We start from the raw sequence: 228,608 nt of genomic DNA on the forward strand, positions 1-228,608 counted from the left end.
ACACATGACGGTGCGCTGCCAGCACCGAGTACTCGATGACATGGCGCACTACTTCGCTGCGTGGCACCTCGCTGGCATCGACCTGCTGCCAATCGGCCAGGGCCTGACGGGCGGCAAATTCATCACCGGCATCGAGCGCATCGCGAATCCGCGTGAAGTGATGGCTGAACTGGCGAAAACCCAGCGTGACATAGAGCACCGCGACATTCCACAGCATGGCTGCAGGCCAGCCTATGAACTCCATCAGCGCCCAGAATATGCCCAGCACGATAACGCTGGGCAGCAGCACGGCCATCGCCCAGGCAAGCCAGCCATGGTGGGGCTTGCCCGCATCAAAGTTGCTGCGCACGGTCACGGTCCAGGCACGATAACCGGCCTGTACCAGATTGGATCGGGCCAGCGGGCGCGCCTGTTCCAGCAGCAGTGCGATCAGGATGGCAAAAAAGCTCATTGCTTCATCATAGCTGCGCTGTTTACCGGCTTGTTACAACTGCTGTCTCAAGCCGCCAAAAAACGGTAAAGATTGCGCAACATGCCCGCTGTCGCGCCCCAGATATAGCGTTGCTGCTCACCATCCTGATAAGGCATGGCAAACCATTCGCGATCCACCCCCTGCCACAACATGGCATGACGTTCATGATGCGCGGGATTGAGCAGATAGGACAGGGGAACCTCAAACAGATCGGCCACCTCTCCCGGATTGGGGAAGTAACTGGCCTGCGGGTGAACCAGCGCCACCACAGGGGTGATGTGAAACGCCGTACCTGTCACGTAAATGGGCAAACGACCCAGGACCTCGACATTCTTGGGAGCCAGTCCCACTTCCTCATGCGCCTCGCGCAATGCCGTAGCCTCGGCCGAAACATCCTGCGGGTCACGTTTACCGCCCGGAAAAGCTACCTGACCCGAGTGCGTGGACAGTCTGGCCGAACGCACGGTCAGCAACACGGTGGGCTGCTCGCGCATGACGATGGGCACGAGCACGGCCGCATCGGAAGGCTGCTTGGCCGTGATGCGCTTTTCCTGCATGGCCTCGGGCAGCCACTGCGGTGGCTGGGCAAAGCGCGTGCGCAAGGCCTGAGGCGTCTGAGCAGCCAGCGGCACAGCCGGCAACTGGCTATCAATGCCCAGAAGGCGAGCCTTGCGCGGATCAACAATGCCCACCACGGGGAGCGAAGAATTATCAGATGCAGGCATGTATGTGTTCGGCCAAACCCCAAAGCAAGAATCACGAACCAAGGCAGACATAAAAAAAGCCGCCACAGCGAACTGTAGCGGCTTTTACGGAATCACTTCCGATGCGTGTATTACTCGGCTGCAGCAGCAGTCTTGTTAACACGCTGGGGCAGCTTTTCCTTGATACGAGCAGACTTGCCGCTACGCTCACGCAGGTAGTACAGCTTGGCACGGCGCACATCACCGCGACGCTTGACTTCGATCTTGGCGATCAGAGGAGAGTAGGTCTGGAACGTACGTTCCACGCCTTCACCGCTGGAGATCTTGCGCACTGTGAAGCCGCTGTTCAGGCCGCGATTACGCTTGGCAATCACCACGCCTTCGTAAGCCTGCACGCGCTTACGGTTACCTTCCACCACGTTCACGCTCACGATGACGGTGTCACCGGGGGCGAATTCGGGGATGGTCTTGTTCAGGCGAGCGATTTCTTCTTGCTCGAGGGTCTGGATCAGATTCATGATTTAGTCCACCTTGATCTTGTCCGCGCCAGAATTGGCAAGCGCCGGGATTGGTGCTATTGCTGCATTAAGCGAGCTGCCGAAGCGGCTCCGCCATTTCCTTGCAGCGGCCGGATAGAGGATCAAAGAACCTGCAATTATAGCTTGGACGCTGTTTTTGCCAAAAAACCCTCATCTTTGGCATTGAGCAGCCCCTGTTCGCGGGCCTGCTCTATCAACTCGGGCCTGTGCTCGGCCGTGATGCTCAAGCGCTGATCGCGACGCCAGCGCTCGATATTGGAGTGATGGCCGGAGAGCAGCGCGGCTGGCACCTCCTGGCCATTCCAGACTTCTGGGCGAGTGTAGTGGGGGCAGTCCAGCAAACCGTCAAGCGCAGGATTGAAGCTGTCCTGCTGAAAGCTGCCTTCATCGTTAAGCACACCGGGCTGCAGACGCGCCAAAGAGTCCAGCAACACCATGGCTGCCAGCTCACCACCCGAAAGTACAAAGTCACCCAGACTCAGTTGATGAGTGACATTTCTATCAATGAAACGCTGGTCAATGCCCTCATAGCGGCCACAGAGCAGCACCGCACCCCGGCTTTCGGCCCAATCGGCCACCACGGCATGCTTGAGGGTCGTACCTATGGGTGAGAACAACACCACAGGAGCAGGCTCTGCCTGTTCCTGTGCATCGACTTCGGCGCGTGCCGAGCGAATCGCTTCGAGGCAGCGCTGCAGCGGCTCGGCCATCATCACCATGCCGGGGCCTCCGCCAAATGGACGATCATCCACACGGCGGTAATTGCCTTCGGCCCAGTCACGCGGATTCCACAGATGCACTGCCACCTGGCCCGAGCTGTAGGCACGGCGCGTCACCCCGCTCTCAAGAAATGGAGCGAACAGCTCAGGAAACAGCGTAATAATGTCGAAACGCATTGATATAAAAGCAATTTCAGCTACAAACTAAATAGCAAAAAAAAGCATTCCAGTTCAATAATCGGGCTGCCAGTCGGCTACGATCTTCTTGCCGGCCAGATCCACCGAATCCACATAGGCATCGACAAAGGGTATCAGACGCTCCTGCTCCTTGCCGTCCTGTTCATAGCCCAGCACCAGAACAGTCTGCGGGCCGGTGGCCATCAAGTCCTTGACCACCCCCAGGGTCACACCTTCGCGGTTGACCACGTTCAGCCCCATCAGATCCACCCAGTAGAACTCACCATCCTCGGTCTTGGGGAAATGCTCTCGCGCCACAAAGACGCGGGCACCGCGCAGAGCCTCGGCGGCGTTGCGGTCGGCGACTTCAAGCGAGGTTGCCACGATGGTGTCGGCATGGAAGCGGGCCTGCTTGACGGGCAGCACCACGGTACCCGTGAAATGCTTGGCACCTTTCTCGGCAGGCTGCAAAAACCAGTCCTTGGCGGCAAACAGGGCCTCTGGGGCGCTGCTGAAGGCATGCACCTTGAACCAGCCCTTGATTCCCCAGGCATCGGCAATGCGACCGACTTCAATGGCATCAGCAGGCAAGCTCGTGGCTTGAAGAACAGGCATGTGGCTCATGGGATCAGCAGAAAATGCAGAATTTCAATAAAAAACGGGTCCCGTCAGGCAAGCCAACGGAACCCGCTTTGGTAAAGGTGCCTAGAGAGCGACCGCCTAAATTAGGCAGCAACCTTCTTTGCAGCTTCCTTGATCAGGCGTTCAGCCGTATCGGAAGTTTGAGCACCAACGCTCTTCCAGTAGTTCACGCGGTCCAGAGCCAGACGCAGGCCTTCTTCGGCGCCACGAGCGCTAGGGTTGTAGAAACCCAGACGTTCGATGAAAGCACCGTCGCGACGCACGCGCTTGTCAGCTGCAACGATGTTGTAGAAAGGACGAGCCTTAGAGCCGCCGCGGGAGAGACGAATAACAACCATGATGTTTCCTTCGGGTGGTTACAGCCAGTGCCATCAAAAATTTGACCAGCTGCGCAGGTTTTCTTACAGCGTTTGAGACACGCGACATGACCACCCGGCCAGCGACACGCCGTAAAACCGGAAATTATATCGAGTTCTGCCGAAGCTGCCTATAGCAGCGGCAAATGGGCATAGTCGGCACAGAGGACTTCCTGCAAATGAAGCGCAATTGCCCTGAGCCCCGTAATTGATGCGAAGGGAATAATGGACGGGTTCTTTCGTTTTCTGCCCGCGCACCAGACCATGAACCAACTTGTTCCCGCCTCGACCCCTACCCCTCGCCCAAAAAACAAGACGATTGCCTCCTGGCTGGCCTTGCTCGGCGGGCCTCTGGGACTGCATCGCTTCTACCTGCACGGCCTTGGAGACTGGCTGGGCTGGCTGCTGCCCATTCCCACTGCACTTGGCATCTACGGCATCGAGCGCGTGCAGCAGTTGGGGCAGGACGATAGGCTGAGCTGGCTGCTGATCCCTTTGCTCGGCTTCACGATAGCAGGCTGCGCCCTGCGCGCCATCCTTTACGGTTTGATGGAGCAAGGAAACTGGAACCGGCTCTTCAACCCATGGATGAATGCCGACGCGCCTGCAGGGCGCACCCAATGGACCACGATTTTTGCCGTAAGCCTGTCCCTGATGCTGGGGGCCACCGTGCTGATGGCCAGCATCGCCTACAGCTTCCAGCACTACTTTGAATATCAGGTCGAAGAGGCACGCAAGATTTCACAGTAGCTGCAGCGCTCTGAACCAGGGGCTCTCACCCACTCCAAAGCGGCTTCGGCCTCGCCGCTTTTGTAAGCAAAAGTCTAATTTTTCACCTACTGGACGCAAAGCGCCGCCTGCCGATTCCACAGAACTCACAATGCCCAACTGACGAACATCTTGCAAAGACTGCATCCAAGCAGTTTTCGCACTACGACGGCTTTGCTGCACCAGTCCGAAGAGGTCTTATGTCTGCAACCAACGAAAAGTCTGCCAGATCCGAAGTGCACGGGCAAAACGCCTTTCCAGCTGCCACCAGCCTGGTGGGTGTGTACGGAGAACAGCTTTTCCGCATTCTTGAGCAAACCAGCAGCGGCTATGTGTTGCTGGATGCTCAGAACCGGGCACAACGCTGGAATGATGGTTATCTGCAGATATTCCCCTGGCTGGCTTCCGCCCTCAAAGTAGGCATGCCTCTGCAAGCCGCTCTGCAAGCCGCCGCAACAGCAGCCCCGGCCAACGCTGCACCGGCCCTGAACCATATCGCCGAAAGTCATCAAACCCTGATTGCGCGCCAGCAAGCCAATGCCCAGTTTCAGCTGCCCAATGGGCGCAAGCTCAATCTGTCGGCTCACGCCCTATCGGCCAATTACACCGTGCTCGCCTGCAAGGAGCTGCTGCCTCATGGCAACGAGGCAGAAAGCCTTTCCTTCTTCGACGTGCTGACCAATCTGCCTAACCGGCGCCTGCTGCTGGACAGGCTGTCCCAAGCCATGATCCAGTCCGAGCGCACGGGCTGGCGCGGCGCCTTGCTGACCATAGACATGGAGCAGGTGGAGGGCCCGGCCGCCAGCACGGGAGACAGCCAGTCCTGCCTGGCTCCGCACATCGCACAGCGCCTGCTCGGCTGCGTACGCTCCTGCGATACCGTAGCCAGACTGGATGCCGCGCACTTCGTCATCATGGTCTCGGATCTGTCCCCGGATATCGAAATGACCACGGTGCTGGTGGAACGTCTTGGAGAGCGTCTGCAGGAAAGCCTGAACGGCAGCTACCAGCTCGGCCACAAAAGCGCGATGCTGGAGGCCAATATCGGCGCCACCCTGTTCGGCCCGCACTCCCGCTCCGCCACCGAGTTGCTGCAGCAGGCAGAGGTCGCCATGTACCGTCTGCGCGATGAAGAGGCTCGCGGCCTGCACTTCTTCAGCCCCGAGCAGCAGGTTCCGGCCAACGACCGCAGCCGCCTGGAGCAGGATCTGCGGGAAGCCCTGCGCCTCGGCCAGTTCGAGCTGCATTACCAGGCCCAGTATTCCGCCAGCGGCGAAGTCAACGGCTTGGAGGCCCTGCTGCGCTGGCGTCATCCCAGGCGAGGTCTGGTACCCCCGAGCATCTTCCTGTCCGTGGCAGAGGAGACCGACATCATCGTTGCGCTTGGCCGCTGGAGCATTCAGGCCGCCTGTGAACAATTGGCCAGATGGAAAGCCGAGCTGCAACTGGACAGGCTGCCCATCTGCGTCAACATCAGCGCCAAGCAGCTTCGGCAAGCGGACCTGGCCGAGCAAGTGCAGAGCATTCTCAGCCAGACAGGGGCCGATCCTGCATTGCTGCTGCTGGAGCTTTCCGCGCAGACCCTGAGTCCTCTGGATGCGGATAGCGCGAGCAGCCTCAAGCGCATCGGCGCCATGGGTGTGCGGCTGTCACTCGACGATTTTGGTGGCAGCTCCAATATGCAAGAAGCGCTGCAGCAGCTCCCCCTAAACCAGCTCAAGCTCTCGCATTCCCTGGTGCAACGCCTGGGCCCCAACAATGCCGCCGAGGCCGCCGTACAGGCGGCCATCGCGCTGGCTGCCCGCCATCAGATGACGATCGTCGGCGCAGGGGTGGAAACCCTGGAGCAGCGTGCCCTGCTGGCGCAGCATGGCTGCGAGCATTTCATGGGCTATCTGCTCAGCCCCCCTGCACCGGTCAGCCAACTCAAATCCCTGATGCAGCGGCAGGCAATGCTCGGTCTGCAGGAAACGGCTGCTTGACCTCCATGCTTCAGCCATGAAAAAAGGCTTCGCAACGCGAAGCCTTTTTTCCATTCAGCCCTTGATCGACAAGCAGTTACAGCTATCAATCAAGGAGTTCACAAACTCAATACAGTTGCAGGCTGACCCAGTAGGCAATGGATGCCACAAAGGCGCTAGCCGGAATCGTCAGAATCCATGCCCAGACGATATTGCCTGCCACGCCCCAGCGCACGGCACTCGCGCGCTGCGTGGAACCCACGCCCACGATGGCACCGGTAATGGTGTGTGTGGTCGAGACCGGAACGCCCAGGAAGGTGGCAAAGAACAAAGTCAGAGCACCACCGGATTCGGCGCAGAAGCCACCGACGGGTTTGAGCTTGGTGATCTTCTGGCCCATGGTCTTGACGATGCGCCAGCCGCCAAACATGGTGCCCAGGCCGATGGCCAGGTAGCAACTGACGATGGTCCACATGGGAGGCTCGGCATCACCGGCATTGGCATAGCCCGTGGCAATCAGCAGCAACCAGATGATACCGATGGTCTTTTGCGCATCGTTGCCGCCGTGACCCAGGCTGTAGGCACCGGCAGAAACCAATTGCAGACGGCGGAACCACTTGTCCACGCGATTGGGGCTGGCACGGCGGAAAATCCAGGCCACCAGAACCATCATCAGCGAGCCCAGCAGAAAGCCCAGCACGGGAGAGACGAAGATGAAGGCCACAGTCTTCCAGATGCCGCTGGCGATCAGCGCACCTGCACCGGCCTTGGCAATCACCGCACCCACGATACCGCCAATCAGGGCATGCGAGGAGCTGCTGGGAATGCCGTAGATCCAGGTGATGACGTTCCAGGTGATGGCACCCACCAGAGCGCCGAACACGACATGGGTGTCAACAATGCCCGGCTGAACAATACCCTTGCCCACGGTTGCCGCCACACTGAGGTGGAAGACGAAAACCGCGACAACGTTGAAGAACGCGGCAAATGCCACGGCCTGAGTAGGCTTGAGAACCCCCGTGGAAACCACGGTGGCAATCGAATTGGCAGCGTCGTGAAAGCCGTTCATGAAATCGAACAGCAAGGCGAGCACCACCAGCAAAATCACAACCCAGAGGGCTGCCTGTACCGGCTCCATGATCGGGCTCCAGCGAGAATCAGGAATTCTCGAGGACGATGCCCTCGATCAGGTTCGCCACGTCTTCGCAGCGGTCCGTGATGGTTTCCAGCAGCTCATAGATGGCCTTGAGCTTGATCACCTCACGCACATCGGGCTCTTCACGGAACAGCTTGCTCATGGCCGCGCGCATCACGCGGTCGGCATCGCCTTCCAGGCGGTCGATCTCGTCGCAGGTCTTGCTCGCGGCGTCCACAATCGTGGGATCCGAGAGACGATCCAGCAGCTTGACAGCATCACGCAGACGCTCGCAGCAACGCACGCACAGATCGGTCAGACGTGTGATTTCGTCTGTCATGTGACGCACGTCATACAGGGCCATGGTCTCGGCCGAGTCCTGAATCAGGTCGGCCACGTCGTCCATGGTGTTGATCAGCGAGTGGATATGCTCGCGATCCAGGGGCGTGATGAAGGTCTTGTGCAGCAGCTTGGTGACATCATGGGTCACACGGTCGGCTGCGCGCTCGGCGTTGTCCACATCAGCGTTGTATTTTTCGCGCAGATGGGGATCGTTGTAATTTGCAACGAGTTGCGAGAAAGCATGAGCTGCTTCAACGATGCGGTCCGCATGTTGATTGAACATCTCGAAAAAATTGCCTTCGCGCGGCAATAGCTTGCCAAACAGCATGAATGCTCCTTACCGGGGAAAAGAAACCAGGCGACTCACTGCAAAAAAAGTGCATGGTTCCCGGCTTAAACGGGGCGGAGTTTACTCTTGAGTCATTGTGCGTTTCAGCGCGTCTTCAAGACACCCCTTCGGGCACCACGAAAAATAAAATACAAGCTCTTCGCCATGCTAGGCGCTGTCATAAAGCCTGTGATTCCTCCAGACAACACCGGAGAGCAGCAATCCACCCACCCAACGCGCCGACTCCTTGAGCATTTCACTGAGCCACGCGAAAACGTTCCAAATACTTCTTTTTGTAATAAGCAAATTCTATTCAATGACAAAAAAGAATTAAAAGGAACTAAAAAGAAATGAATAAAACAATCAAAGAACCATGAAAAACGTCATTTTTTTGTCATTTTCTTGAATTTAAGGGGAATTAGGGTTCACCCTTGGCTGCAGCAGAGCATCACGGCGAGATAGCGCACTGCGATCGAAAGCGCCAGCAGTCTCGTCGAGGCTTACTCTCCCAGGTAAGCCGCACGCACGCGCGGATCGCTCAGCAAGGTCTGGCCCGGCCCCGTCATGGTGATGATGCCGGACTCCATGACATAGCCTCGATCGGCCAGCGCCAGCGCGCGACTGGCGTTCTGCTCCACCAGCACCATAGTCACGCCCAGCGCATAGACATCGCTGACCACCTCGAAGATCTTGTCCACCATGATGGGCGACAAACCCATGGAGGGCTCGTCCAGCAGCAGCACCTTGGGCTGACTCATGAGTGCGCGGGCCATGGCCAGCATCTGCTGCTCGCCCCCGGACATGGTGCCTGCCAGCTGATCCTTGCGCTCCTTCAGGCGCGGAAAGATGCCGAACATGCGCTCGATATCCGCCTGTATGCCAGCCTTGTCCTTGCGCGTGTAGGCCCCCATGAGCAGGTTTTCGGTAATCGTCATGCGTGCGAACACGCCGCGCCCCTCGGGCACCATGACCAGGCCTTCGGCCACCAGATCCCAGGCACCCTTGCCCTTGATGCTTTGGCCCAGATAGAGAATTTCGCCATCGGCAATCGGCAGACCCCGCGTGACAGCCTTCATGGTCGTGGTTTTGCCTGCACCGTTGGAGCCGATCAGCGACACCAGTTCACCCTGATGCACCTGAAAGTCCACGCCCTTGACAGCCTGAATACCGCCATAGCCCACCTTCAGGCCCTTCACCTGCAGCAATACCGGGGCCGTGGATTTGGAGGCCTGCGCCTGTTCCAGCACTTGATCCTGCATCTTCAATGGCCTCCCGTGCCCAGATAGGCTTCAATCACTTTTTCATTCTTCTGCACTTCGGCAGGCGTGCCTTCGGCAATCGGCTTGCCATAGTCCAGCACCGTCACGCGATCGCACAGGCCCATGACCAGCTTCACATCATGCTCGATGAGCAGGATGGTGCGGTGGTCGTTGCGAATGCGGTCGATCAACTCACGCAACTGCAGCTTCTCAGTCGCGTTCATGCCGGCGGCCGGCTCATCCAGCGCAATCAGCTGCGGGTCCGTCGCCAGTGCACGGGCAATCTCCAGCCGGCGCTGGTCGCCATAGGACAAGGTGCGCGCCTTGAAGTCCGCATATTTGCCGATGCCGACATAGTCGAGCAGCTCGCGCGAGCGGGCGCGAATCGCGGCCTCCTCGGCCTTGAAGCCCTTGGTGCGAAACACCGCCCCGAGCAGACCGGAATGCGTGCGCACATGGCGCCCGACCATGACGTTCTCCAGTGCCGTCATCTCGGCAAACAGCCGGATGTTCTGGAAGGTCCGTGCAATGCCGGCCCTGGCCACCTTATGCACCGCCGTCGGCTCATAGGGCTTTCCGGCCAGCTCGAATTTGCCGGTGTCGGGCGTATAGAGGCCGGTGATCACGTTGAAAAACGTGGTCTTGCCTGCGCCATTGGGGCCGATCAGGCCATAGACCTGGCCTCTATCAATCTTCATGCTCACACCGGACAGTGCCTGCAAACCGCCAAAGCGCTTGGAGATGTCCGAGACATGAAGGACCGCTGAAGTCGTGCTCTCTGCCATATCAGTTCACATTCCTTGTCTGTGCAGTCATCAGGACTGACGGTCCAGGCTTTTGGCATGCTCGGGCGTGGGCCAGAGGCCGCGCGGACGCATCAGCATGATGACGATCATGGCCAGGGCAATCAGCAACTGGCGCAGGATGGACGCGTCGAGGCGTCCATCGGTCATCTGCTGCAGCGGCCCGGCCACATAGCGCAGCACCTCGGGCAGGGCCGAGAGCAGCACGGCCCCCAGAATCACGCCGGGAATATGGCCCAGGCCGCCGAGCACGACCATGGCCACAATCATCACGGACTCCATGAGGCTGAAGGACTCGGGCGATACAAAGCCCTGGAAAGCACCGAACATGGAACCTGCCACACCGCCGAACGAAGCGCCCATGCCGAAGGCCAGCAGCTTCATATTGCGCACATTGATGCCCATGGCCTTGGCGGCGATTTCATCCTCGCGAATCGCCATCCAGGCGCGGCCTATGCGCGAATCCTGCAAGCGGTAGCAGATCACGATGGTGGCCAGCACCAGCACCAGAAACAGGTAGTAGTACAGCGTGACGGAAGCGATGTCGTAGCCGAAGATCTCATGACGCTTGGCCAGGTCGAAGCCGAAGATCTTGACCGAGTCGATCTGGCCAATGCCCTTGGGGCCGTTGGTGATGTTGACGGGCTGGTCCAGGTTGTTCAGGAAGATGCGGATGATCTCGCCGAAGCCCAGTGTCACGATGGCCAGGTAATCACCGCGCAGCCGCAGCACCGGCAGGCCCAGCAGCACACCCGTACAGGCGGCCAGCAGCATTCCAAGCGGAATCACCAACCAGATCGAGGTGTGCAGCCCGTTGGGAAACATGGCGACAAAGCCTTCGAAGGTCTCGGCCAGATGCGGCGATGCCATGAGCGCAAACATATAGGCGCCCACGGCATAGAAGGCCACGTAGCCCAGATCCAGCAGGCCTGCGTAGCCGACCACGATATTCAGGCCCAGCGCCAGCATCACGTAGAGCAGAGCCAGATCGGCGATGCGCACCCAGGCGTTGCCGAAATACTGCAGGATCAGCGGCAGCACCAGCAGGCCTATGCCGCCCAGAATCCAGTGGAGTGTCTTGTTGTTCTTCATGGGCACTCCTCAGGCACGGTCCGCCACACGCTCACCGAGCAGGCCCGAAGGGCGCAGCGTCAGGATGATGATGAGCACGATGAAGGCAAAGATGTCGGTGTACTGGCTGCCCAGCACGCCCCCCGTCAGGTCACCGATATAGCCGGACCCGATGGACTCGATCAGCCCCAGCAACAGGCCTCCCACCACGGCGCCAGCCAGATTGCCGATGCCGCCGAAAACGGCGGCCGTGAAGGCCTTGAGACCCGGCAGAAAGCCCATGGTGTGATGGGCCGTGCCATAGTTGGAGGCGTACATGATGCCGGCAATCGCCGCCAGCACGGCACCGATGATGAAGGTGGCGGAAATCACCATGTCGGGCTTGACGCCCATCAGCGCCGCCACACGCGGATTCTCTGCCGTGGCCCGCATGGCGCGCCCCAGCCTGGTGTAGTTGACCAGATACATCAGCGTGGCAAGTGCAATCGCCGTGACCACCAGCACCAGAATCTGCGTGGGCGTGATCACCGCCGTGCCGATTTCATAGGGGGTGGACGACAGCAGCGTGGGATAAGCCTTGTAATTGGGCTTCCAGATGATCATGGCCAGGGTCTGCAGCAGGATGGAGACACCGATGGCCGTGATCAGCGGCGCCAGACGCGGACTGTTGCGCAGCGGCCGGTAGGCCACCTTCTCGATCACGAAGTTCAGCGATGCAGCCACCACGCAGGCGATGATGGCGGCTATCAAAAGCATGAGCCAGCCCGGCAGATAGGGCATGGCCTCCTGCATCAGGCCGATGCAGCTCCAACTGGTCAAAGCCCCCACCATCAGCACCTCGCCATGCGCGAAGTTGATCAGCTGAATGATGCCGTACACCATGGTGTAGCCCAGGGCTATCAAGGCGTACATGCTGCCTAACACCAGACCATTGATGATCTGCTGCAGCAAGATATCCATAAGCGCGCTCCCCTTCCCTCGATCCAAGACGGAGACACTGCGAGCCTCTCATCCCGAACGACGGAGCCAGCGATGCCATGGTTCCCCTTCTGCAGTCCGCCGCTTTGTGGGCCGCTTGTCGCAAAAGAGTGAATCGATTCTAGGGAGCAGTTTTCAGGACTCAGGGCCGGGTTTTCCCGTGCGCAACCCCAAAATGCTGCAGCGCAACAACTTCATCGGCAATGCAAGTCCAATAAATACAGGCACTTAGTCATGTGCTGCTACTCAATCTAGCGAAAAACCCTGAAAACACCGCAAAAAATGCAGCATTCAACTAGTGCCAGTCTTGCAACACCTGGGCAACTCGCTCTTTACAAGCCTGCCGGCTCGTCATCTGCCGCACGAGCGGCGTCGTTGAGCGCCTTGAGCTCCGCCAGCTTCTGGCCGATCTTGATTTCCAGCCCCCGCGCCACGGGCTGGTAGAAGCCGGGGTCTTCCATTCCTTCAGGCAGATAGCGCTCGCCCGCCGCAAAGCCGCCCTCCTCGCTGTGGGCATAGCGGTAATCCCGGCCGTAGTCCAGTTGCTTCATCAGCTTGGTGGGTGCATTGCGCAAATGCAGCGGCACAGGCCTGGTGGTGTCGCCCTTCACAAAGGCCTTGGCCTTGTTGTAGGCCATGTAGCCGGCATTGCTCTTGGGCGCCACAGCCAGGTAGATCACGGCCTGGGCCAGGGCCAGTTCGCCCTCGGGGCTACCCAGGCGTTCATAGGTCGCAGCGGCATCGTTGCACATCTGCATGGCACGCGGGTCGGCAAGTCCTATGTCTTCCCATGCCATGCGCACGATGCGGCGCGCCAGATAGCGCGGGTCGGCACCGCCATCCAGCATGCGGCAAAACCAGTAAAGCGCCGCATCGGGGTCCGAGCCGCGCACGGATTTGTGCAGGGCGCTGATGGTGTCGTAGAACTGCTCGCCGCCCTTGTCATAGCGGCGCATGCGCTCGCCCAGCACCTTGAGCAGCCAGGCATCGGTGATGCTCTGCACCCCGGCCTGCTCGGCCGTGATGGACAAGGTCTCCAGCGTGTTCAGCAAGCGCCGTGCATCGCCGTCGGCATAGGCAATCAGGCGCTCCAGCGCTTCGTCCTCGATCGCCGGAATCGCCTGGATGGCCTGGGCCTTGGCCACAATCTGCTTCAAGTCGTCCGGAGTCAGGCTTTGCAGCACATAGACCGCCGCCCGCGAAAGCAGGGCCGAGTTGACCTCGAACGAGGGGTTTTCCGTGGTCGCTCCGATGAAGGTGAACAGCCCGCTTTCCACATGGGGCAAGAAAGCGTCCTGCTGGCTTTTGTTGAAGCGGTGCACCTCATCCACAAACACGATGGTGCGCTGCTGCAGCAGTCCGCTCTGGGCGGCCTGCGCCTGCTCCACGGCCTCGCGGATGTCCTTGACGCCGCCCAGCACGGCGCTGATGGAGATGAACTGCGCATCAAAGGCATCGGCCATCAGGCGCGCAATCGTGGTCTTGCCCACCCCCGGCGGGCCCCAGAGTATGCAGCTGTGCGGGCGACCCGACTCGAAGGCCAGGCGCAACGGCATGCCCTCTCCCAACACATGTTGCTGGCCGATGACTTCGGCCAGAGTGTGCGGCCGCAGGCGCTCGGCCAGGGGCTGATGAGGAATGGCTGAAGATGAGGAGTTGTTGTGCGTAACCATGACCCCTCAAGTATCCGACTCTCCGGCCAGTTGTGCATCCAAATGGGTTGGGGCTGCTTGCACACCGAAGGCAGTCAATGCTTATCCACCTTAACCCCTGCATCCTTATCAGAATTTTTCATAAGAGAAAATAGCGTTTCAACGGATTCAATCTCTCCATTAACGAGGCCACCCCTCGCCCCATGGAGGCACTGCCCCCATCCGGCCTGCCAAAAACCAGGCCAGCCAGGCCTGGCAGCGCGCTTAGATTCATTGCGGGCCGCCTCATCTGCGCCGCGCAATGCCTGTGTCTGATAGGGCTACCGCCATCAGCCAGAAATCAATCGAAAGCATCCGCAACTTTCCTTGGCTCCACACTGCTACAGGGCGTGCCAGCGCTGCACGTCTGAGTCTACGCGTATGAAAAAACTCAAGACCTGGGACATTTTTGCCCTCGGTTTCATGACCTTTGCCCTGTTCCTCGGGGCCGGCAACATCATCTTTCCACCCATGGTGGGCCTGGCAGCCGGTGAAAACCTGCTCGGCGCCTCGACAGGCTTTCTGCTGACGGGTGTCGGTCTGCCCCTTCTCGGCGTAGTCGCTCTCGCACGTGTGGGTGGCGGCCTGGACACCTTGACCAGCCCCATAGGCCGCATTGCCGGCCTGGTGCTGGCCGTGGCCATCTATCTGACCATCGGCCCTCTGTTTGCGACGCCGCGCACGGCCACCGTATCCTTCGAGATGGGTCTGGCTCCCTTTGTCGGCAACACACCCGCCATGCTGCTGGCCTTCACCATCGCTTACTTTGTGGCGGTGGCGCTGCTGTCGCTGTTCCCCGGCAAGCTCATGGACAACGTGGGCAAGATCATCACCCCCGTGCTGATTCTGGCGCTGACCGTTCTCGGCGGCTCCGCCGTGCTGGCCCCTGTGGATGGCTACAGTCTCAGCACCGAGGCCTATGCCACGCAGGCAGCCGCCTTTTCCGAAGGCTTTCTACAGGGCTACCAGACCATGGACGCCCTGGCCTCGCTGATCTTCGGCATCGTCATCGTCAACGCGATCAAGGCTGCCGGCGTGAGCGACAGCAAGCTGCACACGCGCTACTGCATCTACGCCGGCATCATTGCCGCGACCTGCCTGGGCCTGGTCTATGTCTCGCTGATGTATCTGGGCGCCACCAACAGCCAACTGGCCGCCAACGCCACCACCGGTGTGCAGATTCTCACAGCCTTTGTACAGCAGACCTTCGGCCCCGCAGGCCTGTGGCTGCTCGCCATCGTCATCATGCTGGCCTGCCTGACCACCGGCGTGGGCCTGATCACGGCCTGCAGCAGCTTCTTCAGTGAGCTGACCGGCATCTCCTACCGCACCATGGTCATCGGCCTGTCGGTCTTCAGTGCAGCCGTAGCCAACCAGGGCCTGGCCCAGCTGATCGCCGTGGCCGTGCCCGTGCTTGTGGGGCTGTATCCCGTGGCCATCGCCCTGATCGCCCTGAGCCTGCTGCATCGCTGGAATCAGCCACCGCGTGTCTACATCCCCGTGATGGGCAGCGCCCTGGTCTTCGGCCTGTTTGACGCCGCCAAGGCTGCCAATCTTGATGCACTGGTGCCCGCCTGGCTGGACAAGCTGCCCGGCGCCGCCCTGGGCATGGGCTGGGTCGCCCCTGTGCTAGGTGTGCTGGTGATTGCAGGCCTACTGGACTTCGCCATCGGCAACAAGCAAAGTGCCGCAAACGCCACGCGCGCCTGATCACAACAGCCCCCACCAAAGCGCAGCTGGCTGCGTTCCACTCACAAGGGCTCAAACCCGATTCCTGCATATAAAAGGCCTGCGGACACAATCCGCAGGCCTTTTTGCTGATGCGCGCCGCGATCTTTACTGCTTGAGCACATCGGCCCCCTTGGGCACCGTGAAGTGGAAGGTCGATGCCGGCAGCGAAGCCTGGGTTTGCAGGCCCTTGAACTGCATCAGCGAGCGCTGGCCAAAGCTGTCCTCGATATCCAGCGCAGCCAGCTTGCCTTCGGGTGTGAAGCCTATGCGCACGCTCTTGAGCTGACCGCCTTTCTGCCTGGGGCTGGCCAGCACCCATTCCAGGCCATCGGCGTCAGGCTGGTTGCCCAGCTCGAAATCGGCCTTCAAGGCCTTGAGGTCGGTGGCCGATGTCAGGATGGCCGCTGGCGTGCTGCCCAGCACCTGGGCCTGGGCACGCTCCGTCACCTGATTCAGGTCGGCGTCGTACAGCCACAGCGTCTTGCCGTCGGCTACTATGAGCTGCTCAAAAGGCTTGGTGTAGTTGAAACGGAACTTGCCGGGGCGCTGGAATTCGAAGCTGCCGCTGGACACCTTGGTACGCGCCTCCTGCCCGGACTTGGGTGGCGAGGTCACGGACTGGGTGAAGTCGGCCTTGCCCGCCTGGGCATTCTTCATGAAGGACTCAAGGCTTTTCAGACCATCAGCCATTGCTGCACTTGCACTGCCAGCTATCAAAATTGCAGTCAAAAGACGTTTCATGACTCTCTCTCTTGTGCGTGGCTCACTCGCTGCGGGCCGGAACTAGAACATCGCGCTGCCCACTGGATGTGAGCGAGCTGACCAGGCCGGCCTTTTCCATCTGCTCGAGCAGATTGGCCGATCGGTTGTAGCCGATACGCAGTTTGCGCTGAACGTAGGAAATGCTGGCCTTGCGGTCTTTCAGCACGATTTCTACTGCCTGATCGTAGAGCTCGTCCTTTTCGCCGCCGCCTTCGCCATCGTCATCACCCCCCTCACCATCGACAGAGCCGCCTTCCAGAATGCCTTCGATGTAGTCGGGTTCGCCCTGCTCCTTGAGATAGCTGACCACGCGGTGCACCTCGTCGTCGGAGACAAAAGCGCCATGTACGCGAATAGGCAGACCTGTACCGCTGGCCATGTACAGCATGTCGCCCATGCCCAGCAGGGTCTCGGCCCCCATCTGATCCAGCACGGTGCGGCTGTCGATCTTGCTGGAGACCTGGAAGGCAATACGCGTCGGAATATTGGCCTTGATCAGGCCGGTGATCACGTCCACGCTGGGGCGCTGGGTCGCGAGGATCAGATGAATGCCGGCCGCACGCGCCTTTTGCGCAAGGCGGGCGATGAGCTCTTCGATCTTCTTGCCCACCACCATCATCAGATCGGCCAGCTCGTCGATCACGATGACGATGTGCGGCAGGCGCTGCAGCGGCTCGGGTTCCTCGGGCGTCAGGCTGAAGGGGTTGGGAATCGACTCCTCGCGCGCCTTGGCCTCGTCGATCTTGCTGTTGTAGCCGGCCAGATTGCGCACCCCGAGCTTGCTCATGAGCTTGTAGCGGCGCTCCATCTCGGCCACGCACCAGTTCAGTCCGTTGGCCGCCTGCTTCATGTCGGTGACCACAGGGCACAGCAGATGGGGAATGCCTTCATAGACCGACATTTCCAGCATCTTGGGATCGATCATGAGCAAACGCACATCGCGCGCCTCTGCCTTGTAGAGCAGAGACAGAATCATGGCGTTGATACCCACGGACTTGCCCGAGCCGGTCGTTCCGGCCACCAGCACATGGGGCATCTTGGCCAGGTCGGCCACCACGGGGTTGCCCACGATGTCCTTGCCCAGCCCCATGGTCAGCAGGCTCTTGGCGTCGTGGTAGACCTGGGAGCCCAGCACTTCGGACAAACGGATCGACTGGCGCTTGGCATTGGGCAGCTCCAGCGCCATGAAGTTCTTGCCGGGAATGGTCTCTATCACGCGAATCGAGACCAGGGACAGCGAACGTGCCAGGTCCTTGGCCAGATTGACGATCTGCGAGCCCTTGACGCCCGTGGCAGGCTCGATCTCGTAGCGAGTGATCACAGGGCCGGGCATGGCCGCAACCACCCGCACCTCCACGCCAAAGTCCTTGAGGCGCTTTTCAATCAACCGGCTGGTCATCTCCAGCGTCTCGGCAGACACCAGTTCCTGGCGCTGCTGGGCCTGGTCCAGCAGATCCACCTGCGGCAGCTTGCTGTCCGGATGATCGGTGAACAGCGGCTTCTGGCGTTCCTTCACCACCCGGGCGCTGGGTTGACTGGCCTCCTGCAGCACGGGCTCAATGATCTGCACAGGCTGATGCACCGGTGCAGCAATCGCACCTTCTGTGCGGTCAAACACCACTTCCTCGCGTTCGCGGGCCGCTCTCTTGCCGACAGAGACATCCTTGGCAATTTCGCGACGCTCGCGGCCAAACTGCACCATGCCGTCCAGGCGCGCGCCCAGGCCTTCGGCCAGCTTGCCCCAGGAAAAGCCGAATACCATGGCAGCGCCCAGCACGAACAGGCAGATGCCGATCAGGCCCGAACCCGCAAAACCCAGCCATTTGAGGGCATTGAAGCCCATCATGTAGCCAAACACGCCACCGGCAGGGCCGGGCAGCAAGTTCTCGAAACGGTACAGACGCGTCCATTCCAGCGCGCAGCTGGCAATCATCAGAATGGCCAGACCGCCCCAGAACAGAAAGCGACGGCGCCACAGCGGCATCAGAGCCAGAGGGCTGCCGTCCTTGTTCACCCCGCCACGCATCCAGCGCACCAGCGATGTCACCCAGGTCTGCACGGCGGCCAGTACCAGCCACCAGATGGACATGCCGAAGCCGAAGTAGCAGGCATCGGCCAGCCAGGCGCCCACACGGCCCATCCAGTTATGCACAAACGGCCTTTGCCCGGCGCCTGAGGTGGACCAGGCTGCGTCTTGCGGCGAGTAGGTGAACATGGCCATGAGCCAGAACACCAGTGCCAGCAGGCCGATCAACAGCAAAACCTCCTGGCTGAAGCGAATCACTCCATAGCGCGGAGTCGCAGCGCGGGATTTTGATTTGCTGGAAGAAGACGCGTTCGAAGCGTTCAATGTATATGTCATACGCAGGCGCAAGCTTACCTTAGGCCCTTATCCAAGCGGTGCATTCGGCCAAGACGATCGCTCAGCGTAATGCAAGCACATGCAACAAAACTGCCATACGGTAGCCGGATTCGCTTCGTCACTATCATTTTTAACAATTCCGGTGATTAAAAACAGCTGCACGCGCAGACCTTGATCCGGAGCGATACTCCCACATCTTCCCAATGTTTTCATGACCGCGCGCCGGCTGTCGGCCTGCTTTTTTCAGAGTTCCGCTCCATGTCCTCTACCAAACACGCACAAGTTCTCATCCTCGGCTCCGGCCCTGCCGGCTATACCGCTGCCGTATACGCGGCCCGTGCCAACCTCAAGCCCCTGCTGATTACCGGCATGGCCCAGGGTGGCCAGTTGATGACCACCACCGAAGTGGACAACTGGCCTGCCGACGTCATGGGCGTGCAGGGCCCCGAGCTGATGCAGCGTTTTCAGGAACATGCCGAGCGCTTCAAGACCGAAATCGTTTTCGACCACATCAACCAGGTTGACCTCTCCAAGCGCCCCTTCACCCTGACCGGCGACAGCGGCGTCTATACCTGCGACTCGCTGATCATCGCCACCGGCGCATCGGCCAAGTACCTGGGCCTGCCCTCCGAGGAAGCCTTCATGGGTCGCGGCGTGTCCGCTTGCGCCACCTGCGACGGCTTTTTCTATCGCGAGCAGCCCGTTTGCGTGATCGGCGGCGGCAACACAGCCGTAGAAGAAGCCCTCTACCTTTCCAACATCGCCAGCAAGGTCACCCTCGTGCACCGCCGCGACAAGTTCAAGGCCGAGCCCATCCTCGTGGACAAGCTGATGGAAAAGGTCGAGGAAGGCAAGATCGAGCTCAAGACCCATTTCACACTGGATGAAGTGCTGGGTGACCAGAGTGGCGTGACCGGCATCCGCATCAAGAGCACGCAGGACGGCCACACCGAAGAGGTCAAGCTGCAAGGCGCTTTCATCGCCATCGGCCACCACCCCAACACCGACATCTTCCAGGGTCAGCTGGAGCTGGAAAACGGCTACATCATCACCCAGGGAGGTCTCAAGGGCTTTGCCACCCAGACCAGCGTACCCGGCGTATTCGCCGCCGGCGACTGCCAGGATCATGTCTACCGCCAGGCCATCACCAGCGCCGGCACCGGCTGCATGGCGGCCCTGGACGCCCAGCGCTTCCTGGAACAGGAATCCTGATGACGCCAAGGCGCTTCGGCGTTTGAGCGGTTGTTAGCGCATATTCGGCGCAAAAGCCCTTGGGTTTGGCCAGTTTTGGCCGGCACCAGGGGCTTTTTTGCGAAAACGCTATAATCGCAGACTTTGCTGAATTCCAGGTTCGCGCTTTACCGTGCTTCGGGACTTCCGCAATCGGGCTACCGCCACCCATTACAAACTGGCGAGGTGAGGTTGTCGGCACCTCCTGCTCCTGCAGGATTCCAGAGCCGGCGGCCGATTCAACTATCGGAGTGTCCCAATGGCACGCGTATGTGAAGTTACGGGCAAGAAGCCCATGGTGGGCAACAATGTTTCCCACGCCAACAACAAGACCAAGCGTCGTTTCCTCCCCAACCTGCAATACCGCCGCTTCTGGGTGGAGAGCGAAAACCGTTGGGTGCGCCTGCGCGTTTCCAGCGCTGCTCTGCGCCTGATCGACAAAAACGGTATCGACTCCGTGCTCGCAGACATGCGCGCTCGTGGCCAAGCTTAATTTCCTGAAGGAGAAACACCATGGCTGCTAAAGGCGGACGCGAAAAGATCAAGCTGGCTTCCACTGCTGGTACCGGTCACTTCTACACAACGACCAAGAACAAGAAGACGATGCCTGAAAAGATGTCGATCATCAAGTTCGACCCCAAGGCTCGCAAGCACGTCGAGTACAAGGAAACCAAGCTGAAGTAATTCGGCCTGTTTCTTGAAAAACCGCCTCACGCAAGTGCAGGCGGTTTTTTCATGCCTTTGCGACTCCTGTCGCGGTGCGAGAGCTGACGCAGCGACCCTCCCTATACTTGGCACTTTGCAACGAACAGGGATGGATCAGATGAATCACAGGACGCTGAGCACATTGCTTTTCTCGCTTGCCGTGTCGCCAGCCGTCTTCGGCCAGACCTTCATCTGCCCCACGGGACCCGGCCCCGGCCAGCGCCAGGTCGGCATGACAGGCGGCTCACCGGGTCTGGCCTCGGTACCCGTCTGCGAGCAGTTCAGTTCCACGCCCGCCGCCGCCCAGCGCACCGAACCGTCGCCCGCCGATGCCCTGGGCGGTCTGGCGCGCAGCCAGCTGGAGCTGCTGCGCGAGGGGCAGGAGCTGATCAAGGAAGGACAGAGAATTGCACAAGACCCGCAGTATCAGAAGCTGCGCAAGGGCTACTGGATGTTTTCGCATGACGAGAAAAACCCGCGCTCCGGTCTTGAATGTGCGGCGATCTTTGGCAGCATGTCCGGTGCCGTTCAGCTTTCCGGCCCTACGGCCAAGCACAACGGTGCCCTGCTGACCTTTCTGGGCTTGGACATTCCCCAGCCCGCCAGTCCGCGCAAGATCAGAACCACTCTGACCCAGAACCAGGACCGACCCCAGGAGGTCGGCGCCATCAACTACACCATGTCCAATGGCAAATGGGGAGCCATCGTCTACGCGCTGGGCGGCCCCGAAGCACTGGTCAAGGAGCTTGGGGAAGAGGAAGAAGCCCGCTTCAAGGTCTCTGTGGAAGGCAAGGAGGTCATCAGCACCTTCTACAAGGAAGGCGGCAAGGCCCGTGAATTCCTGAGCAAGTGCATGGCCGGTCAGCCGACGAAGTGAAGGACCCCGGCCAGCGCTAGCTGCGCGGACTCTGCCCCAGTTGCCGGCAGGCCATCGCGCCCAGATCCTGCATCGCCCTCTCCATGAGTTCGTCGACCGGATGGGTGCAGGCCAGGCGCATGCAGTACTCATACCTGCCGGAGTTGGAAAACATGCTGCCCGGCGCAATACGTATGCCGCGCGCCAGGGCTGCCGTGAACAGGTCCGAGGTTGACATCTGCGCGGGGAACTCCAGCCACAGGCACAGGCCGCCGCCTGGCAGGCTCATGCGCGTGCCCAGCGGGAAATGACGTGCCACCAGTCTGGCCATGGCCTCGCGCTGCCGCTTGAGCTGCTGCCTGAGCTTTTCCAGGCTGCGCTGATGGATGGGTGAGCCCAGCACCTCGGCCACGACCAGCTGCCCCAGCGTCTGGGTATTGCGGCTTTGCGCAAATTTCAGCATCTGGATGCGGCCATGCCATTGGCCGCCATTCATCCAGCCCTGGCGCAGGCCCGGCGCCAGACTTTTGTTGAAGGCCTGGCAATAGATCACATGCCCGGAGACACTGTCCCAGGCCTTGAGCGGCTTCACCGCCAGCCCTTCGACAAACAGACCGTAGGAGTCGTCCTCGATCAGCGCCGCCCCATGGGCTGCGCACAGGGCCACGAGTCTGGCCTTATTCTCATCCGGCATGCGCGCGCCCAGCGGCATCTGCAGATCCGGCACCACCACCACGGCCTTCAGGCGCGGCTGGGTCTGAAAAGCCAGCTCCAGCGCCTCGATGGACATGCCGGTGCGCGGGCTGCAGGGAATCTCCAGCGTTTTCAGCTGCAAGGACTCCACCACCTGCAGCAGGCCGTAATAGGTTGGCGATTCGACGGCCACCATGTCCCCGGGTGATGCCACGGCAGCCAGCGCCAGACTCACCGCTTCGGAATTGCCGGTGGTTGCCAGCACATCGGCAGGCGCCACACGGATACCGGAGACCAGCGCCCGTCTGGCCATGGCCTGCTGAAACAGCGGATGATTGCCCTGATTGGCCAGCAGAGAGCGCCCCTGCGAGAGCAGGGTCGGATGCTCGCGCAGCAGCCGGGTGACGGTCTTGTTCAGATAGTGATGATCGAACAAGGAGGCAGGCGGCGTGCAGCCACCGATGTCCATATAGACCTCGGCCTGACGGCCGCGCTCGAGCAGCAGAGAAATATGCTCGTTGATGCCCACGAAATGCGCATGCGCGCCGGGAGACAGCGGCTGGCTCAGGTCCGGTTCGCTGGTCAGAGGAATATCGCCCGTCCTCGTCGCGCACACAAAGTAGCCCACGCGGGGCCTGGCCTCCAGACAGCCCTGCGCTTCCAGAAAACGCAGCACCTGCAAGGCCGTCGAGAGGCTGATGTCATGCCGCGCCATCAACTCGCGCACCGACGGCATGCGCTCCCCGGGTTTCAGGCTCCCCAACTCTATGGCTGCACTGTAGTGCGCGGCCAGCCGTTGATACAGCGGCAGCAGCACATCGCTTGCCGCATGATCGACAGGCTGTGATTCGGAGAGGGAGGAAGTCAGCATGATGACAAAACGCAGGACCGGGCAGGCATCATGCCAGCAAGCCCTGTTCTGCAACAGATACAGATTGTCAGCAAACATACCGGAACAGATGCACAGCAATCCACGCTGCTACGCCTGCACGGAACGCTTGCTGTGCCTGTTCTGCCAAGCCGTGCTTCCTTACGCTTGAGGCCTGAATCACAGACCCCTAGCCACCATGTCACAGCCGGACCCCACCCCGAAAACACATAGTCTCAACAACGGCCAGGCCGCGTCGCTGCTGTTTGAACCAGGCAGCGAACTGTTCTGCCAGCAAGGGCCGCTGCGTCTGGCCATTGGGCCGCTGAGCTTTACCGACAATCACTTCGGTCAGGTCATGGTGCTGCAAACCGGGCAAAGCTGGCGTTGCCCCAGTCGCACCTGGGTGCAACTGAGCACGCCGGCAGGTGCGGCCTGGATTCAATATCCGGCGGCACGGATACAGCAAAGCCGCCCCCACCCGAACAGGGCAGCGCAGCGGCTTGAAGAGGGAAAAGGCCTGAGCTTCGCGCTTGCCAGAATCTGGCTGCAGCTTGGCAAGCTCGGCCTCAGACGTGGGCAGCGCGCAGCTTGACGGAGAAATCCTTGAGTGCCGCAATGCCGCTGGCCTCGGCGCGCTGGCACCAGGCCTGCAGCTGACCGGTCAGTTGCTCGCGACTCAGGCTGGTGTTGAGCCACAGCTGACGCAGCTCTTCGCGCATGACCAGCATCTGGTCAATCACCGGGTGCGCAGCGCGCGCCTGCGCCAGTTGGCTCTGGGCACGCTCGGGCACCTTGTCGGCATCGCGGTGCAGCCAGCGCTGCACGCCCTTGAGCAGGGAAACATCCGACTTCTGCGCCTGTTTCTGCTTGAGCAGATCCAGCTCATGCTGAACCGCCGTGCGAACGCCGCGCGCATAACGGGCCATGACCTCGTAGCGATTGGCAATGATGGCTTCCAGCGTCAGTTCATCGGCCACGGGCTTGACGGCACCCATGCGCAGGCGCGGCGGGGTCTTCTTGACCTTGGCCCAGCCCAGCTTCTGCATGAGGCTGATATAGACCCAGCCGATATCGAACTCGTAGGGCTTGACGGAGAACTTGGCCGAAGTGGGAAAGGTATGGTGGTTGTTGTGCAGCTCTTCGCCGCCGATGATGAGGCCCCAGGGCACCAGATTGGTGGAGGCATCCGTCGCCTCGTAGTTGCGATAGCCCCAGAAATGCCCCACGCCGTTGACCACGCCCGCAGCCCAGAATGGAATCCAGATCATCTGCACGGCCCAGATCGACAGGCCGATCACGCCGAACAGCGCCACATTCAGGATGAGCATCAGCGAGGGGCCCATCACCGAATGGCGGTAGATGTTGCGCTCCATCCAGTCGTCGGGCGTGCCGTGACCGTATTTTCTGAGCGTTTCCTCGTTCTTGGCCTCGGCGCGGTACAGCTCGGCACCTTCGCGCATCACCTTGCCCAGGCCGCGCGTCTGCGGGCTGTGCGGGTCATCTGCGGTCTCGCACTTGGCATGGTGCTTGCGGTGGATGGCCACCCATTCCTTGGTCACCATGCCCGTGCCCAGCCAGAGCCAGAAGCGGAAGAAATGCGAGGGAATAGGCCCCAGATCCAGCGCCCTATGCGCCTGGCTGCGGTGCAGATAGATGGTGACACCCGCAATCGTGAAGTGGGTGGTGATCAGGGTGTAGAGCAGCAACTGCCACCACGACAGATCCCACAGGCCATTGGCCATCCAATCCACGACGGCATTCCAGATCGAGGCTATATCCAGCGACATAAATAACAAAGCCTTTGGCAAAAAACCGTGCCCACCCGATAAGCACGGTCGTGCCATTTTAGGTGAACCGCCGACCGGGCTGCTGCCGATTCCCCGACAGCAGATACCGTATTTGCACCGAAGTTACGCCTTTTTCACCCAAACAGCGGCGAAAAACCCGTCTGTCTCGTGCTGATGTGGCCACAGACGCAAATAACGTCGACCCTCGTCACCGCCGCTGCAAAGCTTGTCGCCGTCGGCAATCTTGAGTTGCTCGAGCACCTCGCCCGCGTCCAGCGGAACGAACTCGGGGTGAGCGGCGCTGAAGGCTTCGGCAATGGCTTCGTTTTCCTCTGGCAGGATGGAGCAGGTGGCATAGATCAGACGGCCACCGGCCTTGACCAGGCGCGCGCTGCTTTCCAGGATGGCGGCCTGTTTCTGCGTCAGCTCCTGCACGGCCTTGACGCTCTGGCGCCACTTGAGGTCGGGATTGCGACGCAGCGTACCCAGGCCCGAGCAGGGAGCATCGACCAGCACACGGTCGATCTTGCCGGCCAGGCGCTTGACGCGCTCGTCGCGCTCGTGGGCAATTGCGGCTGGGTGGACATTGGAAAGACCCGAACGCGCCAGACGGGGCTTGAGCGCATCGAGGCGATGACCCGAGACGTCGAAGGCATACAGGCGGCCGGTGTTGCGCATGGCCGCGCCAATGGCCAGGGTCTTGCCGCCGGCGCCAGCGCAAAAGTCCACCACCATTTCGCCACGCTTGGCATCCAGCATCAGTGCCAGCAGCTGCGAGCCTTCGTCTTGCACTTCGATGGCGCCGCGGTTGAAGGCATCAATCTTGGCCAGCGCGGGCTTGCCGTCCACACGCAGACCGATGGGCGAGAACGGCGTGGGCTCGGCCTTGATGCCGGCTTTTTCCAGCTCCTTGCGCAGATCGGAGCGCTTGTCGTTGAGCGTGTTGACACGCAGATCCAGAGGAGCGGCCTGCTCCATGCTGGCGGCCAGTGCCCAGAATCCATCGCCCAGCTGGGCCTTGAGCGGCTCGACCAGCCATTCGGGCAGATTGTGGCGGTGCGCCTCCATCAGCTCTTCGGGCTTGACGCCGTCGCAGGCAGCCAGCCACTTGAGTTCCTGGGGCGTCAGCGCGGCCTTGATAAAGGTCTCGCTGTCCTGGCCGTCCTTGTTCTTGACCTTGCCTTCCTTCTTGGCCTGCTCGCGCAGCACGGCGGCAAAGCCCAGGATGGCCAGCCGGCGCTCGCGTGCGCCGCTGCCCGAATGCGCCAGCGCTTCGAACAGCAGCTTCTTGCGCAGCACGGTGTAGACGGTTTCGGCCAGGGTGGCGCGCTCGCGCGGGCCCAGATAGCGGTTTTCGCGGAAAAAGCGGGACACCACGGCATCGGCCGGGTGTTCAAATGTCAGGGCGCGCTTGACGAGTTCAGAGCAAGCGTCGAGAAGGGCTTTGGGATGCATGGGCGCAATTGTCCCACTCTCGCCCTGGCCCTGGCTGGCACCAGAAATCTATGACGCCGGCCTGCTCCAAACAATTCGTAGTAAAAACAGGCTTCAGCCCTTTTCCTTCAAGCGTTGACAGCTCATCTTTTTAAAGCATCATGTCCGACCACGATCTGCCTGCACTCATCACCACCGAGCCCGGTCTCTACGAACACTACAAAGGCATGCGCTACGAAGTCATAGGCACGGTGCGCCACAGCGAAACGCTGGAGCCCATGACGCTTTACCGCGCGCTCTATGGCGAGCATGGCCTGTGGGTGCGCCCGGCTGCCATGTTCAACGAGATGGTGGTAATCGACGGCGTGGAACGGCCACGCTTTCGCCGCCTGCCCGCGAAGGAGCAGAAATCAGCATAAAGATAGGCTCTATCGCTTACCTATAAAGAGATAGAAGCTATCAAATCTGATCAAGCCTTGATCAGATTGAGCACGGCTTGCGGATAGATGATGTGCTCCTGCACCAGCACGCGTGCAGCCAGCAGCTCGGCCGTGTCACCCTCCAGCACGGGCACCACGGCCTGTTCCAGGATGGGGCCCACGTCGAGCTCGGCCGTCACGCGGTGCACGGTGCAGCCCGCAAACTTGCAGCCCGCATCGATCGCTCGCTGATGGGTGTGCAGACCGGTGAAGGCCGGCAACAGCGAGGGATGGATGTTGATCAGCCGGCCCTCATAGTGCGCAACAAAGCCTGGCGTGAGAATGCGCATGAAACCGGCCAGCACCACCAGATCGGGCGCATGGCGATCGATGACCTGCGTCAGCTCGGCATCAAAGGCCTCGCGGCTGTCGAACTGCTTGTGATCCAGAACCTCGGTGGCGATGCCGTTGTCCCGCGCGAACACCAGGCCCTTGGCCTCGGCCTTGTTGCTCACCACGGCGCTCACGCGGGCGTTGTACTGCTTTGCCCAGTTCTGCTGCTGGGATGCACGCACAATGGCAGCCATGTTCGAGCCGCCGCCCGAGATGAGGATCACGATGTTTTTCATGGGCGGCGATTGTCGCATTGACGGACAAACCCTATCGGGTTTGCACCAGTTCCTGTGCGCAGCCCTAAGACTTTCGAGGAGATCCCATGCCGTTTGACCCACGCAACACCCCTTTGAGCGCCATCGAAGCCCGCGTTCTGGCCACGCTGATGGAAAAGGCCCGCACCGTGCCCGACAGCTATCCGCTCACGCTCAACAGCCTGGTCACGGGCTGCAACCAGAAGTCCAGCCGAGATCCGGTGATGGAGGTCAGCGAGGGCGAAGCCCAGGAGGCACTGGACAGCCTGCGCCTCAAGACCCTGTCGGTCCAGATCAGCAGCGTGCGCTCCACACGCTGGGAGCACAACTTCCCGCGCGGCATTGGCGTGCCCGACCAGTCGGCCGTGCTGCTGGCCCTGCTGATGCTGCGCGGCCCTCAGACCGCTGGCGAGCTGCGCATCAACTCCGAGCGCTGGCACCGCTTTGCCGATATCTCCTCGGTCGAAGCCTTTCTCGACGAACTGCGCGAACGCAGCGAGGAAAAAGGCGGCCCGCTGGTCGTGCAGTTGCCGCGCGCCCCTGGCGCCCGCGAACAGCGCTGGGCCCACCTGCTTTGCGGCCCGGTGGATGTCAACGCCCTGGCTGCAAGTACCGGCAGCGCCAGCACAGGCGGCAATGCATCGGCCCTGCAGCAGCGTGTGGATGCGCTCGAAACCGAAGTCGCCCAACTGCGCGCCACCGTGCAGATGCTGTGCGAATCGCTGGGCGTGGAACCGCCTGCTGCCTCGGCTGAATAAATCCAGACAGAAACTGATAGCTGCCGGCCTTTATCCAGTAAGCGCTGGCAGCATGTTTCATTACAAACGACAGGCCGGCGCTAAGAACTGGCTCACGCCACGCAAAGACAGGCAGGCGCAGCCGCTCAGAGGGATGCTCATCCCTGGGGTTTCCCGCCATTTGTCGCAACCCGGACAGCCAGAAAAAGAACGTGCGTGCTACAAATCTCCAGCATTTGCAGGAGACAACGCATGGACTTGGCATTCACCCCTGAAGAACAGGCTTTTCGCGAAGAGATCCGCAGCTGGGTGCGGGCAAATCTGCCCGAGGATATTGCGCACAAGGTGCGCAACGATCTGCACCTGACGCGCGAGGACATGCAGCGCTGGGCCAAGATTCTGGGCAAAAAAGGCTGGCTCGGCTACGGCTGGCCCAAGGAATTCGGCGGCCCCGGCTGGAGCGCCGTACAAAAGCATTTGTTCGAGGAAGAATGCGCACTCGCCGGCACGCCGCGCATCGTGCCCTTCGGCCCCGTGATGGTGGCGCCGGTCATCATGGCCTATGGCACACCGGAGCAGCATCGGCGCTTTCTGCCCGGCATCGCCAGCGGCGAAGTCTGGTGGAGCCAGGGCTATTCCGAACCGGGTTCGGGCTCGGACCTGGCCAGCGTCAAGACCCGCGCCGAACGCGTGGGCGACAAATACATCGTCAACGGCCAGAAGACCTGGACCACGCTGGGCCAATACGGCGAGTGGATCTTCTGCCTGGTGCGCACCAGCAACGAGGGCAAGCCCCAGACCGGCATCAGCTTCCTGCTGGTCGACATGAAGTCGCCGGGCGTGACCGTGCGCCCCATCAAGCTGCTGGACGGCTCTCACGAGGTCAACGAGGTCTTTTTCGACAATGTGGAAGTGCCTGCCGACCAGCTGATCGGCGAGGAAAACAAGGGCTGGACCTATGCCAAGCACCTGCTCAGCCACGAGCGCACGAATATCGCCGATGTGAACCGTGCCAAGCGCGAGCTGGAGCGCCTCAAGCGCATCGCCAAGACCGAAGGCGTCTGGGAAGACCAGCGCTTTCGTGATCAGATCGCCCTGCTGGAGATCGATGTGATCGCGCTGGAAATGCTGGTGCTGCGCGTGCTCTCGGCCATGAAGTCGGGCAAGAACCCGCTGGACATTGCCGGCCTGCTCAAGATCAAGGGCAGCGAGATTCAGCAGCGCTACTCCGAGCTGATGATGCTGGCCGCAGGCCCCTACTCCCTGCCCTATATCCAGGAAGCCATGGAAGCCGGCTACCAGGGCGACTTTCCCGGCAACGTGCTGGGCAATGCGCCGCTGGCCGCGACCTACTTCAATATGCGCAAGACCACCATCTATGGCGGCTCCAACGAGGTGCAGCGAAACATCGTTGCTCAGACGGTTCTTGGCTAGCCAAGAACCGTCTTCGCTTTGCGAAACAGGACTACTCCCCCGTGCCCCCTCCGGGAGGGGGTTCTAGATTGAGCTTCGCTGGGCTGGTTTGGCGCTTCGCGCCAATTGCGGCCTGGTGGCAGGAGACAAATATGGATTTCGATTTTTCCGACGACCAGCAGCAACTGCGCGATGCCGTGGCCCGCTGGGTGGACAAGGGCTATACCTTCGAGCGACGCCAGGGCATTGCCAAACAAGGCGGCTTCTCGCGCGAGGTCTGGAACGAGCTGGCCGAGCTGGGCCTGACGGCCCTCACCGTGCCCGAGCAATATGGCGGCCTGGGCCAGGGCGCGGTCGATGTGATGGTGGTCATGGAGGAACTGGGCCGCGGTCTGGTGATGGAGCCTCTGACCCAGGCTTTCGTGGCCTCCGCCTTGCTCGGTCAGTTCGGCGACGAAGCCGTCAAACAAGCCTGGCTGCCCCGTATCGCCAGCGGTGAAAAGCTGGTTGTGCTCGCATCGCAGGAGCGCAAGGCGCGCTACCAGATTGATGTTTGCGCCGCAAAAGCCTCTAAATCCGGCGATGGCTATACGGTAGATGCTACGAAAAACATTGTTCCTGCAGGCGACCAGGCCGACGCCTTCATCGTGCCGGCACAGCTCGACGGCAAGATCGCGCTCTTCCTCGTCGAGAACGGCAGCGAAGGCGTCGCCACCAAGCCCTATGCCACGCAGGATGAGGGTCGCGCGGCCGATCTGGTCTGCCGGTCAGCAGCGGCCACCCTGATCACCACCAATGGCGTGGCTGCCCTCACCCTGGCACAGGATGTGGCCAATGCCGCTCTTTGCGCCGAAGGCGTCGGCGTGATGGAGCAGACGCTCAAGCTCACCACCGAGTACATGAACCAGCGCAAGCAGTTCGGCGTGGTGATCTCCAGCTTCCAGGCCCTGCGCCACCGCGTGGCCGATATGAAGATGCAGCTGGAGCTGGCTCGCTCCATGAGCTACTACGGCACGCTCAAGCTGGTCGCGCCTGCCGAGGAGCGCCATGTCGCCATCGCCCGCGCCAAGGTGCAACTGGGCCAGTCCATGCGTTATGTGGGCCAGCAGGCCGTGCAATTGCATGGCGGCATCGGCGTGACGGACGAATATGTGGGCAGCCACTATTTCAAGCGCCTGACCCAGATGGAGATGACGGGCGGCGACACCTTGCACCACCTGGGCACGGTATCGGCCCATATGCAGGACAGCGCCGGCGTCTTTGCCTGAAAGCCTGCATCAATATTCATCAAAATCACGGCAACTGCATTCAACCCAAAACTAAAAGTCAACAGCACGCTTCGGCGTGCTGTTTTGCTTCCTGCATGCACTATGGGCCCTATCGCTCTTCCTATGATTCTTGCGCCATTCACAAGAATCAAAGGAGACATGCATGAGCAAGCAAGACAGCGAAAAGTATCTGCTGGAGTCCATCCGCCTGGCCATGGGCAATGTCAAGGGCCGCGAATCCGCGACCTGGCCTTTCGGTGCCGTGCTGGTGCGTGACGGCAAGGTCCTGGCGCGCGCCGTCAACCAGGTCGATGATCTGTGCGATCCCACGGCCCACGCCGAGATGCAGGCGCTGCGCATTGCCGCCAAGGCCCTGGGCAGCACGGATCTGTCCGGCTCGGTCATGTATGCCAGCGGCTATCCCTGCTCCATGTGCCACACCGCCATGCTGCTGGCCGGCGTGAAACAGGTGTACTTCGCCTACTCCAACGAAGACGGCGAGCCCTACGATCTGTCGGCCGCGCGCGGCTATGAGGAACTGGCTCGCCCCGAAGGCCGGCGCGAACTGCCCGTCATCAGCCACCGAGTGCGCGATGCCGGCGAGGACCTGTACCAGGCCTGGCAAAAGGCCGTGGACGAAGATCGCGCCACGGTCTAGCCAACACTGGCTCCAGCCGCTATCAAGAACAAAGCCCTGAATGACGAGTTCAGGGCTTTTGCATTCTGGAGGACCTCAGGTCAGCAGATAGTCCACCGGTTTGAGCGGCGCCGGAACCTGGGGGTCGCCCAGCGACTGGCTGAGGCTGATCTCGATGCTGCGGCAGATGCTGTCCAGTGCCAGGTCGTTGCTTTCCATGCCGAATGGCTCTTCCAGCTCGTCACCCAGCACATCGAGACCGTAGAAGGTATAGGCCACGATGGCTACGACAAACGGCGTCATGAAGCCCGTGATGTCCACCAGACCGAAAGGCAGCAAAAAGCAGTACAGATGGGCCGTGCGGTGCAGCAGCAAGGTGTAGGAAAACGGAATCGGCGTATTGCGGATGCGCTCGCAGGAGGCTGCAGCCGTCGTGAAGCCGTTGAGGGTGCGGTCCAGCTCCACGGCCAGGCAGGGGTCTATGCGCTGCTCGCGCACGCACTGGCCCAGATCCTTGCCCATGGCCAGCATCAGCGCATCGGTGCGCTGATTCAGCGGCAGTAGTTGCAGGCGCCGCCACTCGGCATGGGTCAGCCACTGCTGGGCCGCCACATCGTCCTTGAGGCCGCGCAGCTGGGCCCGCAGCACATGAGAAAAAGCCACGGCCCGGTGCACCATGCGCACCCGCACATCGCTGGCCCGCTGGCGCGGGTCTATGGGGTGATCGAGCTCGATCAGGCTCAGGCACTGGCGGGCCAGCGTGCGTGCATAGATCACGATCTCGCCCCAGAGCTTGCGTCCTTCCCAGTAGCGCGCATACGCGGTGTTGTTGCGAAAGCCCAGAAAAATCGCCAGCGGCAGGCCGATCAGGGTGAACGGGATCGGCGTGATGGGAATCTTGGTGTGGAACAGCGTGCCATGCGCCACGGTGACGATGATGGCCAGCACGATGTTGACGGCAAGCACGCCTTTGATGCGTTGCAGCACCGAGCCCCGGACAATCCACAGCAGCTTGAAGCCCGACGGGCGATCTCTGACGATCATGAAAACGAGAAATGAGGTCTAAACCCGAATTCAATCACAAGCATGCGGGGATTTCAGCCAGTGCCGAGAACTCCCACTGCGTCAGTAGGCAGCCTGGGCCGCGCCAGCACGCTCCAGGCGGCATCTGCTGCACATGGGCAGCAAACTCCGACATATGGTGCCAACCCGCCAGCCAGCATAAGAAAAGCCCCGCATTGCGGGGCTTGGGCGGCGATAGGGGCTCAGGCTGCCTGCAGGCTGCTGGCACTACTCACGCGTTGCGACAGGCGCAGGCGACTGATGAAGCCGATCTGGCGCAGGGCTTCGGCAAACTCCTGCTCGGTGCCGCGCTTGATGCGCGAGGCCAGTTCGGGGTGACCGCAGAGAAAGTCCAAGGTCTGCTCGCGCGGGCTGCCATGCATGGCGGCATAGGCGTGACCTATGAATACGTGGGAAGCAACGACTTCAAGCGCCTGACGCAGATGGAGATGACCGGCGGCGACACCCTGCACCACTTGGACATGCTGTCGTCCAACCTGCAGGAAACCGCCGGCGTATTTGCCTGATACGGCAGCAAGCCTGCAAAAGCCCCGCTTATGAGCTGAATACCTAAAGCTGGACAGTCAATTCGCGGGCATCTGACCTGATTTCGGTATGGCACCGTGCTCAGGCCTTCTCACCTCATCTCGAAGCGGTCATGGCCGCCCTGGCAGATGCAGTGCACACGCTCGTCGCGCCAACCATCCGGCGCCAACAGGCGGCCTTGCCCGGACCAGGCCGCCTGGCTTCCCGCTGCACCGCCAAGCCCCCTGCCCTGCGGCAACCGCAATCTCTCCTCCCTTCCCGCAGTAGATAGGAGAGCCGCGCCACGCCTGTCCTGGGCTCTTGCATTGAAAGCGTTGCCGGCAACCGCTGCACCCACCCGCTCCCGATGCGGCGAGAGCCCGATGGCAGCATTCACCCTCTGGACAAAATAAATCACATGATTTAATTTTATCCATGACGGGCAGGCAATGCGGCCGGCCCGGTGTCCCGACCAGAACTCTTCCAGGAGACGACATGCAATCCACACGGATCACGCGCCGGGCCATGCTGCAGATGGCTGCGGCAGGGGCCGCCGGCATTTCGCTGCCGTCGATGGCGCAACTGGGCGGCGGCAGGAAGCCGCTGCGCATCATCGTCGGCACGGCGGCGGGCGGGGCAGCGGATGCGATCGTGCGGGCCATGGCGCCGGGCATCGAGGCCGAGCTGAAGGTGCCGGTGCTCGTTGACAACCGGCCCGGTGGCCAGTCGGTGATTTCGCTGGAGGCGCTGGCGGGGCAGCCGGCCGACGGCAACACGCTGCTGTATATCTACAGCGGCTACGTCGCCACCCAGGTGACGCAGCGCCTGTTCGACCTGGAAAAGAGCACGATCCCGCTGACCCGGGTCGGCACCTCGCGCATCGTGCTGCTGGTGCGCGGAGACTCGCCCTTCCAGTCCCTGCGCGAGATGCTCGACTTTGCGCGCATCAGGCCGGGCAAGCTGAACTACGTGACCCTGGGCGATGCCGGGCTGGAGCACCTGAAGATGGCGCAGATCACCAAGGCTGCGGGAGTGATGGCCACACCCGTTCCCTACAAGACCGGCCCCGATGCGGTCAAGGACCTGATCGGCGGCGCGGTCGACTGCTATATGGCACCAGCGCTCTTCGCCAAGATGTATGCCCCGTCGAAACGGGTGAAGGTGCTGGCGGTGTTCGATGCCCAGCGCTGGTCCGACTTTCCCGAGGTGCCGACCCTGCAGGAGGCCGGCATCCCGGTGGACCCCTTGCGCTACTGGGGCGGTTATGTAGCCCGCGTGGGCACACCGCCCGACTCCGTGCAGCGCCTGTCCAAGATGCTGGGGCGCGTGGCGCAACTGCCCGAGGTGCGGGAGCGCTTCGAAGGCACGGGGCAGTCCGTGGACGTGGAGGACGACCCCGAGAAGTTCCGCCGCCAGATCCAGGGCGACAAAGCCTGGATCACCGACGCCTACCGTCTGATCCGTACCTGATTTGAAAAAGGAGTCACCCCATGAAAGCTGCAGTGCTGGAGAAATTCAACGAGCCCTTCGTCATCCGCGACATCGAGCTGGCGGCGCCGGGGCCCGACGAGGTCCTGGTGCGCACCGCCGCCGTGGGCATCTGCCACAGCGACATCCACATGCAGGAAGGCATACGCCCCAACCTGCCGCTGCCGGCGGTGCTGGGCCATGAGGTGTCGGGCGTGGTCGAGCAGGTCGGCTCCGGCGTGCGCGATCTGCAGCCGGGCGACCACGTGGTGGGCACGCTGGCCGCGTTCTGCGGCCATTGCCCGCATTGCATCGCTGGCCGGCTGGTGCTGTGCCAAGACACCAACGTCAAGCAGCCACCGGGGCAGGCCAGGCGCCTGCGCGCGGCGGATGCGCCGGTCAGCCAGGTCTACAACCTCTCGGGTTTTGCCGAGCAGATGCTGGTGCACCGCAGCACCCTGGTGCGCATCTCCAAGGAGATGCCGCTGGACCGCGCCGCCTTGCTGGGCTGCGCGCTGACGACCGGCGCCGGCGCGGTGTTCCGTACGGCGCAGGTGCGTGCCGGCGCCAGCGTGGCCGTCATAGGCTGCGGCGGCATCGGGCTGGCCGCGATCAATGGCGCACAGATTGCCGGCGCGGCCCGGATCATCGCCATCGACCGGCTGCCGCACAAGCTGGAGCAGGCGCGGCAGTTCGGCGCCACCGACACCATCGACACCATCGACGCCTCCAGCGGCGATGTGGTGGAGCAGGTGCGGCAGCTGACCGGCGGCGGCGTGGACTATGCGTTCGAGTGCATAGGCCTGCCGGCCACCGTCGAGCAGTGCTGGGCCATGCTGAAGCCGGCCGGGGTGGCCACCATCCTGGGGATCTTCGGCCCCGGCGCCAAGGTCAGCGTCGCCGGCATGGACCTGCTGCAGGAAAAGCAGCTGCGCGGCTCCATGCTGGGCTCGGTGCGGCCCCCCGAGGATATTCCGGCGTTGGTCGAGCTGTACCTGCAGGGGCGGCTCAAGATCGACGAGCTGATCTCGCGCCGGATTCCGCTGGAGCAGATCAACGAGGGCTTCGAGGCGCTGCGCCGCGGCGAGACGACCCGCACTGTCATCGTCTTCGACCGGTAATCCTCCGACCCCACCCTTCCTGCCAGGAGCGTCCATGTCTTCTTCCCCCCAGCTTCGCGGAGACCGCGCCGATCCAGCCGCGGAATGCCTCGATGTACTCTTCATCGGTGCCGGTATCTCCGGCATCGGCGGCGCCTACCACTTGCGCCACCAGTCGCCCCACCGCAGCTTCGCCATCCTCGACGAGCAAGAGGGCTTCGGTGGCACCTGGTGGACGCACCGCTACCCCGGCATCCGCTCCGACAGCGAGCTCTACACCTTCGGCTACCGCTTCAAGCCCTGGGTCGGCGCACCGATCGCCACCGGGGCGGAAATCCTCAAGTACCTGGGCGACATCGTCCACGAGAACGGCCTGGATCGGCACATCCGCTACCGGCACCGAGTGCTGAGCGCGTCCTGGTCGACGGAGGAAGGGCGCTGGACCGTGAGGGGCGTGTGCACGGACACCCAGGAGCCCTTCGCCATCCAGGCCTGCTTCCTGTGGATGGGCCAGGGCTACTACCACCATGACAAGGGCTACGTCCCCGAGTGGCCCGGCATGGAGGACTACCAGGGAACCCTGATCCATCCGCAGCAGTGGCCCGAGGACCTGGACCTCGGCGGCAAGCGCGTGGTGCTGATCGGCTCCGGCGCGACGGCGGCCACCGTCATCCCGGCGATCGCCGGACGCTGCGCGCATGTGACGATGCTGCAGCGCTCGCCCACCTACTTCAAGACCGGACGCAACGCCAATGACGTGGCCGACATGCTGCGCGAGCTGTCCATTCCCGAGGAGTGGGTGCACGAGATCGTGCGCCGCAAGCTGCTCAAGGAACAGCAGGACGTGGTGGACGCGGCGTTTTCCCAGCCGGAGGAACTGCGCGAGCGCCTGCTGGCGGGCGTGCTGGAGCACCTGGGCTCGCAGGAGATGGTGGACCGGCACTTCACGCCGCGCTACCTGCCCTGGCGCCAGCGGATTGCCTTCGTGCCGGACGGCGACCTGTTCAAGGCCATGCGCTCGGGCGACGCCTCCGTCGTCACGGACGAGATCGAGCGCTTCGAGGCCGACGGCATCCGCGTGAAGTCGGGCGAGCTGCTGCCGGCCGATATCGTGGTGGCGGCCACCGGCCTGGAGCTGGCGGTGATGGGCGGTATCGCGTTTTCCGTCGATGGGCGTCCTGTCGACTTTGCTCAGACGGTGATGTACCGCGGGGCCATGTTCACCGGCGTGCCCAACCTGCTCTGGGTCTTCGGCTACTTCCGGGCCAGCTGGACGCTGCGCGTAGACCTGCTGGGCGACTTCTTCTGCCGCCTGCTGGCGCACATGGAGCAGCAGCAGGCCACCCAGGTTACGCCGCAGCTGCGTCCCGAGGATGCCGGCATGCAGCGGCTGCCCTGGGTCGAGCCCTCCAGCTTCAACCCGGGCTACCTGATGCGCGTCATGGACCGCATGCCGCAGCAGGGCAGCCAATCGCCCTGGCAGCACACGCAGGACTATTGGCGCGACAGCGAGGAGCTGCCCGCAGCCCGGCTGGACGATGGGGCGCTGGTCTATGGTGGCGGCCCGCAGGCCGCGGCGCGGTCCGTTCCCAGCCACGAGGTCGCAGCCCAGGACCTAGCCTAGCGAGCGAACACCATGATGGCCCGAAAGTCGAAACCCGTGGCGCTGGATCCCTGGCTGGCAGAGCTGGTGCGGCTGGCGCAAGCCCAGCCTGCGCCGCACACCTTGCCGCCGGCCGCCGCACGCGAGCTGGCCGCGCAGCGCTATGGCGCCGCCGCCACGGCGGCGTGCGTGCGCCTGGTGCTGGACGTGGCGATACCCGGCCCAGCGGGGGATCTGCCCGCCCGGATCTACCTGCCCGAAAGTTCCGGGCCCTGTCCCGTGACGCTGTACTTCCATGGCGGCGGCTTCGTGCTGATGGGATTGCAGACGCACGACGGCATCTGCCGCCGGCTGTGCGAAACCAGTGGCAGCTGTATCGTGTCGGTCGACTACCGCCTGGCGCCGGAAAATCCGTTTCCCGCGGCCATCGACGATGCCATGGCGGCGCTGCGCTGGGCGCTGCGGGAGGCTCGCGCCTTCGGTGCCGACCCAGGCAGGCTGGCGGTGGCCGGCGACAGCGCCGGGGGCAATCTCGCCGCCGTCACGGCACTGCGCTCGCGCGACCAGGCAGGCCCGGCGCTGCGAGCGCAGCTGCTGTTCTATCCGGTCGTCGATTGCGCCGGCTGCGGTGTGGCCTGGCAGTCGTGGTCGGACCATGCCAAGGGCGTCGGCCTGACGGCCGAAACCATGCTCTGGTTCCGCGACCAGTACCTGCCGCGGCAGGATCAATGGTCGCATCCCTACGCCTCGCCGCTGCGGGCCCCCGGGCTGCATGGCCTGCCGCCGGCGCATGTCGTGACGGCCGGGTACGACATTCTGCGCGACGAAGGCGAGGCCTACGCGGCCGCGCTGGCCGCCGCCGGCGTGACGACCACGCTGACCCGCTACCCCAGCCTCAACCATGCATTTCTGCACTGGACAGAGCATGTTCCGCCGGCCATGGAAGCATTGCGCCAGGCCGGCGCCTGGTTGCGCTTTGCCTTGGCCGCGCCCATGGCGCCGGCTGCAAAGGGCTGAATCCAGCGCTGCTGCGGCGGATACACTTCCAGCGTTGATTCAAGCGCGAGGATGTGGAGTGCAAAGGGATGCTGCAGCGACCGAACCGGAAAAGCCGGCAAAGGCCATGAAAACCCGTGAGCGCCTGCTGCTAACGGCGGAGCGGCTGATCGCCGAGGAAGGCGTGGGTCAGGTATCCATGCGCCGCATCAACGCGGAAGCCGGGGCCCGCAACCTCTCGGCGATCCACTACCATTTCGGTTCGCTGGAGGGAGTGATCAGCGCAATCTTCGACTACCGAACCCCTGCAGTGGAGCGGCAACGCAGCAGCCTGCTTGATGCATTGCTGCAGGGTGCAAGCCCGCCGAGTCTGGAAGACGTTCTGCACATTGCCGTGTGGCCGCTGGCTGAGACCATGCTGAGCGGCGCCGAGAACAACCACTATGTGCGATTTCTCTCCGCGATCAATCGCATGCCGCAGCTCGATACCTGGGAAGTGGTGCCCCACCGCAATCTTCGCAGCATCAAGCGCTGCTATCTGCTGCTGCGGCGCATGCCGCTGGGCGTTCCGGCAGATGTCCTGCACCTGCGCATCATGATGGGTTTGCGCGAAATGCTTCATGTCCTGGCGGATGTGGATCACATCGTGAGCGAGCGCCACCCCGATCTGCGCGATCCCCTGGTGCTGTTTCACACGAACGATTTGATCACTAGGCTGGCGAGCTCGCTGCGGGCTCCGGTCAGCGAAGCCTCCCGGGATGCGCTGGGGCTTCTGCGAACCGGCTCCGCACCGAAAAAGGCCTCGGTCTACGGAGTCGACTCCATCCTGCTGCCACCAGCACGCTGAGCGACTCGGGGCCAGGGCCGGCGACAGGGCAAGCGGGCTAGCTCTGTCGCGCGGCTTTTCCTGCACGGATGAACGGGATTCAGGCCGGCTGCGGGCTACGGGCACTCACACGCTGCGACAGGCGTAGGCGGCTGATGAAGCCGATCTGGCGCAGGGCTTCGGCAAACTCCTGCTCGGTGCCGCGCTCGGTACGCGAGGCCAGCTCGGCAAACAGGCCGGCGCGCGTGTAGTGGCGCACGCAGGCGATGAAGGGAAAGCCATGGCGCGTGCGATAGGCCTGGTTCAGCTCGGCCAGGCGCTCGCCCTGCTCCTGCGCCAAATCTCCCAGCCCCGCGCTTTGCTGCTCCTGCTGGGAGTCAACGGTCAGCGTGCCGGAGCGCACGGCGCTGGCCGACAGCTCGGGGTGGCCACAGAGAAAGCGCAGGGTCTGCTCACGCGGGCTGCCATGCACGGCGGCCAGCATGGCCTGGTGCAGTGCGTCCAGGCTGGCAAAGGGGCGCTGCTGCGCTGCAGCCTCGGCCACCCAGGGGGCGTATTCAAAAACCTCGCCGAGCGCGGCAGCAAAGTCTGCGTGCGTCATGACGTTGAGCTCGTCGAGCGTGGGGATGGAGGAGGTAGTGGTGCTAGTCATGAGGCCAGTGTAGGAAGCGCGTTTCCCGCCTCACAGTGCTGGCTTGTTATAGCCCGTATAGCAGCCGGCTACGTCGATGCCGTCAGCACCTGCGAGGCCTGATTGAGCAGAGCGCGCAGCCAGATATGGGAGGCATCCCGGTGCCGGGACGAATGCCAGAGCTGGTAGAAGCGCATGACGCGGTTGCCCATGGGCAGAGGCACCATGGCCAGCGGCAACCGTTTGGCGTGATAGGCCGCGAAATGACGGCTGGTGGTCAGCAGCAGGTCGGTGCCCACCAGCAGATCCGGCGCCATCGAGAAATGCGAGCATTGCACGCGGCCGTCACGGCTCACGCGCATGGTGCCCAGACTGCTCTCCACCACGCCGCGCTGATCGGGCGAATAAGGCGTGAACACCACATGCGCGGCCTGCAGATAGTGCTCGGCCGTGAGCCGGCCCGGCCCGGCCAGAGGATGCTTTTCATCGAGCAGGCAGACCACCTCGTCCTCGAGCAGCGTGGACATGTGCAAATGCTCGGGCGGGCTCGGCCAGTTGCCGATGACGATATCCACCTCGCCGCTTTGCAAGGCCTGCTCGTAGTCGAAGTTCTGGCCCAGCGGCAGCAGGACCAGCCTCGCGCCCGGTGCCTGCGCTCGCATGAGCTGGACCACACGCGCCATGAAGGGCGGTGCCAGATAGTCGGGCATGGCGATGGTGAAACGCAGTTGCGTGGTCTCGGCCACAAATTCCTTGCCGACGCTCAGCAGCCCGTCGATCAGGCCCAGCGCCGCACGCGCCTGCTCCACGGCCTGAAGCGCGCGCGCCGTCGGCACCATGCGGTTCTTGTCCCGCACCAGCAAAGGGTCGTTGAAGATGGCCCGCAATCGCCGCAGCGCCGCGCTGATGGCCGGTTGTGACTGATTGAGGCGTATTGCCGCGCGCGACACGCTTTTTTCGCTGATCAGGGTGCACAGCACGCGCAGCAAATAGGTATCGAACGGTTCTTCGCTGCGAGACACGTGTTTTCCCTAGAGATATGCATTTTGCTATGCGGCTCATAGCAGGCGCTTAGTTTCGCATATCGCCACAAGTCGCGACCATGCAAGTGTCCGCAAACCCAACAACAAATTTCCGAGACAAGGACTTGCCATGAGTGCTCATCATGTGCCGATCAGCGGCACCGCTGCTTCCGTCGATCAGGTCGACGCCACCTATTCCAAGATTTCCTGGCGCCTGCTGCCCTTTCTGGGCGTGCTGTGGGTGCTGGCCTGGCTGGACCGCGTCAACATCGGCTTCGCCAAGCTGCAGATGCTCGACGACCTGAAGTTCAGCGAAGCCGTCTACGGCCTGGGTGCCGGCATCTTCTTCATCGGTTACTTCCTGTTCGAAGTGCCGTCCAACATGTTGCTGCAGAAGATAGGCGCCAAGAAGACGGTGATGCGCATCACCATAGGCTGGGGCCTGATCTGCATCTTGCAGGCCTGGGTGACAACACCGACCCAGTTCTACATCCTGCGCTTTCTGATGGGCGTGTTCGAGGCCGGCTTCTACCCCGGCATCATCCTCTACCTGACCTACTGGTATCCGTCCAAGCGCCGCGCCAAGGCCTTCGGCACCTTCATGTCGGCCTCGGCCATCGCCGGCGTCATCGGCGGCCCGCTGGCTGGCGGCATCATGACCTGGGCTGCAGGCGCGCACGGCATGCACGGCTGGCAGTGGCTGTTCATCATCGAAGGCATCCCCTCGGTGCTGGCCGGCATCTTTGCCTACTTCTACATGACCGACCGCCCCGAAGAAGCCAAATGGCTCACCGACACGGACCGCGCCGTCGTGCGCCAGCAGCTCGAAATCGACCAGAAGGCCCAGGGCGAGCGCCACAGCGACTGGCGCACCCTGTTCGGCAACCCCATGGTGTGGCTGCTGATCGCCGTGTTCTTCTGCCTGCTGTGCGCCAACTCCACGCTGACCTTCTGGATTCCCACCGTGATTCGCGAAGCGGGCTTCACCTCGCCCATGCAGGTGGGCTGGATCGCCGGTGCAGCCTATCTGCTCGGCGCGGCCGGCATGATCATCAACGGTCGCCATTCCGATCACCGTGGCGAGGTACGCTGGCACTTCGCGGGCTCGGCCCTGCTGGGCGCCGTGGGCATGCTGGCCCTGGCCTTCACCATGGGCATGGACAGCATCCCCGTGATCGTGGCGCTGACGGCCATGGTCCTGGCACTGGTGGGCACCATGAGCGCGATCCCCGTGTTCTGGCAGATGCCCAATATGCTGCTCAGCGGCGGCGCTGCTGCAGTGGGCGTGGCGCTGATCAACTCGGTGGCCAATCTGGCCGGCTTCGGTGCCCCTTATCTGATGGGCGTGATCAAGGCCTCCACCGGCAAGGTCGCTCCGGGCCTGTACCTGGTGGCCATCGTGGAAGCGCTGGCAGCCGTTCTCGCCATCGCCTTCGTCGCCCGCATCCAGCGCCGCAAGAACGTCTGAAGGAGTCATCCCGCATGCATCCCACACCCACACCGCCCCCGTCGCGCCGACGGTTCGCACTCTCGGGCCTCGTGCTCGGCGCCTCGGCCCTGACAGGCACACACGGCGCGCTGGCCGCCGACACCCCCCCGGCAGTGCCGGCCCAGACCACCGGCCCCATCGTGCTGCATGGTGTCAGCCCGCGCCTGACCATGCATGCCGTGGACACCTTCCATGGCTCTGCAGCCACGGGCTTGCGCATCGAATTTTCGCGCTTCGACGGCGAAACCTATGTGCCGATACGCAGCTTTGTCGTGAACGCCAACGGCCGGGCCGACGAACCGCTGCTGATCGACGACAGCTACCGCAGCGGCCGCTACGAAATGCTGCTGCACGTGGACGAGTACTTTGCTGCCAAGGGCGCCAAGCTGCCGCGCCCGGCCTTTCTGTCCAAGGTGCCGGTGCGCTTCCAGATCGTGAACACGGCAGAGCGCATCCATCTGCCCATCCAGTTCGGCCCCTGGAGCTATACCTATTCGCGCGGCAGCTGAGCCGGCATATCCGCGCTCTATCGCAACCCATCGAAAGACCACTATGGCAGGCATCAGCACCCATGTACTCAACCTCACCACCGGTCGCCCCATAGACGGCATGCGGGTGGAACTCTACGACGTGGCGCAGACCCCGGCGCAGCGCCTGAACAGCACCCGTACCAATGCCGACGGTCGCACCGACGCCCCCATGCTGCCCGCCGCCGCGGCCCGCACCGGGGACTTCGAGCTGCGCTTTTACACAGGCGAGCATTTCAAGGAGCCCACGGCGCTGTCGGAAGAAGTGCTGGTGCGCTTTTCCATCTTCGACGCGGCCCAGCACTACCACGTGCCCATGCTGTGCTCGCCGTGGTTCTTCAACACCTACCGCGGCAGCTGATTTTTTACCAAGGAGAACGACTCGATGAACAACGAAAACGACAGCGGCAAATACCTGCTTGAATCCATACGCCTGGCCATGGGCAATGTCAAAGGCCGCCAGCAGCCCACCTGGCCCTTCGGCGCCGTGCTGGTCAGGGACGGCCAGGTACTTGCCCGCGCCGTCAACCAGGTCGATGAGCTCTGCGACCCCTCGGCCCACGCCGAGATGCAGGCCCTGCGCATAGGAGCCAAGGCCCAGGGCAGCACCGATCTGTCGGGGGCCGTCATGTATGCCAGCGGCTACCCTTGCTCCATGTGCTACACGGCCATGTTGCTGGCCGGCGTGAAGCAGGTGTATTTCGCCTACTCCAACGAAGACGGCGAGCCCTACGATCTGTCGGCCGCGCGCGGCTATGTGGAACTGGCCAAGCCCGAGGAGCAGCGCGAGATGGCCCTGATCGGCCAGCGCGTGCGCGACGAGGGCGAAGACCTCTACGAAGCCTGGCAAAAAGCCGTCTCCACCACAGTCTGAACGCGTTTCTGTCCTCTTGCTCCTGCCCCGCGGCGCCAGCCCGGGGCTTTTTTTACGCCCTAGCTGCGCCAGCGCGATCCACGCGGCACATGGGCCACGAGAAACTCCATCTGGTCGGCCAGAATGCGGCGGTTTCTCAGGATGAAGTCCTCCCACAGCGTGGGCGTGTAGGGGGTGTAGAGCAAGGGCATGCGGGCCTGCTCCGGCGTTCTGGCCCCCTTGCGGTGGTTGCAGGCGCGGCAGGCCGTGACCAGATTCATCCAGCTGTGCTGCCCGCCGGTGCTCACGGGGACAATGTGCTCGCGCGTGAGATCGCTCTCATGGAAGCGCCGCCCGCAATAGGCGCAGACGCAGCGGTCACGAGCAAAGAGCTTGCCATTGGTCAGACCCGGCAGCAGCTCATGCGGGTTGATGTTCGGCATGCCCTTGGTGCCGATGATGGAGTTGATGTGAATGACTGACTGCTTGCCGGTCACCGCATTGTGGCCACCGCGAAAGCAGGCGATTTCGACACCGGCTTCCCAGCGCACATCTTCTGCTGCGTAATGCAGCGCCGCCTGCTCCAGCGTTACCCAGGACTGCGGCAGCCCCTGGGCTGTCAGCTTCAAGACTTTCACAACCAGCCTCCATACAGTCAAACTTGGACCACGGAAAACGGACAAGCGTCTTGGCGCTTTTGAGCACAATCGTGCAGCCTCCACAGCTGCCTGATTTGAAGCAATATACTCTGAAACTATGTCAAATTGACGGCTTGTGTCGCATGCATCGGCGCCAGTTGCTATAAATAACAAAGCAGTCCATGAAGATTTTCCGCGGCATCAATCATCCCGGCGTGGCCCCGGCCTGCGCTGTGACCATTGGCAATTTTGATGGTGTACACCGGGGACATCAAGCCATGCTCGGCCTGCTCAAGGCCGAGGCCGCCCAGCGCGGCATCCCCAGCTGCGCCATGACCTTCGAGCCGCACCCGCGCGACTACTTTGCCCAGAAGCTGGGCAAGCCGGAGTTGGCGCCTGCCCGCGTGGGCACGCTGCGCGACAAGCTCAGCCAGCTCGAGGTCTGCGGCGTCGATCAGGTCGTGATCCTGCCCTTCAACCAGGCCCTGGCCAGCCAGAGTCCCGAGGACTTTATTCAGGACGTGCTGATCTCGGGCCTGGGCGCCAAGTACGTGCTGGTGGGCGACGACTTCCGCTTTGGCTCCAAGCGCGCGGGCGACTACGCCATGCTGGACAACGCCGGCCAGGCCCTGGGCTTTGATGTGGCCCGCATGAACAGCTATGAAGTCCATGGGCTGCGCGTCTCCAGCACGGCCGTGCGCGAGGCCCTGGCCGCCGGCGACATGCAGCAGGCCGCCAAGCTGCTGGGCCACCCCTACCGCATCTCGGGCCATGTGGTGCATGGCCGCAAGCTGGGCCGCAAACTGGCCGAATCAATGAGCGGAGCCGAGGACGGCTTTCGCACGCTGAATCTGCGTTTCGACCACTGGAAACCTGCCGCCAGCGGCATTTTTGCCGTGCTGGTGCATGGTCTGACGGACAAGCCGCTGCAGGGCGTGGCCAACCTGGGCGTGCGCCCTTCGCTGGACCCCAACGACATCAACGGCGGACGGGTGCTGCTGGAGACCCACTGTTTCGATTGGCCCGCCCAACTGGGTGGAGAAGGTGCCTACGGTAAAATCATCCGTGTGGAACTTCTGCACAAACTGCACGACGAGCTGAAGTATGACAGTCTCGATGCCCTGACGGTCGGCATCGCCAAGGACTGCGATGACGCGCGCGCGTTTTTCGCCTCGGCCCACATACCGTCTCACACCTCGTCGCACACAGAGACCCGTCGCCAGACCACGCGCGACCGAATTTGAAGCTCGCTGCTCGCACGTCCCAGGCGCAGCAGCGCACTGGCGCTCACCTCACCATTCACGCCCAGGCAGAACTGCCCGGGCATTGCATTGCTTTCAAGGTTTCCCATGTCTGATTCGAAGTCCAACAAGCCCGAAGCGTCCGCTTACCGCGCCACGCTGAACATGCCCGACACCCCTTTCCCCATGCGCGGCGATCTGCCCAAGCGCGAACCCGCCTGGGCCAAGGAATGGGATGACCAAGGCATCTACAAGAAGCTGCGTGACGCCCGCAGCGGCGCGCCCAAGTTCATCCTGCACGACGGCCCTCCATACGCCAACGGCAAGCTGCACATCGGCCATGCGGTGAACAAGATCCTCAAGGACATGATCGTCAAGAGCCGCCAGCTCGAAGGCTTCGACGCGCTCTACGCACCGGGCTGGGACTGCCACGGCCTGCCCATCGAGAACGCCATCGAGAAACTGCATGGCCGCAACCTGCCACGCGACGAGATGCAGGCCAAGAGCCGCGCCTTTGCCGCCGAACAGATTGAGCAGCAGATGGTGGACTTCAAGCGCCTGGGCGTGCTCGGCGACTGGGATCACCCCTACAAGACCATGAACTACGCCAACGAAGCCGCCGAGCTGCGCGCCTTGAAGAAGGTGATGGAGCGTGGTTTTGTCTACCGCGGCCTCAAGCCCGTTTACTGGTGCTTTGACTGCGCCTCCTCGCTGGCCGAGTTCGAGATCGAATACGCCGACAAGCAAAGCCAGACCCTGGACGTGATGTTCCCCGCTGCCGAGCCAGCCAAACTGGCCGCAGCATTCGGCCTGGACAAGCTCGACAAGGAAGCCTTCATCGTCATCTGGACGACGACAGCCTGGACCATCCCCGCCAACCAGGCACTGAACGTCAACCCCGATCTGGAATACAGCCTGGTGGACACCGAGCGCGGTCTGCTGATCGTGGCCTCCGCCCTGGTCGAGAAATGCCTGGCCCGCTGGAAGCTGGAGGGCCGCGTGCTCGCCACCGCCAAGGGTGAGAAGCTCGACCACATGCCCTTCAAGCACCCTCTGGCCCATGTGGACAAGGGCTTTGACCGCATCTCGCCCGTGTACCTGGCCGAATACGCCACCGCCGACGACGGTACCGGTATCGTGCATTCGGCCCCGGCCTATGGCGTGGACGACTTCAACAGCTGCATGTCCAACGGCATGGACTACAAGCAGATCCTGAACCCCGTGCAGGGCAACGGCGTGTACGCGGCCGACCTGCCCATGTTCGGCGGCCAGCATATCTGGAAGGCCGTGCCCGTCATCCTCGACGCCCTGAAGGTCGCGGGCCGCCTGATGGACACCACCACCATCAGCCACAGCTATCCGCACTGCTGGCGCCACAAGACGCCCGTCATCTACCGCGCTGCCGCCCAGTGGTTCATCCGCATGGACGAAGGCGAAGGCGTGTTCACCGATCCCGCGCAAAAGCCCGAGAAGACCCTGCGCCAGATCGCGCTGGACGCCATCGAGCAAACCAACTTCTACCCACAAAACGGCCAGGACCGCCTGCGCGCGATGATCGCCGGCCGTCCCGACTGGTGCATCTCGCGCCAGCGCAGCTGGGGCGTGCCCATCCCCTTCTTCCTGCATGTGGACACGGGCGCTCTGCACCCCCGCACCATGGAGATCATCGACCAGGCGGCCGCCATGATCGAGCAAGGCGGCATCGAGGCCTGGAGCCGCGTCAGCACCGAAGATATCCTGGGTGCCGAAGAGGCCAAGAGCTACACCAAGAGCACCGATATTCTGGAAGTCTGGTTCGACTCCGGCTCCACCTTCTGGCATGTGCTGCGCGGCACCCACCCAGAGCACCACCACGACAAAGGCCCCGAGGCCGATCTGTACCTGGAAGGCCACGACCAGCACCGCGGCTGGTTCCACAGCTCGCTGTTGCTGGCGTCGGCCATCTTCGGCCGCGCGCCCTATCGCGGCCTGCTGACCCATGGCTTCACCGTGGACGGCCAGGGCAAGAAGATGTCCAAGTCGCTGGGCAACACCGTGGCCCCGCAGGACGTGTCAAGCAAGATGGGTGCGGAAATCATCCGTCTGTGGGTGGCCTCGACCGACTACTCGGGCGACCTGGGCATCGACGACAAGATCCTGGCCCGCGTGGTGGACGCCTATCGCCGCATCCGCAACACGCTGCGCTTCCTGCTGGCCAACACCAGCGACTTCGACGCGAGCAAGGACGCCGTGGCCTACGGCGAGATGCTGGAGATCGACCAGTTCGCGCTGGCCCGCTCGGCCCAGCTGCAGCAGGAAATCCTGGCCCACTACAAGGTCTACGAATTCCACCCCGTCGTCGCCAAGCTGCAGCTGTTCTGCTCCGAAGACCTGGGCGGCTTCTACCTGGACGTGCTCAAGGATCGCCTCTACACCAGTGCCCCCAAGAGCCTGGCACGCCGCTCGGCCCAGACCGCGCTCTACCAGATCACCCAGGCGCTGCTGCGCTGGATGTCGCCCTTCCTGTCCTTCACGGCCGAGGAAGCCTGGAAGATCGTGGGTCACAGCGAATCCATCTTCCTGGAGAAGTTCACCGAGCTGCCTGCCGGCGACGAAGGCCTGCTGGCCAAGTGGACGCGCCTGTGCGAGATCCGCAACCAGGTCAACAAGGACATCGAAGTGGTGCGCACCACCGGCGCCGTGGGCTCCTCCCTGCAGGCCGAAGTCACGCTCACGGCCGAGCCCGAAGACCTGGCCCTGCTGCAAAGCCTCAAGGACGATCTGAAGTTCGTCTTCATCACCTCGGCAGCGACTGCCGTGGCCGGCGATGCGCTGACCACTACCGTGAAGGCCAGCGAGCATGCCAAGTGCGAGCGCTGCTGGCACTACCGCGAAGACGTGGGCGTGAACCCCGAGCACCCCTCGATCTGCGGCCGCTGCGACAGCAATCTGCACGGCACGGGCGAAGTCCGCACCAAGGCTTGAGTCTTCAAAAAGTGAGCTGCCAACGTATGCTGGCAGCCATTTTCAGCATTTATTCTTGCTGAAATCCTTTTGAGTCAAGCGCTAACCGCTATCAAAAAACCTTAGCAAAGAGCTGCCATGAGCAACACCCAGACCTCCTCCGCAGGCCTTGGCCGTATCTGGCCCTGGCTGCTGTGGGCGCTTGTCATCATCGGCGTGGATCAGGTCACCAAGCAGATGATTCTGAGCCACTACCAGTATGGGGACTGGACTCCCATCACCGGCTTCTTCAACATCGTGCGCGCGCACAACACGGGCGCCGCCTTCTCCTTCCTTGCGGGCGGCAGCGGCTGGCAGCGCTGGCTGTTCGTGGCCATCGGCGTGATTGCCACCGTGCTCATCGTCTGGCAGCTGCGCAAGCACCCTGGCGAGAAGATGTTCTGCCTGTCGCTGTCCAGCATTCTGGGCGGGGCCATCGGCAATGTGGTGGACCGCCTGCAGCACGGCTATGTGGTGGACTTCCTGGACTTCTACTGGGGCAGCAGCCACTTTCCGGCCTTCAACGTGGCCGACATGGGCATCACGCTGGGCGCCATACTGCTGATCCTGGATGAGGTTTTGCGCGCAAAACGCGCCAAGAACCAGAGCGTGTAAGCGCCAGTCGCTTTCCATCGGCAAGGCCCGCTGCCTCTCTAGCAGACAGCGGGCCTTGCTTATTCCGCCCCGCTCCGGCAGGATTCGGCCGACTCGTAGACGGGCTCGGCAGCACCTTCAGGCATATCGCGCTGAATATGGCTGCCCGCAGACAAGATGATGCCGCCCCGGACCGCGGACTGAACCAGCGTGGAGATGGACAGCAATACCGCCAGCACCCATTGCTAGATGCGCAGCGGCCGCCTGGGCTTGCCGCGCCGCAAATGCCATACCTGCCATGGCTGCCAGCAACATCAAAAGAAAGCTCACCGCAGCAGCACCGGGCATGGCAGGAATCATGAACCCGCCTTTTTAATAGCATCGAACGCAATACCGATATACGGAAAACTCGGTCGCCTCTGAAATCTCATCCGTAGAAACGATGTTTCGAATAATTCGTTTTTGTTCTATTGTGTTCCTTATTCCGCACTTATTTGTGCGTGAAGAGTGAGCCATCGGGGCAGACCGGCCTCACTCAGGGGTATATTAGATCGCTCCTTCGCGGGCAGAACATGAAGCATTTATTGAATCTTTTAGCAGCCATTGCCCTCTTGATCTGGGGCTCTCAGATGGTTCGCACCGGCGTTCTGCAGGTCTTCGGCGCAAACCTGCGCAACATTCTCGCCCGCAGCATGAGCAACCGTTTCTCGGCAGCACTATCTGGCATGGGCGTCACGGCCCTGGTGCAATCAAGTACGGCCACCTCGCTGATGACCTCGTCCTTTGTAGGCCAGGGTCTGATCACCCTGCCCTCGGCCCTGGCCGTGATGCGCGGTGCCGATGTCGGCACGGCTCTGATGGCCGTGCTGTTCTCCACCGATCTTTCTTGGCTGTCGCCGCTGTTCATCTTTGTCGGCGTGGTGCTCTATATCTCGCGCAAGGACTCCAAGCCCGGTCGTATCGGCCGCGTGCTCATCGGCCTGGGCCTGATGCTGCTGGCCCTGCGCCTGGTGGTGGAAGCCACCGAGCCCCTGCTGCAGGCCCCTGCCGTGCGCACCCTGCTGGCCTCGGTCAGCAGCGATCTGTTCATGGAATTGCTGCTTGGTGCGGTACTGGCCGTGCTGGCCTACTCCAGCCTGGCCGTGGTGCTGCTGATTGCGGCCATGGCCAGCTCCGGCGCCATTCCGCTGGATGTGGCTCTGGGCCTGACCCTGGGCGCCAATCTGGGCAGCGGCCTGGTCGCGGCGCTCACCACCGCCAAATCGGCGGTGGAGGAGCGCCAGGTCACCATAGGCAATCTGCTGTTCAAGATCATGGGCGTGGCCATCGTCGCGCCCTTTATCGGGCTGTGGTCGCAGTACGCCCAGCCCTATCTGGCCAACGCCGGCCAGAACGTGGTGATGTTCCATCTGGCGTTCAATATCTTCAACAGCCTGTGCTTCATCGGCCTGACCCAGCTCGTGGCCCGCTGGGTGACTGCCATGCTGCCCAAGCCCGAGGAAGAAAGTGCGGCCAAGCTGCTGCGCCCACGCCACCTGGACCCCTCGGCCCTGTCCACCCCTTCGCTGGCCATCACCTGTGCCGTGCGCGAGTCACTGCATCAGGCCGACGTGGTGGAGTCCATGCTGATCGGCCTGCAAAAAGTGGCTGAAACCGACGATGCCAAGCTCTCCGAGGAAGTGCGCCACCTGGAAGGCACGGTGGACGATCTGTACTCGGCCATCAAGTACTACATGACCAAGATCTCGCGCGCCGAACTCGACGAGCGCGAAGGTCAGCGCTGGACGGAAATCATCAGCTTCACCATCAATATGGAGCAGATCGGCGACATCATCGAGCGCGTGCTGCTGGATCTGGAAGACAAGAAGATCAAGAAGGGCCGCCAGTTCTCGGCCGCCGGAAAACAGGAAATTCACGAGCTGACCCAGCATCTGCTGGACAATCTGCGCCTGGCCATGAGCGTCTTCCTCAACGGCAATGTGCGCGAGGCGCAAAAGCTGCTCGAGGAAAAAGCGCGCTTTCGCGATCTGGAACTGGCCTACTCGGCCACCCATCTGGAGCGCCTGTCGCAGCACACGGTTTCGAGCATAGAGACCAGCTCCCTGCATATCGACATGATCAGCGACCTCAAGCGCATCAACTCGCTGCTGTGCTCGGTGGCCTACCCGATTCTCGAGCAGGCCGGAGCCCTGGCGCCCAGCCGGCTCAAGTCCACCGCACTGGAGAACCAGCGCTAGCTGCTCTGCCGCCCTACCATCCCATGTAGGCGGCAAGCACCAGGGAGGCCTCGGGGGTGAAACGCCCCTGCAGCATCCAGCCCTGGACCTCGGTCAGCTCCAGCCGCTCGAAACGCTGTACCTCGCCATCCTGATTCACAGGCTGCAGCGCATCGGGCACCAGGGCCGAGAACCAGTCTATGCGCTCGACCATATAGCCCTGTCCCTCTGCTTCGTCGCTGGGTCTTGCGAACATCACATTTCCGCCGTGCCGAAGCTCGCCGAGTTCTGCCACATGCAGACCGGCCTCCTCCCAGGTTTCACGCGCCAGTGCCTCGACCAGACCATCTGTCGCCGAGACCATGCCGCCCATCAAGGTATCCCACATGCCGGGGTTGTTGGCCTTGTCCTCCGAGCGCTGCTGCACCCAGATCAAGCCATCCGCGCAAACGCCCACCAGATGCACGGCTCTGGTGGCAATGCCCAGCGGCCGCACGGCACCACGCTCGACGGTGGCCAGTTGCCGGCCCTCGGCATTGCAGACCGCCAGTTGTTCGTTGCGCCAGGCACCGGCAAGACCGGCGCTGCGCATGGCCTGTGCCAGCCGGTTCAGATTGTCCGTCGCCCCGCCCTGGCCTTCCAGCCGCCATTGCCCGGCCAGCAGCCTCAGCGCTATTCCGTGGGCCACCAGCAGATCAGACCCCAGCTTGCGCGCAAAGTCTTCCTCGATACTGCCGATCTGCTGATCATCAATGCACAGCGGCTGGCGCGGGCGCAGAGGCTGCCTGCTGGCCATGGCCTGCTGTGCCTGCAGCCATTGCTGCTGGAGCGACGTGGTTTGCTGCTTCATGAAAAATCTCCCAAGCCTGCATTGTGCTCAGCTTCGCAAAACGGGAAGGCTTGCATCACTATTGATGCTCGCCAGTTTGGCGGCAACAGCCGCTGGCGCAGGACGCGGCAGGTCCAGAGGCCAGCTGCCGCGCGTTACAGTGACAACCCATGAATTCCCCCCTGAAACCCGCCACGGTGGCCATGCTCAGCCTGGCTCCGGCACTTTGGGCCGGCAATGCCATCGTGGGCCGCCTCGCTCACGATCTGATCTCGCCCTTTGCACTCAACTTCCTGCGCTGGTGCATCGCCTTTGTGCTGCTGTTGCCACTGGCATGGCGGGTGCTGCGCAAGGACAGTCCGATCTGGCCGCTGTGGCGGCAGTACATGCTGCTGGGACTGCTTGGCATAGGCTGCTACAACGCCTTGCTGTACTTGGCGCTCAAGACCTCGACCCCGCTGAACGTGACGCTGGTGAGCTCGAGCATGCCGGTCTGGATGCTGGCCATAGGCCGGCTGTGCTGGGGCATTCGCATCAGCCGCCGGCAGATGGGCGGGGCTTTGCTGTCGGTGCTGGGCGTGGCGGTGGTGATGTCGCGCGGCGACTGGCAGACGCTGCTTGCTCTGCGCTTTGTGCCCGGCGACCTGTTCATGGTGCTGGCGACGATTGCCTGGGCCTTCTACACCTGGCTGCTGTCGCGCAGCACCGGCCCCCAGGAAGTGAAATCGCACTGGGCCAGCTTTCTGCTCGCACAGATCGTTTTCGGCCTGCTCTGGTCCGGCCTTTTCACGAGCGGCGAAGCCTTGCTGGGCGAGTTCCGCCTGGTGCCGGGATGGCCGCTGCTGGGCAGCCTGCTGTTCATCGCCGTGGGCCCGGCCATTCTGGCCTACCGCTTCTGGGGCATGGGCGTGCAGCGCTCCACGCCCGCCATTGCGGGCTTCTTCGGCAATCTGATTCCGCTGTTCACGGCCCTGCTGTCGATTCCCGTGCTCGGCGAAACCCCGCACCTCTACCACGCGCTTGCGTTTGCGCTGATCGTGACCGGCATCGTCGTGTCATCCCGCAAATAAGCGGCTTCCCACCCAGACAAAAGCCCCGCATTGCGGGGCTTTGTCGTTTCAGCACTCGATCACGGATCAGTAAGTGCCGGGATACAGACCGCCGTCGGGCAGGATGTTCTGGCCCGTCATATAGCCGGCCTGGCGGCTGCACAGGAAGGCACAGATGGCGCCGAACTCTTCGGCCGTGCCAAAGCGCTTGGCAGGGATCTGGGCAGCCTGCGCCTGGCGCACGGCATCCAGGTCCTGGCCGCTCTTGTTGGCCGCGGCTTGATGGGTTGCCACCAGACGGTCGGTGTCGAACTTGCCGGGCAGTATGCTGTTAATGGTGACGCCCTTGGCGGCGATGCCCGAACGCGCCAGGCCGGCCACAAAGCCCGTCAGACCGCTGCGTGCACCGTTGGACAGGCCCAGGATGTCGATGGGCGCCTTGACCGCGCTCGAGGTGATGTTGACGATGCGGCCGAAGCCACGCGCAGCCATGCCATCCACCGTAGCCTTGATCAGCTCGATGGGGGTCAGCATATTGGCGTCCACCGCCTTGATCCAGGCCTCACGATCCCAGGTGCGGAAGTCGCCGGGAGGCGGGCCACCGGCGTTGGTCACGACGATGTCGTAGTCCTTGCCCGGGCCGCCGGCGGCTTCGAACACTGCGGTGCGGCCTTCTGGCGTGGTGATGTCTGCGGCGACACCGATGACCTTGATCTGAGGAGCAATGGCTTGCAGCTTCTGCACGGCCAGCTGCAATGCCTGGTCGTTTCTGGCGTTGATGACCAGATTCACTCCCTCTTCGGCCAGAGCCTTGGCACAGCCAAAACCCAAACCCTTGCTGGCGCCGCAGACCAGAGCCCAGCGCCCGGCGATACCAAAGTCCATGTCAGTGTCCTTTCACACAGTTTCCAAGCCGGACAAACTGCCCGACGCTATCAAAATCAATAACCGCTAGAGCTTTATCAGAAAGCGCTGGCATCCAATTTCATGCTCAATGACTGCGACCATGAAACAGCTTGTGGTGCAGCCTGCGCAGCGACCACCAGACGCCCAGTGCCACAACCGGAATGGCCACGGCCGCCGTCGACTCGGGCGACCAGGGCCAGCCCAGCTTCTGCCCGCCCTTGGCCAGATAGCTGATCAGGCCGGTGATGTAGTAGGTGATGGCCGCGACCGACAGGCCTTCCACCGTGGACTGCAGCTTGAGCTGGGTGCCCTGGCGGTCGTTCATCGTGCCCAGCAGCTGCTGGCTGCTTTGCTGCTGCTCGATCTCGACGCGCGTGCGCAACAGACTGCTGACACGGGAGACTCGCTCGGACAGCGCATTCTGACGGCGTGTCGCCCATTCGCAGGTGGCGCGCGCAGGTGTAAGTCGCCGGTCCATGAATTCACGGATGGTCTGGATGCCATCCACCCGCGTCTCCTGAATTTCCTGAATACGCCTGTCTACCAGCTCGAAATAGGCGGAACTGGCCGAAAAGCGCGAATGCGTGGCCGCATATTCGCTCTCCACCTGGCCGGCCAAGCGGGTCAGTCGGTCCAGCAGCGCCGGTTCGGTGTCGCGGTCGGCAGCGCGAATGGCATTGGCCAGCTCGGCCAGTTCACGCTCGGCTGTGGCCAGCACGGCTGCAGCCTTGCGTGCGGCCGGCAAACCCAGCAACGCCGCCATGCGATAGGTCTCGATCTCCAGCACGCGCTGCACCAGACGGCCCAGGCGGCGCGGGGACAGATCGGCACCGGCGAGCAGCAGCATGCGCGAGAAGCCGTCAGGGTGAATCGCAAAGTCGGTAAAGATGGCCCCCGCACCGCCGGAGACGCGCGAGCCGACCAAAGTATCGGCTTGCAGCATGTGGCGCATCAGATATTGCGGGTCCACATCCTGCTCGTTCAGCGCCCACAGGTGCAGGCTGCTCAGGCACTGCCCTGGCAGGGTTGCCAGCCAGTCGCGCGGAACGGCGTCGATGGCTGTCTCGGGCTCGCGCACATCGGCCACGCCGGCTTGCGCCATGGGCGTGGTGAAGGTCCAGGCCACGAACTCGGTGTGCTGCTCCCAACGCAGGCGAAACGCACCCAGGTCGATCAGCACATGGGTGGTTGCCGCATCGGGCAGAGGGCGATGGTGGTTGCGCAGCAGGGCCGCCACATGCTCGCGGCTGGCTTCACGCTGTGCCGCATCGGTGAGCATCACGATATGCGTGATGGCCAGAGGGGCCTGCATGATTTCCGCAGGACGGGCATGAATTTCGTTGTGCAGCAAGACCCGCTGAGGGTGCTGCGCGGGCAATAAAGACAAGGCCATGCAATCTTTCGAATAACTGCAGCTATTTTGCCGCCCTAATCCATAGTCCCAGAAACAAAGGTCCTCATATAAAAAAAGCGGCCCCGGAAGGGCCGCTTTAACGATGATCAGCGATCAGGTTGACGATCAGTCTTCCACGAAAGCTTCTTCACGCTTGTTCTTCACTGCGGGCATCAGCACGATCACCAGCAGCACCACGGCAGCAGCCAGCAGGCAGGCGGAGATGGGGCGGGTCACGAACACGGACCAGTCACCACGCGACAGCAGCAGGGCACGGCGCAGGTTTTCTTCCATCATCGGGCCCAGGATGAAGCCCAGCAGCAGAGGAGCAGGTTCGGTACCCAGCTTGTGGAACACATAGCCGATGAAGCCGAAGATACCGACCATCCACACGTCCCAGACGTTGTTGTTGGTACCGTACACGCCGATCGCGCAGAACAGCACGATGGACGGGAACAGCCAGCGATAAGGCACGGTCAGCAGCTTGATCCAGACGCCGATCAGCGGCAGGTTCAAGATGATCAGCATCAGGTTGCCAATCCACATGGAGGCGATCAGACCCCAGAACAGTTCGGGGTTGCTGGTCATCACCTGAGGACCGGGCTGGATGTTGTGGATAGTCATGGCACCCACCATCAGCGCCATCACGGCGTTGGGAGGAATACCCAGGGTCAGCAGAGGAATGAACGATGTCTGAGAGCCGGCGTTGTTGGCGGATTCAGGAGCGCACACACCACGGATATTGCCTTGACCGAAAGGAACTTCGCCGGGCTTCAGCTTGGTCTTCTTTTCGATGGTGTAGGCAGCGAAGGCCGACAGCATGGCACCGCCACCGGGCAGGATACCCAGGGCCGAACCCAGAGCCGTACCGCGCAGCATGGCTGGCAGCATGCGCTTGAAGTCTTCGCTTGTGGGCAGCAGACCCGTCACCTTGGCAGCGAACACTTCGCGCTCGTCGTCGGGCTTGGACAGGTTGGCAATGATTTCGCCGTAGCCGAACACACCCATGGCGATCACGACGAAGTCGATGCCGTCGGTCAGTTCAGGAATGTCGAAGCTGTAACGAGCCACACCGGAGTTCACGTCGGTTCCGACCATGCCCAGCAGCAGACCCAGCACGATCATGGCGATCGCCTTGAGCAGCGAACCGGAAGCCAGCACCACGGCACCGATCAGACCCAGGGTCATCAGCGAGAAGTATTCAGCGGGGCCGAACTTGAAAGCCACTTCGGTCAGGGGTGGAGCGAAGGCAGCCAGGATGACGGTGCCCACGCAGCCGGCGAAGAAGGAGCCGATACCAGCCGCTGCTAGCGCAGGGCCTGCTCGACCTTTTCGCGCCATCTGGTAGCCGTCGATCACGGTCACCACCGACGAGGATTCACCTGGCAGGTTCACCAAAATGGCAGTGGTGGAGCCACCGTACTGGGCGCCGTAGTAGATACCGGCCAGCATGATCAGCGCCGCCACGGGGGGCAGAGCGTAAGTGGCGGGCAGCAGCATGGCGATGGTCGCCACGGGGCCAATGCCGGGCAGCACGCCGATCAGCGTACCGAGCAAACAGCCCACAAAGCAGTAGATCAGGTTCTGGAACGTGAAAGCCACGCCAAAACCCGTCGACAAGTTCTGAATCAGATCCATGGACGATGCTCCTGATTAGCCTGCAATGAAGCTAGGCCACACTGGGAACTGCAGATTCAGCGCCCACACGAAAGCGAAATAGCTACCCACTGCCAGCACGGTGGCCAGGATTGCTGTTTCCTTGAAGTTGAAACTATGACCGCCCAGGCTGGCGATGAAGACCAGCGCATAGATAGCGATGATCAGACCGAACTGAGGGATACCCACAGCAGGCACGCCCACCAACAAGATGCCGAAGGCAAAGTTGGCTGCCAGGATGAAGAACACCTGCCTCCAGGCCCACTTACCGATCTTGTCACCACCTTCGGGGCCCTTGGTCAGGCCGCCGACGCAGATGGCTGCACCCAGGATGGCCATGAGCACACCCAGGATCAGAGGGAAGTAACCTGGACCCATACGGGCGCCGGTGCCAATGGTGTAGTTGGAAGCGCCGATCGCAAATGCGAGACCGACGGCCAAGAACATCAGACCGGAGAAAAAGTCTTTTTGGCTCTTGATTTTCACAAAACGTCTCCTTACGGAAATCACGACTTGGCGATTCTCGTTTCATAGAAATGCCAAATTGATGTGGATTCCACCTACAGAGGGCATACCCTAATGCCGACGCTTTGTACACATTTACCGCATTCAACCCAGGCCAATACCGACCTTCTCTTACTGCACCAAACCAGAAGCAAGCACCAACACACAGCCTTTCAGATTTCGCTCATCAGCGGCGTGCAGGCCAGCACCTCGGGCAAGGTGGTCACGCCCTCGGCAACGCGCAAAGCCCCGGCCAGGCGCAGAGGACGCATGCCGTCCTGCACGGCCTGACGGCGCAGAACGTCCATCGACGGGGCATCGTGAATCTGCTTCTTGAGGGCCTCGGTCACCATCAGCAACTCGTACAGACCCATGCGGCCGCGGTAGCCTGTCATGCGGCAGTCCTCACAGCCCACGGGCTTGTAGGGCTGGTAGCTGCCGGTCAGTTTCCAGGGCTTGACCGATTCGGCCAGATCCTCGGGCTTTGCGTCTTCATCGCGCACCTTGCAGCTGGAGCACAGCGTACGCACCAGACGCTGGGCCAGCACGCCCAGCAAGGTGGCGTTGATCAGATAGGAGGGCACGCCCAGCTCCATCAGGCGGCTGACGGCGCTGGGCGCATCGTTGGTGTGCAGCGTGGAGAAGACCAGGTGGCCGGTCAGTGCGGCCTGCACCGCCATCTCGGCAGTGGCCAGATCGCGAATCTCGCCCACCATGATGATGTCCGGGTCCTGACGCATCAGCGCACGCAGGCCCTCGGTGAAACCGAAGTCGAGCTGGGGCTGAACCTGGGTCTGATTGAAGCTGGGCTCGATCATTTCGATGGGGTCTTCCACCGTGCTGACATTGACCTCCTCGGTCGCCACACGCTTGAGCGTGGAGTACAGCGTGGTGGTCTTACCCGATCCCGTGGGGCCGGTGACCAGAATGATGCCGTGCGGGCGCTTGACCAGATCTTCCCAGCGCTGCGCGTCATGGGCACTGAAGCCCAGCGCATCCAGGTTCTTGACCGTGTTCTCCGGGTCGAAGATACGCATCACCATCTTCTCGCCAAAGGCCGTGGGCAAGGTGGACAAGCGCATTTCCACTTCCTCGCCGCGCGGGTTGCGCGTCTTGATGCGGCCATCCAGCGGGCGGCGCTTTTCCACCACATCCATGCGCCCCAGCAGCTTGACGCGCGCCACCATGGCATTCAGCACGCCCATGGGCATTTGGTAGACCGGATGCAGCACGCCATCGATGCGAAAGCGGATCACGCCCTGCTCGCGCCTGGGCTCCAGATGAATGTCGCTGGCCCGCTGGTCGAAGGCATACTGCCACAGCCAGTCCACCACGCGCACCACGCCCTGGTCGTTGGCATCGAGCTGCTTGTTGCTTTTGCCCAGCTCCACCAGCTGTTCAAAACTGGCGCCGCCGGTCGCGCCACCGGCTTTCTCCGCCGCACGCACGGACTTGGCCAGGGCGAAGAACTCTGCCGTATAGCGCTTGATATCCTGCGGATTGGCCACCACGCAGCGCACGCTGCGGCGTGCCTGCCGCTCCACCTCGCTCACCCAGTCGCTGATGAAGGGCTCGGCCGTGGCAATCACCACCTCCTTGGCGGTCACCTGCACGGGCAGTACCTTGTGACGCTCGGCGTAGCTGGCGCTCATGACCTCACCCACGCGGCCCACATCCACACGCAGCGGATCGATGCGCAGATAGGCCAGACCGCTGCGCTGTGCCAGATACTGGGTCAGGGTCTCCAGATCCAGCGGCTGACGCGTCTGGGCGCTGACAACACCGACATTGGCGAGCCGCACCAGCGGCAGCTGCGCGCTCTCCGCGGCCGAGCAGCGCGCAACCGTGCGCTCGGCCTCCTGCGCCGTGATCACAGCGTCTTCATGCAACCATTGCACCAGCTTGCGCCAGTCCAGCGGTCCCTGGTATTGAGCAGGCTTGATGGACTGGGACAGAAGGGATTCAGTCAATGACATGGGCGGCAGTGGCAACAAAACTGCCTTGACTGTACCGCCATCGGCCCACGCTCCTGACTAGGACGATATAAAGCAGGCGGACGATGGCATTCATCTCTGATGCAGCTCAGGCGTATTCGTCCAGCAGTCCGCCCAGGCCGCCCTGGCCACCCTGGCCCAGATTGCCGCTACTTCTGCTCTGCATCTGCTCATCCTGCTTTTGCTGGACTGCCTCCGTCCCGCGCTGGGCAGCCTGCTGGGCTTGCTGTGTCTGCTGGTTCTGCAAGGCCTCTATCTGGGCCTGCAACATCTGGATCTTGGTCTGCAGCAGTTGTGCCTGCTGCTCCTTGGTTTTGGCATCAGCGTCGCTGTTGGCAACTTCCTTGAGTTCGTTGGTGGCATCCTTGATCTGCCTTTGCAGCTGCTGGATACGCAATGCCGCGCCGGCCCCCGAAGAGGCTGAGCCGGCATAACTGGATGAGATGGCACTGATCGTCATAGCCACATCATCGGCACAAAACCTCCACCCTCAAGGCCTGCACCATCAATTTACTCAGGCTTTGCAATTACACGGTAGCGCCCCGGCCGATGCGGCTGACTTTGGCTTTGCCCGTCTTGCTGCCTGCTTCTGCATCGCGTGCCGGCACAAACACCTTGGCCCAGCGGGTGGTGTTCAAGTCCCAACGGGCCTGCACCTGATCGCAGGCCAGATCCAGCTCCGCGCCCTGCAGCACACGCGGCGTGCGCTGTGCCAGCACCACGGTATTGCCTTCGCGTGTGGGGCGGAAGGCCCAGAGAGCGTCCTCGCCAAAAGCCTGGGCCATCTGATCCAGGCTTTTGTCAAAGCTTGAGGAGCGGCCAAAGAGGTTGACGGTCATGATGCCGTCCTCGGTCAGCAGATTGCGGCAATCGGCATAGAACTCGGCGCTGTCGAGCACGGGAGCCGCCGCTTCGTGATCGTACAGATCGACGGCCAGCGCATCGACAGTGCCCTGCCATTCGGGCTTTTTGATTTCCTGGGCTGCATCGGCCAGCACCACCTGCAGCGTGCTGCTGTCGGGCGGCAGCTTGAACCAGCTGCGGCACACGGCCAGGACCTGAGGGTTCAGCTCGACCGCCGTGGTCTTCATGCGCAGTTTCTTGTGACAGAACTTGGTGATGGCGGCCGCTCCCAGACCCAGTTGCATGGCGTGCATCCGGGGCACTTCAGCAGGCTCGGCAAACAGCAGCCAGCCCATCATGCGCTGCACATACTCCAGATCGATATCAAAAGGATCGCGAATACGCATGGAGCCCTGCACCCAGGGCGTGCCCAGATGCAGATAGCGGATATCGCCGTCGTCGGAGACGCTGACTTCGGGCAGCTCCTGCACGCTGGCCAGATTCTTGTCTTGCGCGGATTTAGCACCGCCACGGGTTTTACGGATCACGTTTCACACCAATCTTCAAAGCAGGCCATGGGCCGCCAGCGCATGGCGCCAGGCCTGCAGTTTTCTATCGAACGACCAGCCGGCATTGGCCGGGCTGGTGGATGGCAGCTTGAGGGCGATCAGCCCCAGTGCCTCGGTCTGACGGGCATGCTTGTAGCTCTCGCCGCCGTTGTGCAACGCCAGTTGCAGATCAGGGCAGCGCTGACGCAGTCCGGCAAAGTCGTTGACCTGTGCCGCGCGAATGGCGCTGTCCAGACTGCCTTCGCGCTCGCAGCTCGCATACACATCCCACAGACCCAGCCCGCGTGCCAGCAGCCATTCGCAGCGGCCCGCATAATCACTACGTGGCGGCTGCAGATGCTGGGGCCACAAGGCCTGCAGCAGCGGCCAGAACTGGTTTTGCGGATGGGCGTAGTACTGGGCCTGCTGCAGCGACTTCATGCCCGGAAAGCTGCCCAGCACCAGGGCCCGCGTGCGGCCATCGGCCACCGCAGCCAGCCCCTGCCAGCGCGGGCCTGTCTCTGTCACGGTGGCAGAAGAATCCTCGGTCATGCCCTATTGTCGCCGAGCCATCATCATCCTGGATCTTGGGCTGACATTCAAAAAGATGAGCATGAGCCTCTTTGCCTGCAAAGGATAGCTACTGCCCCATCTACGGCAGTGCCGGCAGCCCTTTGAGCGCCTTACGTGCATTGGCCGTGCAGGCCTGCGCCAGCTGCTCAATGCCCATGCCGCGCAGCCGCGCGATCTCCGCCGCAATGCGCGGCAGCTCGGCGGAGCTGTTGCGCCCTTGGGGCTGACCGGCCGCACGCTGTTCGGCCGTGGTATAGAGCCAGTGCGGCGGAATATCGGGAGCGTCGGTTTCCAGAACCAGCGCCTCCAGCGGCAGGCTGGCCGCCAGCTCACGCAGCTTGAGCGCGCGCTCATAGGTGATGGCACCGCCAAAGCCCAGCTTGAAGCCCATATCGATGAAGGCCTGCGCCTGCTGGGCGCTGCCGTTGAACGCATGGGCAATGCCACCCACAACCCTGTGCTGACGCAAGGTCTTGAGCAGACGATCGCTGCTCTTGCGCACATGCAGGATCACGGGCAACTCGAACTCGCGTGCCAGCCGGATCTGCTGTTCGTAGAACCAGATCTGGCACTGTTCGTCCAGTCCGGGGACAAAAAAGTCGAGACCGATTTCACCCACCGCCACCAGTTGCGGGTCGCCGCGCTGCTGATTCAGCAACTCGCGCAGCGCCGCGATATCGGACTCCTGCGCGCCGGGCGTGTAGAGCGGATGAATGCCCAGCGCATAGCTGTCGCCATGGCGATGGGCAAGTGCAATCACATCCTGCCAGTGGCTGCGCTGTACGGCAGGAATGACCAGATGCGTGACGCCTGCGGCCTGCGCAGCGGCGCGCACGGCATCTCTGTCAGGTGCGAACTCGGGCGCATCCAGGTGGCAATGGGTATCTATCCAGGTTGGCATCCACACATCATGCATCGGCTGGGCTGCTTGCGCAGCCCAGCCTCGGCCGATGACACGTCAAGTGACTACAGACAGTTTCCTGTCTTGTCCTACGATTCACATATTGAAACAAATAAAACATTAAGCAACTTCACCCCCTACCCTGCGCGACCGGCCAAAGGAGCATGTTATGACGGGACTTCTGCAAAGCACGCTCTGGCAACGCCTGAGCCAAAGTCATCAGCGCGCCGACATGCAGGGCAAGCTGGCCGCGCTGGATCAGGTGCAGTCCGTGATCGAATTCGATCTGCAAGGTCATGTGCTGACGGCCAATGACAACTTTCTGCGCACCATGGGCTATAGCCCTGAACAGATCATCGGCCAGCATCACCGCATGTTCGTCGATGAGGAAACCCGCGGCTCTGTCGAGTACGCCCAGTTCTGGCAGCGCCTGGCAGCGGGTCTGCACGACAGCGGACGCTACCGCCGCATCAACAGCCAGGGCGAGGATGTGTGGCTGCAGGCCAGCTACAACCCGATCTTCGACAGCCAGGGCCAGCCGCGCAAAGTCATCAAGTACGCCACCGACATCACCGAGCAGCAACAGCACGAAGACGATGCCCGCGGCCAGCTCCAGGCCATTGCCAAGGTGCAAGCCATCATCGAGTTCGATCTGAACGGCAACATCCTCACGGCCAACGATCTGTTCCTGCAGACCATGGGCTACTCCCTCGCCGAAGTCGTGGGCAGGCACCACAGCATGTTCGTCCAGCCGCACGAGCGCCAGTCCCCGGCCTATCAGCATTTCTGGCACAAGCTGGCACTGGGCCATCATGATGCCGGCCAGTACCTGCGCATAGGCAAGGCCGGCCGCCAGGTCTGGATCGAAGCCAGCTACAACCCCATACTCGACGCCGAAGGGCGCCCCTTCAAGGTCGTCAAGTTCGCCACCAACATCACACGCCGCGTGACCGCAGCCCAAACCCTGCGTGCCACGGTGGAAGGTCTGACCGAAAGCGCCAACCATGCGCGCCAGGCCAACGAGCTGGCCCAGGACGCCTGCAGCGTGGCTGAGGCCGGCGGCCGCACCGTGCAGGATGTGGTGACCACCATGGAATCCATCAGCGCCAGCTCGCGCAAGATCAGCGACATCATCGGCATGATGGACTCCATCGCCTTCCAGACCAATCTGCTGGCGCTCAACGCCGCCGTGGAAGCGGCCCGCGCCGGCGACCAGGGGCGCGGCTTTGCCGTGGTGGCCAATGAGGTGCGCCAGCTGGCCCAGCACAGCGCCGAAGCCGCCAAGGAGATCAAGCAGCTGATCCAGACCTCCGTCACCCAGGTCACCCAGGGGGTGAACCAGGTGCGTGAGGCCGGCACCACCATGGCCGAGATCGTGAACTCCTCGCGCCAGGTCACGCAGATCATGGGCGAGGTGGTGCAGACCTCGCTGGCCCAGTCCGCCAGGCTGCGCGAGGTCACCGACGATCTGACGGCGCAGGATGTTTCAGCCAATCCAGGCTCGGTCAAGCCGCGCCCTGCCGTGCCGCAGCAGGCTTCGGCCCGTGAGCAGGCCACGATCGCCATCCGGAACGCGGCGGTCAGCGCTTATTGAAAAAGGAAAAGCGCCCCAGGCACTTCATGAAAAAGGCCCGGCGCTGCAAAGACAGCGACCGGGCCTTTGCCCGTCGGCAGGCAGGAGATCAGGCCAGCTGTCCCTGCCCCAGCCTGACCATGCGATCGCAACGCGCGGCCAGTCCTTCGTCATGAGTGACCATCACAAACGCCGTGCCATGGCTGCGCGCCAGCTCCAGCATCAGCGCAAACACCGTATCGGCCGTGCCGCGATCCAGATTGCCCGTGGGCTCGTCGGCCAGCACGCAGGCCGGACGCGTGACCAGGGCACGTGCAATGGCCACGCGCTGACGCTCGCCGCCCGACAGCTCGGCCGGGCGATGCGCCATGCGCTGGCCCAGGCCCACGGCGCGCAGCATCTCGGCCGCGCGATCCATGCAGTCCTCCTTGGCATCGCGGCGAATGCGCAGCGGCATGGCCACATTCTCCTGGGCCGAGAACTCGGCCAGCAGGTGGTGGAACTGGTAGATAAAGCCCAGATGCTGGTTGCGCAGCGCACCCTGCTTTTGCGGGCTGAGCTGGTGCAAGGGCTGGCCCATGAGGCTGACGCTGCCGGTGGAGGGTGCATCCAGCCCGCCCAGCAAGTGCAGCAAGGTGGATTTGCCCGAACCCGAGGCTCCGACAATCGCCAGTGTCTCGCCCGCCTGAACCTGCAGATCCACTCCCTGCAGCACGGTCACATCCAGCTTGCCTTCGGCAAAGCGCTTGGTCAGGCCGCGTGCCTCCAGCACGCTCTGGCCCATCACAACATCATTCATAACGCAGTGCCTCCGCAGGGTTCACGCGGCTGGCACGCCAGCTGGGGTAAATCGTGGCCACAAAAGAAAGAATCAGGGAGATCACGGCAATCGGCACGATGTCCGTGGACTGCGGCTCGCTGGGCATCTTGCTGATCAGGTAGATGTCCTTGGGCAGGAAATTGGCATGCAGCGCCTGCTCTATGGCCGGCACGATGACGTCGATATTGAAGGCAATCGCCAGCCCCAGCGCCAGACCGGCCAAGGTACCGATGACGCCGACCATGGCTCCCTGCACCATGAAGATGCCCATGATGGACGAGGGCGAGGCCCCCAGGGTACGCAGGATGGCAATATCGGCACGCTTGTCCTGCACGCTCATCACCAGGGTGGACACCAGATTGAAAGCCGCCACGGCCACGATCAGGGTCAGGATGATGAACATCATGCGTTTTTCGAGCTGCACGGCGGCAAACCAGGTCTTGTTCTGCTGCGTCCAGTCACGGATGAACAAACGGTCCGTCAAGGTGTCAGCGAGTTCATGCGCCACGCGCGGGGCCTCGTGCAAATCCTTGAGCTTGAGGCGAATGCCGGTCGGCCCTTCCAGACGGAAGATGCGCTGCGCATCCTCGTAATGCATCATCACCAGTGCCGAGTCATATTCGTAGTGACCGGAATCGAAGGTGCCGGCCACCGTCATCTGCTTCATACGCGGCAGCACGCCGGCCGGAGTGACCTGTCCGCTGGGAGCGATCAACGTGATCACATCGCCTTCGCTCACACCGAGATTGCGCGCCAGCTCGATGCCAAGCACCACCTTGAACTCGCCAGGCACCAGACGCTTGAGCACCTCGCCGCTGGTGGCCGCCAGATCGGTCACCTCGCCCTCACGCGCCGGATCGATACCGCGCACCAAGGCGCCTTTCATATCCTCGCCGCGCGCCAGCAAGGCCTGAGCCGCCACAAAAGGCGCAGCCCCCACCACATCGGGGTTGGCTCTGGCCTCGCGCATGGTGCGCTCCACATCAGGCAGAGGCGCGCCCTGCGGGGCGTAGATTTCCACATGGGAGACGACGCTGAGCATGCGATCCCGCACTTCCTTCTGGAAGCCGTTCATCACGCTCAGCACAATGATCAGCGCCGCCACGCCCAGCGCAATGCCAAGCATGGAGACACCCGAGATAAAGGAGATGAAGCCATTGCGGCGTGTGGCGCGCCCTGCACGGGTATAGCGCCAGCCCACGGCCAGTTCGTAGGGAAATTGCATGTTGCCAGCATTGTGGCATTGCCGGCAATGCCCTGCCGGCGGCGCCAGCCTTATGCAATTTGACTGCCCCCCGACCCTCTATCGAGGCGGCCTGCTGCGCCCTATGCGCGGCAGATCCGCGTATTGCTCGTGCTGCTCCAGCGTCACCGCATGGGCCTGAAGCTTGGCCAGCAGACCGTCAAACAAGGCCAGCTCTTCATCGCTGAGGACGGACACGATGTCGGCATGAATCTTGACCATCTCGGGCAGGATCAGGCCGTACATGCGCCGCCCCTCATCGGTCAGATAAATGGCCACGCGCCGACGGTCTCCATCCAGAGGCTTGCGCAGCACCCAGCCTTTTTCCTCCAGGCCGCTGAGCGCCCGCGAAGTGCGCGCCCTGTCCAGCTGCACCTTCTGCGCCAACTTGGAGGACAGCAAACCCTCCTCGGTCGCCAGCGTCGCCATCACGCCCCATTCCCGGCGCGTCAGGCCGAAGCGGGCCTCGCACATGCGCATGGCCATGCCGCCCGCCACGCCAAAGAAGCGGCTGATGCGAAACAGCAGCATCTGCTGAATGGAGGTGGGTTGTCGGGTATTCACGGGGATGAGTTGATTAGATCAATTGTGGATGTCACTTCTACAGTGTGCATTCCCAATACAGAGACAAGGGAAGTGCCGGGGATTTTCGCAAATGCCAGCACTTTCCTCAGACCAGAGAGTGATTCCATGGCCCGCCTGACTGCACCCCGCCGCCTTCTTCAAACCAGCCTGGCTCTGCTGCTGGGCTGCTCCGCCTTCGCCTCCCAGGCCCAGTCTGCCGATGGCGCAGCCGTCGCCGCCTGGCCTCACAAGCCAGTTCGGCTGATAGCAGCCTTCGCTCCCGGTGGGGCTGTGGACATACTGGCGCGCGGCGTCGGAGAAGTGCTTCAACGTGAGACCAAGCAGCCATTCGTTGTTGAAAACCGCACCGGCGCTGGCGGCAATATAGGAGCCGATTACGTCGCCAAGGCTGCCGCCGACGGATACACCATGCTGATCGGCCTGGACACGAGCTTCACGGTCAACCCGCTGATCTACAAAAGCATGCCGTTCAAAAATGGCGACCTGCGTCCTGTCATGGTGTTCGCCTCGCAAGGCATGCTGATGGCCGTCAGTCCCAAGACAAATATCAAGACACTGGAGCAGTTCATCGCCCGCGGCAAGGACAAGGGCCTGACCCTGGGGTCCGCCGGCTATGGAACCCCCGGCCATCTGGCCTCCAGCATCCTGACTTACGCCACCGGAGCCAAGGTCAACCATGTGCCCTACAAAGGCAATGCACCTGCCACGCTGGCCATGCTCTCTGGCGAGGTGGACGGCGGCGTCATCAGCTCCACCGCCATGCTGCCCCATGTGACCACTGGAAAGATCACGGCGCTGGCCGTGACCACGGCCCAGCGCAACCCCTTGCTGCCGGAAGTTCCATCCGTGGGCGAGCTCGGACATAAAGAGCTGCAGCAGGAAGTGCTTTTCGCTGCCTGGGTACCCAGCAGCACACCTGAGCCGCTGGTGCAGAAAATCCAGGCCCAGTTCGAGAAGGCCATGAAGGACGGCACTTTGCGTGAACGCATGCGTGTCAACGACATGGTCTACGAAGGGCTGACAGGCGATGCGGCCGTCAAGCGCATTCAGGCCCTGGCCGACCGCTATCGCGTCCTGGCCCAGGCCACCGGCATGAAGATGGAATGAGCGCTTGCGCCAGCCATCAACCCCATGACAACGACCCGCATTTCATGACTCGCCCCAACATCATCTTTATCGTCGCTGACGATCTCGGCTATGCCGACCTGGGCTGCTACGGCGGCCGCGATGCCGAGTTCGGCCCGGTATCCCCGGTGCTCGACCGCCTGGCGGCCAACGGCCTCAGGCTCACCCAGGGCTATGCCAATTCACCCGTGTGCTCGCCCACGCGTTTTGCCCTGGCCACGGCCCGCTATCAATACCGCTTGCGCGGCGCGGCCGAGGAGCCCATCAACAGCAAGACGCGCGGCACGCCGCTGGGCGCCAAGCTGGGCCTGCCGCCCGAAATCCCCACCGTTGCCTCGCTGCTCAAGGGCGCGGGCTATCGCACGGCACTGATAGGCAAATGGCATCTGGGCTACCCTCCCCACTTCGGTCCGCTGCGCTCTGGCTACGAGGAATACTTCGGCCCCATGTCGGGCGGCGTGGATTACTTCACCCATCTGAGCAGCTCGGGCCAGCACGATCTGTGGGTAGGCGAAGAGGAGCATCACGACGAAGGCTATCTGACCGACCTGCTGTCCCAGCGCAGCGTGGACTTCGTCAACCGCATGAGCGAGGGCAACGCCCCCTTCTTCCTGAGCCTGCACTACACGGCGCCGCACTGGCCCTGGGAAACCCGTGATGACCGTGAGGCTGCCGAGCAGTTGGGCGCCGGCATCACGCATCTGGCGGGCGGCAATATTCACCAGTACCGCCGCATGATTCATCACATGGATGAAGGCATAGGCTGGATCGTCGAAGCCCTGCGCAAGAACGGCCAACTGGACAACACGCTGATCGTCTTCACCAGCGATAACGGCGGCGAGCGCTTCTCGGACAGCTGGCCTCTCGTGGGTGGCAAGATGGATCTGACCGAAGGCGGCATCCGCGTGCCCTGGATCGCCCACTGGCCTGCCGTGATCGAGGCCCATCGCAGCAGCGCCCAACAATGCATGAGCATGGATTGGGCCGCCACGGTGCTGGATGCAGCCGGTGTGAGCGCCGATCCGGACTACCCGCTGGACGGCGTCTCCATCCTGCCCGTGCTGCGCACCGACGGTGCGGAGTTTGCCCGGCCGCTGTACTGGCGCATGCTCTACCGCAACCAGCGCGCGCTGCGCGAAGGCGAATGGAAATACCTGCGCGTGGAAGACAACGAATACCTGTTCAATCTGGCGCAGGACGAACGCGAGCGTGCCAATCTGGCCGGCCAGCACCCAGAGCGCCTGCAGGCCATGCGACAGCGCTGGGACGACTGGAATGCCGGCATGCCCGCCATTGCCGATGATGCGAGTTACAGCCTGGTCTACACCCTGAAAAATATGCCTGCGAGGTGACAAAGCACCCCGCACCATGCCCGGGCTGCGGCCATGCCCGACAATAGCGCCCATGTCTTTGACCGCGCCTTTGCTGCCTGCCGCCCAAGCCCTGGGCACAGGCGCCTCTGAAATCATTGTTGCCTATGCCAGCGGCCCTGCCGACATTCCCCTGGCATGGGACGGTTTGCAACTCCCTCACCTGCAGGCCTTGCTGGCAACGCTGGCTCCGACCACGCTGGTGCAGGGCGACGAGATGGACTTCTCCCCCCCGCATGAACGCGCCCTGGCCCGCAGCATGCAGCTGCCCGATACACCCGGGCTGATTCCCTGGGCTGCGCTGGCGGCCGGAGACAGCAGCCAGGCCTGTGCCTTCATCACTCCCTGCCACTGGCATATCACGCCGGACCAGGTCCACCAGACCGACCCGGCCAGCGCGCCACTGGACGAAGACGAATCCCGCCAGTTGCTGGCGCTGATCGCACCCTGGTTCAGCGACGACGGCATCACGCTGGAATACCTGCGTGCCGACCTCTGGCTGGCACGCGGAGCGGCCTTCAAGGACCTGGCTACCGCCTCGATGGACCGGGCACTGGGCCGCGACGTGCGCCCCTGGATGCCCGAGCCTATCCAGGGCGCCATCATCCAGCGTCTGCAGACCGAGTTGCAGATGCTGCTCTACACCCATGTCTTCAACGACCAGCGTGCCGCACGCGGTCTACCGCCCATCAACTCCTTCTGGGTACATGGCACGGGAAGCCTGAACAGCCTGCCCGCAGCGGGCCCTGCAGCAGTCTGTGTCGATGATCTGCGCCACACCGCGCTGCAGGGCAATGTGCAAGGCTGGCAAAAAGCCTGGCAGGCGCTGGACAGCGGCCTGATCGCCGAGCTGCAGCAGCGGGCTGCCCGGGGCGAGCCCGTCAAGCTCACGCTCTGCGGCGAGCGCAATGCCGTGCAATGGCAAAGCCAGCCGCGCAGCCTGCGGGACAAGATCAAGAGTGTTTTTGGCACGAAAAGATTGCCTGACCTGCGAGAGATGCTATGAAAATAATCCCCAGGTCCATTCCCGACGGCAGTGTCTCTGCACTGCTGCAGGCCAAGATTCATCCCTTGCTGGCCCAGCTCTATGCAGCGCGAGGCGTCTGCTCGGCCGACGAATTGGACGATGCCCCGGCGCGCCTGCTGCCGCCCTCGGGCCTGCGCGGCATAGATACTGCCGTGCAGCTCCTGGCCGATGCCATCACCGCGCAAAAGCGCCTGTGCATCGTCGCCGACTATGACTGCGATGGCGCCACGGCCTGCGCCGTGGGCCTGCGCGGCCTGCGCATGCTGGGCGCGGCCCATGCCGACTACCTGGTGCCCGACCGCGTGGTCGACGGCTATGGCCTGACGGCCCCCATCTCGCGCCGAGTCAAGGAGACCGGTGCCGACATGCTGATCACCGTGGACAACGGCATTGCCAGCGTCGAAGGCGTGGCCGTGGCCAAGGAGCTGGGCATGTCGGTCGTGGTGACCGACCACCATCTGCCCGGCGACCACCTGCCGCTGGCCGATGCCATCGTCAACCCCAACCAGCCCGGCTGCGAGTTCGCGAGCAAATCCATGGCCGGCGTGGGAGTCATGTTCTATGTGCTGCTGGCCCTGCGCACCGAGCTGCGCAATCGCGGCCGCTTTGACCGCCACAACCAGCCCCGTCTCGAGCAATTGCTGCCTCTGGTAGCACTGGGCACGGTGGCCGACGTGGTCAAGCTCGATGCCAACAACCGCCGCCTGGTGGCACTGGGTCTCAAGCAGATTCGCAAAGGCGTCATGCAGCCCGGCATACGCGCGCTGTTCGAGGCATCGGGCCGCCGCTTCGACATGGCCACCACCATCGACTTCGGCTTTGCCCTGGGCCCGCGCATCAATGCCGCCGGTCGTCTGGCAGACATGACCATAGGCATCGAGTGCCTGACCACGGAAGATGTCAGCCGCGCCGACAACCTGGCACGCATGCTGGACAGCATCAACCGCGAGCGCCGCGAGATCGAAGTCAGCATGCGCGAGCATGCCCTGCTCATGGCCGAAGGCCTTTGCGAGGACGGCATGACGCCGCCGCCTGCCATCAGCGTGTTCGACCCCGACTTTCACGAAGGCGTGGTCGGTGTGGTGGCCTCGCGCATCAAGGACAAGCTGCACCGGCCCACGTTTGTGTTTGCAGCCAGCGGCGCCCCGGGCAAGGAACACGAGCTCAAGGGCTCGGGCCGCTCCATTCCAGGCTTTCACCTGCGCGATGCGCTGGATCTGGTCAGCAAGCGCCACCCCGGTCTGATACTGCGTTTTGGCGGCCACGCCATGGCGGCAGGCTGCACCATCGCAGAAGCGCACTTTGACGAGTTCGAAAAGGCTTTTGCCCAGGTCGCCAGGGAATGGCTGGATGCCGCCACGCTGACGCGCAGGCTGGAGACCGATGGCCCGCTGTCGCCCCAATGGCTGGACACCGGCCTGATCGAACAAATGCAGCTGGCCGTCTGGGGCCAGGGCTTTGCCGCGCCGACTTTCAGCGAAGAGCTGGAAATCACCTCGCAGCGCCTGGTCGGTGAAAAGCACCTGAAGCTGGAGCTGCTGCACCATGGCTCCAAGATCGACGGCATCTGGTTCAACCACACCGACCCGCTGCCCTCGCGCACCACCCTGGCCTATCGCCTGGACATCAACGAATGGCGCGGCGAACGCAAGGTGCAGTTTCTCGTGGAAGCCGCACAGGACTTCGAGGGCGGTGCCGGCAACATGGGCTTCTGATCCTCGCCCCAGCCTGGACCGCCGCCACCGCGAACGTGGCGGCTGCCCATTTCACGCTGTGCCCGACACTTAGAACTGCTCCCAGCTATCGTCCTCCGCAGTGCTTGCAAGGGACTGCTCCTTGGACCTGGACGCTACCGGCCTGGGAACTGCAACGGCAGGCTGAGCGGTCGGGTTGAGCGCCTTGATCGTCGCTAGCGGCTTGGGGAGCACTGCGGACACGGTCGTGAAAGCCTCGGCATTGCGTCCCAGCTTGAAGACTGAGACCACCTCCGCCAGGCGACGCGCCTGCTCCTGCATGGACAGCGCCGCCGCGCTGGATTCCTCCACCAGAGCCGCGTTCTGCTGCGTCATCTGGTCCAGATTGCTCACCGCCTGGTTGACCTGGTTGATGCCGTCGCGCTGCTCGGTGGACGAGGCCGTGATCTCGCCGATCAGATCGCTGACGCGGCGCACGCTGGCCACGATCTCGCTCATGCTCTGGCCCGCCAGCTCCACCTGCTGCGAGCCCGACTGCACATTGTCCACGCTGGTGGTGATGAGCTGCTTGATCTCCTTGGCCGCCTCGGCGCTGCGCTGCGCCAGGCTGCGCACCTCGCCCGCCACCACGGCAAAACCACGGCCCTGCTCGCCGGCGCGTGCCGCCTCGACGGCTGCATTCAGGGCCAGGATATTGGTCTGGAAGGCAATGGAGTCGATCACGCCGATGATGTCGGCAATCTTGCGGCTGCTGTCGGTGATCTGGCCCATGCTTTGCACCACCTGCTGCACCACGCGACCGCCTTGCTCGGCCGCCTGAGCGGCTGTCGATGCCAGCTGATTGGCCTGACGCGCAGTGTCGGCAGACTGGGTGACAGTAGCCGTCAGCTCTTCCATGCTGGCCGCGGTTTCTTCGAGATTGGCCGCCGTCTGCTCGGTGCGGGCCGACAGGTCCTGGTTGCCCGTGGCAATCTGGCCCGAAGCCGAAGAGACGGATTCCACGCCCGAGCGCACCTGGCCGACGACGGAGCGCAGGCGCTCGGCCATGGCGTTCAGGGACTGGTGCAGATGCCCCAGTTCGTCTTCGCTGCCATGCCCGCTTCTGAAACTCAGATCGCCCTCGGCGATCGCATCTGCCAGCTCCACGGCCTTGACAAGAGGCCGGGTGATGGAGCGCATGATGAGCAGGCCAGTCACCAATCCCAAAAACATGATGACGCCGCAAGCGACGGCTATCACCACATAGGCTTTGGAGCGGCTGGACTCACCCAGCTCCAGCGCCTGAACCCGGTAGCGGTCCTGCAGTTGCACATAGGCATCCAGGGCCGCGTAGTACTTTTGCGCCATGGGATTGAGCCGCTCTTCGATCAGCTTTTGCGAACGCTCGAAATCCTTGGATTGACGAGCCTGATCCACCTCCTTGTTCACCGCAAACAAGGCATCTCTATGCGTGTTCACATCGGCCATCAGGCCCTTGGCCTCTTGGGTATGAACCTGTGCCAGCACCTTGTCGCGCAACTCGTTGATGCTGGCGATCAGGCCGGCCATGGCCTTGTACTGGTGCTCGACCAGATTCTCTTCCGTGGACATGGCAGCTGCCGTGAAGCGATCCATGCTCATCTGGGTCAGGATGCGCCACTCCTTGGCCTGCGCAGCAGCCGTCTGCGCCTCCACCACCGCCGTAAGAACGCCCTCGTTGACACGTTTGGAATAAGCCAGGCTGCCTGCCACCAGCAACAACATCCCCGCCAAAAGACCGATCACCAATGCCCACAGCTTCCGGGCCACGGTGAATTGAAACAACTTCATGAACCAACCAATCCAGACAAAAGAACCCACACACACAGGCACGTCCGCATCGTGAACTACGGGCTGGCTTGTGCATGACTCTGGCGGTCAATTCCTGGCCCCTGACGTCCTCCCTCCACCTCTTCGGGATGCTCTCCCGAGAGCTGCATCAATATATTAATAATTGTTACAACTGCTTTGCGCATTGCGCACAACTGATGTTCTCAGTACTTTCCCGCTTTTCGGCAAGGCTGGAGTTGACAATCCAGAATGAAAAAGCCCGCAGCCTCCTGTCAGAAGCGGCGGGCCTGCAAGCGGGTGTCAGCCTGCGGTTTAGAAAGTTTCCCAGTCCCCATCGTCGGAGTCCGCGGCTGGCTTGGCCTTGCTGGCACTCAGTGCCGTAGGTGCCGGGCCAGCAGGCGCTTTCTTGATCGCGGGTCTGGCTGCAGCAGCAGTCTGCTTCACCGGCGCCATGGCCGGCATGGCGCGGCTGGCCGAGCGCAGGGGTGCTGCAACCTTGGCATAGCCGGTTTCATGGCCCAGCTTGAAGACTGAGACCACTTCGGCCAGGCGACGCGCCTGCTCCTGCATGGACAGCGCCGCCGCACTGGATTCCTCCACCAGCGCCGCGTTCTGCTGCGTCATCTGGTCCAGATTGCTCACCGCCTGGTTGACCTGGTTGATGCCGTCGCGCTGCTCGGTGGACGAGGCCGTGATCTCGCCGATCAGGTCGCTGACACGGCGCACACTGGCCACGATCTCACTCATGCTCTGGCCCGCCAGCTCCACCTGCTGCGAGCCCGATTGCACATTGTCCACGCTGGTGGTGATGAGCTGCTTGATCTCCTTGGCCGCCTCGGCGCTGCGCTGCGCCAGGCTGCGCACCTCGCCCGCCACCACGGCAAAGCCACGGCCCTGCTCACCGGCGCGTGCCGCCTCGACGGCCGCATTCAGGGCCAGGATATTGGTCTGGAAGGCAATGGAGTCGATCACGCCGATGATGTCGGCAATCTTGCGGCTGCTATCGGTGATCTGGCCCATGCTCTGCACCACTTGCTGCACCACGCGACCTCCTTGCTCGGCCGCCTGGGCGGCTGTCGATGCCAGCTGATTGGCCTGACGCGCAGTGTCGGCAGACTGGGTGACGGTGGCCGTCAGCTCTTCCATGCTGGCCGCGGTTTCCTCGAGATTGGCCGCCGTCTGCTCGGTGCGGGCCGACAGGTCCTGGTTGCCCGTGGCAATCTGGCCCGAAGCCGAAGAGACGGATTCCACGCCCGAGCGCACCTGGCCAACGACGGAGCGCAGGCGCTCGGCCATGGCGTTCAGGGACTTGAGCAGACGGCCCAGTTCGTCATGACGGTCATTGCGTACCGTTGCCGTCAAGTCGCCGGCAGCGATGGAGTCAGCCAGAGTTACCGCCTCATTCAACGGAGCGATGATCGAGCGCAGGATCAGAGCCGCCATCGCCAGCCCCAGCAAAACGATCAGGCCGCAGACCAGACCGATAGCCACATAGGCCCGAGACTGGCTTGCTTCGCCATCGGCAACCGCACGTTGGCTGCGTTGCTCCTGCAACTGCACAAACTTGCGCTGCGCATCCACGTAGACCTTGGCGTTGGGACGCAGCTGTTTTTCAACCAGATCGAAGGCCGCCGCAAAATCATTGTCCTTGCGCGCGGCCTGCACGGCTGCATTGCTCTCCAGCGTCGCGCGCCTGCGCTCGGCGACCTCGTCCAGCACCTTGCGCGATTCATCGTCAGTGACCAGTTCGTTGAGCTTTTTCTGCAGCTCGGTGATATGCGCAATCCCGTCACTCATCAGCTTGCGCTGCTGCTCCACCAGGTTTTCCTCGGAGGAAATGGCCGCGACGATGGAGCGATCCACACTTTGCTCGGTCAGATGACGCCACTCACTGGCAATGTTGGCTGCCATTCGGGTACGCGTGGCCTCCTTGGAGATGCTCACGTACACGCGGTCCAGATAGATCAGGCTGCCTGCAGACACCAGCAGCAAGCCCGCCAGCAAGCCAATCACCAAAGCCCACAGCTTTTGTGACACAGAGAACTGATTCAATTTCATTTTTTATCCATCTCAATAGATCAAGCAACACCGTGGCAGCCTTAACGAATTCAGAAACTCACAAGCGCTGTAGCCAATCCTTAATCGGCATACTTGCAGGAGATTTGAGCTTTGTTACAAGCTTCGACCGCAATAGCGCTCGTGCTATAACACAAATCATGATTGCGTACAGCCGCCTACAATCAAGCCGTGCCCAAAACCTATCTGAACGCCGATCTGCACTGCCACTCCGTCGTCTCCGACGGCACTTTGACGCCCGAGCAACTGGCTCTGCGTGCCGCCGAGCGAGGGGTGGAGCTCTGGGCGCTGACCGATCACGACGAGGTCGGCGGCCAGCACCGGGCAGCAGCCGCAGCCAGGTCAGCAGGGCTGGACTACCTGACAGGCACTGAAATTTCCGTCAGCTTCTCGGGCAGCGGCGTACATATCGTGGGCCTGGGCTTTGACGCCGATAACGCAGCTCTGACCCAAGGCCTGTACGACACTCGCAACGGTCGCGGCCCACGCGCCCGCAAAATGGCCAGGCAGCTGGAACTGGCCGGCATTCCCGGCGCCTATGAAGGAGCACTGCGCCATGCAGGCAACCCCGAGCTGATCTCGCGCACCCACTTCGCGCGCTTTCTCGTGGAGAGCGGAGTCTGCAGCGACACCTATGAGGTCTTCAAACGCTATCTGACCGAAGGCAAGCCCGGTTATGTCGCCCATGTCTGGGCGAATCTGGAGGACGCCGTGCGCTGGATCGTGGATGCCGGCGGCGTGGCCGTGATTGCCCACCCGGCACGTTACGACTTGAGCCATAACGAGGAATATGCGCTGTTTTCCAAGTTCAAGGAACTCGGCGGCCAGGGCGTGGAGGTCGTGACCGGCAGCCACCGTCCGCACGAATATGCGATCTATGCCGATCTGGCCCTGGAATTCGGCCTGGCCGCATCGCGCGGCAGCGACTTTCACAGCCCCGATGAATCGCAGATAGACCTGGGGCAACTGCCCTATCTGCCCAGCCAGCTCACTCCCGTCTGGGAGCTGCTGCAGGACCGCATACAGCGTGCATAAATCACAGAGAGAGATTGCATGACCACCGTTTTTGAAGTCTATCCAGAGAACCCGCAGCCTCGCATCATCAAGCAGGCTGCGGACATGCTGCGCAAGGGTGCCATTCTTGCCGTACCCACTGACTCCAGCTATGCCCTGGTCTGCCACCTGGACGACAAGAACGCCGTGGACCGCATGCGCCGCATCCGGCAGATCAACGACAAGCACCACCTCACGCTGCTGTGCCGCGACCTGTCCGAGTTGGCCAACTATGCCCGCGTGGACAACCGCCAGTACCGCTTGCTCAAGCTGGCAACGCCAGGCCCCTACACCTTTATTCTTGAAGCCAGCAAGGAAGTGCCCAAGCGCCTGAGCCACCCTTCGCGCAAGACCATCGGCCTGCGCGTGCCGGATCGCAAAGGTCTGCAACTGCTGCTGGAAGAACTGGGCGAGCCCTTGCTGGCCACCACCTTGATCGCGCCCGGCGAGACCGAGCCGCTCAATGATGCCGAGTCGATTCTGGAGCGCTTCCCCCATGAGCTGGACGCCGTGGTCGACTCAGGCGCCTGTCCGCAGCAACCCACCACGGTGCTGGACCTCACGCCCATGGCCTTGAACAATCCCCCCGTCGTGGTGCGCCAGGGCATGGGCGGCCTGAAAGACATAGGCCTTCAGCCCGAATAGGCGCGGCCTCATGCAGGAAAAGCAGCTGCCGCAAGACTTTGTTCAGCGCCACTGGCCCTGGCTCATCGTCTCTTTGTGCGCGTACTCGGTGATGGTGGCGGTGCTGTTCTGGCAGGCGTCTCAGGCATGGCTGATCTATGCCCTGGCCACCCTCTGGACGGCATGGACGATTCGGGCTTATGCCGGAGGCAAGTCATTCCATGTCTCGCCAGGGCTGTCGGCACAGGCCGATGACTCCATACTGCGCCGCAGAGTCCTGCTGGGAATGGCTATCTGCCTCCATTTCGGCTTTACCGTCGTAGCCATTTACGGCTATCTGCACGAAATTCACTGAATCAAAGTTCTTCATAGGCCAGCTCGCGGGCACGAGCCGGACGCGCCTGCGCGGCCACAGCTCCGCGCGGAGCCGGCATGGCAGAAGGAGCCAGAGCAGGTGACTCATCGTCATCGAGTTTGAAGGCCCCCACCGCCTGCTGCAGATCCTGCGTGCGCGCATTGAGCGCAGCAGCGGCTTGCGTGGCCTGCATGACCAGGGCGGCGTTTTCCTGATTGGTGCTGTCCATGTGAGCCACGGCCGTATTCACATGGGCGATGCCCTCGCTTTGCTGCTGCAGCGCACCGGAGATTTCGCTCAGCAGACCTGTGACCTGACCTACGGACTGCATGATTTCCTTCATGGTGCTGCCGGCCTGGCCCACCAGGCCAGAGCCGCTTTCCACCTGAGTCACGCTGGCCGTGATCAGCTCCTTGATCTGTTTGGCCGCTTCGGCACTGCGCTGCGCCAGCGAGCGCACCTCGCTGGCCACCACGGCAAAGCCACGCCCCTGCTCTCCGGCGCGAGCCGCTTCCACGGCCGCATTGAGTGCCAGGATATTGGTCTGGAAGGCGATACCTTCAATGACCTGAATGATGTCCACAATCTTGCGAGAGCTGCCGCTGATGGCATCCATGGTGTGAACGACCTGGTCCACCACATCACCGCCACGTCCGGCCGTGGCCGATGCAGTGACTGCCAGAGAGCTGGCCGAATGAGCGCGCTCTGCGTTCTGACGCACGGTGACGGTGAGCTGTTCCATGCTGGCTGCGGTTTCTGTCAGCGCGCTGACCTGCTGCTCGGTGCGGCTGGAGAGGTTGATATTGCCCGCATCGATTTCATAGGCCGAAACAGCCAGCGAATCAGTGGACTGCTTGATACGGCCCACCAGCTCGGTCAGCGTGTCTTCCATGGTGCTCAGCGCAGTCAGAAGACGACCGAACTCGCCTTCGGCATTCGAAGAGAACTCCTTGCTCAAATCACCTGCCGCCACGGTCTCGGCAATCAGAATGGCTTCCTGCAAGGGCGCCACGATGCGGCGGCGCAGGCTGATCCAGGACCAAGTGCAGGAAATGCAGACCCAGGCGCCCAGTGCCAGCAGCCACCAGCGCGAACGCTCGACTTCCGCCATCAAGTTCTGCGACTGCTGCGCCGTGAGCGATCCCGCCTTCAACACCTCCAGCACATCAGACATCGCTGACCAGGCAATTCCCATCAAAGCCAGGACAAAAACACTGATGCTGACAAATGCAATCACCAGTCGCTTGCTTACCGTCATATTGATCCCCTTGCCCTGTCCTGCCGAACGCCGTGTTATGTAGTGATTTCGTCAACCCGCACAAAACCTGTTCCGCTGTGCAGGCAGCAACCACGGATTTGCGCGAGTTGCATTTTGCAACATCTGGTTTACCACACAACTATGTGCAACCCGTATTTCTGCAACGGCAAACGGCTTGTCCCGGTACAAGACAGCAGCTTGGCGCGGCGTCTGAGACAATCAGTGCGTGGAACTCACCGAACTCATACAAACCGTACTGATTTACGCACTGCCCGTGCTGTTCGCCATCACCATTCATGAGGCGGCGCACGGCTATGCTGCGCGTCACTTTGGCGACAACACCGCAGCCATGATGGGTCGCATCACGCTCAACCCCATCAAGCATATCGACCCCATCGGCACCATCTTGATGCCGCTGCTGCTGTATTTCGCTACCTCGGGCGCGTTTCTTTTCGGCTATGCCAAGCCCGTGCCCGTGCGCTTTGACCATCTGCGCCACCCCAAGCGCGACATGATCTGGGTAGCGCTGGCCGGCCCTGCCTCCAATTTCGTGCAGGCCGTGTTCTGGGGCCTGCTGCTGATCGTCTTGGTAGGCACAGGTCTGCACGAGCGCTTTTTCCTAGAGATGTGCCGCGCCGGCATTCTGGTCAACCTGGTGATGTGGGCTTTCAATCTCTTTCCGCTGCCGCCTCTGGACGGCGGCCGCATTCTGGTCGGTCTGCTGCCCTGGAAACAGGCGCAACTGGTGGCGCGTGTCGAGCCCTATGGCTTTTTCATCGTCATGGCACTGGTGATTGCCGGCGTGGTCGGCAGTTACTGGCTGCGCCCGTTGATGAGCCTGGGCTACTCGGCCATCGATCTGATCCTCTACCCCTTCATGGCCTTGCTGCGCTGAGCCCAGCGCCTGGTCTGCTACTGATATCTGTTGTTGATCCCTATGAGCACCACCCGTTTTCTGACCGGCATCACCCCCAGCGGTACCCCACACCTGGGCAACTACGCAGGCATGATGCGCCCCGCCATCGAAGCCAGTCGCGACAAGAATGTGGAGAACTTCTACTTTCTGGCCGACTACCACGCGCTCATCAAGTGCCAGGACCCCGAGCGCGTTCAGCGCTCGACCATCGAAATCGCCGCCAGTTGGCTGGCCGCTGGTCTCGACCCCGAGCATGTGACCTTCTACCGCCAGTCGGACATCCCCGAGATTCCGGAGCTGACCTGGTTCCTGACCTGCGTGACCGGCAAGGGCCTGCTCAACCGCGCCCACGCCTACAAGGCAGCGGTGGACAAGAACAATGCATCCGGCAGCGAACCTGACGACGGCGTGACCGCCGGTCTTTTCATGTATCCCGTGCTCATGGGTGCCGACATTCTGATCTTCAACGCCAACAAGGTTCCCGTGGGCCGCGATCAGGTGCAACACCTGGAGATGGCACGCGACATGGCGTCGAGCTTCAACCACATCTACGGCGGCGAGTACTTCACGCTGCCTGAGGCCGTGGTGGAGGAGTCCGTCGCCACCCTGCCCGGCCTTGACGGCCGCAAGATGAGCAAGAGCTACAACAATACGATTCCGCTGTTTGCGCCACGTGAACAACTCAGGAAGCTCATCAACAGCATCACCACCGACTCGCGCGCCCCCGGCGAGGCCAAGGAAGTCGAAGGCTCGGCCCTGTTCCAGATCTATCAAGGCTTTGCCAGCGAAGAGGAAAGTGCCGCCCTGCGCCAGCAATATGCCGAAGGCATTGCCTGGGGCGATGCCAAGCAGATCCTGTTCGAGCGCATCGACCGTGAAATCGCCCCCATGCGCGAGCGTTATGAATACCTGATTGCCCACCCGGCAGAGCTGGAAGAGATTCTTCAGGCCGGTGCCATCAAGGCACGCAAGCTGGCGACTCCTTTGCTGCAGCAACTGCGCGGCGCCGTGGGCATCCGCAACCTGGCGCAAGCCAGCAAGGCCAAGACCAAGGCTGCCAAGACTGCACTGCCCCAGTTCAAGCAGTATCGCGAATCCGATGGCCAGTTCTACTTCAAGCTGGTGGCCGCCGACGGTCAGCTGCTGCTGCAAAGCCTGGGCTTTACCGCCCCCAAGGAAGCGGGGCAGAACATCGCCCGGTTGCAGCGCGAAGGCGCGATGGCTCTGGCCGCCATCAAGCCGTGCCTGCAGACACTGGATGGTGTCAGCGATGACCTAGTGATCCAGGCTCTGGAACAACTGCGTGAGGCGGCCGAGCAATAGCTCCTCGCTGCCCGATGGACGCTGCCTCCGCATTCAAAGGACAGCGTGGATGTAATCCTTCGCACTAAAGGAACTACCGATGCGTATTGCTGCTCTGGATGACGATCCGCTACAACTGGAACTGTTGCAACAAGTCGCGACGGAAGCCGGGCATAGCTGTCACTCTTACCTCAAGGGGGCCGCCCTGCAGCAAGCCCTGCGCCGCGAAAGCTTCGATTTGCTGCTGATTGACTGGGAGCTGCCCGATAGCAGCGGGCCGGATATCGTGCGCTGGGTGCGCGAGCAGATCAGCAAGGAAGTGCCGGTCATCTTCGTGACCCACCGCAGCGAAGAGGCCGACATTGTTGAAGGCCTGGCCAGCGGCGCCGATGACTTCATGATCAAGCCCATCCGCGCGGGCGAGCTGCGTGCTCGCATCGCTGCCCTGCTGCGCCGTGCCTATCCGCTGACGGCACAAAGCGTGCTGGACTTCGGCCCCTACCGCTTTCTCACCACCACCAATGGCATAGAGATGGACGGCCAGCCCGTGGAGGTTACGCACCGTGAATACACTCTGGCATTGACGCTGTTCCAGAACCAAGGCCGTTTGCTCTCGCGCGATCATCTGCGCGAAGTCGTCTGGGGCCACAACGCCGAGGTGCAGTCGCGCTCGCTGGACACCCATGTCTCGCGCCTGCGCAATCTGCTGAACCTGCGCGCTGGTCAGCCCTATGCCATTTCAGCCGTTTATGGCTATGGTTACCGCCTGGATGCCCCCGAAGCTGCGCAGCCCGCAGCCCCAGCTGCCTGAGTTCGGCAGCCCCCATAACCTAGCTTTAAAAATGCCTGATTTACGTCAAAACCTCTTTTCCGCCCACTCCCCGATGCCCATTCTGGGTGCTGGCATGCTGTGGGTGGCGTTTGGAGGAATGACGGCAACAGGTCTGGCCCATGCCCAGATCACTCCCCCCGGCAACGATGCCATTGCCCACCGCGTGGTGACTGGAGATACGCTGGAGATGCTGGCAGAACGCTATCTGGGCGACCACAAGCGCTGGACAGCGCTGCAAAGTCACAACAAGGTGGAAAACCCCCTGCGCCTGCGCCCCGGTTCGGTGCTGGAAATTCCCACACGCCTGTTGCGCGCCGCGATGGCTTCGGTGGTGTTTGTGCAAGGCGATGTGCAAAGCACACGCTCTGCGAGCCATCTCGCAGACTCCGTCAACGCGCCGCCTCAGCCCGTGCAAAAAGGCCAGCTGCTGCAGGAAGGCGATTCGCTCCAGGTTCCGGCCAACGCCTTTGTCTCCGTGCGCCTCGCAGATGGCTCACTGGTGCGCGTGCAGTCCGAATCCGATGTCGAGCTGCGCCAGATGCGCCGCAAAGGCCGAGCCGGCAGTCTGCAGTCCGTCATCGATCTGCGCGAGGGCGCAATTGAAGCAAAAGTGTCCAGGCAAGCCAATGGCGAGCGCCGCTTCGAGGTGCGCACCCCGGCGGCCTCGACCAGCGTGCGCGGCACCCAGTTTCTGGTGATGAGTGATGACGAGGGCCGCACGGCTGCTGCCGTCGACGAAGGCTCGGTCGCCGTGCAGACGGGCCAGCCCTCAGCCTTGCTCAGGCCAGGTCAAGGTCTGTCCGTCTCCGCAAACGGCCAGATCGGCAAGCCCACAGCCATGCTGGGGGCTCCCGATATTGCGGCCTGGCCCGCTCTTGTCGAAGACGCCAACTGGGTCAGCCTGCCCCTGCCAGCCATGGCTGGTGCCGTGCGCTACCAAGTGCTGCTCGCTCAGGACAAGGAGCTGACCCAGATCGTGCGCGGCGGCATGTTCACAAGGTCGCCTGCACGCCTGACGGGTGTCGAAGACGGCAGCTACATTGCGGCCATTCGCGCCATTGACGCCAACGGCATTCCTGGCAAACGCAGCGTGCAAGTGTTGCGCGTCAAAGCCCATCCGGTGCCGCCGCTCTATGAGTCTCCAGCACCTGAAGCCACCATCGGACAGGGCCAGCACGGCCTGCAATGCACCCAGGTGGCGGAAGCCTCGGCCTACCGCATCCAGGTAGCCACAGCCGACGGCAGCTTTGCCCAGCCGCTCATCGACGCCAACGACCTCAAGGACTGTGCCCTGCCTGCCAGTACGCTGGCCAAGCTGCCTGTCGGCGAATATATGTGGCGCGTAGGCAGCATCCGTAAGCTCGGCAACGGCCAGCCGGATGCGGGTCCTTTCGCCGCCTCGCAAAAGATGAAACTGGCCCTGGCACCCAAATCGCCCGAGCTGGAGATCGGCGGCGCGCCCGGCGAAGGCAGCAGCCATATTCACTGGGCAGGTGAAGAGGGTCAACGCTACCGTATCGTGGTGGCCAGCGACGCCGGTTTCACTGCGCCCCTGATCGACACCTGGATAACCCAGCCTCAGTGGAGCACGCAGGATCTGCCTCCTGGCACCTACTATCTGCAGATGCAGGTCGAGGATGCCAACGGCCTGCGCAGCAATCTCTCTGTCGCGCGCCAATTCCAGACCGGCAACTGGGTGACCTCATCCGAGGGGCAGGCGCTGACTTCCGGCGACGGTTCACGCTTGATGCGCCAGTAAAAACCATAGCTGCCAGCGCTTGAATTCCATGAAGCTTCATAGGATTCATATCTTGATCGCTTATATGACAAGCGCTGGAAGCTATTGTTTTATGAGCTTCTCACCGAGTCACCCACATGGTTGAAGCGCCCAACCTGCGTAAAAACCGCTTGCAGGACCTGCGCCTGAGCTGGCTGTTGCTTAGCGCTTTCCTGCTCGGCATGACCTGGTGGTTCAGCGGCCCTGGGCAGCTGGCACGTTTCAACGGCATTATTCAGGACACCTCGGCCTGGCTTCATCAGCGTCCAGCCTCGCCCGAAGTTGTCATCGTGGCCATCGACGATGACAGTATCGACAGCATAGGCCGCTGGCCCTGGCGCCGCGCGCTGCACGCCGCCGTGCTGGAGCGCATCACTCAAGGGCAGCCCCGCGCCATCGGCATGGATGTGGTCTTCAGCGAGGAAGACTGGGACTACCCCGGCGACGATCTGCTGCTGCAACGAGCACTGCAAAAAAGCGGCAACGTAGTGCTGCCCGTCACGCGCGCCGCGCAAAGCGCTGCCACCACCCCTTTACAGAGCCTTGCCAGCGAGGCTGCTGCTCTGGGGCACACCCAGATGCCTGTGGATGCCGACGGTGTGGTGCGACGCTTTTATGCGCAGGAAGGCAAGGCCGGCCAGCTCTGGTGGCATATGGCGCTGAGCCTTCACTGCGTGGGCCAGACCACCCAGCCCTGCCAACCATCTGCCCCACCTCCAGCAGACTCGGTTGCAACCAACTCCTGGCAAAAGCTGCAGCCCCAGTTCATCGCTTTTGCCCGGGCTTCGCGGGACCGCCAGAACAGCCTGGGCTCGCCGTTCACCACCTACTCCTATATCGACATCCTGCGCGGTAATATCCCAGCGGTCGCTTTTCGCGGCAAATACGTGCTGATTGGAGCCACTGCCGCAGGTCTTGGCGAAAAATTCACAGCCCCCATCGGCTTTGATGCGCGCCTGATCTCGAATGTGGAGATGCTGGGCCATGTGCTCAACGGCATCCTTGAGGGCACACATCTGGAGCCAGCCACTGCCACGCTCAACCGCAGCCTCAATCTGCTGCCCGTACTGCTGGGCCTGCTGGCTCTGGCCTGGCTCGGCCCTTCTGGCGGGCTGATTTCCAGCATCCTGCTGGCCTTGCTCAGTCTGTCGATAGCCGGTTTGGCGCCACGTTGGGGTCATGTGCAGACAGCCCCCGCTGCGGCACTGCTGAGCCTGTCGCTTGCCTACCCGCTCTGGAGCTGGCTGCGCCTGCGCGCCGCCACACGCTTTCTGGCGCTGGAGCTGCGCGATCTGCAGGGCCAGGGCCTGCCCGCGCCCTCGCTCAAGAGCGATGCCCTCGATCAGCGGATCGACGCTGTGGAGCAAGCCTCGCGCCAGCTGCGCGCATTGCATCACTTCGTCAGCGAAAGCCTGCGCCAACTGCCCTCGGCCACTTTTGTCTGCGACCGCGAAGGGCTGCTGCTGCTTGCCAACACGGCCGCGCACCGCTATATCGAAAGCCTGGAGCACAAACTCCAGCAAGGTGACGATCTGGTCGCCCTGCTCCACGGCCTGAACAGCGCCAGCAGCGACGGTGGCCGCACTGCCTGCAGCACGCCACTGCTCACGCACAGTGCATTGCAGCAAGCCACTCTGTCACGCCAGAGTGAAGGGCGCGACACCCAGGGCCGCCATCTGATGCTGCTGAGCCAGAGCTTCGAGGCACCGCCCACCTCAGGCTGGCTCATCACCCTGGTCGATATCAGCGACCTGCGCAGTGCACAGGCCCAGCGCGACCAGGCCATGCAGTTCATCTCCCACGATATCCGAGCCCCGATAGGCTCCATCATCACCTTGCTGGAGATGCAGCGCACAGGCAAGCGCATCGAGTCGCAAGATGCACTGTTTGACCGCATTGAGGGCTATGCCCAGTCGTCTCTTCAGCTGGCAGACGATTTTGTGCATCTGGCCAGAGCCCAGCAGCAGCAATACCGCAGCGAAGTCGTGGATCTTGGTCTGCTGGCGGATCAGGCCGTCTCGGATTGCTGGACCCTTGCCCAGCAGCAGAACATGCGACTGGTGTTCGAGCTGCCGGATGCCGAAGCCTGCGTGCATGGCGACCCCGGCCTGCTGCACCGCGCCGTCATCAACCTGCTGAGCAATGCCATCAAATACGGCAAGCCACCGACTGGGGATGGCGGCGCCCAAGTGGAAGTCGCCGTTGTCGAGCAAGACAGCCAATGGGGCATCGCCGTGCGCGATCATGGCTCCGGCATGGACGAGGCATCGCTGGCCAGACTCAGCCAGCCGTTCGAGCGCCTGCAGCAACACCAGCGCATGGATGGCGTGGGCCTGGGCCTGGCCTTCACGCGCACCGTGGCACAGCGTCATGGCGGCAGCCTGCAGATAAGCAGCCAGCTGGGCCAAGGCAGCAGCTTCACCTTGCTGATACCCAAAGCCTGAGCCCAGAAACGAAAAAACCTCAGAACTTTTCAGTTCTGAGGCTTGACGTTTTGTGGTGCGGCTGGCAGGAATCGAACCCACGACCCCTTGGTTCGTAGCCAAGTACTCTATCCAGCTGAGCTACAGCCGCAACAGGGTTGTATTCTAGCAGTGCAAAAACGGCTCTCGGACCAAATCGACAACTTTTTCGCGTTCATGCAAAGAAAAAGCCTGCCATCAGTGAAGACGGCAGGCTTTCATGCAGCTTGGTAGGGCGTGGCGGACTTGAACCGACGACCAAAGGATTATGAGTCTACAAGTTACTTTTTAATTCTAAAAAAAATCATTAAAAAACAAATACTTATCTATTTTAGAAATTGCACATAAGTTGCACACAATGCTTCTATGTGCAATGAATTGCACACGATCTTCTGCCCCACAAACCACCCAAAAACCTAGCTATACATTTTGTAAATTTTGTGTAAAGCAGCGCTTATGCAGCGCACCTCGGCGCTATACCTCTGGCAGTCATCTGGCTGCGTTTTATAGAGAGTAAACATGAGCCGACGACCACCTTTCGAACCCATTGTGTACGCCCAAGAACTGGAGAAATCGGGCAACTACGCAACCTACGAACAACTCTTGTACCGCTGGACGGGTACCCACTGGTCCATGGTCGATGATGAGTCCGGGGTAAAACAAGCAATGCGATGGATTGCTGACGGAAACCATGGCATCGTCAACCCCAGCAACGCAAAAAGCACACATCAAACCGCACTGTTGTGGCTACCATCCCTCAAGGAAACCCACTCTCGCGCAATCATTCCCGTAAAGAACGGCTATCTCCACCTTGATGGAACACCAAGCCTTCTGCCGCACGACAAAAAATTAGGCATTCGACATGTTCTTGACTGCAACTTTGATCCAGCAGCCGCAACCCCTACAGAGTTTTTTAAGCTTCTAGAAAGAATTCTTCCCGATGCCGAAGTCAGGGATCGCGTCCAAGAGTACTGCGGCTACACGCTCCTGCCTGACGCCCGTTTTCAATGCGCCCAACTCTGGGTCGGATCCGGCGCCAACGGGAAAGGGACACTGGCAAACATTTTGCAAGCGCTACACACCAATAAAGCTGCAGCATCTCCTAACAAGCTCGACGGATTCCATGCTGCCACGGTGTTAGGTGCTTCGTTGCTGTACTGCGATGAAGCACCGCCAAATGACTGGTGTGAGCAAACCCTTAAGTCGATGGTCGCCGGTGAATCAGTGGCAATTGACCGTAAATATCTCCCCCCCATCACAGCCCGAGTAACGGGAAAATGGCTGATTCTTGCAAACCATATCCCTGCAATTAAGGATCAGTCCAATGGCTTTTGGCGTCGATTTGGTGTGGTACCTTTTCCAGTCTCCATCCCTGCGGCCGAACGTGATCCACTGCTGGCTGAGCGCATCATCAAGCATGAGCTAAGTGCTGTGCTCAATTGGGCCGTGGAAGGTCTTCAACGCCTATTGCTGCGTGGACGCTTCGACCCCAATATGCCGCGAGCTATGCAAAATGCTATTCAATCAGCGAAAGTGGAGACGAATTCTGTCCACAGCTGGATCAGTGATGCTGCGATCGAACTCATGACGGATCTGAGCACTGCAAAAGCAGAGGTCTATGCCGTGTACTCGGCTTGGTGCAAGCAAAACGGCATGCTTGCGGTGTCAGCTCCAAAGTTTTGGAAACGCTTGCAAGAGTCTCTAGGTGAGATTATCGAGAGCCGATCTTTTACAAGCGAAGGGGCTCGGATACGCACCTGCAATGTGCGGCTGACCAGTTAATGACCAGCATCTAAAAACGAAAAGACCGTCTTTTGGACGGCTTTTTCGCGTGGACCGGATGTGACCGGCATTTTCAGAAACTTTATTCTTCATACATGTCTTTTTTGTTAACTCCATAAAAGTCACAAAAAAGTGAAATCAAAAAATTTCTCCATAAACCCGGTCACCTGGTCATAGCCGAAAAGTCTCAGCAAGCAAAGCCATCTTTGTGACCAATCATTGAGCGAATTCGCACCCAAGCCCGATGCAGCGCATCGTGCGACATAGATCATCACCAAGCCCCAAACAAGGGGCGAGCTTTCCGGTTCGAGAATTGACCGGCACACTCGCCCCCTGGGTGCAGCAGCAGCTACTAGGTGCCATCCAAACAGAAGTTAGCGCATGTCCCTATGCTGATCCCCACCTCTTGCCCTCAAAGCTTCATACAGTTGCGCAGGACCCAAGAGAATGGACTTGAGCCCTGCACGCACGCGCTCACTGTCCAGTGCCTGCTTGCTCATAGTGCTGTAAGCATCGAAGGCATCAATGATCGCGTCGGTCAGCGCGCTGTCCAAGTCTGGCGAGTTATCGAATTGCCCCTTGCTGTTGTTGCTTGCCTGCTGCACGAGGATCTCCGACTCCAGCAACTTGCCTTTGACGTGGTTCACATAGACCAGCCTGTCTTCGTCGCTCAATTCGCCGTCAAACAGATCATTGACCTTAGCCACCAGCTCCGACAGCAGCACCTTTTGCTTATCCTGCACCGCTCCGCCACCTACTTCGGTCATCGGCTCCAGCTTGTGCTGGCCGTCTGCCTGGTGCAGCGCCAGGCTGCGCTGGCCTTGGTCTTTGAGGCGATGGTGCGTCAGCATCACCTTGGACAGGTCCACACCTTCACGCTCACGCCCGAAGTCCAATAAGGGCAACAGACGCTTGAAGAACAGGGCACGCTTTTCAATTGCTGTGTTGCCGTAGTCGAAGACCTGACCCAAGAAGGCATAGACGCGCACAAAGGTACCCAGGTCACGCTTGAACAGCACCAGGGCATCCAGCTCGTCCTTGGCTGCCTGGGTTATCGGGCCATCAACGATGTCACCGCTCTGCGCTTCTTGCAGGGCTAACTGTGCGCCTTTGTAGCGCTTGAGCAGACGGTCCGCCACGGGCTCAATGGCAGCCACCAGCATGGCTTGCGTGGCCTTGGGATTCATCTCCGCCTGTACCACGCGCTCCACCTCGAAGTCGTCGTAGTGGCCCGCTGCATCGAGCTTGGCACGCAGGTCATAAACTAAGTGTGGGTCTGTCACGCCGGACAGTTCAGCAGTTTCGTAATACGTCTTGAACGCAGCCAGGACGTCGTCGGGTTCGTTCACAAAATCCAGGATATAGGTCGTGTTCTTGAGGCCATAGGGGCCGCTGTAAGCGCGATTCAAGCGGCTCAGCGTCTGCACGGCCTGGATGCCGCCCAGGCGCTTGTCCACGTACATGCCGCACAGCAGGGGCTGATCAAAGCCAGTCTGGAATTTGTTGGCCACCAGCAGGATTTGGTACTCATCCGTGGCGAAGGCTTCGCGCATGTCTCGGCCTTTGAGCAACGGGTTGAGTTGCGTGCTGTTTTCCGTCACGGGGTCTGGCAGGCTTTCCGGGTCATTGACCTCGCCAGAGAACGCCACCAGCGCACCCAGCTTGTAGCCTTGCTCTTTGATGTAAGTCTGGATTGCCAATTGCCAGCGCACGGCCTCCTGGCGACTGCCGACCACGACCATAGCTTTCGCATGGCCATCCAGCAGCGGTTGTACGTTCTCGCGGAAGTGCTCAACGACCACGGCCACCTTTTGGCTGATGTTGTACGGGTGCAAGCGCACCCAGCGCATCAGGCCTTTCATGGCCTCGCTACGCTCGACTGCTTTCTCGTCCCACTCCTTGCCTTCGTTCGCCAGTTTGAAGGCCAGCTTGTAGGGCGTGTAGTTCTCCAGCACATCGAGGATGAAGCCCTCCTCAATGGCTTGGCGCATGGAGTACACGTGGAACGGCGCTGGCAGATTGCCCGGACCGGCGGGCAATTCAGGCTGCGGGCGACGGCCGAACAATTCCAGCGTCTTGCCCTTGGGCGTGGCAGTGAAAGCCACATACGTGATACCAGCATCATTGGCCCGCGCGGCCATCTGTGCGGCCAGTAGATCTTCGGTACCGATCTCGCCGCCGTCGGCCAGTTCCTTGAGTTCCTCGGCGCTGAGCAACTGTTTGAGCTTGCTCGCAGCTTCGCCCGTCTGGCTGCTGTGCGCCTCGTCGGCAATCACGGCAAAGCGTTTGCCTTGGGTCGCAGCCAGCTCCTGGACCGCCTTCAGGGCGAACGGGAAAGTCTGGATCGTGCAGACCACAATCTTTTTGCCTCCACCCAGCGCCTCGGCCAGTTCGCCGCTTTTGCTGCCACCCTCACCCTTGATGGTGGCCACCACGCCCTTGGTACGCTCAAAGTCGAAGATAGCCTCTTGCAATTGAGCATCAAGCACATTGCGGTCGCTGACCACCAGCACACTGTCAAACAGCTTGTGGTTGTCGGCGTCGTGCAGATCCGCCAAAAAGTGCGCCGTCCAGGCAATCGAGTTCGTCTTGCCTGAGCCAGCGCTGTGCTGGATCAGGTACTTGTGCCCTGCCCCCTCTTGCAGCACTGCGGCCACCAGTTTGCGCGTAGCATCCAACTGGTGGTAGCGCGGGAAGATAAAGCCCGAGACGTTCTTTTTGCTGTCACGCTGGGTGACCAAGTAGCGGCCCAAAATCTCCAGCCAGCTATCGCGCTGCCAGACCTGCTCCCACAAATACGCTGTGCGGTGACCGTTGGGGTTGGCAGGGTTGCCAGCGCCGCCGTGATCGCCCAGGTTGAATGGCAAAAACCGCGTGCTCGGACCTTGCAAGCGGGTAGTCATCATCACCGTCCGGTTGCTCACCGCAAAGTGCACCAGAGCGCCACGCGGGAAATCGAGCAATGGCTCGGCAAACGGTTTGCCTTTGGGCTTCGGAATACGGTCAAAGCGGTACTGATCGACCGCTGCATTGATGTCTTGCGTGAAATCGGTTTTGAGCTCCGCCGTAGCCACCGGAATGCCGTTCAAGAACAGCACCAAATCGATGATGTCGTCGTGGTTGGTACGGCACTGGCGTACCACGCGCAGGCGGTTGGCAGCGTAGCGGGCCTGCAAGTCCGGGTTCATCGCCAGCGCAGGCTTGAACTGAGCCAGTTTGAGCGGGGTTTTAAGGCCCAGCATGTCCATGCCCACGCGCAGCACTTCCAGCGTGCCGCGCTCGTCCAGCGTTTTGCGCAGGCGGTCCAGCAGCATGGACTCGGCAGCAGCTCCGTGGTTCTTGGTCAGCGCCTCCCAAGCCTGCGGCTGCGTGGCCTGCACCCAGGCCAAAACATCGGCAGGGTGCAGCGCACGCGGCGTGTCGTAGCCGCTGGCATCCCCCGCAGTACCGGGCGCTGCATACAGCCAACCATGGGCTGCCAAGTGTTCACAGATGTCTAACTCAAACTGGATTTCGTTGTGCAACGCCACGCCCACTCCCTCGGTATGTTCAGTCTTGGTCTTCTGTCTCGGACAGCGGCTGGCCAGCCATCCGCCGGGCCACCACGGCTTCTATCTCATCCAGCACATGGGCTTGCACACGTTCGGCAAAGCGCTTGCGCCGGTTGTTGGAGAGTTTGCCGCCGTTTTGGTAGATCGTAACAATCAGTGTTGCCAGGTCGGTGCTGCGCAGGTCATGGCGGTCATTGATATAGCGGGCCACATCGTCAAACAGCCCCAGAAACTCCACCTCCTGGCGCAGGTGAATCTCCAGCGATGCCCGTGCCATCGCCAGCGTGAAAGCCACTCCCTCGGTGACATCCATATAGCGGAACCACACATCTTCACCCGGCTGCCAGGTGTAGCTGTACTGATCGTCACCGGCCCAGAGGACCTGACACAGTTCCCGTGCAGGACGACTGAACGCCGTCAGCGCCTGCCAGTACTGTTCTTCGTGCTTTTTCATGGCCACCGACACCGGCAGCAAAAATCCCGCAGGCAAGCCACCCGACTGACCCAGACAGTGGTGAATCAGAAAGCGCGACAGGCGACCATTGCCATCCATAAACGGATGCAGAAAAACAAAGGCGAACGAGACCAGCCCTGCATGAACGAGCGGATCAAGCCCCTGCGGGCGCCGGTTGGACAGCACCATCAACTGCTCCATCAGCTCCACGCACAGCTCGGGCGGTGGCGGCACATAAGTCACCCCCGCGGCACCCACTGCATTGCCTTGTAAGCGGTTTTGCTCGGCGCGGAACTGGGTGGCCTGATCAAACGGGTTGCTGACAGTGGCGTTCTGCAGCTCCACCAGATAGTCCTCGCTCAAAGGCCGCGGATCGTGCGCCCGCTTGAGCAAGGCGGCAAAGCGGCTCGCTTTATCCTGGGTCGGCGTTTCCCCCTCGATGGCAAACGAGCCCTCCGTCTCGCTCAGATAAGCCCATGACAGAGCCCGCTCCAGCATCTGTGGGCCAATGGATGCGGCGAACGCCTTGGCATCGGCGAGCACATCGTGCTGCAAGCCTTGCAGCACCTCATCGGTCTTGCGCACCACCGGGCAAAAAGCCAGCTCCCCCAGTCCATTGAAATCCACCCGCCAGCGCGCATTGCGCCGTGAAGCGCCCGTCAAATACGCGGCGGGGTCAAACATGGGTACATAGGCAGCCGCCACGGGCTGTGTGTCCGCCGCTGGCAAACTGCGCTGGTGGGCGGCCTCCCACAGCAGGCACAGCTTGCGCACATAGGTACCGTTGGGAGTGCGCAGAAACTCGGCCTCCATCTCCTCCTGGCTGACCTGGCGCAGGGCCGCCGTCAGGTAGTCCAGCCGCACCCCTTCGTGCTTGATGGCAAACAAGGCGTGATCCAGCCAGCGGGTGCCAGGTGCCAGTTTGGCGGGCACCAGCAAAGCCCCCTCGGGCAGCCGTTGCAAGCTTTGCACAGCCCCTAGCCGCGCTTTGTGGACACCTAGAAAGTCCGGGGCTTGGAGCGCTTCCTGAATCCAGGCGTAGCCAATTGCAGTGCTCATATCAGTGGGGGGTTAAGGGCGAGAAAAAACTTCAGACACCGGGCATTTTCCTCAAAAAAGAGGATGTGCTTGATTTTTTCTTCAGTCCCCGGTGGTGCTTGCGGTGAAACAAGCACCCACAACGAGAAAAATCTTGTGCACGCCCAGATTTTTCTCAGTTTGGCGCCATCCGGCGAACTTTCTTTCAGCAGCCGTGCAGAGGCCGCCGCCCGCCAACACCCACACAGGCTGTTTCCACAGCGACCATCCTGCGCCTTGCATATTGCTTTTCAGGCTGGAGTGAGCCAGGCGATAGTGAGCAAATATGCATCAAATCAGCCTCAAACGCTTTCTGCACCTACGCTAGCAGCTATGAAATTCGATGTTTCACCCGCTTGCGCCCAGCCTCGCACATCAATCTGGCCGGTGACGGCAGCGGAGATCAGGGCGGTGCGGCGTTCTTGCAGGAGGGCGATAGCGGTGCGGGCTTCGGTCATTAATGAATCAAAGCTCTCGGCTTGCGCTAATAAGTGGTTTGCGATCTTTATCTGCTCATCCGGCGGGGGAAATGCGAGCACAAGAGACCGAATCTCCTCGACATTGATTCTTTTAAAGGTCGATCCAACCATGCAGAGGGAGAGTTGGAGCATGACTACTGATGAACGTATAGCAAGCTGGAGGAAGTCTGGCGAAGTCGCTTCCGTGATCCTGCGCAGCAGCACCACGTCTTGCCCCATGGCAAATGGCTGGTGATCCTGATGGACTTGGGCAACTTCGCCGACTGTTGCATTTCTTGAAAAGATCAAGTCACCGGGGCGTGGATCGCGACCACCTTCAATAAGCAACTGATAAAAGTGCTCAGTCGTTCGCTTCGCCTCTCCAAGCTCAACCCAACGACTTTGGACTTCGCGAATACTTGCCAATGGAATGCCGTCCTCGACGAACTCTGCTGTCACGTGTTTGCAGTCTGTCGCCGTCCAGTGCCTTTTGAGTGCCGTGACCTCCCAATGCACCGGCACCTCCCTCAGCCACTCCACGCCCGAGTCCTTCATGGGCGCGTTCGGGTTCAGCCCCTTGGTTACGGCGTGGGAGATGACGGCCTGGCGCTTTTCCTGCAACAGGGCGATCAGCTTTTCCTGCTCGGCCACCAACGCGTCAATCTTGGCGGTTTCGTGGTCGAGAAACCTAACAATGGCGGTTTGTTCGGGTGGCAGCGGAAAAGGGACTGGAACGGCTGCAACCTTCTCCGCCGTAAAGTGTGCGATCGTGGACTTATTGCAGAGCACATCAACGTACCCTTTGTCCTTGATTGTAGACATCCAGTAGTAGAGAAACCGGGTAGAGCCGCCATGAGTTGCCCGCACACGATTCACCGAATTTTGGAACGAGCAGTTGGCAATCTCGTCTGCCCATAAGCATGACCTGCCTACGTCACCACCCTCACTTACCAGAAGATCCCCAAGCTGAAGTGCCAGTTGCACCCGGTCACGCGGTGATAGCCACATCTGCTTGATGTCTGAAGCATCAATTCCCGTCCATTGAATGTTTGCTGCGCGCAAGTACGGCAACAGCTCGTCTTCGGGACCACTTGAATCTGATTGCAACATCTTTCCAAGCGTGACCGAGAAACCCCGCTTCAATGGTGCAACGATCCAATGCGCCGGCACCTCCCCCAGCCACTCCACCCCACTGTCCTTGTACGCCGGGTATCTTGGAAAACTCATGCCGACAGCCCCTTGATCATGTCCAGAATCCGGTCTGTGGTCTGTTTCAGCTCGGAATCAATCTCGGCCAGCGGGCGCGGTGGCTTGAACACGTAGAAGTGCCGGTTGAACGGGATTTCGTAGCCCACCTTGGTTTTATCCGGGTCAATCCAGGCATCGGGGGCGTGCGGCAGCACCTCGCGCTGGAAGTAGGCCATGATGTCTTCGGTATAGGGCACGTTTTCGGTGTCGCGCAAGCTGCTATCAGGTTGTGGCTTACCCTTCTGCTTGCCTTTGAGGCCCAGCACGATAACGCCCGCCTCGTCGCGCAGCGGGCGCTCGACAGTGATGCTGTGGTAACCAAAATCTTCGTTGTCAAAGATGCGGCTCAGGGGTTTTCCGTCTGCGTCTTTGGCTTCCACAAATTCCCCAAACAGACGGGTGATGTGCTCAATGTGCGCGTCGCTCAGTTCCTTGCGCTTGGACCCCAGGCTTTTGCGCATCTTCTGCCACATACCGCTGGCGTCGATGAGTTGCACCTTGCCCTTGCGAGCTTCGGGCTTACGGTTGCTGATGATCCAGACGTAGGTAGCAATCCCGGTGTTGTAGAACATGTCCGTGGGCAAGCCCACGATGGCTTCGAGCAGGTCGTTTTCCAGCACATAGCGGCGGATTTCCGATTCACCCGAACCCGCTCCGCCGGTGAACAGCGGCGAGCCATTCAGCACGATTCCAAAGCGACTGCCACCTTCTTGCGCGGGCCGCATCTTGCTGATGAGGTGCAGCAGGAACAGCATGGAACCATCAGATACACGCAGCAGACCGGGTCCGAAGCGGCCGTTGTAGCCCTGTTGCTCGTGCTCCTTGCGGACTTCCTTCTCGACCTTTTTCCACTCCACGCCAAACGGGGGATTGGAAAGCATGTAGTCGAAGTGCTTGGCCGTATGACCATCATCACTGAGCGTGTTGCCGAAGGCGATGCTGGCCACGTCCTGGCCTTTGATGAGCATGTCAGCTTTGCAGATGGCATAGGACTCGGGGTTGAGCTCCTGGCCAAACACCGTCAGACGCGCGTGGGGGTTGTGCTCGGTCAGATATTCACCTGCGACGCTGAGCATGCCGCCCGTGCCCGCTGTGGGGTCGTAAATGGTGCGCACCACGCCAGGCTTGCTGAGGATGGCGTCGTCCTCGATGAAGATCAGGTTGACCATCAGCCGGATAACCTCGCGCGGGGTGAAGTGCTCCCCGGCGGTTTCGTTGCTGATTTCAGAGAACTTGCGGATCAGCTCCTCAAACACCAGGCCCATTTGCATATTGCTGACACGGTTCGGGTGCAGGTCGATCTGGGCAAATTTTTCGGTGACTTGGTAGAGCAGGCCGGCCTTGGCCAGACGCTCCACCTGCACGTGGAATTCAAAGCGCTCGAACACATCACGCACGGCGGGCGAAAACGCCTGCACGTAGCTGTAAAGGTTCTGCGCAATGTGGTCCGTATCACCCAGCAGGGTTTTGAGGTCCAGCGCCGAGGTGTTGTAGAAGCTTTGCCCGGACTTGCGCAGCAGGAAAGGCTCAGGGTTGACACCCTGCTTTTGCTTGACGGCCAGCTCGGCCAGTACTGCGGACTTGGTATCCGTCAGCACGCAATCCAGACGGCGCAACACGGTGAACGGCAGGATGACTTTGCCGTAGTCGGACTGCTTGTAGTCGCCGCGCAGCAAATCAGCGACGGACCAGATGAAAGCGGAGAGGGATTGTTGATTCATAAATCTCGAAGCAAAAAAGGCCTGCATATATCGTTGTTCTAAGACGCAGGCGTTGCGCGTAGTGTGCAACAGATCATTGCCCTCCACGGCAGTCGTTGCTCCTTCGTCAGGCTAAAGCAGCCATCAAAAAAAGCGTTCTCCCCCGCAAGGTAGAACGCCTCCTAACTGTTGTGGTTGGGCAGCTTTGGGCCACCTACCGGCTTAATGGTTGCGCAGTCGCTGCTCCGCACCGTTTACACGTTCAGCAGCCACTGCCGCCGCAATCTCGGCAGCAACCTGTGCTTTTCGGGCCAGTGCCAGTTCTTCACGGCATTCACACAGTTCTTGCAACAAACGCGGCATAGCTTCTTCAAAGCGCAGCGTGGCTTTGGCCAGATCCACCTGCAACACGCTGATGCAGCTGCGTTCATTTTCAAGCATGCTTTTCAAACCTGCGTTATCGGCTTGCACTTGACTCAGTTGAATCTGCGCTCTAGTCGCATCTTCCTGAGCACCGTTCATGCTCACCTGCAGGGATGCCAAATCCGCTTGCAATTGTTCATTCTCTTGAATCAATGCCTGCTCGCTTTCACGCGCATTGGAGAGCTCTGCCATGCAAGCATCACGCACCGCTTTTTCTGCATTGCGTTGCAAGGCCTCAAGTTCGCGAAGCAGACCTGACGGTAGCGCTGCTGCATTTACGCTTACCGCAGGCGATTCATTGCGCCAGACGTTCATAAACTTGGCAACCGTTGTCATGCTGCCCCCCACAACGTTCAACACTTGTCGATTGCTTGGCCGAATTCCGCTCTCTGATTGAAGCCGATTTGCTGCGGCACTGACAACTTCTTGGTTCAATTGAGCTACTGCCATAAGGTCTCCCGTATCACTGGTTTATTGATATCGATATCACCATTGATATCTGAACGATATCGGTACGGTATCGATACCGATGTCATCTGCTGATGTATAGGCAGGAAACACAAGCATGAAACGAGATTGCTATTGATTGGGTAGCAAAAATAACGAGAACAGCCAGCCATGCAACGACATATTTTTTTCTTCATCAGTTCCGAAAAAATCATGAGCATGCAGCCTCTATGGAGCTATACAACCATGAGGACTGCATCGATGAAGGGCATACATTCAAATTTGCAGGACTCGTGTATCCATGTTTTTCCTCTGACCTCACTTGCCCGGGCTTATCGCCCGGGCTTTTTTTGCGCCTGTTCCGCAACGAAAATTTAACGCAACTGCACCCAACGGGGGAGCCGCTTTTCTGGCCGCGACGACGATCGCCGGAGCGAAGCGAAGTGGTCGTCGCGGAGCAGAAAGCGGGGGCGTGAGCCACTGGTCCAGCAGGCTGCTGGTGGGGGAGCCGACAGGGCCTGACAGACAAATCCCGTAGCGAAGCGAAGTGGTCTGGCAGGAGCCTGTTGGGGGCAAAGCCCGCGCTCCCGAACGGCGAAGTCGGGCGGGCAAGGGCAGGTCGAAAAGCATCCCTCGAAGGGGGCCCCGACGAACGTGAAGCGGTCGTTGGGGGAGGGATGCTGGTGGCGACGGTCGTTTACGACTGGCGACATGAGAGCTGCGCTTGCCCGCCCGCGCAGCGGTCGCCAGGGCACCTGGTGATGGCCTCTGGCCAGCGGGAGCGCCCCCGAGCCCGCCGCAGGACGGGTGCTGGAGAAAACGGACCACGCAGTGGGTAGTTTTCGTGAAGGCAAGTGCGATCAGGAGCGCAGCGACCAGCACGCGCAGCCACCTGCTGTTGGCACCGTAGGTGCGCAGGTGGGCGTAGTTGTCCGACCTAGCAAGGTCGGAAAAATGCCTTACGCAGCAAGGCATTTTCAAAGATTCAATGCATAGGAGGTACAGCCTCTCCGACTGACACCTGAACCTTCCACCAGTAGTCAAACATGTTCCTCAAATTCGCTTTCAAGGAACATGTTGAGGAACATGCAGCAATGGTCATTTTTTGACGCACCAATACTGCTCGCTTGCCAAGGAGCTATACAAATGCATGACACCTCCAGAAAAACACAACGAGATGCTGGCACTGAATTGGATATCCGATTTTGGATGGATCCGAGTGCCAGAACTTGGTCTGCTTCTTTTCGGAGGCAGCAATACGCGAAAGCAAGCCGAACGCTTAGTTCGTCTGCTTAAAAAACGTGACCTAATTCTAGAAAGGGTACTACCTGGACGTGCAGGTCGAGCAGTTGTACTCGCCGCCAAAGGCGTGCGTTTCTTGAATGATGAAGGTATCTTCGCTCAATCAGGAAAAGACATCGGATGCATCAAAAATGGTGTTTGGCTTCCGCCCAAAACATGGCGACATGACTTGCTAGCGCAGTCTGTCTTATGCACGCTATACAAACTTGGGTATGAAATAATTCCGGAGCATCAGATTCGTCGCCAGGCAGGTCGTACTCGAAAAATTCCTGATGGACTGGCAAAGAAGCCCGGAGGTCAATGGTGCTGGCTCGAAGTTGAAAGCACTCGAAAAAGTGGCCCGCACATGCACCGGTTAGCAGCCGCATTGCTTGCTGTCACCACGGGTACGGTCGATATCTGCGGAATCCATCCACAAGGCTGCTTCGTGGCTTACTACTCAGACAGCAAGGATGAACGTAGCAACAAGCTGAATCACAAGCAGCGCATTTCAAATGCAATTGCTGCTACGGCAGGATCTGATACTAAATTAACTTTTGTAGAGTGCGCACGTAATTCAAGCGCTGGCCTTACCAGCATAGAGTTCATCGAGACCAAAATTGAATCCCAGAAAACCACCAAAGTACTGGCATGCCTTAACGCGAATGGCTGGATTTTGGATGGGCAAACAGGCTTGCAATCTGCTAATTATGGAAGCTTCATTGCTTATGTTTGGCAAGACACAGACACCCCAGGCACTTGGTCTTTTGATGCGCGATCCAATGAATTCTCTGGCTTTGCTGGCTATGCTCAAAACCTGCATGAGGCTAAGCGCTGTGCTGCCGCACTCATTGCCGCTGCATAAGACATTCACTGTAAGCAAATGCATATACCCAGACTGAAGGGTAATAGTCCTCACATGAATCGAAGAATTCCATCAGCCTGCAGGTTAGAACACCTGATAGTCTTCATCGCTGAGACCAAGAAGTTCTTTCATTTTTTCCCGCTGAGCTTCTGAAAGCCCAGCGCGATCAAACATTCCGGCAAAATTTTCTGCTTCAACCTTTTCAGCCAGTTGATTCCAAACAGCCCTCAACGCCGGCGCAGTAGACAACCCTTGATCATAAATTTCCAAAGCTGCTGCGCTTTTGTGACCCGTTTGCTTTTTTATGGACCCATAAGGAATACTTTCTTCAATCGCTCTCGATATAAACTCGCGACGACCAGCGTGTGCATGGTAATCAGCATCAATATCATCACTCTTTCGAAGGATCTCCACACCGTAGCTATAGTTGTATGGAACCCAGGCTCCTTGCTTCGACCTCGTCGAAAAAACATACGGGCAATCATCTTCGAGATCCTCCAGTTGAAGGTTAAGAAGAACTCTGGCGTCTTTCGTTAAATGGATGCAGCGGGTCTCTTTATTCTTTGTCTTGCGAAACGTTAATTGATGTCGACGCAAGTCAACATCTTTCACAAGCAACGTAGAAAGCTCCCCGGGGCGACAGCCCAAATGTCTAATCAACAGCGCAAATCTAGCTGCTTTAGCAATTCGCTGGTCACTATTTCTTGCATATGCTTGAAAAGCACTTTGCTCCAGCGTCGGAACTCGGCGTGTTCGTGGCCGCGTAGCAGGGCGTGAAATACCTGAAACAAAATTCTCTCGTACTAATCGACGATTCTTGGCAAAAGCAATGAGTGCGGAAAGTGCTGCTATCTCCAGCCGAACAGTCGAGTTACTTAATTTCTTTTTAGTTTTTTTCGAGATGCATCTCAGACGCTCATCGATGTAATCGTAAATTAGGTCTGTACGGTCCCCAAGCTCGCTTACAGCATAGTTTCCGAGCTTTTGCAGAACCGGCTTGATTCGAACCCTCTCGGTCTCTTGCGTGGTGCTTTCCTTCGCGGCAAACATGCCAGAGACAGAATACTCGTCCCACAAAACCTTTAGTAGCTTTCCAGCCCCCTGTACTGCAGGGTTGCTCAAGGCTCTCTTTTCTGCTTCTTCAGCCTCAAGTTCAGTATCAAAAACTTGGTCAATTCGAGAATTTTTCCGACGGATCTGCACTCGAAACTTGCCGCTGGGTAACTTGCTGATGCTCACGTCCACTCCTGCCAAGCCTGTTCATGTGCAAAGTATTGCACATGGACTGAGTGGAAGCACAAGAAAAAAGGCTCCACAATTTCTCGTAAAGCCTTGTTTCCATTCAGAATTTAATGGTAGGGCGTGGCGGACTTGAACCGACGACCAAAGGATTATGAGTCCTCTGCTCTAACCAACTGAGCTAACGCCCCAACACTGACAACAGCCGTGGCTGCCACCAGAAAAACTTCGCCATTGTAGGGCCTAACGCTTGTGACTCAGAGCATTGCTCACCAGTTTGGATGTGATATCGACAATCTGGATCATCTTGTCGTAGTGCATGCGCGTGGGGCCGATCACCCCCAAGGTGCCGACCACCTTGCCGTCGAGCTCATAGGGAGCACTTACTACAGACAAATCTTCAAACGGCACGGTCTGGCTCTCGCCGCCGATGTAAATGCGTACGCCATCAGCCTGATTGGAAAAGTCCAGCAACCTAAGGATTTGCGTTTTCTGCTCGAACAGGTCGAAAGCGCGGCGCAGATTGCCCATATCGCTGGAAAAATCGCTCACGGACAGCAGATTGCGCTCGCCGGCGATCACCACATCCTCGCGATCATGGTTGCTCATGACCTCAGTGCCTACATTCACCGCTGCCTGCATGAGGCTGGCAACCTGGCCCCGCAATTGCTCCACCTCGGTTTGCAGCCGCGTGCGCACCTCCTCCATTGTCAAACCGGCGTAATGGTGATTGAGGAAATTCGAGGCTTCTATCAGTTGCGAGGACTCGTAATCCACATCCGTGAAGATCACGCGGTTTTGCACATCGCCTTCGGGCGAGACGATGATGACCAGAAAGCGCCGCTCCGACAGGCGCACGAACTCGATATGCTTGAAGACGGAGCTGCGACGCGGCACCATGACCACACCCACGAACTGGGAGAGGTTGGACAGCAGATTGGCCGCATTGGCAATCACCTTCTGCGGCTGTTCAGGCATCAGGCCGGGCGTTACAAGATCGCAGCGGTCCACAGTCAGCATGGTGTCGACAAACAGGCGGTATCCCCTGGCTGTCGGCACGCGGCCTGCCGATGTGTGAGGGCTGATGATCAGACCCATCTCTTCCAGGTCGGCCATCACGTTGCGTATGGTGGCAGGCGACAATTCAAGCCCGGATGCACGTGAAAGAGTGCGCGAGCCGACTGGTTGACCGTCAGCGATGTAACGCTCGATCAGCGCTTTGAGCAATAACTTGGCACGTTCGTCGAGCATGATTTCATTTTAATGATGTAATTTCCCAGATGACATCCACGTTCCACCATATTGCCCTGATCGGCAAGTACCACACACCCGCAGCAGGCGTTCCGTCCGATGCAGCCAGCGAAGCGCTGCAACGGATTGCCGGTTACGTGCGCAGCCTGGGTTGTGAGGTGATTCTGGATACCCAGTCCGCCATCTATGCGGGCCTGCCCGATTACCCGAGCATGGACGTTGACGGTCTGGGCAGGCATTGCGACCTCGGCCTGGTGGTGGGCGGCGACGGCACCATGCTGGGCGTGTGCCGCCATCTGGCGCGCTATGGCACGCCGCTGGTCGGCATCAACCAGGGCCGCCTGGGGTTTGTCACCGATATCGCCCTGGATGAATTCGAAGCCTCCATCACGCCCATACTGCAGGGCGAGTACGAGGAAGACGAACGCACCCTGATGAATGCTCGCGTAATGCGCGACGGCCAGTGCGTGTTTGAAGCCCAGGCCATGAATGATGTGGTGGTCAACCGTGGCTCGACCTCGGGCATGGTGGAGCTGCGCATCGAGGTCGGCGGCAGCTTTGTCTCCAACCAGCGTGCGGACGGCTTGATCGTGGCCACCCCCACGGGCTCCACCGCCTATGCGCTCTCGGCCGGCGGCCCCATGCTGCACCCTTCGATTCCGGCCTGGGTGATGGTGCCCATCGCGCCGCACAACCTCTCCAACCGCCCCATCGTGCTCTCCGACGCTCAGGAAGTGACTATCGAGGTGGTGGGCGGCCGAGGCGACGCCAGCGCGAACTTTGACATGCAGTCACTGAAATCGCTGCAGCATGGTGACCGCATCCTGGTGACGCGCGCCGATCACAGCGTGCACTTTCTGCACCCCAAGGGCTGGAATTACTTCGACACCCTGCGCAAAAAACTGGGCTGGAACGAGGGAGGCGTCTGACCATGGCCTTGAAGCGCATCGTCCTGCGGGACTTTGTGATTGTCCAGTCACTCGATCTGGACTGGCAGACCGGCTTCACGGTGCTTACCGGCGAAACCGGAGCCGGCAAATCCATCATGCTCGACGCTCTGCAACTGGTGCTGGGCGCACGAGCCGATGCACAGGTAGTGCGCGAAGGCTGCCCTCAGGCCGATATTTGCGCAGAGTTCGATTGCCCGCCCCATCTTCATGAATGGCTGGAAGAGTCGGGTTTTGCGCAGGAGCAGGATTTGCTGCTGCGCCGCGTCATCGACAGTCTGGGCCGCAGCCGCGCCTGGATCAACGGCTCTCCCGCCACAGCCACGCAGCTGCGCCATCTGGGCGATCAGCTGATCGACATTCACGGCCAGCATGCCTGGCAAAGCCTGACCCGCCCGGATGCAGCACGCGCCATGCTGGATACCTACGGTGGCATTGAAACGGCCCAGCTCAAATCGCTTTGGCTGGACTGGCGCCAGAACCATCAGGCACTGGAGCAGGCGCTATCGGCCCAGGACAATCTGCAACGCGAACGGGAACGCCTGCAATGGCAGATTTCCGAGCTGGACAAGCTGTCGCCGCGCGCCGAAGAGTGGGATGAGCTCAATGCCCAGCACACACGTCTGTCACACGCGCAGACCTTGATGGACTCGGCCCAGTCCTGCCTGCAACTGCTGGAGGATGACGATTCGGGAGCAGCCACCCCATTGGGCAGGGCCCACCACCTGCTGCAGGACCAGGAGCATCTTGAGCCTGAGTTTCAGAGCATTGCCGACGTACTGGGCTCCTGTGTGGCCCAGTTGCACGATGCCCGTCACTCGCTGCAAGCCTATCTGCGCCGCGCCGATCTGGATCCCGAGTTGCTGGCCGATCTCGATGAACGCCTGTCGCTGTGGATGCAACTGGCGCGCCGCTACAAGCGCACACCCGAGGACTTGCCCGCCCTGCTCGAAGGCTGGAAACAGGAGCTGCACCAGCTGGATGCTGCCGTCGACGTGGAGGGGCTGCGCGCCAAAGAGCAAGCCGCCCATCTCAGGTATCAGGCCGAGGCGCGCAAAATCTCGCAGCAGCGCACCCTGGCTGCACCACGCCTGTCACGCGCCATCACCCAGTCCATGCAAAGCCTGGGCATGAAGGGCGGCCGTTTCGAAGTGCAGCTCGAGCATGCCGATGCCGCCAGCCCTGCGGGCACGGACAGCATCACTTTTCTGGTTGCAGGCCATACCGGCGCCACGCCCAAACCCGTTGCCAAGGTGGCATCGGGCGGCGAGTTGTCGCGCATCTCGCTGGCCATCGCCGTGACCACCAGCGAACTGGGCCAGGCCGGGACCCTGATCTTTGACGAGGTGGACTCCGGCGTGGGCGGAGCCGTGGCCGAAACCGTGGGCCGCCTCATGCACTCGCTCGGCGGGTCGCGCCAGGTGCTGGCCGTCACTCACCTGCCCCAGGTCGCTGCCTACGCAGACCAGCACTACCGGGTGACCAAGCGCCCCAAGTCCAACACCACCATCAGCAGCGTGGATCCGCTGACTGGCGAGGAGCGCGAGATGGAAATGGCCCGCATGCTGGGCGGCGAGCACCTGTCCGAAGCAACCATGGCCCATGCCAGAGAAATGCTGGCCATGGCAAGATTGCCTGCAAAGCAGGCCGCAAACAGCGCCCAGCGTCCATCGGCCACCCAGGCCCGAAGTGCCAAGGCCAGCACTACAGCACGCAAAAGCGGCAAAGTCAGAGGAGTTTGAAATCATGTCCATGGAGATTGTTCTGATCAGCGGCATGTCCGGATCGGGCAAATCCGTTGCGCTGCATGCGCTGGAGGATGCTGGCTACTACTGCGTCGACAACCTGCCCCCGGAACTGCTGCAGTCCTTTGTGGAGCTCAAGCTCAACCATCAGGACGAGAAAGTGGCCATTGCCATGGATGCACGCAGCGCCAAGGGCCTGCCTCAGCTGCCTGAGCAGCTGCATCGCCTCAAAAAGCAGGGGCTGATGCCACGCATGATTTTTCTCGATGCCGACAGCAGCACCCTGATCAGGCGCTTTTCGGAAACCCGCAGGCGCCACCCTCTGTCCCCCGGCTCCCTGACGAACGAGCGCCAGGCACTGGAGCTCGATATCGAAAAGGAACGCGAGCTGCTGGGCCTGCTGCGCGACCGCTCCATCGTCATCGACACCGGCGACCTCAAGTCGGCGCAGCTGCAAAGCTATATCAAGCAGATCATCGAAGCACCCACAGGGCAGATGACGCTGATGTTCCAGTCCTTTGGGTTCAAGCACAGCATGCCTACAGACTCTGACTATGTGTTTGATGTGCGCATGCTGCCCAATCCCTTCTACGACAAGGAACTGCGTGCCTTGACGGGCCTGGACAAGCCGGTTGCCGACTATCTGGGCGCCCTGCCCGAGGTGCAGCAGATGCAGCTGGATATACAGCAGTTCCTCGAACGCTGGCTGCCGCTGCTGGCCAGAGACCACCGCAGCTATGTCACCGTGGGCATAGGTTGCACGGGCGGGCAGCACCGCTCGGTCTTTCTCGTCGAAGCTCTCGCCAGGCACTTCGAGAAGCAGTGGCCCACCGTCCGCCGCCACCGCTCACTGGATTTTCGCGACAAATTCATCCAGGTCTCTCAGCAGTTTCTGGCCCCGGACGCCATCCACCCGATCAGTTGACCCGCATGCTCAGTCCTCAGACGTCAGCCATGCAGGTGCTGCTGCTCGAAGACGACCCAGCCATTGCAAGAACGATTTGCTACGCTCTGGAGCGCGAGGGCATTGCCGTCACCCACAGTCTGCTGATCGCCGATGCGCGTCAGCAATGGAGCAGGACAGCGTTTGATGTGCTGCTCATGGACGTAGGCCTGCCCGATGGCAACGGCCTGGACTGGTGCCGCGAGCTGCGCTCTGCCGGCTCCATTGTTCCGGTGCTGGTGCTCAGTGCCAGAGGCGAGGAGATGGACAAGGTTCTGGGCCTGGAGCTGGGCGCAGACGACTATCTAACCAAGCCATTCAGCCCGCGCGAACTGCTGGCGCGCACCCGCGCCCTGCTGCGCCGCTCCAGGCAATTTCAGCCTACAGCACCCGCCCAGCTTGCGAGAGCACTTCAAATAGATGAGCAAGGGCAGCGTGCCCTGATCCACAGCAAGGCGCTGGATCTGACCAGGCGCGAATATCAGCTGCTGCAGAGTCTGGTCAATGCGGCAGGCCGCATCCTGAGCCGCGACGCCTTGCTGGAGCAAATCTGGGGGCTGGACAGCGAGAGCACGGACCGCACGGTGGATACCCATATCAAGACCCTGCGCGCCAAACTGCGCGAGCGTTTGCCCGATCAGGAGCTCATCGTCACCCACCGCGGTCTGGGCTATAGCCTGAACCAGCCCGGATAGCTGGTATGCGTCTGGGCCTGCGTCTCTTCTTCGCCTTCTTCCTGATCAACGGTCTGGCCGCCTTTTTCGTACTGCGCGTCTTCATGGTGGAGATCAAGCCCAGCGTGCGCAAGGTGACCGAGGACACGCTGGTGGAGACCGCCTATGCGCTTGCCACGCTGGCCAGTGCCGACATGGAAAAAGGCCGGCTGCAAGCCGGTGCGGACAGCACGTTTGCCGCTCAGCTGCAGGGCTACACGCAAAAGCCGATACAGGCCTGGATCTGGGACACGCGCAAGACCACGCTGGATCTGCGCATCACCGTCACCGACGCCCGGGGCATGGTGCTGTTCGACTCCCAGGGCAGGGACCAGGGAGCCGACTACTCGCGCTGGCGCGATGTCTATCTGACGCTGCGCGGTGAATATGGCGCACGCACCACGCGAGCCGTCAAGGAGGACGAATCCAGCAGCGTCATGTATGTCTCCGCGCCCATCATGGTGGACGGCCAGATTGCCGGGGTGCTGACCACCTCCAAGCCTTCCAGCTCGGTACAGAAAATCGTCGACGGCGCGGAGCAGAAGATTCTGCGCGGCGGCCTGCTGTTTGTGCTGCTGTCCGCCGCCGTGGGCTGTGCGGTGACCTGGTGGTTTGTGCTTCACGTGCGCCGGCTGCGCAACTATGCACAACAGGTGCAGGCCCCCACGCTCAACGAGTCTGCCCACCCCGCACAGGCCTCGGCTCCTGCGGCCATACCCGACATGCCCGGCGAGCTGGGCGAGCTGGCCCAGGCCATGGACAATATGCGCAAGCGCCTGGAAGGGCGCGACTATATCGAGGGCTATGTACGCGCCCTGACCCATGAACTCAAAAGCCCGGTAGCCGCCATACGCGGCGCGGGCGAGTTGCTGCAGGAAGAGCTGCCACCCCAGGACCGGGCCATGTTTGCCGGACAGGTGGTGGACCAGAGCCTGCGCCTGCAAAACCTGATCGACCAGCTGCTCCAGCTCAGCCGCCTCGAGCAGCGCCAGCAACTGGACACCAGCCATGGCTGCAGCCTGATGGAATGTGCCCGGCAGGCCATAGACTCCCTGCAAAGCCATGCCGAGCAACGCGGCATGGCCATGCGCCTGAGCGGTGTGGACAGCAGCGGCCCCTGGGAGGCCGGCCTGGTCACTCTGGCCATCAGCAATCTGCTGCAGAACGCCCTGGATTTCTCTGCAGAGAACAGCGTGATCGAGCTTGAGCTGGCCCCGCACCGCATCACCGTCAGCGATCAGGGCCCGGGCGTGGCCGAGCCCTTGCTGGCCCGTCTGGGCGAGCGCTTCTTCACAACCCCCAGACCCAATGGAGAGCGCAGCGGCACCGGGCTGGGCCTGTCCATCGTCACCCGCATCATGCATCTTCATGGCGGCAGCATGCAGGTTCGAAATCGCCACCCCGGCCTTGCCGTGACACTGGATTTCGCTCCCCAAAGCTGAGCAGCCAAGGCTTTCGGGCAGGACTTCACGCCCGCTTCACAGACTTCATTCCGTTCACACAGTCGCTGCCGACACTGCGCCCTGAAACCCCTCATTCAGGAGCACGCATGAAAAACCGACTGCTGTTCAAGACAGTCTCACTGCTGATCGTTCTGGCCTTGCTCATGGCCGGCCTGTCCATGATTCAGGATGTGGTGAAAGACCGCATACGCAACCGCGACTACGCCGTGCAAAGCGTGGTCTCCAGCCTGGCCGGCACGCAGACGCTGATCGGCCCGGCCCTGGTGCAGAACTGCACCGAAACCACCAGCACGACCAATGGCAAGAAAATCGAGTACAGCACCCGCGAATTCCAGCGCATGCTGCTGCCCGACACGCTCAACCACGATGCCAACGCCAAAATGGAAGAGCGCTCACGCGGCCTGCACCACATCAACACCTATGTGCTGCACGACCAGATATCGGCCGGTTTTGCCAATGCCGCGCAGTATGCGGAGCTGCCCAAACCCAGCGAGCCCAACGCCGTGGTGCGCTGCAAGAAAGTCTTTGCGGCATTCGCGCTCAGCGACCCCCGCGGCATCCGCAGCGCGACGCTACAGGCCAACGGCCAGGACCTGGCGGTCGAATCAGGCACTCCGCTGGAGCGCTACGGCAAGGGCATCCAGGCGGAAATTGACGCCAGCCTGCTGAAAAAAGGCCAAGCCCTGAATCTGGACCTCAAGCTGCAGTTGCTGGGCACGGAGCAGCTCGCCTTCAGCCCCATCGCCACGGAAAGCAAGGTCACGCTGACGGCCGACTGGCCTCATCCCTCGTTTGGCGGCAGCTTTCTACCCAGCCGACGCGAAGTGACGGACAGCGGCTTTACCGCCAGCTGGGAGCTGTCCTCGCTGGCCACCTCTGCCAGCACGGCCTTCACCCGCCAGCAACGTCTTTGCAGCCCTGGCTACTGGGGCAGCTCGGAAACCTATGCCGCCTCCGCAGCCCGCGGCCATGACGACAGCGGCCCCTGCCTCGAAACCATGGACACGGAGTTCGTCAACCCCGTCAATGTCTATTCGCTGAGCGAGCGCGCCACCAAATACGGCATTCTTTTTGTGATCCTGACCTTTGTCGCGGTCGGCCTGTTCGAAGTCATGAAAAAGCTGCGCGTTCACCCCGTGCAGTACCTGCTGGTCGGCTCGGCCTTGTGCAGCTTCTTCCTGTTGCTGATCAGCCTGTCCGAGCACCTGGGCTTTGCCACGGCCTATGCGATTGCGGCCAGCTCCTGCGTGGCTCTGCTGGCCTTTTATGCCAGCCACATTCTGGGCAGCATCAGACGCGGCCTGCCGTTCGCGATTGCCATCTCGGCCCTGTACGGCCTGCTGTATGTGCTGCTGCAGCTGGAGCAGACCGCTCTGGTCGTCGGCTCCATCGCCCTGTTCGGCGTGCTGGCCCTGGTCATGATCTGTACCCGTCATGTGGACTGGTACGCCTTTGGACGCAGCGAGAGCGAAGCGCCAGGCAAGTCTTCGAAACAAGAGGAGGCCGCATGAACCAGTCACGACACACTCCGCAGGCTCAGGCCTTGTTGAACACCTCGTCGCGCCATCTGTTTGGCGAGCCTTGCCAGCTCAGCGTGCAGCAGTACCAGCAACTCTGGCTGAGCGCACAAAGCCAAGGCGACCGCAAGGCGCAGCAAGTCCTGCGCCAGCAGGTGGTGGCCGCCGGCCGGCAATTGCAGACACAGCGCGGCAACCCTCAGGCCAGGGCCCTGTGGCTGGCCTTGATGGGGCTGCGCTGCTCCATGCTGATGCCCAGATTGCGCTTCTGAAATCTTCAGCCATCAAGAAAGGTGACGCCGGCCGTCACCTTTTTTCATTCATGCGGCAGGCATTCAGGCCAGCTCGGCATCGAGCAGCTTGCGGATCGGGGCCGGCAGACCCAGCTCCGCCCAGGCCGCGGCATCCGCCCAGCAGGACTCATCGGCCTCCGAGACCAGGGCGGCGTGCGCCTGATCGACGGGCACCAGAACCGGATGCAGGTGCAGATCCTTGTGGGTCAGCACATGCAGAAAGCCGGGAAGATCCTGCCAGCTCCGGGTCCCGTCCTGAGGCCATGCGGCCTGCGCATGGCTTTGCAGTGCCGCATAGTCTTCAAAGACCGGCGGGCTGTAAAGCCCGGCCCAGATACCGGCTTGCGGACGCTTTTGCAGCCATACGCGGCGCTGCACGTCCACCGCCAGCAGCAGCCACCAGGACTCGGCGCTGCGCTTGATCTTGCGCGTGCGCACAGGGTAGTTCTCCGGGTTGCCGGCGCGGGCCGCCCGGCATTCGGAGTGCAGAGGGCACACCAGGCAGGTGGGCTTGCGCGATGTGCAGACGCTGGCGCCCAGATCCATCATGCCCTGGGTGTAGCGCGGCATGGCTTCGTGCAGATTCTCGGTGGGGCACAGTTGCTGGGCGTGTTCCCACAGCTGCTTTTCATTTCTGGACTGAGCCAGATCCGCATCGAACGCCAGCACCCTTGTGAGAACACGTCGCACATTGGCATCCAGGATCGGCACCCGCTCGGAAAAGCAGAACGATGAAATGGCGCCGGCCGTGGAACGACCAATGCCTGGCAAGGTCGCCAATTCTTCGGCCGTTTGCGGAAAAGCCCCGCCCCATTGCTCCATCACGGTCTGCGCGCATTTATGCAGATTGCGCGCGCGGCTGTAGTAGCCCAGGCCGCTCCACAGCGCCAGCACGGCATCCTGCGGTGCAGCCGCCAGGCTGGCCACATCCGGAAAAGCGTCCAGGAAACGCTGGTAGTAGCCCAGCACGGTGCTGACCTGGGTCTGCTGCAGCATGATTTCAGACAGCCAGACGCGGTAAGGGTCACGGGTTTGCTGCCAGGGCAGATGATTGCGGCCATGGCTGGCCTGCCACTGCACTACGGCTGCGGCAATCGAAGGGAGAGTCAAGATTTCAAGCTACCAGGTTGATGTCCAACGGCATGGACGCGGCCTGCGGCCGCTCGGCCGCAATCGGATCCAGCAATTGTGCCGATGCGCTGATCAGCTGCGTCTGCAGCATGCCCAGGCGGGCTTGTGCATTTTCCATGTCTGCAATGCGCTCCTCCAGCTCAGTGGCTGCACCGCTGATCCGGTCCACGGCCTCCAGGCGGCGCGTGTAACTGCGTTTACGTTCGCGCAATTGTGCATCGACTGGTGCAGTCAGTGATTTGCTCCACATATCCACGTCGTTCGATGCCGCTTCAAACACCGTGCGCAGACGCAGCGCCAGAGCTTTGATCAGGCGCTGCGAAAAGTCGGCACTGCCGAGCCTGATGACACTGCCAAGCCCCAGATACTGGGTGTAACTGCCTTCGATGCTGCGCAAGTCATCCTTGAGCTCGGACAGCACCAGCTGCGGCGGTGTCTGCAGGGAGAAGCCAAACTCCGCATTGAGCTCCTTGAACGAGGAACTCATCATTGCCTGGATCTCATCGGCCTGGTCCTGCGCCTTTGCAGCCACGGCATGCAGACGCTCGAAAGTCTGCTCATAGACCTTGCGCAGGCCAAGTTTGAGCCCACGCTGATCCAGCGCTTCTTTCAGCTCGGCCAGTTCGGCCTTCAAAGTGCTCGAGCTCAGAAGCAGGAAAAGTTCCTTGAGCATGCGCATATGGATGTTGCGCATGGCCTGGATGCGGCTGGCACTCTGGTCGAATTCCTTGTGCTCGGCCTCGATACGGGCACGCATGCCGGCAATCACCGTCGCATTCTTGCCGCGCAGGCCGCAGAGCTCGGCCAGTTGGTCGTCGAGATCGCCGCGGCGCATATTGATGACGCGCTCCACCTGCGACTGCAGTTGTTGCACATTGGTACGCACAGCGGCCTGCAGCACTTTCTGGCGCTGCCCCATGATGCCATTGGCCAGAAGGTCTTCAAAAGCGGGCAGGCCGCTGGCCTGAAGCAGGCTGTCGTTACGCCCCACCTTGGCGACCAGCCCCTTCTGGGCGGAGATGGGCAGCACGCGCTCCAGCGCCACCCCCAGCAACTGGGCCGAGTCCTGCTGCTGACGGCGCAACTGGGCCTGCACCTGCGCGCCAGAGCTCAGACTGTCCCACAGCGTATCCACCTTGTTGAGTACCACCAGACGCGATGCTGCCAGAGCGTCATCGCCCCCCGCCTTGCCGGCTCCTGCCGGCAGCACATGGTCACGCCAGATGGCAAGGTCGGACTTGGTCACGCCGGTATCGGCGCCCAGCACAAAGACCACGGCATGTGCCTGGGGTATCAGATTGACGGTCAGCTCCGGCTCGGCCCCCACGGCATTCAGACCAGGCGTATCGAGAATCACCAGTCCCTGCTTGAGCAGAGGATGGGGCATATTGATCAAGGCATGGCGCCACATCGGCACTTCGACCCAGCCGTCGGCATCGACCATGGGGTTGTCGGCAGCCTCGTCGTCATGCCAAAAGCCCCAGGCCCTGGCCTGATCGATGGAGACCTTGCGCACCTCCGCCACCTTGGCCAGCGTGTCGGATATCTGCTGCGCATCGGCGATATCCAGCGGCTGCTGCACCCAGGCGTCGGGACGCATGCGCCACTGGCCGAGGCTCTCCGGCGACTCTCTGGTATCGATGGGCAGCAGACGCAGACAAGGCGGCAGCTCCGGCTCCCAGCCCAGCTCCGCCGGACACATGGTGGTGCGGCCTGCACTGGCCGGCATCAACCGGCGGCCGTAATGGGCAAAGAAGACAGCGTTGATCAGCTCGGATTTGCCGCGCGAGAACTCGGCCACGAAGGCAACCATGACCTTGTCGGTGCGCATCTGCTCTTCCAGTCTCTGCAAGCGCTCCTGCACCGAGGCGTCCAACAGATCCTGGGCCATCAACCATTCACGCAGCTCCTGCAGTTGGGTGGCAAAACCCCGTCGCCATGCGCCATACTGACCAAACTGCTCGTTGAATGAAGCTGACACATCTACCCCTCTTGTTTGTCTGAGTCGCCGGGTCAGCCAGGGCTGACCGCCTGATCAATATATAGCATTGCCCCTTGACAGCATCTACGGCTCTTCCAGAGGCTGGCCTGATATCTCCAGCCGCCAAGTATCTGCGCGCAACGGCGCAGAACAGCGCCAATGCCTGGGCACTGGCGACGCCTCTGAGGCATATCAAGCATCAAAATGAAATTGTGACGTCAAAACATGCCTGAACGCATACTCAAGCTGCGGTATTAGCTATCAAATTCAGAGAGTTTTCGCGGCCTTCTGGCAGCGGGCGCAGTAATAGGTGCTGCGCTGCCCCTGGCGCATGAGCTGGATGGCGGCGCCGCAATGCGAGCAAGGCAGGCCATCGCGACCATAGACCTGGGCCTCCAACTGAAAGTGCCCTTCCATGCCGTTGGCCGCGGAAAAATCGCGCAAGGTCGTGCCGCCTTTCTCCACCGCCAAGGCCAGCACGGAGCGAATGGCCTCATACAAAACCTTGACCTTGCGCCTGCCCACATCGCGCGCCGGTGTTGCCGGGTGAATCCGCGAGAGAAACAACACCTCGGAAGCATAGATATTGCCGACACCGACGACCACGCTGCCGCTGAGCAGCAGCTGCTTGATGGGCGAGCGACTGGCAGCCAGCCCGGCTTGAAAGGCGTCCAGCGTGAATCCGTCGCTCAGCGGCTCCATACCCAGATGGTCAAGCAGCTTGCGCGCCAGGACATCGCCTTCATCCGGAACATAGATCACGGCTCCGAAGCGGCGCGGATCATGCAGACGCAGCAAGCCGCGCGATGTCTGCAGGTCGAAGTGATCATGCGCTCCGCCAGTACCCAGCGGCTCCTCGTCGCGGCCCGCAAAGCGCAGACTGCCAGACATGCCCAGGTGCATGAGCAGCAGACCCTCGCTCAGGTCCAGCAGCAGATACTTGCCGCGTCTGCGCACGCCCAGCACGACTCTGCCGACCAGTGCCTGCGGCAACAGCCCCAGAGGCCAGCGCAGGGGCTTTCCCAAGGTGGCTTTCTCAATCCGCGCACCCGCAATGCGGTCAGCAAAAGAGCGGCGCGTAACCTCGACTTCGGGCAACTCAGGCATGCAATCTCATCTTCGCCAAGTGTTCAACAAGCTTGGATTATTATGAGCCGATGGTTCATCCTCTACGTTTTCAGGGACTCGCCGTGGCCGCCGTTCTGGCCATGGGATCGGCAATCGCATCCGCCCAGACCGCTGACCCGCCATCCCAGCAGGACAAGATCGAGCAAAGCACTGATCTCGAACAGGCCGCGGAGCGTGAGAATGAGCAAGCAGCCCTCTCTGCCGAGCTGTTCTACGAAATCCTGGTGGGAGAGATGGCCGCTCAGGAAGGCGCCCTGACGGACGCCCAGGCCCTGATGATGGAGGCCGCGCGCAGCAGCAACAACGAAAAGCTCTATCGCCGCGCCACCGAGCTTGCCATTCAGTCCCGCTCGGGCGACCGCGCACTGCGCAATGCCCGCGCCTGGCTGGAGGCCTACCCCGAATCACGCGATGCCAACCGCGCAGTGCTGCGCATTCTGGTGGTGATGAACCGCATTGCAGACTCGGCCAGCTATCTGCGTCGAGAGGTCGAGCTGACCCCTCAAGCCAATCGCAGCACCACTTTTCTGGCCATCACCCAGCTCTACAACAATGCCTCGGACAAGCCTCTGGCCGCCGATGTGGTCGAGCAAGCGCTGGAAATCGATTTAAAGGACCCGAAGAACGGCCCCATGGCCTGGGCCGCCATAGGCCATATGCGCCTGATCGCCGGTCAAAAGCCTGCCGCCCTGCAGGCGCTGCAGAACGGCGCCAAGCTGGGTCCTGAATCGGGTGCCGTCGCCTTGCTGGCCATGGAACTGCTGGAATCGGGTTCCGCCGAAGTGGAGCCGCTGGTCAAGCGCTATCTTGAAAAGAATCATTCGCCACAACTGCGCCTGACCTATGCCCGCGTGCTGCTGGGACAAAAACGCAACGCCGATGCCAAGACCCAGTTGCAGCTCATAACGCGCGAGGCGCCCGAATTTCCGGAAGCCTGGGTCATGCTCGCCAATTTGCAATTGCAGGATGGCGAGCTGGATGCTGCCGACGTTTCCCTGACACAGTTCAGCGCTCTGCTGCCCAAGCTGCCTGAGGGTGTGGGTCGCGCTGCTGGCGAATCCCAGCTCTATCTGCTCAGGGCCGATCTGGCCGAGAAGCGTCAGCGCTACGACGAAGCCGACATCTATCTGCAGCGCATTCCCGATGCCGCCAACCTGCTCAGCGTGCAGGCTCGGCGCGCCGATCTGCTGGCTCGCCAGGGCAAGGTGAAGGAAGCTCGCGCCCTGATCCAGGCCATTCCTGCAAACGGTCCCAACCAGAAGCGCCTCAAGCAGATTGCCGAGGTGCAGCTACTGCGCGACGCAGGCCTGAACAAGGAAGCCTATGCGCTGCAAGCTCAGCTGCTGAGCCAGGCACCCGATGATGTGGAGCTGGCCTACGACACCGCCTTGCTCGCGGAAAGAGCCGGAAACTTCAGCGAGATGGAGCGCCTGCTGCGCGACATCATCAAGCGCAAACCCGATTTCAAGCATGCGTACAACGCACTGGGGTACTCCTACGCTGATCGCGGCATCAAGCTGGAAGAAGCGCAGACCTTGATCCAGACCGCTCTGGACATGCAGCCCGGCGATCCATTCATCACCGACAGTCTGGCCTGGGTGCATTTCCGCCGCGGCAATCTGGACGAAGCCGAAAAACTGCTGGAGCAGGCCTATGCCACGCGTCAGGACGCGGAAATTGCCGCCCACCTGGGGGAAGTTCTCTGGGCCCAAGGCAAGCAAGACCGCGCCCAACTCATCTGGCGCCAGGGTATGAAGGCAGACAGCAGCAATGACACTCTGCTGGAAACCCTCAAACGCCACAAAGTGACGCCATGAAGCGCAGGCCGACTTTCTTGAAAATTCTGCCAGCCCTCGGGCTGGCTCTGGGAGTGGCCATGCTCGGCGGCTGCGCCCAACCGGCACGGCAGCTGCAACCCGATGTGACGGCCAGTCACCACTGGTCCGGCCGCATGGCGCTGCAGGTCCAGGATGCCCGGCAGCAATCCTTCAGCGCCGGTTTTGAGCTGCAAGGCCAGCCCGAGAGCGGAACACTGCTGGTCTTCAACCCGCTGGGATCCATCATGGCCCGCCTGCAATGGACGCGTGCCGGAGCCACCTTGCAGCAGGGCGATCAGATCACCCAGTCAGACTCCCTGCCTGAGCTCATCACCCGCATGACAGGCAGCGAGATTCCCGTCACCGCGCTGTTCGACTGGCTGCAAGGCAAGAACACGGCTGTGACCGGCTGGCAGACAGATCTTTCGCGCATCAACGATGGCCGCCTGCGTGCCGACCGTATAAGCCCCCCACCCGAGGCTTCCTTGCGCATCGTTCTCGATCAGGACGCTCGCTGACTGGCCGGCAACCCGGTGCTATCGTTGCACCGTTTTTCTCTTACTGACACATACACGCCATGCACTCGCTCTATGACGTGCCGGCCCCGGCCAAGCTCAACCTTTTTTTGCATATTACCGGCCGCAGGCCTGACGGCTATCACCTGCTGGAATCCGTCTTCATGCTCATCGACTGGCATGATGTGCTGCATCTCGAGCGCACGGTCAGCAGCCAGATCAGCCGTGAAGACCTCAACGGCGTTGCCCTGCCTGCCGATGATCTGATCACACGCGCGGCCCGTGCCCTGCAGCAAGCCACAGGCTGCACGCAAGGCGTGCGCATAGGGATTGAAAAGCACCTGCCCGCCCAAGCCGGCATGGGGGGCGGCTCATCCGATGCGGCCAGCACGCTGATGGCATTGAACCGCCTCTGGAATCTGAAGCTCTCACGCCAGGAACTGCAAGACATAGGCTTGAAGCTCGGCGCCGATGTCCCCTTTTTCCTCTGCGGTCACTCGGCCTGGGTCAGCGGCATCGGCGAAATCATCACCCCGCTGACAGGCCGCAATGCCTTGCCGGAGCAGCAGTTCCTGGTGGTCAAGCCCGAACAGGGCCTGGAAACGGGCAAGATTTTTTCCAGCGAGCTCCTGAAACGCGACACAAAGCCTGCTATAGTTGCGGACTTCGCTGCGAATCACTTCGGCTTTGGCCGAAACGACCTGCAGCCGGTCGCTGAAGGCTTGCAGCCCGAGGTGATGAAAGTCAGAAGCTGGCTCGAATCACTGAAATTGCATGCTACAATGACGGGCTCTGGAAGTGCGGTATTTGCACCGATAACGCAAAGCATTGATTTGAGCTGTGCATCTAGCACATGGCAGATCAAGATTTGCAGAAATCTGGAAAAACACCCACTTAATAGCTGGATTCCAGAGAACAAGTTATAAGGCTTTTTGTTTTCGACAAAAGGCCTGTGTAGGGGAGTCGCCAAGTTGGTTAAGGCACCGGATTTTGATTCCGGCATGCGAAGGTTCGAATCCTTCTTCCCCTGCCAAACATCTTCTTGCGTCATAGCAACCCACAGCACTGGGACGCACAATGCATTCACATCACTCTGATTTCATGGTCTTCACAGGCAATGCCAATGCTGGCATGGCCGAAGAGATTGTTAAGCACCTCGGCACCTCTCTTGGTGCTGCTGACGTTGGCCGCTTCTCCGATGGAGAAGTCGCGGTCGAGATCAAGCAGAACGTTCGCGCCCGCGACGTTTTCGTGGTTCAGTCCACCTGCGCTCCGACCAACGACAACCTGATGGAGTTGCTGGTCATGGTCGATGCCCTCAAGCGTGCATCGGCCGAGCGCATCTGCGCCGTGATCCCCTATTTTGGTTACGCCCGTCAGGACCGCCGCCCCCGCTCCAGCCGCGTGCCCATCACCGCCAAGGTGGTGGCCAACATGCTGCAGGCCGTAGGTGTCGAACGCGTGCTGACCATGGACCTGCACGCCGACCAGATTCAGGGTTTCTTCGACATCCCCGTGGACAACATCTACGCCACCCCCGTGCTGCTGGGTGACCTGCGTCAGAAGAACTACGAAGACCTGATCGTCGTCTCCCCCGACGTTGGCGGTGTGGTGCGTGCTCGCGCCCTGGCCAAGGAACTGGGTTGCGATCTGGCCATCATCGACAAGCGTCGCCCCAAGGCTAACGTGTCCGAAGTCATGCACGTGATCGGCGATATCGACGGCCGCAACTGCGTGATCATGGACGACATGATCGACACAGCCGGCACGCTGGTGAAGGCAGCCGAAGTGCTCAAGCAGCGCGGCGCCAAGAACGTGTACGCCTACTGCTCGCACCCCATCTTCTCGGGCCCGGCCCTGGAGCGCATCGGCAACGGCAGCGCTCTGGACGAAGTGGTTGTGACCAACACCATTCCTCTGAGCCCCGCAGCACAGCAGTGCGGCAAGATTCGCCAACTGTCCGTAGCCGGCCTGTTTGCCGAGACAATTCACCGCATTTCCACAGGTGATTCGGTGAGCAGTCTGTTTACCGCTTAAAATCTCTGGTTTTTCGGCCTTGAGCCCAAGCAAACCTCCTTCGGGAGGTTTGAGCGTTTCGAGGCCACCGCAAGAATCCACGGCCTTGCTGCAAGGTGCAGATTCTTTTATCAATCGGGCGAGACTGGTCGCGGTCCGCCCATCTAGGAGTTAGTTATGCAATTCGTCGCTACTGAGCGCGCCAAGCAAGGTACGGGTGCGAGCCGCCGTCTGCGTCTGTCGGGCAAGACCCCCGGTATCGTCTACGGTGCTGGTGAAGCCCAACTGATCGAAATCGATCACAACGCCCTGTGGCACGCTGTGCACAAGGAAGCTTTCCACTCCAGCATCCTGGACATGGAAATCAACGGTCAAGTGACCAAGGTCGTGCTGCGCGACGTGCAGTTCCACCCCTACAAGAAGCTGGTGCAACACATCGACTTCCAGCGCGTGGACGGCAACACCAAGCTGCACATGAACGTGCCCCTGCACTTCGAAGGCGCCGCTGAATCCCCCGCCGTGAAGGTCGAGAACTGCACCGTGACTCCTCTGATGCACGAACTGCAAGTGATCTGCGAACCCGCAAACCTGCCCGAGTTCATCAAGGTGGACCTGAGCGCCCTGACTTCCAAGTCCGTGCTGGGCCTGCAAGCTCTGAAGCTGCCCAACGGCGTGAAGGCTGTGGTGCGTGGCGCCAACAAGAACCCTTCGCTGATCTCCATCAAGCTGCCCGAAGTGGCTCCTGCCGAAGGCGCCGCACCTGCTCCCGCAGCTGCTCCCGCCAAGAAGGGCAAGAAGTAATTCTTGCGACTTCGGTACGGCGGCTGCCGCTGTACTCCAAGAAAAGGCCCACCTCGGTGGGCTTTTTCTTTGGTCCATGCACAACAGCCCTCGCCCGCCCAGCTTTGCTGGCAAGAAGATAATCGAGCAATGATCAAACTGTTTGTCGGCCTCGGCAATCCTGGCCCTGAATATGAAGACACCCGGCACAATGCCGGCTTCTGGTGGATCGATGCGCTGGCGCGCGAACTCAAGGTCAACCTGGTTCCAGAACGCAGCTACTGGGGATTGATGGCACGCACCAGCATCCACGGCCAGAGCATCTGGCTGCTGGAGCCGCAGACCTTCATGAATCTCTCGGGCAAGTCGGTCGGCACACTGGCCCGCTTCTTCAAGATTCAGCCCGAGGAAATCCTGGTCGTGCATGACGAGCTGGACTTCGAGCCCGGCGTGGTCAAGCTCAAGCTCGGCGGCAGCCATGGCGGCCACAACGGCTTGCGCGATATCCATGCCCAGCTGGGTTCGCCCAATTACTGGCGTCTGCGCGTGGGCATAGGCCACCCCGGCCACAAGGGCGAAGTCGCCAGCTGGGTGCTCAAAAAACCGGCCCCCGACCAACTCAAGCTGATCGAAGACGCCATCGCACATTCGCTCAAGGCCTGGCCCGATATGGTGGCCGGCCAGATGGACAAGGCGACTCTCGCGATCCACACCACCAAGGCACCACGCCCCAAGCCACCCCGCAAGCCTGCGCCCGAGGCCGCCCAGCCCGCAGCTGGCGAGGCCTGAACCCGAGGCAGAATGAAAAATAGCTCCTGAATCAGGAGCTATTTGCGCTTGATATACAAAGAATTCAGACTCAAAGAGCCTTAACTTTCTTTCTTGGCCTGCGTAAGCAGCTCATATTTCTTGAACAGCACCTCACGGCTTTCGATGTACTCGGGGTTCACCGGTATGCAGGCCACGGGGCAGATCTGCACGCACTGGGGCTCGTCAAAATGACCCACGCACTCGGTGCACTTGTGCGGATCGATTTCGTAGAACTCCTCACCCATATAGATGGCATCGTTGGGGCACTCGGGCTCGCACACATCACAGTTGATGCATTCATCGGTAATCATCAATGCCATGTGCCAGCTCCTGTGAAGTTCTCGGTATCGACCCACATTATCCCAAGCTCCCCAAGACATGGCAGCGCCCGGGACAAAGCCACCCCCTCCCGGACGCGGCACAATTGCCGCTATGCTGCGCAGCACGCAAACACCGCGTCTGAGCCCACTTCACGATGAAACAACGCCCCACGCCATGAGCATCTTCTTGCTCAAACGCCTGCTTACGCTGGTCGCCACATTGATCGGTGCCTCCATCGTGGTTTTCGCCGTGCTGGAAGTCCTGCCCGGCGATGCCGCCCAGATGCTCATGGGCCCCGATGCCGAGCCCGAGGCCGTGACGGCCATGGTTCAGCAACTGGGCCTGGACCAGCCCGCGCTGACGCGCTACTGGCAGTGGATAACCGGCTTGCTGCACGGCGACATGGGCGACAGCTACGTCTATGGCTCGCCCGTGGCCGAACTGGTCTGGGAACGCCTTGCGGTCACCGTGCCGCTGGCCATCATGGCCATGTGCATCACCGCCGTGCTGGCCATTGCTGCGGGAGTGTTTGCAGCCGCCAACCATAAACGCTGGGGCGATGTAGGCCTCATGGGCCTGGCCCAGATCGGCATTGCCATCCCCAACTTCTGGTTTGCGATTCTTCTGATCCTGCTGTTCTCGGTGAAGCTGCAATGGTTCTCGGCCGGCGGCTTTCCGGGCTGGAGCGAGGAGGCCGGCGGCGGCTTCTGGCCTGCGCTGCAGGCACTGCTGCTGCCGGCCGTTGCGCTGGCCGTGGTGCAGGCAGCCATCCTGGCGCGCATCACCCGCTCTGCGGTGCTGGAGGTGCTGCGCGAGGACTTTGTGCGCACGGCCCGCGCCAAGGGGCTGTCACGCGGCGAGGCGCTCTGGCGTCATGTGCTGCGCAACGCCATGATTCCCGTCGTCACCGTCATGGGACTGCAGTTCGCCAATCTTCTGGCAGGCACCATCGTGGTGGAGAACGTGTTCTATCTGCCGGGCCTGGGCCGGCTGATCTTTCAATCCATTTCCAACCGAGATGTGATCGTGGTGCGCAACTGCGTGCTGCTGCTGGCCGCCATGGTGGTGGTGGTGAATTTTGTCGTCGACGTGCTTTATGCCGCCATCGACCCCCGCATCAAGGCCGGCGATATATGAGCAGGCAGACCGATACCCGCGCCAGTGTGAGCGACTACCCGACACGCGCCTTCACGCGCACACAGCCCCAAGGCTTTGGCCGGCGCGCCTTGCAGCACCGCAGCTTTGTGCTCGGCGCCCTGCTCACGACCTTGCTGATTGCCGCCGCGCTGCTGTCTTTTGCCTGGACCCCCGGCTCGGCCTATGAAGTGGATATGGACGCAGCCCTGCAGGCCAGCAGCAGCCGGCACTGGCTGGGCACCGATGCCTTCGGGCGCGATATTGCCTCGCAGATTCTGGTCGGCGCACGTGCATCGATTGCCGTGGGCCTGATCGCCGTGGGCATAGGTCTGACGCTGGGTGTGGTGCTGGGCCTGGTCGCCGCTGCACGCCGTGGCTGGGTGGAGGAAATCATCATGCGGCTGGCGGACTTCACCTTTGCCTTTCCAGCCCTGCTCTCGGCCATCATGCTCACAGCCGTGTTTGGAGCCGGCATGGTCAATGCCATCATTGCCATCGGCATCTTCAACATCCCCACCTTTGCGCGCATCACCCGCGCCTCGGCCAATGCCATCTGGGCGCGCGACTACGTGCTGGCCGCGCGCGCCTGCGGCAAAAGCCGCAGTGCCATCACTTTGCAGCATGTGCTGCCCAATATTGCGGCCGTACTCGTCGTGCAGGCTACCATTCAGTTTGCACTGGCCATTCTGGCCGAGGCCGCCCTATCCTATCTGGGCCTGGGCACGCAGCCGCCCCAGCCATCCTGGGGACGCATGCTCAGCGAAGCCCAGACCCTGATGTTCCAGGCGCCGCTGCTGGCCGTCTGGCCCGGCTTGGCAATCGCCTTGTCGGTGCTGGGTCTGAACCTGCTGGGCGACGGTCTGCGCGACCTGCTGGACCCCCGACTGACACGCGAGCGTTGAATCACCATGGCTTTGCTTGAAGTCTCCAACCTCACCATCAATCTGCAGACCCATCGCGGCCGGGCTCAGGCCGTGCGCGATGTGAGCTTTACGTTGGAGCGCGGTGCCACGCTAGGCCTGATCGGCGAATCGGGCTGCGGTAAATCGCTGACGGCATTGGCGCTGATGGGCCTGCTACCCGAACACGCACAGGTGGACGGCAGCATCCAGCTGGACGGCCAGGAACTACTGGGCCTGAGCGAGCGCCAGCTCTGCGCCCTGCGCGGCAACCGCATGGCCATGGTGTTTCAGGAACCCATGAGCGCCCTCAACCCCGTGCACAGCATCGGCCGCCAGGTGGCAGAGCCGCTGCGGCTTCATCTGGGAATGAGCCGCGCCCAGGCCCGCGCCCGCGCCACCGAGCTGCTGGAGAGAGTGGGCATTGCACAGGCTGCGCAGCGGCTCGATGAATATCCTCACCAGTTCTCCGGCGGCCAGCGCCAGCGCATCATGATTGCCATGGCTCTGGCCTGCGGTCCCGATCTGCTGGTGGCCGACGAGCCCACCACAGCCCTGGATGTGACGGTTCAGCAGCGCATTCTGGATCTGCTTCAAGAGCTGGTGGCCGAGCATTCCATGGCGCTGGTGCTCATCAGCCATGATCTGGGCGTGATTGCCCAGAATGCGGAGCAGTTGCTGGTCATGTATGGCGGCACCGTGGTCGAATCCGGCATGACGGAAGCGGTGTTCGCCAGGCGCGCCCACCCTTATACGCGCGGCCTGTTTGCTGCACGCCCACAACTCCACGCCACAGAAGGTACAGCCCATCTGCCCACCATTGTCGGAGCCGTGCCAGAGCTCGTGGACCTGCCCGCAGGCTGCCCGTTTGCGGGCCGCTGCGCCCATACTCAGGACGAGTGCTATGTGGAGCGCCCCCAGCCTCGCACGCTGCACCAGCCCAGCATGGCGGCACCTGCCTCTCTCGCTTCCTGGCGCCAGCCCCATGTGGCACGCTGCCTGTATGAACAGGTGCTGACGGCAGGAGCAAGGACATGAACGAGCCAGCCGAAACCTCTGAAGCTGGAACCAGCAGCGCAATCTTGCTGAGGGTTAGCGGCCTGAAACGCGCATATTCACGTCCCCGCACATCACTGTGGCACAAGCCCGAGCCGCTGCAGGCGCTGCGCGGCGTGAGCTTCGAGCTGCAGGGCGGACAAAGCCTGGGCGTGGTCGGCGAATCGGGCTCCGGCAAGTCCACGCTGGCACGTCTGGTCATGGCTCTGGACCGCCCCAGCGAAGGCAGGGTGGAACTGCTGGGCCGCAATCTGCACCGGCTGTCCGAACAGGAACTGCGCGCCGCGCGGCGCGACTTCCAGATGGTGTTTCAGGACCCCTATGGGTCGCTGGACCCGCGCATGACAGTGGAGGCCATCGTCAGCGAGCCTTTGGGAACGACTCATGAGAAGCTCAGTCGCCCTGCCAGGCGCCAGCAGGTGCTGAGCGTGCTCGACCAGGTCGGTCTGCGCGCGCAGGACGCCGACAAATATCCGCACGAGTTCTCCGGCGGCCAACGCCAGCGCATCGCCATTGCCCGCGCTCTGATAACCCGCCCCCGCCTGATCGTGGCCGACGAGCCGGTCAGTGCGCTCGATGTCTCGGTACAGGCCCAGGTGCTCAATCTCATGCAGGACCTGCAGCGCGAGCTGGGCCTGTCCTATCTGTTCATCAGCCATGACCTGGCCGTGGTCCAGCATGTCTGCGATCAGGTCATCGTGCTCCATCAGGGTGAAGTGGTGGAGCGCGGCACACCGCGCAAGCTGTTCTCCGCCCCCGAGCACCCCTATACCCAGGCCTTGGTCAAGGCCGCACCGCGAGTCATCTGAACCGGGCCGGCAAACAGTTGTGCACACTCGCAGCAGCGATATGCCTGCGACCACTGCAAAGACTGCTCCGACTGGTGTAAAAACGCATATGAAACAAGTCCGCTCCCCGCGATGACTTGCAGCGCTTTTGATGGCCCCATGCGGCCAGCCCCCCCATCGGAGACTTTGTTGATGCTCAATCGCCGCTCCTTGCTGGCCAGCTCGGCTGCCAGCTTGCCCTTGTTCGCTGCCTGGCCTGCCATGGCCCAGGCCAAGAAAGACAGTGTCACGCTGGCCATGACGCTGGAGCCGCCAGGACTGGACCCCACGGCCGGGGCGGCCTCCTCGATTGCCGAAGTCGTGCTCTACAACGTGTTTGAGACACTGACCAAGATCAACTCCGACGGCAGCGTCTCGCCTCTGCTGGCCGAAAGCTGGGAAGTCTCGTCCGATCTCAAGACCTATACCTTTCGCCTGCGCAAGGATGTGAAGTTCCAGAACGGAGAGCCCTTCAACGCTGCCGCCGTCAAGTTCTCGTTCGACCGCGCGGCCGCGGACAAAAGCACCAACAAGGACAAGCGCACCTTTGCCAATCTGAGCACCAAGGTCGCCGACGAGCATACGGTGGTGCTGACCAACCAGGAGATCGATCCCGACTTTCTGTTCATGATGGGTCAGGCAACCTCCATCGTTGTCGAACCCAAGAGCGCCACCACCAACGCCAGCAAGCCCGTGGGCACCGGCCCCTACAAGCTGGCGGCCTGGGCCAAGGGTGCATCGGTCACGCTGACCGCCTGGCCCGGCTATCGCTCGGCACAGAGCATTCGCATCAAGCGCGCCGTGTTCCGCTTCATCCCCGATCCCGCAGCACAGGTTGCAGCCCTGCTGGCCGGCGATGTCGATGCCTTCCCGCGCGTCTCGCCGCGCAGCGTGCCCCAGTTCAAAGCCAACGCCCGCTTTCAGGTGGTGGTGAGCAACTCGCGCGCCAAGACCATTCTGGCCATCAACAATGCGCGAAAGCCGCTCAGCGATATCCGCGTGCGCCGTGCCATTGCCGCCGCCATCGATCGCAAGGCCGTGATTGCCGGTGCCGCCGATGGCTATGGCGTGCCCATCGGCAGCTACTATGTGCCCACGGCCTTTGGCTATGTGGACACCACAGGTGTCAACCCCTTTGACCTGGAAAAAGCCAAGGCTTTGATGGCTGAAGCTGGCGTCAAGACCCCGCTGACCCTGACCATGACGCTGCCGCCCGCGCCCTATGCGCGCCAAGGCGGCGAGCTGATTGCAGCCCAGCTGGCCAAGATCGGCATCCAGCTCAAGCTGCAGAATGTGGAATGGGCACAGTGGCTGTCGGGCACCTACACCAACAAGAACTACGACCTGACCATCATTTCGCATGTGGAGCCGTTTGATCTGGGCAACTTTGCCAAGCCCGATTACTACTGGGGCTACCAGTCCCAGGAATTCAACGAGCTTTTCGACAAGATCAAGCACACACCGCGCCCCGCCGACCGCGCGCGCCTGCTTGGCGACGCCCAGCGCCTGCTGGCGCATGATTCGGTGCACGGCTTTCTCTACACCCCGCAGTGGGTGACCGTGGCGAACAAGAAGCTGCGCGGGCTGTGGAAGGACATGCCGGTGTTTGTCAATGACTTGTCTGCGCTATCCTGGGGATAAGAACGACAAGCTCTCCCTGAGGCGCTACGCGCCTTCCCCCTAGCCGGGCGCCTCTCTCTCTACGTGCTTCGCTCACTATGGGAGGGGGGACGGAGAGGGACTGAGGGGGACGAAAACCTCGCTGCGGGGCGGCGCGGCCGGCACAGGCCCTTGCTCGCTGCCCCTTTGCTGGGGCGCGCCAGTTTTAAGAGTGTTTGCCTCTAGCGTTGCACCATCACAAGACGAAGTGCGAGCGCACCGAAAACGGTCGCAGCAATGCGGTTCAGCCAGCGCTGGGCGCGCACGGAGCGCTGCAGGATCTGGCCAAAGAGCCCCGAGAAACAGGCGATAGAGCCAAAGACCAGCCAAGCTGCTGCCATGAAGACGCTGCCCAGCACCATGATCTGCACTGGCACGCTGCCGCGAGCGGGGTCGGCGAACTGGGGCAAAAAGGCCAGAAAGAAGATCAGCACCTTGGGGTTGGTCAGGTTCATGACCACGCCTCTGCCCACCCAGCCCATGGCGGAGCGCAGAGTCAGCACATCGCGCTGCTCCTGCGCCCTGGCACTTTCTTCGACGCTGACCGGCGCATGCCATGCACCCCAGGCCAGATAGGCCAGATAGGCAGCGCCGCAGAGCTTGAGCACCGTGAACAGCATGGGCGATGTGGCCACCACGGCCGCCAGTCCCAGTGCCACGGCGGCCGTATGTCCGACAATGCCCAGACACAGGCCCAGCACCACGCACAGCCCTACGCGCCAGCCGCGCTGTGCCGATTGCACCAGCACAAACAGGTTGTCGGGGCCGGGGCTCAGGCCCAGCAGCAAGGCCACGCCAAAGAATGTGATCAGGACTTCCCAGGTCGGCATTTTCAGATCTCTTCAAAAACAATAGCTATTTGCGATTCATCGGCAAGGGCTACAGGCCTTTTCGACAAACGACTCACTTCAACCCAGCCCCAGTGCCGTCACGCCCAGGGCAATCATCACGGCCCCGGCAATGCGCAGGGCCCGGTCGCCCTCGCCCAGCAACCTGCCGCCGATCAGCGCTGCGAACAACATGGACACCTCGCGCGCAGGCGCGACATGGGAGATGGGCGCGCTTTGCACGGCATAGAGCACCAGCACATAGGCAATGGGGCTGAAGAAAGCCACCACTGCCGCGTAACGCCACTGCAGACGCCACAGGCGCTTGGTCTCGGGCCAGTCCCTGGCGGCCAGCGGCGCCAGAATCACCAGGCGGATCAGGTTGCCCATATAGTCCACCAGAATCGGCGACATCAGCAGCATCTTGACGGCATAGCTGTCCACCACGGTGTAGCTGGCAATGAACAAGCCCGTCAGCAGGCCATAGTAGAGGCCCGCGAGCACACGCTGACGCGCCTCCAGGTCCTGTCCGTCGCGAATGGCCACGATCATGCGCGGACCGCCCGCGATCAGGAACACACCCAGCACAACGCCCGCAATGCCGGCAGCCCCCAGCGTTGAAATCTGTTCCCCCAAAAACATCACCGCCACCAGCGATGAGATCAGTGGCCCGCTGCCGCGCGCCAGCGGATAGACCACGGTGAGATCGGCCACGCGGTAGCCGCGCAGCAGCACCACGAAATAAGCCACATGCAGCACGGCGCTGGCGGTGACGAAGGCCCACTCCATCCAGCCCCAGCCCGGCACCACATCCTTGCCCAGCCACCAGCCCAGCGGCAACCAGATGACGGCATTGCAGATGGCGGTGTAGAGCGAAAAACGGGCATCTCCACCCGCCTTCTTGGCCACGATATTCCAGCCCGAATGGATCAGGCCGGCCAGAATGATGAGAGTGAACGCTTGCAGGGACATGAGAGCCGGAAATGCAAAAGGCCGCGCGATGCGCAGCCTTTTGAAAGGAAAAATTCAGTGCTTCATCTGGCCGAACATGGCCAGTGCGTGATGAAACTGGCGCAGCACATGTGAGAGACGCCAAGCAAGGGCCGCCCCGCAGCGAAGGCGTCGCCCCCCCTCGGGGGAAGGCGCGAAGCGCCACAGGGGGATCATTTATTTTCTAGCTGCTATGAGCGACAGGAATTCGCGGCGCAGTTCGGAGTTGGTGAGGAAAGCGCCGCGCATGACGGAGTTCAGCATCTTGGAATCCATCTCGCGCACGCCGCGCCAGGACATGCAGAAATGCGAGGCCTCCATGACCACGGCCAGCCCGTCGGGTCGGGTCTTGTCCATGATCAGGTCGGCCAGCTGAATGATGGCCTCTTCCTGGATCTGCGGGCGACCCATGATCCAGTCCACCAGACGCGCGTACTTGGACAGACCGATCACATTGGTGTTCTTGTTGGGCAGCACGCCGATCCAGATCTTGCCGATCACGGGACACAGGTGGTGACTGCAGGCGCTGCGCACGGTGATCGGGCCGACGATCATCAGCTCGTTCAGATGCTCGGCATTGGGGAATTCAGTGATGGCCGGCTGATGCACATAACGGCCGCGGAACACCTCATTCACATACATCTTGGCCACACGGCGGGCCGTGGCGCGCGTGTTGTGGTCATGCACGGTGTCGATGACCATGGAGTCGAGCACGCCCTGCATCTTCTCCTGCACCTCGTCCAGCAGCTTCTCCAGCTCGCCGGGCTCAATGAATTCGGCAATGTTGTCGTTGGCGTGGAAACGTTTCTTAGCTGCCTGCAGCCGCTCGCGGATCTTGACCGAAACGGGTGTTCCTTCGGCTGAGTTGTCTTTTTTCATGTCGGCGAGATCTCTGAACATTCAAGAATGGTACCAGTGAATCAACTTCCCGAAGCTACAAAGGATTTGCCGTCCAGATGCATGTTTACAAGGCGTTGGAAGCTATGGTTTCAGGAGCAATCTCAAAATAAGCATGCACCCGACCGGAGACAGCGAGCAAGCGCCGCCGCGCGGCGAGGCTGTCGCGCCCGCCCGAGCAGCAGGCGCGGGGCCGGGATCAGGGCCTCTACAGCTTGAACTCTGCGATCAGCGGCAGATGATCCGACATGCGCCACCAGATGCGCCCCTTGGGCACCTGCAGCCCCAGCGGGGTCAGGCCGCGCACATAGATATGGTCGAGCTGCGCAATCGGCAGCCGCGAAGGGTAGGTCAGAATGCCCTGCGTTTCCTCGTACTCGAACAGGCCGAAACCCGCCAGCATGCGCTTGATCTGGTTGCCCCAGTCATTGAAGTCGCCCGCCACCACCAGCGGCGCATTGGGCGGCACCTCACGTTCGATGAAACGCTGCAGCAACGCAATCTGGCGAATGCGGCTGCCCGGAATCAGACCCAGGTGCACGACGATGGAGTGCACGCGCTTACCGTGGATGTCCAGCTCCACATGCAGCAGGCCGCGCTGCTCGAAGCGGTGGTCAGAGATGTCCTCATGCTGGTAGCCGATCACGGGCCAGCGACTGAGCAGCGCATTGCCGTGCTCGCCGTCCCGGGTGTAGGCATTGGTCAGATAGACGGACTCGTAGCCTTCGGGAGCCAGATACTCGGCCTGCGGCACATTGGGCCAGCGGTCGAAATACTGCTCCTCCTTGCGGTTCATCTTGCGAACCTCCTGAAGGCAGACGATGTCCGCATCGAGCTGTTCCACCGCGAGTCCCAGATTGTGAATCTCCAGCCTCCTGGCAGGGCCCAGGCCCTGCACACCCTTGTGAATGTTGTAGGTGGCCACGCGCAGGATCTGCGGCTCTGGCGGCGTAAACAACTGAACTTCAGACATAGGCACTGTTGGTTTCAAGGCTGCGGCCTGCAGCGGCGCTCGACCAGCGCCGGCTCGAAGCGCGGCAACAGCAAAATAGCTTCTGCGTTGGAAGAAGAAAAGCAGCGCTGGGCTGCCTCACGCCAATCATGCCAATCATGTGCGGTGTGCTCCCTGGGATTCAAGTGCACGGTCATGTGATGCGGCACACGGAGGCCGAAGACACGCTCCTGGTTATGGCTGACGCCCGGCGCGTAACGATGCAGCCATTGCGGATAGATGGCGTAGACGTTCTCGAGTTCCCAGTCGGTCAGGCAACAGTCCGGCGCCAACGCATCGATGCCGGTTTCCTCGAGCACCTCGCGCACGGCGGTTTCGTGCCAGTCCTCGTCCAGGCTGTCCTTGCTGCCCGTGACGGATTGCCAGAAAGGCTCTCCCTCGGGCGCGGCAATGCTTCGACGCAGCAACAACACCTGCCCGTCTTCGCGGTAGATCACGACCAGCACGGACTGCGGAATCTTGTAGGGCCTGACTTCCATCGCAGCATATTAGCGCGGCCAGCATGACAGCAGGCTGAGTCGCCCTGCTGCTTGATAGCCATCAATATTCATAGCTTCAACCGCTCTCCATTCATTGAATTCAGACTGAAAACTATCTGAATTTCAAGATTGACAGGCGCAAGCAGCTCCCGATTTCAAAGCAATAAAAAAGCGCCAGCCGCTTTCGCGAACTGGCGCCCGGGTGTGAACAGCGACCGGCGCTGTTCACGGGGAGCTTGGGAATCAAGCCTCGGTGGTGACCACCATGGGGTTGCGCAGCTTGATGTGCAGCTCGCGCAACTGCTTCTCGTCCACGGGCGAGGGAGCCTGGGTCAGCAGATCCTGGGCACGCTGTGTCTTGGGGAAGGCAATCACGTCGCGGATGGAGTCGGAGCCGGTCATCAGCGTGATCAGACGATCCAGGCCGAAGGCCAGACCGCCGTGGGGGGGCGCACCGTACTGCAGCGCGTCCAGCAGATAGCCGAACTTGGCACGTTGCTGCTCGGGCGTGATGTTCAGGGCTTCAAACACCTTGGCCTGCACGTCGGCACGGTGGATACGCACCGAGCCACCGCCCAGTTCCCAGCCGTTCAGAACCATGTCGTAGGCCTTGGCAATGCACTTGCCGGGATCGGTGTCCATCAGGTCTTCGTGACCATCCTTGGGCGAGGTGAAGGGGTGGTGCACGGCCACCCAGCGGCCGGATTCCTCGTCATGCTCGAACATGGGGAAGTCCACCACCCACAGAGGCGCCCACTTGTCTTCGAACAGGCCGCTCTTCTTGCCGAATTCGCTGTGGCCGACCTTCAGGCGCAGGGCGCCGATGGAGTCGTTGACGATCTTTTCCTTGTCGGCGCCGAAGAAGATGAGGTCGCCATCCTGGGCGCCGGTGCGCTTGAGGATTTCGGTCAGGGCAGCATCATGCAGGTTCTTGACGATGGGCGACTGCAGGCCTTCGCGGCCCTTGGCCACTTCGTTGACCTTGATCCAGGCCAGGCCCTTGGCACCGTAGATCTTGACGAACTCGGTGTAGCCGTCGATCTCGCCGCGCGAGATGGCAGCGCCGCCGGGCACGCGCAGGGCTACGACACGACCGCCCTTGGTAGTGGCGGGGGTGGAGAAGACCTTGAAGTCCACGTCGCCCATGATGTCGGTCAGCTCGGTGAACTCCAGCTTGACGCGCAGGTCGGGCTTGTCCGAACCGAAGCGGAAGGCCGCGTCCTGGTAAGTCATGATGGGGAACTCGCCCAGATCCACGTTCAGCTGGGTCTGGAACACTTCCTTGATCATGCGCTGGAAGATGGCGCGGATTTCCTCTTCGTTCAGGAAAGAGGTTTCGCAGTCGATCTGCGTGAATTCGGGCTGGCGATCAGCGCGCAGGTCTTCGTCGCGGAAGCACTTGGTGATCTGGTAGTAGCGGTCGAAGCCCGAGACCATCAGCATCTGCTTGTACAGTTGGGGCGACTGGGGCAGCGCGAAGAATTCGCCGTCATGCACACGCGAGGGCACGAGATAGTCGCGGGCGCCTTCGGGCGTGGACTTGCCCAGCATGGGAGTCTCGATGTCGATGAAGCCTTCCTTGTCGAGGAAGTTGCGCACCTGGATGGCGGTCTTGTAACGCAGCATCATATTGCGTTGCATCACGGGACGGCGCAGATCCATCACGCGATTCGTGAGGCGCACGGTTTCCGACAGATTGTCATCGTCCAGCTGGAAAGGAGGCGTGACGGAAGCGTTGAGCACGTTCAGCTCATGGCACAGCACTTCGATTTGACCGCTCTTGAGCTTGTCGTTGGTGGTGCCGGCGGGACGCGCACGCACAACACCCTTGACCTGCACGCAGAACTCGTTGCGCACGTCTTCGGCCACCTTGAACATCTCGGCGCGGTCGGGGTCGCAAACCACCTGCACATAGCCTTCACGGTCGCGCAGGTCGATGAAGATCACGCCACCATGGTCACGGCGGCGGTTCACCCAGCCGCACAGGGTCACGGTTTCGCCCATTTGGGCTTCGGTCACCAGACCGCAGTATTGAGAACGCATTGCCATGAAAATTCTTCCTGCACCTTAGGGGTGCGACAAGGTTGTTTGTTTGGATTCTTCGATCAGGGCGAGGTCTGGCGGAGCCACCACTCCCATCGAAACAATGTATTTGAGCGCCGCATCCACACTCATTTCCAGCTCGATGCATTCGCTCTTGCGCACCAGCACGAAGTAACCCCCGGTGGGGTTGGGCGTGGTGGGCACGAAGACGCTCACATATTCATCGCGCAGCAAAGCCGCCACTTCACCGCTGGGCTGGCCTGTGACGAAAGCCACGGTCCATACGCCCTCGCGCGGCCACTGCACCAGCACCGCCGTGCGAAAAGCGTTGCCGCTGTCGGAAAACACGGTGTCCGAGACCTGCTTGACGCTGGAATAGATGGAGCGCACCACGGGAATGCGACGCACCAGCGCATCACCCCAGCCCACCAGCTTGCGGCCGATGAAATTGCTGGCAATGCCGCCCACGAGCAGCAGAATCAGCAAGGTCAGAATAACGCCAAAGCCCGGAATATGCATGCCCAGCAATCTGTCGGGCTGCCAGGCTTCGGGAAGAATGGCCAGCGTCTGATCCAGCGTTCCGATGATCCAGTTGAGCACGCCCAGCGTGATCACCAGGGGAACGATGACCAGCAAACCGGCAATCAGCCACTTGCGCAATGCAGACATAGTGTGGGTAAGCCTCAGGAATTGGCGGGCGCAGGGGCAGGGGCTGCAGCAGCTGCGGGAGCAGGGGCTGCGGCACTGTCACTGGATGAAGAGGTGCTTGCAGCCGGCTTGCTGCCGCTGTTCTTGAAGTCCGTGGCATACCAGCCAGAACCCTTGAGCTGAAAGCCCGGAGCGGTGAGCTGCTTGGAAAAGGCCTCGGCCCCGCAAGCTGGGCACACGGTCAGCGGCGCGTCCGAGATTTTCTGCAGCACATCCTTGGCGTGACCGCAGGAGCCACACTTGTATGCATAGATAGGCATAGCGCTAAAAACGGGGGAAGTGCAAAAACCCTCAATTATAGGCGCCGCCCCTGGTTTTGCTGCGCTGCGCAAGCAAGCCCCGGTGCAGCCGGTTTGCACTCTCAAGCCTTGATCTCGACAAAGGACTCTATTTCACGGTGATGGTTGCTGATCCACTGCGGCAGCAGCGAGCCTGCCAGCATGCCGGCAACCGCAGCCAAAAGACCAGCCAGCTGCTGTGGAAAAGCCTGGTTGAGCGCGGGCGTGACCATGAAGACCAGCCACACACCGATGCCCAGCGCCACGGCGCTGATGGCGCCCTGGGTGGTGGCCCTCTTCCAGTACAGGCCGAACACCAGCGGCACGAAGGCCCCCACCAGCGGCACCTGATAGGCACTGGCGACCAGCTCATAGATGGGTGTGCCTTCCATGATGATCGAATAGGCCAGCACGCAGGCCGCGAACACCAGCACGCTGATGCGCATGGTCCTGAGGTTTTCCTTGTCCGTGGTGTAGGGTCGGAACTGGCGCCAGATGTTCTCGGTGAAGGTCACGCTGGGAGCCAGCAAGGTGGCCGACGCGCAGGACTTGATGGCCGAGAGCAGCGCGCCGAAGAACAGCACCTGCATGGCAAACGGCATCTTGTCCATCACCAGGGTAGGCAGCACCTTCTGCGGATCATCGGCCAGCAGGGCCGTTGCTTCGGCGGGCATGATGATGAGCGCACTGGCCACCAGGAACATGGGTACGAAGGCAAAGATCACATAGCAGGCACCGCCGATGATGGTGCCACGCACGGCCGATTTTTCGGTGTCAGCCGACATCACGCGCTGGAAGATGTCCTGCTGCGGAATCGAGCCCAGCATCATGGTCACGGCAGCGCCTATGAAGAAAACGATTTCATGCAGCGAGGGCTCTGGCAGAAACTTGAAGAGATCGCGGCTGGTGGCCAGATCGACCACCTTGCCCGCACCGCCCGCCATGTCACCGGCAAAAAAGGCCAGTATCAGCAGGCCTGCGACCAGAATGATCATCTGCACGAAATCCGTCACGGCCACTGACCACATGCCGCCGAACAGGGTGTAGACCAGCACCGAGAGCACGCCTATCGTCATGCCCATGGGAATACTGACGACACCGCCCGAGAGCAGGTTGAACACCAGGCCCAGCGCCGTGACCTGGGCCGAGACCCAGCCCAGATAGCTGAGCATGATGATCAGCGAGCAGACCACCTCGATAGTCCGGCCATAGCGCGAGCGGTAGTAGTCGCTGATGGTCAGCAGATTCATGCGGTAGAGCTTGGCCGCGAAAAAGCACCCGACCAGAATCAGGCACATGCCCGCGCCAAACGGGTCTTCCACCAGCGCATGCAGACCGCCTTCGATGAACTTGGCTGGCACGCCCAGCACCAGCTCGGACCCGAACCAGGTCGCAAAGGTGGTGGTGATGATCATGTAGAGCGGCAGATGACGGCCGGCAATGGCGAAGTCCGCCGTGTTCTTCACGCGTCTGGCGGCCCACAGGCCGATGCCGATGGTCACAAGCAGGTAGACGATCACCAATGAGAGCAGCACGCTGGCACTCCTCGAACTCTAGAGAAAGGGAAAGCTCAGAAACGGATGCGCAGCAGAACCTGCAGCACCACCAGACCGATGACGAAACCGATGCCGCCGCAGAGGATGGCCTGCAGCAGACGGTTGGTCGTTTTCTGCTGCTGCAGCAGCTCCTTGAGCAGGGTCTCGCTGTCATTGCCGGCTCCGTGCCTGGACAGATACTGGTGCAGCACGCGCGGAATGTCGGGCAGAATCTTGGCGTAGCGCGGCGCCTGTGCCTGCAGCTCATGCCATAGGCGCTGCGGCCCCATCTGGTCCAGCATCCATTTCTCGAGAAACGGCTTGGCCGTGCTCCACAGATCGAGGTTGGGGTCGAGCTGACGCCCCAGGCCTTCAATATTGAGCAGCGTCTTTTGCAGCAGCACCAGTTGGGGCTGGATCTCGACCTGGAAACGGCGCGAGGTCTGGAACAGGCGCATCAGCACCATGCCCAGCGAGATTTCGGCCAGCGGCCGGTCGAAATAAGGTTCGCAGACGGCGCGGATGGCTGCTTCCAGCTCCTCGACGCGTGTCGTGGCAGGCACCCAGCCGCTTTCCACATGCAAGGCGGCAACGCGCTTGTAGTCGCGGCGGAAGAAGGCCAGGAAGTTCTGCGCCAGATATTCCTTGTCGAACTCGGTCAGCGTGCCGACGATGCCGAAGTCCAGCGAGATATAGCGTCCGAAGGTATCGGGCTCCAGGCTGACCATGATGTTGCCCGGGTGCATATCGGCATGAAAGAAGCCGTCGCGGAACACCTGGGTAAAGAAGATGGTCACGCCATCGCGCGCCAGCTTGGGGATGTCCACGCCGGCTTCGCGCAGGCGCTCGACCTGGCTGATGGGCACGCCCTTCATGCGCTCCATCACCATCACATCGGTGTGGCAGTAATCCCAGTGGATCTCAGGGATCAGCACCAGATCCAGCCCTTCCATATTGCGGCGCAGTTGCGCGGCATTGGAGGCTTCGCGGATCAGGTCCAGCTCGTCATGCAGATAGTTGTCGAACTCGGCAACCACTTCCTTGGGCTTGAGGCGCTTGCCATCATGGGAGAGCTTTTCCAGCCAGCTCGCCATCATGTGCATCAGTGCCAGATCCTTGTCGATCACGGACTTCATGCCCGGGCGCAGCACCTTGACGGCGACATCGTGCTCGACGCCAGCCTTGTCGCGAACCCTGGCAAAGTGCACCTGGGCGATGGACGCGCTGGCCACGGGCTCACGCTCGAAGCTGATGAAGATCTGCTCCAGCGGCTTGCGAAAGGAACGCTCAATGGTGTCCACCGCGATCTGGGAATCGAACGGCGGCACGCGGTCCTGCAGCTTGGCCAGTTCCTCGGCCACATCGGGCGGCATCAGGTCGCTGCGCGTAGACAGCACCTGACCGAACTTCACGAAGATGGGTCCCAGCTCTTCCAGCGCTTCGCGCAGGCGCACGCCACGTGGCTTGTCCAGCTTGCGGCCAAAGGTCAGCACGCCGCGCAGGCTGCGCAGGCGCGGATGGGGAATCCCGGAGAGCACCAGCTCATCGAGTCCATAACGAAACACCACCCAGAGGATGGCCCAGCCCCGCAGAAAGCGGCTCATGGCTGTGTGTAATCGGCCCCGGGCATGGCTGCCACGGGTGCCGTGCCGGCAGGATTGGCGACATCGGCAGCAGAGGCAGACTTGCTGCCCATGCGTGCGCCGACGAACTGACGCAGCCCCTGTGCGGCCGTGCGTGCCACCTTGCCAATGGTGTGGGCCGGCACATCGCCAATCAGGCGAGCCAGATCTTCCTCCACATCCCACTTGACGTTATCCACCAGCCAATTGATCTCGGCGGCAAACTGCACATCGCCTTCGATGCGAATGCTGGGCTTGTCGCCACGCAAGGCCGTCTGAGCCAGCGACAGAGGAGAGGTCTCGGTGACTTCCAGCATCAGATCGGGTGCGGCCTCCGCAGGAGCCACGTCGAACAGGCCAGCAGGGGTGACCAGCAAGGCGACCGAATACTGGCGCCATTGCACGCGCGCAATACGCCCCTTCTGGCGCACGAGGCGGTCCATGGCCTCTTTTTCCTGCATCAGCACGTGATTGAGGAAAAGCACCAGACGCTGGTGCATTTCACTCACCAGCCATTCGGGAGCTTGGGGACCGGCCATCACGCGTTCGACGAGACCGCCCAGAAAAGAAAAAGGGGACTGTGTTGCCATAGTCCCCGATTATTCATGAAATTGATTCCCCCCTGTGGCGCTTTGCGCCTTCCCCCCAAGGGGGACGGCACCATCGCTGCGGGGCGGCCCTTGCTCGGTGCCCCTTGCATGGGCCGCGAGCAATCTCCTCCTGCGGCGCTTATTGCAGCGCCTGCACGCCTGCCACCAGCCAGCCGCTGGTGCCACTCTTGGGCTTGGTCATGTTCCAGACTTCACGGAAGGGGCTGGGGCCTGCCGATGCCTCTTCGCGGATCATGCCGGAGAACTCGACGCTGGCCATATAGCCATTGCCCAGATCTTCGATGCCCAGCAGTTGCGCATCGATCATCAACACGTCGGTGTGGTTGGGTTCACCGGCACGCTGGCTCTCGCGCTCGGACAGCTGGCTGCGGATTTCCGCGAGCATCTCGTCGGTCATCATGGAGCGCAGAGTGGTGATGTCGGACCTGTCCCAGGCCGACTGCAGCGTCACGAAGTTGCGCTTGGCTGCCGTGAGAAAGCCTTCGGCATCGAAGTCTGCAGGCACGCCCCAGTTCTGCGAACCCGACAGGGCAGAGCCGATCATGGAGCCGCCAGCTGCAGCTGCGGCTTCGGGAATATGGTTCTGTTCCCAAGGACGAGCCGACGCGTCATTGCCCACTTTTTCGGGGTTGTACTGGCGTGCCTGAGGTGCATTCACATCACCGCCCAGATTGCCTGCGCCCTGAAAGGCGAATGGACTGCTGGTGCTCTGCACGGCAGGCGCTGCCTTGCGACGGCGCATGATCATGCCGACCACCACCATGATCACCATGGCCAGCAGACCGAACATCAGCATATTGGCAAAGGCTTCGCCCATGCCCAGCGAGTTGGCCAGCCAGGCCAGGCCCAGGCCTGCGGCCAGGCCGCCCAGCATGGCGCCCCATGGTTTCTTGGGTGCAGCGGCCGGAGCCGCTGCAGGCGGAGCAGCACGGTTTTGCTGCGCCGCACTCTGCTGCGGAGCCTGCTGGGTATTCTGAGCGGGAGCACGAGACGCTTCGCGTTGAGTGACGTTGCCCGACTGCTTGCCGAACGATGAGCCACCGCCCATGCGTTTTGCATCGGCCTGACCATGTGCCACCACCAGCATTGCCACCAAGGCGATTGACCAAAGTTTCTTCATCTCATCTCCCTTCTTATAGAAAGTCGCTACAAATCTGCGCACAGGGCGCACTTAACACTTGATTCCCACATGCAAGGCACAGACGCCTCCTGTCATGTTGTGATAGTCCACATGGCCAAAGCCGCATTGCTGCATCAGGGCCTTGAGCTCCTTCTGGCCTGGGTGCATGCGGATGGACTCCGCCAGATAGCGATAGCTTTCGGCATCGCCGGCAATCATCTTGCCCATGGTCGGCAAAATCTTGAACGAGTACCAGTCATAGACTTTCTCCAGCGGTTTGGCCACCTTGGAAAACTCCAGCACCAGCAGCTTGCCGCCGGGACGCAGCACACGGTTCATTTCCTTGAGCGCTGCATCCTTGTGCGTCATATTGCGCAGACCGAAGGCCACGCTGACCAGATCGAAATAGTTGTCGGGGAAGGGCAGCTTCTCAGCATCGCAGACCAGCGTGGGCAGGATCACGCCCTTGTCGGTCAAACGGTCACGCCCCACGCGCAGCATGGCTTCATTGATGTCGGTGTGCACCACCTGACCGCTGGCGCCCACCTTCTTGGAAAAAGCCAGGGACAGATCTCCTGTGCCGCCTGCGATATCCAGCGCCTTGTCGCCTTCCTTGAGGTTGGCCACCATCAGCGTGTAAGCCTTCCAGGCACGGTGCAGACCGCCCGACATCACGTCGTTCATGACGTCGTACTTGGAAGCCACGGAGTCGAACACACCGCGTACGCGCGATGCCTTCTCGCTTTCATCAACAGTCTGGAATCCGAAGTGTGTGGAGCTCATAACAAAGAATGCTAAGCAGGCAGTGCTTGCGCGTACAGCGACAACCCCGTATGGCTACAGGCTTTGAAGCACTATGGTTTTTTGAAAGAATTCGCCTTGAGCGCTTATTTCACATGCGCTGCCAGCTATTGGAAATATAGCACCAGCCTCAATAACCCTGTACCGTACGCATGGGCTATGTGGCGTGTACGGGACGTTGCTGCCGGCTTTTGAGCCGACATGCAAGCCCCTGGGAGTCAAAGCTCAATGCACGCTGCAGCCATGACCGCCGGCGCCCTTCTCGGGCATGGGCGTGTCGCGCTCCATCCCGGCCTCTTCAAGGCGCTGCAGATATTGCTGCCACAGAGCATCCTGCTGGCTGCCCAGCTGGTAGAGGTATTCCCAGGTGTACAGACCGCTTTCGTGCCCATCGCTGAAGAAGGGCTTGATGGCGTAGTTGCCGACCGGCTCTATGGTGTTGATGCCCACATCGCGCTTGCCGGTCTGCAGCACTTCCTGGCCCGGGCCATGGCCTTGCACCTCGGCCGAGGGCGAGTACACGCGCAGCAACTCGAACGGGATGCGGAAAGTCTTGCCGTCCGAATAAGAAACCTCCAGCACGCGCGATGCGCCATGCACGGTCAATGACTGGGGGGTGGGAGTATTGGCTTGCAGTCCTGCCATGGTTCTCTCCTAATCAATGCATAAAAGGGCAGCCTCAAGCTGCCCTTTGAATCTCCCGACGGAGATGAAAAACATCACGCGGCCCAGAGGGCCAACGCCTTTTGCAGCACTTCATCCACCTGCGGCAGCTGGCGGGCGATCTCAGCTTCGCGCTCTTCATTGCGCTCGCGCTGGGCCGCTGCCCAGACCGAAGCGGGAAAGTGGCTGTCCCAGTCATAGCGCGCAATCACATGCCAGTGCAGATGCGCCACCATATTACCGAGAGCCGCCAGGTTGATCTTGGTTGGAGCCAGTTGCTCGCGCAGCACGCGCTCCACCAGGGCCACGGCATCCATGCAGACAATGCGATCCGCCGCGCTCAGATCCGAGAACTCGGCCGCATGCTCATTCCAGACCACGCGATAGAAGGCCGGAAAGCCAGCTTCCGCTGCGCGGATCACGCGCAGCTTCTCACCGTTCCAGATCAATGCGCCGCCATCGGTTGCACACAGAGGACAATTTTCAACCAGCATCTGAAATCTCCATTGCAATGCTTCTCGATGTGACCCCAGCATAGGCCGGAGACACCGAGGCAGGACCGCCCCGGCCTCCCTTGGGAAAGGCGCGGAGCGACTCAGGGTGCATCACACCAGCACACGCTCGATACCGCCCTGGTTGGCGCGATTGACATACTCGGCCATCCAGTTCTCGCCCAGAATGTCACGCGCCATCTCGACCACGATGTAGTCGGCTTCGAGCAGACCGTTGTTCAGATCGTTGCCATAGCGGCTCAGGCCTTGCAGGCAGCTGGGGCAGCTGGTCAGGATCTTGACGTTGTCCTGGGCGCCGAGCTGACCGTTGTCGCGCAGCGCGGCCTCGCCCTTGCGGATCTCCTCGGTCTTGCGGAAACGGATCTGCGTGGAGATATCGGGACGCGTCACCCCCAGCGTGCCGGATTCGCCGCAGCAGCGCTCGCTCTTGAGCACGTTGTCGCCCATCAAGGCCTTGACGGTCTTCATCGGGTCCTGCTGCTTCATGGGCGTATGGCAGGGGTCGTGGTACAGGTAAGCACCCTTGTTCTGCAGCGTGATGCCCTTTTCGAGCAGATATTCGTGGATGTCGATGATGCGGCAGCCGGGGAAGATCTTGTCGAACTGGTAGCCCTGCAACTGGTCATAGCAGGTACCGCAGCTCACCACCACGGTCTTGATGTCCAGATAGTTGAGCGTGGTCGCCACACGGTGGAAGAGCACACGGTTGTCCGTGATCATCTTCTCGGCCTTGTCGAACTGGCCCGAACCGCGCTGGGGATAGCCGCAGCACAGATAACCGGGCGGCAGCACGGTCTGCACGCCGGCATGCCAGAGCATGGCCTGCGTGGCCAGACCCACCTGACTGAACAGGCGCTCCGAGCCGCAGCCGGGGAAGTAGAACACTGCCTCGGTGTCCGACTTGGTGGCCTGCGGGTCGCGGATGATAGGCACGTAGTCCTTGTCTTCGATATCCAGCAAGGCGCGCGCCGTCTTGGTCGGCAGACCACCGGGCAGCTTCTTGTTGATGAAGTGAATCACCTGCTCCTTGATGGGAGCCGTGCCCACAGATGCGGGCGGATGTGCGGTCTGCTTCTTGGCGACAGCCCCCAGCACGTCGGCCGCCAGGCGCTGGGCCTTGAAGCCCACACCCACCATGGCCGTGCGCATGAACTTGATGGTGTCGGGGTTGGTGGCATTGAGCATGGCCATGGCCAGCTTGTTGCCGGGACGGAAGCTCTTCTTGTCCATCTTGCGCAGCAGATTGCGCATATTCATGGTCACGTCGCCGAAGTCGATCTTGACCGGGCAGGGGTTGAAGCACTTGTGGCAGACCGTGCAGTGGTCAGCCACGTCTTCGAATTCCTGCCAGTGCTTGATGGAGACGCCACGGCGTGTCTGCTCTTCGTAGAGGAAGGCCTCCACCAGCAGCGAGGTAGCCAGGATCTTGTTGCGCGGCGAGTACAGCAGATTGGCGCGCGGCACATGGGTGGCGCACACGGGCTTGCACTTGCCGCAGCGCAGACAGTCCTTGACGGAGTTGGCGATGGCGCCGATGTCCGACTGCTGCATGATGATGGATTCATAACCCATCAGGCCGAAACTGGGCGTGTAGGCATTGGTCAGATCGGCAAACATCAGCGACTCGCGCGGCGAGCGACCGTCGTGACTCTGGTGCGCCAGGGCATCCCACTCTTCGTTGCGGATCAGCTTGCCCTTGTTGAAGCGGCCTTCGGGGTCCACACGCTTCTTGTAATCGGCAAACGGAGCCAGCTCGGCATCCGAGAGGAATTCCAGCTTGGTGATGCCGATGCCGTGCTCGCCCGAGATCACGCCGTCCAGACTGCGCGCCAGCTCCATGATGCGGGCCACGGCTTCGTGCGCGGTCTGCAGCATTTCATAGTCGTCGGAGTTGACGGGGATGTTGGTGTGCACATTGCCGTCGCCGGCGTGCATGTGCAGGGCCACCCAGACACGGCCCTTGAGCACCGTCTGGTGAATCTCGTTGACGGACTCGCGCAGCGGCTGGAAGGCAGCGCCCGCGAAAATCTTGGACAGCGGCTCCTTGAGCTGGGTCTTCCAGCTCGCACGCAGGCGGTGATCCTGCAGCTCGGGGAACAGCGTGGCCACGCCGTCCAGCCAGCCCTGCCAGAGCTCGCGCACCTCGGCCACCAGCGCCAGGGCCTGCTGCACGCGGTCCTCCAGCAGTTCGGCACTGGGGATGTCGCCGGCATCGTCGCTCTTGCCCAGGGGCAGATCGGAGTGCTTGAAAAAGCCGCTCAGCTCGTCGCAGAGCTTGAGCTTGTTGCGCAGCGACAGCTCGATATTGATGCGCTCGATGCCATCGGTGTACTCGGCCATGCGCGGCAGCGGAATCACCACGTCTTCGTTGATCTTGAAGGCGTTGGTGTGACGCGAGATCGCTGCCGTGCGCTTGCGGTCCAGCCAGAACTTCTTGCGCGCCTCGGCGCTGACGGCGGTAAAGCCCTCGCCGTTGCGCGAATTGGCGATGCGCACCACCTCGGCAGCCACGCGGGCCACTTCGTCGGCATCGTCACCGGCGATATCGCCCAGCAGCACCATCTTGGGCAGACGGCCGTTGCCCTTCTTGCTCTTGGTCGCGTAGCCCACGGCCTTGAGGTAGCGGTCGTCCAGGTGTTCAAGGCCGGCCAGCAGCACGCCCGAGCGCTTTTGCTCGGCGAACATATAGTCCTTGATCTCGACGATGGAGGGTACGGCATCCTTGGCATTGCCGAAGAATTCCATGCAAACGGTACGCGTATGCGCCGGCATGCGGTGCACCACCCAGCGCGCGCTGGTGATCAGGCCGTCCGTGCCTTCCTTCTGGATGCCGGGCAGGCCCGAGAGGAATTTGTCGGTCACGTCCTTGCCCAGGCCTTCCTTGCGGAAGGTGTGGCCGGGGATGTCCAGGCGCTCGGTGCGCACATGGGTCTTGCCGTCCGCCTCGAAGTACTTCAGCTCGAAACAGGCCATCTCGGCATCATGGATCTTGCCGAGGTTGTGATCCAGGCGTGTGACCTCCAGCCATTGCGCATCGGGCGTGACCATGCGCCAGGACACCAGATTGTCCAGGGCAGTACCCCAGAGCACGGCCTTTTTGCCGCCCGCGTTCATGGCGATATTGCCGCCTATGCAGGAGGCCTCGATGGAGGTCGGATCCACGGCGAACACAAAGCCGCCGCGCTCGGCCGCATCGGCCACACGCTGGGTCACCACACCGGCTTCGGAGTAGATGGTGGGCACTTCGTGATCCACGCCGGGAATCATGCGCATCTCGACTTCGGTCAGCGCTTCCAGCTTCTCGGTGTTGATGACCACCGAGCGCCAGGTCAAAGGAATGGCGCCGCCCGTGTATCCGGTACCGCCTCCTCGCGGAATGATGGTCAGACCGAGTTCGATGCAGCCCTTGACCAGGCCGGCCATCTCGGCTTCGGTATCGGGCGTCAGCACGACAAACGGGTATTCGACGCGCCAGTCGGTCGCATCGGTCACATGGGCCACGCGCGACAGACCGTCGAACTTGATGTTGTCCTTGGCGGTATAGCGACGCAGCGTCTTCTGCGCGCGGCGGCGCAGCTGCTCGGCCTCGACAAAAGTGGCGTTGAATTCATGCACGGCGCGGTGGGCCGCTTCCACCAGCTGACCCACCAGCTGATCGCGCAGCGCATCCTCGTTGGGCTCGCGGCGCTTGTCGATCTCGGCCAGGCGGTGCTCCAGCGCCTCGACCAGCGACTTGCGGCGGTCGGGGTTGTGGATCAGGTCGTCCTGAAGATAGGGATTGCGCTGCACAACCCAGATATCCCCCAGCACTTCGTAGAGCATGCGGGCAGATCGGCCGGTACGGCGTTCCTGACGCAGCTGATTGAGCACATCCCACATGGATGAGCCCAACAGACGAATCACAATCTCACGGTCAGAGAACGATGTGTAGTTATAGGGAATCTCGCGCAGTCGTGCGGGTTCGGCAGCCTGGGCCTGGAGGGCGGCAGCCAACGCAATCGGTACATTCATGGGGGTAGACCGTGTCGGGCGCCCTCTGTGTGGCGCCCCTAAGCCAGTGGGATGACGATTTTAAGCGACGGAGGCTCAGCCATGCTTTGCTATGGGTTCTGAGTGGCCAGCCCTGCTATCGCCAAAGCAGCAAGCCCCACCGACATTTCCCCGGCGATTCGCTGAATGACAGTGCACAAAGGCGCTGCGAACCCGTTCACCGCTGCACGCAGCCAAAGGGTAGATGAATCTTTCATAGGCTATTTAGACAAAAATCATACATTTCCGAATCAAAAACAACTCAATACGAAAGACTACCAACAACAAACGAAATGCCGTTGACCTAGAATGGCGCAGCTTCGCGCACCATCAAATGTCACCGGATCGTCATACAAAGGCTTGTGACTGCGGGTTCTGCCCATGGTGCGGCGCGTTGCCCATGCAAACAATGACATCCATATGTCATACGGATGACTTAGTGTGCATCACCGCATATTTCGTCAACGATCGTTAGAGGAGCCTTCATGCAATTCAAGCAACTGGCCATGGCCGCCGCCGTCGCCGCTACTACTTTCTCGGCACAAGCCGTCACCGAAATCCAATGGTGGCACTCGATGACTGCCGTGAATAACGAGTGGGTCAATGACCTGGCCAAGCAGTTCAACGAAAGCCAGAAGGATTACAAGGTCGTGCCCACGTTCAAGGGCGTGTACGACGAATCCATGACGGCCGCGATTGCAGCCTTCCGCTCGGGCAACGCCCCTCACATCCTGCAGGTGTTTGAAGTGGGTACCGCCACCATGATGGCTTCCAAGGGTGCGACCGTGCCCGTGGGCAAGGTGATGCATGACGCCGGCGTCGCTTTCGATCCCAAGGCCTATATCCCCGCCGTGGCCGGTTACTACACGGCCCCCAACGGCCAGATGCTGAGCTTCCCCTTCAACAGCTCGACAACCATCTTCTACTACAACAAGGACGCCTTCAAGAAGGCCGGCCTGAACCCCGACGTCGCCCCCAAGACCTGGCCCGAAGTCTTTGCTGCCGCCAAGAAGCTCAAGGAAAGCGGCCACAGCTGCCCCATGACCCTGGCATGGCAAGGCTGGACCCAGCTGGAGTCCTTCTCCACCTGGCACAACGTGGAATTCGCCACCGAGCACAACGGTCTGAGCGCCAACGGCTACAAGGCGCGCATGAAGATCAACTCGCCTCTGCACGTCAAGCACATCGACAACCTGGCCGCAGCAGCCAAGGCTGGCGAGTTTGTCTACAAGGGTCGTGCCTCCACTTCCCAGGCTTCGTTCACCGCCGGTGAGTGCGCCATGATCCAGACTTCGTCCGGCTTCTACGGCGACGTGGCCAAGAACGCCAAGTTCAACTACGCCCTGGCTCCCCTGCCCTACTACCCCGATGTCAAGGGCGCTCCCCAGAACACCGTGATCGGCGGCGCTTCGCTGTGGGTCATGGCAGGCAAGAAGGCCGAAGAGTACAAGGGCGTGGCCAAGTTCTTCGAGTTCCTGTCGCAGACCAAGGTGCAGGCCGCTTCGCACCAGCGCACCGGCTACCTGCCCGTGACCATGGCGGCCTATGACCTGACCGAAAAGTCCGGCTTCTACGCCAAGCACCCCGGCACCGACACCGCCGTGACGCAGATGATCCGCAAGGTGACCGACAACTCGCGCGGCATCCGTCTGGGCAACTACGTGCAGATCCGTACCATCGAGGACGAAGAACTCGAACAGGTGTGGGCAGGCAAGAAGACCGGCAAGCAGGCGCTGGACTCCATCGTGAGCCGCGGCAACGAACTGCTGGCTCGCTTCGAGCGCTCCTACAAACAGTAAACCCTCCAGGCACCCGCAAGGGTGCCGCCAAGGCCTGCGGGGCCTTCAAACAAGGCTCTGCACCCCCAAATACCCCGTTGACTGCACCCAGGCTCCGGCGGTTTTTTTATTTGTAACTCCTCATGGAAAAACGCGTTCTTTTCCGATCCAAGTGGCTTCCCTGGGTGCTGATCGCCCCCCAGCTACTGATCATCGGCATCTTCTTCTTCTGGCCCGCCGGTCAGGCTGTGCTCCAGTCATTCCAGATGGAAGACGCGTTCGGCATGAGTACCGAATGGGTTGGCCTGGACAACTTCCGCCAGTTGTTCGCCGACCCCACCTATCTGAATTCCTTCAAGCGCACAGCACTGTTCTCCGTGCTGGTGGCCGGCGTCGGCATTGCCGTTTCGCTGGCTCTGGCCATCTTTGCGGATCGCATCATCCGCTTTGCCATGGTCTACAAGACCTTGCTGATCATCCCCTACGCAGTGGCTCCCGTGATCGCAGGCGTGCTGTGGGTCTTCATGTTCTCGCCCTCCATCGGTGTGGTGACCCATTACATGGGCAAGCTGGGCTATGAATGGAACCATCTGATGAACGAAAACCAGGCCATGGCCCTGATCGTCATCACCTCGGTGTGGAAACAGATTTCCTACAACTTCCTGTTCTTCCTCGCCGGGCTGCAGTCCATTCCCAAGGCACTGATCGAAGCCGCGTCCATCGACGGTGCCGGCCCATGGCGCCGCTTCTGGAACATCCAGCTGCCGCTGCTCTCGCCCACCACCTTCTTCCTGCTGGTGATCAACGTCGTCTACGCCTTCTTCGACACCTTCGGCATCATTGATGCAGCCACGCAGGGCGGCCCCGGCCAGTCGACATCGATTCTGGTCTACAAGGTCTACCAGGACGGCTTCAAGGCGCTGGACCTGGGCGGCTCCGCAGCCCAGTCCGTGATCCTGATGCTGATTGTTGTCGTGCTGACTGTGATCCAGTTCCGCTATGTTGAAAAGAAAGTGCAGTACTGATCATGGTCGATCGTAATCCCTGGCTTGCCTTCATCTCCCACGCCGTGCTGCTGCTGGGCGTGGCCATCGTGGCCTTTCCGCTGTATCTGGCGCTGGTCGCATCCACCCATACTGCGGACGCCATCGTGCAGTCCCCCATGCCGCTGCTGCCCGGCTCGCATATGTGGGAAAACTACCGCGAAGCCCTGCTCGGTTCGGGCAAGCTCGGCTCCAACACCAATGTCGTGCAGATGATGTGGGTGAGCTTTGTCGTGGCCATGGTCATCACCGTGGGCAAGATCGCTATCTCGCTGCTGTCGGCCTTTGCCATCGTCTACTTCCGCTTCCCGTTCAAGATGGTCTGCTTCTGGGCGATTTTCCTGACGCTGATGCTGCCCGTGGAAGTGCGTATCCTGCCCACCTACAAGGTCGTGGCCGAGCTGGGCATGCTCAACAGCTACGCCGGCCTGACCCTTCCCCTGATTGCCTCGGCAACCGCCACCTTCCTGTTCCGTCAGTTCTTCCTGACCGTGCCGGACGAGCTGGTGGAGGCCGCGCGCATCGACGGCGCCGGCGCCATGCGCTTTTTCAAGGACATCCTGGTGCCCTTGTCCAAGACCTCGATTGCCGCGCTGTTCGTGATCCAGTTCATCTACGGCTGGAACCAGTACCTGTGGCCGCTGCTGATGACCACCTCGGAAGACATGTACCCCGTGGTGATCGGCATCAAGCGCATGCTGGCCGGCGGTGAAGCCGCCGTGGACTGGAACATTGTGATGGCGACCGCCATTCTGGCCATGCTGCCCCCGACAGCCGTGGTGATGCTGATGCAAAAGTGGTTTGTCAAAGGCCTGGTGGATACCGAGAAATAAAGCTCGCCCCCACTGCCTCCACCACCTTCTTTTGACCCATTGAACGAATACCTGGAATACCTCTCATGGCATCCATCTCCCTGAAGAACATCGTCAAGCGCTACGGCTCCGGCAAGTCCGCCGTACCCGTCATCCACGGCATCAACGTCGAAATCAACGACGGCGAATTCATCGTGCTGGTCGGCCCCTCGGGCTGCGGCAAGTCCACCCTGCTGCGCATGATTGCCGGCCTCGAAGAAATCACCGACGGTGACCTGCTGATCGGCAGCAACAAGGTCAACGACCTGGAGCCCGCCAAGCGCAATATCGCCATGGTGTTCCAGAACTACGCGCTCTACCCCCATATGAGCAACTACGAGAACATGGCCTACGGCCTGAAGCTCGCCAAGGTGCCCGAGGACGAGATCAAGCGCCGCGTGGACAAGGCTGCCAAGATTCTGGAGCTGAGCCATCTGCTGGACCGCAAGCCGCGCCAGCTCTCCGGCGGCCAGCGCCAGCGCGTGGCCATGGGCCGCGCCATCGTGCGCCAGCCCCAGGTCTTTCTGTTCGACGAACCCCTGTCCAATCTGGACGCCAAGCTGCGCGGCCAGACCCGCCTGGAAATCCAGAAGCTGCACGCCGAGCTGGGCATCACCAGCCTGTTCGTGACCCATGACCAAGTCGAGGCCATGACCCTGGCCCAGCGCATGGTGGTGATGAACGGCGGCAATGTGGAGCAGTTCGGCACGCCCGAAGAGGTCTATCACACGCCCGCCTCCACCTTTGTGGCTGGTTTCATCGGCTCTCCTCCCATGAACCTGCTCAAGCACTCGCCCAACGGCAAGCCCGGCATGATCCTGGGCATCCGTCCCGAGCATATCGACCTGGTGGAAGCCGGCGGCGTGGAGTTCAAGGTCCAGACCGTGGAACTGCTGGGCGCCGAACGCCTGCTCTACGGCAAGGTGGGCGACGAAGACGTCACCGTGCGCGTGGAAGAAGGCAAGCCCTATCCCAAGCCCGGTGAAACGGCCCGCATCTCGGCACGCGAAGACCGCCTGCACTGGTTCAACGCCGAAACCGGCAAACGCGTATAAATCGAAACACCCCCTGAGCGGCTTCGCCGCTTCCCCCTCTCTGGCGCGAGTGCCGGAGGGGGACGACACCCTCGGTGCGGGGCGGCCCTTCCTCGGTGTCTCCTGTTTGAATGCTGCCTGCTCCAGGCGCAGCGCCAAACTCGCAGAAAAGTGTTGAGCCGCAAACCTTTGTTGGATTGATCATGACTACTGCTTTGAAACCCTGGCCCTATCCCCGCTGGGTGGCCCACCGCGGCGCCGGCAAGCTGGCACCTGAGAACACCATGAGCGCCTTCCGTCTGGGCGCGCAACATGGCTACCGCTTTTTTGAATGCGATGCCAAGCTCAGCCAGGACGGCGTGCTGTTTCTGATGCATGACGCCACGCTGGAGCGCACCACCAACGGCCACGGCATTGGCGGCGCACTGAGCATGGGAGAGATCGCCCAGCTCGACGCCGGCAGCTGGCACTCGCGCGCCTATGCGGGCGAAGCCCTGCCCACGCTGGAGGCCCTGGCACGCTGGTGCCTGGCCAACCATCTGCACCTGAATGTGGAAATCAAGCCGACCCCGGGCCAGGAACTGGAAACCGGCCGCGCCTGCGGCGAGCTGATGCAGCGCATCTGGCCGCAAACCGAGGTACAGCCGCTGTTCACCTCGTTCAAGTCCGAATCGCTCAAGGGCGCCCGCGAGACCGCAGCCCATATTCCGCGCGGCCTGCTGGTGGACAAGCTGGCCGACGCCAGCGGCGACGCCGACCTGAAGCTGGCCCTGGAGCTGGACTGCAGCGCCATGGTGCTCAACCATGCGCTGTGGACACCCGAGCTGGTGGCCAAGGTGCATGGCGCAGGCCTCTACTGCAGCAGCTACACCGTCAACGACCAATGGGCCGCACAACGCCTGATCGACCTGGGCACGGACGGCATCATCACCGACCGCGTGGATATGTTCAGCCCCGCGCAGACAGGCGATCAGCTGTAAATCAGTAGCTGCTTACGCAGATCCACCTTGAATTTCAGCATCAATCAATGCTGGATTCCTTTCAAATCAATCGCAAACAGCTTCGATACCCATAGCAAAACAAAAGCCCGGCCACCCAAAGTGACCGGGCTTTTTTGCGTTCACCACCTCCAATACTGGCACTGACAAATCAGGGCGGCCGCGCAAGGGCCTCAGGGGGTGTCAATCCAGTTTCGTGCCGGAGGCCTTGACGGCTGCCGCCCAGCGCGGCGTCTCGCCGGCCAGGAACTTGCCGAAGGCTTCAGAGCCGAGGAAGGCCGGGTCGGCGCCCTGCTCCACCATGCGGCTCTTCACGTCGGGCATGTTCATCACCTGCTGGAAGGCATTGCTGAGCTTGGCCGTCACCTCCTTGGGCAGACCGGCAGGCGCGAGGAAGCCATAGAAGCCCACCACCTCGAAGCCCTTGAGGCCGGACTCGATGGCGGTCGGCACCTCGGGCAGCGCGGGGTTGCGCTCCTTGCTGGTCACGGCCAGAGCGCGCACCTTGCCCTGCTTGTGATAGGCCGCAGCCTGAGGAATGCTCTCGGCCATGAACTGCACCTGGCCGCCGATCAGATCGGTGAACGCAGGCGCACTGCCCTTGTAGGGAATGTGCACCAGGTCCACGCCTGCGGCGCTCTTGAACATCTCGGGCACCAGATGGCTGATGCCGCCGTTGCCGGCCGAGCCGAAGTTGATCTTGCCGGGGTTGGCCTTGGCATAGCTCGTGAACTCGGTCAGCGTCTTGGCCGGCACCTTGTTATTGACCAGCAGCGCCAGCGGCTGCATGGCGGTGCGGGCAATCGGCGTGAAATCCTTGAGCGTGTTGTAGGGCAGTTTGCTGTAGAGCGCAGGGTTGATGACCATCACGCCGGTATTGGCCAGCATCAGCGTGTAGCCGTCGGCGGGCGAGCGCATCACGTCCTGCGCCCCCACCGAGCCGCCCGCTCCGGGCTTGTAATCCACCACCAGCGGCTGACCGAGCACGCCCTGCAGCTTGTCGGTCAGCAGACGGGCATGCTGGTCCAGCGGGCCGCCGGCGGGGAAGCCCAGCACGATGCGAATCGGCTTGGTGGGAAAGGCGTCCTGAGCCTGTGCGCCCGCGGACAAAAGCAGGCCTGCGCCAGCCATCAGGCCGGCCAGCATGTTCATTGAAGTCTTGTTCATTGTTGTCTCCTTGGTTTTAGAAATCACCGGCCGCACAAAGCGCTGTCCGGGCAGGCTGATCTGGCAGCCAGCCTGCGCTGGATCGCTGCATTCGAGCCATGATTTGAACCATGGCGAGAGCCGGCCGGCATAAAAAAGCGCTTCTCGAGGGAAGCGCTTGTGTGCCAGAGTGCCAGGCGGCAATCAGCGCTTGGGCTGCCAGGCCAAGGCCTTGTTCTGCTGCTCGGCCACCTGGGCAATGGTGAGCTTGTTGGCCGCTTCGTCACGGCGCTTGGCGGCATCGCCGCCCAGCTCCATGGCCGCCAGGTTGTACCAGAAGTAGGCCCTGGCATTGTCACGCGCCACACCCTGGCCCTGTGCATAGACCATGCCCAGGTTGTACTGGGCCGCGGCATCGCCCTGTTCGGCCGCACGCTGATACCACTGCACGGCCTTGCCGTAGTCGCGCGCAGCGCCCTGGCCTTCGGCGTACATCACGCCCAGGCGGTTCTGCGCACCGGAATGGCCTTGCTCGGCTGCCGCCGCATACCACTTCATCGCCTGAGCGGGGCTGGCGGCACTGCCCTGGCCATCGGCATACAGACGCGCCAGGTTGAACTGGGCCGAGGCATCGCCCTTGTCGGCCGCGCGGCGGAACCACTGCATGGCCGTCGCATAGTTCTGCGCAACGCCACGGCCTTCGGCGTACAAGGTGCCCACGTTGTTGATGGCAGCTGCATGGCCTTGCTCGGCCGCCTTCTGATACCACTGCAGAGCCGTGCCGTAGTTCTGGGGCGTGCCCAGGCCTTCGGCATAGATGGTGCCCAGGTTGTACTGGGCATCGGCATGATTCTGGTCGGCCGCGCGCTGGAACCATTGCGCCGCATAGGCAGGGCTTTGCTCCACACCCAGACCGTAGAGATACAGACGACCCAGATGGTTCTGGCCGTCGGCATTCCACTGCTCGGCGCTCTTCTGGAACCAGGAAGCCGCCAGCTTGTAGTCGCGCGGGACACCCACGCCATCCATATACATGCGGCCCAGGCTGTTCTGGGCCCTGGCATCGCCCTGCTCGGCAGCGCGCTGCAGCCACTGAGCGGCCTGCACGGGGTCCAGCTTCACGCCCACGCCGTCGGACAGCATGGAGCCCAGCTGGTTCTGCGCTTCCGCATGGCCTTGATCGGCCGCTTTCTTGAACCAATCGGCAGCCGTCATGTAGTTCACGGCCACGCCATTGCCCTTGAGGTAGCGCTGGCCCAGCTCGAACTGGGCCGTCACATGGCCTTGAGCGGCAGATTTTTCCAGCCACTGGGCTGCGGTGCTGAAGCTCTGGGGCACGCCCAGACCTTCCTGATAGAGGTGGGACAGGTTGTACTGGGCCACGGCATTGCTCTGCTGCGCCGCGCGGCCATACCACTGGGCGGCCTCGCGATAGTTCTGCGGCAGGCCCTGGCCGTTGGCATACAGCGCCCCCAGGCTGTTCTGGGCACCCGCATGTCCCTGGGCCGCGGCCTTGCGGAACCATTGCGCGGCCGTGGCGGCATTCTGGGGCACGCCCTGTCCATGCACATACATCTCGCCCAGCTGGTTCTGCGCCTTGGCATCGCCGCGCTCGGCCGCCTGCAGCGGACCGGCCGTGGAGGCTACGCGCGAGCCTGCAATCGGCAGCGGGCCGTATTGCAGACGGCTGAATTCAAACTGGGGGCCCGATGTGGCGGCTCTGGAATCGCGCAAAAAATTCATGCGACCTTCCGCACCGGTTTGCGCGGATGCGCTCTGGGCAAAGGCCGCCAGACTCGACATGACCAGCGCTGCGATGGGAGTGAACTTCATTCCGGTACGATTCCTAGACGCGTGTTGTTACATCAGACATACGATGACACCAGCCTGCGAGCGTAACTGATTCTGATAGCAGCTTCGATAAGGAATCCCTCAATCGCGGCATCCTCGCCACAGTTTTTTGACATTTGGCCGTGACATTAAAAAAGCCCGGCAATGCCGGGCCTGTCAGGACGCAAAGGTTTCAGCCCCTGGCCATCTGCTGGCGCACATAGTCCGCCAGCACCTGCATGAGCTCGGCAAAATGCGCGCGCAGCGGCTCGAAGCCGGCATTCGGTTCGCGCGTGTCCTCGTCCATATAGACGGGGCGACGGATCTCGATCTGCATCGAATGGCGATTGAGCTGCGGCTGGCCTATGCGCCCGATCAACTCCACGCCCTTGTAGGGCTCGTTGTAGGCCACGCTGTAGCCGAAGCCCTTGAGCGTATCGCCCACCAGATGGATGAACTCGGGCGCGCAGGTCGTGCCGTCGCGGTCGCCCAGCACGAAGTCGGCCAGCGGCGGCGCATCGCTGCGTCCCAGTCGCTGGTACACATCGTTGGGCATGGAGTGCAGATTCAGGTGCCACACGGCTCCGAAACGAGCCACGCTGTCGTCGATGGCCTGCGCCAGCGCCGCGTGATAGGGGCGCCAGTAGCGCTCGATACGGTGCTGGACCTCGGCCACGGTGCGCTTGCGCTCATACAGGGGCGTGGCCACGCCGGCCTTGCTGATGCGCTGCCAGATCAGGCCCAGCCCCTGCTGGGTCTTGATGCTGGGCGACAGCGGCACCGGCCATTCGCCCTCGATCTGCGCGGGGTCCAGGTCGGACTCGTTGCGATTGGGGTCGACATAGGTACGAGGAAAAGTCGCTTCCAGCAATGTGGCGCCGAACTCGGGCCAGCGGTCCCAGAGCGCTGCCACATGCGTGTCCTCGCCACGGCGCAGCAGGCTCATGGGCACGACGGCACCGAAATCCTCGGGATAGGCCGTGCCGCTGTGCGGCGAGTCGCAGACTATGGGCAGAACCTCGCCCCGGGCCGGGTGCACCAGCACAGGCTCGGCCGGTCTGGCTTGGAGAAAATCAGGCACAGACATTGAAGCCTTCATCAGTCCAGCTTGATATTGGCGCGCTTGGCCACGGCCGTGTAGCGCTCGATCGCAGTCTTGATCTGCTTGGCAAACTGCTCGGGCGTGTTGCCCATGGACTCGCCGGAGATGGACTTCTGCTTTTCCAGATAGTCGGGCGAAGCCATGACCTTGTGTGCCGCAGCATTGAGCTTGTCGATGATGGGCTTGGGTGTGCCCGCAGGCGCCACCAGGCCGAACCAGCCGCCGTCACCCATCTGGGGGTAGCCCAGCTCGGTATAGGTGGGCACATCGGGCAGCACATCGCTGCGCTTGAGGGCCAGCACGGCCAGGGGACGCAGCTGGCCGGCCTTGATATGCGGCAGGGTCGAAGGCAGGTTGTCCGTCATGGCATTGACCTGTCCGCCCAGTGCATCGGTAATCGCCTGGCCCGCTCCCTTGTAAGGAATGTGCAGCAGCTGGATACCGGCCAGGTTCATGAAGTTCTCGATATTGGCATGTCCCAGCGAACCCGTGCCCGGTGAGGCAAAGGTGTACTTGTCGGGGTTGGCCTTGGCCAGCGCGATGAATTCCTTCATGGTCTTGGCAGGCACGCTGGCGTTCACCACGAACACGCTGGGCACGCTCATCACATTGGTGATGGGAGCAAAGTCCTTGATCGCGTCATAGGGCAGCTTGCGGAAGATGGCAGGGTTGGAGCCATGGGTGGACACCGTGGCCATGCCGATGGTGTAGCCGTCGGGAGCGGCCTTGGCAATTTCCGAAGCGCCGATGGAGCCGCCGGCTCCGCCACGGTTGTCCACCACCACGGCCTTGCCCAGTATCTGGCCCATCTTGTCGGCCAGCAGGCGCGCCACCATGTCGGTGGAGCCACCGGCTCCAAAGGGCACGATCAGGCGGATAGGGCGATTGGGGTAGTCCGCTGCTGCATTCGCAGCGAACGCGGGGGACAGCGCGGCGGCTGCGGCGCAGGCGGCAATGGATGACAGAACGGTACGACGAATAGCCATGCGGCTTCTCCTTGACTGGTTATGAGTCGGTCGAAGGGCGCAGGATTTGGCACTCCAACCTTTTTTTCATTCTGTGCCGCAGGCCGCACCACGAAAAGCGACAAGACGGCACGCAAGTATTACCAGCCGTCATAATTCAAGCCGTCATGCGCATGCACTCTCCGTCCCTGTCCGAACTTCACGCCTTTGCCGCAGCCGCCCGCCTGGGCAGTTACTCGCTCGCCGCGCAGGAGTTGTACGTGACGCAAGGCGGCATCAGCCGGGCCATTGCCAGGCTTGAGGAGCATCTGGGCTTTGCCCTGTTCGAGCGCCTGGGCAGACGCAACGCGCTGACCGCGGCAGGACAGGACTATCTGCAGGCGATAGAGCCTGCCGTGATGGCGATAGAGGCCGCGTCGGCCGCCGCCCGCAGGCGCCGCCACGGGCCGCAGCTGCGCCTGTCGGTCATTCCCACGCTGTTCAGCCACTGGCTGATTCCGCGCCTGCCCGACTTCAACCGCCGTCATCCGCAAATCATGCTTTCCTTCGCGCCCTATCGGCGCGACGATTCGCTCAATGCGCCGGAGATCGATGCCTGGATTCGCGTCGGCAGCCAGCAATGGCCGGCGGGCGTGGAGGCCGAGTATGTAATCGGCCGCGACCTCATCCCCATCTGCCACCCGCGCGAGCTGCAGGGACCGAACCCCATCCGCAGCGAGCAGGATTTGCTGAGCCGCCCGCTGCTATTCCACACCAACTACCCGGGCAACTGGGCCAGCTGGATGCAGGCCCGGGGCCTGAGCCAGCCCTGCCCCGCCCCGGTCGCGGACTTTGAGACCGTGGCCTTGCTGGTGCAGGCCGTGGCCGCGGGCATGGGTGTGGCCATGGTACAGCGCTGCCTGGTGGAAGAAGATCTGGCCTCGGGCCGCGTGGCTCTGGCGCTGGATGCGCCGGTGCATATCGAACGCGGCTACTTTCTGTGCCAGCAAGGCAACCGCCCCCCCACGGAGACCTTGAAGCAGTTTCGCAGCTGGATACTGGAGCAGGCCGGGCCCAGGGCCGTCAGCGACTGAGGCCTGGCCAGACACTGGCGCGAATACAACAGGCACTCTTGAGTCAGATCAAGATTTCACGCAAAACAGCTTTCCGGCCGGTACGCCAATCAGCGCCAGGCTCGGGAAAGCACCCACTGGCAGCAGGCACTTGTGCAGACCAGTGCGGCATAAGCGAGCATCTTGCCGTCGCGTGAAAACAGCCAGAGACTGAGCAGTAAAACCGCTACACCCAATATGAAATTAATAGCTACCTGCGCAATAAAGGATTGGGCTCCAGCCTTGTTTTGCTTTAAAAAGCGAGCACAGATTGCCAGGCCCAGAGCGAGAAAAAACGCAGGGGCGAGGAAGTTGAGTAAATGATTAACGCTCGCAACAAAATCCATGGCAACAATCGATTCCAAGGCTTTGAGCCCGGGGGGTGCCCAATTCGGTACTAAATTTTATAATCCCCTGTTATGGCAGTCTGGGCTTTAGGTATCAATCACCACACGGCTCCGCTCGATATGCGGGGCCGTTTTGCGTTCGCGCTCGATCAGATCGCGCCGACGCTGCAAGGCCTGCGCGCATCCCTGTCCCACGCTGGCCGGGCTCACAGCGCCGTGGAAACCGCCATCCTCTCCACCTGCAACCGCACCGAGATCTACTGCGCTGCCGACGCCCCCGCCATGGATCACACCATGCACTGGCTGGCCAACAGCGGCGGCGTGGCGCCTGAATTGCTGCGCCAGCACTCGTATCTGCTGCAGGATGGCTCGGTCGCCCGCCACGCCTTCCGCGTGGCCTCGGGACTGGACTCCATGGTGCTGGGCGAGGCGCAGATCCTCGGCCAGATGAAGAACGCCGTGCGCGCGGCCGAGACTGCGGGTGCCCTGGGCACCACGCTCAACCAGTTGTTCCAGCGCAGCTTTGCCGTGGCCAAGGAAGTGCGCAGCTCCACCGAGATCGGCGCGCACAGCATCTCCATGGCTGCCGCTGCCGTGCGCCTGGCCGGCCAGCTGTTCGAAGACCTCAGCAAGATTCGCGTGCTCTTCGTGGGCGCGGGCGAGATGATCGAGCTGGTCTCCACCCACTTCGCCGCCCGCAACCCCAGGCAGATCACCATCGCCAACCGCACCATGGAGCGCGGCGAGAAGCTCGCCGCCCAGTTCGGCGCCGGCACCATGCGTCTGGCCGACCTGCCCGAGCATCTGCACGAGTACGACGCCATCATCAGCTGCACGGCATCCACCCTGCCCATCATCGGCCTGGGTGCCGTGGAGTCCGCTCTCAAGAAGCGCAAGCGCCGCCCCATCTTCATGGTCGATCTGGCCGTGCCCCGCGATATCGAATCCGAGGTCAAAGACCTCAACGACGTCTATCTCTATACCGTGGACGATCTGGCAACCGTCGTGCGCACCGGTCAGGCCCAGCGCCAGGCCGCAGTGCAACAGGCCGAAGTCATCATCGACACCGGCGTGCAGAGCTTTATGCAGTGGATGGACCAGCGCAATCCCGTGGGTGGCGCGGTCTCGCTGATCCAGCAGGTCAATGCCCAGGCCGACGAATGGCGTGCGCTGGAAATTGCCCGCGCCAAAAAGCTGCTGGCCAAGGGCGAAGACATCGATACCGTGCTGGAAGCGCTCTCGCGCGGCCTGACACAGAAAATGCTGCACGGCACCATGGCCGAGCTGCACAAGGGCGATGCCGAAGAGCGCGCCCAGACGGCGGACACCGTCTCCCGCCTGTTCCTGCGCGCCAGCCGCAACCCCAGCAAGCTTTAGCGACGCTCGCCCGCTTGGTCGCTGCCGTCCTCGCGCAGCGCAAGGCCCGACCGTGGCCTGCCCTCCCTCTTCCCTGACTCCACAAAGGTGAGCCCCTTCACCTTTCCCAAGCCCTCGGTACCCCCTATGCAAGACTTTTTGCGCAACCAGCTCGAACGCTATGCCCAACGCCTGCAGGAGCTGGATTTTCTGCTCTCGCGCGAAGACATCATGGGCGACATGAAGCAGTACCGCACCATCTCGCGCGAACATGCCGATGTGACGGCCATTGCCAGTCGCTACACCCGCTACCTGCAGACCGAAGCCGACATCGCCGCCGCGCGTGAAATGCTGGACGACCCCGACATGGCCGAAATGGCTCAGGAAGAGATCGGCAGCGGCGAGGCCGAGCTGATCAAGCTCGAGGACGAACTGCAGCGCCTGCTGCTGCCCAAGGACCCCGACGATGCGCGCCCCGCCTTTGTCGAAATCCGCGCCGGCACGGGCGGCGACGAATCGGCCCTGTTTGCCGGCGACCTGACCCGCATGTACACCCGCTACGCCGCCAATGTGGGCTGGAAGGTGGAAGTGATGAGCGCCAGCGAAAACGAAATCGGCGGCTACAAGGAAGTGGTGCTGCGCATCGAGGGCGACAATGTGTACGGCGCGCTGCGCTTTGAGTCGGGTGGCCACCGCGTGCAGCGTGTGCCCGCCACCGAAACCCAGGGCCGCATCCACACTAGCGCCTGCACCGTGGCCGTGATGCCCGAGCCCGACGAGGCCGAGGCCATCACGCTCAATCCCGCCGATCTGCGCATCGACACCTTTCGCGCCAGCGGTGCCGGCGGCCAGCACATCAACAAGACCGACTCCGCCGTGCGCGTGGTCCACCTGCCTACGGGCATCGTGGCCGAATGCCAGGACGGCCGCAGCCAGCACAGCAACAAGGCCAAGGCCCTGCAGGTGCTGCAGGCCCGCATCCAGGAAAAGGAACGCAGCGAGCGGGCCGCCAAGGAAGCCGCCATGCGCAAGGGCCTGATCGGCTCGGGCGACCGCAGCGACCGCATCCGCACCTACAACTTTCCCCAGGGCCGCCTCACCGACCACCGCATCAACCTCACGCTGTACAAGCTGCTGGCCGTGATGGAAGGCGATCTGGGCGACGTGATCCAGGCCCTGCAACATGCACGCGAGGCCGAGTTGCTGGCGGAGCTGGCAGCTTCCTGAGCAGCCAGGCTTCAGCCGGCTCGAGCCGGGTCCGTTAGAACGCTTCGCCAGAAATGGGAACAATTTCAAGATGACACAGCGCTTTTTGCCGGTTCTGGTTTCTGCTCTGCTATCGGGCCTGTTGTTCACATCGACCGCCGCCCAGGCTCAGGCCTTGCGCAAGCCATCGGCCTATGACTCGGGTGCGGGGCGCCCGGTCGACGCCAGCGGCAACCGCAACGCTCCTGCCAGCCTGCCGGCCCTGACCAGCCGCGCCGATTTCGATCGCGTGGCCCGCATCTTCGATCCGGTCAGCGCCATGCCCCATGTGCTGTTTGTGATCGACCGCCAAAGCAAGAGCACGCCGCTGCATTTCATCAACACGCCGCGTTACGCGTTTCACGAAGATTTTCTGCGCGCCAAAAGCCTGCTACAGGGCGGCAAGCCAGAGCTCAACCGCAATTACCGCGAGTCGGGCCGTCGCTTCATTCTCGGCACGCTGAGCTGGCAGCCCGTGCTCAAGGACTACAGCTACGAGTTCTGGGAAGGCGACCAGCTCACGCCCGAGCTGCTGCAGACCACGGCGGCCGCGCTGAAAACCGGCTTCTTCGCCCCTGTGCGCTTCAAGGCCAACTCCACGCAGCAGGAAGCCGTGGCCCAGCAGGCCGGTGTTGCAGCGGTCACCCAGGCCCAGTTGCTGGGAGCCCAGACCTATCTGCCGCTGAACCAGGGCCAGACCGTGGGCCAGCTACGCATCCTGAACCGGGCCGAAGCCGTGAATGACCTCCAGCCCAGGGACATCGTGCTGTTGCGTGAAGTACCCATCAGCCTGCCGCCCGTGGCCGGCGTGGTGACGGAGCGCCCTTCCACGGTGCTATCCCATGTCAATCTGCTGGCGCGTGGCTGGGGCATACCCAATGCCTATGTGCAAAAAGCGGCCGAGCAATACGCGGACTTCAACGGCCGCTGGGTGCATATCGACGTACAGCCCGCCGGCTTTGCGCTGCGCGCCGCCACGGCTGCCGAACAACAGAGCGCCGAAAAGCAGGCCCAGCAACCGCCGGCCAAGGGCCGCAAGGTCTTGCTGCAGCCCGATCTGCGTCGCAGCGAACTGGTGCCTCTGGCCGCTCTGCGCAGCGCGGACCGCCGCCGCTGCGGTGCCAAGGCCGCCAATCTGGGCGAGATCCAGTCCGCCCGCCTCGCGGACGTCAGCGTGCCCGATGGCTTTTGCATTCCGTTTGCCGCCTATGCCGACTTCATGCGCTCCAACGGCCTGGCCGAGCGCATTGCCCGCATGCGCCAGCAGCCCGGCTTCGCGACGGATGCCGGTATCCGAAGGCAGGCCCTGTCCGCGCTGCAGGCCGAAATCGAGCAATGGCCCGTCAGCCCGGCCGTGGCCGATGCCTGGACCCAGCGCTGGTCCGGCCAGCTAGGCAGCCAGGGAGTGTTCGTGCGCAGTTCGTCCAGCTCCGAGGACCTGCCCAACTTCAGCGGAGCAGGCCTCTACACCACCGTGCCCAATGTGCGCAGCGAGACGGACCTGGTCGCCGCCGTGCGCAAGGTCTGGGCCTCGATCTACAACTTCGAGGCCTGGGAAGCCAGACAGGCAGCGGGCATCGACGATGCGCAGCTGATGATGTCGGTGTTTGTGCAAAAAGCCGTGGACTCCTCCGCCTCTGGCGTGATGATCACCCGCGACCCCTTCGATGCCTCACACCGCCACATGAGCTATATCGCCGCCAAGCGCGGCATAGGCATCCGCGTGGTCGAAGGCAAGCGGGTCGCGGAGCAAATCCTCTACTCCAGCCGCAGCAAGGCCGTGCAGGTGCTCAACCGTTCCCAGGACGATGTGGCGCTGCAGCTGGACACAAGGGGCGGCGTGCGCGAAGTGGCCGTGACTGCCGGCCGCGCCGTGCTCAGCGACGCACTGGTGCAGCGACTGGCCCGCACAGGAGCCGGCATCAAGCAACACTTTGGCGGCAAGGACCAGGACATCGAGTGGGCCGTGCAGGGCGATCAGCTCATCATCCTGCAGGCGCGCCCCTTCATCTCGGCGCCCGGACGTTAAGAATCCGCCATGCTGAATTTCGAGTCACCTGTCGTCATCGAGCTGCTGCAAGCCCGGGGCTGGACCCCGCAGCGAGAGGTCGCCATACCCGCGCTTATCCGGAGCGCTCTGGACCAACAGCCCGCTCTGGCCTGCCACCCCGCCGTGGCTGCGCTGCAGAACCTGGCGGGCTTGCACATAGGCCAGGTGGGCAAGGGACGGGAATGCGCCAGCAGCGATATAGAGTTTGGCTGGCTCGAAGCGTATTTCACCGGGGAAGATGCTGACGACACCCTGCTCTCCTGGGAACAGCGCCTGAACACCCGGCTGATAGCAGTTGCCGACGTTCACCACTCCCACGGCCAGCTGCTGATGGCAGGCGATGGACGCTGCTTTTCCTGGTCTTTTGTAGGCATGAGCTTCGAGGGCGAGAATCTTCAGCAGGCGCTGGAGCATCTGTTGCTGGGAATACGTTCGCGCCCCATGCTGGAGCCCGGCCAGTCGTCAACCCAGTTGTACGGCACGCTCTACAAGGCGGGTGCCCCCGAGATATACCGCTACTGAATTTCTGAAGACGATCGCCACCGGCCAAGCCATGACCGAATTCTCGCCCCCCACTTTCTCCGTCGCCCAAGCCCTGCAGCAAGCCGCCAAGCAAGGCCTGGCGCGTGTCGATGCACAGATGCTGCTGCTGCACTTGATGCAGCAGCCAGCGCATGCCCGCGCCTGGCTCATCACCCATGACGGCGATGGGCTGAGCGCCGAGCAGCAGGCCCGCTGGGCCCAGCTCTGCGCCCAGCGCCAGCAGGGCGCGCCCGTGGCCTATCTGACCGGCAGCAAGGAGTTCTACGGCCTGGATCTGGCCGTGGACAGCAGAGTGCTGGACCCGCGCCCCGATACCGAAACCCTGGTGGACTGGGCGCTGGAGCTGCTGCCCGAAGGCGCCGCCCACCGCGTCGTGGATCTGGGCACCGGCAGCGGCGCCATTGCCCTGGCCCTGCAAAGCCAGCGCCCCTCAGCCCGGGTCATCGCCGTGGACGCCAGCGCCGATGCCCTGGCCGTGGCAAGCAGCAATGCCGCCCGGCTCCAACTGCCCGTGCAGTTCGCCCATGGCAGCTGGCTGCAGCCTCTGGACGGGCAGGAACCTGTCGATCTGATCGTCAGCAATCCGCCCTATATCCGCGCCGACGACCCGCACCTGGCGGCGCTGACCCACGAGCCGCTGTCGGCCCTGGCCAGCGGCGCCGATGGGCTGGAGGACATACGCAGCATCATCGACCAGGCTCCGGCCCGCCTGAAAGACGGCGGCTGGCTGCTCTTCGAGCATGGCTGGGATCAGGCCGAAGACGTGGCGCAGCTCATGCAGGCGGCCGGCTTCGAGCAGGTCCAGCACCGCCACGACCTGGCCGGCATTGCACGCTGCACGGGCGGCTGCCGGACCGGCAAGGCTTGATTTCCAGACCTTCGCCCCCAGATAAACACGTAGCAAGATTTCCTCACAGCATCGCATTCCTTGCGGTCGGTGAAATAATTGCAGACATCGCGGCTGGTACCGCCATTTCCAAAATCCGGAGCCCACTATGAGCAACACTCAACAACGCATCGACGACCTGGTCAAGAACAACGACATCCTGCTGTTCATGAAGGGCAACGCCAGCTTCCCCCAGTGCGGCTTCTCCGGCCGTGCCATCCAGATCCTCAAGGCCTGCGGCGTGGACGCCAAGTCCATCGCCACCGTGAACGTGCTGGAAGACCAGGAAATCCGCCAGGGCATCAAGGACTACAGCCAGTGGCCCACGATCCCCCAGCTCTACATCAAGGGCGAATTCATCGGTGGCTCGGACATCATGATGGAGATGTACGAATCAGGCGAGCTGCAGCAAGTGCTGGCCGCCAAGTAAGCCCAACCCCGTCTGCAAGCCACCGGCACCCCGGTGGCTTTTTTCATGCCGCCCCCCAAACCTGTTCCCCCTCACCACTGCTGCATCCATATCGATGGCAGTGCCCTGCCCAACCCCGGCCCCATGAGCCTGGGCGTGTTGCTGCAGCTGCCCGATGGCAGCCGCCATACGCTGTCGCAGGATCTGCACCGCAGCGGCTGCAACAACGAAGCCGAGCTGCGCGCGCTGATGGCCGCCCTGAAGCTGGCACGCGATCTCGGCGCGCGCAGCCTGACCGTGCACACCGACTCCCAGGTGCTGCTGGAGCAGCTCGGCCCGCCCACGGCCAAGCCGGCGCGGCCCATCGCCCGGCTCAACCATCTGTTCGAGGCCGCCCGCGCACAGATGCAGGACTTTGACGAGCTGGTGCTGCAATGGGTGCCCAGACACCGCAATACCGAGGCCGATGCGCTGGCACGCCTGGCCCGTTCGGCAGCCGCGCTTCAGCCCTGAAGCCAGTACAGCTGCCTGCCGCAGGCTTTATGTGGTCGAATAGAGACTCCTTGATAACCGGCCGCAGGCACTGCCAGGTGCCGCAGCAGCCCTGCCTATGAGTGTGTCCCAAAGCCTTGCGGTGATTGTTCTGCTGATTCTGCTCAGCGCCTTTTTCTCTGTGGCGGAGATTTCTCTGGCCGCCTCGCGCCGCCTGCGCCTGCGCCAGATGGCCGACGACGGCAACGAGGGAGCCGAGCATGCGCTGCGCGTACAGGAGCAGCCGGGCGAATATTTCACCGTGGTGCAAGTGGGACAGAATGCCGTCGCCATCCTTGGCGGCATCGTCGGCGAGGGTGCGTTCAGCCCCGCACTGACCGAGTTCTTCTCGATCTGGTTCTCGCCCAGCCTCTCGGCGACGCTCGGCTTCCTGCTCTCGTTTTTCATAGTCACCTCGGCCTTCATCCTGCTGGCCGACCTGCTGCCGCGCCGCATCAGCATGAACGAGCCCGAGCGCTATGTGGTGCGCGTGCTCGCCCCCATGCGCTGGTTTGTGGTGATCTTCAAGCCCATCATCTGGTTCTACAACCTGGCGACCGACACCTTGTTTCGCCTGCTGGGCCTGCCCGCGACGCGCGACGAGCGCATCACCAGCGACGACATCCTGGCCATGACCGAAGCAGGCACCAAGGCCGGCGTGCTGGCCGCCCGCGAGCAACAGGTGATTGCCAATGTCTTCGAGCTGGACTCGCGCACCGTGGCCTCTGCCATGACCCAGCGCGACAGCGTGGCCTTCTTCTACCGCGACGACAGCGACGCCATCATCCGCGCCCGCATTGCCGAGGAGCCCTTTTCCACCTACCCGGTCTGCGACGGCGATATCGACCATGTGGTCGGCTATGTGGACGCCAAAGATCTGTTCCAACGCGCGCTCAACAACCAGCCGCTGTCGCTCAGCGACGACAGCCTGATCCGCAAGGTGCTCATCGTGCCCGACCGCCTGACGCTGGCCGAGGTGCTGGAGCAGTTCCGCATGGTGCACGAGGACTTTGCCGTCATCGTCAACGAATACAGCCTGGTCGTGGGCGTGGTGACGCTCAACGACGTGATGAGCACGGTGATGGGCGATCTGGTCGGCCCGGCCGACGAGGAGCAGATCATCCGTCGGGACGAGCACTCCTGGCTGATCGACGGCATCACGCCCATCGAGGACGTGATGCGTGTGCTGCATCTGGACGATATGCCGCATGACGACGAGTACGAGACACTGGCCGGCTTTCTCATGGTCATGCTGCGCCGGGTGCCGCGCCGCACCGATACCGTCACCTGGGGCGGCTTCAAGTTCGAGGTGCTGGACGTGGACAGCTACCGCATCGACCAGGTCATGGTGACCCATCTGCCCGAACCCGCGGCCGAATCTGCCGCACCTTCTGCAGCCGCAGCGGCCAAGGTGCAGGGCAGCGCTGCCCAGTCCCAGGCTGGCAAAAGCACCCACTCCTGAATCAGGAGCTTCTTGCACTCATCTCCAAAGGACTTCAGGTTCTTTTCTTGCTGAAATCAATGAAAAGAGAGCGCCAGGCGCTCTCTTTTTTTCTGTATATCGCCACGGCATCAGACCGGCTGCGGCTCTTCCACCAGCCAGCGCCGCTGGGCGCCGAACACGGCATTCGGATACTGGGGCTGGCCCCGGCTTCCGTTGTAGCGGCCCAGTGCCATATAGGCATCGCCTTTTTCGCGGTCCATGTAGTGGCGCAGGATCACGCAGCCGAAGCGCAGATTGGTCTGCATGTGGAACAGCTTGCCGATATCGCCGTCACCGATCAGCCGCATCCAGAACGGCATGATCTGCATATAGCCACGCGCGCCCACGCTGGAGATGGCGTATTTGCGATAACCGCTCTCCACCTGTATCAGGCCCATGACCATGGACACATCGAGACCCGCGCGCTTGGACTCGTACCAGACGGTCTGCAGGAATTCGCGCCGTGCCTGAGGATCGGGCTTGCGCTTGGCCAGCTTGTCGCTGCTGGCCACCAGCCAGCGCAGATAGCTCATGCGCGCCGCTGTGGAGGCGAACTCCAGCTCGGGCGGCGCGCCCGAGCCCGCCACGGCCGCGCTGAGCGCCGTGCGCACGGAGTCGGCCAGCGGCTCTTCGAGCTGCCCGCCGGCCCAGGCCGCCTGCGGCCACAGCCAGCCGGCCGCCGGGGCGGCCAGCGCAGCGGCAGTCCTCAGGCAGTGGCGTCGGCTCAGCAGGGTTTCGGGCATGGAAACAGCCGCTTACAGGCCCAGGCGGCTCTTGAGGTGAGCCAGCACCTCATTCGTCGCCAGCTTTGTGGCTTCTGTGTCACGGCGCTGCTGGTACTCGACCACGCCTTCCTTCAGGCCACGGTCGCCCAGCACCACGCGGTGGGGCACGCCGATCAGCTCCCAGTCGGCCAGCATGGCACCGGGGCGCTCGTCGCGGTCGTCGAGGATCACGTCCACGCCCAGTGCCAGCAGCTCGCCGTAGAGCTTCTCGGCCTCGGTCTTCACGGCCTCGCTGCGACCCATGCCGATGGGGCAGATCACCACGGTGAACGGTGCAATCGCATCGGGCCAGATCATGCCGCGCTCATCGTGGTTCTGCTCCACGGCAGCGGCGGGCAGGCGGGTCACGCCAATGCCGTAGCAGCCCATCTCGAAGTGCTGGGGCTTGCCGTTGTCGCCGAGGAAAGTGGCTTCCATGGCCTTGGAGTATTTGGTGCCCAGATAGAACACATGGCCGATCTCGATGCCGCGCTCGATCGCCAGCTCGCCCGCGCCGTCGGGCGAGCGGTCGCCAGCGACCACATTGCGCAGATCCGCCACCACGGCGGGCTCGGGCAGGTCGCGGCCGAAGTTCACGCCGGTGATGTGGAAGTCTTCCTCGTTGGCACCGCAGACCCAGTCGGCCATCACGGCCACATCGCGGTCCACCACGATGTTCACGGGCTTCTTGAGACCGATGGGGCCCAGATAGCCGGGCTTGGCACCGAAGTGCTCCTCAATCTCGCCCACGGTCGCGAAACGGAAGCCCGCCAGGCCCTCGACCTTGCCGACCTTGATCTCGTTCATCTCGTGATCGCCGCGCAGCAGCAGCAGCCACACTTGCGACTTGACGATCAGCCCCTTGTCGTCGAGCTCGTCCGTGGCCAGCACCAGCGACTTCACGGTCTGCGCCAGAGGCAGACCCAACTGCTCGGCCACGGCTTCGCAGGTGCTGTTGCCGGGCGTGGCGACCTTTTGCATGGCCTGGACGGCAGCAGGACGGGCCTGGGTGGGCGCCAGGCTCTCGGCCTTCTCGATATTGGCCGCGTAGTCGCTGTTCGGGCAGTACACGATGGCGTCCTCACCCGTGGAAGCGATGACCTGAAACTCTTCGCTCAGATCGCCTCCGATGGCGCCCGAATCGGCACGCACGGCGCGGTACTGCAGACCGAAGCGGTCGAAGATGCGCTTATAGGCTTCGCGCATGGTCTGGTAGCTGATCTGGGCCGCATCGCGATCCTTGTCGAAGGAATAGGCGTCCTTCATGATGAACTCGCGACCGCGCATCAGGCCGAAGCGGGGACGGCGCTCGTCGCGGAACTTGGTCTGGATCTGGTAGAGGTTCTTGGGCAGCTGCTTGTAGCTCTTGAACTCCTGGCGCGCGATATCGGTGACCACCTCTTCGGACGTGGGCTGGATCACGAAATCACGACCATGACGATCCTGGATGCGCAGCAGCTCGGGGCCCATCTTCTCGAAACGGCCGGTTTCCTGCCACAGCTCGGCAGGCTGGACCACGGGCATGGTGGTTTCGATGGCGCCGGCACGGTTCATTTCCTCGCGCACGATGGCCTCGACCTTGCGGATCACGCGCAGGCCCATGGGCATGTAGTTGTAAATGCCAGCACCCAGCTTTTTGATCATGCCAGCCCGCATCATGAGCTTGTGGCTGACCACTTCGGCGTCGGCCGGAGCTTCTTTCAGGGTGGAGATGAGAAATTGGGAGGCTTTCATGGAACTGGCAATTCAGTGGAAATAGGCATGGCCCGCTTGTCGATCACAAGGGGCCATGCATAATGAACACAATTCAAAAATTTGGGGTTTGATTATGCTTGACCGGGACGGATTTCGCCCGAACGTCGGCATCATCCTGCTCAACCAAAGAAACCAGGTGTTCTGGGGAAAACGCATTCGCACCCACAGCTGGCAGTTTCCGCAAGGTGGCATTGATCGGGGTGAGACACCCGAGCAAGCCATGTTCCGCGAGCTGCACGAGGAAGTGGGGCTGAAGCCCAACCACGTTCGCGTGGTTGCCCGCACCAGGGACTGGTTGCGCTACGAGGTGCCAGACAGGTACATCCGCCGCGACGCGCGCGGGCATTACAAAGGCCAGAAGCAGATATGGTTTTTGCTTCAACTGGTCGGCCATGACTGGGACTTGAACCTGCGTGCCACCGACCACCCTGAGTTCGATGCCTGGCGCTGGAATGACTACTGGGTTCCTCTGGATGTGGTGGTCGAATTCAAACGCGGCGTCTATGAAATGGCGCTGACCGAGTTGGCGCGCTTTCTGCCGCGCGGCGAGCAGCAGCGCAACCGCTATCTGCGCAGCGGCATGCGGCCACGCGATCAGGAGGCAGGCCAGACCACAGGCGGCACCGCCCATCCTGGGCAGCACCATCAGGTCATGTACCCTGCCCGCACAGGGAGCTTTCGCATCAACCCCGGCATAGAGCTGCCGCCCGGTGCCAGTTTTGACCCGGACCCGCAGACCGGCATAGACAATCCGCCCGATCACAAGCCTCTGCAATGAACAAAGCCGTAATGCCTCACAGCATTACGGCTTTTTTGTCGGCGGCCTGGGCTCAGTGTCCTGCCACCACCATATTGTCGCGGTGCATCATTTCGGGACCAGCCGAGTAGCCCAGCAGCGACTCAATCTCCGAGGAGCTCTTGCGACACAGCAGCCGCGCCTCGGCGCTGGCATAGCTGGCCAGACCACGAGCGATCTCGACACCGTTCTCATCACGCACGGCAATCACTTCGCCGCGCGAGAAATCGCCCTCCACGGTGATCATGCCTATGGGCAGCAGGCTCTTGCCTTCGTCACGCAGCTTGGAGACGGCACCCGCATCCACGGTAACCGAACCACGCAGCTGCAGATGGTCGGCAATCCACTGCTTGCGCGCCTGCATCTTGTGCGTGTTGGCAACCAGCAGCGTGCCAATGGACTCGCCACGCGTCAGACGCAGCAGCACATCTTTCTCACGTCCCCAGGCGATCACGGTGGAAGCACCGGAGCCCGCCGCACGCTTGGCCGCCAGAATCTTGGTGATCATGCCGCCCGTACCGATGGACAGGCCTGCTCCGCCGGCCATGGCTTCGAGCTCGGGGTTGCCGGCTTCGGCCACGTCGATGAACCTGGCATCGGGGTTCTTGCGCGGATCGGCGCTGTAGAGACCGCGCTGGTCGGTCAGGATGACCAGTGCATCGGCCTCGACCAAGTTGGCCACCAGCGCGCCCAGGGTGTCGTTGTCGCCGAAGCGGATCTCGTCGATCACCACCGTGTCGTTCTCGTTGATGACAGGCACCACGCCCAGTTGCAGCAGCGTGAGCAGCGTGGTCCGGGCGTTCAGATAGCGCTCGCGATCGGCCAGATCCGCATGGGTCAGCAGCACCTGGGCGCTGGGCACGCCTTCGCCGCGCAGCTTGGTCTCGTACATCTGGGCCAGGCCCATCTGGCCGACGGCAGCAGCGGCCTGCAGCTCATGCACCTCGGTAGGACGCGTGGCCCAGCCCAGGCGCTTCATGCCTTCGGCAATGGCGCCGCTGGAGACCATGATGACTTCGCGCTTGACGCCGTCTTCACCATTCACCAATGCCGCCAGCTGGCGGCTCCACTCTTCAATGGCGGCCTCATCCAGGCCACGACCTTCATTCGTGACCAGGCTGGAGCCGACTTTGACGACGATGCGACGGGCATCACGCAGCACATTGGAAGACATGAGAATTTACAGTGTTTTAAGCCTCTGACGCTTATGGATAAAGCGCAATAAGCTATTAAATTCAAAGCAAAACAGCGCACCAAGTGCGCTGCTGGGTTATACCCTCTAGCTTATTCCGGATCGTAAGAGGCAAAACGCGGATCGGTCATATCCAGACCAGAATCCTCACCTCCCGCAAAGCGAGGATCAATCTCCTTGGGTGCCTGCTCGGCGAGTTGCTGGTTGTGCACATGCTCGTAGATCTTGCGAATCAGCGGTTCGCAGCCTTCGCGGGTCAGCGCCGAGATCTCATAGACCGGGCCCTTCCACTTGAAGCGCTTGACGAAGTCCTTGACCTTGGCAGCACGTTCTTCCTCGGGAACCATGTCCAGCTTGTTGAGCACCAGCCAGCGCGGCTTTTCGTAGAGCTCGGCGTCGTACTTCTTGAGCTCGGCCACGATGGCTCTGGCCTGCTCGACCGGGTCCACGCCCTCGTCGAACGGTGCAATGTCCACGATATGCAGCAACAGACGCGTGCGCTGCAGATGGCGCAGGAACTGGTGGCCCAGGCCCGCACCTTCGGAAGCGCCTTCGATCAGACCGGGGATGTCGGCCACCACAAAGCTCTGCTCGGCAGCCACGCGCACCACGCCCAGATTGGGATGCAAGGTGGTGAAGGGATAGTCGGCAATCTTGGGACGGGCGTTGGAGACGGCCGTGATGAAAGTGGACTTGCCCGCATTGGGCATGCCCAGCAGGCCCACATCGGCCAGCACCTTGAGCTCCAGCTTGAGGTTGCGGCGCTCGCCGGGATAGCCGGGAGTCTTCTGGCGCGGCGCTCGGTTGATGGCGCTCTTGAAGCGCAGATTGCCGAAACCGCCGTCACCGCCCTTGGCGATGGTGATGACCTGGCCGGGCTCCAGCAGCTCGAACAGCACTTCACCGGTATCCGCATCGCTGATGATGGTGCCCACAGGCATGTTCAGCGTGATGTCGTCACCGGCTGCACCGAACATGTCGGAGCCCATGCCGTGCTGGCCGCGCTTGGCCTCGTGGCGGCGCGAATAACGGTAATCCACCAGCGTGTTCAGGTTCACATCGGCCACGGCATACACATGACCGCCACGGCCGCCGTCGCCACCGTCGGGGCCGCCAAATTCCTTGTATTTCTCGTGCCGGAAAGACACGCAGCCATTGCCGCCGTCACCGGCTGCAATGTCGATAAAAGCTTCGTCAACAAACTTCATGAGGCATCCAGTCTACAAAATCAGTGTGCACCAGAAGCTCTGGGCCACACTTGAGTGCTCTATTACCATGCCCCATCTGCCAGAAATCTGCTGCCTGGAGCCTTTTCAAACAACAAAGCCCCGACAAGTCGGGGCTTTGTTGGAGTCACAGACGACTTATGCAGCCGTGATGTTGACTGTTTGCTTGGACAGAGCGCCCTTCACACCGAACGACACGTGGCCGTCAACCAGTGCAAACAGGGTGTGATCCTTGCCCACGCCAACGTTCTCACCGGGGTGGAACTTGGTGCCGCGCTGACGCACGATGATGGAACCAGCTGTCACCAGCTCGCCACCAAAGGCCTTCACGCCCAGCATTTTTGGCTTGGAATCACGTCCGTTACGCGTAGAGCCGCCGCCTTTTTTCTGTGCCATGACTTAGCTCCTAAAATTAAGCAGCGATTGCCACGATTTGCAGTTCGGTGAACTGCTGACGATGGCCTTGGCGCTTTTGATAGTGCTTACGACGGCGCATCTTGAAGATGTGCACCTTGTCGTGCTTGCCGTGAGCAACCACAGTTGCCTTTACAGATGCACCGGACACCAGGGGGGCACCAACCTTGATTTCAGCGCCGTTGCCGACGGCCAAAACTTGGTCGATCACGATTTCCTGGCCTACGTCCGCAGCAATCTGTTCTACCTTGATCTTTTCGCCAGCTGCAACGCGATACTGCTTGCCGCCGGTTTTTATGACTGCGTACATTGAAAACCTCTAAAGTCTGAGAGTTCCATGAAATGATTTCCACGGAGCCGGCAATTCTAGCACGCATGCATTTTTTCTGCTGGCATACCCCTAGGAAGCGATTCAGGATCTCCGATGGCCGCGCGGAATGAGATGCCAGGCGCAGGTGCGCGGCAAGGCTTACTCCTTGCAAGCGACCGCAATGCCACAGAGTGCCCGCAAAGCCTCTGTTCACTTGAACGGGCTCTGAGGACACCACGCAAAACCCTGTTGCATCTTCCTATAATCGTGAGTCCACTTGGCGGTTCATCACCTTGACTACAGAAATTTCCACATCCAATCCGCTTGCCTTGATCGCAGATGACATGCGCGAAGTGGATATCGTCATTGCTCAGCGACTGACAACCAGCGTCCCCCTGATCGCACAGATCTCCCAATACATCATTGCCGCGGGCGGCAAGCGCCTGCGCCCGGCCCTGCTGCTGCTGATCGCCGGCGCCCTGGGACATCAGGGCAAGAACAAATACATTCTGGCCGCCGTGGTGGAGCTGATTCACACCGCGACCTTGCTGCACGACGATGTGGTGGACGAATCCACGCTGCGTCGTGGCAGGGCCACGGCCAACGAGACCTTTGGCAACCCTGCCAGTGTTCTGGTCGGAGACTTTCTGCACACCCGCTCCTTCCAGATGATGGTGGAAGTGGGCAGCATGCGCGTGCTGCAAATCCTGTCCGACGCCACCAACGTGATCGCAGAAGGCGAAGTCCAGCAGCTCATCAACACCCATGATGCTTCGCTGAATGAAGCCGGCTATCTGCACGTCATCCGCTCCAAGACCGCCCAGCTCTTTGAGGCCAGCGCACAGCTGGCAGCCGTGCTGGCCGGTGCCACGCCTGAAGTGGAGCAGGCCTGTGCCGCCTATGGCCAGGCACTTGGAACGGCATTCCAGATCATTGACGATGTGCTGGACTACACCGGCAACACTCAGGAAATGGGCAAGAACCTGGGCGATGACCTGCGCGAAGGCAAATGCACCCTGCCACTGATCGCCGCCATGCAGCGCGGCAGCGCCGAGCAGGCCGCCATCGTGCGCAACGCCATCGAACAAGGCTCTACGGATCAACTGGATGCCGTGGTGGAAATCGTGCGCAGCACCGGTGCCCTGGACGTCGCCCGAGCCGCCGCGCACGCGGAAGCCCAGCGCGCCATTGATGCGCTGGCCTCGCTGCCAAGCAATGCATACACCGCAAGTTTGCTACAATTGGCATCTCAGCTTTTGGAGCGCCGCACCTGAATCGCCAGGTGCACCACGGCGCTCGACAAACAAAGCCTGCGGGGTGTAGCTTAGCCTGGTAGAGCGCTACGTTCGGGACGTAGAGGCCGGAGGTTCGAATCCTCTCACCCCGACCAATCTCATTTTTGTCGCAGTTTCTTGCGCCATGTTCAATGACGCGGCATTGACGCATGCATGCGCGCCTGGCGACCTGCCGTTTGCCACAACAAGAATGGTAGGATAGATCCTCTACTCCCCTCCCAGACTTGGATACATGGCTGCTGCCGACACTCTGCAAAAGAACACTCCTGCGCCCATTGCCATCCCAGGTTTAGGCAGGGCCCTGATTTCTGCAGGAAAGGTTTCGCAGCAAGCCGCCGAGAACGCAGCCAAGAAAGCCGCCACAGGCAAGACCCCGTTCATCACCGAGCTCAGCCAGTCTGGTGAAATCAGCGCACTGGAAATTGCCGAAACCATTTCCATGATGTTCAGCACTCCGCTGCTGGACCTCAACGCCATCGACGTCCAGCAACTTCCGCGCGAGCTGCTGGACCCGAAAATCAGCAACGCCTATCGCGTGCTGGCACTCAGCAAGCGCGGCAATCGGCTCACCATCGCCACGGCAGACCCTACTCAGCAGGAAGCTGCCGAACAGATCAAATTCACAACTCAGTTGCTGGTGGACTGGGTGGTTGTCGAGGCCGACAAGCTGCAAAAGCTCGTCGAGCAGACCGGCAAGAGCGTCAGCGAATCCCTGGACACCTATTCCAGTTCTGGAGACTTCGACTTTGACGACGTCAAGATCGAGGATGCCCCCGAGGAAAAAGACAATGCCGTCGGCGCCGAGGTCGAGGATGCGCCGGTCGTCAAGTTTCTGCACAAGATGCTGCTGGACGCCTTCAATATGCGCGCGTCCGACTTGCACTTCGAGCCCTACGAACACAATTACCGCGTGCGCTTTCGTATCGACGGCGAGCTGCGCGAGATTGCCTCTCCTCCTATCGCGATCAAGGACAAGCTGGCTTCGCGCATCAAGGTGATCTCGCGCCTGGACATCTCGGAGAAACGCGTTCCGCAAGACGGCCGCATGAAGCTCAAGGTCGGCCCCGATCGCGTCATCGACTTTCGTGTCAGCACCTTGCCCACGCTGTTTGGCGAAAAGATCGTGATCCGTATTCTGGACCCGAGCTCGGCCAAGATGGGCATCGATGCCCTGGGCTACGAGCCCGAGGAGAAAGAGCGCCTGCTCAAGGCCATCAACCGCCCCTACGGCATGATTCTGGTCACCGGCCCCACGGGCTCGGGCAAGACCGTGTCGCTCTATACCTGCCTGAACCTGCTCAACCAGCCGGGCGTGAACATTGCCACTGCCGAAGACCCTTCCGAAATCAACATGCCCGGCGTCAACCAGGTGAATGTGAACGAGAAGGCCGGCCTGACCTTTGCTGCTGCGCTCAAGTCCTTTCTGCGCCAGGATCCGGACATCATCATGGTCGGTGAAATCCGCGACCTGGAAACCGCCGACATCTCGATCAAGGCTGCCCAGACCGGGCACCTGGTGCTGTCCACGCTGCACACCAATGACGCTCCGACCACGCTGACGCGCATGCGCAATATGGGCATCGCCCCTTTCAATATTGCCTCCAGCGTGATTCTGATCACCGCCCAGCGTCTGGCGCGACGCCTGTGTGCGCAGTGCAAGGAGCCCGCCGACATACCGCACGACGCCCTGATCGATGCCGGCTACGACGAAGCCGAACTCGACGGCAGCTGGGTCAGCTACAAGCCTGTCGGCTGCCCTGCCTGCAACAACGGCTACAAGGGACGTGTCGGTATTTATCAGGTGATGCCCATCAGCGAAGAGATTCAGCGCATCATCCTGCGTGACGGCAGCGCCCTGGAGATTGCCGCACAGGCCAAGGCCGAAGGAGTACGCTCTCTGCGCGGCTCGGGCCTGCATAAAGTCAAGCTGGGTCTGACCTCACTCGAAGAAGTGCTGGCGGTCACCAACGAATAAAACCAGTATCAGTGAGGGAACGCCATGGCAAGCGCAGCGTCCAAGGGAATCAAGGAATTTCTCTTCGAGTGGGAAGGCAAGGACCGCAACGGCAAGATCGTTCGCGGCGAGACTCGTGCCGGCGGAGAAAACCAGATCCAGGCCATGCTGCGCCGCCAGGGCGTGACTCCGTCCAAGATCAAGAAGCGCAGGACCCGCGGCGGCAAGAAGATCAAGCCCAAGGACATTGCGCTGTTCACGCGCCAGCTGGCCACCATGATGAAGGCCGGCGTGCCGCTGCTGCAGTCTTTCGACATCGTGGGCCGGGGCAACACCAACCCCAACGTCACCAAGCTGCTCAACGACATCCGCTCCGATGTGGAAACCGGCACTTCGCTGAGCGCCGCCTTTCGCAAGTTTCCGCTCTATTTCAACAGCCTCTACTGCAATCTGGTGGAGGCCGGCGAGGCCGCAGGTATTCTGGAATCGTTGCTGGACCGTCTTGCCACCTATATGGAAAAGACGGAAGCCATCAAGTCCAAGATCAAGTCGGCGCTGATGTACCCCACATCGGTCATGATCGTGGCCTTCGTCGTGGTGACCGTGATCATGATCTTCGTGATCCCGGCCTTCAAGGAGGTCTTCACCTCCTTTGGAGCCGACCTGCCCGCGCCCACGCTGCTGGTGATGGGCATCAGCGATTACTTTGTCCAGTACTGGTGGCTGATCTTCGGCGTGCTGGGCGGCGGCATCTATTTCTTCATGCAGGCCTGGAAGCGCAACGAGCGCGTACAGCAGTTCATGGACCGCACCATACTCAAGCTGCCCATCTTCGGCGTGCTGATCGAGAAGTCCTGCGTGGCCCGCTGGACACGTACGCTGTCCACCATGTTTGCCGCCGGCGTGCCGCTGGTCGAGGCGCTGGACTCCGTGGGAGGCGCCTCGGGCAACTACCTCTACAAAAACGCCACCGACAGGATTCAGTCGGAAGTCTCCACGGGCACCAGCCTGACCGTGGCCATGGCCAATGCCAATATCTTCCCTTCCATGGTGCTGCAGATGTGTGCCATCGGCGAGGAATCGGGCGCCATCGACCATATGCTGGGCAAGGCAGCCGATTTCTATGAAAGCGAAGTCGACGAAATGGTGGCGGGCCTCTCCAGCCTGATGGAGCCCATCATCATCGTCTTCCTGGGCACCTTGATCGGCGGCATCGTGGTGTCCATGTATCTGCCTATCTTCAAGCTGGGTCAAGTGGTCTGATGATTTCCGAACTGGTGTTGAATGCCGCTGCCGGCGGCGTGCTGGGCTTGCTGATCGGCAGCTTTCTGAATGTGGTGATCCACCGCCTGCCTCTGATGATGGAGCAGGAATGGCATGCCGAAGGTGCGCAATGGGCCGAGGAACAAAAGGACAAGGGCGCCAGAATCGAGCTGCCGCCGGCCAAGCCCGCTATCACGCTGAGCCAGCCTCGTTCGCGCTGCCCGCATTGCGGCCATCAGATCGCCTGGTACGAGAACATTCCCGTGCTCAGCTATCTGTTTCTGCGCGGACGCTGCGCCGAGTGCAAAACGCCCATCAGCCTGCGCTACCCTGTGGTTGAACTGGTCTGCGCCGCGCTGTTTGCCTTCTGCCTGGGCCGCGACGGCCTGACCGCCACCGGCTTTGCCTGGTGCGGCTTCAGCGCGGCGCTGCTGGCGCTTGCACTGATAGACTGGGACACCACGTTCTTGCCGGACTCCATCACTCTGCCCCTGCTCTGGGCCGGCCTGATCGCCTCCGCGCTGCAGTGGACCAGCGTGCCTCTGCAACAATCGCTGTGGGGCGCCGTCGCAGGCTATATGTCGCTATGGCTGATCTTCTGGGCCTTCAAGCTGGCAACGGGCAAGGAAGGCATGGGCTACGGCGACTTCAAGCTGTTTGCCGCACTCGGTGCCTGGTTTGGCTGGCAGGCACTGGTGCCCATCATTCTCATGGCATCGGTCGTGGGCGCCGTCATCGGCATTGCGCTCAAGATCAACAGCAAGCTGCGCGAAGGCGGCTATGTGCCATTCGGCCCTTTTCTTGCCGGCGGCGGTTTCGTCAGCCTGATCTGGGGCCCGCAGGCGGTGCTCAGCTTTGCAGGCCTGTAAGCCATGAAAGTCGCACCTGAGCGCTCACCATTCAGACTGGGGCTGACGGGCGGCATCGGCAGCGGCAAAAGCACGGTTGCAGCCAGGCTGCAGGCATGCGGCGCAACGCTGATCGATGCCGACCATATCTCGCGCAGCCTGACGGCAAGCGGCGGCATGGCCCTGCCCCTCATCGCTCAGGCTTTTAGTGCCGATCTGATCGACGCACAGGGCGCCCTCAACCGCGCCCGCATGCGCGAGCTGGTCTTCGCCGATCCGTCCGCGCGCCAGCGCCTGGAAGCCATTCTCCACCCCCTGATCGCCGAGCAGACCCGGCAGCAGCATGAAGCAGCCGTGGCTGCGGGCAGCAAACTCATCGTGCACGACATTCCGCTGCTGGTCGAGTCCGGCCACTGGCGAACACGCCTGGATGGCGTGCTGGTCGTGGACTGCCGCGAAAGCACTCAGACAGAGCGCGTCATGGCACGCAGCGCTCTCACACGCGAGGCCGTGCAGGCCATCATCGACGCCCAGGCCACGCGTGCCCAGCGTCTGGCCACGGCCGACTGGGTCATCTATAACGATGACGGGGTCACAATCGAAACTCTCCACGCATATACCGATCAAATCGCTGCATGGTTCGGGCTATGATGCAGACCATGGCTTGGCCTGTGCGTGTGATCGCCGCATGTGCACGTTGACCGCTGATTCCTGTGCACCCCGAGGAGCCCAGCAAACGTGATCCTGTACGAATATCCATTTAACGAGCGTCTGAGAACTTATCTGCGTCTTGAGCAGCTGTATCGCCGTCTGCGCGAGCTGCTGACCCGCGCGCATTCGGTCGATCATCATTTCGCCCTGATCACCATCTTCGAGATCATGGATGTGGCTTCGCGCAGCGATCTGCGGGCCGACGTCATCAAGGACCTGGAGCGCCAGAAGCATCTGCTGGACGTGTTGCGCGACAACCCCGATATTTCCCAGCACATGCTGCACCAGGTGGCGCGCCAGGTGGAGAGCTGCTTTGCCACCATCAATGCACAGACCGGCAAGACCGGCCAGGCGCTGACCGAAAACGAATGGCTGATGTCCATACGCAGCCGTGTGGGCATACCCGGCGGCACCTGCAGCTTTGACCTGCCGGCCTATCACGCCTGGCAGAACCTCGATCCGCGCTACCGCCAGCGCGACCTCGAAGACTGGGCCGGCGAGCTGACCCCGCTGGGTCAGGCGCTTGAGCTGATCCTGCAGCTGCTGCGCGAAACCGGCATTCCCCAGCGCGTGGTGGCCGAGCAAGGCGTGTTCCAGCAGGCCATGCCGGCCGGCCGCAGCTTCCAGCTGCTGCGCCTGCGCATAGAGCCGCATCTGAATCTGGTGCCGGAAATCAGCGGCAACCGCCTGTTGGTGTCGGTGCGCCTGCTCAAGCTGGCCCATGGCAGCAAGCCCCAGCCCAGCAATGACGACGCCACTTTCGAGCTCACGCTCTGCGCATAAGTCCCCGGCAGTCTTCTCGTCCCGATTGAGCCGCACATTGCGGCTCAATGGCTTTCAGGGTCGGCCACCCGTGTTTTCCAGCTGTGATACATCTACGCCATGAGCACTGACAAGCAATCCCCCACCATGGTGAAATGCCCGACCTGCGGCGGCCCCAGCGTTTTTTTGCCCAGCAACAAATTCCGCCCCTTCTGCAGCGAGCGTTGCCGCAATATCGACCTGGGCGCCTGGGGCAATGAAGAGTTCCGCGTCCCGGCTCAGACACCTCCCGAAGATGCGCCGTTTGGTGATCCACGCACGGAAAACTAAGCAAGGCAGCAAAAAACAAGAGCGCCTTGCGCATGGAATGTCTTGATTTCAGCTTGATTGACCAAGAAAATCGAGATTCAACCAGAGCAAGGCGCTCTTTATTTCAGAGCATACCGCTTCAGACCAGAGGCTGCTGCGCCTCGTAATGGCTTTGATCAAAGACCAGGCCGCGCTCCTCGCTCAGCCATTGCAGCACGGGATAGGCACCGGGCAGGACGGGGTGCACATCGAGCGGCAACTGCTGCCAGGCCATTTGCTGGCCCTCGCGCATCTCGAACTCGCCCGTCCATTCCGTCACCTTGCACCAATGCAGACGCACCAGCGCATGCGGGTAGTCATGCTCGGTCACCTTCCAGGCATGGGCCTGGCCAATGGTCACGCCCAGCTCTTCGATCAGCTCGCGGCGCAAAGCCTGCTCCACGCTCTCGCCTGCCTCCAGCTTGCCGCCAGGAAACTCCCAGTAGCCTGCATACGGCTTGCCTGCAGGGCGGCTTGAAATCAGCAGCGCCCCATCGGATTCGCGCAACAGCACGCCCACGGCCACTTCCGTGTGCTTGCGCTGCGCCTGTGTTTCAGCAGTCACTTCCACAAAACTCTTTCTTCATTCCAGGTCTGCTTCTTCAGCCAGACCGTCCACATCTTCAATGCGCTTCTTGACCGTCACGGGGCGCTCGTTGCGGCCCGCGTAGTCGCGCGCGAACTGGTGGGCCACACGACCGCTGCGCGAGCCGCGCTCCAGCGCCCAGACCAGGGCTTCGGGCCTGGCCGCCTCGATGGTGGCCTGGTCCATGCCCAGCGCAGACAGCCACTGCGCCACCACGCGCAGATACTCGTCCTGGCTGAAGGGGTAGAAGCTCACCCAGAGGCCGAAGCGCTCGGACAGCGATATTTTTTCCTCCACCACCTCGCCGGGATGGATCTCGCCGTTCTCGCTTTTTTGCTGTGCCAGGTTGTCCGTCATGTACTCGGGCAACAGATGGCGGCGATTGCTGGTGGCATAGACCAGCACATTCGGCGTGGCTGCGGAAACCGAGCCATCCAGCATGGATTTCATGGCCTTATAGCCTGGCTCGCCCTCTTCAAAGCTCAGATCGTCGCAATAGATGATGAATTTCTCGCTGCGGCCGGCGACCACGTCGACGATGTCGGGCAGATCGGTCAGATCGGCCTTGTCCACCTCAATCAGACGCAGGCCCTGGGGCGCAAAGCTGTGCAGGCAGGCACGGATCAGCGAGGACTTGCCCGTGCCGCGCGCCCCCGTCAGCAACACGTTGTTGGCCGTGCGATCGCTGACGAACTGCTCGGTATTGCGCGCAATCTTTTCCTTTTGCACGTCGATGTTCTGCAGATCGGACAACTGCATGGCGCCCACATGGCGCACCGGCTCCAGCACGCCGCAGCCGTTGGCGCGCTTGCGGTAGCGCCAGGCAATCGCCGCATCCCAGTCGGCGGGTGCCTGCAGGGGCTGGGGCAGCACGGACTCGATGCGCTGCATCAATTGCTCAGCACGCTCGACCAGGCGCTCCAAAGGGTTCATCACATCTTGCACGATCGAATCTCCATCTGTTTTTATAGCTTTCAGCGCTTGCCTAATCTTGATTTCAGAATGAAAAGCAATCAAAACTCAATATAGACAAGCGCAAGAAGCTCCTGAAATTGAAGCACACGCAGTCGCCTGCGAGGCATGAGGCTGGCGCGGCTCAAGCCAGAGATACCGAGCATGAGCCGCCTCGCAGCGAAGGTATCGTCCCCCTCCCGATGCAACGCATCGAGAGAGGGGGAAGGCGCGTTGCCCAGGCGGAACCGCCTAGGCAACGCGCCTCAGGGGGTGCTCAATTACGACCGGTAATCAGCGTTGATCGTCACATATTCGTGACTCAGATCGCAGGTCCATACCGTTTGCGCGGCATCGCCACGACCCAGCACCACGCGCACCACGATCTCCTGCTGCTTCATCACGCGCTGACCGTCTTCTTCCTTGTAGGAAGGATTGCGGCCGCCGTCGACCACCACATGCACATCGTCCAGGTACAGATCGATCTTGGTCTGGTCCAGGTCGGCAATGCCGGCATAGCCCACAGCGGCCAGGATGCGACCCAGATTGGGGTCGGAAGCAAAAAAGGCCGTCTTGACCAGGGGCGAGTGGGCAATGGAGTAAGCAACCAGACGGCACTCTTCCTCATTCTTGCCACCCTCGACCTTGACGCTGATGAACTTGGTGGCGCCCTCGCCATCGCGAACAATGGCCTGCGCGAGCTTTTGTGCCACTTCCAGCAATGCGGCCTTGAGCTGCTCGCCTTCGGCGCTGGAGAGCTCCTTGATCTGGGCGTTGCCTGCCTTGTGGGTGGCGATCAGCACGAACGAGTCATTGGTGGAGGTGTCGCCATCAATGGTCACGCGGTTGAAGGAGCCGTCGGCCAGCTCCTTGACCAGGGGCTGCAGCAGCTCGGGTGCGATCGCCGCATCGGTAGCCAGAAAGCCCAGCATGGTCGCCATATTGGGACGGATCATGCCAGCGCCCTTGCTGATGCCTGTGATGGCAACCGTCTTGCCGCCAATGCTGACGCTGCGGCTGAAAGCCTTGGGCAAGGTGTCGGTGGTCATGATGCCTTCGGCAGCCGTGGCCCAGTTATCCGCCTTGGCAGCAGCAATGGCCTTGGGCATGCCCGCCACGATGCGGTCAACGGGCAGCTCTTCCATGATCACGCCAGTGGAAAAAGGCAGGATCTGGCCTGCGTTCAGATCCAGCTCCTTGGCCAGAGCCGCGCAGGTGGCGCGGGCATTGGCCAGACCGGCGGCGCCGGTGCCTGCATTGGCATTGCCGGTGTTGACGACCATGGCGCGGATGCCGGTGCCGACCGCCAGATGCTCGCGGCAGATCTGCACGGGAGCGGCGCAGAAACGGTTCTGGGTGAACACGCCGGCCACCGAGGCGCCTTCGTCGAGCAGGAACACCGTCAGGTCCTTGCGATTGGCCTTGCGCACGCTGGCTTCGGTAACGCCAATGCGAACGCCATTGATCGCCAGCAGATCAGCGGCGACGGGAGCGGAAAGATTCACGGACATTTCTGTATGTTCCTGAGAAAAGCCTCCCCCTGAGCCGCTGCGCGGCTTCCCCCTGAGGGGGACGACATCTTCGCCGCGAGGCGGCTCTTGCTCGATGTCTCCGGCCAAGAGCGCGCCCCGTGCAGCAGCCTAGGGGTCGAAAGTTAAAACGTTCCCCATTATCGGAACAATCAAGCCGGCCTCAGGCTTTACTGGCATTGCCCGAGTAAAAAGCCAACGCACAAATGCAAACACGGGCCAATGCCCGTGTTGTAAATGCAGCTTGAGAAGCCATCCTCACGGCTGGGCCGTGAGTTCCCCTTGGAGCAAGGCGCGAAGCGCCTCAGGGGGTCAGGACAGCTTGCCGTGGCAAAGCTTGAACTTCTTGCCGCTACCGCAAGGGCAAGGGTCGTTGCGGCCCACATGCACGCCTTCGGGCATGGCCAGAGGCTCGGCCAGCATCACGTCGTCCTCGATGCTCATGCCTTCGGTTTCCGACGGGGAGGCATAGCTCATGTGCTCCAGGCTCTGCGCACCGCGCTCGTTCATGGCGACGGCGGCTTCGTCCATCTCTTCGCGCGAGCGGACCTGGACCGTCATCAGCACGCGGGTGACTTCGGTCTTGACCTGATCGATCAGCTGGCGGAACAGCTCGAAAGCCTCGCGCTTGTATTCCTGCTTGGGCTGCTTCTGGGCATAGCCGCGCAGGTGAATGCCCTGGCGCAGATAGTCCAGCGCGGCCAGGTGGTCGCGCCAGTTGGTGTCGAAGCTCTGCAGCAGCACGGCACGCTGGAATTGCGTGAAGTTCTCCTGGCCGATCATGGCCACCTTGGCGTCGAACAGATCGTGGGCCGCCTTGACGACCTTCTCCAGAATGTCTTCGTCGGTGATGGATTCGGAACCCGCCACGTCCTGCTGCAAGGAAAGATCGATCTGCCATTCGCTGGCCAGCGCCTTCTCCAGGCCGGGCACATCCCACTGCTCTTCCATGGACTCGGCCGGCACGTACTGACGCACCAGATCGGTGATCACGTCCTCGCGCATCGCGGCCAGCATGCCATTCAGGTCTGTGGAATCCAGAATGTCGTTGCGCTGCTGGTAGATCACCTTGCGCTGGTCGTTGGCCACGTCGTCATATTCGAGCAGTTGCTTGCGCATGTCGAAGTTGCGTGCTTCGACCTTGCGCTGCGCCGACTCGATGGAGCGGGTCACGATGCCGGCCTCGATGGCTTCGCCTTCGGGCATCTTCAGGCGGTCCATGATGGCCTTGACTCGGTCGCCCGCGAAGATGCGCATCAACTGGTCGTCCAGACTCAGATAGAAGCGCGAAGAGCCGGGGTCGCCCTGGCGGCCCGAGCGGCCACGCAGCTGGTTGTCGATACGGCGCGATTCATGACGCTCGGTGGCGATGATGCGCAGACCGCCCAGTGCCACGATCTTGTCGTGAGCCACTTGCCAGTCGGCACGCAGCTGCTCGATCTGCTGCTGGCGCTCGGTCTCGCTGAGCGCCTCGTTGCTCTCGATGGCCTTGAGCTGCTTGTCGATATTGCCGCCCAGCACGATGTCGGTACCACGGCCGGCCATATTGGTGGCGATGGTGATCATGCCTTCGCTGCCCGCCTGGGCAATGATGTCGGCCTCGCGCTCATGCTGCTTGGCGTTGAGCACCTGATGGGGCAGCTTTTCGCGCGTCAGCAACTGGTCGATGATTTCGGAGTTTTCGATCGAGGTCGTGCCGACCAGCACGGGCTGGCCGCGCTCGTAGCACTCGCGGATGTCCTTGATCGCCGCGTCGTACTTTTCCTTGGTGGTCTTGTAGACGCGATCGAGCTGGTCCTGGCGCTTGCTGGGCTTGTTGGGCGGCACCACCACGGTTTCCAGGCCATAGATTTCCTGAAATTCGTAGGCCTCGGTGTCGGCCGTACCGGTCATGCCCGACAGCTTCTTGTACAGACGGAAGTAGTTCTGGAAGGTGATCGAGGCCATGGTCTGGTTCTCGGCCTGGATGGCCACACCCTCCTTGGCTTCCACGGCCTGGTGCAGGCCATCGCTCCAGCGACGGCCGGCCATCAGACGGCCGGTGAACTCGTCCACGATCACGATTTCGTCGTTCTGCACCACATAGTGCTGGTCGCGGAAATACAGCTGATTGGCACGCAGCGCGGCGTACAGATGATGCACCAGAGAGATGTTGGAGGGGTCGTACAGGGACGAGCCTTCGGCGATCAGGCCGGCATGGGCCAGCAGGCGCTCGGCCGCTTCATAGCCTTGATCGGTCAGGTAGACCTGATGGGATTTCTCATCGACCGTGAAATCGCCGGGCTTGGTCACGCCTTCACCCGTACGGGGATCGGCTTCGCCCTCCTGACGCACCAGATTCGGCACGATCTGGTTCATGGCCACGTACATGGCCGTGTGATCTTCGGCCGGACCGGAGATGATCAGCGGAGTACGCGCCTCGTCGATCAGGATGGAGTCCACCTCGTCGACGATGGCGTAGTTCAGCACGCGCTGCACGCGGTCGCCGGGCTCGTACACCATGTTGTCACGCAGGTAGTCGAAGCCGTATTCGTTGTTCGTGCCGTAGGTGATGTCGGAGTTGTATGCCTGCTGCTTTTGTTCGCGCGACAGATTGGGCAGGTTGATGCCCACCGACAGGCCGAGGAAGTTGTAGAGGCGAGCCATGGTCGTGGCATCGCGATTGGCCAGGTAATCATTGACGGTCACGACATGCACGCCCTCGCCCGACAGGGCATTGAGGTACACGGGCAGCGTCGCGGTCAGCGTCTTGCCTTCTCCGGTGCGCATTTCGGCAATCTTGCCGTAATGCAGCGCCATGGCGCCCAGCATCTGCACGTCGAAGTGACGCATCTTCATGACGCGCTTGGAGCCTTCACGCACTACGGCAAAGGCTTCGGGCAACAACTCGTCCAGCGCCTCGCCCTTGGCAACGCGGTCCTTGAACTCCTGCGTCTTGGCGCGCAATGCCTCATCGCTGAGCTTTTCGTACTCAGGCTCCATCGCATTGATGCGAGCGACTGTTTTACGGTATTGCTTGAGCAACCGGTCATTGCGGCTGCCGAACAGTTTGGTGAGGAAATTGGTGGCCATGCGTGCGAAGGCACATTGCTTTTTTGCCTGTTGCGCAAAGCAATGTGTCCAGAATCCCTTGATTGTTGGTCTTCAGATGGGGCCGTCCCTGCGGCAGTCAAGAGCCACACCCGAAATGGGTGAAAAAACCTCCTGACGCACCCCAAACAGGGACAGGACCAAAAAATGATTCTAACCGCGCAAGCCTGCCTTGGCTTTTCGCCACTCCAGAGCACGTATGGGATTGCACCGCGCGCGCAAATAGCCGGCACTGCGGCATTCATTCCCGGCTGAGCTAAGCTCGGGCTTGCCCTTGCCCAACTGTTTGCCGCTCGCATGACCATTGTTCGCCGCCATCACGCCGTAACTGCCATCAATGCCATGGAGTCTTCTCCCACATTGGCGCGCCTGGCAGCACTGACTCAGGACTCCAGCAACCGGCTCAAAGCCGTTTTACCCCTGGTTCCGCCCATGCTGCGCGCCAGCTTGCAAGCCGGCCCCATTGATGAAGACGGCTGGTGCCTGATTGTGAAAAACAACGCTGCTGCGGCCAAAGTGCGCCAATTGCTGCCGGCCATGGCGGCTCATCTGCGCACCAAAGGCTGGGCTGTCAACAGCATCCGCATCAAGGTTCAGGCCTGACAAGACCTTTTTAGAGGCAGAAAAACAAAAAAGGCCTCCGAAGAGACCTATTTGTTTGGTGCCGGTTGTCGGATTCGAACTGACGACCTACCGCTTACAAGGCGGGTGCTCTACCAACTGAGCTAAACCGGCGAAGACTGAATTCTAACGTAGAAATTCAGCCCCAAAAGAAGAATCCTGAAATTTCCCGATCTGCCGGCAAAAACACTGGCCGGACTACTTCACACGCTTGAGCGCCGGACGACCACCTGCGGGTGGCGGCGTACGAGGAGCATCATCTTCGCCGAAAGCTTCTGCTTCCGCCTTGACGGGAACCAGTTGCACCACACGCTCGGCCGAGGACTCCTCATCCGACTCCATGTCGGGCTCGGCATCCTCCATCGATGGCGCATCATCGTCCTCGGGGACTTCGTCCTCCTCGGGCGGGAAGGCCATGCCCTGTCCGGTCTCGCGGGCATAGATGGCCATGACGTTCGCCACAGGCACCATGATTTCCCGTGGCTGGCCACCAAAGCGTGCTTTGAATTCAACATACTCATTGCCGATCAGCAGGCCGCTGGTCGCGTCATAGCTGATGTTGAGCACGATCTGGCCATCACGCACAAACTCCATGGGCACCTGGGTGCTGCGATCCACGCGCACGGCAATATGCGGCGTCAAACCATTGTCGGTACACCATTCAAACAATGCCCGCAGCAGATACGGACGGGTTGAAGTCGTTTCAGGGGCTGTCATCTCATTTCCTGACGAATCAAATCCAGAAGATTGCAAAGACAAAAAAGCGGGCAGATGAAGGAAAGCCCTTCAACATGCCCGCTCTGCGCTCATGTGCAATTACTTGCGCATGACCTTTTCAGAGGGAGTCAGTGCTTCAATGTAAGCGGGGCGCGAGAAAATGCGCTCGGCATACTTGAGCAGAGGGGCAGCATTCTTGGACAGCTCGATGCCGTAATAGTCCAGGCGCCACAGCAGGGGAGCAATGGCCACATCCAGCATGGAGAAGTTCTCGCCCATGATGTACTTGTTCTTCAGGAAGATGGGCGCCATCTGGGTCAGGCGGTCACGGATATGGGCACGAGCCTTCTCCAGAGCCTTTTCATTGCCCTTGACGTTGCGCTCTTCCAGAGCGCTCACGTGCACGAACAGTTCCTTTTCGAAGTTCAGCAGGAACAGGCGCACACGGGCACGGTCCACAGGGTCGCCAGGCATCAGCTGGGGATGGGGAAAGCGCTCATCGATGTACTCGTTGATGATGTTGGACTCGTACAGAATCAGGTCGCGCTCGACCAGGATTGGCACTTGACCATAGGGGTTCATCACGGCGATTTCTTCGGGCTTGCTGAACAAGTCCACATCGCGGATCTCGAAATCCATGCCTTTTTCAAACAGCACAAAGCGGCAGCGGTGTGAGAAGGGGCAAGTCGTTCCCGAATAAAGCACCATCATGGTGGAGACTCCTAAAAATCAAAAAGAGTGGGTTGCCCACGGCACCCCACTCTGCACTAACACGGTTTGGCTGCAGACAACTTCTGCACGGCGGCAAAGCCTATTTCACGTCTTTCCAGAACGCGGCATTCAGGCGCCAAGCGATAAAGATGAAGAAGGCCAGGAAAATCAACACGCCCACCCCGATACGGGTTCGGGTGTTCTGAGCCGGCTCCCCCATCCATTGCAGGTAATTCACCAGATCGCCAACTGCCTGATCGTACTGCACTGCGCTCATCTTGCCAGGAGACACCTGCTCCCAACCCTTGAAGACCTGGGTCTTAGTTCCATGGTCGTCATGCTCTTCGAAGATGGCGCGACGCTCACCCTGCAGCTCCCACAGCGCATGCGGCATGCCTACGCTGGGAAAGGCAAGATTATTCCAGCCCGTGGCCTTGGTGTCATCCCTGTAGAAAGTACGCAAGAAGGTATACAGGTAATCAGCGCCCGAGCCGCCCGAGCCGGCACGCGAGCGCGCGATCACGGTCAGGTCGGGAGGGTTGGCACCGAACCACTCCTTGGCTTCCTTGGGATTGATGGCTGCCTTCATGGTCTCACCCACCTTGTCGGTGGTGAACAACAGATTGTCCTTGATGTCCTGATCGGTCAGACCGATGTCCTTCAAGCGATTGAAACGCATGAAGGCAGCGGAGTGGCAGCTCAGGCAGTAGTTGACAAAGATCTTGGCACCATTTTGCAGGGATGCCGTGTCGCTGGTGTTGACTGGCGCCTTGTCCCAGTGGATGCCGCCTTCAGAAGCTTGCGCTGCACCGGCAATACCCAGGGCTGCAACCAGGGTCAGAATCAGTTTCTTCATTCTTGTTCTCTCCTGCTTCAGTGAGGCTTGAAGGTGACACGCTCGGGCACGGGCTTGGTTTCACCCAAGCGGCTCCACCAGGGCATGAGCAGGAAGAAGCCGAAGTAGAACAGCGTGCCGACCTGCGACACCTTCTCGCCCACCGGCGACGGAGGCTGCACCCCCAGATAGGCCAGGACGACGAAGTTCACCACAAACACTGCATACACATATTTGTGCCAGCTGGGACGATAGCGGATCGACTTGACCGGGCTGCAATCGAGCCAGGGCAGGGCAAACAGGATGATGACCGCACCACCCATGACGACCACGCCCCAGAACTTGGCATCGATGGACAGCATCATGGCGATGGCACCCAGGGCCACGATGGCGACGGCACCCTTGGCAAAACCGGGCAGACGCGACTTGAGAATGCCGTAGCCGGCACCCAGCACCACGCAGGCGATCAGCACATACATCATCTCGCTGGTGATGGCACGCAACATCGAATAGAAGGGCGTGAAATACCAGACAGGGGCAATGTGATTGGGCGTCTTGAGCGGGTCGGCAGGAATGAAGTTGTTGTACTCCAGGAAGTAGCCGCCGAACTCGGGCGCAAAGAACACCACGGCCGAGAACAGGAACAGGAACACCGTCACGCCAAAGATGTCATGCACCGTGTAATAAGGGTGGAAGGGCACGCCATCCAGAGGGCGGCCCTTTTCATCCTTGGGCGCGTTCGGGCCCTTGATCTCGATACCGTCGGGATTGTTGGAGCCCACGTCGTGCAGCGCCAGCAAATGCGCAACCACCAGACCCAGCAGCACCAGAGGCACGGCGATCACGTGGAAGCTGAAGAAGCGGTTCAGAGTCGCATCGCCCACCACATAGTCGCCACGGATCAGCAGAGCCAGATCGGGACCGACAAAGGGGATGGCGGAGAACAGGTTCACGATCACCTGGGCGCCCCAGTACGACATCTGGCCCCAGGGCAGCAGATAGCCCATGAAGGCTTCGGCCATCAGTACCAGGAAGATGGCGCAGCCGAAGATCCAGACCAGCTCACGCGGTTTGCGGTAAGAACCGTACAGAAGACCGCGGAACATATGCAGATAGACCACCACAAAGAACGCCGAGGCGCCCGTGGAGTGCATGTAGCGGATCAGCCAGCCCCAGGGCACATCACGCATGATGTATTCCACCGAAGCAAACGCCTTTTCGGCATCGGGCTTGTAGTGCATCACCAGGAAGATGCCGGTGACAATCTGGATCACCAGCACCAGCAGCGCCAGCGAGCCGAAGATGTACCAGAAGTTGAAGTTCTTGGGAGCGTAGTACTCCGACATATGGACGCGGTACGCATCGAATGCCGTCGGAAACCGGTTCTCCAGCCAGTTCATGGCCTTCGCTCCGGTTGTGGAGTTCGGGTCGATTTGCTTGAATTCGTGAGCCATTGTTCTTGTCTCCCTCAGGCTGCCTTGGTGTCTTCACCAATCAGCAGCTTGGTGTCGGACAGATACATATGTGGCGGCACTTGCAGGTTGTCCGGCGCTGGCTTGTTCTTGAACACCCGGCCGGCCATGTCAAAGGTGGAGCCATGGCATGGGCACAGGAAACCGCCCTTCCAGTCTGCAGGCAGCGAAGGCTGAGGCCCGGCGACGAACTTGTCGGTGGGAGAGCAGCCCAGATGCGTGCAGATGCCCACGACCACCAGGATTTCAGGCTTGATGGAGCGCGCTTCATTGCGTGCATAGGGAGGAGTGAACTCTTCGGGATGACGCGCCGAGGTCGGGTCTGCCAGTTCGCCATCGAGGCCGGGCAAGTCCTTGAGCTGCTCGGGTGTGCGCTTGATGATCCACACCGGCTTGCCACGCCACTCGACGGTGAGCTTCTCACCATCCTTGAGATTGGAGATATCCACCTCTACCGCAGCGCCTGCTGCTTTGGCTTTTTCAGAAGGCTGGAAGGAGCTCACGAAAGGGACGGCCGTTGCCACACCGCCCACGGCACCAGCACATGCTGACGTGATGATCCACGTGCGCTTGCTGGAGTCGACTGGAGAGTCACTCATGGATTTCCTCGAAGTACATCGCTTGATTTGGGGTCAACTGCAAATTCTAGCGGTGGGGTTATGGTTATTCCAGCCCCAGTCCGACGTTGACAACCGCCAAAGTCACGCAATACTGCGCTATCTCAAACTCTTAGTGACTGGAACTGCTTATGGGCATGATGCAAGAATTCCGCGAGTTCGCAATCAAGGGAAACGTCATGGATCTTGCCGTGGGCGTGATCATCGGCGGCGCGTTCGGGAAAATCGTTGATTCCGTGGTCAACGACCTCATCATGCCTCTGGTGGGCCTGTTCTTTGGCAAGCTGGATTTTTCCAACCTGTTCGTCGTTCTGGGCACCATGCCCGAAGGAGTTCCACGCACTCTGGATGCACTGAAAAAAGCCGGCATTCCCGTATTTGCCTATGGCAACTTCATCACGGTTGCGGTGAACTTCGTGATTCTGGCCTTCATCATTTTCATGATGGTCAAACAGATAAACCGCCTCAAACGCGAGGCTCCGCCTGCACCGGAGCAAGCGCCCGCTACGCCTGAAGACATTCAGCTGCTGCGCGAGATCCGCGACAGCCTCAATCGCAAGGCCTGAGAGCGTTCAGCCCAGTGAAGAAAAGCCTGCTGACCTCCAGCAGGCTTTTTTCATGGCATCGAGCATTCGGCGCGACCCAGCACAATGCATGAATCCATCCGGCAAACGCTTGGATGCCTGAAGCATTGACGACTGGTGAACCTGCAGTTGAAGTCCCATCAACTCGCCAGGCTACGGGCCATATGCACGGCTTCAAGCAGGCTGGCCTCATCGGCCACGCCCTGACCGGCAATATCAAAGGCCGTGCCATGATCGGGACTGGTGCGTACCAACGGCAAACCCAGGGTCACATTGACGCCTTTTTCCACACCCAAATATTTGACTGGGATCAACCCTTGGTCGTGGTACATCGCCAACACCACATCGAATTCACCCGGGTGGGCTGGCGTATTTCGCGCCCGCATGAAGACCGTGTCCGGCGCAAACGGTCCCTGCACATTCATGCCTTCGGCCTGCGCTGCCGCGATCGCCGGGGCAATGATTTCGATTTCTTCACGTCCGAAGATGCCGCCCTCGCCCGCATGCGGATTGAGCCCTGCCACGGCAATGCGAGGCCTACGCCCCAGGTTCCTGCCCAGCGCCTGATGCGTGATGCGCAAGGTCTGCAGAATCTGCGACCCGGTCACGGCCTCGATGGCCTCGCGCAGCGAGACATGGATGCTGACCAGCACGGTGCGCAACTCGTCATTGGCCAGCATCATACGCACCGGCATCTGCTCCAGCGAAACGCCCGCATGGGCGGCCGCCTCGGCCTGCAGCAGCTCCGTATGCCCGGGGAACGTCACGCCGGCCAGATGCAGTGCCTCTTTATGCAAGGGCGCCGTAACCATGGCGGCAATCTCGCCACGCAAAGCCGCCTGCGCGGCCCAGACCACGCATTGCGCCGCGGCCTGCCCAGCAGCCGCGCAAATCCGACCATAGGGCTGAGGCCCCGCCAGCCCCGGCAGGTTCAGCAGTGCAACAGCACCCTCCGGAACAGACCAGGCTTCGCCCGGCTCATCGATCACCACCACGGGCTGGGCGATGGCCTGATCGCCGTCGGCGGCCCGAGCTGCCAGCGCCGTGGCTCGGCGCAGAGTCTGCAACTCGCCCACCACAAAACAGCCACGCATGGCCTGCGGCGCAGCCCGGAAGGCCTTGGCGATGATTTCAGGCCCTATGCCTGCGCAGTCGCCTTGGGTGATGGCGATGGTTTGGGTTGAAGCAATGACGGACATAGGCATCAGAGTTGCCGCAAGCCCCCTGTTCCAAAGTGCTTGCAGTCATCAAAGTGAAAGGCGGAGGCGGATCAGGCCGGGTTGTCGATATCGATGAAGCGGTGCTCCAGCCCGCACTCCTGGGCTACATGGGCCGCCACGGCCGGCGCGCCGTAGCGCTCGGTCGCATGATGGCCGGCAGCGATGAAGCTCACGCCCATCTCGCGTGCCAGATGCATCTGGGGCTCGGAGATCTCGCCGGTGATATAGGCATCGGCGCCGGCGGCAATCGCGGACTCGAAAAAGCCCTGCGCCCCTCCGGTGCACCAGGCCAGCCTGCGGATCGGCTTGTGCTCTTGCGCACCGGCCAGCGTCACCTTGCGCCCCAGCACGCTTTGCACATGCCCTGCCAGGGCGGCGGCATCGGCAAAGTCCACATCGGCCAGCCAGCCCAGGTTCTGCTCGCCAAAGGCCGCCTGGCCCCGCACGCCGAGCCTGGCACCCAGTTGCGCGTTATTACCCAGTTCGGCATGGGCATCCAGCGGCAGGTGATAGGCAAACAGATTGATGTCATGCGCCAGCAGCAGACGGATGCGCTCCTTGAGCCAGCCCGTGATGCGACCATCCATGCCGCGCCAGAACAGACCGTGGTGCACGAAGACGGCATCGGCCCCGGCCTCAATCGCCGCCTCGATCAAGGCGCGACTGGCCGTCACACCGCTGACGATGCGACGAATCTCGCCCTTGCCTTCGACCTGCAGGCCGTTGGGTCCGTAGTCCTTGAAGCGTTCGGGCTGCAGCAAGGCGTCGAACGCCTGCAGCATGTCTTGGCGAGTGGTCATCATGGGCATGATTGTCGCACCCGCCGCACTTCAAGATAAGGAGCTGCTAACGCATGCAATCAAAGCATTTCAGTACGAAATACACCTAAATACCTTTGTTGCCATGAGGTAGCAGCTATGGTTTTCAGAGAAACAAGTCCCGGTAGCGATCACGCAGCAGGTTTTTCTGCACCTTGCCCATGGTGTTGCGCGGCAGCTCCGAGACGACAACGCAGCGCTTGGGAATCTTGAAGTTGGCAAGCCGGGACTTGAGCGCGGCGACAATGGCGGCGCCGTCGAGTGGATGGCCGCTCCTGGCAACGACCACCGCCACCCCCACCTCGCCGAAATCCGGGTGCGGCACACCGACCAGGGCGCTCTCGGCCACGCCGGGCATATCGTTGATAAAGCCTTCGATCTCCGCCGGGTAGACGTTGTAACCGCCGCTGATGATCAAATCCTTGCTGCGACCCACGATGCTGACATAGCCGCGCTCGTCGATCCTGCCGACGTCTCCGGTCCTGAACCAGCCGTCGGCCGTGAACTCCTGCGCCGTTTTCTCCGGCATGCGCCAATAGCCTTTGAAGATATTGGGTCCCCGGACCTCGATGGCACCGACCTCGCCCGTGGGCAGCGGCTGGCCGCTGTCGCGCGCCACGCGCACCCCCACACCGGGCAGCGCAAAGCCCACGGTGCCACCACGGCGCTCGTCCTGCCCGCCGTGGCGTGCGTCGGGACCGTAGGGATTGGAGGTGAGCATGATGGTTTCACTCATGCCATAGCGCTCAAGAATGGTGTGGCCGGTGCGCTGGCGCCACTCGCCAAAGGTCTCGATGAGCAGCGGCGCCGAGCCCGAGATGAACAGCCGCATCCGGCCGGCCGCCTCCCTCGTCAGCGTCGGCTCGGCCAGCATGCGCACATACAGCGTGGGCACGCCCATGAACACGGTGGCGCGCGGCATGGCGGCGATCGCGGCTTTGGCGTCGAATTTCGACATCCAGATGATCTTGCTGCCATTGATCAGCGCACCATGGATGGCGACGAACAGCCCGTGCGCATGGAAGATAGGCAGGGCGTGGATCAGCACGTCACCGCCCTGCTCGCGCGTGCGCCAGCCCCAGTACTGCTTGAGCATGAGCGCGTTCGAGAGAAGATTGCCATGCGAGAGCATCGCCCCTTTGCTGCGCCCCGTGGTGCCACTGGTGTAGAGGATGGCGGCCAGATCATCGGCCTGGCGCGGCACGGGTGCATGCACCTCGTCGAAGCGCAGCGCCTGCTCCAGCAGGCTGCCGTCCTGCGCTTCGCCCAGCGTGAAAACATGCTGCGTGCCGCAGTCCGCCGCCACCTTTGCCACCCAGTCCATATTGGCGGGCGTGCAGACTACGACGGCGGGCTCGGCATTGCCGATGAAATATTCGATCTCGGCACTCTGGTAGGCAGTATTGAGCGGCAGGAACACATGACCGGCACGCAAGGTGGCCAGATACAGCATCAGTGCCTCGACCGACTTTTCCACCTGCACCGCGATACGGCTGGCGGCGGGCAGATCGAGCGAGGCCAACAGATTCGCCATGCGTGCGCTCATGCGATCCAGCTCGCGCCAAGTATAGAAAAGCGGTGCATCGGCCGGGGCCTGAGGCGATACCGCCTCGATGGCGACCTCGTCCAGATCGGCCGGGAAAGCCGCGCGCAGGGCGGTGAACATATTCATGTCAGACATATGGAAAACTCTCTTTGCTGGAAACCGCTTCATTGCCCTGCCATGGCGCGCTCGGCAACGGCTTTTTGCTTCTTGCCGTCGGCCTGGGCCCAGGCCTCGAACTCCTGGGGCGATGCCGAGGGATAGGCCACGACGCCCTGCTTTTCGAGCTTGGCCTTGACTTCCGGGTCGCTCAAGGCCTGGCGGCTGGCCTCGAACAGCTTTTGCGTGATCTCCCTGGGCAGCTTGGCCGGCCCGTAGAGACCGAACCAGAGCGTGAAGTCCGCCCCATCGATGCCGGACTCCTGCATGGCCGGCAGATCGGGGAACAGCTGCGAGCGCTGGGCCGTCGTCACGGCCATGATGCGCAGCTTGCCGCCGGCGGCCATGGGCATCACCGAGGGGGGCGTTCCGAAAGTCATGTCCACATCGCCCGCACCCACGGCCTGAATCGACGGCGCCCCGCCCTTGAACGGCACATGCAGCATGTCGATGCCAGCCGCATGCGCAAACGAGGCCCCCGCCAGATGCGTGACCACGCCCGTGCCGGATGAGGAATAGCTCAGCTTGCCGGGGTTCTTGCGCGCCCGCTCTATCAGGCCGGCCACGGTTTTCTCGGGAAAGTCCTTTTTCACCGCCAGCAGCATCGGCGAATCGCTCCAGCGCATGATGGGCGTGAAACTCCTGGCACCGTCGTAGCGCGCACTCTTATAGAGAATCTGGTCGGTGCCGTAGAGATTGGCGGAGCCCAACAGCAAGGTATAGCCGTCCGCAGGCGCCCGCGCCACCAGATCCGACGCAATCGTCGTGCCGGCGCCGGGGCGGTTGTCCACCAGCACTGCCTGGTTCAGCACCCGCCCCAGCTTCTCGCTGACGATGCGCGCCACAGCGTCGGCGCCGCCGCCGGGCGGAAAGCCCACCATCAGGGTGATGGGGCGCGACGGGTAGGCGTCCGCCAGTGCCAGGGCGCTGGCGCTCAGCAGGCAGACCGATATCAATGCTTTCTTGAACATGCTTGTCTCCTTGATGGAAGTTAGGGTTGTTTTTCGGCGCAACAGCGGCGCTAGCAGCCTTTGAAAACCGGTACGCGCTTCTCGCGCCAGGCCAGGCCGCCTTCGCGCAGATCCGCGGATTCGACCGAGCGCTGCACGTCGCGCGCAATCGCCTCGCGGTCTTGGCGGCCGCAGGCAATCAGATTCAGGTGTTTCTTCATGCCGGACAAAGCCAGGGGCGCCATTGCGCCGATCGTCTCGGCCAGAGCCGCCACGGTCTCGTCGAGCTGCGGCGCCGCCGCCAGATGCGTCAGAAAGCCGCAGGCCTTCATCTGCTCGGCATCCAGGCGCTCGCCGGTCAGGAACAGGCGCTTGGCGGTATCGAGTCCCAGGCGACTGACATAGCGCTCCATTCCTGAGGCGTAGAAATGCAGGCCCAGCCGCGCCGCAGGCATGAACATGTCTGCCGCCATCGAACCCACGCGAAAGTCGCAAGCCAGCGCCAGATCGGTCCCGCCGCCATAGACGCCGCCCTGGATGGCGGCGATGGTCACCGCACGGCACTGCTCCACCACGTCCACCATTTCGCCGAAGCTGCTGCCTTCGCTCTGGCTGTTTTCGATTTGTGATATATCGTAGCCACTGCAGAAATACTTGCCTTCGCTACGCAGCACCAGCACCCGCACCTCCGATCTGCGATTGACGCTCTCGATGGATTCCATGAGCACCGGCAAGTCATCGGGCGCCAGGCGGTTTGCCACCGTGGGGCGCTGGAGAGTAATGGTTGCGATATGGTCTTGGTAGTGCAGTCTTGGACTCATGCGTATCAGACATATAAATAGATATATCTAATATTGAACAATGAACCCCAAACCTTCACCAAGGGAAGAAACCCTAGACGCGCCCAGCATGCAGGACCGCATCCGCCTGGCTCTGGAGCAGGATCTGCGCAACGGCGCATTGCGGCCAGGTGCCGCCATCGACGAACAGGCGCTGTGCGAGCGCTTCCAGGCCTCGCGCACGCCGGTCCGCGAGGCCTTGCTGCTGCTGTCCGCCAAGGGGATGGTGAGCATTCTTCCGCGCGTGGGCATCTACGTGCGCCACCTCGATCCCCGCGAGCTGATTGCGATGATGGAAGGGCTTGCCGAGCTGGAAGGCGTGCTGGCGCGCCTGGCGGCCCGGCGCATCAACGCTGAGCAAAGAGCGCAGTTGCAGGCCGCTCTCGCGCAGACCGCTGCCCATGCCCAGAAAGCCGATTCGATAGCCTATGAGCAAGCGAATGCCAGATTGCACGATCTGATATATCAATCCAGCGGAAACACCTTTATCGTCGAGCAGACCCGCGAGGCCAGGCTCAGGGTCGCACCGTACCGCAGCAAGATGTTCGAAAAGCCGGAGCGGCTACTGCACTCCCAGGCCGAGCATGAAGCCGTGGTGGCCGCCATTCTGGCGGGCAACAGCGAAGTTGCTGCCGAGGCCATGCGCAACCATATATCGGCGGGCGGCAGCGCCTTTGCCGACATGGTGCTGAGCACCGTGTCCGCGCAGCTCATGCAGCCGCGCCGCCGCAAACGCGCGAGCAGTGAAAAAAAAGGCAGCCACTGCTGACTGCCTTTTCTCATCCGCCTGTGCAGGCTCACGCTTTGCGCGGCTGCCAACCCTTGCAGGCCAGAGGCCAGAAGCCCATGGCCATGCCCAGCACGCCCATGGCCGCCACATAGTGGGCGGGAGCCATCACATCCACCTGCTGCCACACGGACACCAGCATGGGAGTCAGACCGCCGAACACGGCATAGGCCATGTTGTAGGAGAAGGACAGACCGGTGAAGCGCACCTCGGGCGGGAAGGCCCGCACACCCACCACGGGCAGCAGCGAGATGGAGCCCACGAAGAAGCCCACGGTCGCATAGTTGCAGATCAGCGATGCCTCGTTGCCAGGCAGGTTCAGGTAGAACAGATAGGCCGTGGCCGTCATGCCGCCCCAGCCGATGAGCATGGTCAGCTTGGTGCCGATCTTGTCGGACAGCCAGCCCCAGAACACGCAGCCTATAGTCAGCGTCACGGTCGCCACGGCATTGGCCTTCAGGGCCATGGCAGGCTCGATGTGGAACACCTTTTGCAGATAGGCCGGCGTGAACAGAATCACCACCACGATCGCCGTGGACAGCACCCAGGTCATCAGCGCCACGACGACGCAGGCTTCCCGGTGGTCGCGCAAGATGGTCTTGATCGGCAGTTCGCGGTCAGCGGCCTTGCGGGCCTGCAGTTCCTGGAAGATGGGGGTCTCGTGCAGGAACTTGCGCAGATACACCGACACCAGACCGAAGACACCGCCCAGGATGAAGGGGATGCGCCAGGCCCAGTCGTGGATCTCGCCCTGGCTGTAGGTGCTGTTGAGCCAGACCCCGATGATGGAGCCCAGGAAAATGCCGCCGGTAATGCCGGAGGTCAGTGCGCCGATCGCAAAGCCGTAACGCTTCTGGGGAGCATGCTCGGCCACGAACACCCAGGCACCGGGCATTTCACCGCCGATGGCAGCCCCTTGCATCACACGCATCAGCAGCAGCAGGATGGGAGCGGCCAAGCCTATGGTTTCATAGGTCGGCAGCAGGCCGATGACCAGCGTGGGCACGGCCATCAGGAACACCGACAGCGTGAACATCTTCTTGCGGCCCAGGATGTCGCCGAAGTGGGCAATCAAGATGCCGCCGATGGGGCGCGCCAGATAACCGGCCGCGAAAATGCCCAGCGTCTGCAGCTGGCGCATCCACTCGGGCAGCGAAGCCGGAAAGAACAGGCTGCCGATCACATTGGCAAAAAAGACGAACACCACGAAGTCGTAAAACTCCAGCGTTCCGCCCAGGGCCGATAAGCCCAGGGTCTTGTAGTCCTCCCGGTTCAGGAGACGATTCGTCGCTGCAGCCGGCGCGTCAGCCGATGCAGCGTGGTCAAGCGTAGTCATGGTGTTTCCTAGATCGAACAGCAGGACAGCGCGGATAAGGCCGCTGATCACGGGTCAACGTGCAGTGGCAGACCGATTGCGGCGGGCTTCAGATGCAAAGCCACACCAGACTGAATATGAGCACCTTGTGGGCAGTCACTTCAGTAACGGCGGCGTAAGCGCAGTCGAAAAAACATTCTAGGGTTTTCACTCATATATCCTGGACACATAAAACTTTAGGTGCTTGCAGTCCTATAGCCATGGGCCCTGCATTCTGCAAAGCTTTGCGTTATGCATTTGCTTGCAAGCAAATGTTCGCTTCGACGCCTGGCGCAGCCATGCTTCACAATGTGGGCTTGTTCCCCTCACTACCTATACGCATTACATGAAACGCACCTGGTTGCTGTTTTCGCAGGTCGTCACCGTGCTGGTGGCTATCTATTTTGTAGTGGCTACCCTACAGCCCACTTGGCTTCAGCGCGGAAATATCCGTAGCAGTGCCGGTGTTTCGCTGCTGCAGGCGCCATCCACTCCAGCGGGTGAAGTCGCTCCCGGCAGCTTTGCGCCTGCCGCGCGCAAGGCCTCGCCCGCCGTGGTCAGCATCAACACCAGCAAAGCGGTTCGCCACCCGCGCGCCAACGACCCCTGGTTCCAGTTCTTCTTTGGCGATCAGGGTCCGCAGGAGCAATCTGGTTTGGGTAGCGGCGTCATCATCAGTCAAGATGGCTACATCCTCACCAACAACCATGTGGTGGAAGGCGCCGACGATATCGAGGTCACGCTGACCGATAGCCGTCAGGCCAAGGCCAAGATCATAGGAACAGACCCCGAGACCGATCTGGCCATTCTCAAGATCGAGCTCGACAAGCTGCCCGTCATCGTGCTGGGCAATTCCGATCAGGTCGCTGTGGGCGACCGCGTGCTGGCCATCGGCAATCCCTTCGGCGTGGGCCAGACAGTGACCAGCGGCATCATCAGCGCTCTGGGCCGCAGCCAGCTGGGCATCAACACCTTCGAGAACTTCATCCAGACCGACGCTGCCATCAACCCCGGCAACTCCGGCGGTGCGCTGGTGGATGCCAACGGCAATCTGCTGGGTATCAACACGGCCATCTACTCGCGCTCAGGCGGCAGCATGGGCATCGGTTTCGCGATTCCCGTCTCCACAGCCAAGATGGTGCTGGACGGCATCGTCAAGGACGGCAAGGTCACGCGCGGCTGGATCGGCGTGGAGCCCAACGAGCTCTCGCCCGAGTTGGCCGAAACCTTTGGCGTCAAGGCCGATGCCGGCGTCATCATCACCGGCGTGCTGCAGGCCGGCCCCGCCGCCCAGGCCGGCATGCGTCCCGGCGACGTAATCGTCAAGGTGGGCGAGACCGCGACCCGCAATGTCTCCGAACTGCTGACGGCCGTGGCCTCGCTCAAGCCCGGCGAAGCCGCCAAGTTCGATGTGCGCCGCGGCGACAGCGAAGTGGTGCTGGACATCACTCCGGGAGCCCGCCCAGCAGCCAGCACCCTGCAGCAACAGGGTCGCCCACGCCGCTGATTGCAGCGCCAACAAACCGAAAAGCCAGCGCTAGCCGCTGGCTTTTTTCATGCTCCGGCCAGGCCAGCCACAACCTCTTCAACACGATTCATCAAGAGATATGACTCAAGCACTGATGGAAAAAATTGCAGACAGTCATCAAAACAAAAGCCCTTGAATCGCTTCAAGGGCTTTGCAGGAGGTCGGGAACGAAGATCAGTGGCCGTCAGTGGATTTTTCCACCTCCGTGCCCGTGCCTTCCTCGGCATCGGGCGCACGCGATACCCGGCTGAACCAGCCGGCCCCCAGAATGCCGATCTCGTAGAGCAGGCACATGGGCAAGGCCAGGGCCAGCTGGGAAATCACATCGGGCGGCGTGATGACGGCCGCAATCACAAAGGCCAGCACCACGAAATAGCCGCGGAAGGCCTTGAGCTTTTCAATCTCCACCAGGCCAAAGCGCACCAGCAGCATCACCACAATGGGCACCTGGAAAGCCGCCGCAAAAGCGATGTAAAGCGACAGAATCGCTTCCACATACGAGGCGATGTCGGGTGTTGCCGCCACGCTGGCCGGCGTGAAATGCTGGATGAACTTGAACATATTGCCCAGCACAAAGAATTGTACGAAGGCAATGCCGGCATAGGCCAGCAAGCTGCCGAACAGGATCAGCGGCAGGGCGAACTTCTTCTCGTGGCTGTACAGGCCCGGTGCCACAAAGGCCCAGATCTGGTACATGATCCAGGGCAGCGCCAGCAGCACGGCCACCATCATCAGCACCTTGAGCGGCACAAAGAAGGGCGAGAAAACGCCCACCGCAATCAGCTTGGCGCCGGGCGGCATGTGCTCTTTGATGGGCAGGGCGATGAAGTCAATCAGGCCATCGGGGCCCGGCCAGAACATCAGCAGCCCGACGCCGATCAAAACGCCATACAGGCTGTAGAGCAGGCGGTCACGCAGCTCCATCAGGTGCTGGACAAACGGCTGCTCCGTGCCGGCGAGTTCGTCTTCTTTAGAGGGTTCGGACATGGTGCAAAACCGCGTCGGAGCCCGATCGGCTCCACACGCTTGAGAAACAACAACGCCCGCGGATCACGGGCAAAGAGCGACATGCGGGCAGCAGAGCCGACCCCCTTGGGCCGGCCATGGCCGACCTTGCGGCCGGCAGGCTGCTGAGCTGCATGTTCAATGGAACTTCTTGGGGCGAAAGCGCGCCACGCGTGCCGCACCCGACTGGACCTTGCTGCGTACCCCGGCACGGGCCTTGTACCACTGGGGCACGGCACCGCGCTTGACGCGCCAGTTCTTGCGCGGATGGCGATAGCTGGGCACCACGCTGCTGTGCGTATCCAGACCGGTGTAGCCACCTTCTGCGTCATAGGACCCGAAGGACGAAGCCGAAGTCATGTTCGAGTCGTCGCGCAGGTCCTTGGTCGCATCGCTCCAGTCCTTTTCAAGATCGGAGGCCTGATTGCGCATGCTGGACTCCACGTCCCGCGCGGCAGTCTCGACCGTGTCCTTCATCTTGCGCAGCTCATCGAGCTCCATGGAGCGGTTGACCTCGGCCTTGACGTCGGACACATAGCGCTGTGCCCTGCCAAGCAAGGTGCCCACCATGCGGGCCACGCGCGGCAGTTTCTCGGGACCGATGACCACCAGGGCCACGGCACCGATCAGCGCCATTTTGGACAGGCCAATATCAAACATCTAAATGTCAGTCCTGCCGCGATCAGCTCTTTTGCTTGGCTTCCACGTCGATGGTGGCCTTTTCGGCAGCCTGCTGGTTGGCCACTTGGCCGGTCGCAGCGTTGGCGTCGGCGTCAGTCGCGCCGTCCTTCATGCCGTCCTTGAAGCCCTTGACGGCGCCGCCCAGGTCGGAGCCGATGTTCTTGAGCTTCTTGGTGCCGAACACCAGAACCACGATGAGCAGCACGATCGCCCAGTGCCAGATAGAAAACGAGCCCATGAGAATCTCCTAGAAATTGCAAACCATTTTAGACGGGGCTTGTGACAGATACGAATCAATCACCCAAAAAGCCTGCAGCGCACAGCTCTATCGCCGCGTGCAGGCTCGCTGCGCCGCCGGATCAGCCCTTGAGCCAGGGGCGCGGGCCGCCCATGACGTGCAGGTGCAGATGGTGCACTTCCTGCCCGCCTTCGCTGCCGGTATTGACCACGATGCGGAAACCGCCATCGGGATAAGGGTTGCAGCCCTGCTCCATCGCCAGCTTGGGAGCCAGCGCCATCATGCGACCCAGCAGGGGCACATCCTCGGCGCCGACCTGGGCCATGGAGGGGATGTGCTTCTTGGGAATCACCAGGAAGTGCACGGGCGCACCCGGGTGAATGTCATGGAAGGCGAACAGTTCCTCGTCTTCATAGACCTTGCGCGAAGGAATCTCCCCTTTGGCGATGCGGCAGAAAATGCAATGGGGGTCGTAATCGTGGTCGTGCATGGTCTCTTGTATCTCGACAGTTCAGTATTCCAGGCGCCCTGCCTTGCCCATGGCCCATGAAGCAGACAATGGCGTCATCCCCTGAAGGGGAAGGCGCAAAGCGCCTCAGGGGACTATCCTATATTCTCGTTGAATCGCAGCGTCTGTTTGACGCCAAGGTGCTCGCGATTGAGCTGCAGCCATTGCTGGCCGCGCACCCGGCCCAGCTCAAACAGCTTGTGCACCATGCCCATGTCTGCGCGCACCTTGCTCGAGGCGCCAAAAGGCTTGAGCACGGAGCCCCCGTCGATGCGGTGCATCAGCACATGCTTGTAGCGCTCGGGGTCCAGGCGCTTTTGCTCCAGCAGCTTGACCACGAACTCGATGGCCCGGAGCTCGGCCAGCAAGCTGGCGTTGAAGGTGATTTCGTTCATGCGATCCATGATCTCGCGGGCCGTGTCGGGAGAGACATCGGACTCCTTGGGATTGATCTGCACCAGCAGGATATCTCTGCTCCTGGTCTCGTAGATCAGCGGATACAGGGCCGGATTGCCCGAGAACCCGCCGTCCCAGTAGCACTCCCCGTCAATCTCCACCGCCTTGAACAGCTGCGGCAGGCAGGCCGATGCCATGATGGCGTCTGCCGTCACCTGCTCGCCTTTGAAGATCTTGCCGGCACCCGTGCGCACATTGGTGGCGCAGATGAAGAGCTTGGGCACCACGCTGGGGTGCTCGGGATGCGCAAGCGTCTCGAAGTCCACCACCCGGGTGAGCAGCTGTCGCAGCGGGTTGATATTGAGCGGATTGGTCTGATAGGGCGACAGAAACTGGTTGAGCACGCCCATGAACTGCTTGCTGCCCGGCAACGGTGCGGCCCAGAACATCTTGCCCACGCTGCCCATGGTGCCCACGCCCTCCCACAGCTCGCGCAGAGACTGGCGCGCCAGCTGCCGTCCCAGGTAACGGGCATCGTCCACTTTCTTTTCCTGCGCGGCCGCCTGCGCGAAACCATGGGCCAGCGCCACGGCATTCATGGCACCGGCGCTGGTGCCACTGATGCCTTCGAAGATCAGTCCGTCATCGTCCAGCAATGCATCCAGCACGCCCCAGGTCAGCGCACCATGCGATCCCCCGCCCTGCAGGGCAAGGTTGAGGGTGTGGGAAGTCTCTGTAGCCATGGCACGATCCTGTGAGGGTTGATGAACCAAGCAAGGGGCTTGGGACTCACGCAAACAAAGAATGCACAGCGGGCATATCCATGGACAAAACACCATGCCCGATCCGAATCTGCGCAAGTCGTGGAGCTTATCCAGCACAGCGAGCATTGCACAGGCCCTGCACTCGTGTCAGCCTGCCACCCCGAATCTGTTGCAGCGCAGCACAACCGCTTGCAAAAACAAAAAAGCCCCGGCCGTAAAGCGGGGGCTTAGGTGTCTGGCAAGTGCGGTTCAGGGCTGGATCGCGCGATTCTTGTTCATGGCGATCATGCCGCTGACGATGCGGTAGAGGAACCAGATGGAGATCAACACCCAGGCGGGGTTGAAGATCAAGAGGCCCAGCAGGAAGAACGGGAAAGTCACCGCATAGAGAACGATGGCCCAGAGCACGCTGCGCAACCGCCAGGAAAAATGGCTCTCCTGCCAGGTGCCGCGCGCATCATCGCGCTTGACCAGATCGATGACGACTGCAATCAGCAACAGCAGCACACTGACCTGCGCGCCCGGTAGCACGGCGGCCACGGCCACGACCAGGTGCAGCAGATAGCTGACCCAGCCCCAGGCCTTCAGGCCCTCGACCTCGGTAGAGCTGCTGCTATTTACATCGATAATGTCGCGATCGTCATTCATGCGCTTCCTCCTTATTGCTTGGCCGCCCCTTCCTGAGCAGCGCGTTCCTGGGCCTTGCGCAGGGCTTTTTCCTCCAGACCGCTGGTGCCCTCGCGGCGCTCCAGCTCGGCCACCACCTCTGCGGGTGTCAGTCCGTAGTGCGACAGCGCAATCATGGAGTGAAACCACAGATCTGCCACTTCATAGAGGATCTTGCCCTTGTCCGCGCCATGATCGACATCCTTGGCGGCCATGACGACTTCGGTGGCCTCTTCGCCGATCTTCTTCAGAAAGGCGTCAGGCCCCTTGTGCAGCAGGCGCGCGACATAGCTTTTTTCAGGGTCGCCACCATTGGCGACCTTGCGGCTTTCGATCACGGCGGCCAGACGGGCCAGTGCGCCCTCGACCGACGCGGTGTTTTGTTCAGACATGACTTTATTTGTAGATGGAAGCAGGATCTTTCAAGACCGGATCGACAGCAAGCCACTGTCCGTCCTTGAAAACGCTGTAAAAGCAGGAGTGGCGGCCGGTATGGCAGGCAATACCGGGATCATGCCCCTCTTGCGTGATCTTGAGCAAAACCACGTCGTTGTCGCAGTCGATGCGCATCTCGTGCACGGTCTGCACATGGCCGGACTCCTCGCCCTTGAACCACAGCTTGTTGCGCGAGCGGCTGAAGTAGACGGCACGCCCCAGCTCGGCGGTCTTTTCCAGTGCCTCGCGGTTCATCCAGGCAAACATGACCACGTCGCCGCTGCTTTGCTCCTGCGCAATCACGGGCACCAGACCCTGCGCATCCCATTTGACTTGATCGAGCCAGCTCATTGCAGACCTTTGCTTTGTATAGCTGCCAGCGCAGGCCGGCAGCCAACATCAACCATAAAACATATGGAAAGCCGCTTGTAGCCTGCGCAAGCCGCTCTCAAAACAACTTTAGAGACGCACGGGAATGCCGCGCGCGCGCATGCATTCCTTGGCCTGCTGCACGGTGTACTCGCCATAGTGGAAGATGCTGGCAGCCAGCACGGCATCGGCGCCGCCAATGGTCACGCCATCGGCCAGATCTTCGAGATTGCCGACACCGCCCGAGGCGATCACGGGCACGGCCACGGCATCGGCCACGGCACGCGTGAGCTTCAGATCGAAGCCGCTCTTGGTGCCATCCTTGTCCATGCTGGTCAGCAGGATCTCGCCGGCACCGCGCCTGGCCATCTCTTCGGCCCAGCGCACCACATCCAGCCCCACATTCTTGCGGCCGCCGTGGCTGTACACATCCCAGCCCGGCCCCATGGGCGTGCCGCCGGGGCCGATGCGCTGCTCGTCCTCGGGAGTTCGGCGCTTGGCGTCGATGGCCACCACGATGCATTGCGCGCCGTACTTGTCGCTGCAGGCATTGATGGTGTCCGGGTTGGCAATGGCGGCGGAGTTGAAGCTGGTCTTGTCGGCTCCGGCATTGAGCAGGCGGCGAACATCTTCCACGCTGCGCACGCCACCGCCCACGGTCAGCGGAATAAAGACCTGCGAAGCCACGGCCTCGATGATGGGCAGAATCAGGTCACGGCCATCGCTGGTGGCCGTGATGTCCAAAAAAGTCAGCTCGTCTGCACCCTGGGCGTTGTAGCGTGCGGCAATTTCCACCGGGTCGCCCGCATCGCGCAGCTCCAGAAAATTGACGCCCTTGACCACGCGGCCGCCGGTCACGTCAAGGCAGGGAATGATGCGTTTGGCAAGCATGGACCAGTCTCGGAATATCTAGGAACAAGGAGGCCAAAGATACCACGGCCTCGCCGCTGCCTAGGGCATCTGCCAACGGCGCCCCCCTGCCGCTGCCATGGCATTGCCAGCTGGCTTGGGCGGCACGCCGCCCGGCCACAGCCATCGCATCGCGAGTCAAACCTGCTCGATTTGAAACGATTCAACTCAGCAGCAGCCCCAATCCATAAAGCGGCACAAAATCCCTGTGCTCCCAATTGAATAACAGTAAACACAGAGCCGGCCTCACGATTTATTGTTTTCCGCCGCAACCTCTTTCCTGCATCGATATTCCGGCTGCGATTAACTGGTGCACATAGAACCATCGCCCACTCCTGACCAGGCATGCCACAAGCGATCCGGAAACAAAGCCACTGATATTCTCAATAAGAAGCCTCCACGCCTGCGAGAAGCTGCACTGCCGAGAGCGGCATATGACTGCGTGACAAGCAAAGCTATTGCGGGCTGGGCTTCGGCAAGCCGCCTGACGCTAGGGTTGACAGCAATGCAAAGCAGTCTCGACCGGCAAGCGAAATACCTTAAATATTGTGTATAAAACCCCAATTCAGCATCCAGATATTCATAGCGTAAAAAGATGTTTCTTTTTACGCTGCATTCTTGTTCGGATTGTTTTTGCTAGTGAAACTATGAAAAAAATAAATCAATAGTTTTTAATATTTCGACAGTGTTGTCCCCATAAATAATTGACCGGACCCGGAAACCCATCCCGTTCGATGAATGTATTCAGGCACAGGTGATCATCATGGATATGAGACGCCAATATTTCGGTACCGACGGAATCCGCGGGCGGGCTGGGTATTTCCCCATCACGCCGGACTTCGCTCTGCATCTCGCCCATGTCGTCGGACGAATGCTTCATCGCAACGAAGAGCGCCCGACGGTGCTGATTGGCAAGGACACGCGTATCTCGGGTCACATGCTCGAAAGCGCCTTGGTGTCGGGCTTCAATTCGTCTGGCGTGGATGTGGTGCTGCTTGGGACGCTGCCAACACCGGGAGTGGCCTATCTCACGCGGGCCTTGCGTGCCAGTCTGGGAGTGGTCATCAGCGCCAGCCACAACACCTTCGAGGACAACGGCATCAAATTCTTCAGTGCCAAAGGCACCAAACTGCCCTATGTCTGGGAGGTAGCAGTCGAGCAAATGCTGCTGGATGAGCCGCATTGGGTCCCGGCAATCGCACTCGGAAAAACCCAGCTCCTGGATGACGCCGCCGGCCGCTATATAGAGTTTTGCAAGAGCACTTGCGACCATGCGTTCACCTTGCGAGGGCTGAAGATCGTGGTCGATGCCGGCCATGGTGCGGCCTATCAGATAGCGCCCATGGTCTTGCATGAACTCGGTGCCGAAGTGGTGGCCATAGGCTGCGCTCCCGATGGCATGAACATCAACCAGGGGGCCGGAGCCGCACATCCCGAGCTCCTGGCCACGACTGTTTCCGGTTGCGGTGCGGATTTCGGCATCGCCCTGGATGGCGATGCGGATCGCCTGCTGGTCGTCGATGCCGCCGGCCGGCTCTATAACGGAGACGAGTTGCTGTACCTGATCGTCGCCGACCGCCTGGAGCATGACGAGAGCATTGCGGGCGCCGTCGGCACGCTGATGACGAATATGGCGGTGGAGCGGGCATTCGGGGTGCTGGACGTGGATTTCATGCGCACCAAGGTCGGCGACCGTTACGTGCTTGAGGAGCTCAGCCGCAGGGGCTGGACCTTCGGCGGCGAGGGGTCGGGCCATCTGCTGATACTGGACCGGCACAGCACGGGCGACGGTCTGGTGAATGCGCTGCAGATATTGCAGGCCTGCGTGCGCACCGGCCGCACGCTATCGCAATGGCTGCTGCCGGTGCAGCTCTACCCTCAGGCATTGCTCAATGTGCACTGGTCGCCAGACCGGGATTGGCGCAGCAATGCCTTGCTGGCACGAGTGCAGGCGCAGGTCGAGGCCGAGCTGGGTTCCACCGGGCGTGTGCTGGTGCGTCACAGCGGCACGGAGCCGCTGCTGCATGTGATGGTGGAGGCGCAGGATGGCGATCAGGCCAGCCGCTGTGCCGAGCGACTGGTCACGGCTGCCAGAGACGGTTAGCCCGCCGATGCGGCTGCGCCGCTCATGCAGCAGATAAAGCCGGCACCAATGGCGACCAGCACAAGGAGCTGGCTGACATACCCGAAGCAGAGCGTGAAAGATGATTTTGAGCAGGTACGAATGAAGAACGTCTGATACCAATTGACTCAAAGGGAGAACGCAATGAATCAGGACTCCGAGGCTCTTCACGCCAAGCCAGACATCGCGCAGTTGCTCATCGTGTCCGGGACCAGGCCCGAAATCATCAAGCTGGCCCCTGTCTATCACGCCCTACAGCAGACGCACTGGGCTCGCCCCATCTGGCTGCATACCGGCCAGCATGGCGACATGGCCGCGCAAATGCTGGATTGCTTTCATATCCAGCCCGATCATGTGCTGCAAAGGCAAGGAAGTTCACTGCTGGAATTCGCCACGGGCTGCCGGGTTCAGCTGGAGTCCGTGCTGACGGATACGAGCTGTGAGGCAGTGATCGTTCAAGGCGACACAGAGAGCGCGTTTCAGGGTGCATTGGCCGGCTTCTATCTCAAGGTGCCCGTCGTCCATGTCGAGGCCGGCCTGCGCACCTACAACCTGCACCGACCTTTTCCGGAGGAAGGCCTGCGGCAAATGATAGGGCGCATCGCCAGCCTGCATCTGGCCCCCACCCCGAGGGCCCAGCAGGCGCTGGAGCGCGAAAACGTGGCCAAGGAAAAGATCGAGCTCACCGGCAACACCGTCGTCGATGCCCAGCTCTGGGCCAGCCAGCATCACCACATCCACCGCCGCATGCAGGGCCGAGGCCATATTCTGGTGACCATGCACAGGCGAGAGAACTGGGGCCCCGATGTGGACCATGTGTGCGAAGCGATTGCCGAGATCGCGCGCGAGTTTCCCCAGATGCCGGTGCTGTTCCCGGTTCACCTCAATCCGGTGGTCAAGGAGCCGGTACACCGGCTGCTGGGCGGACTGCCCAATGTCAAGCTGACAGAACCGCTGGATTACCTGGCCATGCAGCAGGCCCTGGCCGATGCCTGGCTGGTGCTGACCGATTCCGGCGGACTGCAGGAGGAGGCGCCAACCTTCAAGGTACCGGTGCTGGTCTTGCGCGACGAGACCGAGCGTCCCGAGGTGCTGGAAGCCGGCTGCGCCGCTTTGGTCGGAGCCGACAGAAGCAGGATCGTTCAGTCCGTGCGCCACCTGATGCATGACGATGCTGCCTACCGGAGCATGCAGGCCAGCAGCAACCCCTTTGGTGACGGGACTGCAGCACAGCGCACCGAGAAAAGACTGCACCAGATGCTGAGGCCTGATCACGCAGGCCTGGCACAGAAAGCCGCTGAAAGGACGCGCCATGTCCTGGCTTGACCTGTTCACCGGATACCTCTATGTGCTCAAGAGCATCGCCATCGTCATTGCGGTGGTGATCTTCATCAGCGGACTGGACGATCTGTTCATCGACCTCTTTTACTGGGGGCGGCGCACCTGGCGTGCACTGACCGTGTATTCGCGCCACGAGCAGATGAATCACAAGGCCTTGCTCGGTGTGGACGAGAAGCCGCTGGCCATCATGGTGCCCGCATGGCAGGAGCATGGCGTGATCGGCAAGATGGCGCAGCTGGCGGCAACCACGCTGGACTATGAGAACTACCACATCTTCATCGGCACCTACCCCAACGACCCCCAGACCCACGCCGATGTGGAGCAGGTAAGAGCCCATTTCCCGAATGTGCACAGCGTGGTCTGCGCACGCCCCGGGCCGACCAGCAAGGCCGACTGTCTCAACAATGTGCTCGATGCCATCTTCCAGTTCGAGCAGCGCTCGGGCATAGAGTTTGCAGGCTTCATCCTGCATGACTCGGAAGACGTGCTGTCCAGGTTGGAGCTGAGACTGTTCAACTTTCTCGTGGATCGCAAGGATCTGATCCAGCTGCCGGTCTACCCCCTGGAGCGGCCGCTGCGCGAATTCACCGGCGGGCATTATCTGGACGAGTTTGCCGAGCTGCATGCCAAGGACATCGTGGTGCGCGAGGCCCTGGTGGGTCAGGTGCCCAGCGCCGGGGTCGGCACCTGCTTCAGCCGCCGCGCCATCACGGCGCTGCTGGAGATGGGCGATGGCGTAGCCTTCGATACCCAGAGCCTGACCGAGGACTACGACATCGGTTTCCGGCTCAAGCAGCTGGGCATGCGCGAGATCTTCGTGCGCTTTCCCGTGCATGACGCGGACCAGCCTACCGATCCCGACCAGCCACGCCGACACGGGCGCAGCGCGCGTGAAGCCAGCGTCATCTGCGTGCGGGAGTTCTTCCCCGATACGCTGAATGCGGCGGTGCGACAGAAGTCCCGCTGGATCACGGGCATCGTGATCCAGGGTTTCAAGACCCTGCGCTGGACCCAAAGCGGTGTGCTGAACTATTTTCTCTGGCGCGACCGCAAGGGTGCTCTCACCAATTTCGCCAGCTTTCTGGCCATGCTGCTGGCGATGCAGCTGATTGCCATCTGGCTCTACCAGCGCCTGGTACCGGACAGCTACCGGTTTCTCTCCATCTTCCAGGGCGACTGGTGGCTGTATGCGCTGCTGGCAGCGAACTTCGTGCTGATGCTCAACCGCATTGCCCAGCGCATGTTTTTCGTCACCAGCTACTACGGCATCGTCCAGGGATTGATGTCGCTTCCGCGCCTGCTATGGGGCAATTTGGTGAACTTTCTGGCCAACTGGCGGGCCATCGCCCAGGCGCTGCAGGCCAAGGATATCCGGCGCATGGCCTGGGCCAAGACCGATCATGACTTCCCCATGCTGGGAGAGGGACCCAGACTGCGCCAGCCCCTGGGACAGATACTGATCGCACAAGGTGCCCTGACAGAGAGCCAGCTGCAGGAAGCGCTGCTGCGCCCCACTCCCGGCTTGCGCCTGGGCAGTGCGCTGGTGCACAAGGACCTGATCAGCACCGCACAGCTGGCCGCTGCAGTGGCCCAGCAGGCTGGCGTTTCATGGGAATTTCTGGGAGAGCGTCTGATCCCCGACGAGATCGCGGCGCTGCTGCCGGCACATCTGGCACTGCATTACAGCGTGGTGCCGCTGCGCGAGGAGGGAAAAACACTGATCCTGGCCAGCGAGTCGGTCATAGACCCGGTCTCGCATGCAGCCCTGGAGCGCAAGCTGGAGAGGCCCGTGCGCTACCTCATTGCCCCCAAGGGAGAGGTCACGGTCGAGCTGCGGCGTCTGTATGCAAGACAGCATGGGGAGCCGGCTCGCGAACTGCTGGCCTGGGCCGTGGAGCGCAAACGCGTATCCGCCGAACAGGCGAAAGAGCTTTGGAAATTCTATGTGTCGCGGCAGCTGATGCTGGGCGAAGTGCTTCAGGCCCTGGGCCGCATCGACACAGCCGTGCTGAATGCCTTGCTGCTCAGACATGAGCAAAGCGATGACAGCCTGGGCCTGTTCCTGGTGAACCAGGGGGCGTTGACGCAGGCGACGCTGGATGAAGCACTGCGACTGCAGCAACAGCTGCAGGTCACCATGGCGCAACTTTTGCGCCGCCTTGATGCCGCCCCGATCGTGTCCGTTGCTTAGGTGCCAATATATGAAGCTTTCTCGTCCTATTCTGGTTCTTTCCCTGGCATGCGCCACCCCATACGATGGTCTGGCGCAGACGGTGGATCTAGGTCCGGATATCACTCCCAGACAGCGCTTTCAGGTCTATCCCCGGATCGACAAGGCGTATGAGGCCATGGCGCGCGGTGATGGTCAGCGTGCCATCTCCGAGCTGCAGCAGGCTCAGCGTCTGGCACCGGACAACACCGAGATCGCCCTGCAATTGGCGGCAGCCCATCGCCGCTTTGGTCAACCCGCACAGGCTGAAGCTGTGCTGAAGGCTCAGCTTCAGCGCCACCCTGGCGATGCGCGTCTGGCCCAGGCTCTGCGCGATATGCATCAGGGAGCAGTTCCGGCCAGACAGCCCGCGTCTCAAGCCCTGCCCGCTCCTGCGGCCAAGGAGCCACCGAAGACGCCAGGCACAGCCGCGCCTTCAGCAGCGACAGCACCGGAGCCGGCAAAGGCAGCCACCTCGACAGCGGACACCACGCCTCGCCCGCGCAAGAGCCCGGCAACACAGGCCATGCCTGCGGGTTACGCCAAGGCCAGCCAGGCCTATGCCGCAACCGAGCGGCGCGACTTCGCCACGGCCTTGCCTCTGGCAAGGCAGGCCGTAGCTGCGGCCCCCGGGCGTCTGGACTATCAGCGCCTGCTGGTCTACCTGCTCGTCGAGAACGGGCGCTTCGACGAGGCCGAAGCCCGGGCAACAAGGCTGGACAAGGTCAAGCAGCTGCAGTCGGACTCCGATTGGCAGATGCTGCGCACATCCATACGTCAGCGCCGCGCCCTGCGGCCCTTCGAGCAGGCCTTGCAGGCACGCGAGCAAGGCGACATGGTCAAGGCCCTCAGGTATGCAGAGACCAGCGTCCGAATAGCGCCGGATGCACTGGCTCCCCGGCTTCAGTGGCTGGGCTTGCTGCTTCAGGATGGACAGGCGGCCCAGGCGCAGCGTGTGGCAGAGCAAGGGCTGGCGCTGCAGCATGATCCTGCACTGCAGGTACTGCAGGGCGTGGCCCTGCATGTCCAAGGTCGCGGCATGTCCTCCGAACAGGCTTTCGACGCAGCGCTTGCCGCCCCCCACCTGTCGCGGTCGGAGCGGCAGAACTACGGCGTGATAGCCCTGGATGCAGCGCTGGCAGCCGGCCAGACAGAACGAGCCCAGCGGCTTGTGCAGGCGCTGGAGACGGACAGCAATGCCGACATCAGCAGCCGCCGAGAGCAGCTCAAAACCCTGCGCTCCTCAACCATGTCACGCAGCTACGAGCTGCCACTGCCCCTGGTCAACTGCTTCAGCGCCGGCGATGTGCCCGGCTGCGAAATCTGGCCCGGGCAGGAAGCGCCAGACCCGGCATACAAAGTCGCCCATGAGGCCTATCAAGCCTACAGCGATGGGCAATATGCTTTGGCGGCAGAAAAGGCCGGGGCGGCCGTGCAGCTCAACCCCGGACATCTACCCTACCGTCAGCTTCGCCTTCAGGCATTGCTGGCTGCAGGCCAAAAGACGCAGGCGCTTGAGGAGGTCGATCAAACACTGCAGCTACAGCCCGATGCAGCCGAAGTGCTGGCCTTGCGCAGTCGTCTGCGCCACGAGCAGGGCATGACCGAGGCCGCCAACGCCGACGCACGGACGGCATTGCAAATGGGCGGCCTGTCCCTGTCCAGCGAGGTGGATCTGCTGCTTCAGCTGGGGCGGCGAGACGAGGCTGCTGCACGCTTTGCCCAGGCTGTCTCGGAGCCTGAGCTGCAGCAAAGCGCCGACCCCAATCTGGCCTATCTGGCCATTCGCGTGGGGGACGATCGCAGTGCCTTGTCCATCTTCAACCGCGCACGGGACCAGAGCCGTCTGCCGGACACGGCGCTGCGCGATGGCGCCTACGCTGCCAGCAGGCTGGCCGAGAACGATCAGTCCATCGACTACTTCAAGCAGGCCATTGCCGCTGCGCATGAAGGCCGGCTCGCCATGACGCCGCAGCAGCAATATGAGACACGACGTGAAGTTGCCGACCGGGACCGCTCCTGGGGCATCAACACCTTGCTGGGCTATCGAGGCATTTCCCTGGGCGCGGCGGGCGCCCAGCCCGGCCTCTATGGCGACGTGGCCCAGCTCGTCAGCGAGGTGTACTGGCGCCCGCAGAAGTTCGGCGACGGCCGCTTCTGGGAGCTGTACGGCGGCGCTGCTCAAACGGTCTACAGCCGCCACGATGTGCCCACGGGCGGAGAGACCACCCAGGGTGCCGTCGGTATTCGTGCCAAGCCGCTGAGCGATCACAACCTCATACTCGCGGCCGAACGGCGCGTGCGCATCGGCTCGCTGTCCAGCAACGACTGGTTGCTGCGCATGGGATATTCGGGCGGCATGGGTACCGACCTGCGCGTGGATGTGCCCAGCTGGAACACGTTCAATATGTATGCCGAAGTAGGTCGCTTCATTCATCGCAAGCAGAACTACGCGACTTTCGAAGCCCAAGCAGGGCGCAGTTTCCGAATGGGGGGGAGCGACTCAAGACTGGTGCTGTTTCCGCATGCAGTCCTGGGCGCTGATTACAACTCTGAACGCACAGCCTCGGGCAAGCAAAGCTCGGTGGGCGCTGGCGTTGGTGTGAGCATGCGTTTCTGGTTCCGCGAGGACCGTGACCATGCACCTCGCTCCTACCTCGACCTCTCCCTGCAGTATCGCGCCCGGCTTGCCGGGGACGAAAGAGGGAAAGGCGTGTTTCTACGTGCCGCCTTGGTATTTTGAGATGGCACGCCTCTAAGGCCCGACCCATCGCCATTTCTAGAGTTTGTGGAGATGGTGTTGTTTGCACTTTTTCTTTCTGCCCTCCAGAAAGGAGGCTCTCATGCACTCCCATGATCAAAGGCAGGCTACGCGCGCGCTGCTCGCGCTGGCACTGCTGACCTGGGCCAACTGGACCCTGGCCTCGAACGTCATGCCGCCGCCATTGCCGCCTGGGGCCTCCCAGATCCGCATGGACGCAGGCGCAGCCCCCGAAGAGCGCAAGCGCAACGAACGTGCGCATCACCACAAAGGACATTTCAAGAAGGATTTCACACGGGATGACACGCTGGATGAGCCGCCTATCAAACCCGGCAACCCCTCCCCCGGCAATCCGCCGAAAGGCAAGCCCAATCCGGGCAATCCATCCCGTGGCCAGCAGCAATAGACCTCACCGTGTACTGATCTCAGGAGAGTCTCATGAAAACCCTAGGACGCCTTCTTGGGGCATGGCTGCTAGCCATGCTCTTTGCGAGCCCTGGCGCTTTTGCGCAAACAGGTCCGCGCACACTGATCCTTTATGACGCGCCGCCCAATACGGCCTACACCAAGCTCGGCATGAGCTATGCCATCATGCTGCGCAATCTGCTCGGACATTTCGACAGCAAGGTCGATATGGTCGCGGTGCAGAACTACACGGCAGGCCAGCTCAGCGGCTACGACGCCACGTTCTATCTAGGCTCGTATTACGACAACCCGGTTCCTGCCGCCTTCATGACCGATGCCGCCAGCTCTGCCAAGACCATAGTCTGGTTCAAGTACAACATCTGGCAGTTTGCCTGGGATCCGGCCTACGGCTTCCAGTCCCGCTATGGCTTCAACCTGACAGCGCTTCGCGGACTCAATGCCGCACCAACCTCAAGCAACACCACACCGGGGTTCTTCGACACCATCACCTACAAAAACCTGCCCTTTGTCAAATACTATGCATACGACAGCAGCACTGGCGCCGTGAATGCGGATCCCGATGTGGGGCTGACGGCCATCACCGACACCACCAAGGCCCAGAACCTGGTTTCCATGTCCAATCCCAAGACCGGCGAGCAGGCGCCCTATGTAGTGAGGTCGGGCAACTTCTGGTATGTCGCGGATCTGCCGTTCAGCTATATCGGGCCACGCGATCGCTATCTCGTGCTGGCAGACATGCTGCATGACATGCTGGGGGTGAACCATGCCGAAAGCCACAAGGCCATGGTCCGCCTTGAAGATGTGAGCGCCTTGGTCAGTGTGACGGCAATGAAATCACTGACGGACTACCTCTACCAGCAACGGATCCCGTTTTCGATTGCGACCATTCCGTACTACAAAGATCCTCTTGGCGTGTACAACTCGGGAGTGCCGATGCAGGTGCCAATGTCACTGGCGACCAATCTGAAGAGAGCTCTCAACTATGCACTGGTGCGCGGCGGCGAAATCGTGATGCATGGCTACACGCACCAGTACAGCAATGTGCGCAACCGCTATACGGCAGTGAGTGGCGATGACTACGAGTTCTGGGACATTGTCAACAACAAGCCCGTGCCGGAAGACTCGACCACCTGGGCGTTGGGACGCTATCGAGCCGGTCTGCTGGAGTTGTCTCTCAATGGATATCGCGCTACAGCATGGGAAACCCCACACTACCAGGGCTCGGCGCTGGCATCCAAGGCCAGTACGCAGGTCTTCCCCAAGACTTATCAACGCGTGGTGTACTACACCGCAGACAAGCCCAATTTCACTGCATCGGTGGAGAAGGATTTTGCCGTGGGCCAGATCTTCCCCTACCCCATCCAGACCGACTACTACGGGCAGAAAGTGCTGCCGGAAAGCCTGGGGAACATCGAATACGACATCCACCTGATCGATCCGACCTCCTCCTTCAACTACACATGGCAGGACATTCTCACCAATGCCCAGTATGTGAAGACGGTGCGTGACGGCTATGCCTCGTTCTTCTTCCACCCGTTCTGGCTGGAGCCGCAGGTTGGAACCCCTGGCCTGGCGGACTTCAAGAGCCTTGTCAGCGGCATCTCCAATCTGGGCTTCACCTGGACGGTTCCGAGTCAGCTGCCATGAAAGAAAAGCGCTTTCTCCGAAAGGAGAAAGCGGCTCGATCCATAGATATGACGATGGAACAATGCACCAGACGCGAGGCGCTGGGCCTGGCCTGGGCGCTGAGCTGCAGCCTGCCCGAGGCACAGGCCAAGCCCAGCCTGCGTCTGCCCGGCATGGTCTGGCAGCCCAGTGCCGACACTCTACGGCCCCATGGATCATGGCAGCGTCTGGGCATCCGCCGCCTGCTGGTGCAATGGACGGCTGTGGACAATCTGAGCCTGGTGCCCGGCACTTACCTGCCCTCCATGAGCCGCAACCTCCCGGACTGGGAGCGCATCGCGGCCGAGCCCTGGGCGCAGGAGCTGATTCTCGGCCTGGCCGGCATGCATGACGAGGCCAAGGCCCGCGCCGGTCTCGCGGATCTGGCCATGCAGTCCTATGCCTTGAAAGCGGCTATCACGGCACTGCCACTGCGGGTTGCCGGCTGGTACTTCCCGGTCGAAGTCGATCCGACCTGGGCTGCGCCCAGTCTTCTCACCGAGGTTCTCAACAAACTGCCACGTCCGCTGTGGATCAGCGCCTATGACAATGCCAATATGGGTCCCCAGGCGCTGGTTGACTGGATCATGCGCTGGATACCCGAAGATGTGGGCGTGTTTTTCCAGGATGGAGTCGGCGTACACGCGCGCACTCCCAGCGTGGCACGCGAATACCTGCAGATGCTGACCGCCCATCTGGGCCAGGCGCGTGTTCGCGTGATTGCCGAGGCCTTCCGGCCTGCGCCGGGCGGCGGATTTCGCAGCGCCATGGCAGAAGAATTCCTGCCACAGTTGGCGGCCTACCAAGGCTGGACGGTCTTTGCCTTCGACGGCCCGCATTATCTGAACCCGCCTCTGGTCGATGCATTGGCGGATGCCCTGGGCACCAAATCCCGATGAGTCGCCGTCCGCCCTGCCTCTACAGCTGCGGCCCATGGAGCCGTCAACAGGGCTGGGCAGGCTGAAGGCCAACAGGTCTACGCACAAGGACAGGCCCAGGCTCGGGGTGACATCACCCCGCCCCGTTCAAAGCCTCAAAAGCATTCGAAGGTTTGCGCCGCCTTCCAGCGCTGGTCGGGTCCAAGAGCCACAGGTGCATCAATGGCCGCAGCCTCCACGCACAGCATCTGCTGCCAGCTGTCGGCCTCCATGTCCTTGAGTGTGGCGCACAGAGCAGGGCCTGGATTCCAGACCACGGTTTCGCTCCAGGACGCATCCTGGGCAAGCTGCAGCCAGGGCCGGCCCGAGCTTTGCAGTTGCAGGGCTGCAGCCGCACGTGGATAGACGCGATCGGTCTCCGCACCGAAGCTGACGCAGCCTTGCTGCGTGACATGGGTATCCGGTTGAGCCGCAGCAGCATCCCAATAGCTCAAACCTTCGAGACCGTGCAAGCTGGCCTGCTCGACCTGCGCAACGCGAAGATAGCCGTGCAAGGCCGCGGTAAAAGACAGGTCCTGCCGGCCGCGGTTATGCACGGCCAGTTCCACACGCAATACGCCGGGCCTGAGCTCAATCGTGAGCACTGCCTCAAAGACATGCGGCCAGACGGCGCGCGATGCTTCGCTGTCCGTCAGGCGCAAGGAGATCTGCGCACCATCCTCGCCCGATGGCCTCGCAGCATCGGCCTGCCAGTGGCTGAGGCGCGCAAAGCCATGCTTGACCAAGGGACCACGCTGGTTGAACTGGGGAAAGCAGACCGGAATGCCGCCGCGAATGGCGCTCTGGCCGTCATGGGCTGCCCTGGGACTGAGGAACAGGCGTTCCTGCCCCAGGCCGACCCAGGACAGTACCTGGGCGCCCTGCAGGCAGATCAGCACCGAATCCCCCTGACCCAGCTTCAAGGCAATGGCAGGAAGCCCTTTCCAGTCAACGGCCTGGGCCTGAAAGGTCAAATCACTCACCCGTGAGCTCGTCCGCACGCTCCTGGCCGGCGGCGAAGTCCAGATCGCCGGTATAGATGGCGCGGCCGCAGATAACGCCTTCCACGCCTTCATCCTGCACCTTGCACAGCGCTTCGATGTCGGCCATGCCGGCCAGACCGCCCGAGGCGATGACCGGAATCTTCAGCGACTGGGCCAGCTTGACGGTGGCGTCGATATTGATGCCGCTGAGCATGCCGTCACGACCGATGTCGGTGTAGATGATGGATTCCACACCCCAGTCCTCGAAGCGCTTGGCGGTTTCGATCACGTCCTGGCCGGTGAGCTTGCTCCAGCCGTCGATCGCCACCTTGCCGTCCTTGGCGTCCAGGCCCACGATGATGTGGCCGGGAAAGGCACTGCAGGCATCCTGCAGGAAACCGGGGTTCTTCACGGCAGCGGTGCCGATGATGAGGTACTCGATGCCCAGATCGATGTAGCGCTCGATGGTGTCCAGATCACGGATGCCGCCGCCCAGCTGAACGGGAATCTCGCCATCGACTTCCTTGAGGATGCTCTTGATGGCCGACAGGTTCTTGGGCTGGCCCGCAAAGGCGCCGTTCAGGTCCACCAGGTGCAGGCGACGGGCGCCAGCATCCAGCCATTTGGCGGCCATGGCTGCGGGGTCTTCACCGAAAGTGGTGGACTGGTCCATATCACCCTGAATCAGGCGAACGCAGTGGCCGTCCTTGAGGTCGATAGCGGGGATGAGCAACATGATGGTGATCTGCTAGCAAGTTTGGCCGTCAGAAATGGCCGGTTGAAGAAACTCGGGTTGACAGTGAACAAGCCCTGCGATGCAGCGCGCACTGGATTGGGATGGACTGCGAGGCGCAAACCACAGCCGGGCTGATCGCCCGGCGAGGATTTGCAACGCTGCAGACCGCCCAAGCCGGGGATGCGATGCGCGCAAAGACTTGTTCAATGTTGACCCTAGGGCTTCCAGCCCAGGAAGTTGCGGAACAGCGCCAGCCCCTGGTCCGAGCTTTTCTCGGGGTGGAACTGGGTAGCGAAAATATTATCGCGTGCGACGGCACATGCAAAGAGGCCGCCGTAGTCGGTCTCGGCCGCGCAATGCGCGCTTTGTTGCACCAGCGCATAAAAGCTGTGCACAAAGTAGTAGAAGCTGCCGTCGGGAATTCCGGCCCACAGCGCATGGGGCATGCCACCCTGCTGCGTCTGCTGCACCTGGTTCCAGCCCATCTGCGGCACCTTGAAGCGGCTGCCGTCGGCTTGCGTCCTGCCTTCCAGATCGAACTTGCGCACATTGCCGGGAATCAGCCCCAGGCCCGGCACATCGCCTTCATCGCTGTGATCGAGCAGCATCTGCATGCCCACGCAGACGCCGAACAGAGGCTTGTTGACAGCAGCATCGAGCACGGCCTGCTGCAGGCCCGATTCGCGCAGCTCGCGCATGCAGTCGGGCATGGCCCCCTGACCGGGCAGGACCACGCGGTTGGCGGCATGGACCACCTCGGGATCGGCCGTGACGACCACGTCCCAGCCGGTATCGGCCGCGGCCGTACGCACCGCCTGCGAGACCGAGCGCAGATTGCCCATGCCGTAATCGACCACGGCCACGGTGTTGTTCTTCAAACTCATAGCAGCTACCGCTTATGGAGATTTGTTTTTACAGACAAAGAGCTTTGAAATGCAGTGTGAACAGGCGCATAAAGCTCCTGATTACAGAGCACCCTTGGTCGATGGAATCACGCCGGCCATGCGCTCATCATGCTCCAGCGCAAAGCGCATGGCGCGCGCAAAGGCCTTGAAGATGGTTTCGCACTGGTGGTGGGCATTGAAGCCCTTCAGGTTGTCGATGTGCAGCGTCACGCCGGCGTGGTTGACAAAGCCCTGGAAGAATTCGAAGACCAGCTGCGTATCGAGCTGACCGATGCTGCCGGCCGTGAACTTCACATCCATGTGCAGACCGGGACGGCCCGAGAAGTCGATGACGACGCGGCTCAGGGCTTCGTCCAGCGGCACATAGGCATGACCGTAGCGACGAATGCCTTTCTTGTCGCCGATGGCCTTGGCAAAGGCCTGGCCCAGGGTGATGCCGATGTCTTCCACCGTGTGGTGGCCGTCGATGTGCAGATCACCCGCGCATTCGATGTCCATGTCGATCAGGCCGTGGCGCGCGATCTGGTCCAGCATGTGGTCGAGAAAGCCGATGCCGGAGTTCAGGCTGGCCTTGCCCGTGCCGTCGAGGTTGACGCGCACGGCGACGCGGGTCTCGGCCGTGTTGCGCTGTACTTCGGCAATGCGCGGCAGGTTCTGGGCGATGGAGGGGACGATATTGCTCATAGGCTTTCTTTCAGTGCCGCCAGCATCTGGGCGTTTTCTTCGCGGGTGCCCACGGTCAGGCGCAGGCAGTTGTGCAGCAGGGGATGCATGGCCGATACGTTCTTGACCAGCACGCCGCGCTGCTTCATCTCGATCTGGGCCTTGCCGGCGTCGCGCACGCGCAGCAACACCATATTGGCTTCGGAGGGCCAGACTTTTTGCACGCCGTCCAGCAGGACCAGGGCATCGATCAGCGGCTGGCGTTCGGCGCGGATGGCAGCGGCCTGCTCGGCATACAGGGACTCGTGCTGCAGCGCAAAAATCGCCGTCTCGCAGTTAAGCACGCTGATGTTGTAGGGCGGGCGCACCTTGTCGATCTCGTTGACGATGGCCGATGGGCCGATCAGATAGCCCAGGCGCGCACCGGCCAGACCGAACTTGGACAGCGTGCGCATCAGCAGCACATGAGCGTTGCGCGCGGGGTCTGCCTTCATGCGGGTGATCCAGCTGCGGCTGGCGAAGGGCTGGTAGGCCTCGTCCATCACGACCAGACCGCCAACCTCGGCCACGGCGTCGATCACGGCCTGAACCTTGTCCTCGGCCCACAGCGTGGCGGTGGGATTGTTGGGATAGGCGATATAGGTGATGGCAGGCTGGTGCTCGGCGATGGCGGCCTGCATGGCCGGCACATCGAGGTCGAAGTCGCTCGTCAGATTCACGCCCACGAAATCCAGGCCCTGCAGCTTGGCAGACAGCGGATACATCACAAAGCCCGGCATGGGCGCCAGCATCTTGGCGCGGGCATTGTTGCAGGGCTGGGCCGTGGCCAGCGCCAGCAGGGTGATGATCTCGTCCGAGCCATTGCCCAGCAGCACCGATGTGCCGGCCGGAGCACCGGCGTAGTCGGCCAGCATCTGCTTGAGCACTTCCTGGCGCTCGCCGGGGTAGCGGTTGATTTCCAGACCGCCCAGATGCTCGCCCAACTTTTTCTGCAGCTCGGGCGGCAGACGGTAGGGGTTCTCCATCGTGTCCATCTTGAGCAGGCCTTGCGCGGGCTGCACATGGTAGCCCTGCATGGCGCGTACATCGGCGCGAATGCGTTGCAGGGCTTTGGTCTGGATGTCTTGAGCAGTCATGGGTTCACTCCTTTACACAAGGCTTGCGTTGGCCAATGCAGTCGATACCGATCGCCGCGATTCTGGCGCTCAAGCCTCAAGATTCTGCGTGGCGGCTTGCTCCAGCGGGTGCACCACGGTTACGCCGCCAAACTCTGCCCCATGGGGCAGATGCAGGCTCAGCATCTGGTTGCAGCCGCTGTGCTGGGCGCAGGCCACGGCCAGGCAGTCGCCAAAGTCCAGCGCATGGCGGGCCTGCACCGCCCAGGCCGTCTCCAGCGTGGCGGCGTCGGTCTTCCAGGGCGTCCAGGTCTGGTAGCGGCGGATGGCTGCGCGGGCATCGCCCTGAGGCAGGGGCAGGACTGCGGTGGTGGCCTGGTCATAGAACTCCACCAGCGCCTGATTGCTGGTGCGGCCGCTACGGCTGCGCCACAGCAGATCCAGCCATTCCAGCGTGGCCGCATACAGCGCACCGCCAGCCGCATCTTCCGCAGCAATCAGCACCGAGGTATCGACAAATACGGGGTTCACCTGGCCACCTCGGTTTCGGCATTGCTGTGCGCTGCAGCCCTCTTGCTGCTGGCACTGCGCGCCAGGGATTTGGCAGACTGGCCGGCAGCTTGCCAGGTGCGCTCATCCGTGCGCCAGGCCAGATAGGCACGCTCGTAGGCATCCTCGCGCTGCATCAGCTCGGCCATGAAGTCACCCAGCATGCGCGAGACGCTGCTGCCGCGCCTGGCCGCTTCAATGCGCGCCCAGTCAAGCACGCTGTCTTCGACGGTGATGGTGACGTTCTTCATGCTCTGCATAGTACACGAATTTCGTGCAACACGAAATTCGTGTCAAATTTCAAATTGCCAGAATGGCCTGCAGGAATCCATACTGCGGAGCAAAAAACAGTTCGCCAGAAACTTGCCCCTCTGCAAGCGCAGACCCACCAACCGGGAGGAGAAATCATGAGCCAGCCATCCAAGACTGCATGGACCAGACGCCAGATGCTCGATCGCACCATCCGCGCCGGAGCCGGCCTGGGCATCGCGGCCGGCTCCGGGCTGGCTCTGGCGGGCTGCGGCGGAGACGATGCACCAGCAAAAGGCCTGAGCGCCGCGGAGGCGGCCCGGCGGCTGCCCGAGCTGGCCGCAACGCTGCGCCGCGTCAGCGGTGTTCCGGGCATGGCCTGGGCCGTGGTCCAGGGCGCGCAAACGCTTGCCGCCCAAGGCCTGGGGCTTTGCGAGACCGGCGGCAGTGCGGCCGTGAATGCCGACACTGTGTTCCAGCTGGCCTCGGTCTCCAAATCCCTGGCTGCCACCGTGGTGGCGCACCAGGTCGGCCTGGGACGGGTCTCCTGGGACAGCCGCATGAAGGACTTGCTGCCCTGGTTTGCGCTGCGCAATCCGGGCAGCAGCGCGGTGCTGACCGTGGGCGATCTGTTTGCCCACCGCAGCGGCCTGCCCGACCATGCGGGCGACAAGCTCGAGGAGCTGGGCAACGGCCAGCAGGTGGTGCTGGAGCGGCTGCGCCTGTTGCCCGTCAAGCCGCTGCGCAGCGAATACGCCTACACCAATGCCGGGTTGACCGCCGCCGCCGTGGGCGTCGCAGGCGCTGCCAATACCGACTGGGCGAGTCTGTCACGCCAGACCCTGTATGCGCCTCTGGGCATGACGCGAACCACATCGGTCTATGCCGAATTCATGCAGCAGGCCAACCGTGCCAGCCCCCATGTACGCGCCGATGACGGCAGCTGGCAGCGCGGCACGCCGCGCAATGCCGACCCCCAGTCCCCGGCCGGCGGCGCCAGCTCCAGCGTCAACGACATGGCGCGCTGGCTGTCTCTGCTGCTGGCGCAGGGGCGTTGGCAGGGACAGCAGCTGGTCGCCCCTGCAGCCCTGCAAGCCGCCTGGCAGGCCCAGGCGCCGGGAGGGCACTACGGCTTCGGCTTCAATGTCGCAGCAACCGATGGCGGGCTGAAGTTCCTCAGCCATTCGGGCGCCTTCATGCTGGGCGCGGCCACCTGCTTTATGCTCATTCCCTCGCTGGACGCTGCCGTCATCGTGCTCACCAACGGCATTCCCATCGGCGTTCCCGAAACCCTGTGCCGCCAGTTCGTGGACCTGATGGAAACCGGCCGCCTCACGCAGGACTGGTGGTCGCTGTACAGTGAAAAGATCGCTCCGCTGATGGCGCCCACGGGATCCCTGCTGGGCCAGCAGCCCCCGTCTGCGCCCCAGCCTCCGGGCGCGCTGCAGCGCTATGCGGGAAGCTATGACAACGCCTACCATGGCCCGGTGCAGGTCAGCCTCGTCGACAACCGACTGCAGCTGAGCATAGGCCCGCAAGCCCAGACCTATGTGCTGCAGCACTGGAGCGGCAGCCAGTTCTGCTTCATTCCTGGCAACGAAAGCGCGGCTCCGCACAGCATTTCGCTGGCGGTCTTCGAGGCAGGTGACGCAGCGCCGGCCCAAAGCCTCTGGCTGGAGTTCTATGACGACGACGGACTGGGCCAGTTCAGCAGGCGAATCTGACAGGCGCTGCGGCCGCAGGCGGCAGCGCCACAGCCCTCAGCGCCGGTACTGCGGCGGCGGGGCATATCTGCCGTCGGCGGGAAAAGCCGCAGGCTCGGCCGCGCCGCGGCGCTCTGGCGCAGGCTGGGCGGCATCGCGCCCCTGCAGCCGGACTTCGAACAGTGCCGCCCCGATCACGCCCACGTTGCGCGCGTCGCCAGCCGGGGTATTGCCGGCATAGGCGCGCTCCTTGCCGGCAAAACGAAAGGCCGCCACTTCACGCTGACTCTTGCGAAAACCCTCGATGCGCAGGGTCTCGCCGGGACGCAGCAGATAGCCGGCGCTGTGCACGCTGCCGGCCTGGCCGGTGAGCACATCCAGGCCGTCCACCGTGGCAACGACCTCATAGTGACGCTGGCTGCGGTTGCTGTAGACCAGCTCGTAACGCTCGCCCTGACGGCCGGCCAGCTGATAGTCCCGAGCTCCGCGCATGGTGTAGATGGGCAGCGGCCGGCCTTGCCCGTCCTGCACCACCCACTCCACATCGCCGTCGGCCAGCTGCACGCTGAGCTGCTGATCGATGCTGCGCCCCAGGGCGCGGCGGATGCTGGCCTCATCGGAGTAGCGCAGCTGTGCAACGGTGCGCGGGCGCTCGGGGTCCAGGCGCGCAGCTTCCACGGTCCGAGTGACCGACTCTCGCCCTTCCCCCCATTGCGTGCCCAGTGTGGACTCGACCCTGGGCGTGCGCGGCGCTGCCGATCCGCTCTCAGCGACCTGCAAGGCATCCTGCGCCGAAGGCGGTGCACCGCAGGCGGCCAGCCCCGCGACCAGCAGCAGTCCGCCCAGCAGCCGCCAGCCGCGTTGCGGCCAGGAACTCATGACCTGATTCATCTTCACGCTCCCTTGTTGTGATTGGCTATGGAATGCTGCGCTGCCACGCAGCCCGCCGAGTGTCACCGCAAACCCGCGCTTTCCTGCACCATGAAACATCTGGAGATCAATTGCCCCGAGACGGAGGGCATGTGGACCTGCCCGAAAATGAAAAAAGCCGTGGACGGGCCACGGCTGATGGGCAAGCACCGGCGGATTTACTTCAGGCGCATTTCGGCAGCCCTGGCATGGCCCTGCAGGCCTTCGCCATAGGCCAGCACGGCTGCGGTCTTGCCCAGGATCTGGGCACCGGCCTCGCTGACTTCGATGATGGAGCTGCGCTTCTGGAAGTCGTACACCCCCAGCGGCGAGGAAAAGCGCGCCGTGCCGCTGGTCGGCAGCACGTGATTCGGGCCGGCGCAGTAGTCGCCCAGGCTCTCGGAGGTATAGGCGCCCAGGAAAATGGCACCGGCGTGCCTGAGCAAAGGCTCCCAGCGGTGCGGGTCGCGGCTGGAGACTTCCAGGTGCTCGGGCGCGATGCGATTGCTGATCGCGCAAGCCTCTTCCATGTCCTTGGTCAGAATCAGCGCACCGCGGTCGCTCAGGCTCTTGGCGATGATGGCCTTGCGCGGCATCTCGGGCAGCAGGCGGTCGATCGCGGCCTGGACGGCATCGATATAGGCTGCATCGGGACACAGCAGGATGGACTGGGCCAGCTCGTCGTGTTCGGCCTGGCTGAACAGATCCATGGCCACCCAGTCGGGCGGGGTCGTTCCGTCGGCCAGCACCAGGATTTCAGAAGGACCGGCAATCATGTCGATGCCCACGATGCCGAACACACGCTTCTTGGCGCTGGCCACATAGGCATTGCCGGGGCCGGTGATCTTGTCCACCTTGGGCACGGTGGCCGTTCCGTAGGCCAGGGCAGCCACGGCCTGGGCGCCACCGATGGTGAAGGCGCGGTGCACGCCAGCCACATAGGCAGCAGCCAGCACCAGCGGGTTCTTCTGACCCTGGGGCGTGGGCACGACCATGATGATGTCCTGCACACCGGCTACATGGGCGGGAATGGCGTTCATCAGCACGCTGGACGGATAGGCGGCCTTGCCGCCCGGCACGTAGATGCCCACGCGGTCCAGCGGCGTGACCTTCTGGCCCAGCAGCGTGCCGTCTTCGTCGCGGTAGCTCCAGCTCTCGCCATTGGCCTTTTTCTGCGCCTCGTGATAGCTGCGCACACGGCGTGCCGCCGACTCCAGCGCTTCGCGCTCGGCGGCTGGCAGGCTGTCGAAGGCGTCTTTCAGCTCCTGCTTGGTCAGCTCCAGCGCCGCCATGGAATCGGCCTGCAGGCCGTCAAAGCGTGCCGTGTACTCCAGCACGGCGGCGTCGCCGCGCTGCTGTACATCGGCCAGGATGTCGGCCACCCGCTGCTCGATGGCTGCATCCGTGTCCGCCGACCAATGCAGACGCTGCGCAAAATCATGCTCGAACTGGGCATCAGCGGTTGACAGACGGGCGGGGGCAGCTACGAATTCCATAGTATTTACCAGTAGGGAAAATCAGTTGTTCTTGGCGGCAACAGCCTGCGCAAACGCATCGATGATGTGGCGCAACGGAGCCTGCTTGAGCTTGAGCGAAGCCTGGTTGACGACCAGACGCGAGCTGATGTCCATGATGGGCTCGACCTCGACCAGATCGTTGGCCTTGAGCGTGTTGCCGGTGGACACCAGATCGACGATGGCATCGGCCATGCCGGTCAGCGGCGCCAGCTCCATGGAGCCGTAGAGCTTGACCATGTCCACGTGCACGCCCTTCTTGGCAAAGAAGTTGCGGGCAATCTCGGGGTACTTGGTGGCAATGCGCAGACGCGCGCCCTGCTTGACGGCCAGCTGATAGTCGAAGCCGTTGCGCACGGCCACGCTGACGCGGCACTTGGCAATCTGCAGGTCCAGCGGCTGGTACAGGCCCTGGCCGCCATGCTCGATCAGCGAGTCCAGGCCCGAGACACCCAGGTCCGCGCCGCCATATTGCACGTACACGGGTACGTCCGAAGCACGCACCAGCACCACGCGCACATCGGGACGGTTGGTGTCGAAAATCAGCTTGCGCGACTTTTCCACATCCTCGGTCACCGCTATGCCCGCGGCGGCCAGCAGGGGCACGGTTTCTTCAAAAATGCGGCCCTTGGACAGGGCTATGGTCACAGGCGTTGCGGTGCTCATGCGGAAATTCTCTCGATATCGGCGCCCAGGGCGCGCAGCTTGTCTTCCATGCGGTCGTAGCCACGATCCAGGTGGTAGATGCGATCGACGATGGTCTCGCCCTCGGCCACCAGACCGGCAATCACCAGGCTGGCCGAAGCCCGCAAGTCGGTCGCCATCACGGTGGCTCCGGACAGGCGCTTGCCGCCTTCAATGGTCGCCACGCGGCCGTCGGTGGTGATGCGCGCGCCCAGGCGAACCATCTCGTTGACATGCATGAAGCGGTTCTCGAAGATGGTCTCGGTCACCATGCTGGTGCCTTCGGCCACCAGGTTCAGTGCCATGAACTGGGCCTGCATATCGGTGGGAAAGCCCGGATATTCGGTGGTGCGAAAGCCCTGGGCCTTGAGCTTGCCCGAGGAGGCCACCTTCAGACCGCCATCCACGCAGTCCACGCTCACGCCCGCATCCTTGAGCTTGTCGATCACGGCGCCCAGATGGTCGGCACGCGCGTGGTGCAGCAAGGCTTCACCGCTGGTGGCCGCCACGGCGCAGAGGAAGGTGCCGGCCTCGATACGGTCGGCCACCACCTGATGCTCGCAGCCATGCAGCTTGTCCACGCCCTGAATCACGATGTGGCTGGTGCCGTGACCCGTGATCCTGGCCCCCATCTTGATCAGCATCTCGGCCAGATCGGTGATTTCGGGTTCCATGGCGGCGTTTTCCAGCACCGTCTCGCCTTCGGCCAGCGCCGCGGCCATCAGGAAGTTCTCGGTGCCGGTCACGGTCACCATGTCGGTGGTGATGCGTGCGCCCTTCAGACGCTTCCAGCCTTCGGGCAGGCTGGCATGCATATAGCCGTTTTCCACGGTGATGATGGCACCCATGGCCTGCAGGCCCTTGATGTGCTGATCCACGGGGCGCGAGCCGATCGCGCAGCCGCCGGGCAGCGACACCTTGGCGTGGCCGAAGCGGGCCAGCAGCGGACCCAGGGCCAACACCGAGGCGCGCATGGTCTTGACCAGCTCGTAAGGCGCTTCGGGCACCAGGCTGTCGGGTGCCACAAAGCTCATGCCGCCGCGTTCGCCATGGGTTTCGGTCTGCACACCCATATTGGCCAGCAGCTTGCGCATGGTGGCCACATCGTGCAGACGCGGCACATTGTGCAGATGCACGGGCTCGGCCGTGAGCAGTGCGGCACACATTTCAGGCAGAGCGGCGTTTTTGGCACCGGAAATGATTACTTCGCCCTTGAGGGGACGACCACCGTGGATCTTGAGTTTGTCCATGGCTTCAAGCCTTGAATGTTTATATGTAAAAAATGCACTCAGCGCTTATGTAGCAAGTGCTGACAGCTATCAATCTTGCGTCTCGACTCGCATCAAGCCTGGGCAGCAGCCCATTCTGCCGGGGTGTAGGTCTTCATGGACAGGGCATGGACTTCATCGGTGGCCATGCGGTTGCCCAGCGTGGCATAGACCAGGCGCTGGCGGCCCAGCAGACGCTGGCCTTCAAACTGTGCAGACACAATGGTGGCAAACCAATGTCGGCCATCGCCTTCCAGCGCAATATGCTCGCAGGGCAGGCCGGCGGCGATCAGGTCTTTGAGTTGGTCTGCAGTCATGGGGAACCTTTATGCGCAAAAGCTGGCGAAACCGGTCATTGTCTCGCAAGCAGCCCTGCGTCAATTCTAAAAATCAGTTACGAATCTTGTAGCCGATACGCAGCAGGTGCACGGCCAGCGCGCTCACGGCCAGCCAGGCAGCGCCCACGATGGCGAAGCTGAGCCATGGCGAGACATCGCTCTGGCCGAAGAAGCCGTAGCGGAAGCCGTCGATCATGTAGAAGAACGGGTTGACATGGCTGACCGCCTGCCAGAAGCCGGGCAGCGAGTGCACGGAATAGAACACGCCGGACAGAAAGGTCAGGGGCATGATCAAAAAGTTCTGGAAGGCCGCCATCTGGTCGAACTTCTCGGCCCAGAGGCCGGCGATCAGGCCCAGCGTACCCATCAGGGCGCA

Annotated in this window: 210 protein-coding genes and 5 tRNA genes (2 of these 215 running past the window's edge); 97 read left to right on the forward strand and 118 right to left on the reverse strand. The window is 61.7% G+C overall.

Annotation, left to right across the window (positions count from 1 at the left end):
* From EIC84_RS05995 to rpsP, 6 genes are all read right to left on the reverse strand, one after another.
* Positions 1-451 carry the beginning of a CobD/CbiB family protein gene (locus EIC84_RS05995; RefSeq protein ID WP_003067835.1) on the reverse strand. It extends 533 nt beyond the left edge of the window, so only the first 451 of its 984 coding nucleotides appear in the window; it begins with the start codon at positions 449-451; the stop codon falls past the left edge of the window.
* Positions 452-498: 47 nt separating this feature from the next.
* The gene (locus tag EIC84_RS06000) at positions 499-1,197 is read right to left on the reverse strand and encodes a CoA pyrophosphatase (RefSeq protein WP_003067836.1); all 699 of its coding nucleotides are present in this window, start codon (positions 1,195-1,197) and stop codon (positions 499-501) included.
* Positions 1,198-1,307: 110 nt separating this feature from the next.
* Entirely contained in the window at positions 1,308-1,694 is a 387-nt protein-coding gene (gene rplS, locus EIC84_RS06005) for a 50S ribosomal protein L19 (protein WP_003067838.1), read from the reverse strand.
* Between the two features lie 137 nt (positions 1,695-1,831).
* On the reverse strand, positions 1,832-2,611 hold the full coding sequence (trmD, locus tag EIC84_RS06010; RefSeq protein ID WP_003067840.1) for a tRNA (guanosine(37)-N1)-methyltransferase TrmD: 780 nt from the start codon (positions 2,609-2,611) through the stop codon (positions 1,832-1,834).
* Between the two features lie 54 nt (positions 2,612-2,665).
* Positions 2,666-3,235 carry a ribosome maturation factor RimM gene (gene rimM, locus EIC84_RS06015; protein ID WP_003067842.1) on the reverse strand — a complete coding sequence of 190 codons (570 nt, stop codon included), beginning with the start codon at positions 3,233-3,235 and terminating at the stop codon, positions 2,666-2,668.
* Positions 3,236-3,336: 101 nt separating this feature from the next.
* The gene (gene rpsP, locus EIC84_RS06020; RefSeq protein ID WP_003058210.1) at positions 3,337-3,591 is read right to left on the reverse strand and encodes a 30S ribosomal protein S16; all 255 of its coding nucleotides are present in this window, start codon (positions 3,589-3,591) and stop codon (positions 3,337-3,339) included.
* Between the two features lie 282 nt (positions 3,592-3,873).
* Between rpsP and EIC84_RS06025 the strand changes: the two genes are divergently transcribed.
* Positions 3,874-4,359, forward strand: a complete 486-nt coding sequence (locus EIC84_RS06025; RefSeq protein ID WP_046460340.1) for an NINE protein — start codon at positions 3,874-3,876, stop codon at positions 4,357-4,359.
* Positions 4,360-4,577: 218 nt separating this feature from the next.
* Positions 4,578-6,359 (forward strand): bifunctional diguanylate cyclase/phosphodiesterase, encoded by a 1,782-nt coding sequence (locus EIC84_RS06030; RefSeq protein WP_003067846.1) that lies wholly within the window; start codon positions 4,578-4,580, stop codon positions 6,357-6,359.
* A gap of 106 nt (positions 6,360-6,465) precedes the next feature.
* On the opposite strand, the gene EIC84_RS06035 is transcribed toward EIC84_RS06030, so the two are convergent.
* From EIC84_RS06035 to EIC84_RS06065, 7 genes are all read right to left on the reverse strand, one after another.
* A complete protein-coding gene (locus EIC84_RS06035; RefSeq protein WP_003067849.1) occupies positions 6,466-7,476 on the reverse strand; it encodes an inorganic phosphate transporter in 1,011 nt (336 codons plus the stop codon).
* Positions 7,477-7,495: 19 nt separating this feature from the next.
* Positions 7,496-8,143, reverse strand: a complete 648-nt coding sequence (locus tag EIC84_RS06040; RefSeq protein WP_003067851.1) for a DUF47 domain-containing protein — start codon at positions 8,141-8,143, stop codon at positions 7,496-7,498.
* A gap of 500 nt (positions 8,144-8,643) precedes the next feature.
* Positions 8,644-9,402, reverse strand: a complete 759-nt coding sequence (locus EIC84_RS06045) for an ABC transporter ATP-binding protein (RefSeq protein ID WP_034362735.1) — start codon at positions 9,400-9,402, stop codon at positions 8,644-8,646.
* 2 nt (positions 9,403-9,404) lie between these two features.
* Entirely contained in the window at positions 9,405-10,187 is a 783-nt protein-coding gene (locus EIC84_RS06050) for an ABC transporter ATP-binding protein (protein ID WP_003067855.1), read from the reverse strand.
* A 30-nt stretch (positions 10,188-10,217) separates the two neighbouring features.
* Positions 10,218-11,297 carry an ABC transporter ATP-binding protein gene (locus EIC84_RS06055; protein WP_003067856.1) on the reverse strand — a complete coding sequence of 360 codons (1,080 nt, stop codon included), beginning with the start codon at positions 11,295-11,297 and terminating at the stop codon, positions 10,218-10,220.
* A gap of 9 nt (positions 11,298-11,306) precedes the next feature.
* Positions 11,307-12,236 carry a branched-chain amino acid ABC transporter permease gene (locus EIC84_RS06060; protein WP_003067858.1) on the reverse strand — a complete coding sequence of 310 codons (930 nt, stop codon included), beginning with the start codon at positions 12,234-12,236 and terminating at the stop codon, positions 11,307-11,309.
* Positions 12,237-12,586: 350 nt separating this feature from the next.
* Positions 12,587-13,927, reverse strand: a complete 1,341-nt coding sequence (locus EIC84_RS06065; RefSeq protein ID WP_003067860.1) for a replication-associated recombination protein A — start codon at positions 13,925-13,927, stop codon at positions 12,587-12,589.
* Positions 13,928-14,326: 399 nt separating this feature from the next.
* Here EIC84_RS06065 and brnQ point away from each other — a divergent pair, with 399 nt between their 5' ends.
* On the forward strand, positions 14,327-15,655 hold the full coding sequence (gene brnQ / locus EIC84_RS06070; RefSeq protein WP_003067861.1) for a branched-chain amino acid transport system II carrier protein: 1,329 nt from the start codon (positions 14,327-14,329) through the stop codon (positions 15,653-15,655).
* 126 nt (positions 15,656-15,781) lie between these two features.
* On the opposite strand, the gene lolA is transcribed toward brnQ, so the two are convergent.
* Both lolA and EIC84_RS06080 read right to left on the reverse strand, forming a co-directional pair.
* Positions 15,782-16,417: an outer membrane lipoprotein chaperone LolA gene (gene lolA / locus EIC84_RS06075; RefSeq protein ID WP_012837199.1), complete on the reverse strand. Its 636-nt coding sequence runs from the start codon at positions 16,415-16,417 to the stop codon at positions 15,782-15,784.
* Positions 16,418-16,439: 22 nt separating this feature from the next.
* On the reverse strand, positions 16,440-18,800 hold the full coding sequence (locus tag EIC84_RS06080; protein ID WP_034362740.1) for a DNA translocase FtsK: 2,361 nt from the start codon (positions 18,798-18,800) through the stop codon (positions 16,440-16,442).
* A gap of 258 nt (positions 18,801-19,058) precedes the next feature.
* Here EIC84_RS06080 and trxB point away from each other — a divergent pair, with 258 nt between their 5' ends.
* The 4 genes from trxB (at position 19,059) to EIC84_RS06100 (ending at position 21,612) form a co-directional block, all read left to right on the forward strand.
* Entirely contained in the window at positions 19,059-20,012 is a 954-nt protein-coding gene (trxB, locus tag EIC84_RS06085) for a thioredoxin-disulfide reductase (RefSeq protein ID WP_003067867.1), read from the forward strand.
* 277 nt (positions 20,013-20,289) lie between these two features.
* On the forward strand, positions 20,290-20,523 hold the full coding sequence (gene rpmB / locus EIC84_RS06090) for a 50S ribosomal protein L28 (RefSeq protein ID WP_003058229.1): 234 nt from the start codon (positions 20,290-20,292) through the stop codon (positions 20,521-20,523).
* A gap of 20 nt (positions 20,524-20,543) precedes the next feature.
* Positions 20,544-20,714: a 50S ribosomal protein L33 gene (gene rpmG / locus EIC84_RS06095; RefSeq protein WP_003058233.1), complete on the forward strand. Its 171-nt coding sequence runs from the start codon at positions 20,544-20,546 to the stop codon at positions 20,712-20,714.
* A 139-nt stretch (positions 20,715-20,853) separates the two neighbouring features.
* Entirely contained in the window at positions 20,854-21,612 is a 759-nt protein-coding gene (locus EIC84_RS06100; RefSeq protein ID WP_034362757.1) for a hypothetical protein, read from the forward strand.
* Positions 21,613-21,628: 16 nt separating this feature from the next.
* On the opposite strand, the gene EIC84_RS06105 is transcribed toward EIC84_RS06100, so the two are convergent.
* Positions 21,629-23,233: a PLP-dependent aminotransferase family protein gene (locus EIC84_RS06105; RefSeq protein ID WP_003067871.1), complete on the reverse strand. Its 1,605-nt coding sequence runs from the start codon at positions 23,231-23,233 to the stop codon at positions 21,629-21,631.
* Between the two features lie 118 nt (positions 23,234-23,351).
* Between EIC84_RS06105 and EIC84_RS06110 the strand changes: the two genes are divergently transcribed.
* Positions 23,352-23,747, forward strand: coding sequence for a hypothetical protein (locus tag EIC84_RS06110; RefSeq protein ID WP_003067873.1), 396 nt, complete (start codon positions 23,352-23,354; stop codon positions 23,745-23,747).
* Here the strand turns inward: EIC84_RS06110 and EIC84_RS06115 are convergent.
* The gene (locus EIC84_RS06115) at positions 23,722-24,942 is read right to left on the reverse strand and encodes a fatty acid desaturase (RefSeq protein ID WP_003067875.1); all 1,221 of its coding nucleotides are present in this window, start codon (positions 24,940-24,942) and stop codon (positions 23,722-23,724) included. The two genes, EIC84_RS06110 and EIC84_RS06115, sit on opposite strands and share 26 nt — an antisense overlap.
* Positions 24,943-25,065: 123 nt before the next feature.
* The gene (locus EIC84_RS06120; protein WP_003067877.1) at positions 25,066-26,397 is read right to left on the reverse strand and encodes an RsmB/NOP family class I SAM-dependent RNA methyltransferase; all 1,332 of its coding nucleotides are present in this window, start codon (positions 26,395-26,397) and stop codon (positions 25,066-25,068) included.
* A 140-nt stretch (positions 26,398-26,537) separates the two neighbouring features.
* Here EIC84_RS06120 and EIC84_RS06125 point away from each other — a divergent pair, with 140 nt between their 5' ends.
* Positions 26,538-26,795, forward strand: coding sequence for a DUF1653 domain-containing protein (locus tag EIC84_RS06125; RefSeq protein WP_003067879.1), 258 nt, complete (start codon positions 26,538-26,540; stop codon positions 26,793-26,795).
* 50 nt (positions 26,796-26,845) lie between these two features.
* Here EIC84_RS06125 and purN read toward each other — a convergent pair whose 3' ends face one another.
* A complete protein-coding gene (gene purN, locus EIC84_RS06130) occupies positions 26,846-27,424 on the reverse strand; it encodes a phosphoribosylglycinamide formyltransferase (RefSeq protein ID WP_034362742.1) in 579 nt (192 codons plus the stop codon).
* Between the two features lie 86 nt (positions 27,425-27,510).
* Between purN and EIC84_RS06135 the strand changes: the two genes are divergently transcribed.
* From EIC84_RS06135 to EIC84_RS06150, 4 genes are all read left to right on the forward strand, one after another.
* Positions 27,511-28,200 (forward strand): YceH family protein, encoded by a 690-nt coding sequence (locus EIC84_RS06135; protein ID WP_003067883.1) that lies wholly within the window; start codon positions 27,511-27,513, stop codon positions 28,198-28,200.
* A gap of 231 nt (positions 28,201-28,431) precedes the next feature.
* Complete coding sequence (locus EIC84_RS06140; RefSeq protein WP_003067884.1) at positions 28,432-29,613, forward strand: acyl-CoA dehydrogenase family protein; 1,182 nt, start codon at positions 28,432-28,434, stop codon at positions 29,611-29,613.
* A 131-nt stretch (positions 29,614-29,744) separates the two neighbouring features.
* Entirely contained in the window at positions 29,745-30,860 is a 1,116-nt protein-coding gene (locus EIC84_RS06145; RefSeq protein ID WP_003067886.1) for an acyl-CoA dehydrogenase family protein, read from the forward strand.
* 163 nt (positions 30,861-31,023) lie between these two features.
* Positions 31,024-31,518: a nucleoside deaminase gene (locus EIC84_RS06150; protein ID WP_003067888.1), complete on the forward strand. Its 495-nt coding sequence runs from the start codon at positions 31,024-31,026 to the stop codon at positions 31,516-31,518.
* Positions 31,519-31,593: 75 nt separating this feature from the next.
* Here the strand turns inward: EIC84_RS06150 and EIC84_RS06155 are convergent, their stop codons facing one another.
* Positions 31,594-32,541 (reverse strand): bestrophin family protein, encoded by a 948-nt coding sequence (locus tag EIC84_RS06155; protein ID WP_003067890.1) that lies wholly within the window; start codon positions 32,539-32,541, stop codon positions 31,594-31,596.
* 221 nt (positions 32,542-32,762) lie between these two features.
* Positions 32,763-32,915 (reverse strand): 2-oxo-4-hydroxy-4-carboxy-5-ureidoimidazoline decarboxylase, encoded by a 153-nt coding sequence (locus EIC84_RS06160; RefSeq protein WP_237704491.1) that lies wholly within the window; start codon positions 32,913-32,915, stop codon positions 32,763-32,765.
* On the opposite strand from EIC84_RS06160, the gene EIC84_RS06165 reads away from it, so the two are divergent.
* The 6 genes from EIC84_RS06165 (at position 32,895) to EIC84_RS06190 (ending at position 39,097) form a co-directional block, all read left to right on the forward strand.
* Positions 32,895-33,086 carry a hypothetical protein gene (locus tag EIC84_RS06165; RefSeq protein WP_370456491.1) on the forward strand — a complete coding sequence of 64 codons (192 nt, stop codon included), beginning with the start codon at positions 32,895-32,897 and terminating at the stop codon, positions 33,084-33,086. The two genes, EIC84_RS06160 and EIC84_RS06165, sit on opposite strands and share 21 nt — an antisense overlap.
* 493 nt (positions 33,087-33,579) lie before the next feature.
* The gene (locus tag EIC84_RS06170; protein WP_003067897.1) at positions 33,580-34,554 is read left to right on the forward strand and encodes a tripartite tricarboxylate transporter substrate binding protein; all 975 of its coding nucleotides are present in this window, start codon (positions 33,580-33,582) and stop codon (positions 34,552-34,554) included.
* Between the two features lie 20 nt (positions 34,555-34,574).
* Positions 34,575-35,672: a Zn-dependent alcohol dehydrogenase gene (locus tag EIC84_RS06175; RefSeq protein WP_003067899.1), complete on the forward strand. Its 1,098-nt coding sequence runs from the start codon at positions 34,575-34,577 to the stop codon at positions 35,670-35,672.
* Between the two features lie 34 nt (positions 35,673-35,706).
* Positions 35,707-37,275 carry an NAD(P)/FAD-dependent oxidoreductase gene (locus EIC84_RS06180; RefSeq protein ID WP_003067900.1) on the forward strand — a complete coding sequence of 523 codons (1,569 nt, stop codon included), beginning with the start codon at positions 35,707-35,709 and terminating at the stop codon, positions 37,273-37,275.
* A gap of 12 nt (positions 37,276-37,287) precedes the next feature.
* Complete coding sequence (locus EIC84_RS06185; protein WP_134737303.1) at positions 37,288-38,271, forward strand: alpha/beta hydrolase; 984 nt, start codon at positions 37,288-37,290, stop codon at positions 38,269-38,271.
* Between the two features lie 106 nt (positions 38,272-38,377).
* Positions 38,378-39,097, forward strand: a complete 720-nt coding sequence (locus EIC84_RS06190) for a TetR/AcrR family transcriptional regulator (RefSeq protein ID WP_003066155.1) — start codon at positions 38,378-38,380, stop codon at positions 39,095-39,097.
* A 79-nt stretch (positions 39,098-39,176) separates the two neighbouring features.
* Here the strand turns inward: EIC84_RS06190 and uraD are convergent, their stop codons facing one another.
* Positions 39,177-39,728: a 2-oxo-4-hydroxy-4-carboxy-5-ureidoimidazoline decarboxylase gene (gene uraD, locus EIC84_RS06195; protein ID WP_003066152.1), complete on the reverse strand. Its 552-nt coding sequence runs from the start codon at positions 39,726-39,728 to the stop codon at positions 39,177-39,179.
* Positions 39,729-39,796: 68 nt separating this feature from the next.
* Entirely contained in the window at positions 39,797-40,729 is a 933-nt protein-coding gene (locus tag EIC84_RS06200; protein ID WP_003066149.1) for a LysR family transcriptional regulator, read from the reverse strand.
* A 130-nt stretch (positions 40,730-40,859) separates the two neighbouring features.
* Between EIC84_RS06200 and EIC84_RS06205 the strand changes: the two genes are divergently transcribed.
* Genes EIC84_RS06205 through EIC84_RS06220 form a run of 4 tightly spaced genes read left to right on the forward strand, consistent with a single transcriptional unit; the run spans position 40,860 to position 43,619 of the window.
* On the forward strand, positions 40,860-42,197 hold the full coding sequence (locus EIC84_RS06205; protein ID WP_003066146.1) for an MFS transporter: 1,338 nt from the start codon (positions 40,860-40,862) through the stop codon (positions 42,195-42,197).
* A gap of 14 nt (positions 42,198-42,211) precedes the next feature.
* Positions 42,212-42,727 carry a hydroxyisourate hydrolase gene (locus EIC84_RS06210; RefSeq protein ID WP_003066144.1) on the forward strand — a complete coding sequence of 172 codons (516 nt, stop codon included), beginning with the start codon at positions 42,212-42,214 and terminating at the stop codon, positions 42,725-42,727.
* Between the two features lie 43 nt (positions 42,728-42,770).
* Complete coding sequence (gene uraH / locus EIC84_RS06215; RefSeq protein WP_003066142.1) at positions 42,771-43,106, forward strand: hydroxyisourate hydrolase; 336 nt, start codon at positions 42,771-42,773, stop codon at positions 43,104-43,106.
* Positions 43,107-43,130: 24 nt separating this feature from the next.
* Positions 43,131-43,619 carry a nucleoside deaminase gene (locus EIC84_RS06220; RefSeq protein ID WP_003066140.1) on the forward strand — a complete coding sequence of 163 codons (489 nt, stop codon included), beginning with the start codon at positions 43,131-43,133 and terminating at the stop codon, positions 43,617-43,619.
* Positions 43,620-43,678: 59 nt separating this feature from the next.
* Here EIC84_RS06220 and EIC84_RS06225 read toward each other — a convergent pair whose 3' ends face one another.
* A complete protein-coding gene (locus EIC84_RS06225) occupies positions 43,679-44,236 on the reverse strand; it encodes an HNH endonuclease (protein ID WP_003066139.1) in 558 nt (185 codons plus the stop codon).
* Positions 44,237-44,418: 182 nt separating this feature from the next.
* Here EIC84_RS06225 and EIC84_RS06230 point away from each other — a divergent pair, with 182 nt between their 5' ends.
* From EIC84_RS06230 to EIC84_RS06245, 4 genes are all read left to right on the forward strand, one after another.
* A complete protein-coding gene (locus tag EIC84_RS06230) occupies positions 44,419-45,480 on the forward strand; it encodes a bifunctional riboflavin kinase/FAD synthetase (protein ID WP_003066138.1) in 1,062 nt (353 codons plus the stop codon).
* A 105-nt stretch (positions 45,481-45,585) separates the two neighbouring features.
* Positions 45,586-48,441 (forward strand): isoleucine--tRNA ligase, encoded by a 2,856-nt coding sequence (ileS, locus tag EIC84_RS06235; RefSeq protein ID WP_003066136.1) that lies wholly within the window; start codon positions 45,586-45,588, stop codon positions 48,439-48,441.
* 117 nt (positions 48,442-48,558) lie between these two features.
* Positions 48,559-49,074 carry a signal peptidase II gene (gene lspA, locus EIC84_RS06240; protein WP_003066135.1) on the forward strand — a complete coding sequence of 172 codons (516 nt, stop codon included), beginning with the start codon at positions 48,559-48,561 and terminating at the stop codon, positions 49,072-49,074.
* 551 nt (positions 49,075-49,625) lie between these two features.
* Positions 49,626-51,290: a Na/Pi cotransporter family protein gene (locus tag EIC84_RS06245; RefSeq protein WP_034362175.1), complete on the forward strand. Its 1,665-nt coding sequence runs from the start codon at positions 49,626-49,628 to the stop codon at positions 51,288-51,290.
* 13 nt (positions 51,291-51,303) lie between these two features.
* Here the strand turns inward: EIC84_RS06245 and EIC84_RS06250 are convergent, their stop codons facing one another.
* Positions 51,304-52,119, reverse strand: a complete 816-nt coding sequence (locus EIC84_RS06250; RefSeq protein WP_003066129.1) for a DUF4743 domain-containing protein — start codon at positions 52,117-52,119, stop codon at positions 51,304-51,306.
* Positions 52,120-52,268: 149 nt separating this feature from the next.
* Between EIC84_RS06250 and EIC84_RS06255 the strand changes: the two genes are divergently transcribed.
* Positions 52,269-53,168 (forward strand): DMT family transporter, encoded by a 900-nt coding sequence (locus tag EIC84_RS06255; RefSeq protein WP_003066127.1) that lies wholly within the window; start codon positions 52,269-52,271, stop codon positions 53,166-53,168.
* Between the two features lie 66 nt (positions 53,169-53,234).
* Here EIC84_RS06255 and EIC84_RS06260 read toward each other — a convergent pair whose 3' ends face one another.
* The 9 genes from EIC84_RS06260 to EIC84_RS06300 all read right to left on the reverse strand — a co-directional run bounded on the left by EIC84_RS06260 (position 53,235) and on the right by EIC84_RS06300 (position 62,465).
* A complete protein-coding gene (locus tag EIC84_RS06260; protein WP_003066126.1) occupies positions 53,235-54,032 on the reverse strand; it encodes an SDR family oxidoreductase in 798 nt (265 codons plus the stop codon).
* A 106-nt stretch (positions 54,033-54,138) separates the two neighbouring features.
* Entirely contained in the window at positions 54,139-55,446 is a 1,308-nt protein-coding gene (locus EIC84_RS06265; protein ID WP_034356463.1) for a DUF3422 family protein, read from the reverse strand.
* 126 nt (positions 55,447-55,572) lie between these two features.
* Positions 55,573-57,084: a tripartite tricarboxylate transporter permease gene (locus EIC84_RS06270; protein WP_003066124.1), complete on the reverse strand. Its 1,512-nt coding sequence runs from the start codon at positions 57,082-57,084 to the stop codon at positions 55,573-55,575.
* A 15-nt stretch (positions 57,085-57,099) separates the two neighbouring features.
* Positions 57,100-57,588 carry a tripartite tricarboxylate transporter TctB family protein gene (locus tag EIC84_RS06275; RefSeq protein WP_003066123.1) on the reverse strand — a complete coding sequence of 163 codons (489 nt, stop codon included), beginning with the start codon at positions 57,586-57,588 and terminating at the stop codon, positions 57,100-57,102.
* Between the two features lie 191 nt (positions 57,589-57,779).
* Positions 57,780-59,582 (reverse strand): GspE/PulE family protein, encoded by a 1,803-nt coding sequence (locus EIC84_RS06280; RefSeq protein ID WP_003066122.1) that lies wholly within the window; start codon positions 59,580-59,582, stop codon positions 57,780-57,782.
* A 106-nt stretch (positions 59,583-59,688) separates the two neighbouring features.
* On the reverse strand, positions 59,689-60,060 hold the full coding sequence (locus EIC84_RS06285) for a FlxA-like family protein (protein ID WP_003066121.1): 372 nt from the start codon (positions 60,058-60,060) through the stop codon (positions 59,689-59,691).
* A 67-nt stretch (positions 60,061-60,127) separates the two neighbouring features.
* Positions 60,128-60,991, reverse strand: coding sequence for a hypothetical protein (locus EIC84_RS06290; RefSeq protein WP_003066120.1), 864 nt, complete (start codon positions 60,989-60,991; stop codon positions 60,128-60,130).
* A 15-nt stretch (positions 60,992-61,006) separates the two neighbouring features.
* Complete coding sequence (locus EIC84_RS06295) at positions 61,007-61,543, reverse strand: DNA-deoxyinosine glycosylase (RefSeq protein ID WP_003066118.1); 537 nt, start codon at positions 61,541-61,543, stop codon at positions 61,007-61,009.
* A gap of 100 nt (positions 61,544-61,643) precedes the next feature.
* Positions 61,644-62,465, reverse strand: coding sequence for a TatD family hydrolase (locus EIC84_RS06300; protein ID WP_034362191.1), 822 nt, complete (start codon positions 62,463-62,465; stop codon positions 61,644-61,646).
* 169 nt (positions 62,466-62,634) lie between these two features.
* Here EIC84_RS06300 and EIC84_RS06305 point away from each other — a divergent pair, with 169 nt between their 5' ends.
* Entirely contained in the window at positions 62,635-64,059 is a 1,425-nt protein-coding gene (locus EIC84_RS06305) for a methyl-accepting chemotaxis protein (RefSeq protein WP_003066114.1), read from the forward strand.
* A gap of 88 nt (positions 64,060-64,147) precedes the next feature.
* Here the strand turns inward: EIC84_RS06305 and lolD are convergent, their stop codons facing one another.
* The 3 genes from lolD to EIC84_RS06320 all read right to left on the reverse strand — a co-directional run bounded on the left by lolD (position 64,148) and on the right by EIC84_RS06320 (position 66,632).
* Positions 64,148-64,837, reverse strand: a complete 690-nt coding sequence (lolD, locus tag EIC84_RS06310) for a lipoprotein-releasing ABC transporter ATP-binding protein LolD (protein ID WP_003066112.1) — start codon at positions 64,835-64,837, stop codon at positions 64,148-64,150.
* Positions 64,830-66,083, reverse strand: coding sequence for a lipoprotein-releasing ABC transporter permease subunit (locus tag EIC84_RS06315; RefSeq protein ID WP_003066109.1), 1,254 nt, complete (start codon positions 66,081-66,083; stop codon positions 64,830-64,832). Before EIC84_RS06315 ends, lolD begins: the two co-directional genes overlap by 8 nt.
* Before the next feature lie 78 nt (positions 66,084-66,161).
* Positions 66,162-66,632 (reverse strand): MarR family winged helix-turn-helix transcriptional regulator, encoded by a 471-nt coding sequence (locus tag EIC84_RS06320; RefSeq protein ID WP_003066107.1) that lies wholly within the window; start codon positions 66,630-66,632, stop codon positions 66,162-66,164.
* A gap of 159 nt (positions 66,633-66,791) precedes the next feature.
* Between EIC84_RS06320 and EIC84_RS06325 the strand changes: the two genes are divergently transcribed.
* Genes EIC84_RS06325 through recJ form a run of 4 tightly spaced genes read left to right on the forward strand, consistent with a single transcriptional unit; the run spans position 66,792 to position 71,923 of the window.
* Positions 66,792-67,793, forward strand: a complete 1,002-nt coding sequence (locus EIC84_RS06325) for a tripartite tricarboxylate transporter substrate binding protein (RefSeq protein ID WP_003066105.1) — start codon at positions 66,792-66,794, stop codon at positions 67,791-67,793.
* Positions 67,790-69,163, forward strand: a complete 1,374-nt coding sequence (locus tag EIC84_RS06330; protein WP_003066104.1) for a sulfatase — start codon at positions 67,790-67,792, stop codon at positions 69,161-69,163. Before EIC84_RS06325 ends, EIC84_RS06330 begins: the two co-directional genes overlap by 4 nt.
* 52 nt (positions 69,164-69,215) lie before the next feature.
* On the forward strand, positions 69,216-70,187 hold the full coding sequence (locus EIC84_RS06335) for a hypothetical protein (RefSeq protein WP_003066103.1): 972 nt from the start codon (positions 69,216-69,218) through the stop codon (positions 70,185-70,187).
* Entirely contained in the window at positions 70,184-71,923 is a 1,740-nt protein-coding gene (recJ, locus tag EIC84_RS06340; RefSeq protein WP_003066101.1) for a single-stranded-DNA-specific exonuclease RecJ, read from the forward strand. Before EIC84_RS06335 ends, recJ begins: the two co-directional genes overlap by 4 nt.
* Before the next feature lie 69 nt (positions 71,924-71,992).
* Here the strand turns inward: recJ and EIC84_RS06345 are convergent, their stop codons facing one another.
* Both EIC84_RS06345 and EIC84_RS06350 read right to left on the reverse strand, forming a co-directional pair.
* Positions 71,993-73,711: a methyl-accepting chemotaxis protein gene (locus EIC84_RS06345; RefSeq protein WP_003066100.1), complete on the reverse strand. Its 1,719-nt coding sequence runs from the start codon at positions 73,709-73,711 to the stop codon at positions 71,993-71,995.
* 312 nt (positions 73,712-74,023) lie between these two features.
* On the reverse strand, positions 74,024-75,769 hold the full coding sequence (locus EIC84_RS06350) for a methyl-accepting chemotaxis protein (protein ID WP_003066098.1): 1,746 nt from the start codon (positions 75,767-75,769) through the stop codon (positions 74,024-74,026).
* Positions 75,770-75,958: 189 nt separating this feature from the next.
* Between EIC84_RS06350 and EIC84_RS06355 the strand changes: the two genes are divergently transcribed.
* Genes EIC84_RS06355 through EIC84_RS06365 form a run of 3 tightly spaced genes read left to right on the forward strand, consistent with a single transcriptional unit; the run spans position 75,959 to position 77,819 of the window.
* Positions 75,959-76,822: a 3',5'-nucleoside bisphosphate phosphatase gene (locus EIC84_RS06355; protein WP_034362187.1), complete on the forward strand. Its 864-nt coding sequence runs from the start codon at positions 75,959-75,961 to the stop codon at positions 76,820-76,822.
* A gap of 18 nt (positions 76,823-76,840) precedes the next feature.
* Entirely contained in the window at positions 76,841-77,485 is a 645-nt protein-coding gene (locus EIC84_RS06360; protein ID WP_003066094.1) for an L-threonylcarbamoyladenylate synthase, read from the forward strand.
* A gap of 10 nt (positions 77,486-77,495) precedes the next feature.
* Positions 77,496-77,819, forward strand: coding sequence for a hypothetical protein (locus EIC84_RS06365; RefSeq protein WP_003066092.1), 324 nt, complete (start codon positions 77,496-77,498; stop codon positions 77,817-77,819).
* A 1-nt stretch (position 77,820) separates the two neighbouring features.
* Here EIC84_RS06365 and EIC84_RS06370 read toward each other — a convergent pair whose 3' ends face one another.
* Positions 77,821-79,077 (reverse strand): methyl-accepting chemotaxis protein, encoded by a 1,257-nt coding sequence (locus EIC84_RS06370; RefSeq protein WP_003066090.1) that lies wholly within the window; start codon positions 79,075-79,077, stop codon positions 77,821-77,823.
* A 226-nt stretch (positions 79,078-79,303) separates the two neighbouring features.
* Between EIC84_RS06370 and EIC84_RS06375 the strand changes: the two genes are divergently transcribed.
* From EIC84_RS06375 to EIC84_RS06395, 5 genes are all read left to right on the forward strand, one after another.
* Entirely contained in the window at positions 79,304-79,972 is a 669-nt protein-coding gene (locus EIC84_RS06375) for a site-2 protease family protein (protein ID WP_003066089.1), read from the forward strand.
* A gap of 42 nt (positions 79,973-80,014) precedes the next feature.
* Positions 80,015-81,316 (forward strand): tryptophan--tRNA ligase, encoded by a 1,302-nt coding sequence (locus tag EIC84_RS06380; protein ID WP_003066087.1) that lies wholly within the window; start codon positions 80,015-80,017, stop codon positions 81,314-81,316.
* Positions 81,317-81,395: 79 nt separating this feature from the next.
* Complete coding sequence (locus tag EIC84_RS06385; RefSeq protein ID WP_003066085.1) at positions 81,396-82,106, forward strand: response regulator transcription factor; 711 nt, start codon at positions 81,396-81,398, stop codon at positions 82,104-82,106.
* A 73-nt stretch (positions 82,107-82,179) separates the two neighbouring features.
* Positions 82,180-83,886 (forward strand): FecR domain-containing protein, encoded by a 1,707-nt coding sequence (locus EIC84_RS06390; RefSeq protein WP_003066083.1) that lies wholly within the window; start codon positions 82,180-82,182, stop codon positions 83,884-83,886.
* Positions 83,887-84,002: 116 nt separating this feature from the next.
* On the forward strand, positions 84,003-86,348 hold the full coding sequence (locus tag EIC84_RS06395; RefSeq protein WP_003066081.1) for a CHASE2 domain-containing protein: 2,346 nt from the start codon (positions 84,003-84,005) through the stop codon (positions 86,346-86,348).
* Between the two features lie 53 nt (positions 86,349-86,401).
* Here EIC84_RS06395 and EIC84_RS06400 read toward each other — a convergent pair.
* Positions 86,402-86,478 (reverse strand) — tRNA-Arg (locus tag EIC84_RS06400).
* Positions 86,479-86,885: 407 nt separating this feature from the next.
* On the opposite strand from EIC84_RS06400, the gene EIC84_RS06405 reads away from it, so the two are divergent.
* Positions 86,886-88,148: a phage/plasmid primase, P4 family gene (locus EIC84_RS06405; protein ID WP_003066079.1), complete on the forward strand. Its 1,263-nt coding sequence runs from the start codon at positions 86,886-86,888 to the stop codon at positions 88,146-88,148.
* 374 nt (positions 88,149-88,522) lie between these two features.
* Here EIC84_RS06405 and EIC84_RS06410 read toward each other — a convergent pair whose 3' ends face one another.
* The 5 genes from EIC84_RS06410 to EIC84_RS06430 form a co-directional block, all read right to left on the reverse strand.
* The gene (locus EIC84_RS06410; protein ID WP_034362185.1) at positions 88,523-91,678 is read right to left on the reverse strand and encodes a type I restriction endonuclease subunit R; all 3,156 of its coding nucleotides are present in this window, start codon (positions 91,676-91,678) and stop codon (positions 88,523-88,525) included.
* Positions 91,679-91,697: 19 nt separating this feature from the next.
* Positions 91,698-93,125 (reverse strand): Fic family protein, encoded by a 1,428-nt coding sequence (locus EIC84_RS06415; RefSeq protein ID WP_160162812.1) that lies wholly within the window; start codon positions 93,123-93,125, stop codon positions 91,698-91,700.
* A gap of 407 nt (positions 93,126-93,532) precedes the next feature.
* Complete coding sequence (locus tag EIC84_RS06420) at positions 93,533-94,915, reverse strand: restriction endonuclease subunit S (protein ID WP_003066071.1); 1,383 nt, start codon at positions 94,913-94,915, stop codon at positions 93,533-93,535.
* Positions 94,912-96,657, reverse strand: a complete 1,746-nt coding sequence (locus EIC84_RS06425; RefSeq protein ID WP_003066069.1) for a class I SAM-dependent DNA methyltransferase — start codon at positions 96,655-96,657, stop codon at positions 94,912-94,914. Before EIC84_RS06425 ends, EIC84_RS06420 begins: the two co-directional genes overlap by 4 nt.
* Positions 96,658-96,858: 201 nt before the next feature.
* Complete coding sequence (locus EIC84_RS06430; protein ID WP_080554146.1) at positions 96,859-97,509, reverse strand: DNA-binding protein; 651 nt, start codon at positions 97,507-97,509, stop codon at positions 96,859-96,861.
* A gap of 1,147 nt (positions 97,510-98,656) precedes the next feature.
* On the opposite strand from EIC84_RS06430, the gene EIC84_RS06435 reads away from it, so the two are divergent.
* Positions 98,657-99,652, forward strand: a complete 996-nt coding sequence (locus EIC84_RS06435; RefSeq protein ID WP_131361328.1) for a hypothetical protein — start codon at positions 98,657-98,659, stop codon at positions 99,650-99,652.
* 84 nt (positions 99,653-99,736) lie between these two features.
* On the opposite strand, the gene EIC84_RS06440 is transcribed toward EIC84_RS06435, so the two are convergent.
* From EIC84_RS06440 to hrcA, 3 genes are all read right to left on the reverse strand, one after another.
* Positions 99,737-100,891, reverse strand: a complete 1,155-nt coding sequence (locus EIC84_RS06440) for a tyrosine-type recombinase/integrase (protein ID WP_003066065.1) — start codon at positions 100,889-100,891, stop codon at positions 99,737-99,739.
* A gap of 114 nt (positions 100,892-101,005) precedes the next feature.
* Positions 101,006-101,082: transfer RNA gene (locus tag EIC84_RS06445), tRNA-Ile, on the reverse strand.
* Between the two features lie 52 nt (positions 101,083-101,134).
* On the reverse strand, positions 101,135-102,142 hold the full coding sequence (gene hrcA / locus EIC84_RS06450; RefSeq protein ID WP_003066063.1) for a heat-inducible transcriptional repressor HrcA: 1,008 nt from the start codon (positions 102,140-102,142) through the stop codon (positions 101,135-101,137).
* A gap of 29 nt (positions 102,143-102,171) precedes the next feature.
* On the opposite strand from hrcA, the gene EIC84_RS06455 reads away from it, so the two are divergent.
* The 7 genes from EIC84_RS06455 (at position 102,172) to EIC84_RS06485 (ending at position 109,742) form a co-directional block, all read left to right on the forward strand.
* Positions 102,172-103,071, forward strand: a complete 900-nt coding sequence (locus EIC84_RS06455; protein ID WP_003066061.1) for an NAD kinase — start codon at positions 102,172-102,174, stop codon at positions 103,069-103,071.
* A 2-nt stretch (positions 103,072-103,073) separates the two neighbouring features.
* Positions 103,074-104,831: a DNA repair protein RecN gene (recN, locus tag EIC84_RS06460; RefSeq protein ID WP_003066059.1), complete on the forward strand. Its 1,758-nt coding sequence runs from the start codon at positions 103,074-103,076 to the stop codon at positions 104,829-104,831.
* Positions 104,832-104,835: 4 nt separating this feature from the next.
* Positions 104,836-105,759 carry an RNase adapter RapZ gene (rapZ, locus tag EIC84_RS06465; RefSeq protein WP_003066057.1) on the forward strand — a complete coding sequence of 308 codons (924 nt, stop codon included), beginning with the start codon at positions 104,836-104,838 and terminating at the stop codon, positions 105,757-105,759.
* Between the two features lie 29 nt (positions 105,760-105,788).
* Positions 105,789-106,472, forward strand: coding sequence for a winged helix-turn-helix domain-containing protein (locus tag EIC84_RS06470; protein ID WP_003066056.1), 684 nt, complete (start codon positions 105,789-105,791; stop codon positions 106,470-106,472).
* A 5-nt stretch (positions 106,473-106,477) separates the two neighbouring features.
* On the forward strand, positions 106,478-107,932 hold the full coding sequence (gene creC, locus EIC84_RS06475) for a two-component system sensor histidine kinase CreC (RefSeq protein ID WP_003066054.1): 1,455 nt from the start codon (positions 106,478-106,480) through the stop codon (positions 107,930-107,932).
* Positions 107,933-108,039: 107 nt separating this feature from the next.
* On the forward strand, positions 108,040-109,464 hold the full coding sequence (creD, locus tag EIC84_RS06480) for a cell envelope integrity protein CreD (protein WP_003066052.1): 1,425 nt from the start codon (positions 108,040-108,042) through the stop codon (positions 109,462-109,464).
* Positions 109,461-109,742, forward strand: a complete 282-nt coding sequence (locus EIC84_RS06485; protein ID WP_003066050.1) for a hypothetical protein — start codon at positions 109,461-109,463, stop codon at positions 109,740-109,742. The genes creD and EIC84_RS06485 overlap by 4 nt, the downstream gene beginning before the upstream one ends.
* 63 nt (positions 109,743-109,805) lie before the next feature.
* On the opposite strand, the gene mutY is transcribed toward EIC84_RS06485, so the two are convergent.
* From mutY to mutM, 3 genes are all read right to left on the reverse strand, one after another.
* Positions 109,806-110,873 (reverse strand): A/G-specific adenine glycosylase, encoded by a 1,068-nt coding sequence (gene mutY / locus EIC84_RS06490; protein WP_003066048.1) that lies wholly within the window; start codon positions 110,871-110,873, stop codon positions 109,806-109,808.
* Between the two features lie 4 nt (positions 110,874-110,877).
* On the reverse strand, positions 110,878-112,875 hold the full coding sequence (locus EIC84_RS06495; RefSeq protein ID WP_003066046.1) for a dynamin family protein: 1,998 nt from the start codon (positions 112,873-112,875) through the stop codon (positions 110,878-110,880).
* Between the two features lie 267 nt (positions 112,876-113,142).
* On the reverse strand, positions 113,143-113,982 hold the full coding sequence (mutM, locus tag EIC84_RS06500; protein WP_003066044.1) for a bifunctional DNA-formamidopyrimidine glycosylase/DNA-(apurinic or apyrimidinic site) lyase: 840 nt from the start codon (positions 113,980-113,982) through the stop codon (positions 113,143-113,145).
* A 50-nt stretch (positions 113,983-114,032) separates the two neighbouring features.
* Here mutM and EIC84_RS06505 point away from each other — a divergent pair, with 50 nt between their 5' ends.
* The 7 genes from EIC84_RS06505 to pth all read left to right on the forward strand — a co-directional run bounded on the left by EIC84_RS06505 (position 114,033) and on the right by pth (position 119,920).
* Complete coding sequence (locus tag EIC84_RS06505) at positions 114,033-115,820, forward strand: tetratricopeptide repeat protein (protein WP_003066042.1); 1,788 nt, start codon at positions 114,033-114,035, stop codon at positions 115,818-115,820.
* Positions 115,817-116,338 (forward strand): lipoprotein insertase outer membrane protein LolB, encoded by a 522-nt coding sequence (locus tag EIC84_RS06510; protein ID WP_003066040.1) that lies wholly within the window; start codon positions 115,817-115,819, stop codon positions 116,336-116,338. Before EIC84_RS06505 ends, EIC84_RS06510 begins: the two co-directional genes overlap by 4 nt.
* A 59-nt stretch (positions 116,339-116,397) precedes the next feature.
* The gene (gene ispE / locus EIC84_RS06515) at positions 116,398-117,261 is read left to right on the forward strand and encodes a 4-(cytidine 5'-diphospho)-2-C-methyl-D-erythritol kinase (RefSeq protein WP_003066038.1); all 864 of its coding nucleotides are present in this window, start codon (positions 116,398-116,400) and stop codon (positions 117,259-117,261) included.
* A gap of 30 nt (positions 117,262-117,291) precedes the next feature.
* Positions 117,292-117,368, forward strand: a tRNA-Gln gene (locus tag EIC84_RS06520).
* A gap of 44 nt (positions 117,369-117,412) precedes the next feature.
* The gene (locus EIC84_RS06525; RefSeq protein WP_003066035.1) at positions 117,413-118,372 is read left to right on the forward strand and encodes a ribose-phosphate pyrophosphokinase; all 960 of its coding nucleotides are present in this window, start codon (positions 117,413-117,415) and stop codon (positions 118,370-118,372) included.
* A gap of 156 nt (positions 118,373-118,528) precedes the next feature.
* Positions 118,529-119,152 carry a 50S ribosomal protein L25/general stress protein Ctc gene (locus tag EIC84_RS06530; RefSeq protein WP_003066033.1) on the forward strand — a complete coding sequence of 208 codons (624 nt, stop codon included), beginning with the start codon at positions 118,529-118,531 and terminating at the stop codon, positions 119,150-119,152.
* Positions 119,153-119,281: 129 nt separating this feature from the next.
* Positions 119,282-119,920 carry an aminoacyl-tRNA hydrolase gene (pth, locus tag EIC84_RS06535; RefSeq protein ID WP_003066030.1) on the forward strand — a complete coding sequence of 213 codons (639 nt, stop codon included), beginning with the start codon at positions 119,282-119,284 and terminating at the stop codon, positions 119,918-119,920.
* Between the two features lie 80 nt (positions 119,921-120,000).
* Here pth and EIC84_RS06540 read toward each other — a convergent pair whose 3' ends face one another.
* Positions 120,001-120,261, reverse strand: a complete 261-nt coding sequence (locus tag EIC84_RS06540; RefSeq protein ID WP_003066028.1) for a YfhL family 4Fe-4S dicluster ferredoxin — start codon at positions 120,259-120,261, stop codon at positions 120,001-120,003.
* Between the two features lie 175 nt (positions 120,262-120,436).
* Between EIC84_RS06540 and EIC84_RS06545 the strand changes: the two genes are divergently transcribed.
* The 5 genes from EIC84_RS06545 to EIC84_RS06565 all read left to right on the forward strand — a co-directional run bounded on the left by EIC84_RS06545 (position 120,437) and on the right by EIC84_RS06565 (position 125,822).
* The gene (locus EIC84_RS06545; protein ID WP_003066026.1) at positions 120,437-121,399 is read left to right on the forward strand and encodes an ABC transporter permease; all 963 of its coding nucleotides are present in this window, start codon (positions 120,437-120,439) and stop codon (positions 121,397-121,399) included.
* Positions 121,396-122,301, forward strand: coding sequence for an ABC transporter permease (locus EIC84_RS06550; RefSeq protein ID WP_003066024.1), 906 nt, complete (start codon positions 121,396-121,398; stop codon positions 122,299-122,301). Before EIC84_RS06545 ends, EIC84_RS06550 begins: the two co-directional genes overlap by 4 nt.
* Before the next feature lie 6 nt (positions 122,302-122,307).
* Positions 122,308-123,336, forward strand: coding sequence for an ABC transporter ATP-binding protein (locus EIC84_RS06555; protein ID WP_003066022.1), 1,029 nt, complete (start codon positions 122,308-122,310; stop codon positions 123,334-123,336).
* Positions 123,333-124,163, forward strand: coding sequence for an ATP-binding cassette domain-containing protein (locus EIC84_RS06560; RefSeq protein ID WP_003066021.1), 831 nt, complete (start codon positions 123,333-123,335; stop codon positions 124,161-124,163). Before EIC84_RS06555 ends, EIC84_RS06560 begins: the two co-directional genes overlap by 4 nt.
* Positions 124,164-124,334: 171 nt before the next feature.
* Complete coding sequence (locus tag EIC84_RS06565) at positions 124,335-125,822, forward strand: ABC transporter substrate-binding protein (RefSeq protein WP_003066019.1); 1,488 nt, start codon at positions 124,335-124,337, stop codon at positions 125,820-125,822.
* Positions 125,823-126,022: 200 nt separating this feature from the next.
* On the opposite strand, the gene EIC84_RS06570 is transcribed toward EIC84_RS06565, so the two are convergent.
* The 16 genes from EIC84_RS06570 to EIC84_RS06645 form a co-directional block, all read right to left on the reverse strand.
* Positions 126,023-126,670 carry a LysE family translocator gene (locus EIC84_RS06570; RefSeq protein WP_003066017.1) on the reverse strand — a complete coding sequence of 216 codons (648 nt, stop codon included), beginning with the start codon at positions 126,668-126,670 and terminating at the stop codon, positions 126,023-126,025.
* Between the two features lie 78 nt (positions 126,671-126,748).
* A complete protein-coding gene (locus EIC84_RS06575; protein ID WP_003066016.1) occupies positions 126,749-127,639 on the reverse strand; it encodes a DMT family transporter in 891 nt (296 codons plus the stop codon).
* 195 nt (positions 127,640-127,834) lie between these two features.
* Positions 127,835-128,557, reverse strand: coding sequence for a GTP cyclohydrolase I (gene folE / locus EIC84_RS06580; RefSeq protein WP_003073932.1), 723 nt, complete (start codon positions 128,555-128,557; stop codon positions 127,835-127,837).
* A gap of 205 nt (positions 128,558-128,762) precedes the next feature.
* Entirely contained in the window at positions 128,763-129,527 is a 765-nt protein-coding gene (locus tag EIC84_RS06585) for an endonuclease/exonuclease/phosphatase family protein (protein ID WP_003066010.1), read from the reverse strand.
* A gap of 14 nt (positions 129,528-129,541) precedes the next feature.
* The gene (gene nudB, locus EIC84_RS06590) at positions 129,542-130,045 is read right to left on the reverse strand and encodes a dihydroneopterin triphosphate diphosphatase (protein WP_003066008.1); all 504 of its coding nucleotides are present in this window, start codon (positions 130,043-130,045) and stop codon (positions 129,542-129,544) included.
* 243 nt (positions 130,046-130,288) lie between these two features.
* Positions 130,289-132,094: an aspartate--tRNA ligase gene (gene aspS / locus EIC84_RS06595; RefSeq protein ID WP_003058472.1), complete on the reverse strand. Its 1,806-nt coding sequence runs from the start codon at positions 132,092-132,094 to the stop codon at positions 130,289-130,291.
* A gap of 18 nt (positions 132,095-132,112) precedes the next feature.
* The gene (locus EIC84_RS06600) at positions 132,113-132,757 is read right to left on the reverse strand and encodes a DUF502 domain-containing protein (protein ID WP_003058473.1); all 645 of its coding nucleotides are present in this window, start codon (positions 132,755-132,757) and stop codon (positions 132,113-132,115) included.
* A gap of 14 nt (positions 132,758-132,771) precedes the next feature.
* Positions 132,772-133,056, reverse strand: coding sequence for an FmdB family zinc ribbon protein (locus tag EIC84_RS06605; protein ID WP_003066005.1), 285 nt, complete (start codon positions 133,054-133,056; stop codon positions 132,772-132,774).
* A 101-nt stretch (positions 133,057-133,157) separates the two neighbouring features.
* The gene (locus tag EIC84_RS06610) at positions 133,158-134,609 is read right to left on the reverse strand and encodes a sodium:solute symporter family protein (protein WP_003066003.1); all 1,452 of its coding nucleotides are present in this window, start codon (positions 134,607-134,609) and stop codon (positions 133,158-133,160) included.
* Between the two features lie 35 nt (positions 134,610-134,644).
* The gene (gene ubiB / locus EIC84_RS06615; protein ID WP_003066001.1) at positions 134,645-136,213 is read right to left on the reverse strand and encodes a ubiquinone biosynthesis regulatory protein kinase UbiB; all 1,569 of its coding nucleotides are present in this window, start codon (positions 136,211-136,213) and stop codon (positions 134,645-134,647) included.
* Positions 136,210-136,821: a hypothetical protein gene (locus EIC84_RS06620; protein ID WP_003065999.1), complete on the reverse strand. Its 612-nt coding sequence runs from the start codon at positions 136,819-136,821 to the stop codon at positions 136,210-136,212. The genes ubiB and EIC84_RS06620 overlap by 4 nt, the downstream gene beginning before the upstream one ends.
* A gap of 139 nt (positions 136,822-136,960) precedes the next feature.
* Complete coding sequence (locus tag EIC84_RS06625; protein ID WP_034362179.1) at positions 136,961-137,962, reverse strand: Tim44 domain-containing protein; 1,002 nt, start codon at positions 137,960-137,962, stop codon at positions 136,961-136,963.
* 51 nt (positions 137,963-138,013) lie between these two features.
* The gene (gene ubiE / locus EIC84_RS06630) at positions 138,014-138,745 is read right to left on the reverse strand and encodes a bifunctional demethylmenaquinone methyltransferase/2-methoxy-6-polyprenyl-1,4-benzoquinol methylase UbiE (protein ID WP_003065997.1); all 732 of its coding nucleotides are present in this window, start codon (positions 138,743-138,745) and stop codon (positions 138,014-138,016) included.
* A gap of 243 nt (positions 138,746-138,988) precedes the next feature.
* Positions 138,989-139,408, reverse strand: a complete 420-nt coding sequence (locus EIC84_RS06635; protein WP_003065996.1) for a gamma-butyrobetaine hydroxylase-like domain-containing protein — start codon at positions 139,406-139,408, stop codon at positions 138,989-138,991.
* Between the two features lie 74 nt (positions 139,409-139,482).
* A complete protein-coding gene (locus EIC84_RS06640) occupies positions 139,483-139,920 on the reverse strand; it encodes an HIT family protein (protein ID WP_003065994.1) in 438 nt (145 codons plus the stop codon).
* Positions 139,921-140,031: 111 nt separating this feature from the next.
* Positions 140,032-143,949 (reverse strand): FAD/FMN-binding oxidoreductase, encoded by a 3,918-nt coding sequence (locus EIC84_RS06645; RefSeq protein ID WP_034357568.1) that lies wholly within the window; start codon positions 143,947-143,949, stop codon positions 140,032-140,034.
* 503 nt (positions 143,950-144,452) lie between these two features.
* Between EIC84_RS06645 and ugpB the strand changes: the two genes are divergently transcribed.
* From ugpB to ugpQ, 5 genes are all read left to right on the forward strand, one after another.
* On the forward strand, positions 144,453-145,766 hold the full coding sequence (gene ugpB, locus EIC84_RS06650) for a sn-glycerol-3-phosphate ABC transporter substrate-binding protein UgpB (RefSeq protein ID WP_003065990.1): 1,314 nt from the start codon (positions 144,453-144,455) through the stop codon (positions 145,764-145,766).
* 122 nt (positions 145,767-145,888) lie between these two features.
* Complete coding sequence (gene ugpA / locus EIC84_RS06655) at positions 145,889-146,770, forward strand: sn-glycerol-3-phosphate ABC transporter permease UgpA (protein WP_003065988.1); 882 nt, start codon at positions 145,889-145,891, stop codon at positions 146,768-146,770.
* Positions 146,771-146,772: 2 nt separating this feature from the next.
* Positions 146,773-147,621 (forward strand): sn-glycerol-3-phosphate ABC transporter permease UgpE, encoded by an 849-nt coding sequence (ugpE, locus tag EIC84_RS06660; RefSeq protein WP_003065986.1) that lies wholly within the window; start codon positions 146,773-146,775, stop codon positions 147,619-147,621.
* Between the two features lie 65 nt (positions 147,622-147,686).
* Positions 147,687-148,694, forward strand: a complete 1,008-nt coding sequence (locus EIC84_RS06665) for a sn-glycerol-3-phosphate import ATP-binding protein UgpC (protein WP_003065985.1) — start codon at positions 147,687-147,689, stop codon at positions 148,692-148,694.
* A 182-nt stretch (positions 148,695-148,876) separates the two neighbouring features.
* Positions 148,877-149,653: a glycerophosphodiester phosphodiesterase gene (ugpQ, locus tag EIC84_RS06675; protein WP_034362157.1), complete on the forward strand. Its 777-nt coding sequence runs from the start codon at positions 148,877-148,879 to the stop codon at positions 149,651-149,653.
* Positions 149,654-149,854: 201 nt separating this feature from the next.
* On the opposite strand, the gene EIC84_RS06680 is transcribed toward ugpQ, so the two are convergent.
* The 4 genes from EIC84_RS06680 to EIC84_RS06695 all read right to left on the reverse strand — a co-directional run bounded on the left by EIC84_RS06680 (position 149,855) and on the right by EIC84_RS06695 (position 154,735).
* Positions 149,855-150,838: a tripartite tricarboxylate transporter substrate binding protein gene (locus EIC84_RS06680; RefSeq protein ID WP_192810452.1), complete on the reverse strand. Its 984-nt coding sequence runs from the start codon at positions 150,836-150,838 to the stop codon at positions 149,855-149,857.
* Between the two features lie 183 nt (positions 150,839-151,021).
* On the reverse strand, positions 151,022-152,650 hold the full coding sequence (locus tag EIC84_RS06685) for a tetratricopeptide repeat protein (protein ID WP_003065979.1): 1,629 nt from the start codon (positions 152,648-152,650) through the stop codon (positions 151,022-151,024).
* 190 nt (positions 152,651-152,840) lie between these two features.
* Entirely contained in the window at positions 152,841-153,734 is an 894-nt protein-coding gene (locus tag EIC84_RS06690; protein ID WP_003065977.1) for an N-formylglutamate amidohydrolase, read from the reverse strand.
* 11 nt (positions 153,735-153,745) lie between these two features.
* A complete protein-coding gene (locus EIC84_RS06695; protein WP_003058506.1) occupies positions 153,746-154,735 on the reverse strand; it encodes a tripartite tricarboxylate transporter substrate binding protein BugE in 990 nt (329 codons plus the stop codon).
* Between the two features lie 146 nt (positions 154,736-154,881).
* Here EIC84_RS06695 and EIC84_RS06700 point away from each other — a divergent pair, with 146 nt between their 5' ends.
* A complete protein-coding gene (locus EIC84_RS06700; RefSeq protein WP_003065974.1) occupies positions 154,882-155,787 on the forward strand; it encodes a LysR substrate-binding domain-containing protein in 906 nt (301 codons plus the stop codon).
* Positions 155,788-155,876: 89 nt separating this feature from the next.
* Here EIC84_RS06700 and EIC84_RS06705 read toward each other — a convergent pair whose 3' ends face one another.
* A complete protein-coding gene (locus EIC84_RS06705; protein ID WP_003065972.1) occupies positions 155,877-156,152 on the reverse strand; it encodes a hypothetical protein in 276 nt (91 codons plus the stop codon).
* A gap of 72 nt (positions 156,153-156,224) precedes the next feature.
* Here EIC84_RS06705 and hemA point away from each other — a divergent pair, with 72 nt between their 5' ends.
* From hemA to EIC84_RS06745, 8 genes are all read left to right on the forward strand, one after another.
* Positions 156,225-157,529 carry a glutamyl-tRNA reductase gene (gene hemA, locus EIC84_RS06710; RefSeq protein WP_012837115.1) on the forward strand — a complete coding sequence of 435 codons (1,305 nt, stop codon included), beginning with the start codon at positions 156,225-156,227 and terminating at the stop codon, positions 157,527-157,529.
* A 126-nt stretch (positions 157,530-157,655) separates the two neighbouring features.
* Positions 157,656-158,735 carry a peptide chain release factor 1 gene (prfA, locus tag EIC84_RS06715; protein ID WP_003058512.1) on the forward strand — a complete coding sequence of 360 codons (1,080 nt, stop codon included), beginning with the start codon at positions 157,656-157,658 and terminating at the stop codon, positions 158,733-158,735.
* 70 nt (positions 158,736-158,805) lie between these two features.
* The gene (locus EIC84_RS06720; protein WP_003065966.1) at positions 158,806-160,782 is read left to right on the forward strand and encodes a PEP/pyruvate-binding domain-containing protein; all 1,977 of its coding nucleotides are present in this window, start codon (positions 158,806-158,808) and stop codon (positions 160,780-160,782) included.
* Between the two features lie 9 nt (positions 160,783-160,791).
* On the forward strand, positions 160,792-161,325 hold the full coding sequence (locus EIC84_RS06725) for an SUKH-3 domain-containing protein (protein ID WP_003065965.1): 534 nt from the start codon (positions 160,792-160,794) through the stop codon (positions 161,323-161,325).
* Positions 161,326-161,356: 31 nt separating this feature from the next.
* Complete coding sequence (prmC, locus tag EIC84_RS06730) at positions 161,357-162,214, forward strand: peptide chain release factor N(5)-glutamine methyltransferase (RefSeq protein ID WP_003065963.1); 858 nt, start codon at positions 161,357-161,359, stop codon at positions 162,212-162,214.
* A 127-nt stretch (positions 162,215-162,341) separates the two neighbouring features.
* Positions 162,342-162,662 (forward strand): Grx4 family monothiol glutaredoxin, encoded by a 321-nt coding sequence (gene grxD, locus EIC84_RS06735; RefSeq protein ID WP_003058519.1) that lies wholly within the window; start codon positions 162,342-162,344, stop codon positions 162,660-162,662.
* A 33-nt stretch (positions 162,663-162,695) separates the two neighbouring features.
* The gene (locus EIC84_RS06740) at positions 162,696-163,154 is read left to right on the forward strand and encodes a ribonuclease HI family protein (RefSeq protein WP_003065961.1); all 459 of its coding nucleotides are present in this window, start codon (positions 162,696-162,698) and stop codon (positions 163,152-163,154) included.
* A gap of 97 nt (positions 163,155-163,251) precedes the next feature.
* Positions 163,252-164,634 (forward strand): hemolysin family protein, encoded by a 1,383-nt coding sequence (locus EIC84_RS06745; protein WP_003065959.1) that lies wholly within the window; start codon positions 163,252-163,254, stop codon positions 164,632-164,634.
* A gap of 110 nt (positions 164,635-164,744) precedes the next feature.
* On the opposite strand, the gene EIC84_RS06750 is transcribed toward EIC84_RS06745, so the two are convergent.
* The gene (locus tag EIC84_RS06750) at positions 164,745-165,398 is read right to left on the reverse strand and encodes a lytic transglycosylase domain-containing protein (RefSeq protein ID WP_046461088.1); all 654 of its coding nucleotides are present in this window, start codon (positions 165,396-165,398) and stop codon (positions 164,745-164,747) included.
* Positions 165,399-165,410: 12 nt separating this feature from the next.
* Complete coding sequence (locus EIC84_RS06755; protein WP_003062206.1) at positions 165,411-167,153, reverse strand: proline--tRNA ligase; 1,743 nt, start codon at positions 167,151-167,153, stop codon at positions 165,411-165,413.
* Between the two features lie 94 nt (positions 167,154-167,247).
* Between EIC84_RS06755 and EIC84_RS06760 the strand changes: the two genes are divergently transcribed.
* Positions 167,248-167,952 (forward strand): RNA pyrophosphohydrolase, encoded by a 705-nt coding sequence (locus EIC84_RS06760; RefSeq protein WP_003062204.1) that lies wholly within the window; start codon positions 167,248-167,250, stop codon positions 167,950-167,952.
* Positions 167,953-168,004: 52 nt separating this feature from the next.
* On the opposite strand, the gene proB is transcribed toward EIC84_RS06760, so the two are convergent.
* The 4 genes from proB to rplU form a co-directional block, all read right to left on the reverse strand.
* Positions 168,005-169,144, reverse strand: coding sequence for a glutamate 5-kinase (gene proB, locus EIC84_RS06765; RefSeq protein WP_003062203.1), 1,140 nt, complete (start codon positions 169,142-169,144; stop codon positions 168,005-168,007).
* Between the two features lie 110 nt (positions 169,145-169,254).
* The gene (gene cgtA, locus EIC84_RS06770; RefSeq protein ID WP_003062200.1) at positions 169,255-170,370 is read right to left on the reverse strand and encodes an Obg family GTPase CgtA; all 1,116 of its coding nucleotides are present in this window, start codon (positions 170,368-170,370) and stop codon (positions 169,255-169,257) included.
* Between the two features lie 156 nt (positions 170,371-170,526).
* Positions 170,527-170,784 (reverse strand): 50S ribosomal protein L27, encoded by a 258-nt coding sequence (rpmA, locus tag EIC84_RS06775; protein WP_003058534.1) that lies wholly within the window; start codon positions 170,782-170,784, stop codon positions 170,527-170,529.
* A 16-nt stretch (positions 170,785-170,800) separates the two neighbouring features.
* Positions 170,801-171,112, reverse strand: a complete 312-nt coding sequence (gene rplU, locus EIC84_RS06780; protein WP_003058536.1) for a 50S ribosomal protein L21 — start codon at positions 171,110-171,112, stop codon at positions 170,801-170,803.
* A gap of 344 nt (positions 171,113-171,456) precedes the next feature.
* Between rplU and EIC84_RS06785 the strand changes: the two genes are divergently transcribed.
* The 8 genes from EIC84_RS06785 to EIC84_RS06820 all read left to right on the forward strand — a co-directional run bounded on the left by EIC84_RS06785 (position 171,457) and on the right by EIC84_RS06820 (position 178,275).
* On the forward strand, positions 171,457-172,386 hold the full coding sequence (locus tag EIC84_RS06785) for a polyprenyl synthetase family protein (protein ID WP_003062198.1): 930 nt from the start codon (positions 171,457-171,459) through the stop codon (positions 172,384-172,386).
* A gap of 39 nt (positions 172,387-172,425) precedes the next feature.
* Positions 172,426-172,502, forward strand: a tRNA-Pro gene (locus EIC84_RS06790).
* Positions 172,503-172,639: 137 nt separating this feature from the next.
* Complete coding sequence (gene pilB, locus EIC84_RS06795) at positions 172,640-174,382, forward strand: type IV-A pilus assembly ATPase PilB (RefSeq protein WP_003062195.1); 1,743 nt, start codon at positions 172,640-172,642, stop codon at positions 174,380-174,382.
* A gap of 24 nt (positions 174,383-174,406) precedes the next feature.
* On the forward strand, positions 174,407-175,624 hold the full coding sequence (locus tag EIC84_RS06800) for a type II secretion system F family protein (RefSeq protein ID WP_003062193.1): 1,218 nt from the start codon (positions 174,407-174,409) through the stop codon (positions 175,622-175,624).
* Positions 175,624-176,493, forward strand: coding sequence for an A24 family peptidase (locus EIC84_RS06805; protein ID WP_003062192.1), 870 nt, complete (start codon positions 175,624-175,626; stop codon positions 176,491-176,493). Before EIC84_RS06800 ends, EIC84_RS06805 begins: the two co-directional genes overlap by 1 nt.
* Positions 176,494-176,496: 3 nt before the next feature.
* Entirely contained in the window at positions 176,497-177,123 is a 627-nt protein-coding gene (gene coaE, locus EIC84_RS06810; RefSeq protein ID WP_003062191.1) for a dephospho-CoA kinase, read from the forward strand.
* Between the two features lie 87 nt (positions 177,124-177,210).
* Complete coding sequence (gene zapD, locus EIC84_RS06815) at positions 177,211-177,966, forward strand: cell division protein ZapD (protein WP_003062189.1); 756 nt, start codon at positions 177,211-177,213, stop codon at positions 177,964-177,966.
* A 99-nt stretch (positions 177,967-178,065) separates the two neighbouring features.
* Complete coding sequence (locus EIC84_RS06820; RefSeq protein WP_034357520.1) at positions 178,066-178,275, forward strand: DNA gyrase inhibitor YacG; 210 nt, start codon at positions 178,066-178,068, stop codon at positions 178,273-178,275.
* Positions 178,276-178,393: 118 nt separating this feature from the next.
* Here EIC84_RS06820 and EIC84_RS06825 read toward each other — a convergent pair whose 3' ends face one another.
* The 4 genes from EIC84_RS06825 to secA form a co-directional block, all read right to left on the reverse strand.
* Positions 178,394-178,864 (reverse strand): NUDIX domain-containing protein, encoded by a 471-nt coding sequence (locus tag EIC84_RS06825; RefSeq protein ID WP_003062186.1) that lies wholly within the window; start codon positions 178,862-178,864, stop codon positions 178,394-178,396.
* A 12-nt stretch (positions 178,865-178,876) separates the two neighbouring features.
* The gene (locus tag EIC84_RS06830; protein ID WP_003062184.1) at positions 178,877-179,812 is read right to left on the reverse strand and encodes an ATP-binding protein; all 936 of its coding nucleotides are present in this window, start codon (positions 179,810-179,812) and stop codon (positions 178,877-178,879) included.
* A 299-nt stretch (positions 179,813-180,111) separates the two neighbouring features.
* Entirely contained in the window at positions 180,112-181,341 is a 1,230-nt protein-coding gene (gene argJ, locus EIC84_RS06840) for a bifunctional glutamate N-acetyltransferase/amino-acid acetyltransferase ArgJ (protein WP_003062182.1), read from the reverse strand.
* Positions 181,342-181,671: 330 nt separating this feature from the next.
* Positions 181,672-184,431, reverse strand: coding sequence for a preprotein translocase subunit SecA (secA, locus tag EIC84_RS06845; RefSeq protein WP_003062180.1), 2,760 nt, complete (start codon positions 184,429-184,431; stop codon positions 181,672-181,674).
* 315 nt (positions 184,432-184,746) lie between these two features.
* Here secA and EIC84_RS06850 point away from each other — a divergent pair, with 315 nt between their 5' ends.
* Positions 184,747-185,052, forward strand: coding sequence for a hypothetical protein (locus EIC84_RS06850; protein ID WP_003062178.1), 306 nt, complete (start codon positions 184,747-184,749; stop codon positions 185,050-185,052).
* Between the two features lie 56 nt (positions 185,053-185,108).
* Here EIC84_RS06850 and EIC84_RS06855 read toward each other — a convergent pair.
* The 6 genes from EIC84_RS06855 to petA form a co-directional block, all read right to left on the reverse strand.
* Positions 185,109-185,184, reverse strand: a tRNA-Thr gene (locus EIC84_RS06855).
* Positions 185,185-185,268: 84 nt separating this feature from the next.
* Positions 185,269-185,787, reverse strand: coding sequence for a ClpXP protease specificity-enhancing factor (locus EIC84_RS06860; protein WP_003062176.1), 519 nt, complete (start codon positions 185,785-185,787; stop codon positions 185,269-185,271).
* A gap of 99 nt (positions 185,788-185,886) precedes the next feature.
* The gene (locus EIC84_RS06865) at positions 185,887-186,498 is read right to left on the reverse strand and encodes a glutathione S-transferase N-terminal domain-containing protein (RefSeq protein WP_003058564.1); all 612 of its coding nucleotides are present in this window, start codon (positions 186,496-186,498) and stop codon (positions 185,887-185,889) included.
* Between the two features lie 100 nt (positions 186,499-186,598).
* Entirely contained in the window at positions 186,599-187,354 is a 756-nt protein-coding gene (locus EIC84_RS06870) for a cytochrome c1 (protein WP_003062174.1), read from the reverse strand.
* 17 nt (positions 187,355-187,371) lie between these two features.
* A complete protein-coding gene (locus EIC84_RS06875; protein WP_003062172.1) occupies positions 187,372-188,787 on the reverse strand; it encodes a cytochrome bc complex cytochrome b subunit in 1,416 nt (471 codons plus the stop codon).
* Positions 188,788-188,801: 14 nt separating this feature from the next.
* A complete protein-coding gene (gene petA / locus EIC84_RS06880) occupies positions 188,802-189,404 on the reverse strand; it encodes a ubiquinol-cytochrome c reductase iron-sulfur subunit (protein WP_003062170.1) in 603 nt (200 codons plus the stop codon).
* A 149-nt stretch (positions 189,405-189,553) separates the two neighbouring features.
* On the opposite strand from petA, the gene mscL reads away from it, so the two are divergent.
* A complete protein-coding gene (mscL, locus tag EIC84_RS06885) occupies positions 189,554-189,988 on the forward strand; it encodes a large conductance mechanosensitive channel protein MscL (protein WP_003062168.1) in 435 nt (144 codons plus the stop codon).
* 158 nt (positions 189,989-190,146) lie between these two features.
* Here mscL and pdxA read toward each other — a convergent pair whose 3' ends face one another.
* The 5 genes from pdxA to EIC84_RS06910 all read right to left on the reverse strand — a co-directional run bounded on the left by pdxA (position 190,147) and on the right by EIC84_RS06910 (position 195,517).
* Complete coding sequence (gene pdxA, locus EIC84_RS06890) at positions 190,147-191,205, reverse strand: 4-hydroxythreonine-4-phosphate dehydrogenase PdxA (RefSeq protein WP_080554090.1); 1,059 nt, start codon at positions 191,203-191,205, stop codon at positions 190,147-190,149.
* A 71-nt stretch (positions 191,206-191,276) separates the two neighbouring features.
* Positions 191,277-192,035: a Nif3-like dinuclear metal center hexameric protein gene (locus EIC84_RS06895; protein WP_003062164.1), complete on the reverse strand. Its 759-nt coding sequence runs from the start codon at positions 192,033-192,035 to the stop codon at positions 191,277-191,279.
* A gap of 115 nt (positions 192,036-192,150) precedes the next feature.
* The gene (locus tag EIC84_RS06900) at positions 192,151-193,725 is read right to left on the reverse strand and encodes a malonyl-CoA synthase (RefSeq protein ID WP_003062162.1); all 1,575 of its coding nucleotides are present in this window, start codon (positions 193,723-193,725) and stop codon (positions 192,151-192,153) included.
* A gap of 29 nt (positions 193,726-193,754) precedes the next feature.
* A complete protein-coding gene (locus EIC84_RS06905; protein WP_003062161.1) occupies positions 193,755-194,717 on the reverse strand; it encodes a tripartite tricarboxylate transporter substrate binding protein in 963 nt (320 codons plus the stop codon).
* Between the two features lie 50 nt (positions 194,718-194,767).
* Positions 194,768-195,517: an enoyl-CoA hydratase/isomerase family protein gene (locus tag EIC84_RS06910; RefSeq protein ID WP_034361347.1), complete on the reverse strand. Its 750-nt coding sequence runs from the start codon at positions 195,515-195,517 to the stop codon at positions 194,768-194,770.
* Positions 195,518-195,605: 88 nt separating this feature from the next.
* Here EIC84_RS06910 and EIC84_RS06915 point away from each other — a divergent pair, with 88 nt between their 5' ends.
* A complete protein-coding gene (locus EIC84_RS06915) occupies positions 195,606-196,304 on the forward strand; it encodes a GntR family transcriptional regulator (RefSeq protein ID WP_003062157.1) in 699 nt (232 codons plus the stop codon).
* 28 nt (positions 196,305-196,332) lie between these two features.
* On the opposite strand, the gene EIC84_RS06920 is transcribed toward EIC84_RS06915, so the two are convergent.
* Positions 196,333-197,658 (reverse strand): MFS transporter, encoded by a 1,326-nt coding sequence (locus tag EIC84_RS06920; protein ID WP_003062155.1) that lies wholly within the window; start codon positions 197,656-197,658, stop codon positions 196,333-196,335.
* A 364-nt stretch (positions 197,659-198,022) separates the two neighbouring features.
* Here EIC84_RS06920 and EIC84_RS06925 point away from each other — a divergent pair, with 364 nt between their 5' ends.
* On the forward strand, positions 198,023-199,183 hold the full coding sequence (locus EIC84_RS06925) for a trypsin-like peptidase domain-containing protein (RefSeq protein WP_034357502.1): 1,161 nt from the start codon (positions 198,023-198,025) through the stop codon (positions 199,181-199,183).
* 195 nt (positions 199,184-199,378) lie between these two features.
* Here EIC84_RS06925 and tatC read toward each other — a convergent pair whose 3' ends face one another.
* From tatC to hisF, 9 genes are all read right to left on the reverse strand, one after another.
* Complete coding sequence (gene tatC, locus EIC84_RS06930) at positions 199,379-200,191, reverse strand: twin-arginine translocase subunit TatC (RefSeq protein WP_034361342.1); 813 nt, start codon at positions 200,189-200,191, stop codon at positions 199,379-199,381.
* 156 nt (positions 200,192-200,347) lie between these two features.
* Positions 200,348-200,869 (reverse strand): Sec-independent protein translocase protein TatB, encoded by a 522-nt coding sequence (gene tatB, locus EIC84_RS06935; protein WP_003062149.1) that lies wholly within the window; start codon positions 200,867-200,869, stop codon positions 200,348-200,350.
* Positions 200,870-200,891: 22 nt separating this feature from the next.
* Positions 200,892-201,128: a Sec-independent protein translocase subunit TatA gene (tatA, locus tag EIC84_RS06940; protein WP_003058595.1), complete on the reverse strand. Its 237-nt coding sequence runs from the start codon at positions 201,126-201,128 to the stop codon at positions 200,892-200,894.
* 121 nt (positions 201,129-201,249) lie between these two features.
* Positions 201,250-201,618 carry a histidine triad nucleotide-binding protein gene (locus EIC84_RS06945; RefSeq protein WP_003062146.1) on the reverse strand — a complete coding sequence of 123 codons (369 nt, stop codon included), beginning with the start codon at positions 201,616-201,618 and terminating at the stop codon, positions 201,250-201,252.
* Positions 201,619-201,731: 113 nt separating this feature from the next.
* Complete coding sequence (locus EIC84_RS06950; RefSeq protein WP_003062143.1) at positions 201,732-202,775, reverse strand: patatin-like phospholipase family protein; 1,044 nt, start codon at positions 202,773-202,775, stop codon at positions 201,732-201,734.
* Between the two features lie 270 nt (positions 202,776-203,045).
* Entirely contained in the window at positions 203,046-203,444 is a 399-nt protein-coding gene (locus tag EIC84_RS06955) for a hypothetical protein (RefSeq protein ID WP_003062140.1), read from the reverse strand.
* Positions 203,445-203,455: 11 nt separating this feature from the next.
* Positions 203,456-203,854, reverse strand: coding sequence for a phosphoribosyl-ATP diphosphatase (locus EIC84_RS06960; RefSeq protein ID WP_003062137.1), 399 nt, complete (start codon positions 203,852-203,854; stop codon positions 203,456-203,458).
* A 4-nt stretch (positions 203,855-203,858) separates the two neighbouring features.
* The gene (gene hisI / locus EIC84_RS06965; protein WP_255432032.1) at positions 203,859-204,290 is read right to left on the reverse strand and encodes a phosphoribosyl-AMP cyclohydrolase; all 432 of its coding nucleotides are present in this window, start codon (positions 204,288-204,290) and stop codon (positions 203,859-203,861) included.
* 66 nt (positions 204,291-204,356) lie between these two features.
* Positions 204,357-205,157 (reverse strand): imidazole glycerol phosphate synthase subunit HisF, encoded by an 801-nt coding sequence (hisF, locus tag EIC84_RS06970; RefSeq protein WP_003058607.1) that lies wholly within the window; start codon positions 205,155-205,157, stop codon positions 204,357-204,359.
* Positions 205,158-205,944: 787 nt separating this feature from the next.
* Between hisF and glmM the strand changes: the two genes are divergently transcribed.
* From glmM to EIC84_RS07005, 7 genes are all read left to right on the forward strand, one after another.
* Positions 205,945-207,279 (forward strand): phosphoglucosamine mutase, encoded by a 1,335-nt coding sequence (gene glmM / locus EIC84_RS06975; RefSeq protein ID WP_003062134.1) that lies wholly within the window; start codon positions 205,945-205,947, stop codon positions 207,277-207,279.
* A gap of 162 nt (positions 207,280-207,441) precedes the next feature.
* A complete protein-coding gene (wecB, locus tag EIC84_RS06980; RefSeq protein ID WP_003062131.1) occupies positions 207,442-208,623 on the forward strand; it encodes a non-hydrolyzing UDP-N-acetylglucosamine 2-epimerase in 1,182 nt (393 codons plus the stop codon).
* Positions 208,610-210,829 carry a cyclic di-3',5'-guanylate-activated glycosyltransferase NrfB gene (nrfB, locus tag EIC84_RS06985; RefSeq protein ID WP_003062128.1) on the forward strand — a complete coding sequence of 740 codons (2,220 nt, stop codon included), beginning with the start codon at positions 208,610-208,612 and terminating at the stop codon, positions 210,827-210,829. Before wecB ends, nrfB begins: the two co-directional genes overlap by 14 nt.
* 10 nt (positions 210,830-210,839) lie before the next feature.
* Complete coding sequence (locus EIC84_RS06990; protein WP_003062125.1) at positions 210,840-213,590, forward strand: tetratricopeptide repeat protein; 2,751 nt, start codon at positions 210,840-210,842, stop codon at positions 213,588-213,590.
* Between the two features lie 100 nt (positions 213,591-213,690).
* The gene (locus tag EIC84_RS06995; RefSeq protein ID WP_034361340.1) at positions 213,691-214,014 is read left to right on the forward strand and encodes a hypothetical protein; all 324 of its coding nucleotides are present in this window, start codon (positions 213,691-213,693) and stop codon (positions 214,012-214,014) included.
* Positions 214,015-214,046: 32 nt separating this feature from the next.
* A complete protein-coding gene (locus tag EIC84_RS07000; protein WP_003062120.1) occupies positions 214,047-215,681 on the forward strand; it encodes a DUF2334 domain-containing protein in 1,635 nt (544 codons plus the stop codon).
* Between the two features lie 47 nt (positions 215,682-215,728).
* Positions 215,729-216,598: a hypothetical protein gene (locus EIC84_RS07005; protein ID WP_003062118.1), complete on the forward strand. Its 870-nt coding sequence runs from the start codon at positions 215,729-215,731 to the stop codon at positions 216,596-216,598.
* Positions 216,599-216,732: 134 nt separating this feature from the next.
* On the opposite strand, the gene EIC84_RS07010 is transcribed toward EIC84_RS07005, so the two are convergent.
* The 7 genes from EIC84_RS07010 to EIC84_RS26315 all read right to left on the reverse strand — a co-directional run bounded on the left by EIC84_RS07010 (position 216,733) and on the right by EIC84_RS26315 (position 221,818).
* On the reverse strand, positions 216,733-217,599 hold the full coding sequence (locus EIC84_RS07010; RefSeq protein ID WP_003062115.1) for a D-hexose-6-phosphate mutarotase: 867 nt from the start codon (positions 217,597-217,599) through the stop codon (positions 216,733-216,735).
* The gene (gene hisA, locus EIC84_RS07015; protein ID WP_003058631.1) at positions 217,592-218,335 is read right to left on the reverse strand and encodes a 1-(5-phosphoribosyl)-5-[(5-phosphoribosylamino)methylideneamino]imidazole-4-carboxamide isomerase; all 744 of its coding nucleotides are present in this window, start codon (positions 218,333-218,335) and stop codon (positions 217,592-217,594) included. The genes EIC84_RS07010 and hisA overlap by 8 nt, the downstream gene beginning before the upstream one ends.
* Positions 218,336-218,550: 215 nt before the next feature.
* Positions 218,551-219,219, reverse strand: coding sequence for an imidazole glycerol phosphate synthase subunit HisH (gene hisH / locus EIC84_RS07020; protein ID WP_003062112.1), 669 nt, complete (start codon positions 219,217-219,219; stop codon positions 218,551-218,553).
* A gap of 81 nt (positions 219,220-219,300) precedes the next feature.
* Positions 219,301-219,924: an imidazoleglycerol-phosphate dehydratase HisB gene (hisB, locus tag EIC84_RS07025; protein WP_003058637.1), complete on the reverse strand. Its 624-nt coding sequence runs from the start codon at positions 219,922-219,924 to the stop codon at positions 219,301-219,303.
* Complete coding sequence (gene hisC, locus EIC84_RS07030) at positions 219,921-221,039, reverse strand: histidinol-phosphate transaminase (protein WP_003062108.1); 1,119 nt, start codon at positions 221,037-221,039, stop codon at positions 219,921-219,923. Before hisC ends, hisB begins: the two co-directional genes overlap by 4 nt.
* Before the next feature lie 69 nt (positions 221,040-221,108).
* Entirely contained in the window at positions 221,109-221,549 is a 441-nt protein-coding gene (locus tag EIC84_RS26310) for a PIN domain-containing protein (protein ID WP_034361336.1), read from the reverse strand.
* Entirely contained in the window at positions 221,546-221,818 is a 273-nt protein-coding gene (locus tag EIC84_RS26315; protein ID WP_012837072.1) for a hypothetical protein, read from the reverse strand. Before EIC84_RS26315 ends, EIC84_RS26310 begins: the two co-directional genes overlap by 4 nt.
* Before the next feature lie 156 nt (positions 221,819-221,974).
* Here EIC84_RS26315 and EIC84_RS07040 point away from each other — a divergent pair, with 156 nt between their 5' ends.
* Positions 221,975-223,540 (forward strand): serine hydrolase, encoded by a 1,566-nt coding sequence (locus EIC84_RS07040; RefSeq protein WP_003062105.1) that lies wholly within the window; start codon positions 221,975-221,977, stop codon positions 223,538-223,540.
* Between the two features lie 36 nt (positions 223,541-223,576).
* On the opposite strand, the gene EIC84_RS07045 is transcribed toward EIC84_RS07040, so the two are convergent.
* The 6 genes from EIC84_RS07045 to EIC84_RS07070 all read right to left on the reverse strand — a co-directional run.
* Positions 223,577-224,509 (reverse strand): hypothetical protein, encoded by a 933-nt coding sequence (locus tag EIC84_RS07045; protein WP_034361334.1) that lies wholly within the window; start codon positions 224,507-224,509, stop codon positions 223,577-223,579.
* 98 nt (positions 224,510-224,607) lie between these two features.
* Complete coding sequence (hisD, locus tag EIC84_RS07050) at positions 224,608-225,924, reverse strand: histidinol dehydrogenase (RefSeq protein WP_003062101.1); 1,317 nt, start codon at positions 225,922-225,924, stop codon at positions 224,608-224,610.
* 21 nt (positions 225,925-225,945) lie between these two features.
* Positions 225,946-226,608: an ATP phosphoribosyltransferase gene (gene hisG, locus EIC84_RS07055; protein WP_003062096.1), complete on the reverse strand. Its 663-nt coding sequence runs from the start codon at positions 226,606-226,608 to the stop codon at positions 225,946-225,948.
* Entirely contained in the window at positions 226,605-227,876 is a 1,272-nt protein-coding gene (murA, locus tag EIC84_RS07060; RefSeq protein WP_003062092.1) for a UDP-N-acetylglucosamine 1-carboxyvinyltransferase, read from the reverse strand. Before murA ends, hisG begins: the two co-directional genes overlap by 4 nt.
* A gap of 92 nt (positions 227,877-227,968) precedes the next feature.
* Entirely contained in the window at positions 227,969-228,211 is a 243-nt protein-coding gene (locus tag EIC84_RS07065) for a BolA family protein (RefSeq protein WP_003062090.1), read from the reverse strand.
* Positions 228,212-228,284: 73 nt separating this feature from the next.
* Positions 228,285-228,608, reverse strand: partial view of an ABC transporter permease gene (locus EIC84_RS07070; protein ID WP_003058656.1) — the 3' end only. The gene runs 432 nt beyond the window's last position; 324 of the gene's 756 nt are visible here — the last part of the coding sequence; its start codon lies off the right edge, out of view; it ends in the stop codon at positions 228,285-228,287.

It is taken from the genome of Comamonas sp. A23, from assembly GCF_004522605.1.
In the GTDB taxonomy this organism is placed as follows: domain Bacteria; phylum Pseudomonadota; class Gammaproteobacteria; order Burkholderiales; family Burkholderiaceae_C; genus Comamonas; species Comamonas thiooxydans.

Excerpts from the sequence above, each read along its gene's own strand:
- EIC84_RS06000 (WP_003067836.1), bottom strand. The coding sequence starts at position 1,197 with ATGCCTGCATCTGATAATTCTTCGCTCCCCGTGGTGGGCATTGTTGAT.
- rplS (WP_003067838.1), bottom strand. The coding sequence starts at position 1,694 with ATGAATCTGATCCAGACCCTCGAGCAAGAAGAAATCGCTCGCCTGAAC.
- trmD (WP_003067840.1), bottom strand. The coding sequence starts at position 2,611 with ATGCGTTTCGACATTATTACGCTGTTTCCTGAGCTGTTCGCTCCATTT.
- rimM (WP_003067842.1), bottom strand. The coding sequence starts at position 3,235 with ATGAGCCACATGCCTGTTCTTCAAGCCACGAGCTTGCCTGCTGATGCC.
- rpsP (WP_003058210.1), bottom strand. The coding sequence starts at position 3,591 with ATGGTTGTTATTCGTCTCTCCCGCGGCGGCTCTAAGGCTCGTCCTTTC.
- EIC84_RS06025 (WP_046460340.1), top strand. The coding sequence starts at position 3,874 with ATGAACCAACTTGTTCCCGCCTCGACCCCTACCCCTCGCCCAAAAAAC.
- EIC84_RS06030 (WP_003067846.1), top strand. The coding sequence starts at position 4,578 with ATGTCTGCAACCAACGAAAAGTCTGCCAGATCCGAAGTGCACGGGCAA.
- EIC84_RS06035 (WP_003067849.1), bottom strand. The coding sequence starts at position 7,476 with ATGGAGCCGGTACAGGCAGCCCTCTGGGTTGTGATTTTGCTGGTGGTG.
- EIC84_RS06040 (WP_003067851.1), bottom strand. The coding sequence starts at position 8,143 with ATGCTGTTTGGCAAGCTATTGCCGCGCGAAGGCAATTTTTTCGAGATG.
- EIC84_RS06045 (WP_034362735.1), bottom strand. The coding sequence starts at position 9,402 with ATGCAGGATCAAGTGCTGGAACAGGCGCAGGCCTCCAAATCCACGGCC.
- EIC84_RS06050 (WP_003067855.1), bottom strand. The coding sequence starts at position 10,187 with ATGGCAGAGAGCACGACTTCAGCGGTCCTTCATGTCTCGGACATCTCC.
- EIC84_RS06055 (WP_003067856.1), bottom strand. The coding sequence starts at position 11,297 with ATGAAGAACAACAAGACACTCCACTGGATTCTGGGCGGCATAGGCCTG.
- EIC84_RS06060 (WP_003067858.1), bottom strand. The coding sequence starts at position 12,236 with ATGGATATCTTGCTGCAGCAGATCATCAATGGTCTGGTGTTAGGCAGC.
- EIC84_RS06065 (WP_003067860.1), bottom strand. The coding sequence starts at position 13,927 with ATGGTTACGCACAACAACTCCTCATCTTCAGCCATTCCTCATCAGCCC.
- brnQ (WP_003067861.1), top strand. The coding sequence starts at position 14,327 with ATGAAAAAACTCAAGACCTGGGACATTTTTGCCCTCGGTTTCATGACC.
- lolA (WP_012837199.1), bottom strand. The coding sequence starts at position 16,417 with ATGAAACGTCTTTTGACTGCAATTTTGATAGCTGGCAGTGCAAGTGCA.
- EIC84_RS06080 (WP_034362740.1), bottom strand. The coding sequence starts at position 18,800 with ATGACATATACATTGAACGCTTCGAACGCGTCTTCTTCCAGCAAATCA.
- trxB (WP_003067867.1), top strand. The coding sequence starts at position 19,059 with ATGTCCTCTACCAAACACGCACAAGTTCTCATCCTCGGCTCCGGCCCT.
- rpmB (WP_003058229.1), top strand. The coding sequence starts at position 20,290 with ATGGCACGCGTATGTGAAGTTACGGGCAAGAAGCCCATGGTGGGCAAC.
- rpmG (WP_003058233.1), top strand. The coding sequence starts at position 20,544 with ATGGCTGCTAAAGGCGGACGCGAAAAGATCAAGCTGGCTTCCACTGCT.
- EIC84_RS06100 (WP_034362757.1), top strand. The coding sequence starts at position 20,854 with ATGAATCACAGGACGCTGAGCACATTGCTTTTCTCGCTTGCCGTGTCG.
- EIC84_RS06105 (WP_003067871.1), bottom strand. The coding sequence starts at position 23,233 with ATGTTTGCTGACAATCTGTATCTGTTGCAGAACAGGGCTTGCTGGCAT.
- EIC84_RS06110 (WP_003067873.1), top strand. The coding sequence starts at position 23,352 with ATGTCACAGCCGGACCCCACCCCGAAAACACATAGTCTCAACAACGGC.
- EIC84_RS06115 (WP_003067875.1), bottom strand. The coding sequence starts at position 24,942 with ATGTCGCTGGATATAGCCTCGATCTGGAATGCCGTCGTGGATTGGATG.
- EIC84_RS06120 (WP_003067877.1), bottom strand. The coding sequence starts at position 26,397 with ATGCATCCCAAAGCCCTTCTCGACGCTTGCTCTGAACTCGTCAAGCGC.
- EIC84_RS06125 (WP_003067879.1), top strand. The coding sequence starts at position 26,538 with ATGTCCGACCACGATCTGCCTGCACTCATCACCACCGAGCCCGGTCTC.
- purN (WP_034362742.1), bottom strand. The coding sequence starts at position 27,424 with ATGAAAAACATCGTGATCCTCATCTCGGGCGGCGGCTCGAACATGGCT.
- EIC84_RS06135 (WP_003067883.1), top strand. The coding sequence starts at position 27,511 with ATGCCGTTTGACCCACGCAACACCCCTTTGAGCGCCATCGAAGCCCGC.
- EIC84_RS06140 (WP_003067884.1), top strand. The coding sequence starts at position 28,432 with ATGGACTTGGCATTCACCCCTGAAGAACAGGCTTTTCGCGAAGAGATC.
- EIC84_RS06145 (WP_003067886.1), top strand. The coding sequence starts at position 29,745 with ATGGATTTCGATTTTTCCGACGACCAGCAGCAACTGCGCGATGCCGTG.
- EIC84_RS06150 (WP_003067888.1), top strand. The coding sequence starts at position 31,024 with ATGAGCAAGCAAGACAGCGAAAAGTATCTGCTGGAGTCCATCCGCCTG.
- EIC84_RS06155 (WP_003067890.1), bottom strand. The coding sequence starts at position 32,541 with ATGATCGTCAGAGATCGCCCGTCGGGCTTCAAGCTGCTGTGGATTGTC.
- EIC84_RS06170 (WP_003067897.1), top strand. The coding sequence starts at position 33,580 with ATGCAATCCACACGGATCACGCGCCGGGCCATGCTGCAGATGGCTGCG.
- EIC84_RS06175 (WP_003067899.1), top strand. The coding sequence starts at position 34,575 with ATGAAAGCTGCAGTGCTGGAGAAATTCAACGAGCCCTTCGTCATCCGC.
- EIC84_RS06180 (WP_003067900.1), top strand. The coding sequence starts at position 35,707 with ATGTCTTCTTCCCCCCAGCTTCGCGGAGACCGCGCCGATCCAGCCGCG.
- EIC84_RS06185 (WP_134737303.1), top strand. The coding sequence starts at position 37,288 with ATGATGGCCCGAAAGTCGAAACCCGTGGCGCTGGATCCCTGGCTGGCA.
- EIC84_RS06190 (WP_003066155.1), top strand. The coding sequence starts at position 38,378 with ATGAAAACCCGTGAGCGCCTGCTGCTAACGGCGGAGCGGCTGATCGCC.
- uraD (WP_003066152.1), bottom strand. The coding sequence starts at position 39,728 with ATGACTAGCACCACTACCTCCTCCATCCCCACGCTCGACGAGCTCAAC.
- EIC84_RS06205 (WP_003066146.1), top strand. The coding sequence starts at position 40,860 with ATGAGTGCTCATCATGTGCCGATCAGCGGCACCGCTGCTTCCGTCGAT.
- EIC84_RS06210 (WP_003066144.1), top strand. The coding sequence starts at position 42,212 with ATGCATCCCACACCCACACCGCCCCCGTCGCGCCGACGGTTCGCACTC.
- uraH (WP_003066142.1), top strand. The coding sequence starts at position 42,771 with ATGGCAGGCATCAGCACCCATGTACTCAACCTCACCACCGGTCGCCCC.
- EIC84_RS06220 (WP_003066140.1), top strand. The coding sequence starts at position 43,131 with ATGAACAACGAAAACGACAGCGGCAAATACCTGCTTGAATCCATACGC.
- EIC84_RS06230 (WP_003066138.1), top strand. The coding sequence starts at position 44,419 with ATGAAGATTTTCCGCGGCATCAATCATCCCGGCGTGGCCCCGGCCTGC.
- ileS (WP_003066136.1), top strand. The coding sequence starts at position 45,586 with ATGTCTGATTCGAAGTCCAACAAGCCCGAAGCGTCCGCTTACCGCGCC.
- lspA (WP_003066135.1), top strand. The coding sequence starts at position 48,559 with ATGAGCAACACCCAGACCTCCTCCGCAGGCCTTGGCCGTATCTGGCCC.
- EIC84_RS06245 (WP_034362175.1), top strand. The coding sequence starts at position 49,626 with ATGAAGCATTTATTGAATCTTTTAGCAGCCATTGCCCTCTTGATCTGG.
- EIC84_RS06250 (WP_003066129.1), bottom strand. The coding sequence starts at position 52,119 with ATGAAGCAGCAAACCACGTCGCTCCAGCAGCAATGGCTGCAGGCACAG.
- EIC84_RS06255 (WP_003066127.1), top strand. The coding sequence starts at position 52,269 with ATGAATTCCCCCCTGAAACCCGCCACGGTGGCCATGCTCAGCCTGGCT.
- EIC84_RS06260 (WP_003066126.1), bottom strand. The coding sequence starts at position 54,032 with ATGGACTTTGGTATCGCCGGGCGCTGGGCTCTGGTCTGCGGCGCCAGC.
- EIC84_RS06265 (WP_034356463.1), bottom strand. The coding sequence starts at position 55,446 with ATGGCCTTGTCTTTATTGCCCGCGCAGCACCCTCAGCGGGTCTTGCTG.
- EIC84_RS06270 (WP_003066124.1), bottom strand. The coding sequence starts at position 57,084 with ATGGATCTGATTCAGAACTTGTCGACGGGTTTTGGCGTGGCTTTCACG.
- EIC84_RS06280 (WP_003066122.1), bottom strand. The coding sequence starts at position 59,582 with ATGTCATTGACTGAATCCCTTCTGTCCCAGTCCATCAAGCCTGCTCAA.
- EIC84_RS06285 (WP_003066121.1), bottom strand. The coding sequence starts at position 60,060 with ATGACGATCAGTGCCATCTCATCCAGTTATGCCGGCTCAGCCTCTTCG.
- EIC84_RS06295 (WP_003066118.1), bottom strand. The coding sequence starts at position 61,543 with ATGACCGAGGATTCTTCTGCCACCGTGACAGAGACAGGCCCGCGCTGG.
- EIC84_RS06300 (WP_034362191.1), bottom strand. The coding sequence starts at position 62,465 with ATGCCAACCTGGATAGATACCCATTGCCACCTGGATGCGCCCGAGTTC.
- EIC84_RS06305 (WP_003066114.1), top strand. The coding sequence starts at position 62,635 with ATGACGGGACTTCTGCAAAGCACGCTCTGGCAACGCCTGAGCCAAAGT.
- lolD (WP_003066112.1), bottom strand. The coding sequence starts at position 64,837 with ATGAATGATGTTGTGATGGGCCAGAGCGTGCTGGAGGCACGCGGCCTG.
- EIC84_RS06315 (WP_003066109.1), bottom strand. The coding sequence starts at position 66,083 with ATGCAATTTCCCTACGAACTGGCCGTGGGCTGGCGCTATACCCGTGCA.
- EIC84_RS06320 (WP_003066107.1), bottom strand. The coding sequence starts at position 66,632 with ATGCTGCTGTTTCGCATCAGCCGCTTCTTTGGCGTGGCGGGCGGCATG.
- EIC84_RS06325 (WP_003066105.1), top strand. The coding sequence starts at position 66,792 with ATGGCCCGCCTGACTGCACCCCGCCGCCTTCTTCAAACCAGCCTGGCT.
- EIC84_RS06330 (WP_003066104.1), top strand. The coding sequence starts at position 67,790 with ATGAGCGCTTGCGCCAGCCATCAACCCCATGACAACGACCCGCATTTC.
- EIC84_RS06335 (WP_003066103.1), top strand. The coding sequence starts at position 69,216 with ATGTCTTTGACCGCGCCTTTGCTGCCTGCCGCCCAAGCCCTGGGCACA.
- recJ (WP_003066101.1), top strand. The coding sequence starts at position 70,184 with ATGAAAATAATCCCCAGGTCCATTCCCGACGGCAGTGTCTCTGCACTG.
- EIC84_RS06345 (WP_003066100.1), bottom strand. The coding sequence starts at position 73,711 with ATGAAGTTGTTTCAATTCACCGTGGCCCGGAAGCTGTGGGCATTGGTG.
- EIC84_RS06350 (WP_003066098.1), bottom strand. The coding sequence starts at position 75,769 with ATGAAATTGAATCAGTTCTCTGTGTCACAAAAGCTGTGGGCTTTGGTG.
- EIC84_RS06360 (WP_003066094.1), top strand. The coding sequence starts at position 76,841 with ATGACCACCGTTTTTGAAGTCTATCCAGAGAACCCGCAGCCTCGCATC.
- EIC84_RS06365 (WP_003066092.1), top strand. The coding sequence starts at position 77,496 with ATGCAGGAAAAGCAGCTGCCGCAAGACTTTGTTCAGCGCCACTGGCCC.
- EIC84_RS06370 (WP_003066090.1), bottom strand. The coding sequence starts at position 79,077 with ATGACGGTAAGCAAGCGACTGGTGATTGCATTTGTCAGCATCAGTGTT.
- EIC84_RS06380 (WP_003066087.1), top strand. The coding sequence starts at position 80,015 with ATGAGCACCACCCGTTTTCTGACCGGCATCACCCCCAGCGGTACCCCA.
- EIC84_RS06385 (WP_003066085.1), top strand. The coding sequence starts at position 81,396 with ATGCGTATTGCTGCTCTGGATGACGATCCGCTACAACTGGAACTGTTG.
- EIC84_RS06390 (WP_003066083.1), top strand. The coding sequence starts at position 82,180 with ATGCCCATTCTGGGTGCTGGCATGCTGTGGGTGGCGTTTGGAGGAATG.
- EIC84_RS06395 (WP_003066081.1), top strand. The coding sequence starts at position 84,003 with ATGGTTGAAGCGCCCAACCTGCGTAAAAACCGCTTGCAGGACCTGCGC.
- EIC84_RS06405 (WP_003066079.1), top strand. The coding sequence starts at position 86,886 with ATGAGCCGACGACCACCTTTCGAACCCATTGTGTACGCCCAAGAACTG.
- EIC84_RS06420 (WP_003066071.1), bottom strand. The coding sequence starts at position 94,915 with ATGAGTTTTCCAAGATACCCGGCGTACAAGGACAGTGGGGTGGAGTGG.
- EIC84_RS06425 (WP_003066069.1), bottom strand. The coding sequence starts at position 96,657 with ATGAATCAACAATCCCTCTCCGCTTTCATCTGGTCCGTCGCTGATTTG.
- EIC84_RS06430 (WP_080554146.1), bottom strand. The coding sequence starts at position 97,509 with ATGGCAGTAGCTCAATTGAACCAAGAAGTTGTCAGTGCCGCAGCAAAT.
- EIC84_RS06435 (WP_131361328.1), top strand. The coding sequence starts at position 98,657 with ATGACACCTCCAGAAAAACACAACGAGATGCTGGCACTGAATTGGATA.
- hrcA (WP_003066063.1), bottom strand. The coding sequence starts at position 102,142 with ATGCTCGACGAACGTGCCAAGTTATTGCTCAAAGCGCTGATCGAGCGT.
- EIC84_RS06455 (WP_003066061.1), top strand. The coding sequence starts at position 102,172 with ATGACATCCACGTTCCACCATATTGCCCTGATCGGCAAGTACCACACA.
- recN (WP_003066059.1), top strand. The coding sequence starts at position 103,074 with ATGGCCTTGAAGCGCATCGTCCTGCGGGACTTTGTGATTGTCCAGTCA.
- rapZ (WP_003066057.1), top strand. The coding sequence starts at position 104,836 with ATGTCCATGGAGATTGTTCTGATCAGCGGCATGTCCGGATCGGGCAAA.
- EIC84_RS06470 (WP_003066056.1), top strand. The coding sequence starts at position 105,789 with ATGCAGGTGCTGCTGCTCGAAGACGACCCAGCCATTGCAAGAACGATT.
- creC (WP_003066054.1), top strand. The coding sequence starts at position 106,478 with ATGCGTCTGGGCCTGCGTCTCTTCTTCGCCTTCTTCCTGATCAACGGT.
- creD (WP_003066052.1), top strand. The coding sequence starts at position 108,040 with ATGAAAAACCGACTGCTGTTCAAGACAGTCTCACTGCTGATCGTTCTG.
- EIC84_RS06485 (WP_003066050.1), top strand. The coding sequence starts at position 109,461 with ATGAACCAGTCACGACACACTCCGCAGGCTCAGGCCTTGTTGAACACC.
- mutM (WP_003066044.1), bottom strand. The coding sequence starts at position 113,982 with ATGCCTGAGTTGCCCGAAGTCGAGGTTACGCGCCGCTCTTTTGCTGAC.
- EIC84_RS06505 (WP_003066042.1), top strand. The coding sequence starts at position 114,033 with ATGGTTCATCCTCTACGTTTTCAGGGACTCGCCGTGGCCGCCGTTCTG.
- EIC84_RS06510 (WP_003066040.1), top strand. The coding sequence starts at position 115,817 with ATGAAGCGCAGGCCGACTTTCTTGAAAATTCTGCCAGCCCTCGGGCTG.
- ispE (WP_003066038.1), top strand. The coding sequence starts at position 116,398 with ATGCACTCGCTCTATGACGTGCCGGCCCCGGCCAAGCTCAACCTTTTT.
- EIC84_RS06525 (WP_003066035.1), top strand. The coding sequence starts at position 117,413 with ATGCATTCACATCACTCTGATTTCATGGTCTTCACAGGCAATGCCAAT.
- EIC84_RS06530 (WP_003066033.1), top strand. The coding sequence starts at position 118,529 with ATGCAATTCGTCGCTACTGAGCGCGCCAAGCAAGGTACGGGTGCGAGC.
- pth (WP_003066030.1), top strand. The coding sequence starts at position 119,282 with ATGATCAAACTGTTTGTCGGCCTCGGCAATCCTGGCCCTGAATATGAA.
- EIC84_RS06540 (WP_003066028.1), bottom strand. The coding sequence starts at position 120,261 with ATGGCATTGATGATTACCGATGAATGCATCAACTGTGATGTGTGCGAG.
- EIC84_RS06545 (WP_003066026.1), top strand. The coding sequence starts at position 120,437 with ATGAGCATCTTCTTGCTCAAACGCCTGCTTACGCTGGTCGCCACATTG.
- EIC84_RS06550 (WP_003066024.1), top strand. The coding sequence starts at position 121,396 with ATGAGCAGGCAGACCGATACCCGCGCCAGTGTGAGCGACTACCCGACA.
- EIC84_RS06555 (WP_003066022.1), top strand. The coding sequence starts at position 122,308 with ATGGCTTTGCTTGAAGTCTCCAACCTCACCATCAATCTGCAGACCCAT.
- EIC84_RS06560 (WP_003066021.1), top strand. The coding sequence starts at position 123,333 with ATGAACGAGCCAGCCGAAACCTCTGAAGCTGGAACCAGCAGCGCAATC.
- EIC84_RS06565 (WP_003066019.1), top strand. The coding sequence starts at position 124,335 with ATGCTCAATCGCCGCTCCTTGCTGGCCAGCTCGGCTGCCAGCTTGCCC.
- EIC84_RS06570 (WP_003066017.1), bottom strand. The coding sequence starts at position 126,670 with ATGCCGACCTGGGAAGTCCTGATCACATTCTTTGGCGTGGCCTTGCTG.
- EIC84_RS06575 (WP_003066016.1), bottom strand. The coding sequence starts at position 127,639 with ATGTCCCTGCAAGCGTTCACTCTCATCATTCTGGCCGGCCTGATCCAT.
- folE (WP_003073932.1), bottom strand. The coding sequence starts at position 128,557 with ATGTTCAGAGATCTCGCCGACATGAAAAAAGACAACTCAGCCGAAGGA.
- EIC84_RS06585 (WP_003066010.1), bottom strand. The coding sequence starts at position 129,527 with ATGTCTGAAGTTCAGTTGTTTACGCCGCCAGAGCCGCAGATCCTGCGC.
- nudB (WP_003066008.1), bottom strand. The coding sequence starts at position 130,045 with ATGGAAGTCAGGCCCTACAAGATTCCGCAGTCCGTGCTGGTCGTGATC.
- aspS (WP_003058472.1), bottom strand. The coding sequence starts at position 132,094 with ATGGCAATGCGTTCTCAATACTGCGGTCTGGTGACCGAAGCCCAAATG.
- EIC84_RS06600 (WP_003058473.1), bottom strand. The coding sequence starts at position 132,757 with ATGTCTGCATTGCGCAAGTGGCTGATTGCCGGTTTGCTGGTCATCGTT.
- EIC84_RS06605 (WP_003066005.1), bottom strand. The coding sequence starts at position 133,056 with ATGCCTATCTATGCATACAAGTGTGGCTCCTGCGGTCACGCCAAGGAT.
- ubiB (WP_003066001.1), bottom strand. The coding sequence starts at position 136,213 with ATGAGCCGCTTTCTGCGGGGCTGGGCCATCCTCTGGGTGGTGTTTCGT.
- EIC84_RS06620 (WP_003065999.1), bottom strand. The coding sequence starts at position 136,821 with ATGGCAACACAGTCCCCTTTTTCTTTTCTGGGCGGTCTCGTCGAACGC.
- EIC84_RS06625 (WP_034362179.1), bottom strand. The coding sequence starts at position 137,962 with ATGAAGAAACTTTGGTCAATCGCCTTGGTGGCAATGCTGGTGGTGGCA.
- ubiE (WP_003065997.1), bottom strand. The coding sequence starts at position 138,745 with ATGAGCTCCACACACTTCGGATTCCAGACTGTTGATGAAAGCGAGAAG.
- EIC84_RS06635 (WP_003065996.1), bottom strand. The coding sequence starts at position 139,408 with ATGGCAGGACTGCAAGCCAATACTCCCACCCCCCAGTCATTGACCGTG.
- EIC84_RS06640 (WP_003065994.1), bottom strand. The coding sequence starts at position 139,920 with ATGCTGGTTGAAAATTGTCCTCTGTGTGCAACCGATGGCGGCGCATTG.
- EIC84_RS06645 (WP_034357568.1), bottom strand. The coding sequence starts at position 143,949 with ATGAATGTACCGATTGCGTTGGCTGCCGCCCTCCAGGCCCAGGCTGCC.
- ugpB (WP_003065990.1), top strand. The coding sequence starts at position 144,453 with ATGCAATTCAAGCAACTGGCCATGGCCGCCGCCGTCGCCGCTACTACT.
- ugpA (WP_003065988.1), top strand. The coding sequence starts at position 145,889 with ATGGAAAAACGCGTTCTTTTCCGATCCAAGTGGCTTCCCTGGGTGCTG.
- ugpE (WP_003065986.1), top strand. The coding sequence starts at position 146,773 with ATGGTCGATCGTAATCCCTGGCTTGCCTTCATCTCCCACGCCGTGCTG.
- EIC84_RS06665 (WP_003065985.1), top strand. The coding sequence starts at position 147,687 with ATGGCATCCATCTCCCTGAAGAACATCGTCAAGCGCTACGGCTCCGGC.
- ugpQ (WP_034362157.1), top strand. The coding sequence starts at position 148,877 with ATGACTACTGCTTTGAAACCCTGGCCCTATCCCCGCTGGGTGGCCCAC.
- EIC84_RS06680 (WP_192810452.1), bottom strand. The coding sequence starts at position 150,838 with ATGAACAAGACTTCAATGAACATGCTGGCCGGCCTGATGGCTGGCGCA.
- EIC84_RS06685 (WP_003065979.1), bottom strand. The coding sequence starts at position 152,650 with ATGAAGTTCACTCCCATCGCAGCGCTGGTCATGTCGAGTCTGGCGGCC.
- EIC84_RS06690 (WP_003065977.1), bottom strand. The coding sequence starts at position 153,734 with ATGTCTGTGCCTGATTTTCTCCAAGCCAGACCGGCCGAGCCTGTGCTG.
- EIC84_RS06695 (WP_003058506.1), bottom strand. The coding sequence starts at position 154,735 with ATGGCTATTCGTCGTACCGTTCTGTCATCCATTGCCGCCTGCGCCGCA.
- EIC84_RS06700 (WP_003065974.1), top strand. The coding sequence starts at position 154,882 with ATGCGCATGCACTCTCCGTCCCTGTCCGAACTTCACGCCTTTGCCGCA.
- EIC84_RS06705 (WP_003065972.1), bottom strand. The coding sequence starts at position 156,152 with ATGGATTTTGTTGCGAGCGTTAATCATTTACTCAACTTCCTCGCCCCT.
- hemA (WP_012837115.1), top strand. The coding sequence starts at position 156,225 with ATGGCAGTCTGGGCTTTAGGTATCAATCACCACACGGCTCCGCTCGAT.
- prfA (WP_003058512.1), top strand. The coding sequence starts at position 157,656 with ATGCAAGACTTTTTGCGCAACCAGCTCGAACGCTATGCCCAACGCCTG.
- EIC84_RS06720 (WP_003065966.1), top strand. The coding sequence starts at position 158,806 with ATGACACAGCGCTTTTTGCCGGTTCTGGTTTCTGCTCTGCTATCGGGC.
- EIC84_RS06725 (WP_003065965.1), top strand. The coding sequence starts at position 160,792 with ATGCTGAATTTCGAGTCACCTGTCGTCATCGAGCTGCTGCAAGCCCGG.
- prmC (WP_003065963.1), top strand. The coding sequence starts at position 161,357 with ATGACCGAATTCTCGCCCCCCACTTTCTCCGTCGCCCAAGCCCTGCAG.
- grxD (WP_003058519.1), top strand. The coding sequence starts at position 162,342 with ATGAGCAACACTCAACAACGCATCGACGACCTGGTCAAGAACAACGAC.
- EIC84_RS06745 (WP_003065959.1), top strand. The coding sequence starts at position 163,252 with ATGAGTGTGTCCCAAAGCCTTGCGGTGATTGTTCTGCTGATTCTGCTC.
- EIC84_RS06750 (WP_046461088.1), bottom strand. The coding sequence starts at position 165,398 with ATGCCCGAAACCCTGCTGAGCCGACGCCACTGCCTGAGGACTGCCGCT.
- EIC84_RS06755 (WP_003062206.1), bottom strand. The coding sequence starts at position 167,153 with ATGAAAGCCTCCCAATTTCTCATCTCCACCCTGAAAGAAGCTCCGGCC.
- EIC84_RS06760 (WP_003062204.1), top strand. The coding sequence starts at position 167,248 with ATGCTTGACCGGGACGGATTTCGCCCGAACGTCGGCATCATCCTGCTC.
- proB (WP_003062203.1), bottom strand. The coding sequence starts at position 169,144 with ATGTCTTCCAATGTGCTGCGTGATGCCCGTCGCATCGTCGTCAAAGTC.
- cgtA (WP_003062200.1), bottom strand. The coding sequence starts at position 170,370 with ATGAAGTTTGTTGACGAAGCTTTTATCGACATTGCAGCCGGTGACGGC.
- rpmA (WP_003058534.1), bottom strand. The coding sequence starts at position 170,784 with ATGGCACAGAAAAAAGGCGGCGGCTCTACGCGTAACGGACGTGATTCC.
- rplU (WP_003058536.1), bottom strand. The coding sequence starts at position 171,112 with ATGTACGCAGTCATAAAAACCGGCGGCAAGCAGTATCGCGTTGCAGCT.
- EIC84_RS06785 (WP_003062198.1), top strand. The coding sequence starts at position 171,457 with ATGCGCGAAGTGGATATCGTCATTGCTCAGCGACTGACAACCAGCGTC.
- pilB (WP_003062195.1), top strand. The coding sequence starts at position 172,640 with ATGGCTGCTGCCGACACTCTGCAAAAGAACACTCCTGCGCCCATTGCC.
- EIC84_RS06800 (WP_003062193.1), top strand. The coding sequence starts at position 174,407 with ATGGCAAGCGCAGCGTCCAAGGGAATCAAGGAATTTCTCTTCGAGTGG.
- EIC84_RS06805 (WP_003062192.1), top strand. The coding sequence starts at position 175,624 with ATGATTTCCGAACTGGTGTTGAATGCCGCTGCCGGCGGCGTGCTGGGC.
- coaE (WP_003062191.1), top strand. The coding sequence starts at position 176,497 with ATGAAAGTCGCACCTGAGCGCTCACCATTCAGACTGGGGCTGACGGGC.
- EIC84_RS06820 (WP_034357520.1), top strand. The coding sequence starts at position 178,066 with ATGAGCACTGACAAGCAATCCCCCACCATGGTGAAATGCCCGACCTGC.
- EIC84_RS06830 (WP_003062184.1), bottom strand. The coding sequence starts at position 179,812 with ATGAACCCTTTGGAGCGCCTGGTCGAGCGTGCTGAGCAATTGATGCAG.
- argJ (WP_003062182.1), bottom strand. The coding sequence starts at position 181,341 with ATGTCCGTGAATCTTTCCGCTCCCGTCGCCGCTGATCTGCTGGCGATC.
- secA (WP_003062180.1), bottom strand. The coding sequence starts at position 184,431 with ATGGCCACCAATTTCCTCACCAAACTGTTCGGCAGCCGCAATGACCGG.
- EIC84_RS06850 (WP_003062178.1), top strand. The coding sequence starts at position 184,747 with ATGACCATTGTTCGCCGCCATCACGCCGTAACTGCCATCAATGCCATG.
- EIC84_RS06860 (WP_003062176.1), bottom strand. The coding sequence starts at position 185,787 with ATGACAGCCCCTGAAACGACTTCAACCCGTCCGTATCTGCTGCGGGCA.
- EIC84_RS06865 (WP_003058564.1), bottom strand. The coding sequence starts at position 186,498 with ATGATGGTGCTTTATTCGGGAACGACTTGCCCCTTCTCACACCGCTGC.
- EIC84_RS06870 (WP_003062174.1), bottom strand. The coding sequence starts at position 187,354 with ATGAAGAAACTGATTCTGACCCTGGTTGCAGCCCTGGGTATTGCCGGT.
- EIC84_RS06875 (WP_003062172.1), bottom strand. The coding sequence starts at position 188,787 with ATGGCTCACGAATTCAAGCAAATCGACCCGAACTCCACAACCGGAGCG.
- petA (WP_003062170.1), bottom strand. The coding sequence starts at position 189,404 with ATGAGTGACTCTCCAGTCGACTCCAGCAAGCGCACGTGGATCATCACG.
- mscL (WP_003062168.1), top strand. The coding sequence starts at position 189,554 with ATGGGCATGATGCAAGAATTCCGCGAGTTCGCAATCAAGGGAAACGTC.
- pdxA (WP_080554090.1), bottom strand. The coding sequence starts at position 191,205 with ATGTCCGTCATTGCTTCAACCCAAACCATCGCCATCACCCAAGGCGAC.
- EIC84_RS06895 (WP_003062164.1), bottom strand. The coding sequence starts at position 192,035 with ATGCCCATGATGACCACTCGCCAAGACATGCTGCAGGCGTTCGACGCC.
- EIC84_RS06900 (WP_003062162.1), bottom strand. The coding sequence starts at position 193,725 with ATGTCTGACATGAATATGTTCACCGCCCTGCGCGCGGCTTTCCCGGCC.
- EIC84_RS06905 (WP_003062161.1), bottom strand. The coding sequence starts at position 194,717 with ATGTTCAAGAAAGCATTGATATCGGTCTGCCTGCTGAGCGCCAGCGCC.
- EIC84_RS06910 (WP_034361347.1), bottom strand. The coding sequence starts at position 195,517 with ATGAGTCCAAGACTGCACTACCAAGACCATATCGCAACCATTACTCTC.
- EIC84_RS06915 (WP_003062157.1), top strand. The coding sequence starts at position 195,606 with ATGCAGGACCGCATCCGCCTGGCTCTGGAGCAGGATCTGCGCAACGGC.
- EIC84_RS06920 (WP_003062155.1), bottom strand. The coding sequence starts at position 197,658 with ATGACTACGCTTGACCACGCTGCATCGGCTGACGCGCCGGCTGCAGCG.
- EIC84_RS06925 (WP_034357502.1), top strand. The coding sequence starts at position 198,023 with ATGAAACGCACCTGGTTGCTGTTTTCGCAGGTCGTCACCGTGCTGGTG.
- tatC (WP_034361342.1), bottom strand. The coding sequence starts at position 200,191 with ATGTCCGAACCCTCTAAAGAAGACGAACTCGCCGGCACGGAGCAGCCG.
- tatB (WP_003062149.1), bottom strand. The coding sequence starts at position 200,869 with ATGTTTGATATTGGCCTGTCCAAAATGGCGCTGATCGGTGCCGTGGCC.
- tatA (WP_003058595.1), bottom strand. The coding sequence starts at position 201,128 with ATGGGCTCGTTTTCTATCTGGCACTGGGCGATCGTGCTGCTCATCGTG.
- EIC84_RS06945 (WP_003062146.1), bottom strand. The coding sequence starts at position 201,618 with ATGCACGACCACGATTACGACCCCCATTGCATTTTCTGCCGCATCGCC.
- EIC84_RS06950 (WP_003062143.1), bottom strand. The coding sequence starts at position 202,775 with ATGGCTACAGAGACTTCCCACACCCTCAACCTTGCCCTGCAGGGCGGG.
- EIC84_RS06955 (WP_003062140.1), bottom strand. The coding sequence starts at position 203,444 with ATGAATGACGATCGCGACATTATCGATGTAAATAGCAGCAGCTCTACC.
- EIC84_RS06960 (WP_003062137.1), bottom strand. The coding sequence starts at position 203,854 with ATGTCTGAACAAAACACCGCGTCGGTCGAGGGCGCACTGGCCCGTCTG.
- hisF (WP_003058607.1), bottom strand. The coding sequence starts at position 205,157 with ATGCTTGCCAAACGCATCATTCCCTGCCTTGACGTGACCGGCGGCCGC.
- glmM (WP_003062134.1), top strand. The coding sequence starts at position 205,945 with ATGAGACGCCAATATTTCGGTACCGACGGAATCCGCGGGCGGGCTGGG.
- wecB (WP_003062131.1), top strand. The coding sequence starts at position 207,442 with ATGAATCAGGACTCCGAGGCTCTTCACGCCAAGCCAGACATCGCGCAG.
- nrfB (WP_003062128.1), top strand. The coding sequence starts at position 208,610 with ATGTCCTGGCTTGACCTGTTCACCGGATACCTCTATGTGCTCAAGAGC.
- EIC84_RS06990 (WP_003062125.1), top strand. The coding sequence starts at position 210,840 with ATGAAGCTTTCTCGTCCTATTCTGGTTCTTTCCCTGGCATGCGCCACC.
- EIC84_RS06995 (WP_034361340.1), top strand. The coding sequence starts at position 213,691 with ATGCACTCCCATGATCAAAGGCAGGCTACGCGCGCGCTGCTCGCGCTG.
- EIC84_RS07000 (WP_003062120.1), top strand. The coding sequence starts at position 214,047 with ATGAAAACCCTAGGACGCCTTCTTGGGGCATGGCTGCTAGCCATGCTC.
- EIC84_RS07005 (WP_003062118.1), top strand. The coding sequence starts at position 215,729 with ATGACGATGGAACAATGCACCAGACGCGAGGCGCTGGGCCTGGCCTGG.
- hisA (WP_003058631.1), bottom strand. The coding sequence starts at position 218,335 with ATGTTGCTCATCCCCGCTATCGACCTCAAGGACGGCCACTGCGTTCGC.
- hisH (WP_003062112.1), bottom strand. The coding sequence starts at position 219,219 with ATGAGTTTGAAGAACAACACCGTGGCCGTGGTCGATTACGGCATGGGC.
- hisB (WP_003058637.1), bottom strand. The coding sequence starts at position 219,924 with ATGAGCAATATCGTCCCCTCCATCGCCCAGAACCTGCCGCGCATTGCC.
- hisC (WP_003062108.1), bottom strand. The coding sequence starts at position 221,039 with ATGACTGCTCAAGACATCCAGACCAAAGCCCTGCAACGCATTCGCGCC.
- EIC84_RS26315 (WP_012837072.1), bottom strand. The coding sequence starts at position 221,818 with ATGAAGAACGTCACCATCACCGTCGAAGACAGCGTGCTTGACTGGGCG.
- EIC84_RS07040 (WP_003062105.1), top strand. The coding sequence starts at position 221,975 with ATGAGCCAGCCATCCAAGACTGCATGGACCAGACGCCAGATGCTCGAT.
- EIC84_RS07045 (WP_034361334.1), bottom strand. The coding sequence starts at position 224,509 with ATGTTTCATGGTGCAGGAAAGCGCGGGTTTGCGGTGACACTCGGCGGG.
- hisD (WP_003062101.1), bottom strand. The coding sequence starts at position 225,924 with ATGGAATTCGTAGCTGCCCCCGCCCGTCTGTCAACCGCTGATGCCCAG.
- hisG (WP_003062096.1), bottom strand. The coding sequence starts at position 226,608 with ATGAGCACCGCAACGCCTGTGACCATAGCCCTGTCCAAGGGCCGCATT.
- murA (WP_003062092.1), bottom strand. The coding sequence starts at position 227,876 with ATGGACAAACTCAAGATCCACGGTGGTCGTCCCCTCAAGGGCGAAGTA.
- EIC84_RS07065 (WP_003062090.1), bottom strand. The coding sequence starts at position 228,211 with ATGACTGCAGACCAACTCAAAGACCTGATCGCCGCCGGCCTGCCCTGC.